The sequence below is a fragment of the Bacteroidota bacterium genome, assembly GCA_008933805.1.
Classification (GTDB): Bacteria; Bacteroidota; Bacteroidia; order UBA8524; family UBA8524; genus SB11.
This window is the reverse complement of the sequence record WBUH01000008.1, coordinates 1-190,919: the sequence shown is the minus strand read 5'-3', so window position 1 is coordinate 190,919 and position 190,919 is coordinate 1. Positions and strand designations below refer to the sequence as shown.

General features: G+C 41.2%; 135 protein-coding genes and 1 tRNA gene. 64 read left to right on the top strand and 72 right to left on the bottom strand.

From position 1 onward, the window contains the following. Window positions 1–321 precede the first annotated feature (321 nt). The 3 genes from F9K23_09840 to F9K23_09830 are packed head-to-tail and all read left to right on the top strand — an operon-like array spanning window position 322 to window position 3,211. Window positions 322–1,797 (top strand): TraM recognition domain-containing protein, encoded by a 1,476-nt coding sequence (locus F9K23_09840; protein ID KAB2916023.1) that lies wholly within the window; start codon window positions 322–324, stop codon window positions 1,795–1,797. A 15-nt stretch (window positions 1,798–1,812) separates the two neighbouring features. After that, a complete protein-coding gene (locus tag F9K23_09835) occupies window positions 1,813–2,373 on the top strand; it encodes a hypothetical protein (protein ID KAB2916022.1) in 561 nt (186 codons plus the stop codon). Then, entirely contained in the window at window positions 2,345–3,211 is an 867-nt protein-coding gene (locus F9K23_09830; protein KAB2916021.1) for a relaxase/mobilization nuclease domain-containing protein, read from the top strand. Before F9K23_09835 ends, F9K23_09830 begins: the two co-directional genes overlap by 29 nt. Window positions 3,212–3,396: 185 nt before the next feature. Here F9K23_09830 and F9K23_09825 read toward each other — a convergent pair whose 3' ends face one another. Next, the gene (locus F9K23_09825) at window positions 3,397–6,558 is read right to left on the bottom strand and encodes an NACHT domain-containing protein (protein KAB2916020.1); all 3,162 of its coding nucleotides are present in this window, start codon (window positions 6,556–6,558) and stop codon (window positions 3,397–3,399) included. Window positions 6,559–6,650: 92 nt separating this feature from the next. Here F9K23_09825 and F9K23_09820 point away from each other — a divergent pair, with 92 nt between their 5' ends. Further along, window positions 6,651–6,980, top strand: coding sequence for a hypothetical protein (locus F9K23_09820; protein KAB2916019.1), 330 nt, complete (start codon window positions 6,651–6,653; stop codon window positions 6,978–6,980). 122 nt (window positions 6,981–7,102) lie between these two features. On the opposite strand, the gene F9K23_09815 is transcribed toward F9K23_09820, so the two are convergent. The 9 genes from F9K23_09815 to F9K23_09775 form a co-directional block, all read right to left on the bottom strand. Beyond that, the gene (locus F9K23_09815) at window positions 7,103–7,411 is read right to left on the bottom strand and encodes a DUF2958 domain-containing protein (GenBank protein ID KAB2916018.1); all 309 of its coding nucleotides are present in this window, start codon (window positions 7,409–7,411) and stop codon (window positions 7,103–7,105) included. Window positions 7,412–7,617: 206 nt separating this feature from the next. Further along, on the bottom strand, window positions 7,618–8,343 hold the full coding sequence (locus F9K23_09810; GenBank protein ID KAB2916017.1) for a hypothetical protein: 726 nt from the start codon (window positions 8,341–8,343) through the stop codon (window positions 7,618–7,620). Window positions 8,344–8,473: 130 nt separating this feature from the next. Further along, window positions 8,474–9,034 carry a hypothetical protein gene (locus F9K23_09805; GenBank protein ID KAB2916016.1) on the bottom strand — a complete coding sequence of 187 codons (561 nt, stop codon included), beginning with the start codon at window positions 9,032–9,034 and terminating at the stop codon, window positions 8,474–8,476. A 6-nt stretch (window positions 9,035–9,040) separates the two neighbouring features. Continuing rightward, a complete protein-coding gene (locus F9K23_09800; protein ID KAB2916015.1) occupies window positions 9,041–9,394 on the bottom strand; it encodes a hypothetical protein in 354 nt (117 codons plus the stop codon). A 119-nt stretch (window positions 9,395–9,513) separates the two neighbouring features. After that, the gene (locus tag F9K23_09795; protein KAB2916014.1) at window positions 9,514–10,029 is read right to left on the bottom strand and encodes a LytTR family transcriptional regulator; all 516 of its coding nucleotides are present in this window, start codon (window positions 10,027–10,029) and stop codon (window positions 9,514–9,516) included. Window positions 10,030–11,282: 1,253 nt separating this feature from the next. Continuing rightward, complete coding sequence (locus F9K23_09790) at window positions 11,283–11,753, bottom strand: ArdC family protein (protein KAB2916013.1); 471 nt, start codon at window positions 11,751–11,753, stop codon at window positions 11,283–11,285. Next, the gene (locus F9K23_09785) at window positions 11,750–12,037 is read right to left on the bottom strand and encodes a hypothetical protein (GenBank protein ID KAB2916012.1); all 288 of its coding nucleotides are present in this window, start codon (window positions 12,035–12,037) and stop codon (window positions 11,750–11,752) included. The genes F9K23_09790 and F9K23_09785 overlap by 4 nt, the downstream gene beginning before the upstream one ends. A gap of 13 nt (window positions 12,038–12,050) precedes the next feature. Continuing rightward, window positions 12,051–12,344, bottom strand: a complete 294-nt coding sequence (locus F9K23_09780) for a hypothetical protein (GenBank protein KAB2916011.1) — start codon at window positions 12,342–12,344, stop codon at window positions 12,051–12,053. Window positions 12,345–12,406: 62 nt separating this feature from the next. Continuing rightward, entirely contained in the window at window positions 12,407–12,826 is a 420-nt protein-coding gene (locus F9K23_09775) for a hypothetical protein (GenBank protein ID KAB2916010.1), read from the bottom strand. A 352-nt stretch (window positions 12,827–13,178) separates the two neighbouring features. Between F9K23_09775 and F9K23_09770 the strand changes: the two genes are divergently transcribed. The 8 genes from F9K23_09770 to F9K23_09735 all read left to right on the top strand — a co-directional run bounded on the left by F9K23_09770 (window position 13,179) and on the right by F9K23_09735 (window position 18,577). Next, window positions 13,179–13,511, top strand: coding sequence for a hypothetical protein (locus tag F9K23_09770; GenBank protein ID KAB2916026.1), 333 nt, complete (start codon window positions 13,179–13,181; stop codon window positions 13,509–13,511). A 34-nt stretch (window positions 13,512–13,545) separates the two neighbouring features. Then, window positions 13,546–14,574: a CBS domain-containing protein gene (locus tag F9K23_09765; GenBank protein KAB2916009.1), complete on the top strand. Its 1,029-nt coding sequence runs from the start codon at window positions 13,546–13,548 to the stop codon at window positions 14,572–14,574. Between the two features lie 172 nt (window positions 14,575–14,746). Continuing rightward, the gene (locus F9K23_09760) at window positions 14,747–15,025 is read left to right on the top strand and encodes a hypothetical protein (protein ID KAB2916008.1); all 279 of its coding nucleotides are present in this window, start codon (window positions 14,747–14,749) and stop codon (window positions 15,023–15,025) included. Then, window positions 14,994–16,706: a hypothetical protein gene (locus F9K23_09755; protein KAB2916007.1), complete on the top strand. Its 1,713-nt coding sequence runs from the start codon at window positions 14,994–14,996 to the stop codon at window positions 16,704–16,706. Before F9K23_09760 ends, F9K23_09755 begins: the two co-directional genes overlap by 32 nt. A 54-nt stretch (window positions 16,707–16,760) precedes the next feature. Further along, complete coding sequence (locus F9K23_09750) at window positions 16,761–17,351, top strand: hypothetical protein (protein KAB2916006.1); 591 nt, start codon at window positions 16,761–16,763, stop codon at window positions 17,349–17,351. A 115-nt stretch (window positions 17,352–17,466) separates the two neighbouring features. Further along, window positions 17,467–17,775, top strand: coding sequence for a helix-turn-helix transcriptional regulator (locus tag F9K23_09745; protein KAB2916005.1), 309 nt, complete (start codon window positions 17,467–17,469; stop codon window positions 17,773–17,775). A gap of 6 nt (window positions 17,776–17,781) precedes the next feature. Then, a complete protein-coding gene (locus F9K23_09740; GenBank protein KAB2916004.1) occupies window positions 17,782–18,321 on the top strand; it encodes a pre-16S rRNA-processing nuclease YqgF in 540 nt (179 codons plus the stop codon). Between the two features lie 61 nt (window positions 18,322–18,382). Beyond that, entirely contained in the window at window positions 18,383–18,577 is a 195-nt protein-coding gene (locus F9K23_09735) for a hypothetical protein (protein ID KAB2916003.1), read from the top strand. Window positions 18,578–18,638: 61 nt separating this feature from the next. On the opposite strand, the gene F9K23_09730 is transcribed toward F9K23_09735, so the two are convergent. From F9K23_09730 to F9K23_09720, 3 genes are all read right to left on the bottom strand, one after another. Further along, window positions 18,639–23,786 (bottom strand): T9SS type A sorting domain-containing protein, encoded by a 5,148-nt coding sequence (locus tag F9K23_09730; GenBank protein KAB2916002.1) that lies wholly within the window; start codon window positions 23,784–23,786, stop codon window positions 18,639–18,641. Between the two features lie 4 nt (window positions 23,787–23,790). Beyond that, window positions 23,791–25,788: a T9SS type A sorting domain-containing protein gene (locus tag F9K23_09725; GenBank protein ID KAB2916001.1), complete on the bottom strand. Its 1,998-nt coding sequence runs from the start codon at window positions 25,786–25,788 to the stop codon at window positions 23,791–23,793. 278 nt (window positions 25,789–26,066) lie between these two features. After that, window positions 26,067–26,957, bottom strand: coding sequence for a DUF1738 domain-containing protein (locus F9K23_09720; protein KAB2916000.1), 891 nt, complete (start codon window positions 26,955–26,957; stop codon window positions 26,067–26,069). A 376-nt stretch (window positions 26,958–27,333) separates the two neighbouring features. Between F9K23_09720 and F9K23_09715 the strand changes: the two genes are divergently transcribed. The 6 genes from F9K23_09715 to F9K23_09690 all read left to right on the top strand — a co-directional run bounded on the left by F9K23_09715 (window position 27,334) and on the right by F9K23_09690 (window position 38,061). Further along, window positions 27,334–28,662, top strand: a complete 1,329-nt coding sequence (locus tag F9K23_09715; protein KAB2915999.1) for a hypothetical protein — start codon at window positions 27,334–27,336, stop codon at window positions 28,660–28,662. Next, a complete protein-coding gene (locus F9K23_09710; GenBank protein ID KAB2915998.1) occupies window positions 28,635–29,315 on the top strand; it encodes a hypothetical protein in 681 nt (226 codons plus the stop codon). The genes F9K23_09715 and F9K23_09710 overlap by 28 nt, the downstream gene beginning before the upstream one ends. Beyond that, window positions 29,305–32,664 (top strand): hypothetical protein, encoded by a 3,360-nt coding sequence (locus F9K23_09705; protein ID KAB2915997.1) that lies wholly within the window; start codon window positions 29,305–29,307, stop codon window positions 32,662–32,664. Before F9K23_09710 ends, F9K23_09705 begins: the two co-directional genes overlap by 11 nt. Continuing rightward, window positions 32,648–33,613, top strand: a complete 966-nt coding sequence (locus F9K23_09700) for a hypothetical protein (protein ID KAB2915996.1) — start codon at window positions 32,648–32,650, stop codon at window positions 33,611–33,613. Before F9K23_09705 ends, F9K23_09700 begins: the two co-directional genes overlap by 17 nt. 54 nt (window positions 33,614–33,667) lie before the next feature. Continuing rightward, window positions 33,668–36,940, top strand: coding sequence for a hypothetical protein (locus tag F9K23_09695; GenBank protein ID KAB2915995.1), 3,273 nt, complete (start codon window positions 33,668–33,670; stop codon window positions 36,938–36,940). 182 nt (window positions 36,941–37,122) lie between these two features. Then, window positions 37,123–38,061 carry a hypothetical protein gene (locus F9K23_09690; GenBank protein KAB2915994.1) on the top strand — a complete coding sequence of 313 codons (939 nt, stop codon included), beginning with the start codon at window positions 37,123–37,125 and terminating at the stop codon, window positions 38,059–38,061. 109 nt (window positions 38,062–38,170) lie between these two features. On the opposite strand, the gene F9K23_09685 is transcribed toward F9K23_09690, so the two are convergent. Further along, window positions 38,171–38,539, bottom strand: coding sequence for a hypothetical protein (locus F9K23_09685; GenBank protein ID KAB2915993.1), 369 nt, complete (start codon window positions 38,537–38,539; stop codon window positions 38,171–38,173). Further along, complete coding sequence (locus tag F9K23_09680; protein KAB2915992.1) at window positions 38,536–39,174, bottom strand: hypothetical protein; 639 nt, start codon at window positions 39,172–39,174, stop codon at window positions 38,536–38,538. The genes F9K23_09685 and F9K23_09680 overlap by 4 nt, the downstream gene beginning before the upstream one ends. A 444-nt stretch (window positions 39,175–39,618) precedes the next feature. Between F9K23_09680 and F9K23_09675 the strand changes: the two genes are divergently transcribed. Further along, window positions 39,619–40,185, top strand: a complete 567-nt coding sequence (locus F9K23_09675) for a cytochrome c (protein KAB2915991.1) — start codon at window positions 39,619–39,621, stop codon at window positions 40,183–40,185. Then, on the top strand, window positions 40,172–41,545 hold the full coding sequence (locus F9K23_09670; GenBank protein ID KAB2915990.1) for a cbb3-type cytochrome c oxidase subunit I: 1,374 nt from the start codon (window positions 40,172–40,174) through the stop codon (window positions 41,543–41,545). Before F9K23_09675 ends, F9K23_09670 begins: the two co-directional genes overlap by 14 nt. On the opposite strand, the gene F9K23_09665 is transcribed toward F9K23_09670, so the two are convergent. The 4 genes from F9K23_09665 to nadA form a co-directional block, all read right to left on the bottom strand. Then, entirely contained in the window at window positions 41,542–41,970 is a 429-nt protein-coding gene (locus F9K23_09665) for an Rrf2 family transcriptional regulator (GenBank protein ID KAB2915989.1), read from the bottom strand. The genes F9K23_09670 and F9K23_09665 overlap by 4 nt on opposite strands. Window positions 41,971–42,039: 69 nt before the next feature. Next, window positions 42,040–42,831, bottom strand: coding sequence for an iron-sulfur cluster repair di-iron protein (gene ric / locus F9K23_09660; protein KAB2915988.1), 792 nt, complete (start codon window positions 42,829–42,831; stop codon window positions 42,040–42,042). A gap of 171 nt (window positions 42,832–43,002) precedes the next feature. Then, complete coding sequence (gene nadB / locus F9K23_09655; protein KAB2915987.1) at window positions 43,003–44,565, bottom strand: L-aspartate oxidase; 1,563 nt, start codon at window positions 44,563–44,565, stop codon at window positions 43,003–43,005. A gap of 3 nt (window positions 44,566–44,568) precedes the next feature. Further along, the gene (gene nadA, locus F9K23_09650; GenBank protein ID KAB2915986.1) at window positions 44,569–45,537 is read right to left on the bottom strand and encodes a quinolinate synthase NadA; all 969 of its coding nucleotides are present in this window, start codon (window positions 45,535–45,537) and stop codon (window positions 44,569–44,571) included. Between the two features lie 66 nt (window positions 45,538–45,603). Here nadA and F9K23_09645 point away from each other — a divergent pair, with 66 nt between their 5' ends. The 3 genes from F9K23_09645 (at window position 45,604) to F9K23_09635 (ending at window position 50,147) form a co-directional block, all read left to right on the top strand. Next, on the top strand, window positions 45,604–46,428 hold the full coding sequence (locus tag F9K23_09645) for a hypothetical protein (protein ID KAB2915985.1): 825 nt from the start codon (window positions 45,604–45,606) through the stop codon (window positions 46,426–46,428). Continuing rightward, window positions 46,397–47,464: a cytochrome-c peroxidase gene (locus tag F9K23_09640; protein KAB2915984.1), complete on the top strand. Its 1,068-nt coding sequence runs from the start codon at window positions 46,397–46,399 to the stop codon at window positions 47,462–47,464. Before F9K23_09645 ends, F9K23_09640 begins: the two co-directional genes overlap by 32 nt. A gap of 127 nt (window positions 47,465–47,591) precedes the next feature. Next, window positions 47,592–50,147 carry an adenosylcobalamin-dependent ribonucleoside-diphosphate reductase gene (locus F9K23_09635; protein ID KAB2915983.1) on the top strand — a complete coding sequence of 852 codons (2,556 nt, stop codon included), beginning with the start codon at window positions 47,592–47,594 and terminating at the stop codon, window positions 50,145–50,147. Window positions 50,148–50,533: 386 nt separating this feature from the next. Here the strand turns inward: F9K23_09635 and F9K23_09630 are convergent, their stop codons facing one another. After that, a complete protein-coding gene (locus F9K23_09630; GenBank protein ID KAB2915982.1) occupies window positions 50,534–51,229 on the bottom strand; it encodes a Crp/Fnr family transcriptional regulator in 696 nt (231 codons plus the stop codon). A 140-nt stretch (window positions 51,230–51,369) separates the two neighbouring features. On the opposite strand from F9K23_09630, the gene F9K23_09625 reads away from it, so the two are divergent. The 6 genes from F9K23_09625 to F9K23_09600 all read left to right on the top strand — a co-directional run bounded on the left by F9K23_09625 (window position 51,370) and on the right by F9K23_09600 (window position 57,728). Continuing rightward, window positions 51,370–51,885 carry a cytochrome c gene (locus tag F9K23_09625; protein ID KAB2915981.1) on the top strand — a complete coding sequence of 172 codons (516 nt, stop codon included), beginning with the start codon at window positions 51,370–51,372 and terminating at the stop codon, window positions 51,883–51,885. A gap of 42 nt (window positions 51,886–51,927) precedes the next feature. Further along, window positions 51,928–53,901 (top strand): Sec-dependent nitrous-oxide reductase, encoded by a 1,974-nt coding sequence (gene nosZ / locus F9K23_09620; protein KAB2915980.1) that lies wholly within the window; start codon window positions 51,928–51,930, stop codon window positions 53,899–53,901. An 87-nt stretch (window positions 53,902–53,988) separates the two neighbouring features. After that, window positions 53,989–54,999: a hypothetical protein gene (locus tag F9K23_09615; GenBank protein ID KAB2915979.1), complete on the top strand. Its 1,011-nt coding sequence runs from the start codon at window positions 53,989–53,991 to the stop codon at window positions 54,997–54,999. 4 nt (window positions 55,000–55,003) lie between these two features. Next, window positions 55,004–56,257 carry a nitrous oxide reductase family maturation protein NosD gene (gene nosD, locus F9K23_09610; GenBank protein KAB2915978.1) on the top strand — a complete coding sequence of 418 codons (1,254 nt, stop codon included), beginning with the start codon at window positions 55,004–55,006 and terminating at the stop codon, window positions 56,255–56,257. Then, on the top strand, window positions 56,254–56,955 hold the full coding sequence (locus tag F9K23_09605) for an ABC transporter ATP-binding protein (GenBank protein KAB2915977.1): 702 nt from the start codon (window positions 56,254–56,256) through the stop codon (window positions 56,953–56,955). The genes nosD and F9K23_09605 overlap by 4 nt, the downstream gene beginning before the upstream one ends. Continuing rightward, complete coding sequence (locus tag F9K23_09600) at window positions 56,952–57,728, top strand: ABC transporter permease subunit (protein KAB2915976.1); 777 nt, start codon at window positions 56,952–56,954, stop codon at window positions 57,726–57,728. Before F9K23_09605 ends, F9K23_09600 begins: the two co-directional genes overlap by 4 nt. A gap of 482 nt (window positions 57,729–58,210) precedes the next feature. Here the strand turns inward: F9K23_09600 and F9K23_09595 are convergent, their stop codons facing one another. Next, the gene (locus F9K23_09595; protein KAB2915975.1) at window positions 58,211–60,001 is read right to left on the bottom strand and encodes a hypothetical protein; all 1,791 of its coding nucleotides are present in this window, start codon (window positions 59,999–60,001) and stop codon (window positions 58,211–58,213) included. Between the two features lie 350 nt (window positions 60,002–60,351). Here F9K23_09595 and F9K23_09590 point away from each other — a divergent pair, with 350 nt between their 5' ends. The 3 genes from F9K23_09590 to F9K23_09580 all read left to right on the top strand — a co-directional run bounded on the left by F9K23_09590 (window position 60,352) and on the right by F9K23_09580 (window position 62,944). Next, the gene (locus F9K23_09590) at window positions 60,352–60,618 is read left to right on the top strand and encodes a T9SS type A sorting domain-containing protein (GenBank protein ID KAB2915974.1); all 267 of its coding nucleotides are present in this window, start codon (window positions 60,352–60,354) and stop codon (window positions 60,616–60,618) included. Window positions 60,619–61,104: 486 nt separating this feature from the next. After that, on the top strand, window positions 61,105–61,935 hold the full coding sequence (locus tag F9K23_09585; GenBank protein KAB2916025.1) for an SDR family NAD(P)-dependent oxidoreductase: 831 nt from the start codon (window positions 61,105–61,107) through the stop codon (window positions 61,933–61,935). A gap of 88 nt (window positions 61,936–62,023) precedes the next feature. Next, window positions 62,024–62,944, top strand: a complete 921-nt coding sequence (locus F9K23_09580; protein ID KAB2915973.1) for an AraC family transcriptional regulator — start codon at window positions 62,024–62,026, stop codon at window positions 62,942–62,944. A 67-nt stretch (window positions 62,945–63,011) separates the two neighbouring features. Here the strand turns inward: F9K23_09580 and F9K23_09575 are convergent, their stop codons facing one another. The 5 genes from F9K23_09575 to F9K23_09555 all read right to left on the bottom strand — a co-directional run bounded on the left by F9K23_09575 (window position 63,012) and on the right by F9K23_09555 (window position 73,224). Then, the gene (locus F9K23_09575) at window positions 63,012–66,512 is read right to left on the bottom strand and encodes a T9SS type A sorting domain-containing protein (GenBank protein KAB2915972.1); all 3,501 of its coding nucleotides are present in this window, start codon (window positions 66,510–66,512) and stop codon (window positions 63,012–63,014) included. Window positions 66,513–66,531: 19 nt separating this feature from the next. Continuing rightward, window positions 66,532–68,034: a hypothetical protein gene (locus F9K23_09570; GenBank protein KAB2915971.1), complete on the bottom strand. Its 1,503-nt coding sequence runs from the start codon at window positions 68,032–68,034 to the stop codon at window positions 66,532–66,534. A 21-nt stretch (window positions 68,035–68,055) separates the two neighbouring features. After that, window positions 68,056–69,228, bottom strand: coding sequence for a hypothetical protein (locus F9K23_09565; GenBank protein ID KAB2915970.1), 1,173 nt, complete (start codon window positions 69,226–69,228; stop codon window positions 68,056–68,058). Between the two features lie 127 nt (window positions 69,229–69,355). Beyond that, complete coding sequence (locus F9K23_09560) at window positions 69,356–70,114, bottom strand: response regulator transcription factor (protein ID KAB2915969.1); 759 nt, start codon at window positions 70,112–70,114, stop codon at window positions 69,356–69,358. Further along, on the bottom strand, window positions 70,114–73,224 hold the full coding sequence (locus tag F9K23_09555) for a hypothetical protein (protein KAB2915968.1): 3,111 nt from the start codon (window positions 73,222–73,224) through the stop codon (window positions 70,114–70,116). The genes F9K23_09560 and F9K23_09555 overlap by 1 nt, the downstream gene beginning before the upstream one ends. Window positions 73,225–73,496: 272 nt before the next feature. On the opposite strand from F9K23_09555, the gene F9K23_09550 reads away from it, so the two are divergent. Together F9K23_09550 and F9K23_09545 are read left to right on the top strand one after the other, a co-directional pair. Next, on the top strand, window positions 73,497–73,691 hold the full coding sequence (locus tag F9K23_09550) for a hypothetical protein (protein KAB2915967.1): 195 nt from the start codon (window positions 73,497–73,499) through the stop codon (window positions 73,689–73,691). Between the two features lie 48 nt (window positions 73,692–73,739). Further along, window positions 73,740–74,165, top strand: a complete 426-nt coding sequence (locus tag F9K23_09545; protein ID KAB2915966.1) for an SMI1/KNR4 family protein — start codon at window positions 73,740–73,742, stop codon at window positions 74,163–74,165. 186 nt (window positions 74,166–74,351) lie between these two features. On the opposite strand, the gene F9K23_09540 is transcribed toward F9K23_09545, so the two are convergent. From F9K23_09540 to F9K23_09500, 9 genes are all read right to left on the bottom strand, one after another. Beyond that, a complete protein-coding gene (locus tag F9K23_09540) occupies window positions 74,352–74,984 on the bottom strand; it encodes a hypothetical protein (GenBank protein ID KAB2915965.1) in 633 nt (210 codons plus the stop codon). 146 nt (window positions 74,985–75,130) lie between these two features. Further along, a complete protein-coding gene (locus F9K23_09535) occupies window positions 75,131–75,559 on the bottom strand; it encodes a polyketide cyclase (GenBank protein ID KAB2915964.1) in 429 nt (142 codons plus the stop codon). Between the two features lie 117 nt (window positions 75,560–75,676). Then, window positions 75,677–76,072 (bottom strand): hypothetical protein, encoded by a 396-nt coding sequence (locus F9K23_09530; GenBank protein KAB2915963.1) that lies wholly within the window; start codon window positions 76,070–76,072, stop codon window positions 75,677–75,679. Between the two features lie 47 nt (window positions 76,073–76,119). After that, entirely contained in the window at window positions 76,120–76,653 is a 534-nt protein-coding gene (locus F9K23_09525; GenBank protein KAB2915962.1) for a hypothetical protein, read from the bottom strand. Window positions 76,654–76,751: 98 nt separating this feature from the next. Then, a complete protein-coding gene (locus F9K23_09520) occupies window positions 76,752–77,723 on the bottom strand; it encodes a hypothetical protein (GenBank protein ID KAB2915961.1) in 972 nt (323 codons plus the stop codon). A gap of 86 nt (window positions 77,724–77,809) precedes the next feature. Further along, window positions 77,810–80,257, bottom strand: coding sequence for a TonB-dependent receptor plug domain-containing protein (locus F9K23_09515; GenBank protein ID KAB2915960.1), 2,448 nt, complete (start codon window positions 80,255–80,257; stop codon window positions 77,810–77,812). Continuing rightward, window positions 80,254–81,642 (bottom strand): HTTM domain-containing protein, encoded by a 1,389-nt coding sequence (locus F9K23_09510; protein ID KAB2915959.1) that lies wholly within the window; start codon window positions 81,640–81,642, stop codon window positions 80,254–80,256. The genes F9K23_09515 and F9K23_09510 overlap by 4 nt, the downstream gene beginning before the upstream one ends. Continuing rightward, the gene (locus tag F9K23_09505; GenBank protein KAB2915958.1) at window positions 81,632–82,738 is read right to left on the bottom strand and encodes an imelysin family protein; all 1,107 of its coding nucleotides are present in this window, start codon (window positions 82,736–82,738) and stop codon (window positions 81,632–81,634) included. The genes F9K23_09510 and F9K23_09505 overlap by 11 nt, the downstream gene beginning before the upstream one ends. A gap of 70 nt (window positions 82,739–82,808) precedes the next feature. After that, window positions 82,809–83,948, bottom strand: coding sequence for a hypothetical protein (locus F9K23_09500; GenBank protein KAB2915957.1), 1,140 nt, complete (start codon window positions 83,946–83,948; stop codon window positions 82,809–82,811). 536 nt (window positions 83,949–84,484) lie between these two features. On the opposite strand from F9K23_09500, the gene F9K23_09495 reads away from it, so the two are divergent. After that, on the top strand, window positions 84,485–85,084 hold the full coding sequence (locus F9K23_09495; protein ID KAB2915956.1) for an isoprenylcysteine carboxylmethyltransferase family protein: 600 nt from the start codon (window positions 84,485–84,487) through the stop codon (window positions 85,082–85,084). A gap of 7 nt (window positions 85,085–85,091) precedes the next feature. On the opposite strand, the gene F9K23_09490 is transcribed toward F9K23_09495, so the two are convergent. Next, window positions 85,092–85,994 carry a hypothetical protein gene (locus F9K23_09490; protein KAB2915955.1) on the bottom strand — a complete coding sequence of 301 codons (903 nt, stop codon included), beginning with the start codon at window positions 85,992–85,994 and terminating at the stop codon, window positions 85,092–85,094. 90 nt (window positions 85,995–86,084) lie between these two features. Here F9K23_09490 and F9K23_09485 point away from each other — a divergent pair, with 90 nt between their 5' ends. From F9K23_09485 to F9K23_09475, 3 genes are all read left to right on the top strand, one after another. After that, window positions 86,085–86,954 (top strand): lysophospholipid acyltransferase family protein, encoded by an 870-nt coding sequence (locus tag F9K23_09485; protein KAB2915954.1) that lies wholly within the window; start codon window positions 86,085–86,087, stop codon window positions 86,952–86,954. A gap of 30 nt (window positions 86,955–86,984) precedes the next feature. After that, window positions 86,985–87,971, top strand: coding sequence for a fatty acid desaturase (locus tag F9K23_09480; GenBank protein ID KAB2915953.1), 987 nt, complete (start codon window positions 86,985–86,987; stop codon window positions 87,969–87,971). Window positions 87,972–88,046: 75 nt separating this feature from the next. Next, window positions 88,047–90,416, top strand: a complete 2,370-nt coding sequence (locus tag F9K23_09475; GenBank protein KAB2915952.1) for a response regulator — start codon at window positions 88,047–88,049, stop codon at window positions 90,414–90,416. Between the two features lie 276 nt (window positions 90,417–90,692). Here F9K23_09475 and F9K23_09470 read toward each other — a convergent pair whose 3' ends face one another. Beyond that, window positions 90,693–93,449 carry a T9SS type A sorting domain-containing protein gene (locus tag F9K23_09470; GenBank protein KAB2915951.1) on the bottom strand — a complete coding sequence of 919 codons (2,757 nt, stop codon included), beginning with the start codon at window positions 93,447–93,449 and terminating at the stop codon, window positions 90,693–90,695. Window positions 93,450–93,541: 92 nt separating this feature from the next. Between F9K23_09470 and F9K23_09465 the strand changes: the two genes are divergently transcribed. The 3 genes from F9K23_09465 (at window position 93,542) to F9K23_09455 (ending at window position 97,605) form a co-directional block, all read left to right on the top strand. Further along, window positions 93,542–93,613, top strand: a tRNA-Arg gene (locus F9K23_09465). Window positions 93,614–93,905: 292 nt separating this feature from the next. Then, on the top strand, window positions 93,906–96,890 hold the full coding sequence (locus tag F9K23_09460; protein KAB2915950.1) for a hypothetical protein: 2,985 nt from the start codon (window positions 93,906–93,908) through the stop codon (window positions 96,888–96,890). Continuing rightward, window positions 96,868–97,605: a response regulator transcription factor gene (locus F9K23_09455; protein ID KAB2915949.1), complete on the top strand. Its 738-nt coding sequence runs from the start codon at window positions 96,868–96,870 to the stop codon at window positions 97,603–97,605. Before F9K23_09460 ends, F9K23_09455 begins: the two co-directional genes overlap by 23 nt. 43 nt (window positions 97,606–97,648) lie before the next feature. On the opposite strand, the gene F9K23_09450 is transcribed toward F9K23_09455, so the two are convergent. Continuing rightward, window positions 97,649–99,514: a T9SS type A sorting domain-containing protein gene (locus tag F9K23_09450; protein ID KAB2915948.1), complete on the bottom strand. Its 1,866-nt coding sequence runs from the start codon at window positions 99,512–99,514 to the stop codon at window positions 97,649–97,651. 398 nt (window positions 99,515–99,912) lie between these two features. Here F9K23_09450 and F9K23_09445 point away from each other — a divergent pair, with 398 nt between their 5' ends. The 5 genes from F9K23_09445 to F9K23_09425 all read left to right on the top strand — a co-directional run bounded on the left by F9K23_09445 (window position 99,913) and on the right by F9K23_09425 (window position 114,235). Next, window positions 99,913–106,410 carry a DUF5011 domain-containing protein gene (locus F9K23_09445; GenBank protein ID KAB2915947.1) on the top strand — a complete coding sequence of 2,166 codons (6,498 nt, stop codon included), beginning with the start codon at window positions 99,913–99,915 and terminating at the stop codon, window positions 106,408–106,410. Between the two features lie 76 nt (window positions 106,411–106,486). Then, a complete protein-coding gene (locus F9K23_09440) occupies window positions 106,487–106,915 on the top strand; it encodes a DUF2721 domain-containing protein (protein ID KAB2915946.1) in 429 nt (142 codons plus the stop codon). A gap of 97 nt (window positions 106,916–107,012) precedes the next feature. Next, window positions 107,013–107,900 carry a phosphatase gene (locus F9K23_09435; protein KAB2915945.1) on the top strand — a complete coding sequence of 296 codons (888 nt, stop codon included), beginning with the start codon at window positions 107,013–107,015 and terminating at the stop codon, window positions 107,898–107,900. 75 nt (window positions 107,901–107,975) lie between these two features. Beyond that, window positions 107,976–111,116 (top strand): S8 family serine peptidase, encoded by a 3,141-nt coding sequence (locus tag F9K23_09430; GenBank protein ID KAB2915944.1) that lies wholly within the window; start codon window positions 107,976–107,978, stop codon window positions 111,114–111,116. After that, the gene (locus tag F9K23_09425) at window positions 111,113–114,235 is read left to right on the top strand and encodes a S8 family serine peptidase (GenBank protein KAB2915943.1); all 3,123 of its coding nucleotides are present in this window, start codon (window positions 111,113–111,115) and stop codon (window positions 114,233–114,235) included. Before F9K23_09430 ends, F9K23_09425 begins: the two co-directional genes overlap by 4 nt. Window positions 114,236–114,302: 67 nt before the next feature. Here F9K23_09425 and F9K23_09420 read toward each other — a convergent pair whose 3' ends face one another. Genes F9K23_09420 through F9K23_09400 form a run of 5 tightly spaced genes read right to left on the bottom strand, consistent with a single transcriptional unit; the run spans window position 114,303 to window position 119,424 of the window. Then, the gene (locus tag F9K23_09420) at window positions 114,303–116,072 is read right to left on the bottom strand and encodes an ABC transporter ATP-binding protein (protein ID KAB2915942.1); all 1,770 of its coding nucleotides are present in this window, start codon (window positions 116,070–116,072) and stop codon (window positions 114,303–114,305) included. After that, window positions 116,065–116,826: a tRNA pseudouridine(38-40) synthase TruA gene (gene truA, locus F9K23_09415; GenBank protein KAB2915941.1), complete on the bottom strand. Its 762-nt coding sequence runs from the start codon at window positions 116,824–116,826 to the stop codon at window positions 116,065–116,067. Before truA ends, F9K23_09420 begins: the two co-directional genes overlap by 8 nt. A gap of 7 nt (window positions 116,827–116,833) precedes the next feature. Beyond that, window positions 116,834–117,286 carry a nuclear transport factor 2 family protein gene (locus tag F9K23_09410; GenBank protein ID KAB2916024.1) on the bottom strand — a complete coding sequence of 151 codons (453 nt, stop codon included), beginning with the start codon at window positions 117,284–117,286 and terminating at the stop codon, window positions 116,834–116,836. A gap of 56 nt (window positions 117,287–117,342) precedes the next feature. After that, window positions 117,343–118,074, bottom strand: a complete 732-nt coding sequence (locus tag F9K23_09405; GenBank protein KAB2915940.1) for a DnaJ domain-containing protein — start codon at window positions 118,072–118,074, stop codon at window positions 117,343–117,345. 9 nt (window positions 118,075–118,083) lie between these two features. Continuing rightward, window positions 118,084–119,424, bottom strand: a complete 1,341-nt coding sequence (locus F9K23_09400) for an FAD-dependent monooxygenase (protein KAB2915939.1) — start codon at window positions 119,422–119,424, stop codon at window positions 118,084–118,086. Between the two features lie 123 nt (window positions 119,425–119,547). On the opposite strand from F9K23_09400, the gene F9K23_09395 reads away from it, so the two are divergent. Together F9K23_09395 and F9K23_09390 are read left to right on the top strand one after the other, a co-directional pair. Next, on the top strand, window positions 119,548–123,561 hold the full coding sequence (locus F9K23_09395; GenBank protein KAB2915938.1) for a PKD domain-containing protein: 4,014 nt from the start codon (window positions 119,548–119,550) through the stop codon (window positions 123,559–123,561). A 136-nt stretch (window positions 123,562–123,697) separates the two neighbouring features. Beyond that, window positions 123,698–127,717, top strand: a complete 4,020-nt coding sequence (locus F9K23_09390) for a PKD domain-containing protein (protein ID KAB2915937.1) — start codon at window positions 123,698–123,700, stop codon at window positions 127,715–127,717. Here F9K23_09390 and F9K23_09385 read toward each other — a convergent pair whose 3' ends face one another. From F9K23_09385 to F9K23_09370, 4 genes are all read right to left on the bottom strand, one after another. Continuing rightward, window positions 127,718–128,857, bottom strand: a complete 1,140-nt coding sequence (locus tag F9K23_09385; GenBank protein KAB2915936.1) for a tetratricopeptide repeat protein — start codon at window positions 128,855–128,857, stop codon at window positions 127,718–127,720. A gap of 95 nt (window positions 128,858–128,952) precedes the next feature. Next, window positions 128,953–129,789, bottom strand: coding sequence for a hypothetical protein (locus F9K23_09380; protein KAB2915935.1), 837 nt, complete (start codon window positions 129,787–129,789; stop codon window positions 128,953–128,955). 127 nt (window positions 129,790–129,916) lie between these two features. Further along, entirely contained in the window at window positions 129,917–130,714 is a 798-nt protein-coding gene (locus tag F9K23_09375) for a DUF4249 domain-containing protein (GenBank protein KAB2915934.1), read from the bottom strand. An 8-nt stretch (window positions 130,715–130,722) separates the two neighbouring features. Then, window positions 130,723–133,155: a TonB-dependent receptor gene (locus tag F9K23_09370; GenBank protein KAB2915933.1), complete on the bottom strand. Its 2,433-nt coding sequence runs from the start codon at window positions 133,153–133,155 to the stop codon at window positions 130,723–130,725. Between the two features lie 249 nt (window positions 133,156–133,404). Between F9K23_09370 and F9K23_09365 the strand changes: the two genes are divergently transcribed. Then, complete coding sequence (locus F9K23_09365; GenBank protein ID KAB2915932.1) at window positions 133,405–133,725, top strand: DUF4406 domain-containing protein; 321 nt, start codon at window positions 133,405–133,407, stop codon at window positions 133,723–133,725. Window positions 133,726–134,034: 309 nt separating this feature from the next. Here the strand turns inward: F9K23_09365 and F9K23_09360 are convergent, their stop codons facing one another. From F9K23_09360 to F9K23_09340, 5 genes are all read right to left on the bottom strand, one after another. Then, window positions 134,035–136,776: a 2-oxoglutarate dehydrogenase E1 component gene (locus F9K23_09360; protein ID KAB2915931.1), complete on the bottom strand. Its 2,742-nt coding sequence runs from the start codon at window positions 136,774–136,776 to the stop codon at window positions 134,035–134,037. A gap of 71 nt (window positions 136,777–136,847) precedes the next feature. Continuing rightward, window positions 136,848–137,333 (bottom strand): hypothetical protein, encoded by a 486-nt coding sequence (locus F9K23_09355; GenBank protein ID KAB2915930.1) that lies wholly within the window; start codon window positions 137,331–137,333, stop codon window positions 136,848–136,850. A gap of 59 nt (window positions 137,334–137,392) precedes the next feature. Beyond that, window positions 137,393–137,896 carry a hypothetical protein gene (locus tag F9K23_09350; protein ID KAB2915929.1) on the bottom strand — a complete coding sequence of 168 codons (504 nt, stop codon included), beginning with the start codon at window positions 137,894–137,896 and terminating at the stop codon, window positions 137,393–137,395. Next, a complete protein-coding gene (locus F9K23_09345; protein ID KAB2915928.1) occupies window positions 137,886–139,373 on the bottom strand; it encodes an AAA family ATPase in 1,488 nt (495 codons plus the stop codon). The genes F9K23_09350 and F9K23_09345 overlap by 11 nt, the downstream gene beginning before the upstream one ends. 19 nt (window positions 139,374–139,392) lie before the next feature. Then, complete coding sequence (locus F9K23_09340; protein ID KAB2915927.1) at window positions 139,393–140,907, bottom strand: asparagine--tRNA ligase; 1,515 nt, start codon at window positions 140,905–140,907, stop codon at window positions 139,393–139,395. Between the two features lie 83 nt (window positions 140,908–140,990). On the opposite strand from F9K23_09340, the gene rpoN reads away from it, so the two are divergent. The 7 genes from rpoN to F9K23_09305 all read left to right on the top strand — a co-directional run bounded on the left by rpoN (window position 140,991) and on the right by F9K23_09305 (window position 150,802). Then, window positions 140,991–142,481, top strand: coding sequence for an RNA polymerase factor sigma-54 (gene rpoN / locus F9K23_09335; GenBank protein KAB2915926.1), 1,491 nt, complete (start codon window positions 140,991–140,993; stop codon window positions 142,479–142,481). A gap of 59 nt (window positions 142,482–142,540) precedes the next feature. Continuing rightward, window positions 142,541–143,632 (top strand): acyltransferase, encoded by a 1,092-nt coding sequence (locus tag F9K23_09330; protein KAB2915925.1) that lies wholly within the window; start codon window positions 142,541–142,543, stop codon window positions 143,630–143,632. 299 nt (window positions 143,633–143,931) lie between these two features. Continuing rightward, on the top strand, window positions 143,932–145,536 hold the full coding sequence (locus F9K23_09325; GenBank protein KAB2915924.1) for an outer membrane beta-barrel protein: 1,605 nt from the start codon (window positions 143,932–143,934) through the stop codon (window positions 145,534–145,536). A 27-nt stretch (window positions 145,537–145,563) separates the two neighbouring features. Then, window positions 145,564–146,421 carry a hypothetical protein gene (locus tag F9K23_09320; protein KAB2915923.1) on the top strand — a complete coding sequence of 286 codons (858 nt, stop codon included), beginning with the start codon at window positions 145,564–145,566 and terminating at the stop codon, window positions 146,419–146,421. 129 nt (window positions 146,422–146,550) lie between these two features. Next, window positions 146,551–148,389 (top strand): ATP-binding cassette domain-containing protein, encoded by a 1,839-nt coding sequence (locus tag F9K23_09315; GenBank protein ID KAB2915922.1) that lies wholly within the window; start codon window positions 146,551–146,553, stop codon window positions 148,387–148,389. Window positions 148,390–148,758: 369 nt separating this feature from the next. Next, window positions 148,759–149,004, top strand: a complete 246-nt coding sequence (locus F9K23_09310) for a hypothetical protein (GenBank protein ID KAB2915921.1) — start codon at window positions 148,759–148,761, stop codon at window positions 149,002–149,004. Between the two features lie 103 nt (window positions 149,005–149,107). Further along, complete coding sequence (locus F9K23_09305; protein KAB2915920.1) at window positions 149,108–150,802, top strand: amidohydrolase; 1,695 nt, start codon at window positions 149,108–149,110, stop codon at window positions 150,800–150,802. An 82-nt stretch (window positions 150,803–150,884) separates the two neighbouring features. Here F9K23_09305 and F9K23_09300 read toward each other — a convergent pair whose 3' ends face one another. From F9K23_09300 to kdsA, 5 genes are all read right to left on the bottom strand, one after another. After that, a complete protein-coding gene (locus F9K23_09300; GenBank protein KAB2915919.1) occupies window positions 150,885–151,670 on the bottom strand; it encodes a 2-(1,2-epoxy-1,2-dihydrophenyl)acetyl-CoA isomerase in 786 nt (261 codons plus the stop codon). A 53-nt stretch (window positions 151,671–151,723) separates the two neighbouring features. After that, entirely contained in the window at window positions 151,724–152,335 is a 612-nt protein-coding gene (locus tag F9K23_09295; GenBank protein ID KAB2915918.1) for a hypothetical protein, read from the bottom strand. 65 nt (window positions 152,336–152,400) lie between these two features. Continuing rightward, window positions 152,401–153,108, bottom strand: coding sequence for a phosphatase (locus F9K23_09290; protein KAB2915917.1), 708 nt, complete (start codon window positions 153,106–153,108; stop codon window positions 152,401–152,403). A gap of 87 nt (window positions 153,109–153,195) precedes the next feature. After that, window positions 153,196–154,221, bottom strand: coding sequence for a CBS domain-containing protein (locus tag F9K23_09285; GenBank protein ID KAB2915916.1), 1,026 nt, complete (start codon window positions 154,219–154,221; stop codon window positions 153,196–153,198). A gap of 22 nt (window positions 154,222–154,243) precedes the next feature. Next, window positions 154,244–155,077, bottom strand: a complete 834-nt coding sequence (gene kdsA / locus F9K23_09280; GenBank protein ID KAB2915915.1) for a 3-deoxy-8-phosphooctulonate synthase — start codon at window positions 155,075–155,077, stop codon at window positions 154,244–154,246. A gap of 138 nt (window positions 155,078–155,215) precedes the next feature. Here kdsA and F9K23_09275 point away from each other — a divergent pair, with 138 nt between their 5' ends. Together F9K23_09275 and F9K23_09270 are read left to right on the top strand one after the other, a co-directional pair. Beyond that, window positions 155,216–156,016, top strand: a complete 801-nt coding sequence (locus tag F9K23_09275; protein KAB2915914.1) for a hypothetical protein — start codon at window positions 155,216–155,218, stop codon at window positions 156,014–156,016. Window positions 156,017–156,018: 2 nt separating this feature from the next. After that, entirely contained in the window at window positions 156,019–157,152 is a 1,134-nt protein-coding gene (locus F9K23_09270) for a cytochrome-c peroxidase (protein ID KAB2915913.1), read from the top strand. A 5-nt stretch (window positions 157,153–157,157) separates the two neighbouring features. Here the strand turns inward: F9K23_09270 and F9K23_09265 are convergent, their stop codons facing one another. From F9K23_09265 to F9K23_09240, 6 genes are all read right to left on the bottom strand, one after another. Then, on the bottom strand, window positions 157,158–157,859 hold the full coding sequence (locus F9K23_09265; protein ID KAB2915912.1) for a hypothetical protein: 702 nt from the start codon (window positions 157,857–157,859) through the stop codon (window positions 157,158–157,160). Window positions 157,860–157,875: 16 nt separating this feature from the next. After that, complete coding sequence (gene hscA / locus F9K23_09260; protein ID KAB2915911.1) at window positions 157,876–159,726, bottom strand: Fe-S protein assembly chaperone HscA; 1,851 nt, start codon at window positions 159,724–159,726, stop codon at window positions 157,876–157,878. Window positions 159,727–159,860: 134 nt separating this feature from the next. Next, entirely contained in the window at window positions 159,861–163,712 is a 3,852-nt protein-coding gene (locus tag F9K23_09255) for a T9SS type B sorting domain-containing protein (GenBank protein KAB2915910.1), read from the bottom strand. A 97-nt stretch (window positions 163,713–163,809) separates the two neighbouring features. After that, window positions 163,810–167,643 (bottom strand): PKD domain-containing protein, encoded by a 3,834-nt coding sequence (locus tag F9K23_09250; protein KAB2915909.1) that lies wholly within the window; start codon window positions 167,641–167,643, stop codon window positions 163,810–163,812. A gap of 95 nt (window positions 167,644–167,738) precedes the next feature. Then, window positions 167,739–171,419: a T9SS type B sorting domain-containing protein gene (locus F9K23_09245; protein KAB2915908.1), complete on the bottom strand. Its 3,681-nt coding sequence runs from the start codon at window positions 171,417–171,419 to the stop codon at window positions 167,739–167,741. Between the two features lie 131 nt (window positions 171,420–171,550). After that, window positions 171,551–174,388, bottom strand: coding sequence for a T9SS type B sorting domain-containing protein (locus F9K23_09240; protein ID KAB2915907.1), 2,838 nt, complete (start codon window positions 174,386–174,388; stop codon window positions 171,551–171,553). A 167-nt stretch (window positions 174,389–174,555) separates the two neighbouring features. Between F9K23_09240 and lpdA the strand changes: the two genes are divergently transcribed. The 4 genes from lpdA to F9K23_09220 all read left to right on the top strand — a co-directional run bounded on the left by lpdA (window position 174,556) and on the right by F9K23_09220 (window position 178,519). Continuing rightward, window positions 174,556–175,956, top strand: coding sequence for a dihydrolipoyl dehydrogenase (gene lpdA / locus F9K23_09235; GenBank protein KAB2915906.1), 1,401 nt, complete (start codon window positions 174,556–174,558; stop codon window positions 175,954–175,956). A 66-nt stretch (window positions 175,957–176,022) separates the two neighbouring features. Further along, the gene (locus F9K23_09230) at window positions 176,023–177,000 is read left to right on the top strand and encodes a bifunctional phosphoglucose/phosphomannose isomerase (protein KAB2915905.1); all 978 of its coding nucleotides are present in this window, start codon (window positions 176,023–176,025) and stop codon (window positions 176,998–177,000) included. 32 nt (window positions 177,001–177,032) lie between these two features. After that, a complete protein-coding gene (locus tag F9K23_09225) occupies window positions 177,033–178,061 on the top strand; it encodes a fumarylacetoacetate hydrolase family protein (protein KAB2915904.1) in 1,029 nt (342 codons plus the stop codon). 5 nt (window positions 178,062–178,066) lie between these two features. Continuing rightward, window positions 178,067–178,519, top strand: coding sequence for a GNAT family N-acetyltransferase (locus F9K23_09220; GenBank protein ID KAB2915903.1), 453 nt, complete (start codon window positions 178,067–178,069; stop codon window positions 178,517–178,519). A gap of 163 nt (window positions 178,520–178,682) precedes the next feature. On the opposite strand, the gene F9K23_09215 is transcribed toward F9K23_09220, so the two are convergent. From F9K23_09215 to F9K23_09200, 4 genes are all read right to left on the bottom strand, one after another. After that, window positions 178,683–179,069 carry an FKBP-type peptidyl-prolyl cis-trans isomerase gene (locus tag F9K23_09215; protein ID KAB2915902.1) on the bottom strand — a complete coding sequence of 129 codons (387 nt, stop codon included), beginning with the start codon at window positions 179,067–179,069 and terminating at the stop codon, window positions 178,683–178,685. Between the two features lie 22 nt (window positions 179,070–179,091). Continuing rightward, complete coding sequence (locus tag F9K23_09210) at window positions 179,092–179,796, bottom strand: FKBP-type peptidyl-prolyl cis-trans isomerase (protein ID KAB2915901.1); 705 nt, start codon at window positions 179,794–179,796, stop codon at window positions 179,092–179,094. Window positions 179,797–179,831: 35 nt separating this feature from the next. Further along, window positions 179,832–181,466 (bottom strand): ATP-binding cassette domain-containing protein, encoded by a 1,635-nt coding sequence (locus tag F9K23_09205; protein ID KAB2915900.1) that lies wholly within the window; start codon window positions 181,464–181,466, stop codon window positions 179,832–179,834. 235 nt (window positions 181,467–181,701) lie between these two features. After that, entirely contained in the window at window positions 181,702–181,959 is a 258-nt protein-coding gene (locus F9K23_09200; GenBank protein KAB2915899.1) for a 30S ribosomal protein S20, read from the bottom strand. A gap of 132 nt (window positions 181,960–182,091) precedes the next feature. On the opposite strand from F9K23_09200, the gene F9K23_09195 reads away from it, so the two are divergent. Then, a complete protein-coding gene (locus F9K23_09195; protein KAB2915898.1) occupies window positions 182,092–183,567 on the top strand; it encodes a glycine--tRNA ligase in 1,476 nt (491 codons plus the stop codon). A gap of 386 nt (window positions 183,568–183,953) precedes the next feature. On the opposite strand, the gene F9K23_09190 is transcribed toward F9K23_09195, so the two are convergent. Both F9K23_09190 and dxs read right to left on the bottom strand, forming a co-directional pair. Further along, window positions 183,954–184,571, bottom strand: a complete 618-nt coding sequence (locus F9K23_09190) for a SprT family zinc-dependent metalloprotease (GenBank protein ID KAB2915897.1) — start codon at window positions 184,569–184,571, stop codon at window positions 183,954–183,956. Then, window positions 184,568–186,316 (bottom strand): 1-deoxy-D-xylulose-5-phosphate synthase, encoded by a 1,749-nt coding sequence (gene dxs, locus F9K23_09185; protein KAB2915896.1) that lies wholly within the window; start codon window positions 186,314–186,316, stop codon window positions 184,568–184,570. Before dxs ends, F9K23_09190 begins: the two co-directional genes overlap by 4 nt. A 72-nt stretch (window positions 186,317–186,388) precedes the next feature. Between dxs and F9K23_09180 the strand changes: the two genes are divergently transcribed. Beyond that, window positions 186,389–186,646: a hypothetical protein gene (locus F9K23_09180; GenBank protein KAB2915895.1), complete on the top strand. Its 258-nt coding sequence runs from the start codon at window positions 186,389–186,391 to the stop codon at window positions 186,644–186,646. A 5-nt stretch (window positions 186,647–186,651) separates the two neighbouring features. Here F9K23_09180 and F9K23_09175 read toward each other — a convergent pair whose 3' ends face one another. The 3 genes from F9K23_09175 to F9K23_09165 are packed head-to-tail and all read right to left on the bottom strand — an operon-like array spanning window position 186,652 to window position 189,930. Continuing rightward, a complete protein-coding gene (locus F9K23_09175) occupies window positions 186,652–187,407 on the bottom strand; it encodes a response regulator (protein KAB2915894.1) in 756 nt (251 codons plus the stop codon). Further along, the gene (locus F9K23_09170) at window positions 187,391–188,533 is read right to left on the bottom strand and encodes a hypothetical protein (protein ID KAB2915893.1); all 1,143 of its coding nucleotides are present in this window, start codon (window positions 188,531–188,533) and stop codon (window positions 187,391–187,393) included. Before F9K23_09170 ends, F9K23_09175 begins: the two co-directional genes overlap by 17 nt. A 23-nt stretch (window positions 188,534–188,556) precedes the next feature. Next, window positions 188,557–189,930 carry a serine hydrolase gene (locus F9K23_09165; GenBank protein KAB2915892.1) on the bottom strand — a complete coding sequence of 458 codons (1,374 nt, stop codon included), beginning with the start codon at window positions 189,928–189,930 and terminating at the stop codon, window positions 188,557–188,559. Between the last annotated feature and the right edge of the window lie 989 nt (window positions 189,931–190,919).

Genomic DNA, 190,919 nt, shown 5'->3' with positions numbered 1-190,919 from the left:
AATACACATTTACCATGTCCAAACGCCCTCTATTTGTATGGGGTAGGAGATTCGGAAAAGTCACGCTTTTATTAGGTGCTGTAAAGAACACCGCATCGGAACCGAAGCAATCCCCCTATTACCAGCCTGAGCGGAAATCCAGTGCAGGAGCCCTCGCCTTTGCCTTCTTGGTTATCGCCCTTTACCTCCTTGCCAAATACTACGGCTGGGTGGAGTAGTGCTATGCACAAAGGCATTCATGCCTATACACCTCCAATCAAAAAGTCTTCAATTTTTTCTAACCAAATTTTCAATTACCCATTCATTAAAAAATAAAATATCATGCACAACACAAACCAAATTTTGGGTTATATTTTTCGTATCAGTATAACTCTTGCGCACAAAACCCTAACCTTCCTAGTTAGATTAATCGAGTTAATTTTAAAGACGTTCTTCGCAATCGTCGCAGGTACGGCAGCTACTCAAGCCACTACTACCCAACACAACGCTTCTTTCAAAGACAATCCCGGGGAACTCATCAGTTTTTGGAACAAAGGTTTTAGGGTATCCGATAAAGCCTTTAGTCTCGAAACCAGCAGCAAACATTTAGCTGTATTTGCGCCAAGCGGTGGGGGCAAGACATTATCCTTGTTTGCCAACACTTTGCTCAGTGCCAACGGCGAAAAATCCTTCATAACGAGAGATCCCGCCTCGCAACTTTATAACCTGTGCAGCGGACAACTGGCACAAAAGAATTATCGAAACATTGTAATTAATGTAAACCACGCCTTGTTAAGCTCCGGAGCCTTCAACCCCATCGGCGGAAAGCTTACCAACGGGGAACTCAACCGATTATCGGAAATTATTGTTTCTTCCGCATATCAGGGAAGCACGGGCGATCCCTACTGGCAAAATTCTGCAAAGGAATTGTGCTTCGTGCTTCTGAGACTCTTGAAAGCTCAACCCGAAGAGTACCATACATTGTACAACCTGAAACGAATGGTTGAAGCATTGGCTGCTGACGAGCAATCTCTCGACCGAATGGTGATAGCTCAGGCATATGATGACGATTTTACAAGGTCATACGCCGCCATATTGGCGACGCCGGACAAAACCCGCTTAAACACAATTTCGACATTAAAAACTGCTCTCAATGTATTCTCTGATGACGATCTTGCAAAAGTAAGTTCTGTTTCCACTTTTGATTGGTCGGAACTGCGGAAACAACCTACAGCGGTGTTTATCGTCTCATCGGTGTTGGACGACAAGTACCTGAGTTTATACCAAAATTTGCTTTTCTATTCCGTTCTTAACCAGTTAATGAAAGAAATACCTTCAAAGGCCTCGTTACCTGTGCAGGTATTGGTGGATGAAGCCTCTACGTTGACTTTAGGTAACAGCTTCTTATCGACTGCATTGTCGAATTGCCGCAAGTACGGTATACACTTGGCTCTTGCTTACCAAAGCCCTGCCCAGTTGGAAATTTACCCTCCTGCCGAACGAAAAGCCATTTTAGCGAACATATATTCTTCTTTATTTTACCCGGGTCAAACGATTGACGTAGCGAGGACTCTTGAAGAAACTTTAGGCAAAACGACCATTACCGATGAAAAGGGAACTCGGACAGAACCCTTGATGAGTGCTGCCAACATACGCACGATGCAGGGCAAAGCAATCCTACTTTGCGGTAACCATCCTGCGATACTGCTAGATATAAAACCCTATTACACCATCTGGCGATTTAAAGAGCGTTCTAAAATCCCGTCTGTACCCATCGTTCCCATACCACAGCAAACTCTTGCCAAATTACCACTCTAACCTACGTTTATACCAATGCCACGAACACCTAAAAAGGGAACAGGGTGGTATCAATATTTAGAAGACAATAACCTGTTGGGAGCTGACAGAGAAAAGTTACAAGAGGCACGCAAACGCTATCATAATCTTTGGAAGCGTAATTTTCGGGAAAAGCAGAATAAGGCCGGGGTGAAATACTACAAACCCCGGTTTACTTCCTCTGACAACCAGCGGCTCGTCAAAACAGCCAAAGCGTATGGCATCCACCCCACCCAATATATACAACAGGTAACAATATCCTACCTTGATAACACTCCGCTCTTGCCAAATAGCGAAATATTTAAGCGTATCATTCAAGTCCTGTACCTTATCAGTAACGAACTTACAGAACACTCCGGTACGGCTTCATTCTCACTGCATGAAGAATTACAAACAATGAAAGCCCGTCTTGCCATTATCGAGAATTGGCTGAAAAACCTTTATTACACACCGCCAACTGTTCCAGATATTCTTACAGAAGCACTGCAACAACACCCCGATTTATTACCCGTACTAAAAGCTATTATCGATGCCGGTTATCAAAAGCATGAGCCGTAAGACACTCTCATTCAAACAACTCCTGCACTATGTGTTTGAAGGGCAAAAAGAAGTTCCCGTACAAGGTTTTGAGCATTTTGTCTATACCAAAAACATACGTGCAGATAGCCACGATATAGAGGCCTTAACCAAAGCATTTGAATTAAATGAAAGTTACCGCATTAGGCGCACCAGCCGTTCCAATATGCTCTATCATGAAGTGATTTCATGGAATAATCGGGACACAAGCAACATAAATACAGGTATGCTAAAGGCATTTGCAAAGGAATACGCTAAAGTACGGGGCAACGGTTTATTTGTTATCGTACCTCATTACCATCAGGGTTCGGTTCATTTGCACGCGGTCGTTTCAGGGCTTGAGGTGCTCTCCGGTCGCGCACTTTCTAAATCTAAATCTGAGTTTGCCGCAATAAAAAAATCGCTTGAAGAATTTCAAAAGACCCGTTGGCCTGAAATCGTGCATTCTCAGGTTGAACATGAAAAGAAGGATAAAACCAGAAAAACCGACCGGGAGTATCAACTCACTAAACGTACAGGTAAAGAATCACAGAGAGAGGAGCTGAAACAGCACATAGAGGAATGTCTAGCGATAGCAGCTACTACCGATGAACTTCAACAGTTACTGAAAGAAAAAAATATTCCTGTATACTTCAGAGGTGACCGCATGCAAGGAGTCTTGTCACCGACGGGACGTAAGCATAGGTTCAGCTTGCTGGGCTTCAGTGAGCGAATAAAAGAACTGGAGCGCAATCACACCAAAGAAATAGAAATGCAAGAAACATTAGAGCGCATACGCAAACTACGAAACGAAAGAGACAACAGGGAAATCGACAGATAACCCTTCATAACAATATTGAAAGGCTGCCCTTATAGGCGGCCTTTTTAGTTTATGGCACATAAACCTAGAAGGGGGTCTGGGGGAAACGAAGCGCCAATAAAGAAATTAAAGGCGGTTTGTTTCCCCCAGCAAGATTGAATTGGGCAGGTGGATGCCGCCCAATTCAATCTTGCTTAGTTAAATAGTTATGCCTTATTATCTTTTAGTTTTTTTATAAGATTGAAGATGAGTTTTGTTGGTGTTCCATCTTTGATAAACTTTACTATATCAGTCCGGTAACTCTCTGCTACGCTAACTTTTGTTTCACCGTATATTTGGTCTTTTTCAAGTATTTTCTCTTTCCTCAAAAAATCAATAATTTCATTGAATTCGAACAATCCTGATCCTATTCTTCCGTAACTTCTTCTTAGTGAATTATAAGCTTCCCTTCCTTTGTGAGCTTTATCAAGAGTTTGAGGTTGCAATTTTCCATACGAGAAGAACAAGCGAAAAAAATCTCTTAAATAAATTTCAATGTTTTCTTTTTCTATTGAAATAGAGGATTTATGCTTCTTGAAAGCAGCTTTAAACTTATCGTCAACTGTACAATTGTGAAAATTTTGTTCGGGTATAGATAATACTTTAACTTGTTCACTGTTAATATTATATATTGAGCACTCAGAAAAAAAGGTGTTTTCGTTAAAAAGGCATTCCCAAAAAAAATAGAAATTGTCAATAGTTGATTTTGTTATTTTTAAATCTCTAAAATCAAACTTTATTTTTCCTTCGTTGTTATGAATGTTGAGCATTTGAAGGCCTTTGATCTCATTATTAGATATTGCAAATAAATCCTTTAGGAGACGTGTGTTTTGTTCAATGTCATTGTTTTTTTTATGTAAATTGATTGTAAGACAGGCGGAGAACAAGGAAGAGATTGCTTTGATTTTTTGTTGTCCACTCAGTTCATTATTATCTTGAAGTTTGGATATTAACTCTGAACATCTTAGAATACAGTTCTCGTCCCAAACTTCAATTCTATTATTGACATCTTCAAGAAACCCAGAGCCAAACCAACAATTTTCATTCAATATTGTTAGTAATTGGTTCGTTACTTTGTTGTTAGTAAAGCTGTTGTCAATAAATTTTGTCAAATAAATCCCTCTGAAATAATCAGTTAAGAAGTCATATTTAAACTGTATAGAGTTTTTATTATTTTTTAGTAATGGATGTGCCTTTAGAATTTCAAATACGTTATTGTCTACATGATTGCCAATTGCATCAGAAATTATAGAATTAAACATAGTAATAGGAACTACACCTCTATATTTTATTGCACATTCGGTAAACACATTAAGCTGTTGACTAACAGAAATATTCTCGTATCTTAAATGCTCTCTGTAAAATATACGATGAATGATGTAGTCATTCTTTATTCTCGGGTTAAAGGAGTGGGTTTCATCAAACAAACTTGCCTCAAAAAAATCTTGCTCAGAGTCTACAATGGTTCTAATAACATCCAGTACATATGGATGGTAGTGATGTTTTATTTCTTCACTAGAAAGTTCAAAATTCTTCGCAATTTCAAGACATTTACTTATCTTCTTTTTGTCATTAATAAAAGTCTTGAAGAAAAAGTTATTCATTTGTGTATCATTAAACGGCAAAAGCTCTATAGTTTTTAGTTGGGAAGATCTGTATAAGGCTTGGTTCCAGAAATGTGTCCTGCATGTCAATACAACTTTCCCATTACCTAATTCTGAGTTTGAAAAGAGTATAGATTCGATAAAATCATTTACATCAAAGTTTGGGACTTTAGAAATAACTTCGTCGAGACCATCAATTATAATAAGTAAATTTCCGGCGTCAAAGTTTAACTTAAATAATGATTCATTTAGCTTTTGGAAGTTTGAGCCAATTTCCAGACACATCGTTTCATAAAATGTATAAATACTTATAAAACTTTCTTTTTTCATCTTTATTAACTCCGAAGCAATGCTACCTGATTCAATAAACAGAACAGTTGATTCTGTGTTATTTTGCATGTACTTATCAGCAATGAATTGAGCAATTGTTGTTTTTCCAATTCCGCCAGCACCAACTAATGCCAAGATTGGCTCGTCTCCTTGAGTAATCCAGTCTGTATAAAAGTCAACGGTGTCATATATTTGATTATTTATGTCATATGAAGGGATAACAAAGTTACTAATGTCCAGAAATCCATTGTGATTTGTTGGATTATAGTTGATTGGAGTGCACTCTTTTTGTATAAAATCATCAAGGAAAAATAAATTTCTTGGCCTGAATGTTCTTTTGATTGAGTCTGTGTATTTAATATTTTCATTTTGGTTTTTTTTCTTTCTTCTCGGTACCAAAATTATGAGCGAATTTTCTTTTAAAACTCCATTTTTTGTTCGTTTGATTCTTTCATGTGTTTTTGTTATATCTGTGTTTTCATATAAACACAAAAAATAAGTGCCTTGATTTTTTACTCGGTCAAGTTCTGAAAATATTTCATAACCTATCTTTTGAGTTGCATCTTCAAATGAGTCTACTTTTTTGTAAGTTGCATTCGGTCTATGAAGTTGTAAAACTGCCTCGAAGTCTTTATAACCTTTAATTTCAATTGATTGTTCAAGTATTCTTTTTTGTATTTTAAAAATGAACTCGCCACCTCGGTGATATTCTAAATTCAGTGGATGTCCTTGCGGTTTTTGAAAACTATTTGCGGAATACTCATCTTTTACATATTCTATGAGCTTACTTACCCTGAAATTTACTTTTGAATTATTCAAGAATGAAATAATCTTCTCAGCAAAAAGTGTGTTTTCATGCTCTCCTCCATCATTTACCTCGTTTTCACCTGAGGTCAGCGCCCATCTTGATTGAGTATCATCATAATCAGAGGCGTCGGTAAAAAAGCCTTTCGTAGGAGTTGTGATTAGGATTGATCTTGAAAAACAACAATCGCTTATCAAAAAAATGTGCTTAGCATTTATTTTTGATAGATAAGTAATTAATGTTTCATTCGAAATCCAAGTCGTATGCTCATTTTTAGCATCGTAAGGAATCCAAAACCCCCGTTTAGTTTTATTATCGATCCCCCCATGCCCAGAGAAATATATAACAAGATTGTCTTCTGGTTTTATAAGATTCGATATGCTTCCTAATTCACTTTGTATTCTATAATTTGTTGCCTTTTCATTATATAATTCGGTTGTTTTTTCACTAAAGAATTCGTAGCGCTTGAACAAAGTTTCTTTTATGTCTAAACAATCTTTAACAGATGAGTTAAGACGACTAAATTCACTGTCATTATACTCGTCAATTCCTATCATAAGAAGGTAGTTGTTGGTGTTCTCTTTTGCCATGATAGTTAAATTAGCAGTTGTGTAAATTTATTAAAATTAATTGAGTCATCAAGTCTTTTTTTCAATTACTAAATATGGTATGGTTTATAAATATGGAGAATTATGATTCAAGAATCAATTTGATTAATGAAAAACCGAATAGTATCAAACTTGAAAGACAAGAAATGGAAGAACTCTTAAAAGATTTTATGCGTCAGCGAATTCTTGAATTTACGGGGACCGAATCATTATCAGAAGAAATTATTTCTTCAAGTTTTTTTGAGGCTGTAGATTCTTTTATTCGGCTTAGATTTAATTATAATGGCAACATTTGTCATGTGGTAAAAATATTTAGTAATAATAAAGCCCAATTGGGAGTTGAGCTTGAGCATCCAAATATGCGTCATGCAACTTTTGAGATACTAAGCGAGATAAATACTTAGTCAATAAAAACAGCTCTTTTAATATAGTGTCATTTGTGAAAATAATATTCATAGATACCCTACCCATCTGGAAATCACAATTACAAAAAGGGCTGTCTTTAAAAGACAGCCCGATAGAGTATTTACCTCACTTTCCCCGACTTCACATCAGAAAGACGACATTCATCAAAGTGAATATCCCGTTCAATGCGAAGCCCAAACGGTAGCCGTATGGCCTCCATTTCATCAATAGAGAAGCTACCCAGTTCATCCACAAACATTCCTGTCACATACCCGAAACAAATATTGTCTTCAGGATCATAACTGATGGCCCACCATGTTTGTGAGCCGCAGGGATTAAAGAATTTTGCAACAATGATTGGGTCGCTTTCCTCACATTGTTCGCCGATTTCCAAAAATCGGGCTTGTAATTCAGAAGTAATAAGTTTCATGGTGTAGGTGTTATTGGTTGGTATGGCAAAGCCATACCAACCATCACCAAAACAGAAGCATTACACTCATTAAGAAATCAGGCAATACATTATGAGAGATGAAGAGGGGAAAAGAACAGTACACCAATAAGTATAAGTTGTAGATTTATACCCACAACGGGGGACAATTTTACTCCCGTTAACAATCCGTCAAAACAAGAAAGCCGCTACCGCGGCTTTACTTGGATTTGAGACAAAGACACTACATTCATATTGCTCTCCGGAGAGGTCTTGGCTGCCCACAATTTAGAATCCTCCTTTCGGGTAATTATTGTAAGACTGTGTGGCGAATCCGTAATCTTGTAACTGACAGAAAACCCGTCAGGTGAATCCGCATACAAAATTTCCGCATCCGATACCCCGCGCAAAAACACATTGATGGCAGCCATCTTCGCGCATACCGGATTGTGTTCGAGGCCGTAATACATTCGTCCCTCGCCAAACGCAGAGAAAAGTGCGGATATAAGCCCGCCGCTTCTGCAATCTGTTACCATAAAGTCAGGAGCGATAAGCGGGGTGTCCCGCTTAGACAATGCGTGCGCCATCACCAAATATGCATTATAAGGCAGGATGAGCAGTTCCTCTTCCTTCATAAAGTACTGTTGGTAATACTCTCCCAATACATCAGGATCTTCCCTAAGATTCACCCGCTTTTGTATCTCTTCAATCAATACATGGAGCAAAAACGGAAACAGCTTCTGTTCCCGTCTTGTATAGGAGCGGGAGACTTCGGAATACCAGGCCTCAAAATTAAAAGGTGAAGGGGTCTGTTGCGGAGAATCGGCAGCTAATAAGCAAATGGCAACGGACAGGAAATCATCAAATACACGTTCGGGGGGATGCCCGGTAAAGTGCTGTAGTAATTGTTCAAAAAGGTTTATAGAGTTATTCATAAAGGACTTGGTTTAGCATCACCATACCAAAAGCCTTTCAATCACTTTTAAAGTTTGTATCAAGAAAAAATAAAAAAGGCCTGCCCCCGAGCGGGAACAGGCCGTGTGTATACAAATGCACTACCGTCCTTTAATTCTCTAAAAACTCCTCAACATCAGGAAAGTCAGCCTCTTTGTAATTCTTTCCATTTGGCGTGGTAATCCGCCAGCCGTCGTCATACTTTGCCATCTTGACCGAATACGTTACCTCATCGTGTTCCTTATAATTCTTATGGTATCCAAACGGCGTAATATTGTGACGCACGCATATGAACTCCACCGTTGCCCGGGTTTCGTTTCCATCATCAAACAATATTGAGGTTACTTCTTTCAGCTTCCTCATATTGGTTGCAAATAGGGTACCTTCAGTTCCTGAATATCGGTAGGGCATACCTTTGTCTGTTACCGTCATGTCCGGAAACATAAGACCGTAATAGTGCGGTACGGACAGATACCCATCTCTTATTAGTGTTGTATAGTGATTGGCAACGGTTACGTTTAGATTAAGACTCACCGTTTCCACATTGGGATATTCGTAGAAATGCTCAATCAGTTGTGCTGCTTTTTTGCGTGTGAGCTTACCATTAGAACAACCGGAAAAAGCAAAACACGATACCACAACCAATAGCGTGATATATCCTTTACACTTCATAGCAGGTTATTTAACAAACTCAACAATATCTGCCGTCACCGTACATTGTCGTTGCCACATCACCAAATACAGGGGAGTAGTAATTGTTCTAAAGTCCACACTGACATTGGCAAGCAACTGCTTGTCCGATACATTGTACTCACGCATTAGATTTTCTTTTGCTTCTGCTACAAGGGCCTCTTTACCAAGACCACCCATATACAGTACGACGGTGGTTGTGGCCTTGCCTTGTGCAGCTCGCTTTACAATTTTGTAGTTAGCAGAACTAAGCTGTGCCGACGATTGAAATGTTCCCGAATGCACCCCGAAGCAGGAAGTAAATAAGATAATAACCAATGAGAAGAAAGTTAGCTGTTTCATACCGATAGAATTTGATTGTTTCGGACAAAACTATCATGTCCAAACAACCCCACCTACCGAAACCCGTAAGCGGTAGAGAAAGATAGGTGAAGGGTAGAACAAACAAGGTAAACGGTAAATCAGATGTAAAAATGTTCCTTCAAATATGCTTCTACCACCTTAGCCCTGTCCCGTGAAGGGTATAAGGTCTCATCATTGGCCATTACAATTGCCCGGTTGTTTACCTGCTTTATGTTGTAAGTGTTGATGAGGTAGTTGCGACGGATGCGCAAAAAGCCGTTGTAGTGGAGGGCGGCTTCAATATCGCTCAAGCGTTTGAAGATAACCGCTGAGTGGGTTTTGTTGTCATACGGTTTGAGGTAATACACCAATGCCTCGTTGTTATCCGCCTTGAAGTATAAAATATCCGTCAGTGCGATAAACGAAAACCCCTGCGCAGTGGGCAATGCGATTTTGGGGACGGGTGATATATGCCGGTTATAGATAGACATGGTGTCGCTTTTCTTTCCCCATGCCCGTAAACAAGGAGCGTGGGACAATGACCCGCTGCCTTCAGGGGACTGCGACATCCCACGCGCACAGACAAGCCAAAGCCCACGCATAGCGTAGGCGTTTAACTCATCCCTTGGGCGCATATAGAAGGTCGCAGTTTCTGAAGGCAAGGGAATAGCTAATCGCTACAATATTTTTACTATCACAAATTTAACCATTAGTTTGATTTCCTTTATCTATAAAATAAAAATGCGGGAGTTACCCGCATTTTTAATAATCTATTGTAAATGGTAGATTATTACATAAACAGTTTCAACACTTTAAATAACACATCAAATAAGGTCTCTGTGTTAAGGTGTTCTTGAGAAACAACCAAAGGTTCGGTTGTTCTAGCTTGTCCGTTTTCGAAAAACTGAACAAACCGGAGGAGTACTTTGAATGTAACCACAGTGTAAAAGTTGACTCTGTACTCTGCAGTTACAACTTGTTCCAATACACAGCCGCATCGGGTAATAAGCCCAGCTTGCACAATACGGGCATGTATTGTGTCATTGAGTAAAAGTGATTTTTTGTAAAAGTCTGACATAGTGCCTCCTTTTTGTTTTAAAACATGGAGGACCCGCAGCCGCTTTCTTCGGATTTTCCACAGTTGCAAAAACCGTAGAAATTTCATACAGTTTACTTGGAAAAGTAGGATATTTTTCGTACCCTTGCCTTCCTTTTAAAAACATTAAAGGTTTTTTCCCGTGGACGACCAATTCTTTGGGAATGACCTTGTTACCGAAGATTGGAGCTGCTGCAAAGTCGCTCCAATTTTTTTTATACTAATATGTATTGTATAGCTTTTCATAAAGCATAAAAAAAGCCGTCCTACTGGGCGGCTCAGTTCTTGTATAAGACCCATTACCGCCTAAAGGTTTCTTTATTGTAAATTCTCCTATGTAAGCTGCTTTGGTCATGATTTTTTTTAAACACTAAGACAAAGATATATAGTAATTCACACCTTGCATAATTTTTTTTACTAATTTTTTGATTCATAAACCTATATTAGACAGTCTTTTATGAAAATTATAAAAATTTAAAACTATTTGTTGTTTAATTAAAATTATAAGAGAAAAATCGTGCAATAAATTATTCATTGAGACGGGTTATAACACCTTTTTTCTTGCGGACACTTGTAGTGTATATTATTCTATCCAATTTTTTGAGAAGAGATGGGGCAATACAAGCTGAGCAGCGAAGCAAGAAAAATCAAACCAAAGAAAAACCCTTACCCAAAAGAAAAATAAAGAGACAAGGGTTTGCCGCTTTTCCCCGCGCGGCAAAAACGGCCCCGTAGAGAGCCGTTCGCCTCACATACCCTATACAGGATATAGAAACAGTTTAAGAGCCGTTATTAATACGGCAGGGGTTCCAACTCCTTGCTCTGTGGTTCAGGTTCTGGGTTGTCATTTACAGGTTGCGGTATATCTTCCACCTGTGCATTAGAAAACAAGTACGCAATACCATAAAACCGATACTCCTCTTGGGTAGGGTTCGCGTGGTCGGTGTCGGCTTCTTCGTTTGCTTCCTCTGCAATGGGTTCTTTAGGCACATGCTTTGGCTTAGACCAAAGCAAAAAAGCCTTTTCACCTTTCTTTACCTGCTTGCCTTGCTGTTTCCATCCCATAAAGCTGTTAAAGGTTCTATGTTCATGGCTTTTGTATAGGGTTTCCATAATGGCGTCGTTTATAGTTTCAAACGTACCGTCATCAACTAAGTCTTTCACTTCAAGGCTTAATAACTTCAACCGTTCCCGTGCTTGGTCTATGGGGCGGGGTTCTTTGGTATCTTTCAATTCCTGTGTTTTTTCTGTCGTGGTTGTCATGGTGTTTGTTCATTTAATAGGTGAGTTACTTGTTTGATTTTTTCTTCTTTTCGCTTGAGCCGTTTTTCATATTCACTATGCAGGTGCTTTAGAACACTTCGGATAATAGGGTTGTGCCTTCCTTTGAATATTGCATTCTGTGCTTCAATCGTAATAGTGAGGGTGGTATCGTTATCTATCAAATACGCTTGGTTCATCATAAATAACTGGTCGGTGCGAGCCTGCAATACTTTGCGCTGTTCTACCAATTGTTCCAATCGGTCAAATGGGTTTTGTGTGTTCATGGGGAGTATAGAATTACAAGTCAGTTATCATGTATTGGATAGCGTCGGGTACAGCTTCTAAAGTAACGAGGTAGTACAATCGGTTTACAAATCGGAAGCCGCTTACAATACAAACTGTTCCGTTTTCTTCAATGGCTGTCCAAATAGTGTTTTGCGTTTGCGTAACAACAAAAGCCAATTCTCTGCCTGTAGTTTCAAACCCGCAACCGTCCCACAAATCGGTATGTGTTATGTGGTTTTTCGTGAGGGTATAGTGCGCCCTGAATTCATCAATGGTTAGCAGTTTTAGTTCTTGTTCTGCGGTCATAATCGTTAATAGTAAAAGGATTAGAGAAACCACCCGCCGCAGGGCGGGTGGTGTACCATGTATTACGCGGCAGGGGTTGCCTTCTTTTGTTCTGAATACAAAAAAATGCCGTTTTCCAAATCTGTGATTTTACCATCAAAGAGAGCAAGCAAGTAGTTGCGCAACTCCATCACCAACTTAGGGTTTTTGATTTCATACGAGTTTTGGTTGAAGTCTTTTAGCACAATCATACCCCCGTACTGGTTAGTATGCTCAAAAATGTCCTCGTGTGCTTTCTCAAAAGACAATTCAGATACCGCATCCTTATGCTCCTGAAAACGGGCACGCTTATAGACAAGGTCGGTTAAGCCTTCAAAGTACTGCGCCTGTTCTTTTTGTGCTTGGGCTTTCAGTTGTTCAGCAGTTGGCTGTGTGGTGGTTTTGTTCGCTGTGGCGGGTGTTACTTCCTTCGCACCGTTGCCGTTTGTTTTGGGTGTACTCATGGTTTTAAATGGTTTTTACTGTTGTGTGTCTTTTGCGGGAAGGTTCTCTCTCAACAAAAAACATTTCCCCCGAAAGGGATAAGCAAAACCCCATCGTGCGGTATGGCGGAATTGGCAAGGCTGTAGGTCATATTTTTATGAGGCACGAAAGAAAAAATGTGAATACACCGAAGGCTCCGGCCTTGACAAGAGGGCGGATTGAAATTTGCTTAGCCCCTTGAGGGTGAAAAAGAGAAAATGAAGAAAAGGCCGATGGAAAAGATAAAGAGTAGTATATCTCTAATCAGTAATGAATTGAGAATTTTACTCCTATATTCGCTCCAACTATCGGATTACAATGAGCGAAACAGGAATCAAGTACTCGATACAACTTAGTTTTGAAGAGATTAAGCTCCCACCGTTTCAAGATATACTTATCCTCGGAAGAAATTCCCCGCAAGGTAAAATAGGACTGTCAAAATCATTTGAGTTGCTCATCCCTCAGGGGTTTGAAGTAATTGAAGTGGAAGATGATAGAGTTGAGGCTGTATTTATAAACAAGCGTATCACAAAAAAAATACCTGTAACCAAAGTCATAGAACTCCTAAAGTCCAAAGTATTCCCGTACATATCTGACGGGGAATTGTTAAAAGTTGATTTCAAAGTCAACATCTCCTATTCCTCTTTTGAAGAAGAGGATATATGAGGTGATAATGTTCTAACACTCTAAACATTTGCACATGCTGATTAAGGAATTTATACGAAGAGATTACAAAACCGTCGGACCCTACCAATGGGTGCAGGGCATTAAACATGACTTAGCTAGTAACAACGCGCTGGTAGTTATGGAAGACGGAACATATCTGGGGGTGCTGACTTCTCGAGATGTTGTGGTTAAATCCCATAATCTTGTTATTGATTGTGTGCTGCCGAAATCCCCCATCACCTCCCGCCATTTTATTGACCACGTTCTTGAGTTAATGGACGAAGAAAATACGGATGTTTTGCCGGTGGTGGAAGACGGGCAGTTTGACGGGGTAGTGTTTAAGAATGATTTAATTGGGCGACTCTTTACAATCATTGAAAAGCAAAAGCACCATGTACGTTCCATTGTACATGATTTACGAAACCCAATTACCAATATCTCAAGTCTAACGTCACTCCTCAAAAGTGACGGATCACATAACCCACAAGAGCTTTTAGAATACACTGAGCAAGCGTGTTCGTTTGCCAATGAGATTATTAATGAGTTATTGATGGTGTCAGAGATAGAGGATGATCAAGCTCCTACGAAGAATGAACAAACAGAAATAATGGGTTTTCTTAGGGAGTCTATCTCAAGTTGTAGAGGAGCGATGGTAGCAAAAAATATTACTCTGTCAGAGTTTTTACCAAACACTCCATTCTATCTTTCCATTGACCGGATAAAACTTCATAGGGCATTGTTTAATCTGCTTTCAAATGCGGTTAAGTTTACTCCCGAAGGTGGAAATATTACTGTCAGTGCAGAGTCTATGGATGCAATGATTACTATCTCTATTGCCGACACAGGAATTGGCATTCCTGAATCAATGCAGCCTATTATCTTTGAAAAGTTCACCAAAGCCAAGCGATTTGGAACCAACGGGGAAAATTCAACAGGTTTGGGTATGTATATCACCAAACAGTTGGTGGAGCTTCAAGGCGGAAGGATTTGGCTGGAAAGTGAAGAAGGAAAGGGAACTACTTTTTATATTGAGTTTAAGGGAGGTAGTTCAATCCCATCCTAAAACCATCAGAGCGAGTATATTTTGTCAGTAGTCTAGCTAAAAAGCGATAGCCGTATAGTTTCATACTATGCGGCTTTTATTATGTAGAATTTAATTAGCCCTTCTTTTTTGTTTCTGAGGAAATGCCATACTAAGGCTATTAACAACATTTCTGTAATCTGTTATACTTCAAATGCTGGACAATCAAGAAAAAAACATCAATCAAAATATTGTACCCAAAGAGGGGCGACCTACTTGCTTGTCCAGCGACAATACAGGTGTTGGTCGCCCCTCTTTGGGGTATTCACTACGGTTTGACCAGACCCAGATTAATAGCCTAATAGAGTTTGCTCTGATACTGAAAAAAATCCATGTCCGATTAATGATGGAAGGATTTACAATTTCAGAAACGGGTAAATTACTTCCTCCTAAAGACTACAATGCCAAAATCGACCCAAAGGACTTTACTTGATAGAGATTATTCTAACGCATACCTCGTTTATACCCGCAAAAGCACGGACGATACTGACAATCAAAAAAATTCAATAGAATACCAAGTTCAGGAAGCTTTAAAATATGCTTTTAAAGAGAACCTCTTGGTTGCTCCAATTAGTATCGAAAGTTTTAGCGAGGAAGGTATCATAAAAGAACACCACTCGGGATTTAAACAAAAAGAAGATTTTATAATACTATCCGACGGTTCTATAAAGCAGAAAGTAGAACGCCCAAAATTCCTTTATCTCGCAGATATGTTGCAAAAAGGAAATGTAAAAGGAGTGATTTGTTTATGTTGGGACAGAATCAGTCGTAATGAAGCTGATGATGTAATTATTAAAAAACTGATAAAAGCGGGGGTGGACTTCAGATTTGTTCAAGCCAACTATGAAAATACGAGTGCCGGAGCTCTTCACATGGATATTGACGGAATGTTTTCTCGCCACTATTCCAGGGTAATTAGTGAAAAAGTTAAGAATACCGCTACAAAACTTCGCAAGGAGGGAAGATGTATTTACATTTCACCAATAGGATATTTAGATAAGGGTTCGGATTCCAAGCCGTTTGACAATGAACGAGCACCCATAGTTAAAAAGATATTTGAGTTATATGCGACTGGCGAATGGAGCTATACTACTCTTGCCGCTTGGGCTAATCAACAGGGATTGACTACTAAACCTGTCAGGAGAAAAAGAACACGAAAAGAAAAATTGCAAGGCATACCGATAGAATCGATGCCTAAACTGTCACGGCCTGTTTCAGCCAAAACCATCGAAAACATTTTAAACAATCCATTTTACATTGGAAAGAACATCAACGAAGGGCAATGGATAGACAGTATTGCACATGAACCTCTGATAGATGCAGGTTTGTTTCTTAAAGTGCGGTATATGCAATCACAAAGAACGACAACAGTTCGATACCCGCATTTAGAATTCGCCACATACAGAGGATTAATCAAATGTAAAAAATGTGGGAGGGGTTTCTCTCCTTATGTTCAGAGGGGTATTACTTATTACCGTACCAAATGCAAACCAAATTGTTCAAGCGCCGTCAAAAATGTAAGTGAAAAATATATTACCGATGAAATACAGAAGATATTACTAAAAATAAGTCTATCGGATGAAGAAATAGCACATGTGTCAGTTATGGCAGAAGCAGAATTGGCAAAAGTAACCCAACGAAGGAATTCTGAGTTAGAAGATCTGCATGGTCGCCTTAAAAAAGTCATGGCCGATTTAGATTATCTACTCAAGGAAAGAATTACTCTGCTTCGCACAGGTATAATGACCGTTGAAATATTAACTACCGAAGAAGTTAGGATACGAAAGGAGATAGATGATATCCAATCTAAAATTCAAGCCAATTCAGTGTCCTCAAAAGCAATGTTAGATTATGTTATAAGTTTCTCAAAATTGGTAGAGAATAAGGGCGCGTATTTTCAATACGCACTTGATGCCGAAAAACGCGATTTGTCAATAAAGGCCTTTACCGAACTATTTTTCATGGATGGACAATTAGAATTTACAGCAAAAGAAGGCTTTGAAGCACTTTTTGCGAGATACTATGACCCTGTTTGGTCATCTGGCTCCCCAGATTATCTCTTTTCCAACATAGAGGCCATTTATCAAAAAGCAATTAAATCTAAAATAGATTAATAAATGCCTTTGGAGGTAATTTATTTATATTGGACAAATTTAAATTGTTTATCAATGATTGAACTAGCAAAGTTAATTGAGAAGAAAAATGAGGTAATAAATAATCTGCAACGTAAGATAACTCAGTTGGAAAAGCTTGATCTAAGTGAAAAAAGAGAGGTTACTATTAACTTAAATTGTTTGCCTGAGTTTCTACCTTCAAACCCAGAAAAGCGCGGTATCAAAAGTATACTACATGATATTTTTGGTGATGTAATGAGTGAAGATAGAGGTGCTGTTTATGTATTTCATCTACCTGAAAACATCGAAAGAAACAAAATTTTAGATGCTCTTAAAGAATGTTCCTTACTTAGAAATACATCTTCAATATCAAATGTAAAAAATAGGAATTATGATGTGTTATACGTTGGGAGTTATAAATCTCATTTTTGCAATAGATTTTATCAGCACTTGGGCTATGCTTCGCGTGGGACGGGTTCATTACAGTTAATACACTGGGCAAAACCGTTATTCCCAGAAATTAAATTAACATATTTTCCAATAGAGTTTTCGCCTTTAGCACTCCATAATCTCATTGAAATAGCAATGTTTAAAGCAGTGACCCCAATGATTGGTAGGATTGAAAGAGATATACTTAATGAATAGACAACATAATATATTCTTTATAAAAACTTTATCGCTGACACATACAATACATCCGGCCTTGTGCCGTCCACAGTTTCCACAGCACATTTTAATACCATTATAATCAGCCCTCCTTATGTCGGAGGGTCTTCATTTGTACAGTAGAGTCATGGAACTTGCAGGTCGACAAATTCCAAATACCATTCGCAAACACCGTAGAGTAAACGGATACTCACAAAAGCGGTTAGCGAAACAACTTGGCGTAAGCACCGCCTTAATCTCCCATTGGGAACGAGGCGTTACCATGCCGGGATTTGTAAACATAATAAAGCTCTGTGTCTTATTTGAGGTAACACCGACAGAACTCTATCATACTCTCTTTGACAGAGTGCGAGAGTATTACTATCAGGAGCAGGAAACCGCTCTCGAATACGATACAGAGTAATCATAAATGAAGTCCTTTGAAAACAATACAGATTGGAAAGACCTTACACCCAACCCACATCCACCACAAAGTGTTCTTGGTTTAAGTATCGGTACTAAACATATCGGCATTGCCGTTGAAGGTAGAAAAGAACTTATTGAGTGGAGAGTACGGCGGTTTAGAGGAAAGTGGTCGGATGACAAACTCAGCACCATACTTAGGTATTTAGAAAAGATTATTACCAAGCATCACGTAGAAGCCATAACCGTAAAAATCCCCGAAACTCATTACCACACGCCAGCGTTTGCCGCGCTCAAAAACGGACTCACCACACTTGCCAAACAAAACAACATTCCAATATACGGCTATACTATCCGCGATCTAAAAAGCTGGTACAGGGTACAGGGAAATATATTTAAAGAAGCATTGATGGAAGCCATGCTCGACATCCGGCCGGAACTCAAGCACGAATACCTCAAAGAAAAGAAATACAAAACAGGCTACTACATCCGCATTTTTGAAGCAGTTGCCACCATACACTTGTGCTACCGAATGTGGGAACTATAAGCGTTTACATATAAACCCAAAGCATCAGCGTACTATCAACAGAACATTAACCTAACAACTCATGAAGTACCAAAACATACTTGCAAAGAAAGTATATACAGATTCCGAAGGAAACGGGAAAGTATCATGGTTTAAGGCGGGTCATATCAAAGAAACCGCAAGCGGCGCTAGATACCTGCTCATGTATGGCCAACCTGACACCACCTTCCAAATTTTTGACAGCGCAGAACCTGATAGGGAAGAAGAGGACGAATAAAAAACAAAAGCCGCCCGATTGGGCGGCTTTGCGTGTGTTCATTATTCATTAAAGAATTATGCTACTCCAATATTATCATGGTTTCCGTATAATTCTGCCCATTTGCAGTAATTACCGCCGAATACGAACCGGCGCTCAACTCTGCAATATAAACAGTACGTGTATTCTCTCCTACGGTAAGTGTTCCTAATCCCATTGGATCGATCATCGGGTTACCCCATTGGTCGTAAATATTTAAAACCGCTGTGGAAGATGCAAAGTTCATGTCAATTTCTATTGCCACAGTTTCGGTGTTTTCTGTTGGGTTGGGAACAATTATAAAATCAAGCGAGTCAACATGTGATTCAAGATAAGCCGTATCGGGTTGTAAATTCAGTTGGAAATTAAATCCGCCGTCAGGTTCATACACTTCTGAACCTGTCGGTGCAGAATACTGCACAAACCTAAACACCTGTTGCCCCCTATCCTCGTCCATAACTGTTTCTTCATGCAATCGGAACTCAAAATGCGCCCATCCCCATTGTCCTGCTTCAAGGGTAATGTTCTCCAAGTAGAACCCGTCATCTTCCACGATAAATGTATAGCCGTCCAAGATATATCCTTCGCCAGCAGAGCCGCCTTCTTCCCACGCATTGTAAAGCACTGGGTCAAGTTGCACCACATAATACCCCAAATCCCAATAATTGGTAACGGGGTTGTCAATCGTCAGTCTGATTTTACGCTGTTCTGACCACTGGTTACCCATACGCAATACCCATTCAGGCGATTTCTTGTTCGAGCCGATAGAGTCATACACTTCGGTGTTGCGGGTCACAATTTTGTTGTTATTAATCATGTTTTCACCTGTTGGTGCAACTTCAGGGTATGTCATGCCAAACGGAGTATCTGGACAAGTTACTATCCGTGACAATACGCATAACGGATGTGAAATCTTACTGTTGTTAAAATAAGATGAATTTCCATACCATCCGGGGTAGGGAGGCTTCCATTGGAAAGTATATATCCGCGAATTACCTGCGGTTAGATTGGAGTCCAAATACGTCCCTATCTCACCACCCATCGGATTACGTTGCATAGTGATGGAGTCATAAATCCCATTATTTACTGTGTCGTAGTGCCAGCTTAATGGCCATTGTTCGTAAAATCCGCCCACTGTCCAATAGGTCTTTACTTCAAAAGTACCGCTGGTTTCCGTTCCTTTATTACGTACCACTGCCCTTAAATTATTCCAGTTGTTACTGTTAAACTCCATAAACTCAGGTTTTTTGTGTGTTGTACAGGTAGAGTCAGGCCAGCAGTTCCATAAATCGGGGCTTCCCCAATAATCGCGGTTAGGGTCGATATTAGGCTCTGCACCTGTATCGGCAGCTCCATCCTTTGCCCACAAATCTGTTTTTAAGTTGATGGTATCGGTAGAGCAGGGATACACCCACGTACAGGCGGTATTCAGCATATTCGCAAAGCGCACCTTTGGGCGGTAAATGCTTCCTTCAATACAATAACCAATGGTGAGAAACAGAGTGTCGTTATTACTGTTAGGGACTTCTTCCCAACTTCCTGTTTGTTTGTTGTATTTCTCCCAACGGAAAAACGAGTCGGAATTAGGGGCTTGGTGCAGCCATGCTACAGTGCTGTCTAACTGTACATAATAAAACGTATCCACTCCAAAGGCAAGGTTGCTCAAGTCATTTTTAAGCGTAACAGTGCTGCAAGGCACTTCGGTATGTGAACCGTAAGCAGACGGTTTTGGGAGTTTTAAGAAAGCAGTATTGCTGAATGTAGAACCGCAGCCAACTAAGGTAATCAATATCTTCACTGAGTCACCGTCAGAAATGATGGTGGGTAAATCATTGGGGTAACTCACTACCGAGCCTGCCGTCCATTGCCATGTCCCGGGCGAAGTTTCGTTGTAGTGATAGCGTTGCAGGGTAACGGTTTGAGGAGTGTCAAACTGCAATTCGATTGGGAATGTCCGCGTTGTAGATGTACCTCCGGGGCAGAAGGCTGAGTTAACAAGATTTTTCTTAATTAAGACAGGGGCAATCCGTACCCAGTTACTCATAAACTGGCAATTGCCCTGTTTGGCAATCCTTCGGTAATACAAAGTAGTGTCTTGTATTATCCCTGTAAGGTTTTGTAAAGTGTCTCCATTACCTGTTTTGCCCCATGCCTGTGCATTCTTGCTGGACTCCCAAAGGTATTTCACGCCGCCCATAGAAGAAACGGTAGTGTTACCAAACAGTTTCAATGGTTTGCCTGAAAAACACAAAGCAGTGTCCGCCCAAATGCGGTTGCTGTCCAAGAAATTGGGAATAATGCTCAAGGTATCGGTAGAAACACATCCGTTGTTGGGGTTGCTCATGTTTAGGATAACCTTACCTGCACCTGCGCTCCAGTTCACCGCAAGGTTGTTGTAAGGGTCAATGGTGGGTGTGCCGTTTGCCACGCTCCATGTATAAGTGTTTTCATCATCACGGTGGGATATGGAATAACTCACGGGGTTGCCGTTCAAGATGCAGGCGGTATCAGTTCCCTGAATTTTTGAGTGTATGCCGATGAAAATTTCTTTTTGTACGGTTTGTGTGCCATTAACGGTAAGGGTAACTGTGTATAACCCTGTATCACCATAGGTATGTTTAGGTTCACGTAGTGATGAACTGTCGCCGTCGCCAAAGAACCACTTATAACTGCCTGCACAGGCGTTGGAAGGTATAAAACTAATATGCCCGCAAGCACTGTCTATCATGGTAAAGGTCAAAGGGATTTGTGCGGGTAGTTTTGCATCGCGCATGTTGGGAAGGCCGCTCATACACATACCCCCGATACCATTAGAAGCCAATACAGGCCCATTAAAAGAGTATTGCGGGGCGTTGGGTACAGATTTAGTAACGTTGCTGTCAGGAGAGTTTATTACAGCAAGGTTGGAGTAGCCGTATTTGGAAATGTATACCCTGTTATCAGGACCTAACTGTAAGTTCGTAAAACCTGAAATAATAGGGAAGTCAGTTATTTTGGTTTTGCTTAAACTATCGTTGCCGCTTTGAAGGTCGAATTGAAATAATTCGGAATTAGTATTCATCGCATACAACAACTTAGAGTTAGGGCTAAATGAAGCCGGTTCGGGATTGTTGCTTATCAAGGTTCTGTATGGGGTAATTATCCCCGTTGATTTATCGAATCGTAATAATTTCCCCCAAAAGTATAACCAGTTACCATCAGGAGAGGCTTTTAACTGACCTACCCCGATTTTTTTAAATATTGTATCGGTTTTTCCAACATAAGTTATTCCATTTGTATCTACAGAATAAATAAAAATATTCATCGGAAAAGGAGGATTATCAGGTAGATTAGTTACCAATACCCAATAGTCCTGTCCGTTACATTTTGGGATAACTGTAATTTGTTCGTTTACTAATATGGCACTGTCCAGTGGAGAAACTGTAAATCCCGCAGGGCCTGCAATAGGAATATCTTTATTGGTTGCATCAATATCTCCTAATCCCCCATTGAGGGACATATCTATTATTGAATACCTAAACCCCTTTTGATTGCTTGCATCAATTCCTGACACAGATAACAACATAAAACGGTTAGTGTCTCCCGTCATGGGAAGCACAGCCGCCGATTGGCAGGCACTGAAATCCCCCAAAATAGGACTGTTAGGCATTTGTACATAATTTCGGTTGTATATTTCCATATAACCGGGATTAAAAACAGTTCCACCTCCGTAAAACAATAATTGTCCGTTGTTTTTGCTATGACTAATGGTGCCTTCGGAGGTATTAATGTTAAAAGGGTTCCTTTTCCACGGTTCAATATTTCTAATTACTCCACCAGCAGTAAATTTAAGTCCTGCGTGGTCTCCAAAAAACCAATTTCCTTGGTCACTCGCGATGGTAGTGCCGCAATCGGCCACCTGCAAAAAGCTGGTGCGCGTCACTTCGGAACTGTCCAACGAGCCGTATTTAATTTCAAGGGTTACGCTATAAACACCGATACTGTCGGCAGTCCATACAAGGCTGTCGGAAGTAAGGGTAGTATCAAAAAAGATAACACCGTTTCTGCGGATTATCCACTGGTAGCTCAATACGCTGTCGTACTCAATGGCACGTAGGGTAAATACCCCGCTGTCGCAGGCAAAGTTCTCGTCGCTGTCAAACCACGCACTGGCAAAGCAGTCGTTAAGCCCCAAAGCATTCAGGTTTTTCGGGGTGACCTGTTTACTGCGGTAACGTTCTAATGTGGCTTGCATTAAACTTACTTGGTCTGCCGTAAAGTTAGTTTGGCAGGCTTCGCCCGTATAATCCATGTAGTTTTCGTGGTTATCGGCTATGCTCAGGTGGTAGCTGCAATCGTTACCGCCGGGTGCAGGACAGGAATAGTTGGCGTTGATGGGGCGGGTATCGCAACACAAATCACCTTTGTTAGCGCAGGTAGCAGCATTGTTACCTTCGGCACAGCCGCCCTGCCACAGTTCGCGTAACCCTAAATAGTGGCCTGCTTCGTGTACTAAGGTTAACCCTTTGCTGTTGCTTGTAAGTGTGCCGCAGCTTGCGCAATTGGTATAGTCTCCGAATTTTGTGTAGCGGACAACTACCATATCCGCCCCTGTTCCCATGTCGGCAAAGCGTTGGTTAAATCCGCCAATGGTAGAAGGGCTGCCGTCAGAGGCTAAAATGTTGGGAGCTACATAAATGTTAAAGTATTTTTCAGGGTCATAGTAACGGGTATTTGAGGCGGCATACGCGGCTGCTAAATTTTGAAAACGGTAATCAAATGTACCTCCAAAGCGGTTGATGCCTGAAAACGAAGTGCCGTTGGGCCGCCGCTGTGCTAATACGAAGCGGATACCGTAGTTCTCAAAACGGGCATTCAGGATTTCCAATTGCTGATATACCTGTGTATCGCTCACGTTCACCGTGCCCCCGCTGGTATCTATATGAACCACTATCGGGATGATGTACACAGCTTTTTTACAGCCGGGGATTATGGTGTTGGTGCTATTACCTGTATCCACATACGGCCAATAATTATGGGTGGTAGGTGGGTTGGTGCGGAACTCTGCAAGTTCTGCTGCAAAGGCGGACTGCTTTTGCTGATAGGAGGTGTCCATTTTCCAAAGGGAGTCCGACGCACACAAATGGCCGGATTGGGCAAAAGCCTCCCCCCACAGCAGCAAAGCTGCTGTTAACAGTAATACAATTCTCATAGGCTTAATTAATAATGATTTTTGTTATGTAATGGTGATTTTCGGTATCAGTTAGTTCTAAATAGTAAACACCCGATGCAAGCCCTATCAGGTTTACTTCGGCAGCGGGGGCAAAATCAAAGGATCTGCCTGCAATATCCCTTAGCTTTATAGTTTGTATTTGTATGTTTTGTGAACTTTCTATTATCAATTTGTCGCTTGCAGGTATGGGATAAATAGAAAAATATTCTTGGGCGTTGAATAACCCTATGCCCAAACCTGAAACAAGAAAATTGGCGGATGTATTGGTACAGCCGTTACTGTCGGTTATCTCCACGCTGTACAATCCGTTTTTGGATACTTTAAGTTGGTGGGAATTACCGCCTACAAGGTCGTTGTTGTACTTCCATTTGTAGGTAAAGTTACCGCTATCGGTAAACAGGCTGTCATTACTCTTGGTGATGACAGGCGGGACAAGGGTTGCGAAGGTTATTTTTACAGTATCGGATACTAAACAGCCTTTGATGTTGTAGGCACTGACATAGTATTTACCGTTTTGGGTTAGTGTGTAGCGAAGGCTGTCTTTCCCATCTTGCCATGATACACAACGGTGGTTGGGGGGAATTGATAACGCATAAGCTGTTTGGTTGCACAATACGGTGTCTTTGCCTAATTCAAGTTTAGGCTCTATGTAAATGGTTTTCGTGACTGTATCGGTTCCTGAAACTAATTGCACTATGTACCCACCTGTATCGGTGAAGTTGTACCCCGTTGCAGGTTGGATTGAAGTATGGAGTATGGCTTTGTTTCTAAAGATATGCCATGTGTGGGTTGTGCCCTCTTTTGCTTCAAAGTAAACTGAGTCTTTCTGACAACTGGTTGTATAGGTAAAATCTAAATTGGGTTGGTGAAAATAGGAACTGATGAAATTGGGAAGGCCAGCATATGACCGATCATTTCCCAATAGGATACTTTTAAGTTTAAATCCGCATTGAACACCTATGATGTTTGGCATATCAATAGATGCGATGAAAAAAGAGTCTTGTATCGCTATATAGATTTTATCACTACTCCTTTGAATTCCTGTGGAATATAGTGCAGGATTTGAAGCAACGGACACCTTACTTAGGTTTATGTCTGTTTCTGTAAGTAGGTTTAAATTATACTGATAGATATTTTTGCTCCTGTCTAAAACATAAAGTAGTGAAGAATCTGAAAACTCTATACCGAAAGGGAAAAAGAGGCCACCTAAAGTGCACGTAAGTTTAATTTGCGCGGTTTCAGTATTGAACGAAAACAGTTCAACTTTTGATTGGTCAAATAAGACATTACCTAGAATATTACCTTTTGAGTTTATTTTAAGCATTCCTTGGGCATCAGCACCAGATATGCCATTCATACTGCCAGCTTCTTGGACATATGGACATATATTCAGGCCGTCTTTTGTGATTTTAAAAATCAAGAACTCATTTGAGTTGTATTTATGGGTAATTATCCAGAAATCGATTCCGTTTGCGTGACGAGTTCCTGTTAATTTTTCGCATACAGGTGTTTGTAACAAAACATTTTTAACGGTGACTTTACCCAAGCCATTATTCTCATGGATATTTACAAGTGAGTATTGCAATCCATTGAATTGACCAACAGCATCAGTAGTAAAAATATAAAAAAGACTATCGTTGCCCGGCCATGGAACAATTAAGGAAGATTGAGTAGAAGAAATATGACCGTTTAACCCTGTTCCGTTATCCATTATTTGATGATTCTTATTCCATATCCTCACTCCGTTTGTATAAAACAAAAGATTACCATTAGTATCACTCATAGTCGCACAGCCTTCTATCGTATTCATCACCCCGTTAGCAAGAACAGTTGGTGGGTCTGTGGCAAAAGAAAGCCCTGCACTATCTCCAAAATACCAGTTTTGGGTACGTTTAATATCTTGGGAACTACCGAATACTATGGTTAGAACAAGCAGAATAGAGAAACAATACTTCATATATAAATTAGATATGGCTTTCATGTGTAATGTTGCATACAACAATGTGATATCAGACAAAACTATATAAAACTTTCATAGCTCATGTTAAAAAGAGGTAATTGGCACAGAATCTCTTATAAAAGGTCATAGTTTTAAGGTGAACCGTAATTTTCATAGTTTAATTTTAAGAATCAGAAACTGTTTCTTCCTAGACAAAAATAATTTGTAGTTTCCAGAGAGATATTGCGTAAAACGCAACCGCTATCAATATAATTACGGAAAAATGCAAAAACCCGATACATATCGGGTTTTGAAGTACTTCAGTTGGCGTTTTGATTTGGACTATCTTGTTGTGCCGTATCATTTGTATCGGGAACTTTGCTTGTATTCAGAATATAATCCATCGCCTTCTGCGCTTGATTAGCTGCAAACACAAACAACCGAGCATCATCCGTAAACCATTCCATCCATCCGAATAGATGCCCTGTATTAGGCAAAGCCAATAATCCCGTTACTCCCGCGTGAAAGCACAGGTAATGCGCACCGATGTCAGCTATCAATGCCTCACGGGAAAACACTGGTTCACGCTCTGCAAGCTCCTTGCGGTCAATTCGAAGGGCATGCCCCGTAGAATGAATAAGCATCCGAAACAAGTCATAGTAAAAAAGTTCCGGTGTGGTGTACTCAGTAGACGGCGGCATGATAATCAAATCATCCTCTTCGACATACTCAGCCGCACTGCCTGTATACTCAATCCGAGGAGCATCCGGCATACCTTTTACTATATTCTTGCATTCAAGTAATGGATTTTGCGGAATTACCACATCATCAATACCCGATACAGTAATACCTTCACACTGGGAAAGGTTGTACACCTTCTCATACCGTAATACGGATCGCTTCTCTCCACTACCGTCAGTCGCATCCTTCCATTCCCAATAGGTAGAAAGGACATACCGTGCGTCTTTTTTTACTGTTCCACCTAAATTGTTGAGCTGCTGCTCCGATACAAACAAGTTACGGTTAAAGCCATAGACTGATAGTAGGGGAATGTTAGCACCCCGATACGGTTTTCTGGTAACCACATTGCGGGGAATACCATTATTCACCCATGATACCCGCCAGGGAACAATACCTTGTTCCAAAAATGAGATGACGTGCTCGGTAACAATCTGATACACGTCCTTGCGTTGTTTTTGTTCTGTTGTCATACAATTATTGATTTATAAAGAATGTATGACTGAAGTTTAGCTGATGCAGAGAGGACGGGGAAGGGGGAGGAATTTAAGTGTTATGAAAATTCATCATTTCATCATTTCATCATTTCATCATTAGGGTTAATGGAAATTCCAAAAAGAAATGAAGCATCGCAAAGGTTCTACTATAGAAATTAGAAACCTTTATGGATATCTAAAATTAGGCCAATAGTTATATTTTGTATTATTACCAAGTTATATTTTTTATATCTTTGTTCATGCTGTTGCATTATGAATAGCCGCAGTAATTATATGGGATTAAATTCAAAAAAATTCAACCCATTCAGTGATCCTAATAATATTATAAGGACTATATAATGCATTCTATTTTATGGATACATTTGATTTATATCGTGAAGCAAAGAACCATTATGACCTTCTAATCCCTGAGAAAGTTGAAGGTCTTATTCTATTGCGCCTTTATGACAAATTTGTCAATGAAGAATTTACAGAAGAGCGAATAAATGAAGTAATAGAAAAGGTTCATAAAGATCTTGGAAGAAATAGCCAACGAAATGAGTATGAAAGAAATAATGCTATTGTACTCAAATTCCAAGAATTTTTTATTTGGCGTGATGAGGTAAAAAAAACCTATAAATTCAAGGCATATGGCATAGAATTCTGTGAGAATATAAAGGAGCGATTATTTAAAAGATACAGCCCGGCAGAAATCAAACGAATATTTGATTATTTATACCATGAACTTCTTAGGCACATTGAAGCACAAGGTTTAGATTTCAATTTATGGTATAAAGAACATTTTTGTATACGCAACACAGAAATAATTGCGCAGGTGGAGATTCTAGATCAGCAGGTTAGCGAATCGGTAAGAGAGTTTCGAAAAAGAATCAAAGAAGATAATCCCAATTTATTTCTTTTGCTCGAAGAAATAGAAATCAGTTTAAACGAAATAAAAGAACATGCTTCTCAATTAAAGGAGGCATTTAAGTCTACTTATGATATAGATTACAAGTTGGATGATTTAATTGGCGTTCCTAATTCACAAGAATTTATATCCAATATTAATGAAGTGATGGATTTCAATTCCGGAATTAGGGCACAACTTGAGCAGGTAAGCTCTAGAATTGATCGGATCAAACCTAGAATAAGAGAATTTATTTACGAATTCAACCAGCGCGATTTTGATCGTAAAACAGGCTTGTTTCTTAATCTCTTACTAAACGAGAGCAAACAAATCAAAAGTGAAACAGGTAGAAAAAAACTTTTATTACCAGATGATATACCACCATTTCAAATTTATGCTCCTTCAACTTTGCCTAAGTTTGTCTTCGTTCCTGAAAGAGATATAACCCCAAAAGCACCAGTTGAAATAATTCAAAGGGAAGTAAACGCACAAAGGCAAAATGATTTAACTAAAATTGCTAAGCAAGTGATTTTTGAGCGTCAAAGAGTTCAGTTTTGGATTAAACAGGCATTCGACATCTTAAATTCAGATAATGAATTAGATTATAGTCCCTTTTTTTTCAGAATACTTACAGAAGAAAATGTTAATTTGTCAATAGCTATAAAAGCAACTAGTAAATTTCTGAGGCAGGTATCAAAAAATAGAAATATACAAGTGAAAATTGATCATGCACTCGAAACCAATTCCTCCTATCGCAATATTCATATATGGAAAATGTACATTCGGAAAATATAGCGTATCAATTTCTTAACGACAAAAAGGCTAAGGATATCTTTGCTAAAATTGATTATTCTTTACGATCAGGCATTCATATCCAGCGAGAATACCCTAAGCCTGAAGAAATGTTTAAGTTTATCGAAAGGCATTATGGAGCTTTGCAAGACTACTATAGAAATTTCTTCCAATTATCCTTATCTCAAGGAGGTGAAGAGCTAACCACAAAATATTATTATCTTGATTTCGAAGACGAAAATAACCGAAGTAAAATTCCTTCGGACTATCGTTATAGAGAATATTTAGATACTGCCTATATCGTTATTGGAATGCTATTTCTTAAGATGTATAAACTTGACGCAAATATAGAGTTAGATTCTGTAAACGAATTTATACAGCTTTTGTATACGGAATATGAAGAAGAGAAAGCTGGTTTATTCAAACTTGTCGCAAACTCCAAAGGAGAAAAGAGTACCGAATATTTGGAAAAAGACGTTACTAAAGAAATCCTGGATGCATTTGGTGAATTTGGAAAACTTGGCTGGATTATGTGGACAGATGAAGACCAGAGAAGATTTAAATACATGCCATCCTTTGAGAGATTAAGAAAAAAATACCAGTCACAAATTCTAAATATTGATGAGTTAGTTAAAAAATTAACATATGATAAATAATTATCCTCGAATATGGGGGCTTTCGACACTTGGTATAATTTATCACTTTAATACTGATTATAAGTTTCACCCCTTTCGTACAGATTTTTCAGGAGAAGGAGGAAGCGGGAAAACTATGGTAGCTGATATGCTGCAACTCATGCTGGTTGGACCAAGTCCTGGTATATATAAATCTGCTACAGAGGGCACGGAAGAGCGCCCTATTGACGGGTTAGTATTGCAACCCAAAAACAAACAATATGGGGCTGGATACATAATACTAAATATTGAAATAGCTCCGAATGAATTTATTGCAATGGGCTGTTTTATAGAAAAATCTAGTAGACAGGTTAAAATGTTCATTGCACAAGCCGGATTTGATTGGGAAAACTCTTTAACACCATTACCGAAACCTGTGTTTTATCGGGATTTATTAGTTAACGACAAAATAATTCCGGTTGAGGAATTACAAGAAAAACTACAAGACATCCATATTAAGCCCCTTCCGTTAAAACAATATCATCGTCTTTTATTTGATAATTATATTCTTCCGGTAGATCTATCAGAGAGTAGAAAAACACTGGAGAGTTATGCGAGAATATTCAGATCTTTTTCTCGGGGCAGCGGCTTTAAAACAGATTCAAAAAGTCTAAAGAATTTCTTGTTTAGCGATGATGATAAGTTTCTTCTTGCCAAATACTATAATGAAGTAAAATCAATCAGTGAAGATTATCAGGAACATGATAGGTACAAGAAAGAAATAGAACTAATCAACAAAAAGCAGGGATTTATTAAAGACGTACTGATATTATATAATGAGAGTAACCGCCTTCATATGGACTATTTGACTGCAAAGGTATATTACTGGATAGGTCAACAAGAAAAATTACAAAAAGAATTTAATGATAATCAGGAGGTATACAATAGATTTCAGATTGAACGCCAATTAATACAAATAAAGGAGTTGGAACTCGAAAAGATTGAAGTCAATGCACAAATACTCAAATATAGAGCTAGCGAAAAGGCGTTAACTACAATACGTAATACTAAGCAGTCTTTAACTTTTGAGAAAGATTTTGCGTATCAAAATCTACAAAATGCTCAATTGAAGAAAAATAATGTACTAAAGGTGACCAATTGGCTCCTCATAGAAAAAAAGGATCTTGCACAGTTAAAAGCATTTTATAAAAATGAATTTACCTATTATGAAAACAAAAAACTGTTAGATTCATTTTTAGAATATATCGATTTACATAACACTAGTAAGGAACTTGACGCTTCGAGTTGGACGATCAACTTTAAGAATACAACGGAAAACTATGAAGGTGAACTACAAAAAAGTAAGCGAAAGCTCGATGAACTGGTTGCGTTGAATGTCTTTGCAGATTTACAAAACCCAGAATCTCTGGCCAGTTGGGCTATAAAATACTTCAACCGTCCATTGAATATTGAAGAGGAAAGTGTATTAGTTTACTTTCAAGTATTTTCGGTTAAGGCTCCAGAGAGGCCCAAAGCAACAGATCGATATCTTCGAATAGCAGAGGAATTATTTTCAAACCTAGACATAAAAGATAAAGATGAACAGGGCTTTTGGATAAATATAGATGGGGTTTTTGAATTTATAGAATACGTTAAAAATCAATACCTCAACATTAACGAGAATGAGAAACAACAAACTGTAAATGCATTTTTAAAACTTAGAAAGGGTCTTGCAGAAGAAATAAAAGAATTAACTCAAAATATTGCTGATACTGAAAGGCTGAAAAAAATACTATTTGAATTTTCTGATTTGGAGAAGGCGATTACTTTATACACCAAACGAATTGAATATACCAGAATACCAGACTCAGAATGGCTGATGGAGGAAAACCAGTTTGAAGAACTGTTGGCAGATTATGCAAACAAAGAAATGGTGGATACAGAATATGACATTGCTAAAGGCAATTATGAAGGATTAATAAAACAAGAGAGCGAAGTAGACCCAAATAACTTTGAACGACAAAATGAAGATGCAATATTCTATTTTAAGACTGAAAATATCGATACAGCCAAGCTCGATGAACATTTGAATATTCTTTCAGACAAAATAACATCTGGAAAGAATGAACTTAAAAGCTTACAGCAAAAGCTAAATATGGATGAATTAAAAGTTATTCAAATTGAAAGCACATTGTTGGGAGATAAAAATAGGCGTACGACAGTATTACAATTAAAAGCTTCTCATGCGATTTTGTATAGTAATTTAGAGCAAAACTATCAAAAGTCAGAAATTGCTCTTTATGATTCCAATAGACAATCGCAAGAAGCCAAAAATGCTTACCAGGAGGCATTCAAAAATGTGTTTCCAGAAGACAGCAAATATGTATCAATTGACGATAACCCTGATGAAGGTAATAACAGTTTAAAAGAAAAGTACAGCATAGCACGATTAAAATTCGAGGGAAAGTATAATATGGTTGCTGAAGAAATAGAAGAGGGAACCCAGCTAATTGATACTTTTCATGTTGGACAGTTAGCACATAAACTTTTACCCACAGTTTTTGCAAGTCCAAAACTTTTTGATGAATCCAAACTAGAGTCGCAGCTTACAGAGCGATTGACTAAGCTATATCAAGTTATTAAGGAAATCGGTTCAAGAAAAATTGAGATCCTTAAACGTGTTTTTACTGAAGTAAATAAAACATATAGAGATCACTTGGATAAAGTGGGCAAAATCGACCAATATTTCAAGAATCCAAATAAAAGCATTACTGGAGGAAACCGAGGGTCATTAAAATATGAGTTATCAAGCGACTATCCTGCCAAATGGATGAATATTTTTACAAAGGCGCTGGACGACAAATTAACCAATACGGGTTTGTTTGAGCAGTTAGCCAAAGAAATCGATATTAATGAAATGATGAAAAAGGCTTTCATTGACGAAGGTGGAACTAAGGATGCCGATATTGAAGATTTGCTAAACCCAAAATCTTATTTTGATTTAAAGTTTAATTTGCGCCTTGCCACTGGTGATGCGAATGCTGGTAGTAATAGTCAAACATATTCAGGAAATGCGTTACTAGGACTAGCAAGATTATCACTTATCGAAGATTCAAAACGCAAGGGCATCCGAATAATGCCAATTGATGAAGCTCAAGGCTTGGGAAGCAATTATGAAATGTTAAGAAATATAGCGATTGAAGAAGGATATCAAATTCTTTCAATGTCAATAGATACCGCTGGCGAAATTAGAGAGGGCGAACAATATATTTATATATTAAATGAGAATAGCCTTGCAGATGAAGATAATTACGTTCCGGCTATGGGAGTTTTTAGTGATAACCAGTTAACAGCTAATATTGAGACTTTCATTTATGCTAACAACAATTAAAGTAAAAAGAAATCTCACATGGAGAGAGCTGAAGGCACTTAATGATTTATATGCTAAAAGAAAAACACAGGCAAAAGTTCAAGACTCAGATTATTTCAAATACTTGATAGATGATGCAGAAATAATTGAAAGAAAACTAGGAAATAGCAGAGTCCTTTTGCCAACTGATAATTTTATCCAATTCTATGAAAATTCTCTAAGAGAAAATTTCAACCATTATGTAGAATTCCTCGAACATAAGAATCTTGAAACAGACGCTCGAAAAAACTATAATGAAGAAGATATAAAAGCCTTAATGTTTATTGATAAAAATAAAAACCAAATTGTTCCAAACCTTACAACAATAAACAAATTTTCAGGAGAGTTTTTCAGAGGTAAAGGTTCAAAATACTTAGCAAATAAACCAAGTGTATTATATGCGGTGCTTAGAATTTTAGAGATAAATGATTTTCCTGCTTCTGACCCTAAGGAGCATCAATGGCGGTTTGTGGTTGATTGTCCAAATCCGAAGGCTGTGGTTCTCTGTGAAAACCTTAACTTTTTAAAACTTCCATGGATAGCTGAAAGATACAGCATAAAGCTTTGGTACGTTGGAGGAAATAATATCGCCATTATTGACCAAATAGACCAGGAAGAATTTAAACGCCCATTATTTTACTCGGCTGACTGGGATCTGGCGGGTTTAAAAATCTACTCCCGAATAAAACACAAACTTGCAAATCGAAATAAAAATATCGCACTTCTTTTTCCAAGCAATCTAAACAACCGTTTACCTGTGAATTCACCATATCACAATAGCAAATGGGAGTTTACTAAAGAATTTTCGGGCTTATTCCATACAGATTTTAATATACAAGAAATTAGCTTGATTCAGGATTTGATTAATAATAATCAATGGATTGAAGAGGAATCTAACGACTTAATAAAGATGCTAAGTCAATGGATATAGCATAATTTTCAAAAGAAAGGTCTTCGGATAACATATTTTATAAATGTTTTAACTATGTCATTACATAAACTTTTTATATTCACTAAGGATACTAATGCATCAGCTACTGAGCAAGGTTTTCAGTATCAAAAGCTGAAGACACTCAAAACATGGATAGAAAATCGCATTAAAAAGATTGACGAAGTAATATACTGCGACTATGAAGATGATATATTTCAAAGAAATTTAAAGGAAGAAAAGGTAAAGTTTCGACAGATCAAATTATATTCATCTAATTTTTCTTTTTCAAAAGAAGAGATACAGAAAAGCCTAGCTCATTTCTTTATGTTATTTGTGAAAGGGGAGTACAAATTCGATGATGTCAATTTTTTGTTTGAAACGAATTCTGGAGTGGCAAGAAAAGTTAAAGGAAACGATGCGGATTTGCTGCAAGAATGGGCAGCTAACCAAGAGGCTTTGAGCCATCAGCTACGAGATAAATGCAGAATACGCGTTAAAGCCATTATAGACGAGTATATAGCTGAGACTTATGAGGCGAAGATTTCATCTGAGGATAAAACTGAATTACAGCAAGCAAAAAATATTTATGATCAGTTATCAGATGAAACTTGGAATTCATTTATTTCTTCAATTAAGTGGCAATTCGATGCAATACCACAAGAGCAAGCTATTCCTTTATTGTTAGATGATATTACAGCGTTAATCACAAATTTACCATTACCAATAGACCCCGCAAAAGTATCCACATATATTTCTGTGCTTCATTTTGAGATTGCCATTAGAACTTCTCAAGACAGCGAGGAAGATAAAATACTGAATAATCAGTTACTAGATATTCTACTCCTAAATGAAGGCTCGGAGAAACAAAAATGGTACGGTGAAATATTTGAAAAATGGTCTTTAGTAAAGGAAGTAAAGCAGTTTAATATCGGTGCGTTTTATGAAGTAATTAGTGCTGCTCGTCATTGTCGATGGGAGATGCACAACAGCGACCATGAAGGCCTTTGGTTAGGGTTATTGAAAAAGTATATTGATTTGGATGAAACGATTATTCTATGCCGAAGGAAAGCTATATATGAGTATCTATTTTTAATGCTTTGTCCAGACCCGAAAACTGGCCAACCAAAAGGAAAGATTTCAGAACAACATGACTTGATTCGGTATTACTTCAAAGAGTTAGAACACAGAAACTCATTTGCAGATATAGAAGAAGATATTATTCTTTTACAGATTACACAAACTCAACAGCTTTTTAATGGAAATTTCTTAGATGCAGCGGAAATTCCAGAATGGGCAACTGCGATTATAAGTCAAATCGATAAAAAAATAGCTAATCCTGTTAATGCTGATGAACTTTGCCAGGCGTATGAACTCAAAGGACATTTCATCTTTGACATAAATCCAGAAAAGCCTCTAATAGAAAAGATTGACGCGGCGATAGATGCCTATAAGAAAATTCTCGAACCGCTAAAAAACGCGAAGACTTATAGTGTGTCCAGATTGAATGACCAACTTACTAAAATTCTAAATATGTTTATTAGTCAGAGGGTTAAAGACCAAGTTATCGAAGCCATAGAGAACTTTATCATTGAGATTGAAGAACTTGCCGCCAAAACCGGAAGACAACATAATTCTGCGCATAGCCTTGTTGAACGTGGTGTAACATACCTAAACAATCCAACTCCAAAGAACTTCTTAAAAGCGTTAGATTGTTTTCATAAGGCTAAGGATTTATGGTACTTGCATGAAACGAAGGACGGTTACATACTTGCGTTATTAAATATTGCACAAGTATATTCGGCGCTAGGAATGCATATGGCGTCCAAATATTATGGTCTGTGTGGTGTTTGGGCATCAATTCATTTTGGAGATTACACCACATTAAAAAGAATAAGTGATAGCTACGCAATGGTATTTCACGCCGACTTTGAACAAGGCGCGTGGATGAGCGCATTAGATGATTTTGAGAAATTCATCCATGCAAGGCTTGAGTTTACCCCCGAAACGTTGAATCTGGAAGAAGATTCTTTATTGCGAAATAGCGTGTTTGACTTGTCTTGCATTTTAGCTGCAACTCCTTTATTACATCCCGATTTATCTGTGTTTATCGAATATCAAAAGACAAACTTAGGATGGCTTTATACTAATCATTTAAAGGAAATGATTGATGCTTTTAAAATAGAACTCCGGGATAAAGATGGTTTTAAACAAATGTTATCAAATAAACTATCGGACATCCCCTTGAATGATGTTGGTGCTAACAGAGAAGTTAAATTTTCTCTATTAAGCATAGAATGGAAAATTGCCTTTAAAAATAATGCTGCCTTGAATGCCGTAGCAGAAGAATTTTGTGCCTTATTGCAAATCACCTTATGTGAACTTGGTCTCCTTAGCGCAGATCTTTATTTACTAGAAGTACCGGTTAGCATAAACATATCGTTAGCGGATGATTATGCTGGTTTTATACATCAACACCCATCGCATGAAAATACCGTTTGGGACATTTCAATACCAGTTTTAGGTACGAAAGAACCAGCTAAAGTCCAATTTCATTATGGTTTCCTAGCTGCTAACATAAAATTATTATTAAATAACCTAAGCTTATTACCTAAAGATGAATTTGAAAAAGCTTTCAATGATCTATATACCAAACAAAAACTTGGAGAGAAAGGATTAGCCATTAACACATATCAAAAAGTATACTTCAGTCTTCTAAAAGAAGACGATTTTAATAAATCAATGCGTACCGCGTTTCAACCCCTATCGGAAAAAGATTACAATTTAACATCATCTGATATGCTTATGCCAGTTGAAGGAGAAAGCGTTAAATATAATCGCGATCAATCTATCGAAAATATAAAAAACAGATACGTTAATACTGTTAAAAGACTCAGTGTTAGTTTGTCCTTATGGAAAAAGGAAACAGAGTTTCAAGTAATCCTTCATGAGTTACGCCAACATGGATGGCTTGACTGGCAAATTCTTATTGCATTAATGAATTATGTATTAACTATTAAGATAAATAGTTACATGAATTCTATAACAGCTACCAACGAAAGTGAAAGAAGATCTGCCTTCCAAACCGAATTCAATCGGGTATATAGACTCGATGAAAATGAATGTTATATGGAAATTCCCGTGAATTGGCTCCGAACCGCAGAGTTTCAGTTTGATTTATGTAAAATGCCTGTAGATACTCTAGAATCTTTCGGATTACAAAACAATATGGCACACCCCAATTTCATGGCTGTAAGATCCTTTTTAAATAAGAGATTTCATTTCGATACGGACGACGTTAGTGATAGTAGTCCATTTAAAACTATTTAAAAAATCATAAAATGAATCGCATATTGCTTTTTGATGAGAAGATAAGGACACTTGAGGGTCCTGCCGATAATAATGCTGATATATATCAATATTACAATGATAGTTCGAGGTCAGATGTTGCTAATGTGAGGGTATTACTCGAAAATTGGTTTTTTTAATATCCAAGTGAAGAAAAACAGGAGTTGAAATCACGATTTAAAGTGGCGTTTGATCCAGCATTTTATGAGCTTTACATTTTTATATTATTCACACGGCTGGGCTACACCTTAACAGTACATCCTGAAGTTCTAGGCACTAAAAGACATCCTGATTATTTGGCAACGAAGGATGAGGAAATTTTTTATATCGAAGTTAAGCATATGACTATGCTGTCCCACGATGAACAAGCTTTAGAAAGACGAAGAAACACGCTGCTCGATTCCTTAAATAAAGTTACTGCTTCGAATTTTCTCCTGAAATTAGATACTATGCTTTTTAAGGACAGTAGTCAGCCAAGCGGTAAAGCAATTATTCAGTTTTTCAATGAAATAGTAGCAGGCCATAACCCAGATGAATATGCCACTCTTTTAATCAATAGTGGGTTCGACGCTATGCCAGAGATTGTATATGAGGATGACAAGGTTAAAATTGAAGCGCAACTTTTGCCAAAATCTCCTATGCACAGGGGAACAAAGTCTCGCTCAATTGGAACTTTTCCATCCGTAACTCAAATTAGAAATGATAGTGAAAATATAATTTCGTCATTAGAAACTAAAGCCATTCGATATGGACAGTTAAATGCGCCATACATTATCTGCCTGAACAAACAAAGTGTCTCACTTGATATTATTGAAGTGCAGGAGGCTTTATACGGATCGTTACAAGTTTCCTGGAGTGAGAATCCAGCAAATCGGGATGAAAAACTGGAGTTTGCAGGAAATGGATTTTTTGGTTCGAAACATAATCCTAAGTTCACCAGAGTGTCCGGAGTCTATATATCTAATTCGAATACAGCTAATTTATCTTCAACTGCTGATCATGCTTTTCGACACAACCCGTTTGCAAAACATGCTATTAACTTAACAATATCGCAATCTGTCAAGGAAATTCTGAACATTCCGGATAATTATCCTTATAGCTAGGGAATTTAGTTCCTCGGCGAATTAAGTAAGCGTAGTTAGTAATATCTAGTTTCGCTATAAATAATCATTATGGTCAAAAGTGGATTTGGCCTATTAATTGGCGAACATTTTATTTTTTATCAGGTTTGATAAATGTATAGTCACCGTGGTTTAAATAATCAAAGTTATCAATGCTTTTTACAGTAAACATTTGTGTGTCCATATAGTCTAACGAATTATAGTTATTGAATTTAAAATGTTCAACATTGAGTATTCGGCTTTCAGCGTCTTCGAAAATATTTGAAATAGTTCCTTCTGTCCAATTTGTCTTGTCTCCCTCAAGAATTAATGTAAACATAACTCGTTGTTTGGTCTCATCATATTGAGGTAAGTAATAAATTATGGCAATTGCTTTATTTTTATTTACCAATTCATAAACATCAATATAGCCGATTGCTAGCTGGCCTCTCTCGGCTATTTTTTTCCATTCAAAATTCATTTTTGTTCTATGAAGTTTAAAAACCCACTTGTTAATAGCGAGTTTTCTATTTGTTGTCTATTTAACGTTTTGTTCGGCGAATTCAATAAAGTAGACGCTAAGTGTTCAATTGCTGTCCAAAAGTTTGGTTGCTTTAAAAGAGTAATGACTTGTTCCATTGCGCCGTCAATGTAGTTTGGAGGATGATTTGCAATATTATTAGATAAATACAAATGAATACTTTCAATACTTCTTAAATCTGGTCCACTCACTTCAATAGGGAGTTCTCCTTCAAACGTAACTCCCGTCTTGTAAAGCGCTTCACTTACCGGCCCACCTAAAAGTGTTCCCAAAATCTTAAACGCTATTTGGGGCGTTGAGTTTTTTAGCGAATTATCTAATGCGTTATATATAGTTGGATCATCAACATAGCTTTTCAGCGCAGCAATAATCAATGTTATTCGAGGGTCAGAATAATCAAACCTTGTGAAGCCGCTGCCAGGTTCATTTTGAAGTAATGTTACCTGATCACTTTTAAACCTTGCCAAATAGGCCATTATAATATGACCACTTTCGTGATAAGCGCCCTGTTCAAAAAGTTTTTTTGTCATAAGTTTTGGAAATAGCTTGTTTTTAAACCAACCAAGTAGTCTCATTAGTACTTTCTATCTTAATGCAATATTGAATGGCACAATAATGGAAAAAGAGCCTTGCTTCAACCTTTAACCGTATTTTTAGATTTTCATCTTTGACCTACAATAAGTTTGGAATTGAGTGAACTTTTCTACAAAAGTAGTAATCTGGTTCGATAATCTGCTTGTTCGGGCTACAAAAGTTTCAAAACCCTTGCAAAGGCAAGGGTTTTGGTGTTTTATGAAAAATGGTAGATAATTTGGATAACTGCTGAAACTAATAATTTTATTGAGGTCCTAAGCAGATCTAATGGTTCGATTCCGCTTGGGTTTACTGATAAAGACTGGCTGTCAGAAATCACAGCCAGTCTTGTTTCTTCTTCTCTCAAATCCCCGTCATTACTCAAAAGTTTTTCTGTAATTAATTGTCCTGGGCGGTTCGATACTCATTATTCTCAAAAATCACTCTTGCCGGAAAGTATCGAACTAGGCAGGATGCGCTTGCTTTCGAGATTAAACCCAGTTCTCTGTCCTTTTTATTTGGCTATTCAATATGCACAAATGCTGACCTCCGTCAGTATTTTTCTTGCTCACAGAAGCTTATTTTGTAGTATGAAAGTGCAATACCACATACTTATTATAGTTATTCTTTCATGTCTATACACCGTTTATACAATTGCTGTATATGCCACAAAGGGTTATGAAGAAACGGATAAGGTGACGGCTGAAAAAATATTAGCCGGAAAAATGCTGTGGCAAAAACACAATTGCCAATCGTGCCATCAACTGTACGGATTGGGTGGGTATTTAGGCCCAGACCTCACTAATTGTTACTCTGCACCTCACAAGGGACCTGCCTATATGGACGCAATATTACAATCGGGTATTGGCATTATGCCTGATTTTGGGCTTGATTCAAGCGAACGCAAAAGTATTATTTGTTTTCTTAAACAAATGGATTCTACGGGATTTGCTGACCCCAAAAAATTTAAGATAACCATTGCCGGAAATATTTATCCTGATGAGGCAAAATAACATAGGAACCTTATTTATCATCACTGGGATGTTATTCCTTGTGGCAAGTCTTTTTTTTGGTCTAATGGGAGCTTCCGTTTATATATGGCCTGATGGCGCGGGTCGCATGTTTACTTTTGCACAAATACGGCCATTGCATGTATCTTTGGCTATTTTTTGGATTTTGTTTACCGCTACGGGGGCAGTATATAGTTCTATGAATCACATATCACATCTAAGAGCTATTAACAATGCAATGGCATTTGGTCAGCTTATGTTAATGACTGGTTCAGCAGCCGCTATAGTGCTTGCATATTTAGGGAAACACTTTGGCGGCAGGGAGTACCTTGAATTTCCGCCACATTATGCCATATTTATTGCTTCCGGGTTTATTATTTTTCTTATCAACTACATCCAGTGGGTGCGAAAAATCAAATCATGGCCTGTGTATATGTGGATGTGGTTAACAGGAATAGTATTCTTTATTATCACATTTGGTGAGAGTTATTTATGGCTTTTCCCCTCTTTTGCTGCTGATGTTATTAAAGACCTTACGGTGCAATGGAAAGCGGGCGGTTCAATTGTTGGCTCGTGGAATATGCTGGTATATGGTACCGGCCTGTTTTTAATGGAGAAAGTGAGCGGCAATCAATCCTACTCAAAATCAGGGATTGCCTTTTTATTATACTTTTTGGGGTTAACAAACCTTATGTTCAATTGGGGCCACCATATATACCTTTTGCCAACTGCTGCGTATATCAGGTATGTTTCTTATGCAATCAGCATGACCGAGTGGGTTCTGTTGGCGCGTATAATTTATTTATGGAAAAAAAGTATGGTCGAAAACCGCAATTACTTTTCACACCTTTCAGTACGGTTTTTATATATAGCCGATATTTGGGTGCTGCTTAATTTAGCGTTAGCCATTGTAATGAGCATACCAGGCTTAAACTTATACACCCACGGCACGCACATAACGGTAGCCCATGCCATGGGCGCCACCATAGGTATAAACTCAATGATTTTGCTGGCAGCGGCAAGTGAGTTTGGAAAGGGAGTTTGTATTTTGCCAGCCTACCGTGAACGTATTTGCGGACTATCACTCAAGGTGGCCCATCTGTCTTTGATCGTTTTTTGGCTTTCTCTAATTGGTGCCGGGCTGCAAAAAGCAATATGGTTACACAGCGAACTGCCAAAACCATTTAGCAGTATGATGAAAGGACTATCGCCATATTTTATAGTATTTGGCTGTAGTGGATTTGTTTTGGCGCTTGCGCTCACAACAATAGTTGCCACACTGGTAGTAAGCTATACCGGGTGTATAAAATATACTTATGTGCGAAAGGGAAATATTGCTTTTACATCCCGGGGGCAAAATTAATTGTGTAATCGCATTTTTTTTTCTAAAGCTTCTGTAGCTATCTGTTGGATACTAGTATTTTGCAATTTTGTTTTAAGGACATCCCTCATTTCTTTCATCTCAAAGTGAAGCGGGCAGGGTTTTTTATCGGAGCAATGTTTTAAGCCCAATCCACATTTCTTAAAAAAATCATCCCCCTCTATAGCATACACCACTTGCACTATTTGCACCGGTTTTTTGCTATCAATAAAAAAACCACCGTTTGGGCCTTTTACTGAGCCTATAATCCCTTTTTTAGCAAGCGTTTGTAATATTTTGGCAGTAAAATGTTTGGGCGTGCCAACCGCATCAGAAATTTCTGTTATGCCCAGTTTTTCGCCGTTGCTACTGTGCCCGGCTAAATAAATTATCGCCCTTAGTGCGTATTCGCAGGTTTTAGAAAACATGGGTCAAAAATAACATAACAAAAGGGGCGATATATAACCGACCCCTCATTTATTACTAAACCACCAAACCTAATTGGTGTGAAGATTAATTGGTATTGAACAACTGGCGTATTCAGGCACTCGTTCCAGATTTTTAAGCAAGGTTAGCGCTTGAGGAAATAGTATGTTGTTTTCCAAATGAATGTGCTGGTGCAAATCATCTTCAAACTCTTTCAGTTTTAAATAACATACCCTATAGGTGGTGCATGCATCTTCGGGTGGTGTATACCCATTTGAAAGGTTATTGATGTTTTGCATGAGCTTACCGGCATACTCGTGCTCCTGTTCCATGCATGCAATTGGCCCATTAAGTTCTACTCCTTTTGCAGCAAGTGAACCGTCAGCACTACTTGTCAATTGTTTTATAAATGGAAACAACACGTTCTCTTCCTTTTCCATATGTGATAAAAGTTCATTTGCCAATGCAATAAAATAGGCTTGTGTTGAGCCCAATTCGGGATGTCGTTCGCCATGCACACGTACAAGTTTTTGCAAGTATGAGTTTAAAATATCTACAGATGTACGAACGTAATTGTGATGAGTATTTACAATATAATCTGCTAAAAAGCCAGCTTCCCACGAAGCAAAGTTTTGAGATGGCAACGAAGCTGTAGAGAGTACCATAATTAATTCTTCTATTAATTGTGTAGCATCAACCTTTTTTTTGACACAAACATCCTCTATCGAAATTTTTCCCCCGCAACAAAAATCAATGTTGTGTTTTTTAAACACATCTGCGGCCCGATAGTTGTGGGTCACAATATGGCCTACATGCAAGGCTTTAAGAGAGCCTGTATCAGTAAATATGCTGTTATTATCCATGTGCTTGTTTTTTTATGGCACAAAGTTAATAAATCATTCTTAATAAAAGATATAATAGTCTTTTATTCTTTATTTTGTTTCTGTAATGTAGGATTATGTAGCAATACTGCACAAGCATAGTGTTCCATCACCCCAATAAGTGGTTTAAAAATCGAGCCGAAAAGCGAGCCGTTAAAATAATACAGGTTTTTTCTGTTTTGTAGAATGCTCAAAACCGGCTGAATGTTCCGGAAAATCGCTGCGGTAGTGCACGCCCCGGCTTTCTTCGCGTTTAAGTGATGCCACGGCAATCAACCGTGATGTTTGCATAAGGTTTAGTGTTTCCATAAGCTCACGGTTAATGCCCTGCATCATTCCTATCCTTACAATTTCAACTTCCCAATGGTTGAGTTGTTCAAGTGCAGCCTTTAATAAAACGGCGTTTCTTATTATCCCTGCTTTTTCCCACATCAGGTTGCCAAGTTGCTCTCTTATTTCTTTTAGTACCGGTATTTTGCTTGTATTCACAGTCCTATTGCAATGGGAGACTGTTTCAGCGGTTAAAGGAAGATTTTTAAAATTGTCTTTTACCACTTTGGCCGCCTCGCGGGCAAAAACCAACCCTTCAAGTAGTGAGTTACTCGCCAGCCGGTTGGCACCGTGTACCCCGGTACAGGCGGTTTCGCCACATGCATACAAACCCGTAATATTGGTTTTGCCATGCAGGTCGGTAACCACACCCCCGCACATATAGTGAGCGGCAGGAATCACTGGGATACGCTGTTTTGATATGTCAATTCCCAATTGGTGGCACCTGGTGTATATAGCCGGAAAACGGTGCTTAAACTTTTCGATATTAAGTTTTGGGGTATCCAGGTATACACAGGGGCTGTTATCTTTTTGCATTTGTTCTGTTATGGCACGTGTTACAACATCGCGTGGCGCTAAACTACCCATGGGGTGGTAGTGTTGCATAAAAGGTTTGCCCGCTGTATTTACCAATTGAGCGCCAAACCCTCTAACAGCTTCGCTGATAAGAAAATTTTCGCCGGTGCCCTTATATAGCATAGTGGGATGAAACTGCACAAACTCCATATTTTGCATCAACGCGCCTGCACGCCAAGCCATTGCAAACCCATCCCCAGTGGCACCTGCCGGGTTGGTATTTTGTTTGTACACACTGCCTGCACCACCAGTAGCCAAAAAAGTAACTTGCGATTGTACCGCGTGCATCTCCTGCTTTTTTTCATCGATAAACCATGCACCGCCACAAGTATGGTTATGGGTTATAATATCTATGGCAAAATAATCCTCAAGCACGGTAATATTGGAATGGGCTTTCACAAGGGCAATTAATGTATTAATTATACCCGCACCCGTTTGGTCGTTCACATGCGCCACCCTTGCAGCACTGTGGCCGCCTTCAAGGGCTAATAAAAACTTTCCTGTTTCGTTACAATTAAAAGGTACCCCCATTTGTTGCAACTCATAAATACAAGAGGGAGCGTCACTTACCATACAATTCACCGCAATTGGGTTACAAAGGCCGTCACCCACAGTTATAGTGTCATCAAAATGGGCTTGGAGGCTGTCGGCCATATCCAGTGCGGCGGCAATACCTCCTTGTGCTTTGCTGGTGTTGCTATCTTGCAAACTGTCTTTGGTGGCTAATACTACCCGTGCAAACCCTGCGCATTTAAGCGAAAAATACAGCCCGGCAATCCCGCTTCCTATTACAAGTACATCCGTTTTCATGGGTTACGAAAATTGAAACATCCGCTTAATGGGCAGGCGGGCTTTTTCCATTATCTCTACAGCAAGGATTACCTCATACTGTGTTTCATTAGCTGTGCCTATGGACTCCAGTGCGTTTAATGTGTTTTGGAGGGTGATTTTTTTCATATACGGGCATTTTATGCAAGGGGTTATAAACTCCCTATCGGCATACATGCTTTTAAGGGTTGCCCCTAAATCGCACTCCGATGCCAGTATAAACTGCCTGCTTTTGCTTTGCCGCACATAGCGCAAAATATCTGTAGTGCTGCCCAGCACGCCGCCCCTGTCATCAAGAGAGCTTACAACGGTTTCCTGCGGCACTTCCCAGTGTAGCAGCATTTCGGCATTGGGGTATAGTTTTTCTAATGCCCCTATTGAATCAGGCCTGAATTGTTCGTGCACTTCGCACACCCCGTCCCAAAGTATCAGTTTTTTCCCCGTTTCGGCGGCTATCCTGCGGTTCAGGTTTTCGCCCATGTATTTATCCGGCAAAAAAATCACCGTATCGCCCTCCAGCGATTTTATAATATCCACCGCATTGCGCGATGTGCAACATATATCACACTCGGCCTTGGTTTCGGCATAAGTGTTTATATAGGCCATAACGGGTACCCCGGGATATTGCTGCTTCAGCGCCCTCACATCTGCGGCGGTAATGCTGGCTGCTAGTGAACACCCGGCCTCTTTATCAGGTATATACACGTGGCGGTGGGGATTCAGGATTTTAGCCGTTTCGGCCATAAAAAGCACCCCGCAAAAAATAATATTGTCAGCAGTAGATTTTGAGGCCTCAATGCTCAATCCCAGTGAGTCGCCAATATAATCAGCCACACCACCATCGTTCTCCAACACCTGCAATTCAGGCGACATGTAATAATGTGCCAATATCACAGCATTCTTTTCTTTTTTCAGTTGCCTTATGCGGCTATAATAATCAACTATGGTGTGCATAGCATTCCCCTCTGTTTAGATTAGAAAATAGTATTACAAATATTGCGCACGAAAACGGCAAAAATAATGAGGCAAATCATCATCAATACTGACGTGGGTCAGGGTTTGGGCCACCCATTGCAACGAAATTTGAAGACGGATAATATCTCATATATGAAACGCTATTTTTTATTTGCTGCTTTCCTTTTCGCCGCTTCGCTTCTTTTTCTGCCTTCGTGCAAAAAAGACGAAACCTCCGCGCCTCCCTCAAACCCTGATATTACTTTACATCTTGCGTATGCGGTTGATAACAATATATTGAGCACCGATACCCTGAAATATACCAATGCGGCAGGTAACTTGTTCGGGGTCTGGCACTTGGAGTACTATCTTTCAGGATTTGCTTTTATGGACGATAAGGGTGTGTGGTGGAAAACCGGCAGCGAATATTATGTGAATGTCAAAACACCCAAAACAAATACCATTGGGCTAACGGATCTGCCTGTAGGAAAGTACAGTAAACTTAAGTTTTTTATAGGGTTGCCTGCGGAGCGGAACTTAACTGATGCTTTGCCTGCCACCGCTGAAAACCTGAATATGGCATGGCCTGATATAATGGGTGGCGGCTACCATTTTTTGAAATTAGAGGGGTATTTTAAGGATTCAATAGGCAAAACCCAAGGTTTTGCCATGCACGTGGGCAACAGTAAAAACCTTATAACTGTCGAAATTCCTATAATGCTAAACCATGGGGGCAATAGCGTTATGAATTTGCAGATGAACATAAACGAGTGGTTTGTCCACCCCTATACCTACAATTTTAATGTGCAGGGAAACTATACTATGGGAGTTGACAGCCTGATGAACCAACTAAAACAAAATGGCAGCGATGTTTTTAAAGTTATTCCTTAAAGGCACTGCGGTATTGGGCAGTGCCATAGCAATAGTCTTTTTTCTGCCGTCGTGCAAAAAAGATACCCCTGAACCAGCCAAAACATGGGCTACACCATACACCTTGAAAATTCCCCCGCGTTTTCCGGCACCTTCCATCCCGGCTGATAATCCTATGACGGTTGAGGGGGTGCAGTTGGGCAAAATGCTTTACTTCGACCCAATTTTGTCTTCCAACGGGCGCAGTTGTTCATCGTGCCACCATCCGGATAAGTCTTTTTCGTTACCCCTGTTTATGCAAAGTAACGGCGATGTGGTAAGTGTGCCACCTCATATAAACCTGGCTTTTAACCCCGACTATAACTGGGCCGGTACTGAAAGTGAACTTGAAAAAGTATGTATGGGTGATTTTGAACCCCACTTTTTCAATACAAATAAGGACTCGCTGTATGCAAGGCTCAACCGGCACCCCGTTTATCCCGGTTTGTTTAAAACCGCTTTTGGTGCTGATGATATTAATGCTCTGGATTATCATACCCTTAAAACAAAAATTACTTATTCAGTGGCACAATACATGCGCATCCTTATTTCTGCCCAATCGAAATTTGATTTATATATAAACCACAGGGCAGTACTTACCACCGATGAGCGCATTGGGCTGGGCATTTATATGTCGGAAAAAGGCGATTGTTTCCATTGTCACGGGTACCCTTTGCTTACCGATAACCTCTATCACAACAACGGGCTTGATTCAGTATTTGCCGGACAAAACGCAGGCAGGTTCCTTATTACAGGGAACAAAGGCGATATGGGGAAATTTAGCACCCCTACGTTACGTAATATTGAGTTTACCGCACCGTATATGCACGATGGGCGTTTTGCTACGCTGGAGCAGGTGGTTGAGTTTTATAATTCAGGAGTGAAGCACTCTGAAACACTTGACCCTATTATGACCAAGCCCGGCAAAGAGCGTACCCTGAACCTTAGCGCATACGAGAAGCAATGCCTTGTTACATTTTTGAAAACTTTTAGTGATACAGCATTTTTAACCCCCTAACCACAAGAGTGGCAACAAAACAAAACTATCAACTAACAGATGTTAGTATCTAAAAAACAAACCTGACCGCTGTCAGGTTTTTGCAAACGGCTTGCCGGTTACTTTGTCATAAACAATTCGTAATTTTATGGAAGGATTAGTAACCGTGAAAAAAAAGGCTGCAAATACATTTTATACGTATGAAGAAGTGCTGGCCTCTGCGCTGGAATATTTTAACGGCGACGAACTGGCGGCAGGAACCTGGGCAGGCAAGTATGCTTTAAAAAATAGTGAGGGTCGCTTTGCAGAGCTAACACCAGATGATATGCACCGCAGGCTGGTGCGCGAATTTGCCGCTGCTGAAAATCTATACAACCCTGTGAGTGAAAGCGACTTACCTCTTTTGTGTGACTACGGGCAAAAACGCCAACCACTTACCGAAGAGCGTATATACCGGTTATTTAAACAGTTTAAGTATGTAGTGCCGCAAGGTAGTGTAATGGCTGCGTTGGGCAACCCGTATTCAATAGCGTCGTTATCAAATTGTATTGTATTGCCAGAATTGCACGACTCATACGGGGGTGTATTTTATGCAGACCAGCAGCTTGCCCAACTGTTTAAACGCCGCTGTGGCGTGGGGCTTGATATATCACCGCTGCGCCCTGCCAATCATCCCGTATCTAACTCGGCGGGTACCTCTACGGGGGCGGTTTCGTTTATGGAGCGTTTTTCAAACACCACCCGCGAAGTAGCCCAAAACGGCCGTCGGGGCGCACTGATGATTACTATGGATATTGCCCACCCCGATATTGAAGAGTTTATCACGGTGAAGCAAGACCTTAGCAAAGTAACCGGGGCCAATATATCAGTAAAAGTATCGGATGAGTTTATGAAAGCCGTTGAAAACGGCCGCAATTTTACCCTGCGCTGGCCCGTGGATGCAGAACACCCCAAAGTGACCCGTGAAACAGATGCCGCAAAACTTTGGGAAAAAATAACTGATTGCGCTCACAACACTGCCGAACCGGGCATTATATACTGGGACAGGCAACACCTGTATTCTACCTCATCGGTATATCCGGGTTTTAAAAACGTATCTACCAACCCCTGTTCAGAAATTGCCATGCAGGGCGGCGATAGCTGTCGCCTGATGGCCATAAACCTGTTTGAGTTTGTGGAGCATCCATTTACCCCAGAGGCAACATTTAATTTTAAAAAATTTTACGAAATAACCTACGAAGCCCAGCGGCTGATGGATGATTTAGTGGACTTGGAATTAAAAGCTGTACAAAAAATATTGAACAAGGTAGATGCCGACCCCGAACCTGATTATATAAAAGACGTGGAACGCCGCACATGGCAATTGTTGTATGATGCTGGAAAAAAAGGTCGCCGTACAGGATTGGGCTTTACCGCACTGGCCGATGCAATGGCAGCACTGGGGTTGAAATTTGACGGTGATGCTGCACTTGCTACGGTGGAAGAAATAATGAAAACCAAGTGCCGTGCAGAGTTTGACAGTAGCATAGATATGGCGATTGAACGGGGTGGTTTTGAAGATTTTTCGCCCGAAATTGAGAACCAATCAGAGTTTGTGCAAATGCTGGCCGATGAAATGCCGTATGTATATAAACGCATGATGGCATACGGGCGGCGCAATATTTCGCTCAGTACGGTTGCGCCCACAGGCACGTTAAGCATACTCACCCAAACCTCATCGGGTATTGAGCCTGTATTTATGCTCAGTTATAAACGCCGCAAGCGGGTGAACCCTGATGATAAAAACGTGAAAGTAGATTTTACGGATGCTATGGGCGATAGCTGGCAGGAGTTTACGGTTTTTCACCCCAAACTAAAAGCCTGGATGGAAGCAAGCGGCAATACCACCATCAGTCAAAGCCCCTATTACGGTTGCACTGCCAATGATATTGACTGGGAGCAGCGGGTAAAATTACAGGGCATAGTGCAAAAATACACCACACACTCCATCAGTTCTACCATCAACCTGCCCGCGCAGGCAAGCAGGGACGAGGTGGCCGGCATATACTTTAACGCCTGGAAAGCAGGGCTAAAAGGCATTACCGTGTATCGCGAAGGTTCGCGCAACGGGGTGCTGGTGGCCGATACTGCCAAAACCAAACCCCAGATAATTGAGCAGGAAGCCCCTGAAAGGCCCAAAATACTGGAAGCTGAAATAGTACGGTTTAATAACAACAACGAGCCGTGGATAGGTTTTACCGGGCTGCTGGATAACAGGCCCTACGAAATATTTACGGGCAAGGCCGAAGACTCTTTTGTGATACCCGCATGGGTGCACAAGGGGTGGATAATAAAAGAAAGGGACGAAAACGGCCTGGCGCGGTATGATTTCCGCTATACGGATAAATACGGTTATAAAGTAACCATAGAAGGGCTTTCGCGCAGTTTTGATAAGGAATACTGGAACTATGCCAAACTTATTTCGGGCGTATTGCGGCAGGGTATGCCCCTGAAAGATGTGGTGCGGCTTATAGACCGGCTTGAGTTGTACGATGCCAGCATAAATACCTGGAAAAACGGAGTAGCGCGCTCACTTAAAAAGTTTATACCCGGCGGCACTCAGGCTGCCGATAAAACCTGCCCTGAGTGCGGCGACCCGGAAGGGCTGGTGTATGAAGAAGGTTGCCTTAAATGCAAAAGCTGCGGAAATACCAAATGCGGGTGAAAATTGAGAATTTAAATGTCGGTTAGTTAAAGATTTTTAACCTTTAATCTAAAGAATTCCTCGCAGCTCTGCTGCGACGGTGGATGGTGAAGTGGATGATTTTTTCTTCATGTATTTGAATTTCGATACTCCGTCAGCTCTGCTGCGGGGTAGTTCATTAGGAAATGAATTCCTTAAAAGCCTGTTGGCTTAAACCACCCCAACCTCCTTAGCCTACGCTCACAACCCCGCAAGGAGGGGCGCTCCAACCCGTATGCCATTGATAAACTGAAAAAACTATGATAAGGCTAAAATTTGTTGGGCACGGTAGCCTGTAGGGCTGTTTCCCCTCCTATGGCTGATTTGTGGGCGGTTTAGGAGGGGACAAAGGGGTGGTTTGATATTACTCAATTTTCAATATTGGCAATTTTCAGCAACTCCTCGTGGTTTTCTATCCGTATCATTTTTTTATACAACGAAATAATTTTCTGGCTTTCCCAGTCTTTAAGCGCGCGTATCACCGTTTCGGTGGCCATTCCCATCAGTTTGCCCAAATCTTCGCGGGTAAGCACTATATTTATATAACCGTCCTTTGTTGTCCCAAACGATTTCATCAACAATATCAACCCTTCGGCTAGCCGCTCGTGACTGGTTTTGGTAATAAAATCAAAGCCCCGTTTTTCGGCAAAACCAATATCGTGCGATAGTTTTTCCATTATTTTCAACGGAAGCATTACGTTGCGCTCCAGCATGGCATACAGGTGGCCTTTGGGTATAAAACAAATAGTACACTCCTGCAAGGTTTGTGCAGTAGCCTGATAATATTCATTACCCAGCAGCGACCGGTAGCCCAGTATATCCCCTTCTTTGGCCAGGCGCACAATCTGCTCCTGTCCGTCAATATCAGTCCGGTACACTTTTGCCCGGCCTTCGTGTACACAATATAACCCGCCGGCTTTTTCACCTTCATTAAATATTATCCGGCTCTTTTTAACTATCTTGCTTACTTTATATGCATTTAACTCTTCCAACTCGCGACAGGTAAGAGTGGCAAAAACTGAAACTGCCAGCGACTGGCAGTTGATACAACTTATTTGTGACATTGTTTTATTTAAGCTATCAACCAAACAAATATACAAGGGTGCTGTTTTTTAAAACATGATAAGCATTAGTTAAAATCCTGACGGACGTCAGTTTCTGCTATTTATACTCATTCTAATTTTGAACCAACAAATTTAATACTATGACAACCTTAAAAACCAAAGCAACCCTATCTGTAGCAGTAGCGTTGTTTTTCGCCGCTGCCATCGCCTCATGCGGCGATTCATCAAACAAAACATCGGGAAACCAAACCCCTAACGCAGAAGAGAAGAAACTGGAGGAAAAAGTGAATGAAATAAAACACTACAATACCGGTATTGGCCCCATTACCAAGGTAGAAATTGGCCCGTTTGACGCCGCTATGGCCGCCAAAGGAAAAAGCGTGTATGAAATGAAATGCCAATCGTGCCATAGGATTGAGGGCGACAGGCTGGTAGGCCCCAGCTTTACCGGGGTAACCGAAAGGCGCACTCCTGAGTGGGTAATGAATATGATAATGAATACCGAAGCCATGCTGAATGAAGACCAAACCGCCAAAGACATGCTTGAAATATGCCTGGTGCGTATGCCCAACCAAAATGTGGCTGAGCCCGACGCAAGAAATATTGTAGAATATTTCCGAGAAATAGACGGCCATAAAAAGAGCTGGACCGAATAAAAACTAACCTATTCCATTTATAAACCAAATTTTAGAAACCTTATGAAAGCGAAAGTAACTCGCAGGCCCTTGCTTATTGCAGCGGCAATTATCACGCTTGTTTCAGCACTCAATGGCTGCAAGCCCAAAAGTGCCTCCAACGTAGTAGAAGGGGATGCAGCACAAAGGGTATATGTGGCCCCCGGCAAATACGATGATTATTATTTGTTTGCATCCGGAGGGTTTAGCGGGCAGGTGGGCGTTTACGGCCTTCCATCAGGGCGCTTGCTAAAAGTAGTGCCTGTGTTTAGTGTGAACCCCGAAAATGGCTGGGGCTACAGCGAAGAAACCAAGCCCATGCTTGAAACCTCGCAAGGGTTTTCTCCCTGGGACGATACCCACCACCCTCAACTATCGGTAACCAATGGAGAACAGGATGGCCGCTGGCTTTTTATCAATGCCAACAACCACCCCCGTATTGCCCGTATCGACCTGAAAAGTTTTAAAACGGTTGAAATTCTTGAGTTGCCCAATGTAGGCGGTAATCACGCCTCGCCCTTTGTAACCCCCAATACCGAGTATGTTGTGGGCGCTACCCGTTTCAGCGTTCCGTTGGATGGCGAAGATGTACCTATAAGCAGCTTCAAAGAAAATTTTAGGGGAACAGTAAATTTTATAAAAATAGACAAAGAAAGCGGTCACATGAACCTTGCTTTCCAGATAATGACCCCCGGTGTAAACTTTGACCTTGCTCGTGCCGGCAAAGGCCCCAGCGAGGGCTGGATGTTCTTTTCGTGCTACAATACTGAACAAGCCTACGAACTGCTTGAGGTAAACGCTACCCAAAAAGACAAAGACTTTATAATGGCGGTGAACTGGAAAAAAGCCGAGGAATACATAAAAGCAGGCAAAGGGGTTAAAAAGCCGGCAGCCTACCTGCACAATAAATACGACGAAAAATCGCACATGGCAACTTCTGAGCTGGTGAAAGAGGTATTGCAACTGGATGCTAAAGAGTTGGAAGGTATTTGCTACTTTATTCCCTGCCCTAAATCTCCCCACGGTGCTGATGTTGACCCAACAGGTAAATACATTGCCGCAAGCGGTAAACTGGCAGCCGTTATCCCTGTATTTTCTTTCGAAAAAATACAGAAAGCAATTGCTGATAAAGCTTTTGAAGGTGATTTTGGCGGAATACCCGTAATAAAATACGATGCAGCACTGGCAGGCGAAGTGAAAAAACCCGGCCTTGGCCCCCTGCATACAGAGTTTGACGGAAAAGGGTTTGGCTACACCTCAATGTTTGTATCATCAGAAATTGTGAAGTGGAACGTGGAAACCCGCGAAGTAGTTGACCGTATCCCCACTTATTACTCAATAGGCCACTTGTGCATACCCGGCGGCGATACCAAAAAACCCTGGGGCCAATATGTTATAGCCCTTAACAAAATTACTAAAGACCGCTACCTGCCCACCGGCCCCGAGCTTACACAATCGGCTCAGTTGATAGATATTTCAGGCGATAAAATGAAACTGCTGCTCGATTTCCCAACCATTGGCGAGCCTCACTATGCACAAGCTATAAAAGCCGATCTGATAAAAGAAAAGCAAGTGCAGTGGTTTAAACTGGAAGAAAACACCAACCCCTTTGCAGCCAAAGGTGAGGGCCAGGCCCGCGTGGAGCGCAAAGGAAACGAAGTGCACGTATATATGACAGCCATACGCTCGCACCTTACCCCTGATAATATAGAGGGTGTGAAGGTGGGCGATGTAGTGTATTTTCACGTAACCAACCTTGAGCAGGATTTTGATGTGCCACACGGGTTTGCTATAAAAGCCAACAACAATGCCGAAATATTGGTGATGCCGGGTGAAACCCAAACCCTGAAATGGGTACCAAAAGCAGTGGGAGTTTATCCCTTTTACTGTACAGATTTTTGCAGTGCACTGCACCAGGAAATGTCAGGCTACATAAGGGTATCGCCTGCCGGTTCATCGGTTGCGCTTAGCTTTAACTCTACCAAAAAGAAAGAGTGATAATAACAGTATAAACAGAGCAAGTACTTTTTCACTCAAAAGAGGGGGAGGCAGCTTCCCCTCTTTTTTTAAATAACCCTTTTTATCATGAAAATCAGCACAAGAATAATCGTCGCCCTATCCGGGTTGGCGCTGATAGCCACATTTTTTGCCCCCATTTGGATGATACTGCTTGAAGCCCCCCAGTTTCCTGAAGGTTTGAGCATGCATATATGGATAAATAAACTTACCGGAAACGTAGATACCATCAACGGCCTTAATCATTACATAGGCATGCAGAAAATATCTGCCGAATCGTTTCCCGAATTTAAAATACTACCGGGTTTAATGGGTTTTTTCCTTGTTTTTGGTGTAGTAACCGCACTTTTAAATAAAAAAAGCATACTGTATATATACACCGCCCTTTTGGTGTTGTTTGCCCTGGTAGCTATGGTTGATTTTTATATGTGGGAATACAGCTACGGGCACGACCTTGACCCCCACGCGCCGATAAAACTTGACGATACCAGCTTTCAGCCACCGTTGTTGGGTTATAAACAAATTGCCAATTTTTTAGCAGGTTCGTTTCCTGCACTGGGAGGAGTATTTTTTATACTTTCAGTACTATTGGCAGTTGTGGCTGCTGTAATTGAGTTAAATATTTTTAAACGTAAAAAACCGGTACCTGTTATGAGTATAATAACCATTTTCACCATTTTTATGATGAGCGCCTGCACCGCAGGCGGCACCAACCCTGTTGCTATAAATTTTGGCAGCGATGAATGCAGCCATTGTAAAATGACTATTTCTGACAAGAAATACGGTGCAGAAATACTTACTGCCAAAGGTAAGGCCTATAAGTTTGATGATATGGGCTGCATGGCTGATTTTGAGAAAGAATTTGTAAAAAATAACGCTGCTGAAAAATTTCAGCGTTTTGTAATAAATTTTTATAGCCCCACAAATTTTGTGAACCTTGATAATGCCCATTTGCTAAAAAGCAGCAGCTTGCGCACCCCTATGGCGTCGGGCTGGGTAGCCTTTGGCACTGCGACGGAGGCCCAAAAGGCCCAAAAGGAGTATGGCGGCGAAATAGTGGCCGGGAACCTATTTAAATAATAGTATGAGTATGATATACAACCCTAAAAAAAGCATACTAACTGTTATTTTTGTTTTTATTTTCGGCATGGCGTGCGCAAAAACAGTATATGTGTGCCCCGCAGGGTGCACATATAATGCTATTAGTGCAGCTATTGATGCCGCAATGCCGCACGACACCGTAGTAATAAAAAAAGGCGTATATTATGTACGCAATGTAAAAATAACCAAACCCATTTTTATAACCGGTGAAAATGGCGCCGAAATTGATGGCGGCAGCAAGCACCACATTTTTGTGGTTGAAACCGGCAACACAACCATACAGGGCCTTAAGTTTTGTAATACAGGCAGCTCAGGCATGGAAGATATGGCCGGGATACGTGTTGAAAAATCGGCCAGTATTACCATATCGCACAATATATTTGATAATTGCTATTTCGGTATTTTTTTGGCATACGGTGATAAAGCAATCATAAAAAATAATACATTTTTTGGGGGTAGCAAGGGGCTTACTGAAACCGGCAACGGGATACATTGCTGGAAAGCCGATAGTGTTTTAATCAGGGATAATTATACCAGCGGACACCGCGACGGTATTTATTTTGAATTTGTTACCAACTCAGAAATAATAAACAACCGCAGCTATAAAAACTCGCGATACGGGTTGCACTTTATGTTTTCTGACGGAAACAGCTACCGTGGTAATACGTTTGCCAACAACGGTGCAGGCGTGGCAGTTATGTACTCAAAAAAAATAAACATGCAGTATAACCGTTTTGCCGATAACTGGGGTGGCTCTGCATACGGCCTGTTGCTTAAAGATATAAACGATTGCAGTATTTATAACAATAGTTTTACCAACAATACTGCCGGGGCATATATTGAAGGCAGCAACCGCGTGAGTTTTAAAAACAACGTGTTTTCTAAAAACGGGTGGGCGGTGCGCCTGCTTGCCAATTGTGTTGCCGATACTTTTGAGGGCAATATTTTTACAGGCAATACTTTTGATTTTTCTTCAAACGGTACACTTAGCAACAATATTTTGGCAGCCAATTACTGGGATAAGTATGAGGGTTACGATCTTGACCGTAACGGTGTGGGCGATGTACCCTACCGCCCTATAAGTGCATACTCTGTTGTGATTGAGAATGTCCCATTAGCAATGGTGTTTATGCGAAGTCTGATGGTGGATATGATGGACAAAACCGAGCGGGTATTGCCATCATTAATACCTGAAAATATTATTGATAAACAACCTTTAATGAAACAACCCTTATGATAGCTTTTGAAAACCTTACAAAAAAATTTGGGCGTATATATGCCCTTGAGGGGGTAAGTTGTGCCATGCAAAAAGGCCAGGTTGTTTCTTTGCTTGGCCCCAATGGTTCAGGCAAAACAACCCTTATAAAAATAATATTAGGGTTGGTATTGCCTGATAAGGGAAAGTTATTTTATGATGGAAATGAGGTACACAAGCATCATCTGCTGCGCAAGCATTTGGGGTACATGCCGCAATTTGGAAAATTTCCCGAAAACCTGAAAGTGGCTGAAGTAATACAGTTGATTGAAAAAATGCGCCCACATAACGAAAGCGAAAAGGATACAGACCTGTATAACAACTTTGGGATAGAACAAATGAAGGACAAAAGGATAAAAGCATTATCGGGCGGCATGAAGCAAAAACTAAGTGCCCATTTGGCTTTTTTGTTTAGCCCGCCGGTGCTTGTACTTGATGAGCCTACTGCGGGCCTCGACCCTCTTTCGGCGGAGATATTGAAAGAAAAAATTATTAATGAAAAGTTAAAAGGTAAAACCATATTAATAAGCAATCATATAATGCCAGAAGTTGAAGAAACGGCTACGCATATAATGTATCTTAATGAGGGAAGGATGAAGTTTTTTGAAGAAAAAAACATATTAAAAGAAACCACAGGCGAAGAACGGCTTGCCAAAGCAATAGCAAAAAAAATAGCATGACAACAACCTTTAAACTTACCCTGTTTTTACTTTGGGATTTGCTTAAAAACCGGATGGTGGCAGGCTATGCGGTGCTACTGTTTTTATTATCGTACAGTCTGTTTTCATTAAGCGCCGATACTGCAAAATCAGTAATAAGCCTGCTAAACGTGATACTTATTTTTGTACCACTTGTGGCGCTTATGTTTAGCACCATACATTTTTTTAACTCGGTTGAATTTATTGAGCTGCTATTATCGCAGCCGCTGGGCCGTGGCAAAGTGCTAATGGCCTTTTATCTTGCCATAGCACTAAGCTTGGTGCTTGCATTTTCTTTGGGTGTGGGAGTACCTTTGCTGCTATACGGCCCCGGTAGCAATGCTTTACTTCTGTGGTTTTTTGGGTTACTGCTCAATCTTGTGTTTTCAGCATTGGGGTTGTGGGCATTTGTGGTGGCAAAAGATAAAGCCAAAGGTATAGGTATAGCGATATTATTATGGATATACTTTTCACTGTTATATGATGGATTGGTGCTTTTAGGGCTTTATACCTTTGCCGATTATCCTGTTGAAAATTATGTAACTCTTGTAGTATTGCTAAACCCAGTCGATTTGGCTCGCATAGGGTTTCTTATCCAGCTTGATGTGGCAGCTTTAATGGGCTACACAGGGGCAGTGTTCAAAAACTTTTTTCAGGGCACTACAGGTATAGCACTTTCAGCCCTTTCACTACTGCTTTGGGTGGTCGTACCGTTGGCTCTGTCTACAGTTATTTTTAAGCGTAAAGATTTATAATGCAGCCGCTGTTATTATTCCTACATATTTTGGGTGCCTGTATTTGGGTAGGCGGTCATTTAATTTTACTATTCGTTATTTTACCTGAGGCTAGACGAAGTCAATCGCCCGAATACCTGTTGCGCTTTGAAAAAGTGTATGAACGCATAGGCGTCCCAGCCTTGTTTACCCAACTTATAACGGGTGTTTTGCTTTTTGTCGCTTTACTACCAGCAGATAATTTCAGCCCCTGTCATCCATTGGCATACAAACTTTATATTAAGTTGGGTTTGCTGTTACTGACTTTTGCAATCGCCATCCATGCACGGTTTTTTGTACTAAAAAACCTTACTGTGGCCAAACTACCCCTTATGCACAAGCATGTGGCGGTTGTAACAGTTATAAGTGTATTGTTTATACTTGCGGGAATAAATTTTAAATTTAATTTATTCTAAAAGGGTGTGATAATCATTCCTTGCCATTATTCACTTTATTTTGAAAAACTACTCAAACCCTCTCAAAATTTGATTTAAATCTTGTTTTCTATTGTCCATTTCTTTCAAAAAACGGTGTTTCTTTTCTGTATCAGATCCAAAAATTGTTTCCGCTAATTCTTTATAATAATCTATTCCGTCCAAAAGGTTGGCTCTATATTTAATAAGGTCTTTCAACCCTTTGGTATTTTCTTTTTCATGCCCTGCAATATTTTCTTTTAAATAACTGATATTTAAATCCAGTTCTTTAATAAACATGTGCGGCCTTTCTTTTTCGGCAAGAATATTAGCACGGCCATAAATATGGTCGGTCATTTGCCTTAGTGTTACTGTTTTATCAAAGTAGGCAATATTAGGCCCAGGGCAAATGGTAACCGCCCTAAGATTTTTAATAGGGGGCAACCCATAGTGGGCAATTGCGGAATTGCTAAGGCCGATACAGAGACATTCTTTACTTACTACTTCATTGTATTTTTCTTTAAATTCAGCTTCGGGTAGGTTTAGCGATTTAAGCTGGTTTATTTTGTGTTTTTGGTAAGTGAGTGAGGCGGTACAAATGGGTTCTTTTGTAAATTCGGTGTTTGATACAAGAAATTTTTCGGTACATGGGCTACCCGGCGCGCCCTTTTCTATCCGTCTTTCTTTTTCTTTTTCTGAACTGGTGCCCTTCAGGTAATTGAACCGTACACCCAAAGGAGAGTTTTTGCTAAGTATCACATCTTTTTCATCAGCGCTGCACAAGAGGCTTAGCGTAGGATTATCTACTGTAGTTGCTTCCGGGCAAAGCAAAAATGGGGTGCCCCATCCGGTACTGCCTATCTTATATTGGCGGATAAGAAAATCAGCTTCTTCGGCGGTGCCTATCCCCCCCTGAACGGTAATATCTATCGGGTGTGGCCGGTTAAATGCGAGTCCCTCTTTTTGTTCAACGGCCGGTTTGTAAAGTCCGTGTAACTCAGCCAGAAGTTCTTCACGTTTTACTTTAAACTCCTCCAAAATAGGCCCCAATAAAAGCCCATCGCTGGCAAAAGCGTGTCCACCGCAGTTTAACCCTGATTCTATCCTAAATTCACTTACCCACAATCCTTTTTTTGCGAGGTATTTTCCCTGTATAAGTGCTGAGCGGTAATCACTTACTTTTATAACAATCCGTTTATTAAATTTCCCCCAGTCGGTAGCATTAAATTCACTTAAATTTTCGAGGTAGTTAAACAATCGCACATTCATACCCGCCGAAAATATTATCGAAGAATCGGTTAAATCGCTTTTTGCGTAGCCACGCAAGGCTGCCAGCGCATCCGATGTATCTGCAATCACATTGCCCTGCTTATCGCACACATCCCTGTCAATTTTGGTCATTATGTTTACATCTATGCTTCCCGCCACTACCTGCTTGCGAAGGAAATTTTGCAGCGCTTTTGTCTGGCTGCCCTCACGCAAAATATACTGACACAAGTGGCGCAGCTTATTGCCATTGGGCAACATTTCAAAATATTTTACAATTTCGGACCCTTTTTCAAAAGTAGAGCTACGCAGTTTTTCAACCCGTTCCTGCACAATTCTGTTTACTATATTTAGGTAGTCAGTTATTCTTTTTGCGCGGTAATCGGGTTCTTCAGGGGTTATAGGGGCATAAGGCTCCTTCAACTGCTGGTAGTAATAGTTACGCATAAGTTCTACCAGTTTATCTTCGATGATGGAGATGGCAGAGTTAATACCATATTGGGCAACTTTAACGGGTGAATCAATGGTGAAGGAAAGCCCCATAACGGGGATATGGAAAGAATGATATGTAGCCATTGTTTAAATTATTTGTTATTTGCGCAATATCGCATTAACAAAACCCCTCAAACATGACCTGCGTCAGAATATTGCTATTATGGGGTTACGGAGTTTTCAAATACTGGATATTTAGGAAATTTTATTTGGAATCTGTCAACAACCGTTTTGGGCTGCTTATCTAGCGGTAAACGAACAGTCGAAGCCGTTCGGGCTTATATAGAAATCGGTGTGGAGGCAATGGGCTACACAAAAGCGTTTTTAGAAGATTGTCTTCCAAATCGAAACCCCGAGTCGGAACAAGAATTGAAAATTGAAGGACGGGGGTCAATGGATCCAAACGATAAGGTCGGTCAACTTCTGTAGTTAGGTTGAGTAATTCTGTTTCGGCTAAAGTGTACCCCAATCCAGCAAACAATTCATTTTTTGTAAAAATTTATTATGATGGTGAGGGGGATTATGCGCTTAGTGTTAGAGATTTGTTTGGTAAAGAAGTTATAAACGATAAATATAAAGGCTCTGATTTGCCTGAATTTGAAGTCAATACAAACGACCTTAAAAATGGCATTTATTTTTTGGTAGTCTCAATAATGGACAATAAACTGAAAGGAACTTATAGAGTAGTAATTTTAAAATAGAAAGCTTTTATGCCTCTTAAGAGAAATCAACCATTAAAATTCCTCTGAATTCAAATTCACCGATTGGCAAGTGAGTCCTTTTCGAAAGTTGTCCAACTGCGACCACTAAATTTCACCCACTTAAACCTAATATATCGAATTGAAATAAGTAGAAAACCGAGTAAATTTTTCTATGAATACTGTCAACTGGTTCGATAATCTGCTCGTTCGGGCTACAAACACTAAAACCCTTTTCTTAACCGAGAAGGGTTTTTTGTTTTTATTCTACTCACTTTTGCGTTTATACACTCTTAAATCCAAACAAGATTTATAGAGGTTATTCTTTTTGGCACTGTGTACTATTCTCATTTTAGCTACATAAATCCTCAATTGGGTTACAAGTTGCAAATGGCATCAGCTGACCTTTGTTGCAGTATTAATCTAAAATATAAAATTGTGTCACATCAAAATCAAACTTTAAAAGTTGGCTCTGCTCCAACTTCTGCTATGTCATATAAAGTATGGTTTATAACAGGAACTTCACGTGGTTTTGGGAGCGTTTGGACTGAGGCCGCTCTTAAGCGTGGCGACAAGGTTGCCGCTACAGCACGCAACTTGGCAAGTATTGCCCATCTTACTGAAAAATATGGATCAAACGTGCTAACCTTGGAGCTGGACGTTACCCAGCCCGATCAGGTGAAAAGAGCTATGGAAAAAGCTTACGCTCACTTTGGCAGGCTTGATATTATTTTTAATAATGCCGGTTATTCTCTTGTTGGTACCATTGAAGAAGCCAGCGCAGATGATATACGTGCACTTTATGAAACAAATGTTATTGGCCCGGTTTCGGTTATTCAGGCGGCTTTGCCATTATTGCGAAAACAGGGAGGCGGTCATATACTGGGCACATCAAGCAACCTTGGTCATGTAACAATGCCTATAATCGGCTACTATTGTTCGTCAAAATGGGCATTTGAGGCTATACATGAAAGCCTTGCCGCAGAGGTTAAACCTTTTGGTGTTAAAGTAACAATAATTGAACCGGGTGCCTACGCCACAGAGTTTGGGAGCCAAGAGTCTTTAAAATTTGCAAATGGTCTTGATACTTATGCAGGTTTTAAAGCGGAGTTTGCGGAAAGCTTAAAAACTATAGAGAGAGGCGATCCGAATGCAACGTCCGAAGCTCTTTTCAAAATTGTAGATGCTGAAAATCCTCCGTTACGGTTCTTCCTTGGTAGCCATTGTTTACCATGGGTGCGCACAGCATATAATGAGAGATTAGCCACTTGGGAAGCGTGGGAGGATATCTCTAACGCGGCTCAAGGAATTTCCAAGTAAAAACCGGAAATGAAAATTACTTGATAAAACATTGGCGATAACCGATATTTAACCTTTATCGGTTATCACTTTGACTAGGTATTGAAATATGAAAAAGGAAGAAAACGGCCCGCAAAAAATTGTATCACTATCAGAGGCGCACCAAGCTTTTGGTTTACCAAAGCCTCAGCACCCTTTATTAAGTTTGATTAACGGATCGAATACCTCGGTTGAATTGGTCAGGCTTCCGCAATACCACGTACTGAGTTTTTATAAAATATCCTACAAACCTAAACTTAATGGCAAGCTAAAGTACGGCCAGAGTTATTATGATTTTGACGAAGGCGGTTTATTATTTGCTTCCCCCGGTCAAATTATTGGCAGCAACGATAATGGTGCAAGTGTGTGTTCAGAATATACTTTGCTTATTCATCCTGATTTCTTTTTAGGGTATCCTCTATCCAAAAAAATTAAGCAGTATGGCTTTTTTTCCTATTCAACCAATGAAACCCTTCATCTTTCGGAAGACGAAAAAGTAACTATCATTGAGATTTTTAAAATGATTGAAAATGAACTGAATAACCGAATTGATGATTTTAGCCAAGATGTAATTATTTCCCAAATTGAGTTATTTTTAAATTACGCTAATAGGTTCTACAAGCGTCAATTCATTACCCGAAAGGCTATAAACAACGATTTATTACAGCAGTTAGAGGAAATTTTGGACGAGTATTTTAACAATGAAAAAACGTTGACCCAAGGAATACCAACTGTTCAATACCTTTCTGAGTGTTTAAATATTTCATCAAGTTATTTGAGTGATATGCTACGTACGCTTACAGGACAAAATGCACAGCAGCACATACACTATAAGGTTATAGAAAAAGCGAAAGAAAAATTGTCTACCACCAGTTTATCAGTTAGTGAGGTTGCATACGAGTTGGGGTTTGAACATCCACAATCTTTTAATAAGTTGTTCAAAACAAAAACCAACCTTACCCCACTACAATTTAGACGCTCATTTAACTAAACACAGTAATTGCGTGACATTTATATATAGTTGGTAATAATTTAGTCCCCCAAACAAAAGCACTAATTTATTTCACCACAGCTAGTTTGCCTGTTATAATATTGCCAGCGCGGGTATATACAAAGTTGTAAATACCGGCCGAAAGGTTTTGCAGGTCAATTTCTATTTTGTCTGTTCCTTCTTCAAGGTGTTTTTTTAGCATCACTTTGCCTTCGGTATTTATTAATTCAAAATCGCTTTCCTGCTCATCAGTCGCAGTAATTTGTAGCCAAGCAACATTTGCAGCAGGGTTGGGGTAAATACTAATGTCAAGCGATGTATTTTGTCCTTCAGCAATGCTGGTGGTTTTATCCAGAATGTAACAAAGTTGGTTGTTGGCTGTGTCTTTTTCGCGGGCAATGTTGGTTATCAGCACGCAAATGTCAAGCGGTAAATCTTTTTCGCCGGGCAAAATGCGTTGTTGGGCTTTAACTGCTAAAGAATCACCGGCAGGTATACTGTCATTAAACTCGCCAAAAGTGTACAGCTTGCCTGCTACAAACCAATTTACTTTGAATGCCAATATGGGGTAATCACCAACGTTTGCTACCCATGCTGAAAGGTCAGAACTATCCTTGCCATTAAACTTCACGGGTGATATTATTTTCTTTACCGTGCCGTCAGGCAATGGGGTGTATGTCGCCATCGAAAAACCGTCGGCTGCACCGCCTTTATATATAGTTTTATTTTGGGTGACTTTTTGATTTGCACTGCCGTCGCCACTACCGCCTTTCAACTTTCCGTTTTGGGTGAATAGTTTAGAGCCGGAGCCATCTCCGTATCCTCCTTTCAGGGTGCCGTTTTGCAACGCTGCGCCGAAAGCTATACCGTCTCCATTACCACCCGTTATAGTGCCATATTGGTTATATTGGCTTGCTGAAGCACCGTTACCTCCACCACCTTTTAAGGTTCCAAACTGGGCGTAAAAATCATTGTCGTTACCATCCCCACTGCCGCCTATATATATGTTATTACCTTTTATGGTAATGTGTACTGTATCGTTTGCCGCACAGCCTTTGTTATACAATATGGCTGAATAATAACCCGTACTGAATACGTTTGAATAAAGGGTGTTTTTATCGCCCGTACTCCAAATTAGTGAGTCGTATTCAGGGCTTGTGGTTGCTTTTATTGAATAACCGTAATAGGCACTATCGTTGTTACCCAGCGAAATTGTAGCCGCTGATAGTAGTGGATTATCCAAAGCGTATGCCGCCAAATGGAACGACTGTACAGAATCACCAGCAATATCAAACCTGCCGCCAATGTATAAGCGGTTTTTGTGGCTACGCAGGGCATAAAAATCCGGCGTGTAGGGAGATGCAAACCTGCGTATGCCGCTGCCTGCACCAGCCCATCCATAAGCGGGATGGTAGCGCAAAATGTTGGTAGCATCCACGTTGTTAATTTTGCTTATACCGCTTGCGGTGAAGTAGGTGGTACTATCGGGTGCATGATAAATGCTGTTTACATTGCCAATAAATCCGGTTATTTTACCATAATCTTTCCATTTTGAGCCGTCCCAAACGGCATAGCCGTTGCTGCTATAAGATGGGCCAGAAGGGTTGGGAATGCTGCCGTTGGTTATTATCCAAAGTTCGCCCGTGTAAGGGTGCACGGCAATGTCTTGCGGCGAAGAATAAAGACCAACACCTATTGTTCTCCATGTACTGCTATCGTAGCGGGCGATGTAGTTATGGGTGCTGCCGTTTATGTTGCTAAAATATCCTTCTATGTATAAAATGCTATCGTTAAAAACAGTAAGGTGTTCTACCTCGCCGTTAGGGTCGCCCATGGCGTTCCATTGTGTACCGTCCCAATAAGCAAGGTTGTTGGCCGATACTCCGTCAATACTGCTAAAACTACCTCCCACAACAATTTTGTTGCCTACTTTGGCCATACAGTTTATGTACTGGTAGATGTTACCTACTCCATAAGTACCCAGCTTAAACCAGCTATCGCTGTTGGTATTATAACCCGCTATGGCCGATGAATTTCCCGATGAAAATGTTTTTGAGAATTTCCCACCCAAAAGATAAGTACTGTCGCTAAGGGGTAGGATGGCATTTATTTGGGTGGCGCTGTTTAGGGTTTGTATATCGTTGTTTAGGGCGTGTACTTTGTGGTTGCTGTCTATTAGCGCCCAGGCATTGGTGTACAATCCTCCCAAACTTTTAAAGTTACCGCCTACCAGCAAGTTGCCTTTAGTATCAGTAGCAAAAGTTTTTACCCATGCGTTGTTGTTTATAGCTTCTATACCGTGCCCTACGGGCGACCATTTGCTACCGTCCCAAACGGCCAGATTATAAGTTTTTATAGATGAATCGGCTTCGCTAAAGTTACCCGCTACATATAGTTGGTTGTTCCAACGTACTATTGCTGAAACATCAGTACCCGCTGTGATGCCGTAGTTTAGCTCGAACAGAGAGTCGAGCGTATTATCAAAACGGGCGATACGGTTAGCATCAGAAAGGTTGCCGCTGCCTATGCCCCGTGCAAATCCGCCGCCATAAAATACCGAGCGGGTAGTGCTATCGTAATAGCTTTGGTAGGTGAGCGCACTAAAACTACCGAAATTGTACGCCCACTTCCCGTTTTTAAATCGTGCAATACCGTTTTGTCTGCGGTTGGTTACAGGCGCATTTTGCAAGTAACCCACATAACCACCCACGTATATGCAGCTATCATCAGGGTTATAGGCAAGAGTATAGGGTATACCACGCGAAGGGGTGAAGCCGTTGTATGCTCGCAAACCACTGCCTACGGTGTCCCACCCGCGCCCGGTTTTCCATGATGCAATACCGTTGTAGTATGTTTTGGTGCCTATGGTGGTAAAGTTTCCCGCTACAAACACTTCACCCGAAGGAGAAACATCTAAGCCGCCAAGGGGTATCCAAGTGCTTTGGTAGCCTTGTATAAAATCGGAAATACCGCTACCCATACTATCCCATCGGTGGGTTTTAAGGTAGAATCGGGCTATGTTTTTTACTGTTAGTGTTTTGTTTGAGTCTTTCACCTCTGTAAACCTTCCCAATACATACAAGGTGTCTTTGTATACGGCAATTTTTTGTATATAGTTTGCGCCGCTGCTTATGCCCATGCCAATGGGTTCGTAGCTCTGGGTGGTAAGGTTAAGTTTAATCAAACACGGGCTGCCGAGTGATGTAGTAAACCTACCGCCTATAATAAGATTTCCATCGCTATCGGCAGTCATGGCGGTAAACGTTGCCGAGCTGCCGGTATACGGAAACGAAGGGCCAACGGGTTGCCAGTAGCTGCCGTTCCATTTGTTTACCGCCGCTACGGATGGTGCACCGCCTGTAAGTTTTAGCCCAATGGGGCTTTCAAACAGGCAGTAAAGTCCGTCAGGTTTGGCCACCATAGCCACAATACGGCTGGTGGAGGTGGTGCCGTTACCTACAAAATCAGTTCGCCAGCAGGTATCGTTGCCTGTAAAAAAGCATTGCTGGCCATGTGCGTTGTAAAAGGCAACGGCAATACAGCTTATTAATAAAAGCAGTTTTTTCATGGTAGCTGCTTTTAAGGTATTAATTAGGTTTGCGCACTCCGCGTCCGCCTATGGGGTAGGGGAAATACGTTCTTGTTGTTCCGTCTTCGTCTGTTGGTTCAAAAAAGTTATAAGGGTCGTAGTATTCTTTCTCTCCGTTTTCAGAACCACGATAATAAAGCACATTACTACCATAGCCTGATTCTGAGAAGTATGCGGGCACGATGTAAGATTTCATGCCATAATCATCAGGCTCTACAGCATTATTGGGGTGATCCAGAATGCCTGTATAAAATTCGTTAGTATCATTAATGCTTATGGTTATTTCGGCCACGTTGTCCGTCATATTCAAAATACCGTAAAAGGTTGCGTTGGCCGTAATACGGTTGGTGGTTGAATCGGCTGCATAACCGCACCTTCTTAGTCTGCGGGTAGTAGGGCCGCTATAATGGCGTTTCAATCTTTCGGCAGGTGTTTTCAGGTCAACAAAAAAAGTGTCTTCAGAGCCTATAGTGTTTCCCCCAAGTGCTGTTGTAACACTAACACCGCAGGCAGCTTCATTCCGTACAGGTTGTAATGGGCCACGGCAGGCTTTTACATATTGCAGTTCAGTCATTGGTACAAGCCCTGCCCAAGCTAAATAACTGATTAGTGTGTACGGGGTCATAACGGCCGGGTGGTTTTCATAGCCTGCCTCACAGGTAAACTCCCAGCCGTTGGTTGTTTTTGTGCCTACAATATCTACAGTATCTTGGTTTCTTGTAATGTTCTTGTATTTGAAGCCCGAACTACTGCCTGACATTCCCAACCCATAAAACCTAATAAAATCAGTGCCAATGGCGTTAAAAAAGGCCACCAACTGTTCGTTGCTCACCTCGTGCTTCATGCAGTAAAAGGCATTATAACCTTTTGGGAAGGAGGCCGAAATACCCTTGCTGCTTATATAAGGGCTAGCGAAAGTATTGCCGGTTGATATTTTATCTTCTGATGAAATATAAAGCGGAGAAAAGGTGGGGTTTGTGTGCGTAGGGTTATAACGATATATAACCATATCTTCAAAAAGGTTGGCATCATACTTTGTTGGGGGGGCACCCACATAAAAACTGCCTTGGGGCACATATACCATTTCTATGGCATATACCTGAAAATCGGGGTATAAACCTATTAAACCTGTAAGTCCGTCAGTAGCTTCAAAGCTAACCTGCGTGGGTTGTATATTACCAACGCTGTCGGTTTTCAGCCGTACAAAAAAACCGTATTTGTCATTTGTTTCAATAGTTTCAAGCGCTCCACCGGCGACGTTGGTAGAATTAAATACAATATTGGCGTGCTGCCAACGGGGTTGGTTTACGGTGCGGTATTTGGCAAATACCCACACAGCATCGTGGTAATCGATGGTTTGCCTCCAAGCGTTCTCCCACGATAAATCGAAGGTTATTTTCTTGGTATTTTTATCATAGGTAACGTTTTCTACTTTTACGTTATTGGCTTTTAGGCTTGCAACGATAGTCAACAAGGTTACAAGGGCAAGTATCTTTTTCATACTACTCGGTTGTTTTTAGGGTTAGTATTTGCAAACGTTGGTTATTAGCGGGCTGTTATTGGTAAAAGCACCATCGGTATCGCTGTATGCTACGGCGCAAGTACCGGGGTATCGTTCAGAGGTACAGTTGTTAAGGGTAAGTTTGGCAGGGGCTGCTGAGCCTACTGCTATATTGGTTTTTTCGGCCACGTAGTAGGCGGTATTGCCTCCGTCGCTTACGTCTAAGTAATTAAACTCATTATCAGTGGGTGAGTTCACCAAAATACCTTTCCAATACCCTGCGGTGGCGTTGCCGCCTTTTATGGTTACATGGTTGGCTGCAGTACCGTTTATCAGCATTTTTCCGTTATCGGTAACGCCCATGCCCAATTCTTTATTTATAACAATGGTAGCACCTGCGTTTATGGTAACATTGCCTGCAAAAAACATATCGCTGATGGCAAAGTAGGGGATGGAGGTAGCGGGGATTACTATGTTTTCTTCAATTACAGCGTTTGATGTTTTTGCAAACAGGGCTATGTATTGGTTTTTGTTGCCCGTGTAGGTGCCTGAGTCAAGCATCATGTTGGGCAAAGCTCCGCCGTAGGTAAGTACGGGATATCTGCTGTTGTTTATAAAGTTGTTGTGTGAAAACTGGCCTGTGGAGGCCTCGCTGGTAAATGAAACACCGTTGCCACCTGATTGGGTGATGGTACAGTGGTGCATTTTTAGTTTACCGTACACCGATACAGCCGAGGCAGCATCGTAAATAAAACCTGCCACTTGGGTGTTAAACTGTTCGCCTTTTCCCGCGTTAGTTATTTGGCACCAAGCCATTTCATTGCCCGTTTGGGTGCTTTCTATGCTTATACCCAACCAACTTGGGGTGGTGGTAGTACCGTTAAATTTTATGGGGAGTGTATCAAGTCCCACAGCTTTTATGGAGGCTGTATTGGTTACGCGCAAGCCGCTACCCGGCCTAAAAGCAATTTCTACACCCGGTAATATGGTGAGCGTACCTGCCGAAACTTCAGAAATACAGTTTACGAAGTAATCCACACCGTCAGGGTTGTGATTGGTAAGCACCATATCTGCCGTTATAAAACAGGGCAGCACATTTTTATCGGTGTTGGTTTCAGGGGTTTCTTCTTCTTTGCACGATGCAAGTAGTACAAATGCTGCAAACAGCAGTAAGTAAGCCTTTAATTTCATCATAACTATACGAAATAAGGCTGACCATTAAAGTTTTTTACGGGCGATTAGCCGTTGGCTGCTTTGGGTGAGTAATTGGAAAGGAGAGGAGGGTAGGTGGTTTTTGAAAGTGTAAGGAGGTACGTCAGACTTACATACTTATTTGGCTTATTACCTCAAGCACTTGGTCTTTGCGGGCGCGAGATATGCTTACTTTTCGCCCGTTGCTCATTACCACATAGCCGCCATCGGCTTTTAGGTATTTGCGCATCTTTTTTATGTTTACAATGTGTGAGTGGTGCACCCGCAAAAACCCTTTGGTTTCAAGCATATCTTCAAACTCTTTTAGGGTGCGAGATACCAGTAGCGAAGTACCGTCGGCAAAAAACAAACGGCTGTAATTGCTATCGCTATCTATGCACACAATATCATCAACTTCTATCAACTCCATGCCTTCGGCAGTGGGCAACACCAGCTTCTTTTGTATGTTGGTACTTAGTTGCTCCATTAGCACGTCGTAGCGCATAGGATTATGTTTTTGTTTATCAGCGCGCTCAGTTTCCCATTTGGCTATGGCGTTTTGCAGGTCTTCGTCTTCAATGGGCTTTAACAGGTAATCAAAAGCACTGTATTTAAAGGCTTTTATAGCAAATTGGTCATAGGCAGTAGTGAAAATTACATCAAAAGCGGGTGTGCCTATTTTTTTAAGAAAATCAAAGCCGTTTAACTGGGGCATTTCCACGTCTAAAAACAGAATATCGAAATTGTTTTTGGTTACAAACTCTACTGCCTGTATGGGTGAATTAAAAGTAGCAATAACCTCTACCTGTGGGCACACCTCTTCAAGCTGCATTTGCAAGCCTTTTGTACAATGTTTTTCGTCGTCAAGTAATACTGCTTTTATTGTCATTATGGTTGCTGTTTGTAGGTTATTACTACGCGGGTACCTGCAGGACTTCGGTCTTCGTTATACAAATCTATAATTTCGGTACTGATGCTTTGGGTGTGGGTAACATTAAAAAGGCGCACTCTTTCGTTAGTAATGTCCATCCCGTGCGACTTATGCTTCAACGCCGATTTGCTTTTCAGTTCACTCGCCTTTTCCCTGCCTATTCCGTTATCTTCAATAACAAAGGTTACTGCTTCTTCGCTTCCTGCAATACGTATCGTTACTGCTCCTCCTTTTTCGCTTTGCATTACTCCGTGCCAAATTGCATTTTCTACATAAGGTTGCAGCAATAATGGCGGAATAATAATGTCAGTGGTATGAATATCAGGTGCAATATGTATTTGATAGCTGAAATGGTTATCAAAGCGTACTTCTTCAAACTCAAGGTACAACTTAAGGGCTTCTAACTCATCTTCAAGAGTTACGGTGTTGTTGCGGGAGTTGTTTAATACAATGCGCACCAGCTTTGAGAATTTTTTAAGGTGCTGTGAGGCTTTTGCCGTCTCGTTGTTTTGTATGTAATAGTTTACCGAGTTAAGACTATTGAACAGAAAATGGGGATTCATTTGTGCCCTTAAGGCTATGTTTTCCATTTCGGCCAGTTTTCGCTTCAGGTTGCTTGTTTCGCGGGCTTGTTTCAGTCGGTAGCCGTATATGACGTAAATAATCAACAAAAACGTGACAATTACAATTGCTATAAACCACCAGGTTTGCCACCAAGGCGGCGATACGACTACTTTAATTGTTGTTGCAGATGATGATACCCCACTTTCAGGGTAATTGATCCAAACCGCCAGCTCGTAAGTTCCTGCAGCTAAACCGGTAAGCGAAATATCATTTACACCTTTTTCAGTATGAAGTGTATCAGGGCTAAGCCCTTTTATTATATAGCTTAAGCGTGTTTTTTTGGTGTTGGCATAATCAAAGTTGGTAAAGTATATCCTGATAAAGTTTTGCTTATAAGTAAAGTTTATGTTTTGTTGTGTGTAAGCCGTTTGAGGGTATTCTTTTTCAAACACTGTAATGTGAGAAATCGTTGGTTGTTTAGGTGGTGTAGGAAGTTTTAGATGATTTATTCCCAGTTTGTAAAAGCCGTTGAATGTACTTATAAACACTTGCCCGTTGACGTATTGCAGTGCGCCCCATTCGGAAGGTTTAAAGGGAAAATCGGTTCGGGTACTAAAAAAATGACTTTTGCGGGTAATGGGGTTAAAAAACTGTAAGCCTTGCGAGGTATATATTAGTAACAACGAGTCGGGGCCTTTGCAAACATGGTATACGGTGTTTGTTAATAGTCCGTCGCCCACATCAAAGCCGTTTAGCACTTTATAGTTTTGCAATGCGTTTACTGCCAGCAAACCCGATGATACACTTTGCATCCATACGGTTCCGTCGGGAGCTGTGGTTATGGAAGAAATATCTTTAAAGGCTTTATGGTCTGTTCCTATGGTGTACGATAGGTGAGTATATTTTTCACCATTGTTGTGTATTACGGTGATGCCGTTTTTCATGCCTACCCACAGGTTGCCAAGTGTGTCTATACAAAGGGCGTATATAGGGCCGTTTTGAAGCAGGCTGTTGGGATTATTTTTTTGGTGATAATAATGGTAAACCTGATTGGTCCCTTCGTTCCACTCATACACGCCAAAACGGGAAGTGCCTATGTATATTTTGCTGTTTTTGCCCCGCAACAATTGGTAGCCGCCATGTTTTTCTATCTGAATTGTATCGGGTGCCGGGGCTTTTGTAAATGTTTTTTTATCGGGGTCAAATTTCCAAAAGGCGTTGGCTGTTAGCAGAAGTATTTGCCTGTTTTTACTCCACACCATACCGCGCGGCAATAGCTCTTCTTTTGTGGGTGGGTATAGGGTGTATTTTTGAGTGATGTTGTCGTAAAAATAAAGCCCATCGCCGTGGAAGGGTGCTACCCAAATGCCATTTCTATCTATATCTTCTAAAAAATAGAAGGGATAATTAAGGTTTTTTAAGTTGGTTTTTGTGGGAATGGGTATACCGTATTTTTCAAAAGTAGCGGCATTACTATGAGTTACTAAGCCTGTTTGAAAGCCTGCCCATAGGTTGTTTTGTGCATCGGTATACAGGTATTGGGCATAGGTTTTCAGAGCCCGTATACCTGTTGTTTTTTGATTGTTCTCTACATCAAAAAAGATGTATTGGCGGGTTTGGGTGTTAAATACCCCCAAGCCGCTATCAACCGTTGCTACCCAAAGTTCTGTTGCATTTTTTGGTGCTGTGCAAAGCACTATATTTTTGCCGCCTGTTAGGGGGGGAGTACTATCTATTAAAAAGTTTTCCCACATGTTTTTACTAATAATATAGTGAGAAACACCGCCTCCCCACGAGCCCATCCACACATTATCATCATCAAGATGGATAGGGTAGCGGGCGCGGTTAAAAATGGGGTTAACTTTTGGCACATAATCGGCATAGCGGTATAGGTGGTAGGTAAAATCGGTCTTGTTCAACAACACCAAGCCATTAAGCGTTGCTATCCATAGCTGATTTGGTTTTGTGCGGTGTTCGGCAAAACCGTGGCAATAACTAAATGCCCCGTTACCGTTTAGCGGTTTTGTGGCAACGGGGATTATTTTTTTCTGCTCAACATCAAAAATATTAAGGCTACCATCGTTTAATCCCATCCATATACGGTTTTGTTTATCTTTAAAAAGGCTAAGGGTGCGGTTATCAAAGCTTGTGTATATGCGTGTAGCTCGATTGGTTTGGGTGTTAAAAATATTCAACCCGCAATCGTAAGTGCCTATAAGAAGTTGGTATGAGCTTATGGGCAACACGGCTGTAATGTTGTTACAGCTAAGGGTATTGGTATCATCAGCGTTGTAGCGAAATACACGAAAGCGATACCCATCGTACTTTACCAATCCTTCTGATGTGCCCAGCCAAATAAAGCCGGCACTGTCTTGTGCTATGCTTTGCACATTGTTGTATGGGAGACCGTTGTTGCTATTGTAATGCAAAAAGTAAGGCTCCTTTTGCTGCGCTACTGCGGCAAAAGCTAGTATAAGTAAATACAGAAGTATTGTTATCCTCACGTTAGTAAGCCTACTTTTTGTAAATGTTGCAAGAAATAAAAAAGATAGTATAAATAAACTACTGTTTAGTAGTTGGTAGGTTTTAAAGGGTAATTGAAATTACTGAAAGGGGTCATTATAAGAATGTAAAACTAAATGCCTGATAACTTACATGAAAGTGAAAAAATTGTTTAAAATCTGTGCAATCTGGTTCGATAATCTGCTCGTTCGGGCTACAAAAACTAAAACCTTATCTTTACCGAGCAGTTGACAGTCAGAGAAGCGTATTTAAAATGAAATTAACTGGTGATTCTGTCTTGGATGATAAATTGGCCTATGAATTGTCGAAAATTCAACCGTCTAAGAAATACACTTGGCACTATTTAGATGATTTCGACCCTATTACAGGCAAAGGAACCTTGCAACTAGAAGATAGAGAAATACATAAGAAAACATCTCCGCATTTAGATTCCGTAAAACAATTTTAAGATTTTTTTAGTTTAAAATACAAAGGAAGATCAAAAAAAGTTAAAAAAATGAAAAAAATTGAATTTACCGAAGTTGAAAAATCAATTGAGAGTATAGATATAATTGAATTTGAAAATAAATTCAATATTAAACTGCCTGAAAATTACAAAAGATTAATGTTGAAATTTAACGGCGGTGTCCCATTAGATAGAGTAGTTTATTCTGATGGGGATGAACTAACCATTGGAGGCTTTTGCAGCATAAAATATGGTGACATACTGTTGGAGAATTCAATTTATGACTATCAAATAAGAGAGAAAATAATTCCGGCGGGGTATATTCCTATCGCTTATGATGCCTTTGATAATCCGTATTCCATATCGACTAATAAAATAGATTATGGCAAAATTTATTGTAGATATTTTGATACAGGTGACGATGAAGAAACATTGGTAGCAGATTCGTTAGAAGAATTTTTGGGCGGAGAATTTTGATTGCTGACAGATTTTTAATTAAAAGTAATGCAAACAGCAACAAACAAACTAATAGGCGGTAATGGTGCTGAGTTTATTATTACCATGCAGAAGGTAAATAATACTCATGTCTTGTTGTAAACGGATACATAGTATTTGCCACAATAATTGGTTTTCAAAACTTCAGTTTTTTAAGAGGGTTTTAATTTAATCACTAGACATTTCCTCAAGCCGTTTAATGGCTTTTAGAATTTTACCCCTGTTTTTGGCTGTTTTAACAAAAGTAGGAAGTTTCCACACCAATGAATATTTACCCCCTTCGGGTGCTTCACGCAGCTTTGCTCCAACATATTGTTTCAGGTAGGCAAGGTGTTCAAAATTGTAGGCCCAAAAAACGTGATTATCAACAGGGGTTTGCAGCCATAGCGGTAAACCAAGGTTGGGGTCTGTAGCTTGGTGACTATTTGAATATGCAAGCCTGTAGTTGGTTTCATACAAACGCTCTTGCTGACAGGTGCGGCACTTTATTTTCATTTTGTCCTGGTAAGTATCTACCAAGCGCTCTTCATCCTGTAATTGACTGCCGCAGTTGCCACATACCGTAGATACGGGGAAGATAATAGCCGAACCTTGCCAGTTTTTATCGCGCAATGGTTTGTAACAGTTATTGCACTGAAACCTGAACCGTGATTCATCTCTACAAGGATGAGGAACGTAATATTTTGAAAGGGTTGATACTACCGCTGCTTGCTTATTACAGTGCGGGCAACGGACTAATACTTCTTTTGAAAGTGAAGCCAGGTTTACAAATGATTTATCTGCCCTGCTGTTTTTATTCATGTATGATTTAAAAGCGTTTTCAAAATCCAAATTTAAGTAAAGGCTACAAGGTATAGAAACACATTGTTTGCAATCAGTGCAAAACAAAAAAGGCGCAAACATTTAATGTTTGCGCCTTTTTGATAAAAGCACTTCTTATAATCTTATCAGTTATTTTCTGTGTATTTTTTAAAATTATTTAAGATGGCTTGCCATCCGGCTTGTTGCATTTCGGCAGGGTTCATGTTCTCAGGGTCAAATGTCTCCGAAACATCAGTGCCGTTTGCAGTGGCAGTAAACGTAACAGATACCTTACGACCATCGCCAAGGGTGTAAGCAATGTGTTTGTTTTCATCCACAATGTCATAAACACCTGCAAAATCAAAACTCATGCTACCGTCTTTTGCTGCCATTTCGTATGAAAAGGAGCCGCCAGCCCTTAAATCGTTTTCTGCTCTTGGGCAATGCCATTCTTCAATGGCGGTGTTCCATTGAGTAATATGCTCGGGCGAGTTCCAATATTTCCATACTTTTTCAAGAGGGGTATTAACAGTGGCTTGTACAGTAATTGCCTGGAGTTGCTGATTATTTTCCATAGTTCAGAAGTAATTAAATTTTTTATTCGTTTTGTTGGTACAAAGCTAAATCATAATATGAAATCGAATGGTGGCGTATTGCGTCAATAGTGGGGTGTAATTGCGAAATGAAACGATTTACTTCTTTTTTTTAGCCTTTTTAAGCTCTGCTCTGGCCAAGTTATCCAGTAAACGCAGGTGTACCACTTCGGTAATAAAATCAAACGGTAGCGGCTGGTTATGAGGGAATTTTAGTGTCCCCTTGCCATCTCTGTATTGCACCACTTTCTTATTAAATACCTCATCTCCTTCAGGGACGGGATACATCCCTATATGTTCTTTCCATGCACTATAAAAGATGAGCATGCCTTCTTGTTTCAAGGCGGGCATACTGTAGCTAATCAATTCCTTTGCATCGGGGGCTGCTTTGATAACAGTTGCCCTTATTTGCGACAAACGTTCAGCAACCTCAGGGGGAAATGCGGCAATGTATTCATCAACCGTTTCAAACTTAAGTTTGGGTGTTGGTTCCATACCTGTATAGGGTTCTCTTACTGCAATATAAGCAATCTGCCTGTACTTTAAGCGGTTTGCTTGGCTTTGTCATTGGCTATAGTACTGTTGTAAAAGCCATGCAGTTCTTCGGGTACTTGACTAATCATAAGCCTTTCAACATCGCTTTGTTGGGGTAGGGTAGCGGTAAGGTATTCAAATTCACCTACAAAGTTTTGTACAAAAGAAATATCGGTAAACCGCATCACGTTTTCGCGGTTGTTGCCGTTGGCAAAGCAGGTTAAATTGTAGGAGGTGCAAAGCACTGCGGTATCGTCTGTCAAAATGAACTTATAGTGCAGTTGTTCACCGTTTCTTGAAAAATAAAGACGGCCACCCGCAGCAATAAAACCATTCCAATCCAATGCTTCGGGGTGGTTGTTCAAGTAATCGTTGCGGGTAACAAGACTTACAGCAACCCCTTGGGCTAATTTTGTTAACAGCAGGTTGTAAATTTCACGGTCGGTAAGCCATGATACTGCCAACTTTATTGAGGTTTTAGCACCTTCAAGATGTTTAATGATGTGTGATTTTATATCAGAAAAGAATACGGTAGGCTCCATGTGCCAAATATACCAAGTTGGTTTTGCAATGCACACGTGTGTCGCAAATTCGATGGGATGGGGTTTAAAACCTCATCCTGTTGAGTTTATCGGTTGATTTATTTCACTTTCACCAGTTTATGTCCGTTCCAGCGGAAAAACTCAATACTGTGGTGAGTTATTTTCAGTTTCCGGGGTAGGTTTGTGTCCTCGCTTGCAGTCTCTGTTTTTTCAGTGTACTCTCCTTCTTCGCTACTTGCCTTGCTGTTCTCTTCCCCGTTTTCTTCGGTCATTTCCTCTTCTGCGCTTTCGCTTTCTATAACCACCAAGTCTTCAATAGGGATGCCACAGTCGGCAGGGTAGGGAAAAATATTTAATCCTCCTGTTTGGTAGTTAAAGATGTTTTTTACATCACCGTTCGCTACCAATAAAACGTTGCCGTTTTCAAACCTAAACGGTAGATACACCACTTTACTATCGTACCAAGTTCCTTCGCCTGATGAAAATGAAGATTCAATAACAGAAAGTGAGTCACCGCAATTACCAACAAACATATGAATGTAAGTGCCGGGGCATTGAGCGTTGTAAAACTCAAGCGAAATCATATCCTTAAGGTTTGTAAGCGAGCTTTTAGTGTAGTTTTCACTTACATTGACGTAATAGGGGGTGTTAGTGAGTATTAATGTGTCGGTTTTTGATGAATCGCGACCACCGTCTTTAACTATATACGTAGGCTCCGACCATTGACCGTTCTCAATGTTTTTCCATATGTAATAATTGGTGCCGGTTGTATAGTCGGTGATATGAAATGGGATTACGTCTTCAAACCTGATATAGCCTTTAGAATTCGAGTAATTCTTATCAATGTATGAGTATGCTTCTATGTGGTACCACTTTTGTCCTTGCGATTGCCCCACTTCCTTTATATAAATTGTTGATGCGGGTGGTAAAATGCTATAACTACTGTTGGTATCTGCCTTTGAATACAGCTTGCTGTTTCTGAAAACACTTATCGGGTTTAGGGTAGCATTTTCATAGCTGCCGTTACCGTGGTAATGTTCAAAATAGGTTTCGTGTTGGGCAGTAAGCACAATAGGGAAGAATCCCCAAATAAAAGGCTTAGTAGTTGTTTCATTTTGTGGTGTTTAAGCACAAAATCTATTCCGCATTTTGAGTGTTATTTTCCAACGGTGATTGCCAATGTTGCATAAAACGACCTACCGTCAGACGGGATGATACCGGGGCCGGGGTAGCTCTCAGCCCTGCGGGTATAGTACCTTGCATCTAACAGGTTGTTGCAGCTGATTTCGAGACTGAAAATTTTATGGCTGAACGATGCCGAAACATCCACCACCTGATAGCTTTTTATCACTCCTTCAACCGCTGTAGAAGTAAGGGTGGCGTTGGTAGCATCAGAATAATGCTTGCCTGTGTAGGAATATTGCAGCGAAAGCCCCGCTTTTTTGCGGTGGCGGTAGTTTAATCCGGTACGCACCATTACGGGAGGCACCATCTCTACCTTGTTATTGGCAATGGTATTGTCTTCGGTTTTTATATAGCGGGCATCAATAAAAGCACCGTTTACAAATACGTTTAGCTGGTTGGTTTTATCATAAGGGATTCTGAATACCCGCCACACATTCAGTTCGGCCATTAATTCCACTCCAAGGTTACGGGCATCGGCAATGTTGGTTCGGTAGCGATAATCAATAAACAATGGCGGACGGTCGGCACGTAGCACTTGCCCTATGCGACCTTTATAGTAAATGTAAAAGGCAGTTACTTCATAGGTAAATAACCCGGCGCGGTTACCACGTATGCCCATATCAGCAGTGAAACCCTTTTCATCTTGTATGGCGGTATCTACAATAAAGTTGGGGTTGGTAACACGCAAGTCAGAAAAGTTTATAGCCCGATAGTTTTGCGAAGCATTGGCATACCACTCAGTGTTTTTTGATAATTTATACTTAGTTCCAATGCCTGCAATCACAAAGCTACGGGGTCGCTGCATTTTATCGTATATGCGGTTATCAACTATCAGGTTTCCCGCAGCATCAAACACTCGTTGCTTGTAATACCCATCTGAGCGGGTTTGGATATACTCATACCGAACCCCGGGGGTAATGGAGAAACGAGGGTTGATGTTAAAGATATTCTCTAAAAACACTGAGGCATTGTAATTGGGAAAGGTATAGTCGCTGTTTTCGAGGTTTTGCGGGTTGAGGAAGTAAAAATCAGGACCGCTACCATTATTCCCGTCGCCCTGCTTGTTGGTGGTTTGACCGTAGTATAACCGATAGCCCAACACTCCTGTATGCTTTGTTTTGCCTGTTCGGTAATGTTGCAGCCAACGTCCTTCGTGGCCTATGTTGGTAAACTTACCGTCAATAAGGGTGCGGTTTTTGCCGAAATCGGCCACGTTAATCCGTTCTAAATTGCCCAACGATTGCCTGCTTGCCAGCAGTCCAAAGGTTCGCCAATTAAGTTGTGTGTTTTCTGATACTTTATAATCCACCTGCCACGCGGCCAGTTTCCAGCCAATGCTGAACCAGTTGCGGTTGCGCACCGATTGGCGAGCATCTTCGGCAAACATAGCATCTGTTAATCCACCCGGTTGTTGGGCAAGATAATCCATAAAGGTAAACTCAAACGTTTGGGTGAGTTTGCTGGTGGTTTTCCATTCCAACCTGGCATAGGCCGTGTTTGAATAAAATCCGCTGTTGGGCCGCCAGCCATTGCCTTGCTTGCGTTGGTAAAAAGTATAGTAATTAAGTTTACCGTTGGCTACTGTACCGCCCACGCTGTTAAAACTCCCGAAATAACCGAAAGAGCCCAGCGTTTGCCTTGAGGTTACTTCTACTTTTTTATCAGTAGCCCCCTTTTTCATCACAAAATTGAGCAGGCCGCCAAACTGGGTGCCGTATTGCAGTGATGCTGCCCCGCGCACAATTTCTATCCGTTCTAATGCTTCTGTAGGGGGAGTGTAGTAACTTTCAGGGTAGCCAAGGGCATCGGCACTTATGTCGTACCCGTTTTGCCTTGTATTAAAGTTTGAGGTTCGGTTAGGGCTTAATCCCCTGCCGCCAATGCCTAATTGCAGGCCCACAGCATCGCTTTCCCAAATGTTTAGCCCCGTAATCTTGCTATACACTTGGCGGGGATTGTTGGTGCTAAGGTTGGCAGTGATGTCTTTAAGCACTACTACCTCTGTTTTTTTGCCTTCGTATATGGCAGTTCCTTCAATGCCCTTTAGTCGTTCAATGCCGAAAGTCCGTTCGGCTTCGTGTACAATTTCAACGGTGCTTACATCAGTGCTCAAGTCTTTCATTACTACTGTTAGCGAAAGTTGCTCAGTGGTTAAACTAATAGTAGTTCGTTGTATGTTTTTGCCGAATGTGTAAGTAAGCAGGGTATAATTGCCGTAAGGAATTTTATTTAACGTGAACGTTCCATTAGCTGATGTTGAGGTTGTGAAGCCCGTATTTTCCAACGCCACCACGCCTGTCTCTATCGTGGTACTATCTTCATTAAGCAAGCGTACTTGTATAGTTCCCGTTTGGCCAATAACAGAAATAACGCTTAGTAGCGCAACAACAAATACTGCTATTTTAATCCTAATCTTCACTTTGTCTCGGCAAGCCTTTCATCAAAAGGTAAAATCCATTCTTTATGTCCCCAACTGTCTTTCACTTTGCTCAAATCAACGGTTGGGTCTATCAACAGTTGGCTTTTTCTGCTATTAAGGGTTACGTAAACTTCTGCCCGTACTTGGGGTTGGTAAACACCTTCTTTTTCGTAATACCCAGCTAAAAACTTGGCGTATTGCAGTATCATGTCGGGCTGCATAGCCATTTGTTTTTCTTGGTGGTCGCATAAAAAAAAGCTGTTAAACACTTCGCCTTCTTTGCCTGTTTTTGTGTCTTTTACAAAAAAGGTAGCCGTGCCTGCTTTTTCCATCAGCATCACCCGCCAGCCAAAGCGGTAACCTTCTTCCGTCCAAAACATATTGCCGGGGTACAATACATACCGCCACGGAAACAATAGCTGAAAGGCAAAGTACACGCACAGTGCCGGCAATAGTAGTTTTTTGTGCAGGAACGAAGGGGCAAAGGTAACGTTACGTTCTGTTTTTTCAGGTGTTTTGAAAAGACGTGTTATTGCTCCCATCCAACGCAAATGCCATTGAGCACTAAAGAAGATTAAGGTGCCGCCAATCATTACCAATGGGAACACACCGATTTGGAATAAAATACCCGTTACAGCATGGAAGAATACCACCGCAGCATATGCCCAAACGCGGGTAGGTTTATACAGCAGAAAAATAACGATGGTGCAATCGTACAGCATCCCTACCCAACTAAAAATGTAGGGGGTGTATTTCCAAGCGAACAAAGGGCCTAATACGGGTATGTCATACGATGCGGGTAGCCATATTTTCAGTGGCAAAGCATGCAATAACCAATCGCTATTTATTTTGGCTAATCCGGCATAGGTGTAAACAATAGCTGTTTGCAGCATTATCACATAAATACACCATGCTGGAACATAGGTGGTTTTTAGTGAGGGTTTGCGAAGTATATCCAGCGAAAAATAACGGTGGGCGGGCAGTACTGCCAGTAGCAGGCACGCAAGGCTGACGTAGTAATAGTGGTTGAGGTAGTAGGTGAGGTCAATAAGTTCTGTATAGGTGAACAACAGAAATTGTACCCATGCCGCAACTCTGTAGAACAACCCGAGCGTTACTAATATTGATGCAAGAAGCAATGCTATGTGGATTGCATACAATGCTGCGGGAGAGGCAACCTCTATAAACTCAAAGCCAAAGTATTTGAAATGTAGTTTAGGGGTGATGTAGTGGTCTTCAATCCATCCCAGCACCATGAAGCGTGTGGTGCTAAATACCATACACAGCCCGAAAATAACTCTGAAAGCAGCCAATGGAGCAATATGCGTAGTTGCTTGCCACGCAGTAACACTGTTTTTTATGTATCGGGCGATACTAATCGCCATCTCCGCTGCTGTATGTAATGGCTATGCCCAACAATGATGAAAGGTCGCTCTTAAAAAAGCGGGTCATCTTTTGGTATTCAGTATGCAGGGTATCAATTCGTCCGGTCTCAGTTAATACTAAATGGGCAAGAAGTTCACTATCCGCAAATCCTTTGTTTACATTGTTAACTGCGGTAAGCTGCTTAAGTGTTTCTGTTTTTAGCGCAGCACCCCCTGTTACTTTATCAAGGTAATCATCAAAACCTATTCCATCGGTACCGTTGGCACCAATACCTCGCCACATCTGCTCCACGGCCTTAAAATGTTCTTTGATAAATTTAATTGATTGGCCGCTGTAATAGGCTTCGCAAAGGTGGGGTTCAGGTTGTGCTTGGCCGGCACGTTTGCCGCCCGGTACAGCAATCTTAAAGTTCTTTATTGCCTCAAAGCTTTTTACAAACTCATTGTAAAGCATTGATGTAGGGCTTCCTGCTGATTTATCAGTGTTTGAAACAAAAGCATTGCGGTAGGTAGTCCAACCGGTGTTGTTTTCATCTACCCATGTTTTAATATCCGCGATTACTTTTTGTAGGTATTGTCTGCGGTTTGATGAGGCTGTAAGCGAGTCTAAGGCGGTTGGGGTAAACAACAAATACTCAACGGTGAGCAACCCCCTGCTGTCACGCCTAAAATCGTCAAATTTAAAATCGGCAGCAGCAATGCGGTTTTCTACAACCCCTGCACTCACAGGCCATGTGCCAATATTTTCGTTTACCATCCCGAAAATCGGTTTTTCACCCGGGCCGTAGTTAAATGAATTACAGTACAACCAAGCAGTGTAAGCATTTGTCCAAGCTGTTTGGGTAGCTTGCAAGGTGCTTGTGTTTGGGGTTGCAATTAGTGCATCGGCTGCGGTGCTAAGTGCATCTGTAGCCGTTTTCATCTTTCCCCAATATGGGATGATAATATTGTCGGCAAAGTTTTCAAGCAATAACTTCCTGTCAAAGTTGCCGGCAGTATTGCCATCGTTATTATCCTCCTTACAGCCCATTGTAAACAGCATTGGCAGTGCTATTACAGGCAACAACATCCTTAGCGCAATTCTTTTGTAATTCATCTGTGTTTAAACAATCCATCCCATCAGGGATTACCTAACGGGATGGGACTAATAAAGTGCAAAAATACTATTAACGACCTTGAACTGAAATCCAGTTTTGTTTAAAGTCGTTCATCTCTGCATCGGTAAAGCCATATACCGCTTTAATTTTGGCCAGGGCTTGTGTAATCCTTTGCAGTTCAGAAGCACCTTCGGTAATAAATTTATATACGGTAGCATCTGCATTAACAGGAGCGTTTAGCAGTGCAAGTATCTCGTCAATCTGTGCGTCGGTAATTTTGCGGTGTTGTTGGGCAACTGCCTTAAACCCGTGTATAAAGCCGATAGCTTCACCCAAATCGTGCAAACCGCCTGAAAGGGTTGTTACAGGAGGGTTGGTAGTTGAGAACTTTGTAATTGCAGCATATCCGTAGTTAACGGCGGTAGCCATCAAGCCTTTTTCAATGTTTAGTTTAATAGCGGCAATCGCTTCGTTTTTCTCAGTATTATAATCTGCTCCCGCTTTTACGGCAGCTTGCAACTTCAAAAAGTTAGCTTTCATTTGACCATAAAAGCCTGCTCCGTCGTTTTTATCACGACGAGCCATGTACAATGCCAATAATGCATCGGGGCTGTTTGTGTTTGCAGCAGTATTAGTGTTTGGGAAAGCAGGGCTTGCACCTACTACGCTAATCATTTTATCAACGGCAGCTTGGTTTAGTGTGCCTTCGCTCACAGTTACAAGGTGATTATACAAGGCTGCAGCATACAAACCTTTTTCAATTTCTTGTAAGTTCTCTTTTGCTCCTTTATCAACCAAACGGTTTCCAAATGAACCTCCATTAGTAGCAGTTGCTCCGTTTGCAGGGTCATAAGTGTTGGCGCTTGCAGCAACCATCACTGGGAACCAATCGTTTTCGATACGGGTGATGTAATAAGCTCCGGTTACATTTTTTAACCCTGTAGCGCCTGTACTGAATTTATCTTTAAGAGTCGCAAGGTCTAATGCAGTTGTTCCGCTTTCAGCAGTTTTCATGTAAGTGCTTAAACCACTAAGTTGGGTTTTAAGAGCTGTTTCAGTGGTTACGTTTGCAGCGTAATCAGCGGATACATAGCTTGAAGGAATGGATAGTGATGCTTTTGTATCGTTTGAATCATCGTCTTTTTTACAAGAAGTTGCCAAAAGTAGGCAAGCAGCTAATACGCTTAGTAACCCTGTTTTTTTATTCATTGCGTTGATATTTAAAGAATTGTGGTTTTAAGTAATTTTTTTGTGGTCGCAAACTTATGTTTATTTAGATTAATTCCAAATTAATTTTTGGTTACTTATCGGGTCAGCAGTGACTATAGCGAAGTTTGGTTGTGTGTAAGCTGTTGAAAATAAAAAAGGTGCAAGTATGAGTTGCACCTTTGGATTGTTTACAATTAGTAAGAATAAATCTTATAATTGTAGGCAAGTTCTGTAAAATTAGTGTCATATTTTGTCATTTTTTCTTCAATCGCCTTTATCAAACGCTGTAAGTGCCGTCATTTCTAATTGTCAGTCAAATGTCATTTTTTTTCGTAGACCAATTGTAAACAGCTAAAATGCGTACTTGCCTGCGGATTGTTTAATTTTTAGTATGTATGAATAAAATTCCTGTTTATACCCCTGTGTTCAGGGGTAGTCTGCCGCCATATTTTATAAGCCGTCATTTTATCATCCATTCTTTCGGTAGTCCGAAAGTGTAGTCGTTCCCTTTCAGTTTTTACGTAAAAATTTACTTTATGGAATGGTTTTACAAGGGCCTGTCGGGGGTGCTATTGCTTTTGTATTTAGTGATTATTAGCAAGTACCTTAGAAAATACAAAAGACAGGAAGACGGTATTGAATTGAATACACCTTTACGGCGGTCAGCTTTTGTGCTGCTGATACTCACACTTTTGGGTTTTACCGTTCCGCAAGCACTGTATGTTTCTTCCGACCTGTTAGATTGGGCAAATGTGAGTATATCAACGGTGGTGCGCTTTGTGGGGCTGTTTATTTACCAGTTGGGTTTGGCGTTGTTTTTTATCTCTAAAGACAATTTTGATGATAATTGGTGGAGCGGGCCTGAAATCGGTCATAATCCTCATTTAGCTAAAGAAACGGTGTATGGTTATATGCGGCATCCCATATACACATCAGTGTACACGGTTATGCTTGGGTGCACGCTTGTGGCCGGTAACTGGCTGATAGGTGTTTGCGCTTTGGTTCCGTTTACGGCATTATGTGTAGTAAGGATTCCAGTAGAGGAAGAGGTGCTAAAACGTAAAATGGGGAGCGGTTACGCAGAGTATAAAAAGGCCACCGGTTTCTTGTTTCCTAAGCTGTTTGGCAGGAAGTAAGCTTCCCTTATTTTGATTTAAGGTCGGCTTTGCTAAGCCTTAGTTGCAGCGATAGGGAAGGAACAATGGTGAACCCTTTGAATGAAAAGGCCTCGTCATTTAATAATTTGTAGGTACCGTAGTTTTGGTAAAAGATAGACATTGCCGGAACTACGTACACATACTTGTATCCTATTTTAGCATTTGCAAATCCGCCAAATGATAAAAAACTTTCGGTATTTCTGGTGCCAAATACGGGTTTGTTGTTATCGTCAAAAATCTTGTCGGGCAAAGTGGTGTACACAATGCGGCTATAGGCCATAGCTGCCCCAAAGGAAAGACTGCCGTACTCCTCTTCGTTACCAAACGATACGCTAAAGATTACAGGAAGCAGTATGTCGCTGCGTTTAAACTTATAGCCCAAACGGCTTTGCAATTCACTAAAAAAACTGGGTAGTTCATAGTTTTGCCACGAGTACTGCAAAGCAATGCTCCCATATACCCTGTCTTCTTGTTTTTCGCCAATCTGTCCGGTAGGTCCTAAAAACTGATACTGTCCTGTAAATGCGTTTGCTTTTCCTGCCCTTTTGTAACCCAACTCAAAGCGGTTAGCTATACCGGCGCGCAAGTAAAAATCGTAACCACTGCCAAAAGGGTCAACAGCAAAGGCCGTAGCGGCTTTATTTATGCGGTAAAAGTTCTCATCAAGCGTTATACTGTCTTTGTTGGCAAGGTCTTTTACATTTTGCTCAAGTACGTCGGCCATTAATCCAATTGTACGTGTGGGTATATTGGCCGTGTACGACATACCGGCAACTACGTTTCCTTTTGGAGTAACTTTACCTGATTGGTTAATGGTTCTGGGAGCTGCACAGGCGGCCAACAAAAGAGCTGAAAGGCTTATAAACAGTGATTTATGACGTATATTCATGGGCTTACGTAAGTTGTTAAATATAAGAGTAGTTTTGTGCCAGGGGCAATAGTATTTTGCAAAGTTGTTGAATAATATTTTTTTTGTGCAATGGGTGCCGTAGTATATTACATTTTTCTTCCGGTGTTATACCTGCTTTCGCTATTGCCTTTTTGGGCATTATACGGTATTTCAGATTTCTTATTTTTTGTGGTGTACAGGGTTACGGGCTACCGAAAGAAGGTAGTGTACCAGAATCTCAAAAACTCATTTCCTGAGAAAAGTGAGGCGGAGTTAAAGGCCATTATGTATAAGTTTTATGCGTTTTTCTGCGATTTGATAGTTGAAACACTTAAAACACTTACCATTGGCGAGAAGGCGTTGCGCAAACACATATCTTTTGACGACCCTTCGTTGTTTGAAAAGTACAGCAACCAAAAGCAGAGTGTAATTATTGTAATGGGGCACTTAGGAAACTGGGAGCTTGGCGGAGCAAGGTTTTCATTGCTTCCCTACCATCGTTTGTATGTTATTTACCATCCGTTGAGTAATAAGAATTTTAACAATCTTATCGTTCATATGCGTACTAGGTTGGGCAACCGTCTGTATGCCATGAGCGAAGTGCTGAGGGGAATGGTAAGAGACAGGGGAGAGTTGACGGCTACGGCTTTTATTGCCGATCAAACTCCACAACCCAGCGGTGCTTATTGGACCACTTTTTTGAACCAAGATACACCTGTGTTTCCCGGTACTGAAAAGATTGCCCAAAAGTTTAAGTACCCGGTAATTTATCTTTCGATTAAGCGGCCTAAACGCGGAAAATATACCATGGAGTGTGAACTGCTGGTTGAGAAACCGGAGCTTACCAGTGAAAATGAAATTTCGGAATTGCACACAAAACGCTTAGAAAAGGATATTATTGAAAATCCTGAGATATGGCTGTGGACGCACCGTCGCTGGAAACACAAAAGAACTAACTGATTTACAATATATTTGCAACAAATTTATAGAATGAAGATTGGTAACGACCTAATACTGGCCACCAAAAAATACGCTAAAGAAGACCGAAAACAAAGCTGGGTCCACACAGTATCAACTTTTTCATTGTTAACTGCTTCGTATGTAGCAGGCATTTATCCCTCACATTGGGCCATACAGTTGTTTTTTGGCACATTATCGGGACTAATACTTGCCAGAGCTTTTATTATCTATCACGATTACCTGCACAATACCATTCTGCACGATTCATTTATCGCCAAAGTAATGTTTACATTTTTTGGCTTCCATATGTTGGCACCCGTTAGCGTTTGGCGCAGGTCGCACGATTATCATCACCAACACAATTCAAAACTTTACTCATCCAGCATTGGTTCATTTCCTATTGTAACCAAACAAAAGTTCTTAGAAGCATCTAAGAAAGACCAATTGATATACTTGTTTATCCGCCACCCGTTAACCTTGCTTACGGGGTATATTTTCACCTTTGCATACGGTATGTGCGTGCGTACGCTTATGCGTAGCCCTGATAAACACTGGGATGCCATTCCTGCCTTGTTATACCACTATGGTATTTTCTTCGGTGTGTACTTTTTATTTGGTTGGGAAAGTGCTGTCTTAGGCTTTTTATTGCCCAGTTTGATTGCCGGAGCAATGGGCTCTTACCTGTTTTATGCTCAGCATAATTTTCCTACTGCTACTTTTCAAGATGCCCGCAATTGGTCGTATATCGATGCTGCACTCAATTCGTCAAGTTTCATGAAACTTAGCCCAATAATGAATTGGTTTACTGGGAATATCGGATACCATCATATCCACCATACTAATCCCCGCATACCGTTTTATAAACTACCACAGGTGTATAATGAAATGCCGGAATTTCAGGAGTATGCCAAGGTAACCTCGCTGTGGCCTAAAGATATTATTCAGTGTCTTAAGCTAAAAGTTTGGGACCCCGAAGTTGGCCGTATGGTGGGCTTGCGCGAGATTTACGCAAAATAGTTGTCGGCTTTTACGCCTCAAAACCAATCTTTTGTCCTATTCGTATGTTAATGGTTATTAAACTAACTTATACGGATGAGACTTACTTTACTTTCTTTAGTACTACTTTGTGTAGTGTTGGGCGTAGCTCAACCTGTAGAGGTAGGCACAGCACCCGGTAACGGAATTATTTCATTGGAGACTTCGGCATCGGTAGCTGATGCGTACGATAAAGAACTCAATTTTTTTGATGTTGTTAGCGGCAAAAAATCCCTCGATTTCGTTCCGCTTAGCGGATGGTCGAAGGAGGCAAGTTTCACAAATCATCATTTTTGGATTAAAACCGCAATAAAAAATTCGACCACGGACGAGGCAATCTACTATCTTGAAACCGCCCGGCCTATTACTGATATTGTTGATTTGTATGTGGTATCATCCACCGGAGATACTGTTGTACAGCATTCAGGTGATGCAATCCCTTTTGATAATCGTACATTTCCTCACCGCAAAACCATATTTAAATTAACTCTTAAACCCGGGCAAACGCAAAATCTGTTTATCCATTGTAAAAGTGACGGCGAAGTGCTTGACCTGCCTTTGCGTTTATATACCCCCGATGCTTTTATTGCTGATAATGACAGCTACCAATTGTTTTTTGGTTTGTTTTACGGGGTGCTATTGTTAGCGGCCATTACGTACCTGTTTTTTTATATCGGTTTGCGCGACAACAGCTTTTTGTATTATGGTTTGTATGTGTTGTTTATCGGGCTTTTGCAGTTTTCTATAGATGGGTTGTTCTTTCAATACGTTATGCCCCAAAGCGGTTGGTTTTATTCGCGCTCTATTATTATCACCGCCGGGTTATCGTCATACTTTTTAGGCAGATACGCATTTAGTTTCTTAGTCATTAAGCAGCAGTATGTAAAGCTTACAAAAGCCTATAACATTTTGTATTTACTAAGTGGGGCGTTGATAATAATGCCTTTCTTGGGCAATACCGCGTTGCAATACAGCTACCCGTGTGCCAATTTAGTAGGTTTTTCTATTCTTGTGCTTGTTTTAATAAGCGTAACTACACTTTGGCTGGCTAAGCAAAAAGTTGATATTTTCTTTGCCATTGGTATATTTTGTTTGGTAATGGGGTTCATCATTTTCATACTCAAAAATTTTGGAGCATTACCCGGCACCTTTATTACTGAAAACAGCACTAAAATTGGCACGGGCTTAGAAATTGTTTTTTTATCCCTCTCTATGGCAAACCGCATCAGGTTGTTGCGTACAGAAAAAGAAACAATACAAGCGTTGGCATTGAAACGCTCAGAGGAGATGAACGATTTGAAAACCTATTTCATGTCGAACATGAGCCACGAGTTGCGTACACCATTGAATGCAATCATGGGTGTTACGGATGTGATGCTCAAAGAGGTGCAGGATGCAAAGATTAAAGGCAATTTTGAAGTCATTAAAAACGCATCGGTGAGTTTGTTGAATTCGGTGAGTGATATTCTTGATTTCTCAAGGATTGAAAAAGGGGAATTGAGTTTGACCGACGAGGTGTTTGAGCCCGCGCAAGTGTTGTTGCAAACCCAGAATAGTGTAGCAATGCAAGCCATGCACAAGGGTTTGGTATTTACTTACAAACCCGCTACGGATTTACCGAAACACTTTAGAGGTGATGCGGCTAGGCTGGGTCAGATTATAAACAGCTTGCTGAGTAATGCCATTAAGTTTACCAATTTAGGTGAGATACGATTTGAGGTGTTTCAAAAAAGTACAGGGAATAACACTGCCGAGTTGGTAATAAAGGTAAGCGATACGGGTGTTGGGATTCCCAAAGATAAGATGGACACAGTGTTTAATAGTTTTATCCAAGAGAGTATAGATAACAAACGCAAATTTGGCGGTTTGGGACTCGGTTTGTCTATCGTCAAAAAATTGGTCGACCTTCATGGCGGTACTGTGATTATTGAAAGCGAGGTGAATAAAGGGACTTGTTGCACTGTTACTTTGCCTTACGAGGTTGTTTTTGTTGAACCTAAAGCAGAGAAGGCAAAGTATCCTAAAGATACTTTTGATTTGATGGGAGCGAGGATTTTAATAGTGGAAGATAACGATGTGAATCGCTTTATCATGAAGACTATTCTTTCGAGGTGGGAGAATACGGAGATTGAGTTTGCGTTTGATGGCAGCATTGCTTTAGAAGAGTTGGTGGCAAAACGTTATGATATTGTATTGATGGACTTGCAAATGCCTGTGATGGATGGTTACGAAGCCTCTGAAAGGATACGGAACGGAGAGGTGGGGGAAGAGAACAGCAGGATACCTATTATAGCAGTTACTGCCGATACAACAGACGAAGCAAAACATAAAGTTAGGAGCTTGGGGGTTAATGATTTTATGACTAAACCCATCGACCAGCATTTGTTGTATGAAAAAATCACGGCGTTGCTTAGTGAAGTGGCCTGATGGGGAAAGTTTCTTTACCCGATTATCATAAATATGTTTTAAAAAACTGGGATTTTTTTTTAGAAAAATGTTGCATTTTTAGAAAAGTGTCGTACATTTGTTTCATCCAAACGGGTTATCAACAAGCTTTTGTTTAAAGCGCAGATAGCCCTAAAAGATTGAAAAAATTAGCTTTGTTGACGGAAGAGTAAATTCTTCAGTAATATTCCTAAATAGCACAAACAGCCTGTCGGGAGACAGGCTGTTTATTTTTTGTACTATCGGGTAAAAAATCCTCTATTTCTTGATGAAAAATGTTGAGCCGCTTTTGCTGCCGTTTTCAATTCTCAACAAATAAGTACCGGCAGTAAGATAGCCAACACCAAGTTGGGTGGTTGCTCCGCTAGCGGGGCTTTGTATTAGTTGTTTTCCGCTTAAGTCGTATATCTTGTATATGGCGTTATTGCCAGCAATGTCGTCTACAGAAACGGTAATGTAATCAGTAGCGGGATTGGGGTATAACGATACCTGCAAGGGTACAGTGCCATTGTTAATGCCCGTTAGGTGATAGTTTTGGGTTATGTTGGCCGCAAAAACCCCGGCACCGTGGGTTGCAACAACCACTCTATTATCGCTGCGGCGTATTTTAATCATCTCGCAAATGGCATTACCAATCAAGTCGGGGCTTTGTTGTACCCACACCGGAGTGCTTGCCGTAATTTCAGGAATACTGTAAAGGCCAACACTGGTAGCCATTAAAACGCCGAACCCTGTATTGGTTTTAACAAATTCAGCCCAACGGCACGAAGGTCCGTTGCCCGTCCCGTTCACGTTTTGCTCAAGGTTGCCTGAAATATCACGCCAGTTTAAGCCGCCGTTTTCGGTGTAAAACACACTGGGGATACCATAGTTGGTAAACACCACAATAATTTTATCGGCATCTTCGGGGTGTATGCAAATGTTGTTGATGTTACCCGAAGGAAAGTTCGAGCCCTTAATGTCAACAGGCATAGGGTCACCTGTGGTGGCATTATCTACCCTAAACAATAGCCCGTTTTCGGTGCCGTAAAAGAGTTTTCCAGCGGGCTGGACTGACATACTGATGGCTGTTATCTCAAAGCGGGTGCGGCAGTTAATCATTTCCTGCCAGTTGCCCATGCTTCTTGATGAATCTAAATAACTGGTAAGTGGGAACTGAGTTACATCGTTGCTGCGCCAAATGGCAGTATCGTTCAATAAAAACAAACGCTTATCATCATTAGGGTCAACACACCAAGGGTTAATAAATCGGTAATCGGTAAGATTAGGAGGGTCTAAACGTGCACTTTGCACACGGTTGTTGTTAGCATCCAAGCGAATGCGGAACAAACCGGCTTCTTGTTTTGATACATAATAATCCTGTCCGTTACCAGCAACATGGCAAAAAGCACCATCGTAGCTAAAGATTTCATTCCACGGATTGCGTTGGTCGTTTTTGTTGGTAAACAACGTGCCGTTATCTTGCAGGCCGCCAATAATGGTGTGGTCTCCTGCTACAGCTTCATTAATAGCAATGGTATAAAACTGTGTGGTTACATAACCATTGTTAAGCGATTGCCATTTAACGGTACCCGCTTTTATGTTGTCGGTAATAGATATACCCCCGTCGTGGGTAGAAATTGCTTTATCGGGGTTTGAGTTGAGGAAGATAAAATTGTGTTGGTCGGGGTGATGATTTTCATAAATCTTAAAATCAGGACGTTTTGTGCCCTGTGCATACCCGCCTATTTTAGTGATTTGCGAGGTGCTTTTAAAAGCATCCGTAGAGCGGAAAAGCCCCGAGCCGCCTATAATCACAATATTGGTGTCTTTAGGGTGAACGCTCACCAGCAAATCATATCCGCCTTGCGCATTAAACTTCTCAAAATCGCCTGGGAAATCAGGTATTGCAGCCGAACGGTCTTCCCAAATTCCGCCTGTACCGCTTCCATCGCCTGAAACGTAGGTGTATTTAAGCAAACTGTTCCACTCTTCATCCCCTCTGAAATTGGTAGTCTTTTTACCCAAGTTCACAGTGTTATGAGCTAGAATATAAAATTGGTTTTCGTGTCCCGGAACCAAGCCAATCACCATACGTCCGTATGTTGAACCGATTGCGGCCGGAGTGATGCTGGTCCACGTAGTGCCATTGTCAACACTGCGCCAAATACCTCTTTGCGGGCCTTCGCTACTAAGGGTAGCATATAGTACCCCGCTTTTAGTTATGGCTACGTCTGTATAATATGACGGGTTGCCGCCTGATGTGCCACCGCGGCGGCGTTGCCATGTGTTACCGCCGTTTACACTGCGGTGTATGCCGCCATACAAGGCCACAAACACAACATCACTGTCTTTGCTGGTGTGGTTGGTGATTATGTTCCATGAGCCGTCGAAATCGCTATCAAACTGGGGTGTATTAACTACAGTGCTGGTTAATGGTTGCCAGCTTTTACCACCATCGGTTGATTTTAGTATTCCCCTGCCTGAATAGTAAGCACCACCTTTTGATGCACTACTGCCGCTTAGTTCACCCGTTGAAGCATACCAAATATTCGTTTTACCTGCGCGGGTATCTTGCGTTACCGCGGTAATGGCATTTATTTGGGTGTTGGTGGTTGTTTTTGTCCAGCTTTTGCCTCCGTCTTCGCTGCGCCACAAACCGCCTGTTGCCCCACCGGCAATCAATATGTTTTCGTTGGTGGCATCCACGGCTATAGCGCGTGTTCTGCCGCCTACGTTCCACACACCCATGTTGCTCCAAATATCACCGCTCTTTTTAAATACGTCGGCTTTGGGCAAGGAGGCAGCAAAGGCCAGTTCCTTTACGCGGATACCATCCGGAATTTTGCCTGTATTCGGGTCTTTAAGTCGGTTAAATTCCCAACGCTTGCGGGAACTTAGGTTGTAACTCATTTCATCGCCGCCTGTTGATAGGGCATCAGCGTCGGGTTGGGTATTAAACATATATCCAATGCCGATAATTGTGAAGCAAGCAGCAATTATGGGTAAGGTGTACAGTAAAGGTTTACGTTGCATATCTATTCAAATATAAAAATAAGCAGCGGGTTTGCAGGTATTAGATTGATAGGGCATGCTATTTAAATTATCTTTGCACCTCTATTACACATGGCCTCATAGTACAATGGATAGTACGTGAGTCTCCGGAACTCAAGATCCAGGTTCGATTCCCGGTGAGGCCACTTTCTTTACTAACACCCTCATAACAAAGTCATTTAAATTTTACAGATAGTCAACATTATAAAAAGGATGTTGCCCATGAGATTTTACAACGGCTATACTACAGTTAGATTCAGTGATGATTGTTATGATTCTCTTATGGTAGCTATATCAATAACTGAGCTCGTTTAAACTGGCAATAGCGGTTTATATGGATAAACTCCGCAACCCTTGCCTTGTGTGTAAAGTTTATAAGCGCGCATTTCACATTTTTGGTAACTTACCACCGAGTACTTAACAACCTATTGCAAAACTGTGTTTTTAAACGGAAAAAAAGAGCTTCCGCTATTGTTACTTATGCTGGTGTTTCGCCTTTCCTTGTTAGGGCAATCGGTATTAGCACCTGAGCATATCGAGGTTTCGCCTACGCGGGTAGGCAATAACCTGCGGGTATTGTTTGAGGATAGCCGTGGTTTTATTTGGGCAGGCACTATGAGCGGCTTGGTGCGTTACGATGGTTTTTCGGTTAAGTATTATGAGTACACACCGGATGATAGAGAAGGGGAGCTGGATATGGGGGTGGTTACCGGTGATAATAAGGGTAATATTTGGGGCATTGCAAGTACGCACGGACTTTTAGTGCTGCCGTTCGGAGAGAGGGGGTTTGGCGAGCTGAGAAAACCCGGATTTGACAACGATTTTCCTAAACCAAAAAATATCACTTTTGACAAAGGCGGTAATATTTGGGGGGTAACACTTCAAAACGAGCTGTTTTTTGTCGATATGTCTGATACCTCGGTTACTGTATGGCCTACAAAAAAAACAGGTGCGGTTGAAAACGTGTTTATTGATGAGCGGCAAAGGCTATGGTTGTACAACCACAATACTGTCTTTTGTGTAGATAAACCTTCCCTCACAATGAATTTTGAGAACAAACAAGGTATTACATCAGGTATAATTAGTGCGGTACATGATGGCAAAAACCTGTTTGTATTTACACAACAAACGTTGTACAAAGCACACTTTAGTAATAATTACCTGCACATAAATCAATTGTACGAGCTTGATAAATTAGATAATCAAGGCAAAAAAGAATTTTTCAGATTTTCGGCAGTTCGCAGCGATATGCCATTAGTAGTAATGGCTACCACCGGTCGTATGCTGCTTTTTGTAGATAAAGAAAGCGGTAAACTTGAAGAACCGATAATTGAAGGGGTAAATACTTCAAAATACGATGCAAATAATTACCTCATAACAAAAGGTAATGTAGTGTATATAGCTACCAATAAAGGTTTTTTACGAACCAGTATAAGCAGCAAGGCATTTACAGCCTATACTGATGATTTACGGCCTAAATTGCGTTGTGTAGCTCCCTTGGGGCCTGATACATTGCTGGTGGGAACGTTTGCGCAGGGAATATTTGTGTACACCAAAAAAAACGATGGACGTTGGCAAAAAAATAAGCAATGGGTATTGGGCAATCCTACATTCATGTCGGTAAATACATTAAACCGTTTTTATTATGATAAAAACAATCGGTTATGGGCCGCCACAAACGGAGGATTATTTTTATATAACGGGAAAACTTGGTCGTCAAAATATCCGTCAACCAGTGTTTGGGGTATTGTGCAAGGCAATGGTAATGATTTTTGGATGGGTACCAATAGGGCGGGGCTAATAAAATTTAATTCCGAAACAGGAGCAACAAAAAGTTATTTTCCTAACGGAAGCTCAATACCTACCGATAATCACAATCGTATATGGCAAACGCAGACGTATAAAAACAAAATATATGTAGGTACCTCAGCAGGGATGTTTGAGTTTGATACTGCAACGGAGCGGTTTACCCCCGTGTTTAGTGAGCAATTAAAATCAATACCCGTATGGGATTTTTTTATAAGCGATAGTTTATGGCTGCTACCTACACAGGGCAGGGGATTATGGAAGTTTTTGCCTAAAACAGGTGAATTGACTAATGTGGATAGTATTAATAATTTCTTATACAGCCTTTTAAAAGATGCTGCGGGCGACTTTTGGTTTGTGAATGATAAGGGACTTATTAAATACGATGTGAAACAAGGGAAGAGTGCCAATTATTCAGCTTTTGACGGACTTAATACTAATTTTCTTTCCTATACAGGTATTACCCGTTTGAACGATGCCCAAATTGCTGTTTGCGGTGAAGATGGTTTTACGGTGGTTGATGCCGCACCTGCCAAACAAAATGTGCCCAAACATTCGTTGTTTGTTCCATCGTTTAAGTATGCGGGTGTGCAGGTGGCTGATTATTTGGAGAGCGGTAGTGAAATAACGGTTGATTACAACAAAGGGCAATTGCTTTTGGAGTGGGCGGCAACCCATCTGTTTGGACATAACAGGCAACTGGTGTACAAACTTGAAGGTGAAGATGCCGATTGGAACATCAGCAGTACGGGCAATAGTATCACCTATACTAATTTAGAGCCCGGCAGCTATGTGTTTAAAGCCTATCTTGTTGGGCAAGCTAACGAAAGTAATAGCGAGTTGTACCGCTTGCGGATAGTTATCAGTCCCCCGTTTTGGCTTACGTGGTGGTTTAAATCGGTTGTTGCGCTTGTTGTAGTGGGCTTAAGCGTGTATTTGATATACGGCTGGGTGGTGAGGCAACGACTGAAACAGGCTAAACTGAAGTCAGAAATCGATGCGCTCCGGGCTCAAATGAATCCGCATTTTATTTTTAATGCACTTAACTCAATACAGGCCTTTATTTATACTGAAAACAAGCTGCAAGCCAATGAGTACCTCGTGAAGTTTGCAAAATTGATGCGGTTGATTTTACAAAACTCACGGCAAGAATTGATTAGTGTTTTGCAAGAACAACAGTTTTTAAATTTATATATCGAAATGGAGGCATTACGTTTTGAGGGACGTTTTACCTACAATGTAATAGTTGATAAAGGTAGTGAGGGGTACAAAATACCTTCTATGCTGCTACAGCCGTTGGTTGAGAACGCTCTTAAGCATGGGACACAAGCGGGGGGAGACCCTTTACATGTTGAAGTTCATTTTTTTGAAAGAAACAAAGAGCTGGTGTGTGAAGTAACAGACAACGGCAGAGGATTTGCGGCCGATTACCAAAATGATAGTCCTAAAGCCTCATTAGGATTAACATTGGTACAGGAAAGACTAGATACCTTATCAAAATTGTATGGCAAAAAATATGATATTGTTGCCGGAAACAAAGAGGATTACGGATTGACAGGTAAAGGTGCTTTTGTAAGCGTTTTAATACCACAACATGATAAAAACACTATTAGTTGAAGATGAACTCCAAAGCAGGGAGTTTATAAAATCGTTGATTAGCGATACTGCGCCATTTATTGATTTGGTTGGCGAAACAGGACACGTGGATGAAGCTGTGGAACTAATAAACCAAACCAAACCGGGGTTGGTAATAATGGATATTCAGCTTTACGGACGTAGCGCATTTGATATTTTTAAATCAATTGGCGAAGTTGATTTTCAGGTAGTATTTATTACTGCGTTTGAACATTTTGCCATACCGGCCATCAAGCTTTCAGCGGTTGACTACATTTTAAAGCCAATAAGTCCGCTTGAGTTTAAAGAGGCTATGCAAAAGGTGCAACGCAATGCTGGTATTGAAGTTGTCGCCCCCACTGCGGCGGTTCAAAAACCGTCAACAAGCGTGCGGAGTAACAAGCTGGTTATTAGTGATTATAAGGAGATGCACATTTTAAAATATGAAGATGTGATTTATTTGGAGGGGGATGGAAATTATACTCACGCGGTATTAACAAGCGGCAAACGCATAACCTCTTCAAAACCTATTTCAGAGTATGAAGAGCAACTTGGTGCCGAAGGTTTTTTTAGAGTGCATAAATCCTATATTATTAATATGGCTAGGGTGGTTAAATATGTGAAGGGTCGTGGGGGTGAAGTAGTGATGGATAATGGGGATACCGTTTATGTATCAAGCCGCAAAAAAGACGATTTTTTAGCACTGCTGAATAATTAAAAAGGTGTGCCGCATGGCACACCTTAGTTATATAAAACAGAGATTATTTAGTAGCAGTTACTTTTTGGAAACGGGTTTGTAATTGAGTTCCGTTTTCAGCAGTTACCCTGCAAAAGTAAACGCCATCAGCAAGGTTGCTAATGTCAACATTAATCAGGTTGCCATTGGCTTCAGTGGTAAGCATAGTAGCAACAACCTGTCCGTTAACACCAATTACTTCAAGTGTTGATGTTGTTGCCAATGCATCGGTAAACTCAAGGGTTACTTTATTTCCGGCAGGGTTGGGGTACACTTTTACATCGGCTAATTGGTTTTTGTTTCCTTGTTCGTTCGGAACATTACCTTCTTCATTCGGCTGTGTTTTCAATTGCATGCAAGGGTTGAAAACATTGATATCAATGTTGTAAGCGGTCATTGCTATTTCACAAGTATTGTAAGTTGGGTTCAAAAACGTTTTAGATGAACCTTTATTAAGTGAGTAATCGTAGGCGTAAACAGGATGATAATTTCCTTGGCAATGAGGCATACCGGGTAATGAATCGTAATACAAAGGGTTTATTTTTTCAACGTATGGAGATGTGCTGCCGTGTGCCAAAATTTTACGACCGGTAGCATCGGTTTCAAGGTCGCGAGGAACAAGGTAAATGCCACCGGCAGCAGGAGTGTAATCGTCGCCTTGGTTTGTAGTTGCTCTTCCTGTACCGCTTTGGAAAACTTGACTTTCAATAGGGCGTGAAACACCATCATAGCTACAAAGCATAAACAAATCACTGTCGTTTTCAATGGTTAAATCTACACCACGCTCCCAATTAGTGTATTGATAATCAAACCTTGATTCAATTGGAGTTGAAAGCCAATTTGAATAGTTGTTGGTGTGAACATTGAACATTCCTTCAATTACAACATTAGAGGTACGTGATGTGAATTGTGAGCCGTTAAATTGGTCGTCAATCCTGTCAATCAATAACACATAGTCAGTGTTGGTAAAAATGGCTCCGCTGTCTTTTTTCAACGCAACACCCAGTTCAACCACGTCAGTATAGTTGCTAAACAAATTAACAGCAGTTACTTGAAAGTAAGATGCGCTGATAACTGTGGTACAACGGGCAAATAATATGTCGCCGGTATAATAAGCAACTCCATCGGGTACTGCAGTGGTTGGGGTTGTTACCACACCGCAAGCACCAATCAAAAACAACTCACCGTTAAGGTCAGCTTCAATTTTGTTGTAGTAACTGTTGGGGTACCTTGTTGTTCCTAATTGGGGAACAGTGATTGTACCTTCATTAATTTCACGGGCATTTACAATCGTAAGAGACGCATTGGCAGTCATTATAATTGCCTTTTTACGACTATTGGTATTGTCCCATTTATATCCGCACGCAACAAACCCGTCGGTAATTACAGCAACAGAGTTAAGTACCGTATAATCACCGTTTACGGTGTTTACATATTCTTTGTATTGGGTTGGCGTACCGCTGTTGTCCAGCTTCATTAGAAAAGAACCTTTTGAAGGGCAACCTTCAAAATAGCCGCAAACAATATACCCCCCGCTTATTTTCTTGATTTCTTTGGGAAAGTATTTTTTGTTGTCATCTAAAAAGTAAGGGTTTTCAGTTGATGGCATTATCAACTTGTTGATAATGGTGTTGGGCACATAATCAGACAAATGAGTAAAGTGCATCCTGGTGGCAGTGTTGCTGTTTGTTGGAGTGTTGCTAAGTGAACCTGCCGCTGGTCTGATATACCCTATTTGGGCAAGCCCGCTTTGCAGATCCATGTCAACTGTGTTAATAAGGTTATCGTCAGTAGAGAATTGTTCAATGCGTTTTTCGGCCACTCTGAAATTTTGTGCCTTTAGAACCACGCATGCAATAAGTAATAATACAACAAATGATAATTTTTTCATGCTATTAATTGTTAGTGCCTACTCTGTTTAGGCTTTTCGGCTACCGCCGCAAAGGCAATGCATTGCTTTGCGCTACTAAGTTGCCTAACAGTAGCTTGATATTTTTATTAGATTCAAATGTGTGTTATTATTTAGTACATACGTGTCAGTTTTTTGTACTAACGTTTATTTGGATTAATCATAATTATGTTATATTTTTTGATATTTAATTTCAATTAGTTGCTTGATATTATTGAGGGTTAAAATAAATGACTTGTTTTTTACAATTTTAAATTATTGATTTGTAATGCATTGTGAAATTTTATACAAAATATTTTAAACATGTAGTATAAACGGGCATCAGTTTTATAAATTTGATTGTCTTTGACAGACACATATTAAACTCACAATTCTTTGAAATGAAAAAAACATTACTTAGCTCTCGCCAAAGGGCCGGCTTAACCTTTGGCAGCAGGGGACTATTGTCTCCAAACACGTGGCGGAAATCTCTTTTCGCAGTAGCATTTATTATGGTTGCTTTATCAGGTTTTTCCCAGCTTAGCGGGGTAAAAACTGTAAACCCCTCGGGAAGTGGGGCAAACAACTACGTATCAGTTTCAGCGGCTGTTGCCGACCTTGTGGCTAAAGGCGTTAACGGTCCAGTACTTTTTCAGGTTGCAGCAGGTACATACAGCGGGCAGATAACAATACCCGCAATTACCGGTGCAAGCGCAACAAACACCATTACTTTTGATGGTGGTTTCGGCAATGCTAATACAAGAATTATCACTTTTGCAGCAACATCAACCACCGACGCTCACACGGTAAGGTTGAGTAGTACATCTTATGTTTCCCTAAAAAATCTTAGTATAAGAAATACCGGTACTACTGCCGGTTTAGGTGTGCATATATATGGTACTACAAACAACTGTTCAATAGTAAGTTGCCACATTGCTGTTGATAGTTCATCTACCAGTACAAACTTTAAGGCTATCCAGATGATTAACAATACACTTGTTACTGATGGTAGTTTGTGCGGTGGTACATCGGCTTCTACTTACAATATTGTAATTGACAGTAACGATATTGTGGGTGGTAACTTCTCGTACTATGGTACATCAAGTTACAGTACTACAACAGTTCCATTTATTTTGTTTATGCGCGCCAACAAGTTAAGGAAGGCGTACCAATCAGCCATTGGTATAAACAACTTGAACGGTTATCAAATCAACTACAACTTTATCGATATGCGTACTACCAATAATAGTAATTATGGTTTTTCGCATTGTAATGGTAGCACCAGCGGTAGCCAGTTGTATGAAATGATTGGTAACACTTTTGCCAATTGCGGACAATACGGGATATATACGCTTACCCGTAACAGCAATGGTGCAAGGGGTAGGATTTGGAACAACTTCTTTAGGGGCGATTGGCGTAGTACCAGTGCTAGGGCTATTTACATGGGTTACGACCGTAACTTTGATGTTTGGGCTAACACTGTTGTAATGCAAAACGACCTTACAAATACCGGTGCAGGTATTTATATTTACCCATCTAGTTACCCCAATGATGTAAGAAATAACAACATCATTATTTCGGGTGCTAATAGTAGTGGTTTAGCTTTGTATTCTGAAGGCGGATGTCTTAGCGGAGCTGACTACAACAACTATTACAAAGTAAACAATACCCCCGGCCAGTTTTTGAACGTAATTAACGGTTCAAACGTAACTAAGGCAAATTATAAGGGTTTTGGCGGTTTTGACGCTAACTCTTACAGTGAAGACCCTATGCTTACTTCAGCTACCGACCCTCGCCCAGGTTCAATATGCTTAAAAGGTGTTTACCAATCGGTATTGCCCAAAGACATAAACAACGTAACCCGTTTGAATCCTCCAACAGTTGGATGTGCTGAAAACGCAGGTGGCTTGAACGTAGATGCTGAGGTTAATGCCTTCTTGAGGCCTTCATTCCCTGTTAGTGCAGGCAGCAATGATGTTGAGGTTAAAATTAAGAACAAAGGTTTATTAACGCTAACATCGTTAAATGTATCGGTAACGATAGGTTCTACAACCAAAACAATTAACTGGACGGGTAGTTTAACTTCTTGTAATGAAGCTACTGTACTGTTTACAGGTTCTAACCAGTTTACAATTAACCCCGGTAAGAACACCGTTACGGCCTATATTGATAATCCTAACGCTTCTGTTGATCAAAATAAGAGCAACGATACAATAAGAACTAACTTCTGTACTCCGTTTAGCGCAGGTACTTATACAATTGACCCTGCCGGTTCAGGCCCCACCAACTACACAACTTTTGCTGAAGTTGCTGAAATATTGAATTGTGGTGGTATTACAGGTGCAGTTCAGTTTAATGTGGCAGCAGCTACATTTAATGAAAAACTGGATTTATTGTATGTAAAAGGTGCTTCAAAAGCCAACACTATTATATTTAATGGTGCAGGTATCGGTTCATCAATTCTACAACTTCCAGCAACAACCAATGCTGCAATTGTGAGCATAGCAGGTACTCCGCACGTTACAGTGCAAAACATGAGCCTACGCGCTACATCAAACACAAACGTTGCGGGTATTAAAATTGCTTCTCAATCAGATAGCGTTAAAATTCTTAAAAATAGTATTGAGTTTAGCGCGTTTAGCAACTTTACCACTTTTGGTGTTACGTTTGGTGATTACAACACAAATACCGCAGGTGCTGAGTCTGTTGGTTCATTGGTAGAAGGTAACAATTTTGTTAACTGCTACTATGGTGTTCAACTACGTAGTGCATCAACTACATCACGCAGCTCAAAAATCACTATCCGTAAAAACAACTTTACCGGCTTGTACGGTTATGGTGTGTATGTGAACTATGCAGCTGAAATTGATGTTGATATGAACAACTTCACTTTTGGTAACTTCGCTTCAAGCTACGGATACTACTCAAACTCTGGTGTTACCAACACAATTCGTAACAACAACTACAAAAACCTGGGTATTTATGGTATGTACATCATTAATGAAAACAACAACACTGTTATTTATAATAACATGTTCGCTGATTTCTTAACTACCAGCACAGGTACTTATGGCGGTATATACACCAGCAGCACTACAGGACTAAAAATTTACCACAACACTATATATTTTAACCCTCAAACTGTTGCAACAACAGGTAGCAGAGCTGCTTTAAACCTTAACTACTCAAACAATGCTGATATCAAAAACAACATTTTTGTGTATGCAGGTGCTAGTACAAGGGGTGTTGCGGTTTCTCGCACACAAAGTAATAACTGTACGTTTGAGAGCAACTTGTATTACTCTTCAGCTGATATTTACACTGAAGATTATACAACGTTCTACAAAAACCTAACTGACTGGCAAGCGTTTTACCCAACGCTGAACTTGAAATCGTTACAAGAACAGCCTGTATTTATTAATACAACTTACGGCTCAGTAAATGCACACTTGCAATCATCGTATGATGCTCCTTCAGGTGATTTGACCTTGGGTATCAATATTGATGTGGACGGTGATATTCGTTGCCCCGGTTCTATGACCATGGGTGCTGACCAATCATCATATCCTCAATTGGTTCCTGTTTCAACATTTGTAGTTGCCGACAGCGTTTATGCTGCCAGCGGTACTCGTATTGTAAACACAACCAAAGGCGAGCCTACAAAATACACCTACAGGTGGTATGTTGATGGTGTTTTAACTTCAACCACTCGTGATTTGGATTACCAATTTGCCGTTACAGGTAACTATGATGTGAAATTGGCGGTTGACGGTTGTTCAGGTTCAGACAGCTTAAACAAAACTGTATCTGTTATTCTTCCAACTTCTACTCCAAAATCTGATTTCGTTGCTACTCCTCAAATCGTTGATTTGTATGCAATGGTGAACCTTCGCGATAACTCTACTTTTGGTCCTACCATTTGGCAATGGACTGCTAGTCCTTCTAGCGATGCGTTCTTCTCTGATGATGCAGCTCAACATCCAACCATTTTCTTCGGAAAATCAGGTTTCTATGATGTGTGCTTGAACACTGAGAACGATTTGGGTGTAGGTAAAGACACTTGCAAAAGCTCATACATCTTTGTTAAAGAAGAATACTCAATGTGCGGAAGCAGCTCTAATCCTAAAACAACTGCCCGCTACGGTAAATTGTATGATGACGGTGGCCCATCAGGTAACTACGGAACTAACCGTAACTGTAACTATTTGATTAATCCTTGCGCTTCTTCAATCACATTGAAATTCTCTCAGTTTGCATTGGTAGCAGGCGAAACATTAAGGATTTATGACGGTGCCGATGCAACTGCGCCACTTATTGGTGCATACACAAGCACTTCGGGAATGCCCGGTGGATCTACCGGTTTGGTAGCTACTTCAGGCCAAATGTTTATCAACTGGGTAACTGATGCAACCACTCAAGCTGCCGGTTTTGCTGCTGAATGGACATCTGTAGCCGATAATACTCCTGCTCCTGTTGCTGATTTCAGCTTCCCTGATACTTTGTTTATTGATGAGGATATTAGGTTTACCAGCACATCAACCGGAACTAACCTTAGCTACTTATGGGATTTTGATCCTCCATTTGAAATTCCCGGTAATGAAGGTGGTGAGAAAAACTTTGATGTTTACTCATACGGAATTTCAGGTAACTACAACGTGAAACTGAAAGTAGTTAACTGTGCAGGTTCAAACTCAATTTCTAAATCTATTACTGTTCTTGATCCTATCACTGCGCCTGCAGTTGATTTTGTTGCCGATAAAACAATGGTAGCCGTAAATGCTTTGGTAACCTTTACCAACAACACTAAACACGGTCCTTTGAATTACAGGTGGGAATTTTCACCATCAACAGGTGTTAATGTTAAACCAAACAAAACCAGCAAAAACATTACCGCTAACTTCCTAGTACCGGGTGTATACACCGTTAAGTTGGTAGCAGGTAACAGCATAGGCAATGATAGCTTAATCAAAACTTCATACATTACTGTGTATGATTATTGCGACCCGGGTGTTGCTAGCGTTGATGGCAAAATTGGTATCAGCAACGTAACATTTGGTGCTATTAACAATACAACTACTTCAGGTGTTGCTAAATACACTAACTACATTAACCTTCCTCAGTTTGCTACTGTAACTAAAGGTGGTAAATATCCATTGAGCGTTTCACGCACAAACACAGTTGACGAAATGAACCGTAAGGTTTGGATTGACTGGAACATTGACGGTGATTTTGATGATTCACTTGAATTGGTTGCTTTTGAGGGTGCTAGCCGCAATGCAACTTTCAACACTATTGTTAAAGTTCCTGCAACTGCTTCAGAAGGATTTACTCGTATGCGTGTAGGTGTTAGCTACGGAAACGATGCTAACCATGCTTGCGGTTTGAACCGTGTTGGTGAGTTTGAAGATTACACTGTAAGCATTATCGGTGACGGTATTGCTCCGGTGATTACTTTGAACGGTGCTAACAAAGTTACTTTTGAACAATGGTACCAATACGTTGAGGCCGGCTTTACTGCAATGGATGACATTGACAGCAGCTTGACCAATGTGGTATCTGTAACCAGCAATGTTGACTCTACAACTGTAGGTATGTATCAAGTGAAGTATGAAGTTAGCGACGTAGCAGGTAACAAAACTATCGTAACACGCGATGTTGAAGTTACACCTGACGTAACTAATCCAGTACTTACTCTTACCGGTGCTTCAACCATCGACCACGATGTGAAAACTACTTATACTGATGCAGGTGCAACTGCAATGGATTACCTAAACCGTAACTTTACTTCATCAATTGTGGTAACTAACAATGTAAACGACCAAAAAGTGGGCGCTTATGTAGTTGCTTATGAAGTAACAGATTTGGCAGGTAACAAAGCGTTGATTAACCGTACAGTAAATGTTGTTGATCGTGTTGCTCCGATTATTGCTAAAGTAGGTGATACCGTATTTGTTGAAGTTAAATCGCCATATACCGAACCCGGTATCAGCGCAACTGATAACTATGATGCTTCTGTACCAGTAGTTTCAGGTACTGTAAACATTAACAAAACCGGTACTTATGTACTTAACTACACTGCAACTGATACTGCCGGAAATAGCAGCAACGAAAGCCGTATTGTGGTTGTACGTGATACACAAAAACCAGTTATTACCATCAATGGTTTAGATACTGTTATTGTGAATGTGTTTAGTAACTACAATGAGCTAGGTGCAACTGTTGCTGATAACTATTGTACTGGTTTAACAACAACTCCTTCTATAGTTGTAAACATTAACAAACTAGGTGATTACGTAGTGAACTATGATGTTACTGATTGTGAAGGTAATGTTGCTGTAACTAAAACCCGCGTAGTAAGGGTTGTTGACCGTGTAGCCCCAATATTGCAGCTGAAAGGTTTTGTTTCAACCAACAAAATCATGCGTTGGAAAACATATACTGACTCAGGTGTATCATACAGCGATAACTACTACAGCAATGCTGAATTGGCACCAAACCTTGTAGTTACATCAAACGTAAATACTTTGGCTGAAGGTATTTATGAATACTGCTATGATTTGACCGATCCATCGGGTAATATTGCACAACGCGTGTGCCGCACCGTTGAGGTAATTGCGAACACAACCGGCATTACTGAAGAGTATCTTGAGAATGCAGTTAATGTGTATCCTAACCCAACCCGTGGTGAGCTAAACGTAGCTGTTAAATTTGACCAAAACCGAGAAGTTAAAGTAACTGTTGTAAATTTGTTAGGCGAGGTTATTACTTCGATAACACCACAAACAGTGCTTGAGAATAACTTCAATATAGACATGAGTGCCTATGCATCCGGATTATATCTGGTACGAATTGAAGCAGATGGGATGGTACTTGTGAAAAAAGTGAACCTTGTTAAATAGGTTAATTAAGCCTCTTTCCTTTTTCAAAGCCCCGACGGGAGTCGGGGCTTTGTTATTTCTTAGCTAACTTGCAGGCATGGAACTGCAACTCTCTACCCCCGCACTTTTGTTCAGCACCATATCGCTGCTAATGCTGGCCTATACTAATCGTTTTTTGGCTGTAGCAAAGCTTATCCGTGAGCTGCACGATAAGTACACTGATAAGCCCAGTGAACACATCATACAGCAAATAACCAACCTAAGGCTGCGGCTTAATCTTATCCGCAATATGCAATTGTTAGGCGTTAGCAGTTTGCTGCTAAGCGTAGTATGTATGCTATTGTTGTTTGTAGACCAAGAGGGGTGGGCTAAAGTTGTATTTAGCATCAGCATGATAACCATGGTGGTTTCATTATCAATCAGCGTTTGGGAGATAACAATATCAGTTAAAGCACTAAAAATTGAGTTACATGATATTGAAGAGCGGAGTCGGACATTTTTAGAAAAATTATTTACCAAAGAATAAAGGCAATGCCTTGTAAGGGCAAGGGCCGGCTTCTATTTTCCACACCTGTTGAAACAAAAAGCCCTTGAAAACATATGGTTGGTTATAATTTAGTAGCGTGAAGATAGGCGCCGTTGATATAGGCTCAAATGCCATACGCTTACTTATCAGCAGGGTGATGCCTACCGAGAATGACGAGGTGCAGTTTAAAAAGGTAGAGTTCATCCGCATACCATTGAGGCTTGGAGACGATGTTTTTAAAACCGGTAAAATCGGTAAAGAAAAACAGGAACTTTTTGCAATGACCATGAACGCCTTTAAGTTGATACTTGATATACACCGCGTTCGTCATTATATGGTGTGTGCCACCAGTGCCATGAGAGAGGCAAAAAACGGCGAGATGCTGGTGCGCAAGGTGCAAAAGAAATACGATTTTAAGGTAGAAATAATTAGCGGCGATAGAGAGTCGGAGCTAATCTTAAAATCGGTGATGTCGTATTTTCCTGCCACGGGCAACTATGTAAACATTGATGTTGGCGGCGGAAGCACAGAAATAACCCTCATCAAAGAACATAAAGTAATCAATTCACGTTCGTTCCCAATAGGCTCAGTACGTCTTAAAGAAGGAAAAACCAATCCCGCGGTGTGGGATGAAATGAAGAGCTGGGTATTGCAAAACGCATCTATAAAAGATAATATTACTGCCATAGGTACAGGAGGAAACATTAATAAGCTTTACCAAATGGCGGTAGGCGAAACTAATGACCCGATGTCTGTTGACGTGCTTAGGAAACTGTATGCCGATATAAGCGCAATGAGCATTACTGACCGTATTTATAAATTACAACTGAATCCCGACCGTGCTGATGTGATTGACCATGCCGCTAAAATATATTTGGCGGTAATGGAGTGGGCCGGTATTAACAATATCTATTCTCCCAATGCAGGGCTTAAAGACGGTATAATCTTAGAACTTTGGGATAAGTACAAAACAATTGTACGTTAAATTTCAAACATTTCTGTATTTTTACTAGTCTACCATAAAAGCTACGTTATTTAGTTTTTATTTATCTTGCCAATTATGATGAAGTACCAAAGAGCCCTGTGGCTGCTGTGTTTTGCCCTGTTTACAGTTATTTCAACAGCCCAAACCAATCATCCTCAACAAATAGATGGAGAGGTGTATCTTAAATACAAAAGCGAATATCCTATAGCAGGTTTATTGGTACAAACAGACGCTCCCTATGCGTTGTTACCCGGTTTTGATAAGGAGTTTTCAGAAAAATTTCAGATTTATAAAGCTCAAGCCTCATTTGGCAATGCAGATAGTAAGTTAAAGCAAACCATTAGGGTTTCTTTTAGAAATGCTAAAGATATCGGGACTTTAATTAAGGCATTAACCGCTAACCCTATGGTTGAGTATGCAGAACCAGTTCCGTTGAATGTTACAGGATATACACCTAATGATTTGGGAACCAATACTACCACCGGACAATGGGGGTTGTACAAGATAAAAGGCCGCGAGGCGTGGGATATTTCTAAAGGAGATTCTGCCATTACGGTTGCCGTTGTTGACGACGGGATGAATATTTTTCATAACGACCTGAACAATAACGTATGGCGTAATCCTAAAGAAATTGCAGGTAATAAGATTGACGATGATAATAACGGCTACGTAGATGATATTTTTGGATTTGATGTAGGCGATAAAGACCCTGATCCGTTTCACCCGAATACAAATTTTACGCACGGAACCCATGTTGGTGGTATTGCCGGTGCGGTAAGTAATAACCAGCTGGGTGTAGCATCAATTGGGTATAATATTTCGCTGATGGCTGTAAAATGTACCTTCAATGCACAATCAAATACTGCATCAATACCCATGGGGTATGAAGGCGTAACCTACGCAGCCAGTGCGGGTGCAGATATTATTAACTGCTCATGGAGTAGCGGTCAGCAAAGCCAAACAGCCCAAAACGTAATTGATTTTGCGGTATCAAAAGGGTCTATAGTAGTTGCTGCTGCCAGTAATGATGGTGTGGAGCAAATACGCTACCCCGCAGCATACGATGGGGTAATAGCCGTTGCCAGTACAGATATTAACGATAATAAATCAAGCTTTTCAAACTACGGTACTTGGGTAGATGTTTCAGCTCCAGGTAGCCGTATCCGCAGTACAATTGCAACAGGGTCTTATTCAACGTTTGACGGAACCTCAATGGCAACTCCCATGGTGGCCGGTTTGTTGGGTTTAATGAAATCACACAATCCCAACATGACTAATGCACAACTTGAGCAGTGCCTGATAAGCAGAGCAGAGCCAATAGATGCACTTAATCAAACCTTTGCCGGTAAAATTGGTAGTGGCCGTATTGATGCTGAAAAGTCGTTGCAATGTGCCGGTGCATTCCTAAATGCTGTTCCTAAGGCACAAATACAATCAGCAAGCACTACAGCTTGCCCTAATACGGTAGTTTCTTTCTTTGGTAGCTCTACCAAAGGCAGCGCTGAAAAATATACCTGGTATTTTCCCGGTGGAACGCCAGCTACCGATACTACTAAAAATCCTGTGGTTACTTACACAAATGTTGGCGACTATGATGTTGCTTTGGTGATAACCAATACAAACGGAAGTGATTCAATCAACCTAACTAATTACGTTTCTGTTTCTGCCTACGGTAATGAGGTTGTTTTTCAAGAAAATTTTGAATCGGGTAATTTAACAGGAATGGGTTTCACAACACTGAACCCCGATAATGGCGCTACGTGGGATGTAGTGAATGCAAATGCCTTAAAGGGCAGCAAACGTTCGCTACGTATGAACTTTTTTAACTATGCTACAATTGGTCAACGCGATGCATTAATAAGCCCTGTAATGAGCCTAAACGGCATAGCAAACAGCAGGCTTACCATGCAGCATGCATACCGTGCCCGTAATACTACTAAACGCGACTCGTTGTTGGTGTATGTATCAACCGATAGTGGACAAACATTCCCTTATTTAGTTGCTGCTTTTGCCGAGAACAACAGCTTTAGCTTTGCTACTCAAACTGCATCAACAGCTACATTTACTACTACTTTCTCATCTGATTGGTGCGTAGAAACTATTAAAGGAACATCATGTATTGATATCGACTTAAGCAATTTTGACGGTAAAGACGGGATTGTGTTTAAGCTAGAGGCTTATAACGATAATGGTAATAACTTATATATCGATAATATTAAAGTGGCGGGTAATTGCGCAAGGTTTAACACTAAAAAACCTGAAGCCGACTTTGCAAATAACGATACTACTTTTTGCCTTCCGGCAGATGTGAAGTTTACAGATATGAGCGTAAACTTCGGTACCTCTTATGAGTGGATTTTTGAAGGAGGAACTCCTGCTACATCTACACTTAAGAACCCACAAGTTAATTATTCAGTGTCAGGTACCTATGATGTAACCCTAATTGTTGGTAACAGTTTTGGTTACGATACCATTGAAATGAGGGATTACATTGTGGCTGCGGCAAACCCGGTTGTAACTGTATGGGCTGATACAACTAAACTGTGCAGGGGACAAAGTACCCGCATGTACGCAGCAGGCGCGAAAGATTATTTTTGGTATCCTGTATTCGCTCAAAATACAACGGTTGGTGATACAATTATTATTAACCCTCCTTCGAGCTTTACCTACAACGTAAGGGGTACATCTGTTGATGGGTGTACAGACGTGAAAACTATCTCAATCACTGTATATCCCGGTCCCGGTACGGTTAATATATTTAATAACAACATGGGGTCGTTATACACTAATAACAACACTCTTGGGGTAAAATACCAGTGGTTGCTTGAAGGTGTGGTACTCCCCGGCGATACAAGCAAAACCATTACACCTTCACCGTCAGCACCCGGTACATACTCATTGCGTGCAAGCGATAGTATTGGTTGCAAAGTGGTATCTAATGAGTATTATTTCAACCCATTATCAGTTATTAATGCAAGTGATAAGGGCATAAAAGTGTATCCTAACCCTGCTTCAGATGTGCTGTATGTTGAAACTGAGAATGGTGATGCTGAGATTAAGGTTTACAATATTTTGGGTGAGTGTGTGTTTGAGGATAAACTAATCGGAAAACGAGCTGAAATAACCACAAAAACGTTGAACGATGGTATATACTTTGTGAATGTACAATCCGGCAACCAGAATATTGTTTGGAAAGTAATTATAAATAATGAATGAAACGCCTTTTAAAGAATAGTATAATACTTCTATTTGTTTTAATAAGGCTTAATGGATTTGCTCAAATAGCAGATAGTAATTATCTTGATGGTGAAATATATTTAAAATATAAAGATGATTTCCCCGTAGATTTTTCACGGGAATTTGTTGAACCTCATACTCTTCCGGGGCTTAATATTGAAGTTACTACACAATTTGGTATTGTTGAGGCTCGGTTTTCATTTAATAAAGTGCAGTATCCTAAACTGCAAAAAACAGTGAGGCTAAAGTTTACAGCAATCAAAACTGCTGATAAACTGGTTGAATACTTTACATCTCAACCTTTTATTGAGTATGCTGAAAAAATACCAGCTTACCGCCCCACATATACCCCCAATGATTTAGGCTCTAATGCAGTAGGGGGGCAGTGGCATTTGTACACTATAAAGGCAAGGGAGGCATGGAATTATTCAAAAGGGGATAGCAATATTGTTGTTGCAGTTGTTGACCAAGAGTGTAATATCAACCATGCCGACCTAAGAAATAATATCTGGAAAAACCCCGGTGAAATTGCAAATAACAGTGTTGACGATGATAATAATGGTTACGTCGATGATGTAAGTGGGTGGGATGTATCGGATAACGACAATAATGTTATTACCACTAATACAACTTATTTAGACCATGGGACGCCTTGTGCCGGACTTGTTTCTGCTACAACTGATAATAGTAAGGGTGTTGCCTCTATTGGGTTTTTCGTCAAAGTTCTTCCTGTAAAGACTAGTCAAGACGGTCAAAAGGATGAATTTCTTCGTAACACAACCGAAGGAATTGTATATGCTGCGCTTATGGATGCTGATGTAATAAGCTGTTCTTTTGGGTCTTATGCATATTCACAAACAACTGTAAATGCTTTAAATTATGCCTTCTCTAAAAACTGTATAGTTGTTGCTAGTGCAGGAAATGACAATAATACTTTAACCCACTACCCTTCATCATATACAGGAGTGATTTCTGTTGCCGCATCAGATATTAGTGACAAAAAAGCGTCCTTTTCAAATTATGGTAGCCGTATTAATGTAACTGCCCCAGGTGTAGGGATGTACACTACTAAAACCGATGGAGGTTATTACAGTTTTGGTGGAACATCAGCAGCATGCCCGCTTACAGCAGGTTTGTTGGGTCTTATGAAAAGTTATAGACCTTTAATATCAAATACAGGTATGACAAGGTGCCTTATAAAATCGGCAGATAACATCGATCCTGTAAATTCAGGTTTTAAAGGCTTATTAGGAGGAGGTAGAATAAATGCAGAAAAGGCAATGCGTTGCATGGATTCAACAAGCAAGGCACCTCCTGAAATGTTTATTCAAGTTAGTGAATCTTCTTCATGTCCGAATAAAAAAATTAAGATAACAGCAGGTGCAGTAAATAAAAATGTAGATAGTGTGGTATGGCACCTTCCCAGTGCAATTATTTTATCACAAAGTGGATTTGATATTGAGGTGAAGTATCCTACTAGCGGTGTTTATAGTATTACGGTAACAGGATTTAATAGCTATGGATATGATTCTATATATCTTGAAGATTATTTATCAATAAATGCGGGGTATGTGAGTACACTCTATTATGAGGATTTTGAAGACTCTACAGCGTTCAATAACCTTACAATTGTCAATCCTGATAATAAAATAACTTGGATACAGGCAACAGCACCTACTACTGTGAATATGGGTAATAAAGCCATGAAAATGGATTTTTTTAACTACACAACATCCGGTGTAGGTGTAAGAGATGCTTTTATCTTACCACCTATTGATCTTTCCCGGTCATTGAAACCACAATTAACATTTAGCCACTCATATTCGGATTATTATTCATTATCAGAAGACAGTGTTATTGTTTATGGCTCACTTGATAGTGGCAAAACGTTTCCTTACAGGCTGCTAGCTGTTCATTGCCAATCTATGATTACTAGATCTACAGGTATTAGCTTCATACCTCAAAACAGCTCTGAATGGTGCTTTGGTTCCGGCCTTTCCTGTAATTCAGTAATTATGGATTCAGTTTTTGCAGGTAAAAACTATGCGCTTTTAAAATTTGAAGCTTATCACAAAGTAGGTAATAATTTATACATTGATAATATTAAGGTCTTTTCTAAATGTGGTGATGTGTTATTCGAGCCCCCTACATCAGATTTTAGTGTCTCCAAAACAGAAGTATGTGAAGGTAATAAAATTCAATTCAACAATAAAAGTCTCCTTGCAACCAATGGGTATCAATGGATATTTGAAGGAGGTGTGCCTAATATCGCAACATTAGAAAATCCGGAGGTCGAGTATCCCGTTTCAGGGGTTTATGATGTTACGCTTGTGGCAGCTAATCCATTAGGTTACGATACTTTAATTTTAAGAGATTACATCAATTGTATTGCTCCGCCTAAAATAATAGTTGACGATACCCAAAAATATGTTTGCCCTGGTGATAGTATACATTTTACTGCAACTGGAGCTGACTCTATTATTTGGTATAAGCATAATACAAAAACTAATGTATATGGTTCAGTGTTAGGTGATAGACCTGTACAAACTACCATCTATAGTGTAAAAGGGTATAATTCATTTGGTTGTTGGGATTCAATCGGGGTTAGAGGTGTTTATGTTCAGTTACCTCCTCCTGTTTTTATTTCTGTTTCCGGTAAAAAAATGACTGCTACCCATAACCCTGGTTTATTCTATTATTCTTGGTTTGTAAATGATTCCGATATGAACCTACATACTTCTACTATTGAGCCAAAGAAGACTGGGAATTATAAAGTGATTATTACAGATTCAGCAGGGTGTTCATCTGTTTCACAGCAGGTGTATTTTGATTACGTACAGTCTACAAAAGGGATAATTGGTGTTAATTCAGGTAAAATAAATATTTACCCAAACCCAACATCGGGTGAGGTTTACTTTGAAGGGCTTGAGAAAGGCATTGAAGCAAAAATTACCTTAACCGATATGATTGGCCGTAAGGTGCTTGAAACAATCATTACCACCAATACAATAAACGTTGATACCCTGCCTGCCGGATTGTACTTTATCTCGGTTGAGCAGAACAATACGCTTGTTTCGCAAAAACTTAGGGTTGAATAGAACTCATTGATATAATAAAAAAGCCCCGAGCATTGCTCGGGGCTTTTTTATTTATAGTTGTAGAGGCTTACACCCCTGCAAACTGGAAGTTGTATAGTTTTTCGTAGTACCCTTTGCCGTTCAGCAGTTCCTCGTGTGTACCGCTTTCTACAATCTGGCCTTTCTCAAGCACCAGTATTTCGTCGGCGTTTTGTATAGTACTTAAACGGTGGGCAATGGCTATGCTGGTGCGGCCTTTCATCAGTACCTCAATGGCGTGTTGTATCAACTCCTCGGTTTCAGAGTCAACAGAGCTGGTAGCCTCATCCAAAATAAGGATTTTGGGGTCGGCAGCCAGTGCACGGATAAACGAAATCATTTGACGTTGACCTACCGATAGCGAACTGCCACGTTCCATCACATTAAAATCATATCCTCCGGGCAGGCGTTGTATAAACTCTTCTGCACCAATTAGCTTGGCAGCTTCAATAATCTTTTCTTTGCTGATGTAATCGTCGTACAAACGAACATTATCGCTGATACTGCCCGAAAATAGGAACACATCCTGCAAAACTACCGCAACATTTGAGCGTAGCGAAGCCAACTGGTAATCGTTAACGTTTCGGTGGTCTACTAATATCTCGCCTTGATTAACCGTATAAAACTTATTGATAAGGTTTACAATCGATGATTTACCTGCGCCCGTTGCTCCTACTAAAGCAAGGGTTTTGCCTTCTTTTACTTTGAAAGACACATCGCGCAATACCCAATCTTCTTCATTATAGGCAAACCAAACGTTTTTAAACTCCACTTCACCTTTTAAGGTATCAGGCTTATAAGTTCCTTCGGGTTCCAATTGTGCTTTATCGTCAATCAGTTTAAATACCCTTTCGGCAGCCACCATACCCATTTGCAACGTATTAATACGGTCGGCCAATTGGCGTATGGGTCTGAAGAACTGGTTGATAAACACAATAAACGATACAATGATACCGTAGGTAATGTCACCACCAATTACTCCTTTTACACCGTACCACACTACCAAACCAGTAGCCAGCGCAGTGATAATCTCTACTACAGGAAAGAATACAGAGTAGTACATTACCGAGCGGATGTTGGCATCGCGGTGCATGGAGTTAATGCTTTTAAACCGTTTATATTCTTCACGTTCACGGTTAAAAATCTGCACAATTTGCATTCCCGTAATGTGTTCTTGAACAAACGCATTAAGGTTGGCAACGGCATTACGTACTTCTGTAAACGATGATTTTACTTTTTCTTTAAAGATATAAGCTGCTATAAGTAACAGGGGAAGTACCGAAAGACAAACCAGCGTAAGTTGCCAGTTGAGTGAGAACATAAAGTACAGTATCACCCCGATTTGTAATATATCACCGGCGATAACAATCAACCCTTCAGAAAACACATTTGAAAGTGATTCGATATCGCTTACGGTGCGGGTAACCATGGTACCCACAGGGGTGCGGTCGAAAAATTTAAGTTTCAGGCGGGTAACAAAGGCATATACTTTCAGGCGGAGGTCTTTGATAACTGCTTGGCCTAACCATGCTGTTACGTACGACTGCCAAAAGTTAATGGCAGTGTTTATAATCAGCAGGGCTATCATAAACAGTGTCATGTTTATCAAGCCTTCATAATCACCTTTTGCCACATCGTTATCCAGCACATCTTTAATAAGCTTGGTGCGGTATGGGCCTAGCCAAGCGCTTATAAGAGTAACAAAAATGGCAAGGTAAACCTGCTTTTTATAGGGGGCAGCTAACCCGAATATTCTGCGTATCAACGGCCAATCAAACATGCCGCTTTTTTGCTTTTTTGGGGGATTATTATCACTCATCTATCTTCTCAAAAGGGGTTAGGGTATAGTCGTAGCCTATACTTTTAAGGTATAAACCGTGTGCCGGTGCCGAAAATCCTGCTTCGGTACGTTTCTTACTTTGTATCACGGCCTCAAAACCTTGTATAGTCAGTTTGCCACTCCCAACATCAATAAGTGAGCCAACAATTGCCCGCACCATATTACGTAAAAAACGGTCGGCCTGTATAGTAAATACATGGCGGCTTTCGTGGATTTTCTGCCATTTTGCCTGCATTATTTTGCAGTTAAATGTATATACCTGTGTATGGGTTTTGCTAAAGCATTCAAAATCTATGTAGTCAAACAGCTTTTGCGCCGCAAGGTTCATGGCGTCGTAATCCAAAGGCCCGTAGCGGTAGTAACTGCGGTTTACTAAAAAAGGGTCGGGCTTGCTATGCATGTGGTATTCATACAAGCGGTAAGTGGCATCAAAACGGGTATTAAACTCATCGCTTACCTTGTAAGCAGCGTGTATGGCAATATCGTATGGTAAGATTTTGTTGAGCCTGAAAACAAATTTGGGAGGTAGGGGAGAGTGGTAGTCAAAATGGGCAAAGAACTGAAGGGCGTGCACACCGGTATCGGTTCTGCCGCAGCCAATAGTTTCAACGGGGTGGCTTAATAGTTTGGAAATAGCACTGTTTAATTCGGCTTGCACGCTATTTGCGTTTTGCTGAACTTGCCAACCGTGGTATCGGGTGCCGTCATAACTTAGTTCTACAACAAAACGCATGATAGGCTTAGCTCGTGTGGTCGGACACGATAACCCATTGCCCGTTTATTTTTTTGAATAATAAGGTGTAGTAGCCTTGAGCCGCTTTTACGCTGCCGCTTATCATCCACTTACCAACCACCATATAGGATTTGTTTTTGCCCGCAGGAGCCCCAACAGAATGAAAATTATCATCGGCCAGCGATTCTATTGATATAACCTCAAAAGCAAGAGTGCCCATGGTGGCTTTATCAGGGTATGATTTTTTGTAGTTATCATACACCTTTTGCCAGCCGTAGGTAATACCATTTTTGCTTACAAACTTCAACTTGTCCGATTTCCAGTAACCTGCCATAAAGCCGTCAATATCGCCGTTGTTCCAAGCAATCAGTTGCTTGTCCATCACCGCTTTTATATCAGTGCTGTCGCTTCCGCCATTAGCTTGCACGGCCAATGCAGCAAAAACAAGTAGTACCGGCAACAATGCCAGTTTTATTATTTTACTTAATGAAGCTCTGTTTATCATATTGCCGTAAGTTACTTAATATTACGTTGTTTCTTAATGGTTTCGTATGCTTCTGTAAGTTGCTGGAACTTTTCTTTAGCACCTGTTACCACTTCCTCGCCTAAATGAGCCACTTTATCGGGGTGGTATTTCAGTGCCATTTTTCGGTAGGCCTTTTTCACCTCTTCGTCAGTAGCTTCCTCGTCTATTTCAAGCACTTTGTAGGCACTTCCGGTATCCTGCAAAAACATTGCCGTTACTGATTGAAAATCTTGAAGGCTGATGCCCAAATACCCTGCAATTTGTTGCAAAAGGTTAAGCTCTGATAACTCTATTTTACCGTCGGCATAGGCAATACCTACTAAAAAATGCAGCAGTTGCAAACGGGCTGCATGAATCATGTTGGCTTTTATTTGCACACAAACGTCGCGTAACGAGTAGGGTTGGTCGATGGTTTCACGCAGCACTATCATCAACTCTCCGGTCTTTTCAGGGCCGTAGGTTCGTTTAAAAAAGTCCTTAATGTAATTAAGTTCCGATTTTAACTTTTGGCCGTCGGCTTTCATCACTGCACCGGCCAGTACAACCAAGGTCAACGCAAAGTCGCCCGGTTGCGAGCGACCTTCTTGCCTGTTTATTTCGTCAATATCAATTTCAGAAACATCAAACATCGATCCTACAACAAACCCCACAATACCCCCAATAGGGCCTCCAAGTACCCATCCTAATCCGCCGCCTACCCATTTGCCGAATCTTGTAGCCATACAGTGTGTTTAGTTTGCCGTTAATGTAGTTTTATTAATGATGTCAAGTACCGCATCGCGGTTGTTCACGTCAACATTATTATTAATAATGGTAGCCAATATTTTATCGTTAACTGCACCTTGCTCCAATGCTTTGCGGTAAGGGGTGGTTGTAAAGGTTACCAACTCATACTGCGATTTGAAAACATCGGGGTACAATTCAGTTAAATCATGTTCCACTTGTTTCTTGCGCAAAAAGTCGGGATGTCCCACTAAGTCGCGCATTTCAACAAAGTTTTGCAAAGCAAGGTCTGCAATTGCATCCGCATTGGTTTTACGTAGTTCCTGATAATTCCCGAACACCTTCGCCCAATCAGTGCCAAAGTTCTCTATACACTCATCCATTACCACACAATCTTCAAAACTGCAATTCATGCCTTGGCCGTAGAATGGAACCACAGCGTGGGCTGCATCGCCCATCAATGCAATTTTGTCTTCGCGAACCCAAGGGAAACACCTTACGGTTACCAGTGACGATGTGGGGTTGGTGGCAAAATCTTCCAACAAACCGGGCATCATTGAAACCGCATCAGGGAATTGGTTGTTAAAGAATGCCGCTACAGCATCGGGGTTGTTAAGTGTTTTAAAGTTGTATTCGCCACCCTCAAATGGTAAGAAGAGAGTGCAAGTAAAATCGCCCGCAGGGTTAGGTAGTGCAATCATCATAAAGCTGCTGCGAGGCCAGATGTGCAAGGCGTTTTTCTCAATCAAAAATTTGCCGCCCTCACCTGCAGGTATGGAAAGCTCTTTATATCCATGCTTTAAGTAGTCTTGCGAGTAGTTAAAGCGGTCGGTAATTTGCAGTCGGCCCCTTGTAGCTGCAAAAGCACCATCGGTGCCTAGTATGCGGTCGGCTTTATATTGAACGGTGCTTCCGTTTTCATCAACAAAGGTCGAGGTGCCGTTTTCAATATCAACGTCCACGCAACGGTGGTTAAAATACAAGGTGATATTAGGGTATTCATCGGCCAGTTCAAGCAATTTTATGTTCAACCTGCCGCGTGATACTGAATAAATGGCTTGCCCTTCTTTTCCGTAAGGTTGGTAGCTTAGTTTACCCTCAATGCTGTGCATCATACGTCCATACATTGGGATACCGTCAGAAAGTATTTCATCAGCCAATCCTACTTTTTCAAGGGCTTTTATGCCTCTGTTGGATAGCGCAAGGTTAATTGACTTTCCTGCCGAGATGCGGTTGCTGCGTAAATCAGGACGACGTTCGAACACATGAACATCAAAGCCCCGTTTAGCTAGATATACTGCCATTAATGAGCCTGAAAGCCCCCCGCCAATTATATGTATTCTTTCCATAACCAAAATGTATGGGGCAAATTTACATTTGCCGGTGGGTTAAAAAAATTATGCTGCGTTATTAAATAATCATTAACTTAGTACTTTAAATCAGTAGGCATTTTTTTAAAATAGGTAGGATAAATGTATCGTAAGTACGGTAAAAGTATTGTTTTACTGCTTGTATTAGTATGGGCAGCGCAAGCTGGCTTTTGCCAAAACCAAACCAGCAGGTTTGGAAATATATGGTACTTTGGAGAAGTCGGTCTTGATTTTAACTGCAATCCGCCCCGTGTTTTACGCGGCGAAAGTAAAATTACCCCTTGGGTAGTTGGCTCATCTGCCCTAAGTGATGAATGCGGTGATTTACGTTTTTATTGTAACGGTGACACTATCTGGGATTTTGCCCACAACTTTATAGTAGGTCCTGCTATTCCTTTGCATGGTTCGCGACAGTCTACCCAATCTTCAGTAATTCTTCCTCACCCTCAAGACCCGAAAAAATTCTTTTTCTTTACTGTTGATGGGGATGAAGTAAACAATTTTAACGGGCTTAGTTATACTGAGCTTGAAATTGGCGGAAACCCTATATTTCCTGTAGCTAACCAAGTATTGGTGCGCGGTACTAATGAAATGGTAACTGCTTGCAGTGATGGTAATGGGGGATATTGGGTGGTTACTAAACTGAAGGGCAAAGACGAATTCCGTTCTTACCATGTTACTAATACAGGCGTTGATACAAGTGCCGTTAGAAGCACTGCCGGTGGTACAGCTTCTGAAAGCGGGCAGCTCAAGTTTTCACCTGACGGTCGGTTTTTAGCTATAACCCGTCCATTGCAACTGTTTAAGTTTGATATTGCTACCGGTGTTGTTAAAAACTTTTCACTCAGTTTGGGGGTTTCTTCAACAGGTTTTCCTTGGTTAGATGACGGTACCGGTGTTGAATTTTCACCAAGCGGCAATTTCTTATATACCAACAATTTTAATAATGGGGCTACACCCGGTGAGGAAGGTGTATATCAATTTGATTTGCGCAGCGATGATGAGATGATAATCCGCGCTACACCATTGCGCGTCTCTGCACCATCAACCGTTCTTAAAGGTGGTTTACAATTAGGACCCGATGGTAAAATTTACATTATTGAAGGAGCATCAGTTGATAAACTGTCTATCATTCACCGTCCGGAATATTTGGGTACTGATGCTGATTTTGAATATCAATTCATCAACCTTCGATTAACAAGTCCGGGTACATACTTTCCTAACTTTAACCAAAGTTGGTTTTATGAGCCCGCGTTGTTTTTTGTAAATGGCGGATGTAATAGAGATACCACGTATTTAGAATTAAATGATAAGTTGTGGTATTCGTTGGCGGACAGTAACGATATCGATTCTGTGCGGTGGACGATTGAAGACCCCGTTTCAGGAACACATACTGCAATGGGTTTCACCATACCGCATTACTACGATCAATTCGGGTGTTTTAATGTAACCATTGAAGCGTTTTCGCATAAGTTGGGCGGTTCGGTTATCCGTAAGCGATTGGCACGTATCAGCCAGATGCCAACCACTGAACTGGGCCCGCGCGATACTACGTTGTGTGTTAGTCCAAGACAACTTTTTAGAACGGTTGCCACTTTTGATAACCCGTTTTCAGAATACGTTTGGTATTATAAAACCTTTGCCGATGTGGCGGCGGGTATCCCAGACTTGGGACTTAATCCTATTAGCATGGGGCCTGATATTACCCCGAAAGTTGAAGGACGTTTTTGGGTAGTTAAAACCTTTAAGTGTTGCACAAACTCTGATACGATTGATATTCACCACGACTCAATAATACCCTTCTTTAAAGTGAATGACGGGTTGCAATGTGAGCGGAATAACTCTTACGAATTTACCAACCTATCTACCCCTACGTTTAAAAAGACTTCGTGGAAGTTTGGCGATGCAACTGCTGATACAGGTAAAATTGTTACTAAAAAATACAATGCTATCGGGTCTTATACCGTAGAAATGTCCACTGAAAGCCAGTTTGGTTGCAAAACTAAAATTTCGCGTATCATGTTGGTGGTAAAACACCCTGTGGCCAAGTTTAGTGTTGATACTAATCAGCTTTGCTTTAAGGGGAACGTGTTTAAATTTAAAGACTCCTCAACGATAGAGTTTGGTAACGGTAGCATACAAAAATGGACTTTTGATTTGGGCGATAGTACTTCAACCAATCAGAAACAGTTTACCAAAAGCTATGCTAAACCGGGAACCTATACGGTGATGTTGGCTATAAATTCTTCGCAGGATTGTAAAGATACGGCCTATAAACAGCTGAAAGTATTCTCTCAACCCGTAGCAGGTTTCTCCATTGATGATACCAGCCAGTGTAAACTGGGTAATGTGTTTACGTTCGCAGATACTTCCTCCTCGTCGATAGATTCGATAAACTATCGTTGGTGGACGTATGGTGATGCCACTCCGCCTGCAAACCGAACGGGAATGCCTTTGCAACATAACCGATCGTATAATACGGTCGACTCGTTTAGGGTGAAGTTAAAAATAGGAGCGGGGCTAAATTGCTACGATAGCATGACGCGTTATGTGCATGTGCACGGCGACCCGTTTGTTGATTTTGCCATTCCAACACCTACACAGTGTTTAGAGGGCAACTTGTATAATTTTGACGATACCACTTTTGTTGAAAAGGGCAGTGTGCAAACTTACCTGTGGGATTTTGGCGATAGTTCGCCCATTAGCAATACAGGAATAGGTAAAAGCTACGCCAAGTATGGAAGTTATAATGTGAAGCTAAGGGTAATTAGTAATAATGGTTGTACCGATTCGGTTTCAAAGGGAATATTATTGCATCCCATGCCCGAGGCGGCATTTACAGTAAATCCAACCGTTTCTTGTTTCAAAAACCACTCGTTTTCGTTTTCAGGCGCAGCTTCATTTGTGCCCGTAGGAACAATTACAGGTTACTTGTGGGATTTTGACGATGCAACAACATCAACGGTTCAAAATCCGCCGGCCAAGGTTTATACAAAAGATACGGCTCATGAGGTGAAACTGATTATCACTTCTGATAAAAACTGCGTTGATACCGCCAAGCAAACAGTTAATTTTTACCCTACTCCCGTAGCAGTGATAAAGGTTGATAACCTTATCCAATGCCTTGAAGAGAACGTGTTTTATTACAAAGGCGATAGTTCAACAGCAGGCACAGGAACGATAACAGAATACTTGTGGAATTTGGGCGACGGTACTATTGAGGATGTTCCCAACCCTGCGGGTAAATTCTACATCAAATCGGACACGTTTGATGTGAATCTGAAGGTAACTACGGCTGACGGTTGCACGGATACAGCCTCGGTGCAAGTACAAGTGAGGCCTTCACCCACTGCTAACTTCTCGGTAGCGCCAACTTGTTTGTTCCATCAATCAATGTTTAAAGATTTAAGCTCAAGCAATCCGGGTAATATCATTTCATGGAACTGGAACTTAGGTGATGGAACGCTTACTAATGATACCAATCCGATACATACCTACGATAATACCGGAGCATATACGGTGACATTGAGTGTTGAATCTAACTACGGATGCCGCTCATCAGTAACCAAAATAAATGAGGCTGTGGTAAAAGGCTTGCCACAAGCTAAATTTGGAATGGCTAAAATTGATTACGACGATAAAAACACTACTGTACAGTTTATTGATTCATCCATTGATGTGAATTTCTGGGATTGGGATTTTGGAAACGGACTTATCAGTAATCAACAAAATCCATTAATTGTTTTTGATGATACAGCCTCATTACCTGTGCGGTTTATTGTGAGCAATGCCGAAGGCTGCTTTGATACGCTTTACCGAAGTGTATTTGTGGCACCTGATTTTTATTTCCACGTACCTAGCGCATTTACGCCTAATAAAGACGAACATAACCGCACATTTGGCGGAGAAGGAACCCGTTATTATAAAGAGTATTATTTAAGAATTTATAATCGTTGGGGGCAACAGGTGTTTGAATCTAATAATTCTCAAGAACGTTGGGACGGTACAACAAACGGAGAAGCTTGCCCCGTTGGATTGTACACATACGTATATCGTTTGCTGGATGTATTTGGCCAGTATCATAACTACAACGGCTCTTTAATGCTTATCCGTTAGTAGAAAAAGTAATTTCTTCCCCGTATTTTATACGAAACGGGTGCGTAAAGTCGCGCTTATTATTATCTTTGATGTTATGGCATTACACACAGGCAACCTTTCTTTTACCAGATAAATCTAAGTACAGAAAGGGGCCATGAACATACAGCAAGGAATCAGGGGTTTACTGCTGGCACTCTTCCTATTGGGTGCTTGTTCCCTTTTTGCCCAGCATGGCGGCGGTACACTTACCAATAATTTTGCAAATACATGGTTGTTTGGCGGTGTAGGCTTAGACTTTAACTGTTCTCCCCCCAACGTTATAAAAGAAGGTAAAATAACCACATGGGTTGAAGGACCTTCTACCATTAGTGATGAGTGTGGTAACCTACAGTTTTATTGCAACGGCGATAGTATTTGGAACTCACTGCATAACTCTGTAAACGGGGGCGGCGTGTTTCCGATGGTAGGTTCAAGGCAGGCAACCCAATCGTCACTTATCCTTCCTAACCTGCAAAATCCCGGTACTTTTTATTTTTTCACTGTAGATGGGGATGAGGTAAACAACTACAATGGTTTAAGCTATACTGAATTTTCGTTCAATGCTCCCGGTGGCCCCGGTTATGTTGTGAGCAACAAAGTACTGGTGCGTTATGCCAACGAAATGGTAACTGCTTGCAACGATGGAAATGGCGGGTATTGGGTTGTTACTAAGGTTAAAGGAAACGCTGAGTTCAGAGCATATCACGTTACCAGTTTAGGTGTAGATACCAACGCAGTAATTAGCCCAGTAGGTTCTACAAAAAGCGAAACCGGGCAAATGAAATTTTCTCCCGATGGCCGCTATTTGGCTATTTCGCGCCCACTGCAATTATTTAAGTTTAACCCAACAACAGGAGTAATTAACAGCTACTTGGGAGATATGGAAAATGGCTGGCTGGATGACGGTAATACCGTTGAGTTTTCACCCAGTGGCCGCTTTTTATATACCAACAACTACAATGGCGGAACTGCCCCTGCCGAAGAAGGTGTTTATCAGTACGATTTATCACTTGACCCCGCAGTTATTGCCAAATTGCCTCTTAAAGTAACCGGTCCTACTATGAAACCTAAGGGCGGTATGCAATTAGGGCCTGATGGTAAAATATATGTTATTGACGGGGAAACTGTAGACAAGTTATCTGTAATCCAACGTCCTGAAAAATCAGGTACTGACTGTGATTACCAACATCAAATAATTAATCTTAATCTATCATCACCGGGTAAGAATTTCCCCAACTTTAACCAAAGCTGGTTTCTTGACCCTGATATGTACATTGCTGATAAGCGTTGTCATGCCGATACCACGGTGTTGAACATGAACCCAGAGCGGTGGAGCATTTTGGCCGAAGGAAAGAAAATAGATTCTTTTAAATGGAAAATCACAGATCCCAACGGCGGAAATCAGGTAGGCACCGGCAACACTATCAAGCATTATTATCCTCAACACGGATGTTTTAGGGTTGAAATGATTGCTTATTCTTCTGAATTAGGGAAGGCTGTTGTGCGTGAAGATTTAGTAAAAATAAATGTTACGCCTACTACCAACATGGGGCCTAAAGACACTGCTCTTTGCAAGCAACCCCGCAGAATATTTTTGAACGTAGCCACTGCCGATAACCCCGGCTCTACCTTTATATGGTATTATAAATCGTTTCCGGATGTAAACAGCGGCAAGCCCGATTTAGGCATAAACCCCTTGGATCTTGCTCCCAACATTATGGCAGAAACAGAGGGTAGGTATTGGGTGATAAAAACCTTTAAGTGTTGTTCTATGACTGACACTATTGATGTTTATCACGACTCGATTATACCCATGTTCAGGCTGAACGACGGTTTGCAATGCGAGCGCGATAACCAATACGTGTTTACCAACCTTTCTACCCCTGCATACAAGAGCACTACTTGGGATTTTGGTGATGGGACAAAGGGTTTTACCAATATTGGGGTTAAACATTATAACAATGCAGCATCGTATACGCCCGTGATGACGGTTGTGAGTGAGAAAGGTTGTAAAGCAACAATGTCAAGGGTTATTCTGGTGGTTAAACATCCGGTGGCCAAATTTATTGTTGATACGTTGCAGCAGTGCTTTGAGGGCAACATATTTAATGTTAAAGACACTTCATACATCGACTACGGACAAGGAGGTATAGTAAGTAAGTTGTTTAATAAAGGGTTGGGTCCCAATGACACTACACGGAAAACACAATTTGCTATCAGTTATCCCAAAGCGGGCACCTATACTATTTCGCTGGCGTTAAACTCCAGTCAGGATTGTAAAGATACCATGTACCAGCAAGTACGGGTGTTTGCCAAGCCAAAAGCGGGCTTTACCATTAATGATGATAATCAATGTCTTTCGGCTAATAAGTTTGAGTACACGGATACGTCTTTCACCCCGCTGGATTCAATAAACTACCGGGGGTGGATGTTTACAGATACCTTGCCGCCCGAAGACCGAACGGCTTTACCACTAAATAATTTCAGAACCTATGCCACGGTTGATTCTTTTAAAGTTCAATTGAAGGTGGGCACAGGACCGGGTTGTTTCGATAGCACTATTAAATACGTGCATGTTCACGGCGACCCCTATGTAGATTTTAAAGCCAACGATAGCGACCAATGCTTGTTTGGCAATACCTATAATTTTAAAGATACTACTTACACTGAAAAGGGTTTTGTACAAACCTATTTGTGGAATTTTGGCGATAATACTGCCATTGGAAATACCGGCATGGGTAAAAAATATGCCAACTACGGTTCATATAAAGTACAGTTGAGGGTAATAACCAATAAAGGTTGTACAGACTCAACAAGTAGGGATGTGATTGTATATCCGATGCCAAAGGCTGATTTTGCTATTGCCCAGCCTGAGATGTGCTTTAAAAACCACGGGTTTACGTTCTCGGCAGCACCTTCGTTTGTGCCTACGGGTTCAGTATATAGTTATGATTGGGATTTTGGCGATGGAGCAACATCAACACTTAAAGAACCCCCGATTAAAAACTATTCTAAAGACAGTGCCTATAAAATAAAACTGATTGTTGTTTCTGATAAGTCTTGTGGTGATACAGTAACCAAACAGGTTCGCTTTTATCCTACGCCTACTGCCAAGGCAAAAATTAACAGACCAATGCAGTGTCTTGACGGAAACTCATTTAATTTCAGAGGGGATAGTTCAGTTGCGGGTGCAGGCGTAATTAGCCAATATTTGTGGGAATATGGTGATGGAACCATCGGCATGAATAATTTTCCTGAAGCGAAAATTTATGCATATCCGGATACATTTAATGTAAAACTGAAAATTACTACCGATAAGGGATGTACAGATACAGCCTCGGTAAATGTAATTGTGTTGCCTTCTCCAACCGTTAACTTCTCGGTAGAACCTACCTGTCTTTTTGAGCCCTCGAAGTTTAAAAACAAAAGCACTGCCCACCCCGGTAAAATTGTAAACTATAACTGGACATTGGGAGACGGTACCTCATCAGGTGATTCAACCCCAAGCCATACGTATGCCAATACAGGCGCCTATACCATTTCGTTAAGTGTAGAATCGAGCTACGGTTGCCGTGCTACAGTAACCAAGGTAAACGAGGCTATTGTAAAGGCGCTGCCTCAAGCGTTGTTCGGGCACGAGAAGGTAGATTTTGATGAAAAAAATACGACCATTCAGTTTATAGATTCATCGTACGATGTTGACCAATGGTTTTGGGATTTTGGTAACGGTATGGTGAGCAATCAATCCGATCCTTTGATAGTGTTTAGTGATACGGCAACTCTGCCTATCAGGCTTGTTGTTACCAATACAGAGGGTTGTTTTGATACCATTCGTAAAACTTTGTTTGTAGCCCCCGACTTTTTCTTCCATATTCCTAATGCCTTTACACCGAATGATGATGGCAATAACCCCGAGTTTGGCGGTGAGGGTACAAGGTATTACAAAGAGTACAGCCTAAGGATTTTTAACCGTTGGGGACAACTGGTGTTTGAATCAGATTCACCACTAAAACGTTGGGATGGCAAGTACAAGGGTGAACCTTGTGAAGATGAAGCCTATACCTATGTTTATGCCTTGCGTGATGTGTTTGGTTTTTACCACAATTACTCAGGTGTAGTTCATTTGCTGCGTTAATTAGCGGCAATTCTGTTTTTTAAGCTTTTCAAGCTCGTCTCCGTATTGTTTCGTGAAACCCATTGTTAGCCCCAAATTAATGCTTTGGCAGGCTTCTGCTTTCTGTTTTTGGGCTATTTGCACTAGGGCAAGGTTGCGGTATGCAAAACTGTTGTTTGCATCCAATTGTAGTGAGTGGTAAATATCACTCATAGCAGTTGGGTATTCTTTTAGCAAATAATGGCAATACCCTTTATTGCTCCATGCATACGCATAGGTTGAGTCAATTTTTAAGGCACTGTTAAAATCAGCCAATGCCTCTTGTGTTTTATTCTGCTGTATTTTACAATAACCGCGCACGTTGTAATAGGGCGCTTTGTTGGGCATTAAACGTATTAATACACTTGCATCAATCACAGCATCATTAAATCGTTGCTTCTTAAACAACATATCGCAACGAAGTTTATACAAGTCGGCAGAATCTTGATGGTAATTAATAGCCGTATAAAGGGTAGCGATGCAAGAATCAATTTCGCCGATGTCTTTCAGCAACCTGCATTTAGCGTGCAAGGCTTGATAGTAATCGGGCTTCAACCCTAACGATTGTTCATAGTATCGAAGGGCGGCTCCAAAATCCTTTTTTAACGTATAAGTACTTCCGATGGAAAGAAACGCTCTAGGGTCTAACGGATTAAGGTTTTTGGCCTTCATAAAGTCTTGCAAAGCACTATCTAAGGAGTTTATATGCAAAAGGGCAATGCCTCTTTCGTGTACATAATCGTAATTATCGGGAGCCTTTTTAACAGCAATGGTATAATCGGCAATAGCCTCGGCATAGTTGCCGATAAAACGGTGGGCATTGGCACGGTAATAATAGGCGGTTGAAGTATCGGCCAATTGCAGGGCAGCACCGGCACTTTGTATCGCACTGGTGTATTGGCTGTTTTGTATAAGGGCTAATGTTTTTTGTAAGGAGGCGTGTATATTCTGGTTGTCGGCCAATAATACAGAGTCGTACACCCCAACGGCGGCAGATAGTTCACCTACTGCCAGTAAACTATCCCCTCTTTTTAAAAGGTCGGTAACTTTAACGGTTGAATTTTTTGATGTGCAACCTATTCCTAAAATAAGGATAACAATACTATATGCTATCTTTTTCATCTACTGCAAAAGTAGGATGTATTAGCAGGCATTAAAAGCAGATTGTATAAAACAAAAAAAGCAGCCCTCACAGGCTGCTTTTAGAAGTAAATTTATTACCAAGAGAGAGTAACTTCTTTGGTACAATAGTATTTTGCATTTGAACCAAACTCTTGGATGGTTGCAACGTAGCGTTTCGTGTCTTTTCCATGGAATTTTGTTCTAAACTGAATAGTGCAGGCAGTATCGTTAGAATTTATATCCACTGGAGAATTCCAACCTATACTGTACACGGGGTTCTCTTCAAAAATAGCGCACGAAGCATAATTTTTGAAGTTCGTATTATCACACCTTTTAATTCTAAATGTAATCCTACCTTCTAACGAATCAATGTCGACTACTTGTAGTTTAAAATGATTTGTAATATAGTCGGTGTATAGGTTTTCATTAAACTCAGTTAAGTCTCTAATCGCTTTGGGGTAATCACACCCTGTAAAAATGCCGATATCAGGGACTGATTTTATCGATCCTTTGGGGGCTTGTCCTGTAAATTTTAGTGTATAAGTTTTGGTGTCTGAAGGATCAGTGCCCGTCACGGCAAGAATAGCAGTATATGTTTTGTTTTTTGTGGGCGTAAAACGTAGTTTAATACTGAACTTTTTATTTTGTTGTATTTTAACAGGGAAGGTGGGTTTCCCATTTTCAAATGAAAAAGCGTTTTCATCATTTTGAGAAAAATCTACATCATTGATCGTTATCTCCGATGTCCCATCATTAACAAGGTCTATAGTAAAAGTATCTGATTGCCCAACACTCACCGAGCCATTGCTCTTTCCCGAAATTGCAACTAAGTTTTTATTCGTTGTTGGTACTTGAAAGTCTTCAAGATTGCAAGAGTTTAAAAAAGCCAATGTGCCAATAGCAGACAGCAAGGTGAATTTGATAGTTCTCATAATACAAAACAATTTAACCAAAATTAATATTTTTTTAAGTAATACCCTATTAATTGATTAAAAGTGTTTTACAAATAAAAAAAGGCAGCCTTCACAGGCTGCCTTAAAGAGTATTTGGTAGTTAATGTTAATTCACAATTTTCCAGCGTCGCACTACATCGGCAGCATAAAAGAAGCCTAATGCCCCACCTTTAATGTTTGTAGGCGGGTTAGCAGGAGGAGCCTGAAACGGACCCGGTGCACCGCTGTTTAGCATGGATAGTGCATACAAATAATTGTAGGCATAAACATCTATAGAGCGGAAATAAAGCATTACCGAATCACCTTTTTGAGGGCGGAAGAAGGGTAACTCAAATGCACTACGTTTGTTTAGTTCAATGTCAGCATTATCAAACAATACATCGCCTTCTTCAAGAGTGTCGTTTTTGCCGTATTTAAACCAGTAATTTTTTACAGGGGCTTGGTCATAAGTTCCCCAGAAAGTAATGGCGTATCCTTCGTCTAAAAAGCCTTCTTTGGGTTTAAACACATGCTCTAAGGTGTCATCAACACTAAACATAGGTTCAAGCTTAGAAGTTGAAGTATATTCTTTACCGTCAATTACCACCTTAAGATGGTATGTAGAGTTTTTTACGCCCACATAACCCGCAGCAGGTTTGTAAACGCCGTTTGCAGTGTGGTTAAAAATAACAGGAGTACCGTTATCTTTTGTAACCTCAACCACAGCAGTTGTTATGGCAGGAGGTTTTCCGTTTGAGTTATAAGGGGCTGTGTAGCTCAGCTGAATGTATGAACTGTCGGTTTCAGTAGTAACCCTGCCTTCAACCACAGGTTTTTGGCCTGCAAATGATAAGTCAAGGTCTATTTTTTCTTCGCAAGCACTAAAAACAATAGCAAGTGCAAGGGTATATATAATCTTTTTCATCGCTAAGTTTAGAATTTAAAGTTGTAGGTAACTGATGGGATAATGCCGAACAAATAGGTGCGGTAAACGCCTCTTTGGCCGTTATCATCGTTTTTAAACGAAAGCGAGAACCAGTTTTTGCGGTTATAAACGTTGTATATTGAGAATACCCAGTTGCTTTCGTTTTTATATTTTTTATCGGGGTTCTTTTTACGGTTCAGCGTTACCGATAAATCTAAACGGTGGTAAGGGGCAAGGCGGAAACTATTGCGGTCGCTGTAGTGCTCTACTTCTTGTCCGTTCACTATATAGTAACCAACAGGCACAGTGGCAGCTTCGCCGCTGGCATACACAAAGTTGGCACCAAAGCTAAGACGGTCGTTAAGGTCATAAGTAGCTACCACGGTTGCATAGTGCCTTCTGTCAAACCTAAAGGCATACCAGTCGCCGTTATTTATACCTTCGGCTTTACGTTGGCTGCGGCTAAGGGTATAACTAACCCAACCGTTAAGGCGGCCTTGTTGTTTACGTACCAATACCTCTAAACCATACGAACGTCCGCGGCCTTGTACCAATTGACTTTCGATTGGTTCAGTAAAATCAAGTTCGGCGTTATCAATTACCTCTACAGTATTCCTCATGTCTTTATAATACACCTCAGCTGATGCTTCCAGCTTGTTGTTCATAAAGTTGCGGAAATATCCCACGGCTACTTGGCCGGCACGTTGTGGTTTTATGTAAGGATTGCTGGGCACCCAAAATTCTTGTCCGGTACTTGCAGTAGTATTTTGTACCAAGTGCAGGTATTGGAACATACGGTTGTACGATAGTTTTACCGAGCTGGTAGCATCTAAACGGTAGGCAGCATTAAGGCGTGGCTCAAAACCGGCATACGTGTTATAAAATTCACCGGCAGCATAGTTAGTGGTATCGCTAATCAGCAGCATTGAAGAAATGCGCACACCGGGGTTAGCAGGGTCAACATAAGTAGGAGTACCGTTTGAGTAGGTAAACTCCCTGCCACCGCCTACGTTTGAGAATACTGAGATACGGCCACCGTATTCAACATTTAAACGGGTGTTTACATCGGTCTTGTGGCTAATGTAGTAGGCTTGCTCAAATGCACGTTTACGGGGCAATGCCGCAGCCGAGATAATTGAAGTTGAAGTAATAGGTTCTGTTTCGCCCGGTCTAAACTCGTGGAAGGTATTGAACAAACCGAAACGTACAGTACTTTTTGGGGTGATGTAGTAGGTAAAATCCGACTTTAACCCCAAATCGTTAATGTAGTTATTACGCTCAAGGTTTAGGTTGGGCGAGATATTGAATTGAAGGTTGTAGTTGTAACGACTGGCAATAAAGCTGGTGTTCATAAACATTTTACTGTTGATGATGCGGTTCCAGCGCACAGTACCCGTGCTATTACCCCAGCCGAACCCAAAAAACGAGCCGATACCCAACACATCTTTACCGGTATAGAAAGAAAGGAACAAACGGTCTTTTTTGCTAAGCGTAAAGTTCATTTTAGCATTCAAATCGCCAAAGTAGGCTTTGGCGTTTTTTGTTTGTTCTGAAAGGGGGAAAAACAAATCGAAATAGCTGCGGCGTGCCGAAACTATAAACGAGTGCTGGTCTTTTTTTATAGGGCCTTCAATAGTTAAACGAGAAGATAAAACACCAATACCGCCATAAGCGCTATAGGTTTTGTTGTTGCCTTCTTTCATCCTTACATCCATCACACTGGCAAGACGGCCACCAAACTGAGCAGGTGTGCCTCCTTTATATATTTCAAAATCTTTTATGGCATCACCATTAAATACCGAAAAGAATCCGATAACGTGCGAAGGGTTATAAACCACAGCTTCGTCAAGTTGTACAAGGTTGTGGTCGATGTTACCACCGCGAACAATGGTTAAAGTGCTTCCGTCTCCGGCAGCCTGAACGCCGGGCAATAGCTGAGCTACTTTGATAATGTCGGTTTCACCCAACAATAACGGAACTTTTTTAGCGGTTTTAACATCCAGTGTAACGGCGCTCATTTTGTTTTCGCTGATGTTTTTGTCAGCCTTTTCGCCGGTTACAACAACCTCTTCTACTTGAAGAGTGTTTTCGGCCAACTCAATGTTAATTGTTTTGTTGGCATCAAGGTCAATCTCAACAGATTTTGAGGTGTAGCCCGTGTAGCTGAAAATCAGTTTGTACTTTCCTTTAACAAGGCTTAGGGAGTAGAATCCGTATTCGTTTGAGGCGGCACCGTTTGTGGTGCCATCGGCCAATACGGTAGCGCCGATTAGTTCTTCGCCGTTGGCGGCGTCTTTAATTGTTCCGCTAATGGTAAAGCGTGATTGGGCTTTGAGTCCCGCCGCTGTACAAAAGAGTAAGAACAATAGGAATAGTTTTTTCATAGTTTTGTTAGAATGCGCCGCGAAACTATGAATTGGTTCATTGGGTTGGGTTAACATATTATTTCAACTGTTCATTTTTCTCGATGAAGGCACTTTTGTAAACCATCAAGTGTTTGCTTTGTTTGGGATTATTTTTAAAAAATCAGCAATCACCCTCATAGTACAACTAAGTGCCTCTATACCCCTATGTGCTTTTGTATTATTTTTTGCATTTTTATAAGGCTTTCTATTAACGTTTGAAAAGGAAAAGCTGTATTCGCAGAAACTTTTTAGTTTGCCTTATTGTCTTTTATGTAAATTTTGGAAATGATAATAGGAGTAGCAGGGCCGTACAGCGCACCTACAGCAGAAGAACGACAAGCAAATCTTGACCGTATGAACGAGGCGGCAGCCCGTTTGCTCGAAATGGGGCATATTCCTTTAATAGGAGTAAATGCTGCTTTACCCGTTATTGCCAAAACTACCCTCGAGGATACTTACAAGGGGATAATGGATATATCGCTGGCGGTAATTGATAAATGCGAGGCGTTGTTATTACTGGCCGAAAGCCCCGGGGCTAACCGCGAACGCGATTTGGTATTGGCAAAGGGTTTGCCTGTGTATTATTCGCTAAGTGAAATACGATAGTCATCCCGAGCTAGTTTCGGGATCTCATTAGTACATATCGTGAATAGTAAGTAAGATGCTGAAACAAGTTCAGCATGACTGTTTTCGTCATACTTTCCACCCCCTGCCCCCGCCTGCGGGGGACATTGAACTGTGACGAGTATTAATATTCGTAAAGATTGTGAAGAAAGTCTGCATCCTAATGTCCTACTTGAGAGGAGGATTCAGGAGGAGGAATATCGCCGACATCCCGAACTAGTTTCGGGATCTCATTAGTACATATCATGAATAGTGAGTACGATGCTGAAACAAGTTCAGCATGACTTAGGATTAGGCAAATGCTTTGGTAAGCAGTTCTTCTTGCTCCTTAGCGTGTATTTTAGCCATACCGGTAGCTGGTGATGCGCTTGATTTGCGGGCAATTACCTTCCAGTCAAAGTTTTCGTCGTAGCGTAGTGTAAACAAATACGCGCCTTGGTTTTTTGGTTCTTCTTGTACCCAAACCACTTCGGCGTTTTTGTATTTGGCACGTACTTCGGCAATCTCTTTTTCGGGGAAAGGATACAATTGCTCCACACGAACAATAGCTACATCTTCGCGTTTCAACTCCTCGCGACGGTTCAATAGTTCGTAATAGATTTTACCGCTGCATAGCAACACACGTTTCACGTTTGCTGCATTGGTTTTCGCGTCATCTATCACCGGCATAAAACTACCTTTGGTAAAGTCTTCCAACGTGCTTACGCATTGTGGGTGACGCAGCAAGCTCTTCGGAGTCATTATCACCAGCGGAGTGCGGAAATTACGCAACATCTGGCGGCGGAACAGGTGGAACAAGTTGGCAGGGGTGGTGCAATACGCTACTTGCATATTGTTGTTTGCACACAATTGCAGGTAACGCTCCAAACGGGCCGAAGAGTGCTCAGGGCCTTGGCCTTCGTAACCGTGAGGAAGCAATAATACTAGACCGCTGTAGGTTTTCCACTTGGCCTCGGCACTGCTTAGGTATTGGTCGATGATAATTTGGGCACCGTTGCTAAAATCACCAAACTGAGCTTCCCAAAGGGTTAACGTGTTGGGTGTAGCCATTGAGTAGCCGTATTCAAAACCCATTACAGCATACTCACTCAATAACGAGTTGTATATCTGTAGTTTGGGTTTGCCTTCGCCAATATTATTAAGCGGGGTATATTCTTTTTCAGCGTGTTCTTGGTCGGTACCGCTAAATTCAGGGTCTTCTTTAATTACCGCATGACGGTGGCTAAACGTACCGCGTTCGCAGTCTTGGCCGCTCATACGCACGGGGTAGCCTTCGTTCAATAGAGTAGCATAAGCCATTAACTCACCCATTGCCCAATCGTAGTTGTTGTTTTTAATCATGTTTTTACGATCGGTAAACAACTTGGCTACTTTTTGGAATGCTTTAAAATCAGCAGGTATGTCTGTGATTTTTTCGGCCAATTCCAAAAACAGTTTTTCATCTACTTTGGTTTCGGGGTTGCGTTTGGCGTCTTCAGCATTCACACTGGTATAGCCATCCCATACATTTTTAATAAAGTTAAATGCACGGGTGGGCTCTTCAGCTTTAGCCATTTCCAGTTTCTCCTGCAATTCCTTGCGGAAATTCTGTTCCATTTCTTTGGCAAGTTCGGCCTCAATGCTGCCGGCTGCCAATAGTTTTTCTACGTATATCTCACGTGGATTGGCGTGTTTGCCAATGGCTTTGTATAGTAAAGGTTGGGTAAAACGGGGTTCGTCGCCCTCGTTGTGGCCGTATTTACGATAGCCCAACAAATCAATGTAAACGTCGGTATTAAATTTCTGCCTGAACTCTAGTGCCAATTGCACGGTGTAAACTACTGCTTCTACATCATCAGCGTTTACGTGGAATACTGGGCAAAGGGTAACTTTAGCCACATCGGTACAATAAGTACTTGTACGTCCGTCGGTGTAGTTAGTAGTAAAACCAATTTGGTTGTTGGCTGCAATGTGTACGGTTCCACCTACGCTGTAGGCTTCTAATCCGGCCATCTGACCTACTTCATACACTATACCCTGTCCTGATAGCGATGCATCGCCGTGTATCAAAATAGGGATGATTTTATCAACGTCGCTGTTGTGCTTATAATCAAGTTTAGCGCGGGTAATACCTTCAACAACGGGGTTAACTGTTTCTAAGTGCGATGGATTGGGCGAAAGACTGATGTGAGCATTTTTACCGCCACGGGTAGTAATGTTGCTCGAAAAACCTAAGTGGTATTTCACGTCGCCTTCAAACAGCGCTTCTTCGTAAGCTTTACCTTCAAATTCTTTGAATATATCGCTATACGATTTGCCTAAAATGTTGGCAAGTACATTCAAACGGCCACGGTGAGCCATGCCTATCACAAATTCTTCGGCTTCTTTTTCAGAACCGTATTGGATAATGGTATCCAACGCAGGGATAAGGGTCTCAAGTCCCTCAAGCGAGAAACGTTTTTGGCCTACAAATTTGGTGTGCAAAAAGTTCTCAAAAATCACGGCTTTGTTCAGCTTGTCTAGCACATGGCGTTTCTCGTCAATGTGTAGTTTAGGCTGGTTTTTGCCGCTTTCCATTTTCTTTTGCAACCATTCTACCTTTTCAGGGTGACGAATGTACACAAACTCCGCACCTATGCTTTGGCAATAGGTAGCCTCAAGGTGGCTTATAATATCACGTAGCTTGGCAGGTCCCAAGCCAATTTCAACACCCGCATTAAAGGTCTTATCAAGGTCTTTTTCGTCGAGGTTGAAGTTTTTAATATCAAGGGTAGGCGCGTGCTTACGGCGGTCGCGCACAGGGTTGGTTTTGGTGAACAAGTGCCCGCGGGTACGGTATCCTTTAATAAGGTTCAGTACGTTTATCTCTTTCAGCACATCTTCTGATACGGGTTGTGATGATGAACTGCCGTTGCTGCGGCCTTGCCCTACATCAAACCCCTCAAAAAATTTCTTCCAACCAAAGTCCACCGATTCGGGGTTGGCGGCATATTGTTTATACAAATCGTCGATAACGCTCACATCGGCGTTGCTGAGGTACGAATGTTCAACCATGATTTTTGTTGCAGTAAAAAACGCTGCAAAGGTAGCAAACTAAAGTTGTTTTTAGAAGGCTATTACGCCTTTTAGATATATTTAGCAGCAATTACCAACGCTGCAAACACAGCCGACAATATGTAATGGGTAATAGTAATGTTGAAACGCTTACGTACCGCAGGAGAGAAAATTGCCATAAACCCTACAAGACAAAGCAATAGCATAATGGCAGCTAAGGCATAGATGCCGGCACCGCCTTCTTTGCCATTATCACCCGCTGCAAATGATAGTGAGGCAATAATTACCACTAAAAACAATACTTGCATGGCTGCTTGCATCGCCCAACCAATTTTTGAGTTGAAAAGGAACAATATGGCTCCTAAAAGTGAAAGCAGGATAAAAGTAATTTCAAACGATTTGGCGGCTAATACTCCTTGCAAACCATTATTGTATGCCTCGGGGTGGGCGTTGTACATGGAAATGTCTCTTGCTATCGTGGTGATTAGCAAAACGCCGTACAGGCCTGTAATCACTGCCATTACTTTAGCGATAATAATCCATGCTTTGTGGTTCATAGGGAGGGTAGTTTGGTCAAGATTATTTGAGTAGTATTTTCTACTCTTAACGAAAAGTATTAGTAGCAATTTTTTATCATTGGATTTGGCATATATGGGGTTATCATGTATTGCTTTTCTCTGTATTTGAATCTTGTGTTTATTAGCATATCAACCTTGGGGCCTATATCCCGTTTATATATTTCTATATTTGAGACAAAATAAAGTTTTATATCCTTGTATTCAATATTAAGTATTTTGAAGCGATTTTGGATAAAATCATTCAAACAGGTCTTGAATTTCTCAGTTAAATTCTCGAGTTCGAAGTTGCTAGAAGTTTGAATGTTTTTTAATTCTGCTATTGTTAATCCCCAACCATTATCCTTACATTTTCTGATTATTATACAATCTGCAGATGGGGGTGGTACTGCAAAGTTTTTTGTGTTATAATAATTGTCAGGTTTCAATATGATATAATCATTCCTGTCAATTTTTTTATCAATTGTAACACAAACCCCATTCTCGCAGCATTCACAGACGATTATTTTTGATAATTCAGGATCCGTTTCAATCTTATTCAGCATTGTCTTGATTTTGTAATATAGTCATTCTTTCTTTATATAATTCAACTGAAATGTCTTGAAAATTATCGTCTTGAATCCCTTCGTCAGTGACCGTCATCTCTTTATTTTGATAGGTGCCATTTATGCCTTGTACTAAGTGATAAGTACATATTTTTTCGACATTTATTTCTTTTTTCAAAATTATATTGTTTAACTTATTAAACATATAATTGCTATGAGATGTTATAAATATTTTAAGCTTATGACCAATCAATCGTGAGAATAAATCCATAAGTTTGACTTGGACTTCAGGATGGAGGTGTGCCTCAGGCTCTTCTATGAATATGACATCATAACCTCTTTTATGTCTATTGCTTCTTCTGATCAAACCTCCAGTGGTCGAGTAAAATTCGTCATAAAAGAAAGGGTCTTTAGATTGGGTTGACTCAAATTTATGATTTAAGATGTGTTTAAAATATAAAACCAGAGGTGAAAGCTCAGCGACCATAGAGGACGACTCGGATAAATTTAATTCAAGTTTAAGATTATTTGGAGCATAAGTTATTTTTTTAGTTTTTTCATTGTAGTTTACTTTGCCTTTCAAAATGTCATTTTGTAAATAATCAATAATTGGATTAAATTCTTCGTTGATGAATGTTTTATCCAAAGTTGAGAGATCAATAAAGTAATCCGCTAATGGTTCTGTAAGTGATGGGAGTTCAATGGTTTTGTTTTGTATGAAGAATCTGTTTTGAGTGAGTTCAGCAATAATTGGTGTAAATGCATTTAATGCTTGATAAAGACCAGATCTTGAGGCTGGTAAATAGTATATGTCTCTAATATCAGAATCTAATTCTGATAAAGACTGATTCACATAATTGATTGAGTATTGAGCAAATGAAGCCGAGAATTCTGTTTCATTTGGTTCGCCAAATACTTTTTTATCAATAGTTTTGAGAGAAAATTTTGTAGAAATAGTTTTTTTCTCAAGAACTTTTAATTCAAAATTTTTATGAAAATATTTTAGTGTGATTTTATCAGCAGAATTATCTTGTGAAATAATTATTTTCTGAAAATCATTAATCTCAATTGTTATTGTAAAAGGGTTATTAGAGTATCTGTTTTGTAAGTTTGATAATGATGTAAATGTGTTAAAAAGAGAGTTTTGCATCCCATCCAAAAAGATGTCTTCTAAATATTTATTAACCCCACTTATAAATCCATCTGTAATATTTACTTCTTTGTTTTTTTTCTCTTTCTTGATAGTTTTAATAGCCTCAGTAGCCAATATGTGAAATGGGCTTTTTTCTAGTTCGCCTCTATAAAAAATTTGTCTTAGCGAAATGGATTTATTTTTTAAATTTTTTAATAGGCAGTATATCGTGTAAGTTGCGTAAGATTTTCCAATAGAATTCTTCCCATATATTAAATGCAAGTCATTGTTTAAATCAAATTCTAGAAATTCTATCGGCCCAAAGTTTTTAAGGATAATTTTCATAATCAAGTTATAAATAATTTTAAGGCTTCAAGTTGCCATACATTCTTGGGAAGGGAATGCTTTCGCGTACGTGGGGCAGTTTACATACCCAGGTTACAATACGCTCCAAGCCTAAGCCAAAGCCTGCGTGGGGTACGCTCCCATAGCGTCGCAAGTCCAAGTACCACTCAAATGCTTCCATAGGTAGTTGGTGTTCTTCAATTTTTGCGGTTAACATTTCAAGGTTGGTTTCACGTTCGCCACCACCCACAATCTCACCGTATCCTTCGGGGGCAAGTACATCCACACCGCGGGCAAAACGTTCGTTCTCAGGGTCGCGTTTCAAATAAAACGCTTTCACCTCGTGCGGCCAGTTATATACCATAATGGGCACATCAAACAGGCGGGTGATTACCGTTTCGTCGCTACCACCAAAATCGTTGCCGTATTCAAAGTTTTTAGCGCTGGCAATCCATTGGGGTATGTTGCGTTGGTCTTCTTCCAAATCTTTCAACTCACCTTTCAGTTGGTCAATTTTACTTTGGTTAAAGCCAATTTCACCCTTCTTCATACCGGGTGTTTTTATTTTCTCTTCGCGTTCTTCAATTTCTTTTTCAACCTCTGCAATGCGGGTTTGTACTTTTAGTAATTCGTCTTCCAACGATTTAATGCTGTTCACCCCGTTCACATCCTGCTCGCCTTTAATAATCCTCACCGCCTCATCGTAGGTAAGTCGGGGGAAAGGTTTCGCAATGTTTTCAAGCATGGCAGTTTCCCTGCCCACCATTTCCAACTCGGTTTTGCAGTTGTTCAGCACATCGGTAACTATCGACCTTAAGAAATCTTCGATAAGGTCCATGTTATCAAAAATGTCGTAAAAAGCCATTTCAGGCTCAATCATCCAAAACTCGGCAAGGTGTCGGCGTGTTTTCGATTTTTCAGCCCTAAAGGTGGGGCCAAACGTATAAATCTTACCCAAAGCCATTGCCATAGCCTCACCATACAACTGTCCGCTTTGCGAAAGGTAAGCCGGATCGCCGAAGAAATCGGTTTCAAACAAGTTGGTGGTGCCTTCGCTGGCGTTGGCCGTAAACAAAGGCGCATCCATTTGCACAAAATCGTTGCGTTGGAAAAAATTATGGATGGAGTAAATAAGTTGGTTCCTTATTTTCATAATGGCCCACTGGCGGTTACTGCGCAACCACAAGTGGCGTTTGTCCATTAAAAACTCCACCCCGTGTTCTTTTTTGGCTATAGGATAGTCTTGGGTAATTTGGATAATGTTTAAATTATTTACCTGAAGCTCGTAACCGCCCACTTGGCGGTCGTCTTTCAATACTTTTCCTGTAATTGTAAGAGAACTTTCTAAGGTAAGCGAGCGTGCATTTTCAAACACTTCTTCGCTCACGGTTTCTGCGCTTACTACGCACTGGCACAGGCCTGTACCGTCGCGCAGAATCACAAAAACCAATCCTTTACCTTCGCGTTTGTTACTTACCCATCCTTTTAGGGTCACTTCCTGCCCTTCGTGGGCACTCAAATCCTTGATATACATTCGTTTTATACTTCGTCGTTTCTTCTTTGGCAAAAATAGCACTAATTTTGGGCAAAATTTTTGTCATTGTTCGGATTATAAAGATGCTGAAACAACAACTTTCGCAAAAATTACTTCAGAAATTATCTCCGCAGCAGATACAATTTATCAAGCTGCTGCAACTTAGCACGCAAGATTTTGAGCAGCGTGTAGAGCAGGAGATGATTGAAAACCCCGCGCTAGAGAACGGGAAGGACGCCGACGATGCCGATTTTAATCAAACCGAAACTGAAAATACCAAGGAGGATGACTTTGAGGATATTGACAGCGAGGTAGAAAAAGAGGATGTGTTTGACGACGGCGATTTGTTTGACCTTGACGATTACATGGGGGGCGATAGTGACGGCGACGGGTTCCATTTGTATGAGGAAAGCGGCAGTGACGATGAACGTAAGGAATTGCCAATAGCCAGCACCAGTTCTTTCCACGAGCAATTGCTTGAACAAATACAGGCCAGTATGCACGATGAGCACGAGGCTGTGCTTGCCGAGCAAATTATTGGCAGCATTGAAGAAGACGGATATTTGCGCCGACCTCTAGGGGCGATTGTGAACGATTTGGCCTTCTCGATGAATGTGGAAACTACTGTTGAGGAGCTTGAGAAGGTACTTCACAAAATACAATCATTAGAACCTGCAGGTATTGCTGCACGCACTTTACAGGAGTGTTTGTTGTTGCAATTAAAACGCAAAGACAAAGTGCTTCATCCTGAGGTTACTTTGGCTATCCGCATTATCAACGACTTTTTTGAAGATTTTACCAAGAAGCATTACGAAAAGATGCTTCGCCAATTAAAGGTGAAGGATGAGGATTTTAGGGAGGCGGTAACACTTATTACCAAGCTTAATCCTAAGCCCGGTGATAGCGGCACCAACATAAAAACCCAATACATAGTACCCGACTTTATTATTGTTGACACCGATAGCAAACTTGAGATTGTACTGAACAGTCGGAACGCTCCTGACTTGAGGGTGAGCCGCACGTATTTGGATACGCTGAAAAGCTACGACCGTAACCAAAGCAATAATAAGCAGATTAAAGAAACCGTGCAGTTTATTAAGCAAAAACTGGATGGGGCTAAGTGGTTTATCGACTCGATAAAGCAACGCCAGAATACTTTATTGCTTACTATGAATGCCATACTGAAATATCAGTATGATTATTTTTTAACGGGAGACGAAACCAAACTAAAGCCGATGATATTAAAAGATATTGCGGACGAAGTGGGTTTAGACGTTTCAACCGTTTCGAGGGTGGCAAACAGCAAATATGTGCAAACCGATTTCGGGATTATATCGCTTAAATTTTTCTTCTCAGAAGGGATTACTACTGACGACGGAGAAGAGGTGAGTAACCGCGAAGTGAAGAAAATATTACAGGATGCGATTGAAGGCGAGGATAAAAACAAACCCCTGCCCGATGAGCGTTTGATGGAAATATTGAAAGAAAAGGGCTACAACATAGCCCGCCGCACAGTAGCCAAATACCGTGAACAACTGAATATACCTGTTGCCCGTTTGCGCAAACAGATATAACTGCTATTTTTCTTTGTCAAAGTGTTTTATCATTGCGAAAGCATAGGTTGCTTTTGTAAATGACACAACCCTCATACATTAAGGAGCTCGACGGGCTTAGAGCAATTGCCATATTATTAGTTTTGGTGTGGCATTACTTCTTAGGCCAAACCACCCCTGATACCATTACCCCTGAAGTGTGGCTGGGGCTATCATGGACATGGAGCGGCGTTGATTTGTTTTTTGTGTTATCGGGGTTTTTAATTACCCGCATCCTTCTCAATTTTAAGGGCAGCCCCAATTATTTCAAAACCTTTTATGCACGGCGGTTGCTGCGTATTTTCCCTCCTTATTATTTGTTGTTGATAGTGTATGTGTTGCTGGTTGCCGCAGGCATCACCCGCTATATCCCTGCGTTGCTCAGTAGCCCCATTCCCATATACTCGTACTTTTTATACATCCAAAACATATACATGGTTTGGGATGGTTTTGGTGCAGGTTGGATGAGTGTTACATGGTCGCTGGCGGTAGAAGAGCAATTTTATTTGTTATTCCCGCTGGTAATTTATTACGTCAACAGTCGCCATTTACCCAAAATATTTATAGTAGGCATACTGCTTGCCCCCATATTCAGGGCGTGCATTGGTAGTTACGGGGCCTATGTGCTATTACCCAGCCGTATGGATGCGCTACTGGCAGGGGCATTGATAGCGTACTATTATGCAAGCGGGCACATTACCCGTTTACTCACTCAACACCGCCGATTTTTGTGGTTGTTTACCCTGCTTATGTTTTTGGTAATGATAGTCTCGTTGTTTAAAGACAACGGAAACCGTACAGGGGGTATTCTCAGCCATACAACTTACTTGTTGCTGTATTCATCGCTGTTGGTTACAATATTGGTGAACGAAGGCACAAGCACTACCCGGTTTTTTACCAATAAGGTATTGGGCTACATTGGTAAAATATCCTACTCGGTGTATTTATTTCACCAAATCTTCATCATGGCGTTTTACCCGTTGTTTTTAAATGAACATATTCCGTGGTTGCGCAATGTACAATCCGTATGGGTAACACTGGCCGCGCTGGCTGCTACGTTTGTTTCGGCTTCCTTGTCGTACTACCTGATTGAAAGACCCCTACAGAAATACGGCAGAAAGTTTAATTATTAAGGCTAACGTTATCTATACTGTAAGGAAATAAATACCCCTGCTTAACGTTTGTAAATGATTGCTTTTGGGGCTTACCAAGCAGCAAAAAAAACAGCATACAACTGTCTTAATTGTAACCTGTAAGAGAAAGAATACTCTAGCCCACTTTACAGCCATATCAAGGAAAATATTTTCCAGGCATGAGTGTTTGTCCACAATACTATCCACCACATTTTCGACGAAAAACAATGCACATACGATTGTGGAAATACACTGCGTTTAATCAACGTACTTTGATACTACATTTTGCTTAAGGCTACATGACAAAATACCTATACAGTTTTATTTTTCTACTGGTTTCGTTATCGGTAACTGCCTCTAAAACAGCGGAAGAAGAGCGTAGTTACGATGAGCGTACCCATGTGGTGCAGCCTAAACAAACCCTGTATAAAATATCCCGACAGTATGGTATTTCGGTAGCAGCAATCAAAAAAACTAACAAGCTGCAAAACGATGTAATCAGTGCCGGAGCCCGTTTAACCATAAAAATCCCTAAAGACAATGATATTTTTCAGGTACACATTGTAAGGGTGTCCGAAGATTTAGACGGTATTTCTGAAAAATACCTGCTTCCGTCAAGCATTTTGTTGAAATACAATGATTTGGATGATAATGTGGTGTTTCCCGGCCAACGCATTTTCATTAAAATTGATAAAATAAACACTAAATACACGTACACGGGCGATGAAGATGCTCCTTTGACGGATGCCGAAGTGGACGGCAGCGATTTAACTGTAAATGGTGGTCAGTCTGCTCCTGCACAGCAACCAGCAAGTGAAACGGCTGCAACAGGAGATAATACCCCGGTGTATGTGTTTAACAGTGCACCAGCAACCTCTGCAAAATTAAAAGACAGCAGCACCGCGCCCAACAAAGCCTTTATGATTGAAGGGTATCTGGATGCTTACTATGCGCAATTTAGTGATAGAAACACCAACGGTGCGCTTAGCAGCTACGCCATGAGTGCTCCCAAGCACAACCAAACCGGTGTTAATACTGCCCAGCTTGCGGCTATATACAACGATACGAACCTGCGCGGAAACATTACCCTGCAAATAGGTGATTTGCCTAATGCAGTGTACCCAGCCGAGTTGAAGTATTTGCAACAAGCCAATGCGGGTTTCAAAATTGCAGGCCCGTTGTGGATGGATGCAGGCTTTTTCCGCTCACCTGTGAGTGTTGAAGATTTTCCCAACCGCAATAATTACAGCAGTATTTACAGCTATACCCGCTTTTACGAACCTGTATTGATGAGCGGGGCTAAACTTGGGGTAGAGTTGGATAACTTTAAACTTAGCTTTTTTGTAGCCGACCGCACTTTTACGGCGGGCAATATTACCAATGCGAATGTATCGTACGGTGCAAGCATGAAGATATACAGCGGCAAACATTGGTTGTTTGGAGCAAACGGACTTTATACCCAGATAAACAGCGGTACTGGTAAAGAAAGCCGCACCTATGGGAACGTATTTGTAGCCTCAAATCGTAAGCACTTAGATGTATTGGCCTATGCCAATGCAGGTGTGCAAAGCAATAAAACGTTTATGAGCGGTGTACTTAATATCCGTTATAAAATAACGCCCAAATTTGCACTGTTTACCCGCGGAGAATACTTTGTAGACAGCAGTGCGGTTGTATCACCTTTAATGACGGGTACTGACGGCAAGCAACAGGGGTTAAGTGCTACGGCCGTATCAGGCGGTTTAGAGTTTAAGGCACATGCTAACCATTATCTTAGGGTAGAGGCCCGCAATACACAGGTAGGTAAGGATTTTAAAGTGTTTAACGATTATTACAACAACGGTACACTTACCAACCAACGCTGGGAATTTGTTATTACTACCGGAATCTGGTTTGGGAAGTAATTCCCCAAAAACTGCTAATTTGCAGTAGTGTCCCACACCTTTAAATTTCACCTGAAAACATCGCGACCCGGGCTTTGGTTCCCGACGCTTTGGTTGTACGTGGTGCCGACTGCTGGCATGGATATTTGGGGCAGCATTGAGTTTTGGGTAGGACTTTTCTATTTCACGTTTCCGTTTAACTACCTTATTTATAGTTGGAACGATTTTGCTGATATTGAGATTGATGCCCAAAATCCCCGCAAAAACAGCTACCTGTTTGGGGCGGTAGCTATTCAGGGCTTACAAAAGCAAGTCGTATGGGTAAATGTTTTTACCCAACTGCCATTTTGGGTATTTTTTGTCTGCCACACAGGTTATTATATGATTTGGTGGATTAGCGCGTTGTTGTTCCTCAACTACATATACAATAATAAAAAGCTGCGTGTAAGCGGCAGGCCGCCGTTTGAGCTATTGGTTTCGTTAGGATATTTACTGGCACTTACCCTTAGCATACAACTAAACCATTTACCCAAACTGCCACTTTATACCTACCTCTACTTAATCTTGTTTGCCATACAATCGCATTTAATTGGTGAAGTAATGGACATTGCCCCCGATAAAGCGGGAGGAAGACGAACCACCGCCACCGTGTTGGGTTATCGTTATTCAAAACTGCTGTTGGCTTTTATCATCAGTATTGAAGCGTATTTGCTGTTAAGCGAGTTTAGCGAGCTGTTTCTGGGTGGTTTTTTAGCGGTGTATGCTTTGTATATGACGGTTGACGGTCTTTTTATCTTTAAAAACAAACCTTACCCGCTACATTTGGTAAAACTTTTTGGCATTTGTGCCAATATTGCAGCATTGGCAACAATGGTATGGTTATGGATTACCGGTAGCCTTGTGTAATTGATTTACTGACGGGTTGAGTGAAAGATTCACGGGATTAAATTCCTCAGAAAGTGCGTCTTTTCTGAAGCAAAAGGCTCATTCATCCGCCACTGCAAAACTGTAAACAGAAAACTTAAAACTAAATTCATGGCCCGTTCACGCGAACAACAAGATATTCCCAAAGCAAAAATTAATAAAGAAAGCCTGCAAAAAGCCGCCCGCCTATTTTCATACGCGGGCAACCAAAAATGGAAGTTTGTGTTAGGTTTTATATTTCTAGTACTAAGCGGAAGCACTTCATTGATATTTCCTTACCTGACGGGGGATTTGGTAAAAGCAGTTACACAATCACAAGAGCAAATAAATAAGGTAGGTATGTACCTACTAGTGCTATTTGTGGCTCAAGGTATATTTTCATATTTCAGGGTGCGTTTGTTTGTAGATGTTGCCGAAATTACCCTTGCTTCCATCCGCACCGACGTTTATAAAAACCTTATCCGCCAACCCATGTTGTTTTTTACTCAGCGAAGAGTGGGTGAACTAACCAGTCGACTTTCTGCGGATACTGCTCAAATACACGATGCGTTTACAGGAGCTCTAGCTCAATTAGTGCGTCAGCTAATTACCATAGTAGGTGGTATTATAATGCTGTTTTTCTTAAATGTTGAATTGGCACTAGTAATGGTAGGCGTTGTACCGATAGTGTCTGTAATTGCTTTTGTATTTGGAAAATACATTCGGAAATTCTCGCGCAATGTTCAGGATAAAGTAGCCGATAGTAATGTGATAGTGGAGGAAACCTTACAAGGGGTGCAAAACGTAAAATCGTTCGCAAATGAGTCTTACGAGATAAGCCGGTATATTAAAAGTATAGATATTGTTAAAGGGCTTGCGATGAAGCTAGGTAGAGTGCGCGGTGTTTTCTTCTCATTCATAGTAACTGTTATGATGGGTTCGTTGGTGTTTTTGTTGTGGTACGCTTTGGGTATGGTTGCCAATAAAGAAATGCTCCCCGAAGATCTTACTTCATTTGCCTTTTTAACCTTGTTTGTAGGCGGTTCTTTCGGGGGGATTATTGAGCAGTACAGCCAATTGCAAAAAGCATTGGGTGCTACCGACCGAGTGTTGGAGATATTGAATGAGCAACCTGAAGACATTGGTATTGAAGAAACTGAATTACCCGCGCAATACGTTATTAAGGGCAATGTAACTTTTGATAATGTGAAGTTTAATTACCCCAGCCGACCTGAGTTTGATGTATTAAAAGACATTTCTCTTACCGCCGAGGCGGGCCAAAAAATAGCGTTGGTAGGACCCAGCGGAGCTGGCAAATCAACCATTGCCAGCCTGTTACTACGCTTTTATGAACCTCAAAGCGGCAGTTTATTATTCGATGGGACTAAGTCTACAGATATACCGCTTAGCTACCTCCGTCGCCAAATGGCTATTGTACCCCAAGATGTATTTTTGTTTGGCGGTACCATCAAAGAAAACATCTTATACGGCAAGCACAACGCAAACGATGCAGAAGTGATAGAAGCCACCAAACGAGCTAATGCCCACGACTTTATCATGGGATTCCCTGAAGGGTATGATACCCTTGTGGGCGAACGTGGCGTGAAACTATCGGGCGGCCAACGCCAACGCATAGCAATTGCACGTGCATTGTTAAAAAACCCGACCATATTGTTGTTAGACGAGGCCACCAGCTCACTTGACAGTGAAAGCGAACATTTGGTGCAAGAAGCACTGGAAGAATTGATGAAAGGCCGTACTTCATTTATTATCGCACATAGGTTGTCTACCATTCGCAGCGCCGATAAAATTGTGGTGATTGAAAAAGGTCGCGTAGTGGAGCAGGGCACACATAATGAACTTGTGAGTAGCGAAAACGGCCTATACAAACGCCTCAGCGCAATGCAGTTTGAAGGAGAATTATTCAGTAGCTCTCCCGATAAAGAGTCGATGCTGTCCACACAAGGGTAAAAAAACTTTTTTCTCTTCACGTCCCTTTATTGGTAATAGATACAGGGGTTTTTAAACGGTAATGCCCCCGTTCGGGTGTTTATAAGCCTTTTAGCCGTTGGGTCTTTTTTTTAAGGCGGTTTTTCTACCGCTAAATAACCCCGTTGGTATCGCTCTGTTTATTGTCATTTCTAGGCAATAATTTTGTGTGCACTTCCAACGTTTTCGGGGCTTATGTAGTCTATGTTAATATAAAAACTATGGAGGCAAAAAGTAAATTATAGGCTGCGATTAAAACCAAAACCGTTAGTATTTCGTTATATTATTACAAGCCCGTTTACTTTTTGGCAACAAATTTGAATTAAGTACTGTACTTTAAAATATACGGCCATGAAAAATCTACTTACCCTTCTGCTGTTTTTGTCTGCTTCGGCGGGTGCTTTTGCCCAAAATGTAACCCAGCAATCCGTAGCACCGAAAGGTTCGCCTTTCATTACCCATCTAATGGATTTTAGTTGGGTATATATCACGGCTTTTGTGGTATTGGTAGGCTTTTTTGTAATGGCGTATCTGCTTGGCTGGGATAAAAAATTGTTTAAAAGCAAAGCCGGCGACGACAACCATATGTTTATCTAAAATCAGAGCAATTTTTATAGATAACTTTTTGTGTTAGCCCTTGTGCATGTTGCACAGGGGCTTTTTTGTTGCTCCGTAGTTTTGTTTTAGTAGTTTTGAAACTATGTACACCTCTGCAAAACGATTCAGCTTTATACTGTTTGCCTTGCTATTGTTGGCAAATTGCACCCCAAAGACTACAACGCAAAAGATTGATAAGCTACTGTACAATGCTACGTTTTATACGTTGATTGATAGTTTACCTATTGCCGAAGCTGTTGCAATTCATGAGGGAAGAATAGTCGGTGTGGGCAAGAAAGAGGAATTACTTAAACAGTTTGCTCCCGACACTTCTGAAGACTTGAAAGGGGCGTTTGTATACCCCGGCTTTATTGATGGCCACGCCCATTTTTACGGGCTGGGAATGTTTACCCACCGTGCAGACCTAACTGGTAGTAAAAGTTTTGAAGAGGCATTGATGCGCTTACAAGAGTTTGCTAAAACTAATAGCGAGCCTTGGTTGCTCGGTAGAGGTTGGGATCAGAACCTGTGGGAGGGTAAGAAATTTCCTGATAAAACAAAGCTGGATGCGTTGTTTCCTGACAGACCTGTGTTGCTTAAACGTGTGGACGGCCACGGGGCTCTTGCCAACCAAAAAGCACTGGATTTAGCGGGTATTACTTCAAAATCGGTGATTGCGGGAGGGATGGTAGAAGTTAAGGTCGGAAAACTTACGGGTATTTTGCTGGATAACGCGGTAGATTCTGTTGAAAAAGCTATTCCGCAGCCTACGGATGAACAAGTAAAAACATACTTGCTGAAGGCACAGGAGATTTGTTTTGCAAACGGCCTTACCAGTGTAGTGGATGCAGGGCTTGAAAAACGTTTTATTGATATTATTAAGAAGTTGCAGGACGAAGGTTTGCTGAAAATGCGCCTGAATGTGATGGTGAGTGCCGATGATGCTGGATTGGATTATTACCTGAAAAACGGCCCCATAAAAACACCGCTGTTAAATGTAAGTTCATTTAAGTTGTACGGTGATGGGGCTTTAGGTTCACGCGGGGCGTGTTTGTTGCAGCCCTACAGCGATGCTCCTGAAACTAAAGGGTTTTTATTGAGCAGTCCTGAAAGGCTAACGGAGGTAATTAATAGGGTGGCAAAATCTAAGTTTCAGTTGTGTACCCACTGTATCGGCGATTCGGCCAATCGTTTTGTGTTAAACGCTTATGGTGCTGCTTTGGGCGAAAATAATAACCGCCGCTGGCGTATTGAACACGCACAAGTAGTGAATCGTGATGATATTGCCAAATACAAACAGTTTGGGGTATTGCCCAGTATGCAACCTACACACGCAACTTCTGACGGGGTTTGGGCTGTTGATCGTTTGGGCAATGAACGCATCACCAATGCCTATGCTTTAAAAACGTTGATGCAGCAAAACGGTTTAATTGTATTGGGTACAGATTTTCCCGTAGAAGGAGTTAGTCCGCTAGAGACATTTCATGCAGCTGTGAAACGAGCTACATATGCTCAGCTTTCTGCTAAATCAATCCTTATACCTGCTGATAGTATTACCAACGAGGCGCAATGGGGTTTCCAGCCGCAGGATGCGCTGAGCAGAATAGAAGCACTAAAAGGCATTACCATTTGGTCGGCGTACGGCAGTTTTGAAGAAAACGAAAAGGGTAGCATGGCGGTAGGCAAATATGCCGACTTTACCGTCCTGAATAAGGATATTTTAACCACTCCGGCCTTGCACGAAGCATACGTTCTATCCACTTGGATAAACGGAATGAAGGTATTTGAAAAGAAGTAGGAAGAGATTATTGCTGTTTCCCTCAGCCCACTTTTGCAGGCGAAGAAATTAGTATTTAATGTAACTGTGTTAAACGAACAACTTATTCGCCTGTGAATACAGGTTTGCGTTTTTCGTTAAAAGCTTTTACGCCTTCTTTGTTATCAGCACTGCGGCCTGCAATTTCCTGGCAATATGCTTCGTATTGCAACATAGTTTCCAAATCACTGTTAAACGATTTGTTCAACATCTTTTTCATTAAACCGATAGCTTTGGTAGGAGCAGATGCGTAGTAAGCAGCAATTTCGGCAACAGTAGCATCCAATTGGTCGGCAGCTACTACGCGGTTCACCATACCCCATTCAAGGGCTTGTTGTGCCGATACTTTGTTGCCCATCGTACTTAATTCAAAAGCACGGTTACTGCCCACTAAACGAGGTAAAAAGTAGCTTGAGCCTGAATCTAACACCAAGCCCACATTAATAAATACTTCAATCAAGCTGGCATTTTCAGCCGCTACTACAAAATCGCAGGCAAGAGCCAGTGAACAACCTGCACCCGCAGCCACACCGTTCAGGCGGCCTATGATGGGTTTAGGCATATTGCGCATAGCGCGGATAATAGGATTGTAACGTTTGTATAATGAGTCGGCCAATGAGCGGTCTTTGCTATCGGCAATGGCCTTTAAATCCTGTCCTGAGCAAAATGCTTTGCCTGCACCGGTAATTACCAACACGCGCACTGCCTTATCGCGTTCAGCTTGTTTAAGCGCATCTTGCAGCTCGTAGCTTTGCGCATCGTTAAACGCATTAAACACATCAGGGCGGTTTAGGGTGATGGTGGCAACACCGTTCTCAACAGTATATAAAAGGGCTTCGTAGGTACTCATTGTAGGATAATTTTTGGCAATATTACTAAAGTTTGGGGGATAGTGAAAAGGGGTTATACAATCAACCCTATTAAAAATACAACGGTGAAACCGAATAAAAATCCGCTGTACACCTGAGCAGGCGTGTGTGCTTTTAATTGCAAACGGGCAACGCCTACCAGTCCTGAAAGTAATAGTGAGGCTACCAACAAGCCGCTTACATTAAACAGCGAATATGTGGCCATATAGGCTAACCAGCCTACTACGCCGCCGCAACCCGTCATGTGGAAGCTGATTTTGTAATAGTTGGTAATAAACCCCGATAGGATAATGGAAACGGTGGTGCCCAGCATAAACATTTTTATCTTATCGTAGCCCGTTACCCTGCCCAGCATGATATATACCGTTACATAAATGGCCGAGGTAACAAGGATGGGTAGTTTGCGTTCTTCGCGGGTTTCCATCATCAGTGATTTGATAGTACCCGTGCTTTTCATCAATATAGCGGCCAATGCGGGCAGCATAAAGGTGAGCAGGAATACAAACGCTAGTATGTAAAATTTTTGGGATGAAGTGGTTTGCAGGTAGTAATACTCATCAAAGTATAAAATGAATAGTACCCCTAAAAAGGGCATTATCAAAGGCTGCAAAATGTAGGTAATCAGTTTAGCCGCTTTATCAGTCAAAACAGTAATGGTTTATGGCAAAGGTATTGATTTGCAGGTTTCGGGCTAAAAAAAGTGCCAAACAACTAGGGCTTAATTTCTTGCACTCCCTCTTCGGTTCTTGTATAGCGTAAAGGCTTCACCTCGTTGCGTTTTGCAAAATACTCGGCATAATTGGGAGCAAAACTCAGGCGGTTGTTTACCAGTTGGTCAAAAGTGCCGTTCAAAGCCATTATCAACTCAGCACATTCCCGCAAAGCGTGTTGGCCGCCTTCGTGGGCGGTAATGTAATCGGTTAGGCCGTTTTCAAGCACAAAACGGGTGGTAAGGGGTTGGCTTTTGCGGCCTAAATAAAAACGTGCGCCGCAAATTTTGGCCATTCCCAAATCCAATACATCGTCATAAAACCAAGCTACGTTTTCAGGTTGCAGCGAGTGTGCTTTGCAAAAATGTTCAAACGCTTCGTTTTTGTTTTTTATCCTGAAATAGAAGGCGTAAAAACTTTCACGGTTGGCAAAATCAAACGCCGTAGGGTTTTCCTCACCACTTATAATGGCTGCAACAGGCAGTTGGCCGTTTCGGTAATAATAGTCGTACCGCATCAGGTTAATACCCATGCTGTCAGCCTCGCTAAAACCGTTCGGGTGTCCTGTGCTTTTAATAGCATCGTTAAACACACCGTCCCAATCAAACACAAACGCTTTTATGTTTTTCAGCTTTTCAGCAAGTTGGGCAGCAGGAGTTATAAACTGCCCGCCGATGGCTGTAAAAGTTTCTTCTACCTTTTGTAACATACCAATGTGATTAAGCTACAAAGGCACGAAGACGCAAAGTTTTCTTAGTGTCTTCGTGCCTTTGCGGCAAATATTATAAAGTGAGAATTAACCGATCAAATCCAACTTTACGAAATCTTGGATGTCAAGCATACCAAAAAGTTCGTTGTTTTCTAATACTACGATGTTGTCTATTTCATGTTTTTTAAACAAGTCAACAGCTTCGTACAACAACGCTTTAGAGTTGATGGTAATCGGGTATTTAAATTCGAAATCGCTTAATTTTTTATCTAAAACAGCTTTACCGTCAGCGTTTATCTTACGGCGAAGGTCGCCATCAGTAAACACGCCAACCAACTGGCCGCTTGCATCAACTACCGATACTGAACCCAAACCGCTCTTGTTCATTTCAACCACAGCATCTAATACGCTTTGGTCTACACTAACGCGAGGATTGTATTGGGCAATAATTTCGTTTACGCGCATAGTCATCAATTTAGTATGCTCGATAAACTGATCAGTGCCTACGGTAGTAAGGTTGTTTTCAGTAAGTTTCTTCATTACACTCCAAGGAGCAGTAATGGTGTGCACACCGGTAAGCAAAGCCGTACGAACGTGCTCAGCATGACGAACCGATGAGAACATGATTTTAGTATCGTAGCCGTAGTAGTTAACAGCTTCAACACATTGCTCGATAAGAGTTAGGGCATCGTGTCCTTGGTCTTGCAAACGGCCTACCAGCGGACATACGTAGGTAGCACCTGCGTGCATAGCCATGTAAGCTTGCGATAGGGTATACACCAAGTGGATGTTTACCATGTACCCTTTGCTGCGCAAACGCTTGCAAGCAGCAATACCTATGTTTGATACCGGGATTTTAAACACAGTTTTCTCAGGGTCAAGGCCAAGGGCAATAAGGCGGTCAGCCTCTTTTTCCACTTCCTCAACGGTGTCGCCCAAAGCTTCCACTTGTAGTACGTTCACCATTTTGGCAAGTTTCAAAATTGCTCCGTCAACGTCAGTAATACCGTGGCGGTGCATAAAAGTTGGGGTAGTAGTCAACCCGTCAATAGTGCCCAGCTTCAGGGCCTCTTCTATTTCTTTAAAATCTACTGAGTCTAGATATAGTTCCATTATAGGGATAAAGGGTGTTTAGTTAAAGTTTATACTTCTTATTTACTTCATGAATTTCAAGCAAGGGCTTGATAAATTCTTCCAAATCATACACGCACAACTGGCTGGCGGCATCGCACAAAGCCCTTGCAGGTTCGGGGTGGGTTTCAATAAACACACCGTCAACACCCGCAGCAACTCCGGCACGGCTGATAGCCGGCAAAAACTCCCTTGCTCCGCCTTTAGGGTCGGCGCTGGGTATACCGTATTTGCGTATGCTGTGTGTAATATCAAACACCACAGGGTAGCCAATTTGGCGCAAGTGGTGCATACTGCGTGGGTCAACAATCAAATCATTGTACCCAAACGTATAGCCGCGTTCAGTTAGTATAATTTTATCATTCCCTGCTTCCTCTACTTTGCGGGTAGGGTGAATCATGTTTTCAGGAGAAAGGAACTGTCCGTGCTTAATGTTTACAACTCTTCCGGTTTTAGCCGCAGCCGTAACCAAAGTGGTTTGCATACACAAGTAAGCAGGTATTTGCAATATATCTACCACTTCGCCGGCAATAGCTGCTTGCTCAGGGTAGTGTATATCTGTTAATACAGGAACATCAAACTCTTTTTTGATACGCTCTAACAGGCGCACACCTTTTTCAATGCCCGGTCCATCATAGTATTTGGCCGAACTACGGTTATCTTTTTGAAACGAAGATTTGAATATCCAAGGGATATCCAAACGGGTGGTAACTTCTTTCAGATATTCGGCGGTAGTAAGCATTGTATCATCGTCTTCAATGACACATGGGCCCGAGATAAGGAACAACTTATCATTACCGCATTCAATATTACCAACTGGTACTTTTTTTGCAGACATTTTTTAGAATTGCCGCAAAGTTAATCTTTAATTTTCATTTTGGAATAAAGGGCTTATTAAGTTGAGCGAAGCATCAAATAAAGCCGATGGGATGTACTATTTTAGGCAACAAATACTGTACTTAGTAAGTCTTTATATATGGAAACCTTGTTGAATATGCTTAAACACATTAAGTGGGCAAAACTGGGCATTGTGGCGCTGTTACTGGCTGCCATTGCCGCAACTCTTTTTTTAGGCGGGTGCAAAGAAAACGACCCCGAAATACCTGCGGGCTTAGATGATAATACTGTGAAGGTGGTGTTTACGGCAAAAGCAAACAACAAGAGTTTTGCCATGGATACAAAGTATAACGTAGATGCAGAGGGGTTTAACTATAAGTTTGAGTTGCTGAAGTTTTACTTATCAAAAATGTATTTGGTGAAAACTGATGGAAGCAAAGTGTTGGTAAAAGATATTGAGATGATTGACTTTCGCAAAGACAAACCTAATTTATCAGTAGGTGCGAAAGTTGAAGCCGGCGAATACAAGGAAATAACTTTTGGGATTGGAGTTGACTCGGTAAGTAATGTAACCGACCCTTCAACCTATCCTAATAACCACCCTCTTTCTTTAATTAACGGTACCTATTGGGATATGGGTTCGCAATACCGCTTTTTGTTGATTGAAGGCCGCTTGGATACCATGCAAAACGACACATTTAGTGTGCCGTTTGTTGTGCACACAGGTACTAATGAGTTGTATCGCACAAAAACATTGGCTCACTACGTTAAATTCACCAAGGGGGATAATAAGGTGATTACGATTGAGATTGATGCAGATAAGTTTTTAACCGGTATCGACTTTGAACATAAGCACGTGAGCCATACCATTGGTGGTGGGTTTGAGATTGCTAAAAATATTGCCGATAATTTTGTAAATAGCCTCAGTATAAAGGAATAACTATGGGTAAATTATTGAATAAGGGATTACTGCTTATTATGGCGTTAGGTGTGATGGTATTTGTATCACAATGCAAGCCCGATGATAAAACCGACCCTGTGTGGCCCGGTGACGACGCTTATACCCTTACGTTACCCTTAGGCTTTTTTACACCGCCTTCAAACCCTAATAACCCGCTTACTGTAAACGGAGTGTTGTTGGGGCGTATGCTGTTTTATGATTCAGCATTATCAGGAAATAATACCCAAGCCTGTGCCAGTTGTCACAAACAAGAACACTCGTTTACCGATGCTCCTAATAAATTCAGCAAGGGGATTGACGGAATGGAGGGTGATAAAAACAGCATGGCCATTATTAATATGGCTTGGAACAAGGACTTTTTTTGGGACGCTCGCAGAAACTCTTTAGAGGCTCAAGCTCTTGACCCTGTTCGCAATCCTATTGAGATGCACGAAAGTTGGGTGAACGCTGTTGCCAAAATACAAGCAAAGACTCAGTATCCGCCAATGTTTAAAAAGGCTTTTGGAACGGATAAAGTTGATTCATTATTGGTTGCAAGGGCACTTTCGCAGTTTATGCGCAGCATTGTTGCCACGGGCAGCAAGTTTCAGAAAGGTTTTCCTGGGTTGGCGGGCTTAACAAATGATGAAAAGGCAGGCCATAAGATTTTTATGTCTCCCGATAAAGGCGATTGTTTCCATTGCCACCCTACATCAGGGTTGTTGATGACTGATAATTTTGTAGATAACCCTGTACAACGTTTGCACAATAACGGCTTGGATTGGGAGCCTCCTATGGGAGTGCTCACGGGCCATGCAAGAGTTAGCGGTAATGTAAACGATAATGGCAAGTTTAAAGCGCCTACATTGTTAAATGTAGAGTTAACAGCACCCTATATGCACGACGGACGTTTTGCAACGCTTGAAGAAGTGGTGGAGTTTTATAATTCAGGGGTTAAAATGTCGCCCACGCTGGATGTGAATATGAATATTAAAGCAGATAGCGGCCCTCGTAGATTTGAAAATGGTATTCGTAAACTGGATTTAACTGAGTTGGAAAAAAAGCAATTGGTAGCCTTCTTAAAAACCCTTACCGATTTATCGGTAACAACCAATCCTGCATATGCTAAGCCTTGATTTCTTTAAAAATACACTGATAGTTCAACGCTAAGGTTTTTGATGTTTTTCACATCGCGCAGACCGGGTTTCAAATCAATAAACTGTACTGCGTTATTGTTTAGCGATTGCTTGTTATACGACGCAAAATCACCTGCAATATTCAATAAACCGTATTTAAGTGCTAGTTGAAAGCCTGCATAGCGGGTATTAAAATGGTAGCCAACAACGGCATCCAAATCATACTTTTTAAAGGGCAATTGCAAAAACGCAGGAAAGGGTTCAGGGCCTATAAACAAAGATGAACGCATTAGCCGAGAGCCTTGCACACCAGCAATAATGCTGTGCTTAAACCCGGGGTCTAATTGTATCATGCCCAATATGTTTAAGTCAAAATAAAACAAAGAGATTTGCGAATAACTTAAATCACCATTGTCGTGGCGTGCCCCGCGAATGGATGCCCCAAATTCACTATTCAGGTGAAAACCTTTAAATAAGTTTACACGGTAATAAAATGCTCCTTGATAACCGCGAGTAACTTTAGTGTTCTTCAAATCGCCCGAACGCAGCGTATTTAAACCAAAACCTAAGCGAACGCCCAGTTTATCCCGTTTGGTAGCTTCGGGGCTAAATTCGTCCAACTCCTGATTATAGAGCTGAGCATCGGTTGTACCCCAGCACAATGCGGCAATTGCTAACAGGATACTATGTTTTATTTTTTGTATCAATACCTTTTAGGCAGTATTAAATTTTTTTACCTTTCATAGCTTGTGAAATGGCAATGTCCATCAACCTTTCGGCAAATGGGCGGGTGTATTCGTTCAGCTCGTCAATAGCACGTAAAATAACATCCTTATCACCGGTTTCCAAAGCATTCCTCAAATCATTTATATAGAGCGAAGTATTCTGCAACTCGTTGTCTGAGAGTAACGATTGATTCTTATCTATAAAACGCTCAGTGGTATAAATTAATTGTTCACCTTCTGTACGGGCTTCAACTACCATGCGTTCCTGCACATCGTTTTGTGCATTTTCAATCGAGTCTTTCAGCATGCGTTCCACCTCAGCATCCGTCAAACCGTATTGGGGTTTAACTTCCACCTCTTGTTTTGTGCCGCTGCGCAATTCCTCAGCTTCTACTTTCAAAATACCGTCGGCATTCAAAACAAAATTCACCTGTATTTTGGGTAAGCCTGCCGGCATGGCGGGTATTCCTTTCAAATCAAACTCGGCCAGTTTTCGGTTTTCTTTCACCAATTCGCGCTCACCTTGGTAAACGTTCACCTTCAAATTCACTTGCCCGTCCACCGATGTAGTGTATTGTTTGCCCACCTTAGCAGGTAGTTTGCTGTTGCGGGGGATAATCACATCCATCAATCCGCCCAGTGTTTCAATACCCAACGATAGGGGAGTAACATCCAACAACAACATATCCTTGCGGTTACCCGCCAAAATATCAGCCTCTATGGCTGCACCCAAAGCCACTACTTCATCGGGGTTTAGTTTATCGTGCAATTCAGAATGACTGAAAAATGCTGCTACTTGTTGTTTTACAAAGGGTGTACGTGTGCTGCCGCCCACCATCACCACTTCTTCAATTTCGTTTAAGTTTAGCTCGCTGTCTTTTAGCGCATTTTGGCAACAAACGATGGTGCGTTTTACAATAGGGGCTATGCAGGCTTCAAATTCAGCAGCACTAAGGGTTATGGTTACGTTGTTTATCGTTCCGCTAAACTCGGCGTGGCTGCTCAGGTGTTTTTTTGCCTCTTCGGCAGTTAAACGCAGTTGTTGCTGCAAGCCTTTATCGGCAGTGGCATCAAAGCCGTATTTAGCTACCCAAAAATCAACAACGGCACGGTCAAAATCATCACCTCCCAAATAGGTATCTCCGTTGGTGGCCAATACTTCAAACAAACCGTTATGTATCCGCAATATTGAAATATCAAATGTACCGCCGCCCAAATCGTACACGGCTACGGTTTTTTCTTCGTTTTTGTTCAATCCCATCCCGTAGGCAAGGCTGGCCGCTGTGGGCTCGTTCACAATGCGCAATACGTCCAATCCCGCAAGTTTTCCGGCATCGCGGGTGGCTTGGCGTTGTGAATCGTTAAAATAGGCAGGTACTGTAATTACCGCTTTTGATACCGAGGCTCCCAAATGGGCTTCGGCACGGTTTTTCAGTTCTTTTAGGATGAATGAGGATAGCTCAACGGGAGTATAATATTTCCCGTCTAACTGAACGCGTACAAGGTTTTCGCTATCATCGTCAATAATTTTATAGCTAAAAAAATCGCTGTGGTTGCTAACGTCTTTGTACGATTTACCCATCAGCCTTTTGGCAGAGTAAACAGTGTTTTGCGGTTGTGTGATAAGAAAGGGTTTGGCTGCATTACCCACACTTACAGTGCTGTTTGCAGCAAAGTGCAATAATGATGGGACAATGGTTTGCTTATCAGTACCCGAAAGGGCTACCGGTTGTAACGTTCTTTCGTCAATAATGGCAACAAGGCTGTTGGTGGTTCCTAAATCAATCCCCACAATCACATCCTTCTTTTTTATACTTCCGCTGGTTAAATCTATCGAAACTAAGGGCATCGGCTCACAAATTGCTGTTCAAAAAAATAAGCAACAAAGATACTGCGATTTTTGTTGGAACGCCCACGCGTACTTTTTGTTTCAAGTGATAAGTTTCAGATTTATGGAGCGGTGAACTGCAACACTGGCTGCGCTTAGTATAGCAAATGCAGGTTGCCTTTGTAGTTGCGCACGCGGGTATCGGTGCCCATAATACGGATGCTGTACACATACACACCTTCGGGCATTAGCTTGCCGTCAAAAGTGCCGTCCCAGCCCTCTTCAGGGTTGGTGCTTCTGTACACTTGCTGTCCCCAACGGTCAAAAATCTGCATTTCAAACTCGCGGTAAAAATAAGAGCCTTCTATGCGGTAAATGGGGTTGTGTATGTCTCGGTTCGGTGAGAACGCATTAGGTACAAATACTTCAATATCCGGTATTACCGTTATAGTAGTGTCGTGGCTTGAGAAACAACCCTCTTTGTTTGATACAGTTAGGATTATTTTGTATGTGCCTGTATCGGCAAACATAAACTTAGGATTTTTTTCGCGGCTGGTTTCGCCCCTGTCAAAATTCCAGTAGTAATTATCTGCACCTGTAGAAAGGTCGAAGAAATCATAAGTTGTTCTATTGCCCCTTTGCTCAATCAATGATGTATTGAAGAACGCCTTTGGAGCCGGTTTTACGGTAAGAGCAGTATCAATGGTTAGGGTGTCTTTACAACCCAAGTCGGTAGTGCCAATTAGTGTTACATTGTAAGGGCCAAAAGCATTGTAATAATGTACAGGGTATTTCACCTCTGCTGAGTCGCCATCGCCCAAGTACCATTTCCAATCTACAATCCTGCCTGTAACTACTTTTGAGAAGTTATTGAAGCGAGCGGAATCAGAACCGCAAACGTCACTAACTTCAAAATCAATTTCGGGTGAGGGGTATAGTGTAAAGGTTTTGGTTAAACTATCGCGGCAACCTTTATTGGTAACGGCTAACAAAGAAAGCTGGAACCTGCCCGATGCTCCGAAGGTTTTGGGAGCGGGATGGTCAACAGTGTCCATATCACCGTTTGAATAAGTCCAGCGGTATTTAACGGTTCCTGTAGGAACGGATGAACCATTGATAATTGGGAAACTGTGATGATTAAAACATAGCGTATCAGGCCCTGTGGTAATGAGCAACGTAGTTTGCGGTGCTATCTCAAACGGTTTCACTATCGAGTCGGCACAAAGACTATCGGTAGAGGCCACCAGTTTCATAGTATTCACCGCGTGGGTGGTAAAAACCCTGTTTACTGATGTACTGTTGGATAAGAAGGTGTCGTTCAGCTTCCAAACAAACTCTTTTATCTTACCCTCAGTCAGCACTGTGCTGTTAAAGAAGTTAAAATTATTGCCCCGCAAACACTGCAAACTATCATTAATAGTAAAGTTTACATTGGGTATCGGGTTGATGTAGATGTTGCGTTTGGTGCTGTCTTTACAACCGTTGGGCAATTGCGCATATAAACGTACAGTATAAGCCCCTTCGGTTGGGTAGCTGTAGGTGGCGTTATAAGTATTAAACGTTTTAAGGTCGCCCATATCCCAATTGTATTGGGCACCTGGTTGGCCGTAAACAAAGCTTTGGTTGGTAAAGGCCGATGGGTTTTTAGTACATTTTTTATCGTACGTAAACGCAGGCTTTGGAGCCGGTTTAATTGTAGCACGTTTAATAACACTATCGGGACAACCGTCAGCAGTGGTGGCGGTTAATACAATATTGTAAGTGCCAGTGTCACCATAGGCTTTTACAATGTTGGTAGATGTATCATTAAATCCGTCGCCCATTTTCCACAAATAGGTAAGTGAGCCTTGTGCAAATATTGAACTGTTTAAGGTTTTTAAAGTGTCGTTTACGCACACATCAGCCGTGCTGAAGTTGGCTTTTGGTGAGGGGAAAATAGTAAACGTTCGGCGTATAGTATCGTTACAGCCGGTTGCGGCTTTGGCAATTAATGAAATGTTATAGGTTGAGTCTTTGGTGTAAGTTTTTGTTGGCGAAGCCTGTGTACTTAATGAGCCATCGCCAAAATCCCATTCATAGCCAACAATTGTACTGCCTATTACTGTGCTTTTTTGTACAGGGCTAAATGAATGACTGTTAAAACACTGCGGGTTTGTAATTTGGTAATCGGGTTTGGCATTTGCATTCACCATTACCGTCATTTCATTAGAGTCAACGCACAAATCAGCGGTTTCAACAAACAGCTTTACTTTAACTTGACCGGGCTTACTAAACTCTCGTGTAAACGATAAGAAGTTGCCAAATTTTGGCAGGGTATCGCTAAACTCCCAAAAACTTGTTTTTCGCTTACTGTTGTTTATAAATCGGGTGGTATCACTAAAAAAGAAACTATTGCCTATAAAACACTGTGTTTGGTTATTTACAGTGAAACCTACCACGGGCTTAGGAAGTGTACGGACGGTTGTGGTGAGTGTGTCTATATACGGGCAGGCATCTTGGTAGGTAACAATGTTACGTACATTGTAAATACCTTGTGCCGCAAATGTTTTATTTACCTGCTTGCCTGTAATTGTTGTATTGTCATCAAAAAACCACTGGCTAAGCGATATACGGTTTTGGTTACCAGTGTTTAGAAGGGTAACATTTGTTGAACCGCAAGTGAGCGGCAAGGTGCCTATATCGTACGATGTAATCCTTGAATTAGCGGCCGCTGTAACTAAATACGCAGTATTAAAATCAGCATTGTATGTATATGCAAGAAAACCGCTGTCGCAAACAACGTTGTGAGGCCCTCTGCTGCCGTTAATAGATACATAGCTCCACTCTTGGCAGCTTCCAAACGAAGAGAAGTTGCTGATAGGTACCGATGAATTGTTTACTCTTAATCTTGTGCGCGCTGAAGTACGGATTACAAGCAGCAAATCATTAGGGTTACCAAAACTTACGTTTGAGTTACCTACTATCAAACCACTCTTCACCATTTGCTCGGCAGGAGATATAATCATCAATCGCGGAGTTGAGCCGCCTTGGCAGCCAAACCCTTCGGTATATTGGCCTACTAAAACACGGCTTGATGCTTCAACACAAAATGACTCATTGTTTTTATTCCCGCTTACAGTAATCATCTGCCCTTGGTTAAGGGTGGTGTTACTGCCGTTTACCGTAACTATAGTTCCGTTGGTGATAGATAATATACGATAGGTGTGTTGTGGTGCCTGAAAGCCACCCGATACAATAGGAGCAATGGCAAAACGTTTTCCCCAAGTATCTACGTGAGGCATTATTTCATATAATTCACCGCAGTTTGTACAACTTGAAGGAACTTGGGAACAAGTTGACCCTGAATATACTGCAATAGGTTTGCAACCGTTAACTACGCGCACATACGTGCCCGTTAAATCGTTTACGTTAAAGCCTTCTACACGGTAGGTTTGTCCCTTGTTCAGTGTTTTTTGATACGTTTGTCCGGCTTGTTTTCCGCCTCCGGTTTGTTGCGAGGGGGTGATTTCAATCAAGGTGTTGTCTTGTGTAGCAACCACAATAAGAATGGAGCGACCGGTGCCGTTTGCCTCAAAACTCATCGCATAGTACTCTGTCCCAAGATGCTCAATGGGGTATACCATCGTACCGTCGCCTGAGGTGCCGGCCAATAATTGCACTTGTATTTTGGCAGTTGCAATTACTTCCACACCGTAATACCCTACTAATTCGCCTGTATCGCTATTACTTGCTAAAATGGGAATATTAACGTCCTGCGGTACATTGGCAACCAATGAAACAGTGGTAGTAAAACCTTTAACAGTGTTTTGTATGGTTACAGTAGTGTTGGTTCTAGACCAAATGGTGATTGTATTGGTGGGACCGAAGGAGAAGCTTCCCTTGGTAAAGGTGAGCCAAAAGTGCTGACCTTCAAAAGCGTTTACCTGCGCACTTGCGTAGTTTGTTTGCGCCACCAATGCAGTAGCAAACAATACAAGCAACAGTAGGTAACGTTTTATAAGGTTCATTCGGTTCTTTGGTTTTAGCCTTAATACAATTTTACAAAAATCCACTCAAATAATCTTTAAAAGGTTTAAAAATAAGACGTTTAGGAGGCTTTTGGGTTTACCTTAACAGGTGAACATTTCCACTATACGCTCTTATTTTTCCCTTATAGTCAATCATTCTTATTCTATATACATAAACCCCGGTGGGTAAAGGTGTTTCTTCATACTCTCCGTTCCATCCTTGGTAAGGATTCATCGTATAAAACAACAGTTTACCCCAGCGGTCAAATATCCAAAATTCAAATTCTTTGCAGTAGTAAGTACCCTCAACTTTAAACACCGGATTCATAGGGTCTTTATTCGGTGTAAAGGCATTGGGAATATCAATATTAAAATCGGGTGATATATATATCACCGTGTCAAATTCATCAAAACAGTTGAAGTTGTTGATTGCTGAAAGTATAACCCTGATATATCCTGTGTCTTTGAATGACTCAGTGGGGTTTTTTGCGCGGCTGAAACCACCGTTGCTAAACGCCCACGAAAAATTATCGCCAAACAGGGTTTTGTTTATAAAGTTTACAGAAGTACTTCCTGCTACATTGTCGCCAATTTCGGTAGTGAAGTAAACTTTGGGAGCGGGGTTTACAATCACACCTGAATCTTTACTGATTGTATCGCTACAGCCGTTGGCCGAACGCCCCATAAGGGATACTTTGTATATGCCCGGGCCGCTGTAGTTGTGTATAGGTTCTTTTTGGGTTGAAGTTCCTCCGTCACCAAAGTTCCATAGCCAGCCCGATGCATCTCCGGTAGTGGTGTTTACAAAGTATGCTGAGTCGTTTTCGCAAATAGATTGGGTAGCAAAATCAACTTTGGGGTTAAACTCAACATATAGTTTGGTAAGAATGGAGTCTTTACAGCCTTTATCGGATGTTGAAACCAGCCAAGCCAGATACGTACCGGGGACCGCAAAACTCATCGGGGGCGGGTTGGTTGTGGCGAATGTTTGGCCTGAGCTGAACTTCCACATATAGCTAAGTGTTCCCTGCGAAATGCTTGAGTTATTGGTAAGGGTAAATACATTACCGCCCAAACACTGGCTTGAGTCGTTAGTTGTGGTTGCTAAGGTTGCTTGCGGCCAAATGATAACTTGTTTTGAAAACGAGTCAACACAACCGCTGTCGGTAACCGCAATCATTTTTACATTGTACGTGCCTTGTGATGTGAGGTTGCCACCCCAAAACGACCCTGTGCCTGCAAAAGTGTCGTTGAACTTCCATTGGAAAGAAGCTACTGAGCCGCGTTTCATTACCACTGACTCTGAAAAAGTATAATAGTTTTGGCTAAGGCATTGTACAGTGTCATTACTGTAAAAGCTAACCAATGGATGTGCGTTGACGTAGAGCCTTTTTTCAACGGTATCGTAGCATCCGTTTGCTGATTTTGTGTACAGCTTTACTTTGTACCAGCCTGTATCGGTATATAAATGTTGGGTATTGCCTGCATTTTGTTGCTCCACGCCATCCCCAAAATACCATCTGTTTATTTGAGCTGGCTCTCCGTATCTATTTGTTGTATCTGTAAATGCTACCGCTCTGTCTTCACAAGAAGTATTTACCGTAAAATCAGCGATAGGGACAGGAATAACTCTTATTGGCTGCACAACGCTGTCTTTACAAAACATTTCAGAGGTGGCTACAAGTTTCAAAACCTTCACGCCTGTATCGGCATAAAGACGGTTCTTTTCAAACAAGGTATCCGTGTGGCCGTCGCCATACCACCATTCGTATGCCAGTGTGCCTTTGGCAATGGTAGTAATGTTTTTTATTTTCACAGTATCGCCTTCGCAAACACTGGCCGTAACTATTCCCACGTTTGGCGAAGGGTTAACGGTAAAGCTGTTAGTTGCCGTATCGTGGCAGCCGTTATTGGCAACAGTAACTAAAGATACAGTATATGTTCCGGTATCTGCATACACTTTGTATGGGTTTGTAGCGGTGTCAGAGGTGCCGTCACCAAACGTCCATGAATATCCGCTGATACTGGCCGGCGTGTCAATAGTGCTTTGCGGAAATGGTTGCAAACGGTTGGTTTTAAAGCATTGGTCGCCGCCAAGTGTAAAAGCCGATTTAGCATCGGGTTTAATGGTGTACGTTGAAATAACTGAGTCCGAGCATCCTTGGTCAGAGGTTATTTTCAGCATCACTCCTTTAAGACCTGAACTTGTATGCCGCCTATAAATGTATAATAAGTTCTTCTTGGGCAATGATGCCATATCAGTGTAAGTCCATACACTTTCATCCACACTGCTGCCTCCTAAATATTTTGAGGTATCTGTAAACTGGTACAGGTTGTTTTTTAAACACTCAGTGGTTGTGTTGATACTGAAACCTGCTTTAGGCGATTGCTTAGTTTTAAATGTTTTGGAAAGTGTATCAACCCTTGGGAAAATTCCGCCTATGTGCAGCGTGTTTTTAATGGTATAGGAGCCGTGTGCATTGTAGGTTTTGGTTACAAATTTGCCGCTATCCTTAGTGCCGTCGCCAAAATCCCAGTAGCTTTTTAAAATCTCGGCAGTATCGCCTGTGTTTTGCATTGTAAACGCCAAATTATCACAGGTATGGTTGTTAATTTTTGCATCAAAACTAAGGTTGGCAAAATTTGTCCCGCCAATGTAGGCATAACTGATTGCCTGCCCGTATCCATAGGCAATCATTGTGAAACCGCTGTCACACTCAACAAGGTAGTTTCCGCCTGACAATTCAAGGTTTGCATAACTGTATAAGTTACACGATGGAAACGCGGTAAATTTGTTTGTAGGCACAGAATTACCGTTAATCATCAAGTTGTTTTTTGCAGCTGTTTTTAGCAATACATACACATAGTGCTTTGTGAAGCCTGTATATCCCGGGGTGGCGTAGTTTACCCTATCAATAATTTGTTCCACCGGTGGGATAACCACCATAGCAGGGTCGCCAACTTGCACACATATAATGCCCTGAGTGTATTGTGTTACCATTATGGGTTCAGTGGCATCTACACAAATAGCATTACCTTCATTTGTTTTATGCATTACCTCGCCCTTGTTTAAAGTATCTACACGAGTGCCATTAATATTGATGTAAGTATTGTCTTTGGTTCCAATAATACGGTAAGTATATGCCGGGGTTATGGTGGGAGTGGATAAAGGAGCCAAAAGGTATTTCTTTCCTAATGCTGTTAGAGGTATCATTTGCTCCATTAACACATCACACGCGGGGCAAGCTGTGGTAGGAATATTTACACATTTGGTGCCGCTATATAATACAAAGGGTTTGCCGCTTAAATCTTCAATTAAAGAGCCTGTAATATCCAGCGTATTTTTTCCGTACTCCAAGTAGGTTTGGCCGCGGTTTAATGTAACTGTGAAAGGCACACCGGCGGGTTTCCCCGATGCTAAATCAACTTTCGGGGTGATTCTTATTTGCTGGCTGTTATATAGGCCAACTATTAAAAAATTTGAGGGGGCATTATTATTTAACCCTTCATAAGCAGAGGTGTAATACCTGTTTCCGCAAACAACTTCGGGGTATATCAGCGCGCCATCGGCAACGGCTGATCCGTAATTCATAGCGTATACCGATATGTTATGAGAAGATGTGATATGTACTGCATAATTATCTACCGAAGCCCCGGTTGAAGGTAGGCAAGCAGATGTAGGAATTGTTACAGTTACGGGTGTATTGGCCGTTAAGTTGTGGGTGGAAGAATATCCCTTAACTGAGTTTTCGATAGTAACTGTTGCGCCTGTGCGTGATGAAAGAGTTACATCGCACGTGGGAGTTATTAAACTAGGTACAAACGTGACAAAGAAACTCTTACCCTCCGATGAATTGTATTGTGCGCCAATACGACTAGCGGTGAGAAGAATACAGAAAATTAATAGCAGTATCCTGCCTTTGGTAAACATTTATTCTATAGCTAACGGAGATTGATTAATACTAAGTGCCCTCAAATATAAAAATTGTTGCCTGCGCAAACGTTTAATTTCATTAAATCAGTAATTTATCTCAACAAGTGCAGGGTGCCTCTGTGTACCCGTACCTTGCCCAAATAATCTACCAACCTTATTGTGTAAGTATATACGCCATCGGGTAAAGGGGTGCTTTCATATTCGCCGCTCCAGCCCTCAACCGGATTGTTTGATAAAAATATCAACGTACCCCAACGGTCAAATATCCTCATTTCGTACTCACTATAATAATATGTGCCTTCTATCTTAAAGGTTGGGTTTAGCGGATCTTTGTTTGGGGTAAATGCATTGGGTATAACAATGTTATAGTCAGGTGCCAGATACAGTATCGTATCAAACTCATCAAAGCAGTTGAAGTTATTAATGGCCGAAAGGATTACTTTAAAGTATCCGGTATCTTTATAAGACTCAGAGGGGTTTTTTGCCCTGCTGAATCCACCATTGCCAAATGCCCACGAAAAATTATCGCCGAAAAGGGTTTTATTGATAAAGTTTACGTTGGTGTTTCCTGATACGTTATCGCCAATCTCAGCCGTAAAATACACTTTAGGAGCCGGACTCACTACCACACCACTGTCTTTAACCATTGTGTCGCCGCAGCCATTGGCCGAACGACCTATTAAGGTTACTTTGTACACACCTGCTGCCGAATATCTGTATATCGGCTCTTTAATTATTGATGTCCCTCCGTCTCCAAAATACCAAAGCCAGCCCGATGCATCTCCGGTTGTGGTGTTTACAAAGTATGCTGAGTCGTTTTCGCAGATGGTTTGTGTAACAAAGTCGGCTTGGGGATTGTATTCGATATAGAGGTTTTTAAACATTGAGTCCTTGCAGCCATTGTCGGTAGTTGTTACCAGCCATGTTTGGTACACACCCGGTACTGCAAAGCTCATAGCGGGTGGGTTAGCTGATGTGTAGGTTTGCCCTGAAGAAAACTTCCAAACATAGCTCAAAGTACCCTGACTGATTGTAGAATTATTGGTAAGTATGAACGAGTTACTGCCTACGCACTGGCTTGTGTCATTTACCGCGACAGCCAAAGACGCTTGCGGCCACACCACAACTTGCTTTTCAGTAGAGTCAATACAACCACTATCGGTAACGGCAATCAATTTTACATCGTATTTCCCGTGAGTGGGCAAAGCTCCGCCCCAAAACGGGCCGCTACCTGCTGAGGTATCGTTAAATTTCCATTGGAACGAGTAAACCGAACCGTTTTTTAACACAACCGATTCAGAAAAGGTAAAGTAGTTGCTGCTTAGGCATTGCAAACTGTCGTTAATGTAAAAGTTTACATAAGGGCGGGGGCTTATGTACACCCGTTTTTCAATACTATCGTCGCAGCCTTTTACAGTTTTTGTGTATAGTTTTACGTACCTCCAACCTGAATCGTTGTATATATGCGTAGCACTGCCTGTGTTTTGTTGTTGTGCCCCATCACCAAAATACCATTTGTTTTCAAGCACGGTGTCCCCAAATCGTTGTGTATTATCAGTGAAGGGGGTATTAATATCGTCGCACAAAGTGCCGATGCTGAATTCAGCTTTGGGACTGGGCATTACTTTTACAGGCACAATCATACTGTCGCTGCAAAGCATTTCAGATGTAGCTACCAGCTTTAATAATTTTACTCCGGTATCTTTATACAACCTGTTTTTCACAAACACAGTGTCGGTGTGCCCATCGCCATACCACCATTTATAGGTAAGAGTCCCTTTTTTAATTGTAGAAGTATTCTTTATTATCAATGAATCGTACTGGCAAACATTAGCTACAATAATGGTTGCTTTGGGCGAAGGATTTACTGCAAAGCTATTGAAAGCAGTATCGTGGCAGCCATTATCAGCAAATGTAATCAGTGATATATTGTAGTCGCCCGTGTCAGCATACACCTTTACAGGGTTGGCTGCTGTATCCTTAGTTCCGTCTCCAAAATCCCAAGCGAAGCCGTTAATATAGGCAGGAGTGTCGATAGTGCTTAGCGGGTAGGGTTGCAAACGGTTGGTATTAAAACATTGGTCGCCTCCTATTGTGAAAGCTGAAACGGCATCAGGTTCAATTGTGTATGTGGTAGTAACCGAATCTGCGCATCCTTCATTAGATGTTACTTTCAGCTTAACACCCTTTAGTCCGGTAGATGTATGCCGTCTTGATATTGTTAATAGGTTTTTCTTAGGTAGTGAGGCGGCATCGGTGTATGTCCACACGGTTTCATTCACACTACTTCCGTGATAATACTTTGAAGTATCTGTAAACTGATAATAGTTGTTTTTTAAGCAAGCTGTTGTTGCAGTGATATTGTAACCTGCTGTGGGATTTTGCTTGGTTTTAATAACCTTAACTACCGTGTCAACTCTGGGAAAATCACCACCGAGATGAATGATGTTTTTGATGCTGTATGTGCCGTGTTTAGTATAGGTTTTGTTGACAAAAAGACCATTGTTTAAAGTAGTTCCGTCTCCAAAATCCCAAAAGCTGTTTAAAACCTTTGCCGTATCACCAGTATTCCACATATTTATTGAAAGGCTCCCGCACATTGGCTCTTCGTGCCCAATATCAACAGTTAAGCGTTTAAAAAAGCTTTGTATAAATGTAGGCAAACCATAATGGCATGTACGTCCGTTAAGGCTTACTGCACTATCTATAAAGCCGCAATTACTTCCACTTTTTTCAGGGAATTCAATAGCACTCAAAAAAGTAGTAGGCATTAATGACATGTATATTTTTCCGTCGGGTCCCAACTGCAAAGCTCCTGGTGTTTGTACGGTAAAGTTTTTGATGACAGTTCTTGATGCCAGAATATTGGCGTAGCTTCCGGCTCTTAGGTTGTATTGAACTAATTCTTGGGGTGCGGTTGTGGTTGAGGTTATATACAAGTAGTCACCGGATGGAGAAAATTCAGCCCCGTAAAACATTTTGCCTGTATCTAACATTTGGGCGTTAGATATTATCCCTGTAGTGGGATTAAAATCAAACATCTCAGCAAACTTGCTAAGGTATTCAACACCCACTAATTTTTGCCCATTGGGCGAGGCTTTTAAATACCCAATGGCCAGATACGATTGATGGAAACCTACTTCGCTTATTACAGGGGTTGGGTTTACTCCTGCACCTGTAACTAAGTACACGTGAAAAGAATCGGTTAAGCTTTGGTGGGTTATTACCCAATAGTCTTTCCCGTTGCTGTGTTTTACTGCGGTAAGCTTTTCGCCGCCTTGGTTTAGCAGTGCAACGTTTTTCACTTTCACATCGCCGTTTCCGCTATTTAGGGTAGTGTCTACAATAGAGTAAGCTGTTTGTGCACCTATTCCTCCCCCTGAGGTTGAGAATACATAATAAATGTGGGCACTATCAGGGTTTGGAACTATGATGCCTGATTGGGTGGAAGACGGATTACCCGTAAGCCCGTTACCATTGGGCATTTGGTTATGAGTTTTATCAAAAATTCTGATACCGTCGGTATAAAAAAGCAGATTTCCGTGCGCATTGCAAATTGTGGCACATCCCTCGCTTGTTGTAAGTTGTCCGTTGGTAAGTGCTTGTGGTGGTAAGGTATTAAAATGAATTCCCGCCTTTTGTCCAAAGTACCAAATACTGGCTTCTTTTTGAATTACCTGAGATATTAGTGAGGTACTGACTAGTGATAGAAGAATTGCGCAAATCCCTGTTAAAAAGGTTTTTAAAACTAAAACAGGTTGGGATGTGTGCATTACGTATCGGCGTGGCTAGTGAAACTTACATCCAAAGTTATGTAATCGTGAAGTTTTAACGCGGGATTTTCGGCTTTTTTAGACGAAATGTTTGTCTATCCCGTGTCATATTTGTGCCTAATCCTCCACAATTATCTTAGCAGATGGAATGTACCTCTGAAGTTTTGCACTTTATTTTCGGCAATAATATTCACCACATACAAATACACCCCTTCAGGCACGGCAATGCTTTTATAGGTGCCGTCCCAGCCGGTTTCAATGGCGTTTGTTTCAAACAACAAACTTCCCCAGCGGTTAAAAATTTGCATCCCAAATTGTTTTACCCCTATTAAGCCAACCACTTTAAACACACTGTTCAACGTGTCTCTGTCATTGGGTGTAAAGGCATTTGGTATGTAAAGCTCAAAAGGTAAAACCAGTTTAAATGCCGTATCAAATTTATGCTCGCAGCCATCAGCATTATAAGCTGTTAAACTCACCGCGTAAGAGTCGGTTTTGGTGAATGTACGTGTGGGACTTTCTTCGGTACTGGTTTCTGCGTTGGCAAAATCCCAGAAATAGGTTTGTGCCCATTTAGATGTGTTGTCAAAAAGCAACGTATAAAAGAACCCCGAACTGTCTTTTGGCACAATAACAAAACTTGCTTTGGGCGTTGGTTTTACCCTAATAGCATTCTCTTTAATGGTGGTGTCAACACAGCCCAATTTTGTATAAACAGCCAGCGATACTGTTTTATAGCCGGTATCTGTAAAAGTGTAATCGAAGTTTTGTGTGGAGGCAGTATCTCCGTTGGTAAGTTGCCACAGCCAACGCTCAACATTACCCGCGGTGTCGGTGGTGGTATTTATAAAATGTGCTGTATCACCCGCACAAATATCAGTTGCAGTAAAGTTGGGAGAAGGGTTGGGCAGCAAATACAACTTTCTGCTATGTGAACTAACACACCCTTTGTCGGAGGTCATTGTTACGGTGACGGTGTACGTTCCGGCAGTGTCAAAATGTTTTGCAGGAGGATTGGCTAATAAAGAGGAGTCGCCATCGCTAAAAACCCACTTTGTTTTGGTTATTGCCCCGCCGTTAACGTTTGAGGTGTTTGTGATAGCGAACCGGTTGTTTTTCAGGCACAGCAACGTATCAGTGTACTGAACATTTATATTAACACCGGGATACACATACAGTTTTTGGGTTTTGCTTTCAGCACAATTATCAGAAGAGGTAGCGGTTAATTTCACCGTATAAATGCCGGTGTCGGTAAATCCTCTGAATACTTTAATACTGTCAAGCACTGCATTAGCAGTATTAGAAAAGTTCCATTGCAGTTTCTTTTTAGTTGAACCGTTATGAAATACAGAGGTATCGTCAAAAATAAAAAAGTTAGTAGTTAAGCACTGTGCCGTATCGTTGATTACAAGTCCCAACGAAGGGTAGGGAAGGGTGCGTACTATTTGTTGAACCGTGTCAGGGTCTAGCTTGATGGGTGAAGTTATAATGTTACTGATAGTATAGGTGCCGTGCTGGGTGTAGGTTTTTTGCACCCGTTTTCCTGTGTCAGTAGTTCCATCGCCAAAGTCCCAAAAGCTGGAAGTTATCAAGCTGGTGTCGCCCTCATTGTTCATTGTAAAATTTAGCGAGCCGCAAAGCGGCGGCGAAACCGCAATGTGGTGGCTAAGGTTCTTAAAACTACTCCCGCCAATGTATGCGTAGCTAATGTCCTTGCCATACCCGTAGGCAATCATCAAAAAGCCTTTGCTGCATTCTACCAAGTGGTTTCCGCTGGGTAAGCTTATATTGGTATAGCTATACTGGGGCATAGATGCAAACTGTGTGAAATTTGAAGCCGGTACTGCGTTTCCGTTTATTTTTAACAATCCGATGGAGGTAGTGTTAACCAGAATGTATGAATAATGGTTTGTAAACTGTGAGTAGGTGGCTGTGGCATAACTCACGCGGTCAATAAACTGCTCTAATGAAGGTATTACCACCATTGCAGGGTCTCCCACCTTCACACACGATGAACCTTGCAGGTATTGTACCACCATAACGGGTTCGCTAGACTCAATGCTTATAGCCCCTATTTGGTCAAAAACCGTAATAATTTCGCCCTTTTGTATAGTATTGGTTAGTGCCCCGTTGGTTCTGATTTTTGTGTTATTTACCGTGCCAATGATACGGTAGGTGTATTTTGGTGTAATTAAATCAGACGAAAGCGGAGCCAAGAGATAGCGTTTGCCCAATGCCGTAACGGGTAACATTTGCTCCATTAAAACATCGCAATACGGGCACAAAGTGTTGGGTATATTCACACATTCAGTACCGCTGAACAGTGCAAACTTTTTTCCGTTTGTCTCAACAATGTGGGTGCCTGTTAAATCCAATAGCCCCTGAGCCATTTCCATATAGGTTTGGCCTTTGTTCAGGTTAATGGTATATGGAGTTCCTGCTGTGTGGTTGCCTCTGGTGTTTACTTTTGGGGTAATTCTTAATGTGGTATTGTCTTCAAACGCAATGGCTACAAATTTAGACGGCACTCCCGTTGTAATTGCCTCGAACGACGAGGTGTAATATTCGCTTCCACAAGCATCTTTTGGGTACACCAACGCTCCATCAGCAATGGCCGAAATATAACTCATTGCATACACCGTAATGGGTGTGGGCGAGGTAATGCGTAATGCCTCGCTACCAACAGTATTATTAGCATCGGGGGTGCAATACGCCTTTTGGACATTAACTGTATACGGAACTCCGCCGATAATGGGTATGTTTTGTGAAAACCCCTTGGCAGTATTACTGATGTTTACAATCGTATTGATTGATGATGAAAGTGTTACATCGCACTGGGGGTTGGTGTTAGGCCGTAATAAAAAGCTGACGTAAAAATCGGTGCCTTCTGATGAATATTGCTGTCCCTTGCCATACAGGAAAGAGAATACCAAAATGAAAGCAAATAACGCACGCAATCTTATGGGCATTTAAACAGCAAGGTTAGTACTCTGATGTAGAGTGACTTTTGTGTAATATAGTTGCTTACAGGTAATGTCATATTTGTCGCTTTGTATAATTATAATACTGATAACGCCACCATAGGGTAATAGTACCTATAAATACCTATTTTTGCGGCAAAATTTTAAGTAAATCTATGTCGCAATACGATGTAACCGTAATCGGTTCAGGCCCCGGTGGATATATTGCAGCAATCCGTGCTGCACAATTAGGCTTCAAAACAGCTATTATCGAAAAATACCCTACGCTTGGCGGTACCTGCCTAAACGTAGGCTGTATTCCTTCAAAAGCGTTGCTTGATTCATCAGAGCATTACCACAATGCTGAGAAATCATTTGCAACACACGGTATTGAGCTAAGTAACCTTAAGGTGAATATGGAGCAGATGATTGCCCGTAAACGCGACGTGGTGAAAGGTAACACCGATGGTATTGCCTACTTGATGAAAAAGAACAAGATTGATGTGTATGAAGGGTTGGGTTCTTTTGTTGACAAAAACACCGTAAAAATCAGCGGTAAGGATGGCGAAAAAACCATCACTACCAAAAATACAATCATTGCAACCGGCTCAAAACCTTCATCATTGCCAACGGTAGTGATTGATAAAAAACGCATCATCACATCTACCGAAGCTTTAGAATTGCAAGAAGTTCCTAAAAGCCTTGTGGTAATTGGCGGTGGTGTTATCGGTCTTGAATTGGGTAGTGTGTATGCCCGTTTGGGAACTAAAGTTTCAGTGGTTGAATATGCCGATGGTATTATCCCAACTATGGATAAAGCCTTGGGTAAAGAACTACAGCGTGTACTTAAAAAACTGGGCTTTGATTTTTACCTGAGCCACAAAGTAACTGGTGCTACTGTAAATGGTGATGAAGTAACCGTAACCGCCGAAGATAAAAACGGTAAAGCAGTTGAATTTAAAGGCGATTATTGCTTAGTATCAGTAGGTCGCCGCCCTTATACCGACGGGTTAGGCTTGGAGAACATTGGTTTGAAAACTGATGAGCGCGGTCGTATTGCTGTTGACGACCATTGCAAAACCACCGTTGACGGTGTTTGGGCAATAGGTGATGTAATACGCGGTGCCATGCTTGCTCACAAAGCCGAAGAAGAAGGTGTTTATGTGGCTGAACAGATTGCCGGACAAAAACCACACATCAATTACCTGTTGATACCCGGTGTGGTATACACATGGCCAGAAGTAGCCGCTGTGGGTTATACCGAAGAAGAATTGAAACGCGACGGACGTAAATACAAATCAGGTTCATTCCAGTTCCGTGCATTGGGTCGTGCCCGTGCCAGCGCTGATTTAGATGGTTTTGTAAAAGTATTGGCCGACGAACAAACCGACGAAATACTTGGTGTGCACATGATTGGTGCCCGCGCAGCCGATATGATTGCCGAAGCAGTAGTAGCGATGGAGTTTAGGGCAAGTGCTGAAGACATAGGAATTATTAGCCACGCACACCCTACTTATTCAGAAGCGTTTAAAGAGGCAGCCCTTGCTGCAACAGCAAACAGGTCGCTAAACTCGTAAGTAAGTTTTTAGGTATTTGGCCCGAAAAATTAGTATATCTGCAAAAACAATAAGTTATAATCTGCTATGATCACACATCCCGAGTCGCTGAAAACATTTTATACCCAACTTGAGTATGTATTGCAAAACTACAAACCTCACGGTTTGCAAGCTGCCAGTTACAGCAATATTGTAATTGCAGGCTTGGGTGGCTCAGGTATAGGTGGCAAGTTAACCAAATCATACTTTGCCGCTCAAATGCCTGTTCCTGTTGATACAGTGTCGGATTATGACCTTCCAGGGTATGTAAACAACAAAACCTTATTGGTGCTTTGTTCATACTCAGGCAATACCGAGGAAACCTTATCTGTTTTTGAGCAAGGCAAAGCCAAAGGTTGCACCATGCTGGCAGTTACTGCCGGCGGTCAGTTAATGAACCTTGCCGAAGAACACGGATTAACCTATTACACCGTTGCAGGCGGTTTTCAGCCCCGCATGGCCTTAGGATATTCGTTCGGGTTTTTGCTGAAAATATTTGCTGAGTTGATTAACCAAGATATTGATGCCGATTTTGCTGAGTGTATCGAAAACTTGCAAAATCAGGATGAGCACCAAGAAGCTGCTATGGGCATCATGAAAAAATTTGGCCGCTACCTAAACAGCAAATACATAATAATTGCCGATGGACCATTGGAGGCTACAGCCATCCGCGCCTGCCAGCAATTGCAAGAGAACAGCAAAAAAGAAGCGTTTTGCAACATTCTGCCCGAAGCTAACCACAACGTTATTGAATCATACTACGGACAACTGGATGCCAATTTTATATTGTTGAACAGTAATAGCCATGAACGCGTAGTTGAACGTTTTGAGTTTGTGAACGGCTTGCTTGAAAAAGAAAATAACCGCGTGGTGCACATTATGGTTGAAACCCTAAGCCTGCGCATGATATTCTCTATCATCCATAAAATGGATTGGTTGTCTATTTTCATCGCTGATGAAACCGGCCAAAACCCAATGGAGATAGAAAACATTATTTCACTAAAAGATTTTTTGGCAAATAATTAACTGTCGGTCATAAACCGCAGATACAGGATACAATGAAATTAGTTACCTACCAGCAACAAAACGATGCTGCCCATTTGGGCATCTTCCACGACGGAAATATATATCCTTTGCAACGTATCGACCATACGATGCCCGATGCCATGCTTGAGTTTCTGCGCAAAGGCGACGGTGCTATGGAGCGTGCAAAAGAGATTAACAGTTTGATAGTAAACGAAGGCAAATACAGTGAGTTTGCTATAAAAGCTGATAAAGCCACGTTGCTGGCTCCCGTTCCAAACCCCACCAGTTGCCGCGATGGTTATGCCTTCCGTCAGCACGTGGAGGCAGCACGCCGAAACAGGGGAGTGGAGATGATTAAAGAGTTTGACGAGTATCCCATCATGTATTTCACCAATCACAACGCCATACAAGGCCCTGGTGATATTTGGTGTATGCCCGATCATTTTCAGAAGCTGGATTTTGAGTTGGAAGCGGCCATCGTAATTGGTAAGCGCGGACGTAATGTGAAAGCCGAAGAGGCCGACCAATACATCGCGGGTTACATGATTATGAACGATATGAGTGCCCGTACCCTGCAAATGGAAGAAATGTTGCTAAATCTTGGCCCTGCAAAGGGTAAAGATTTCAGCACTGTAATAGGTCCTTGGTTGGTTACGCCTGATGAATTAGAGCCGTATAAAATACCTGCCAAAGCAGGTCATGTGGGTAATAATTACGACCTGAACATGAAGTGCTGGGTAAATGGTAAACTGGTTTCTGAAGGTAGTGTAGGCAGCATGGATTGGACGTTTGCTGAAATTGTGGAACGTTGCGCCTATGGCGTTGATATATGGCCCGGCGATGTGATTGGTTCAGGTACTGTAGGAACGGGTTGTTTCTTAGAATTGAACGGCACAGGACTGCGTTTAGACCCTCAGAATTTTAAACCGCAATGGTTGCAAGCCAATGATGTGGTAGAGATGGAAATAACGGGCTTAGGACATCTTAGTAACACCATCCGCAAAGAGGATTCTGATTTCTCAATACTTGCTTTGAAAAAGAAGGCAATTACAAACGAGTAACTTTTTTGAAACTTACTTTTAAAACAATAGAACACAATTCAGCCGAGTATAGGCAAGTTGTGGATTTACGCGACCGTGTATTGCGGCAGCCGTTGGGTTTAGCTTTTACCGAAGCCGAACTTGCTGCTGAGGCTAACCAGATACATATGGCTGCATACGGCGAAGGACAACTTGTGGCTTGTCTTGCATACGTAATAATTGACGATAATACCTTAAAGATGCGTCAAGTGGCTGTAGAGCCTGAAATGCAGCGCCAAGGTATAGGGCAGCAGTTGGTTTCAAACGCTGAGATTTATGCTGTTGATAACGGGTATTGCCGCATCGAGTTGCACGCCCGTGATACTGCCGCTCAGTTTTACCTTGATTTGGGCTACGAAATCATCGGACACCCCTTTATTGAAGTAACCATTCCCCATTTTAAAATGGTAAAGGATTGGTGCACCGTAATCGGGCATTAATCCGTCCTGCTGAACTTGTTTCAGCATCGTACTCTCTATTCACAAAAAATACTGATGAGTTCCCGAAACCAGTTAGGGAGAGCATTACTAATTAACGCATAATAACAAAAAAGCCCCGACAAAGTCGGGGCTGTATAGCTGTTCAATGCTAAATGTAAAAGGATTATCCTACGCGGATAAGCTCAACGTCGAAAATCAACGTAGCGTTAGGACCGATAATGCTGCCGGGAGCACCATAAGCACCATATCCCAAGTTTGAAGGGATAAACAGGGTGTATTTAGCACCTTCGCTCATCAACTGCAAACCTTCAGTCCAACCTGCAATTACACGGTTTAGAGGGAAAGAAATAGGTTGTCCGCGTTCTACAGAGCTGTCAAAAATACGACCGTCAGTCAACATACCTGTATAGTGTACAGTTACGTTGCTGGTAGGGCCGGGTTTTGCGCCCGTACCTTCGGTAATTACTTTGTATTGCAAACCGCTGGGAAGGGTAACAACACCTTCTTTGGTTTTGTTATTTTCTAAGAAATTTGTGCTTTCAGTTGTCATAATCGAAATATATAAAGGGTAATTAATTTACTTTAATCAACTCAACTTCAAAAATAAGGGTAGCATTAGGCCCGATAATAGAACCTTGTGCACCGCGCTCGCCATAGGCAAGTTTTGCCGGGATGTAAAGGATGTATTTAGAACCTTCGCTCATGTATTGCAAACCTTCAGTCCAACCTGCAATTACACCGTTCAAGGGGAAATCAATCGGCTCACCGCGATCAACAGAGCTGTCAAACTTACGGCCGTCAATCAAAGTACCGGTATAGTGCACCGTTACTTTATCAGTAGCTAATGGTTTTTTGCCTGTACCCTCAGTAACTACCTTGTATTGCAAACCGCTGGGTAAAGTAACAACGCCTGCATTGGTTTTGTTTTTAGCCAAAAAAGCTTCTCCTTCAGCAAGGTTGTTTAAGGCAACTTTTTCCTGCTTTTGGGTGAAGTAGTTATTAATTAGCGGGGTAGCGTTATCACGGCTTATCCTGCAAGCGCTATCTGCAAGTTTTTTGTTCAAAATATCACTTAAAACAGCCGTTAGGATTTCGGTGTTAAGGCTGTCGAAACCTTGATCCCTTAAGCCGTTACCGTACAATACACCTATTGCATACGAAACAGAGTCGTTGTATGTTTTAAGTTTCACCTTTTTTGATTCTTTTTGGGCAACACTAGTTAATGCCAAAATTGATAGTAGTGCAGTAAAACCTGCTGACAAAAAAAACTTTTTCATGAGAGTTTTATGGTTGTGTTTAGTATTAATAAGGATTATACCGCGTAGGCCGTTCCGGCATACATGGCTTCGCGCTGTTCTTTAATTTCAGCACTGCTAATATAATCATCAAATGTCATCAGTTTATCAATTGTGCCGCGTGGGGTAATTTCTATAATGCGGGTAGCAACTGTTTGCATAAACTGGTGGTCATGGCTGGTAAACAACACACCGCCTTTAAAATCAATCAATGCGTTGTTAAAGGCAGTAATCGATTCCAAATCCAAGTGGTTAGTAGGTTCATCCAATACAAGGAAGTTGGCATTTTGCAGCATCATACGGCTGGTCATACAACGTACCTTTTCACCTCCCGATAGAACTTTGGCCATTTTTTGGGTTTCCTCACCGCTAAACAACATACGACCTAAAAATCCGCGTATGTATGTCTCGTCTTTCTCTTTGCTAAACTGGCGCAACCAATCCACAAGGTTTAGGTCAACATTGCTAAAAAAGCTGCTGTTATCGTTAGGCAGGTAAGCCGTTGTGATGGTAACTCCCCAGCGGTGCTCGCCCGTATCAGGTTTCACTTCGTCCATCAATGTTCTGAAGAACGTAGTTAGTGCCATACTGTTTTTAGAAACCAGCGCTACTTTATCGCCTTTGTTCAGTGTAAAGTTGATTTTATCAAACAATACCTCACCGTCTAATGATTTTGAAAGGTTTTCAACCGCTAAAATCTGGTCGCCGGCCTCACGTTCCTGTTGGAAGATAATACCGGGATAACGGCGGGTACTGGCTTGTATCTCGTCGATGTTAAGTTTTTCAAGCAACTTTTTACGACTGGTTGCCTGCCTTGATTTTGAAGCGTTAGCGCTAAACCTTGAGATGAAATCCTGCAATTCTTTGCGTTTGTCTTCCATCTTCTTGTTTTGGTCGCTGCGTTGCTTCAAAGCAAGTTGGCTGGCTTCGTACCAAAACGTATAGTTACCTGTGTATATCTGTAGTTTGTTAAAATCAATATCTACAATGTGGGTACACACAGTATCTAAAAAGTGCCTGTCGTGCGATACAACAATCACTATGTTTTTAAAATCCGCTAAAAAGTCCTCTAACCAATTGATGGTTTCAATATCCAAATCGTTGGTAGGCTCATCCAGTAGCAAAATATCAGGGTTACCAAACAGTGCTTGCGCCAATAGTACGCGCACCTTTTGGTTACCGCTCAATTCGTTCATTTGGCGGTAGTGCATATCCTCGCCAATGCCCAAGTTGCTAAGCAATTCAGCCGCATCGCTTTCGGCCATCCAGCCGTTCATTTCTGCAAACTCGCTTTCAAGTTCGCTCGCACGGTGTCCGTCGGCATCGCTAAAGTCAGGCTTTGCATACAGGGTGTCTTTTTCCTGCATAATATCCCACAGCTTGCGGTTACCCACAATTACAGCATTCAAAACCGTGTATTCGTCAAACTCAAAGTGGTTTTGCTTCAATACGCTCATGCGCATACCGGGCAGCATAGAAATGCTACCTGTATTAGGGTCAACCTCGCCCGAAAGAATTTTTATGAAAGTTGATTTTCCTGCGCCGTTGGCACCAATAACACCGTAGCAATTGCCGGGGGTAAATTTCACATTTACCTCATCAAACAACACCCGTTTGCCATAGCGTAGGGAAACATTAGAAACTGTAAGCATATCTGATTATAAAAAGTTTGCAAAGATAGCCAAAAGGCAAGGTAATATCTAAAACAATTGTGTGAAAGAGGGGGTTGGATAATTGTCTTTTATCGATAGACTAAAGTCCATCTCTATTTAAAAATTGCAACCGCTTGTAATTTCACCAACAAAGGATTTCAATCCGTTTCAATAGGCTCAAAACAAAAAAAGCCCGCATTGCGGGCTTAAAATATCCTATTCTCTGCTTAAAAAATTAAGCAGGAAGTTGTGCTGTAAAGCGGGTAAGTTTCGATTTTTGGTTAGCAGCTTTGTTTTTATGGATAATGTTTTTCTTAGCCAATTTATCAAGCATGCTATACACCTTGTCTAAAAGACTTGCCGCTTCATTGCGGGTTTTGCTTTTACGTATGTTTTTTATAACCGTACGGGTGCTTTTTGCTTGGTAACGGTTCCTTAACCTCTTGGCTGCGTTGGCCCTTATACGTTTTTGTGCCGATTTATGGTTTGCCATTGTATTGTAACTATCTCTTTTTTATGGGGTCGCAAATATACAATTTAACTTTACAAAAGAAAAACTTTTTGCGCTTTTTGATTATAAGTAGCTTTGCGCGGAGCAAAAATAGGACAATACCGCATAATTAGTATGAGTAACCAAGAAGATATTTTTAAGAAAGTAGTATCGCATTGTAAAGAATACGGGTTTGTTTTCCCATCAAGCGAGATATACGACGGCTTGGGAGCCGTGTATGATTACGGACAAAACGGGGTAGCCTTGAAGCGCAACTTACGTGAATATTGGTGGAAAGCCATGGTGCAAATGCACGAAAATATTGTGGGTATTGATGCCGCTATTTTTATGCATCCCAAAGTTTGGAAGGCCAGCGGACACGTTGATGGTTTTAGCGACCCTATGATTGATAATAAGGACAGCAAAAAACGCTACCGTGCTGACCAGTTGCTTGAAGACCGCATTGAAAAGTATATGAAGGAAGGCAAAACCGAAAAGGCAGGACGTTTGCAAATTGCAATGGACGAGGCTTTGGAGCGTGAAGACCTTTCAGCCTTGCGTGATTTGATTATTGAGCATGAAATTGCTTGCCCTGTTAGCGGAACGCGCAACTGGACGGATGTGCGCCAGTTTAACCTTATGTACAGCACCCAAATGGGTAGTGTAGCCGATGAGGCCGATACGGTGTACTTGCGCCCCGAAACTGCACAGGGTATTTTTGTAAACTTTTTGAACGTGCAGAAAACCGGCCGTATGAAGATACCCTTTGGTATTGCACAGGTGGGTAAGGCGTTCCGTAACGAGATTATTGCACGCCAGTTTATTATGCGTATGCGCGAGTTTGAACAAATGGAAATGCAATTCTTTGTTCGACCCGGCACTGAAATGCAATGGTTTGAATACTGGAAAGAAGCTCGTATGAAATGGCATAAAAACTTGGGAGTTCCCGAAAACAAATACCGTTTTCATGACCATACTAAATTGGCATTTTATGCTAATGCAGCGGTAGATATTGAGTTTGAATTTCCTTTTGGATTTAAAGAGGTTGAAGGTATTCATAGCAGAACCAATTATGACTTAACCCAGCACCAAAATATGAGCGGTAAAAAGATACAGTATTTTGATGCTGAGTTGGACGAGAACGGCAAGGCTTACGGTAATTATATCCCTTATGTGGTAGAAACCAGTATAGGACTTGATCGCTTGTTTTTACTAACCATGTGCAATGCCTACCACGAGGAAGAAGTACCTACGGCTGACGGCAAGACAGATGTACGCACGGTATTAAGGCTGCCTGCAATATTGGCTCCTATTAAATTGGCGATTTTCCCCTTGCTTAAAAGAGACGGGTTGCCTGAAAAGGCTCGCCAGATAATGGACGACTTGAAGTTTGATTTTGATTGTTTTTACGAGGAGAAGGATGCCATTGGTAAACGCTACCGCCGCCACGATGCGATTGGTACTCCTTTCTGTATCACTGTTGACCACGACAGTTTGCAGGATGAGCAGGTAACCATCCGCTACCGTGATACCATGCAACAAGAGCGCGTGCCTATTGCGAAGTTGAAAGAGATACTTTCAAAAGAAATAAACTGGCGCAACGTATTGTAGTGCCGGTTTAATAGAAACTAAAAAGGGGAGTTGTTTAGTAAACAACTCCCCTTTTTTATTTCGTTCAGCTCCCAGTCCTCCCGGGCTTGTCTCGGGATCTCATTGGTATTGAGGATAGTTATGCGATGCTGAAACAAGTTCAGAATGACCGTTTTGGGCGTACTTTCCACCCCTACCCCCGCAAGCGGGGGACATTGAACTGCGAACGAGTATTGATATTTGTAAAGATTGTGAAGTAAGTCTGCATCCTAATGTCCTCCTGGAGAGGAGGATTCAGGAGGAGGAATATCGCAGTCATCCCGAACTAGCTTCGGGATCTCATTAGTATATATCGTGAATAGTGAGTAAGATGCCGAAACGAGTTCGGCATGACGGAGTGGGATGTATCACTCCTCCAAACGTTTCACCTCCGCTAAGGGACTAACCATGTAATAACGACGCAAGTTCACTTCGTAGCATTTATACCGCTTGCGCGATTTGGGGCCTTTACGCATCACCATGCCGTTATCTAAGGCAAACAAAGAGTTATCGGGTAATTCTTCCAAATGCTCAAACTCTTTGTTCACATCGTACTTACGCAGGGTACGCAACAAATCCTCATCGCTGCAACTGGATGCCGCGGGGTTTTGCATATAGGCTACCAATGCGTTATAAATATCCAACGGAAACACCTTTAGTTTTACTACTTCGCGCATCAGTATTTTATATTCGTTTTTCCACTCAGGTCCGTGCGGACTTACTTTATTGCGGTATTTATTCCAAGTGGTAAGATGTGCCATTTCATGCACCAAGGTTATCAAAAACGAGTACGGGTTTAGGTTGTGGTTAACCGTAATACGATGCCCTTCGCCGGCATAGGGATGTCGGTAATCCCCCAATTTTGAGTTACGGGCTTTGGTGATGCGCAAGTGCGCGCCAAACTCTATCACCCATTGTGCCAGTAGCGGCACGGCAGGTAAGGGTATATACTTTGCAAGTCCTTTTTCAAGTTGATCGCGGGTCATTTCACAATTTCAAGTATTGCCTTTTCAATACTGTCTTCATCGTACCCGCAAATTTTGTACAATTCTTCTTGTTCGCCTTGTTCAATAAAGTTATCGGGTATCCCTAAACGCTTCACTTTTGGGGTATAGCCATTGTCTGCAAAAAACTCAAGCACTACGCTGCCAAAGCCTCCGGCAAGGCAGCCGTCTTCAGCGGTTACTATTTTATTGAATTTTTTAGCCACCTGGTGCAATAATGCTTCATCAATAGGCTTCACAAAGCGCATATCGTAGTGTGCTACTGATAATTTGCCTGCTAACCGCGCAATGGCAGCTTGCGCCAAATTGCCCGCAGTACCCACTGTCAATACGGCAACATCGCTGCCTTCTTGCAGCATCCTGCCTTTTCCTATTTCAACTGCGGTAAACGGGGTTTGCCAATCGGCCATTACGCCATTCCCTCTTGGGTAACGTATGGTAAAGGGACGTTGCGGATTAAGTTGAGCAGTGTACATCAGATTACGCAGTTCCTCTTCGTTCATAGGGGCGGCAACTATCATATTAGGCAAGCAACGCATAAAAGCCAAATCAAACGCCCCGTGATGGGTAGGCCCGTCGGCACCTGCAAGCCCTGCTCTATCCAAACAAAATACCATCGGCAGGTTTTGCACACACACATCGTGTATCACTTGGTCGTATGCCCGTTGCATAAACGTTGAGTAGATATTGCAAAACGGCACCAAGCCCTGTGTAGCCAACCCTGCGCTAAAAGTTACTGCGTGTTGCTCTGCAATGCCTACATCAAAAGCCCTGTCGGGCAAGGCATCCATTAAAATATTCATGCTTGAGCCGCTGGGCATTGCGGGAGTAATCCCTACAATTTTAGGGTTCAGTTTGGCCAGTTCAAGCAAAGTATGCCCAAATACATCCTGATACTTAGGTGGTTTGGGTTGGTTGTGTATCTTTTTCTCAATCTGCCCCGAAATTTTATCAAACACACCGGGTGCATGCCACTTGGTTTGTTCTTTTTCGGCAGGCTCAAAGCCTTTGCCTTTGGTGGTAAGGCAATGCAGCAACTTAGGGCCTTTTACTGTTTTTAGTTCAGTTAATACGCTTACTAATTGTTGAACGTCATGTCCGTCAACAGAGCCGTAATAGTTGATTTTTAACGACTCGAAATAATTTTTATACTCGCGTATGGCAACGGTATTGGCATCAATGCTGATGGAGTTATCATTCAACACAATCAACACATCCGATTGCAGCGCACCAGCGTGATTCAGTCCTTCAAAGGCCAAGCCGCCTGTGAGTGCACCATCGCCGATTACTGCCACATAGCTGCGGTTTTCCGCCAACAATTTGCCGGCAGCAGCCATACCCACTATTGCCGATATGGAAGTACTGCTGTGTCCTGTGCCAAAGGTATCGTATTCACTTTCGGCCATCTTTGGAAAACCACTCACGCCGCCTAACAAACGGTTGGTATGAAAATTATCCCTTCGTCCCGTAAGTATTTTGTGTGCGTAGGCTTGGTGGCCCACATCCCACACTAATTTATCGTAAGGGGTGTTAAGCACATAATGCAACGCTACAGTCAGTTCTACCACTCCCAAATTAGCCGCAAAATGCCCTCCGTATACCGAAATGGTATCAATAAGGTATTGGCGTAATTCGGATGAAAGTGCAGGCAACATAGCCACCGAAAGCTTTTTAAGGTCTTGAGGTGATTGTATGGGCTGCAATAAAGGACCGGGGGTAATGGGCATAGCGTTTGGTGGTGCAAAAATAGGAAAAAGAGAGAGGCATGTTGTAATATTGGATTATATATCAATACCTCTATGCCCTACGAAATCGAAACGGATGATTTAAAAACCAAAGAAGATTTTATTGCCTTCTTAGATTTTTTTTATAAAGATTACCTTAAGAACAAAGACAAATGGGAAAACAATACTCTTGAGCTTTTTCTTGAGGCCATGATTGCGTACACAGAAGATATACAGGGCATGTACGATAACCAGAAATCGGGTGTTGATTCTAATGAAGCATCGTGGAGGGTTTTTGCTGATATTATGTGTGGTGCGGCAATTTATGAATAGCTTTCCTACAAACTAAACATCTTTTTGATTGCAGTAGTGTAACTGGTGCCTGTTTGTATGGTTTCATCCGTTGCACCTTGCATGATGAATGAATAACGACTGCTGAAGGTTTTACGAATCTCTACGATTTTATCTTTGTTTATTATGTAGGTGCGATGCACACGGATAAAGTTAGGCGGCAGTTGTCCCTCAAGATAATTAAGGGTTTGAGTGATGATGTGTTTATTCCCGTCGGTATCAAAAACGGTTACGTATTTATCCTCGGCTTTAAATAAAATGATGTTCTCTATTTTAACCAATACTATTTTATTTCCTATTGATACTGATATGGTATTTAATGCACTTTGCCGGGTATTGCTGCTTAGTTGCTGCGCCAACTGCTGCAATGCCGAAAAACTATCCAACTGATTTAGTTTATTGATGGCTTTTTCAAGCCTTTCGGGGTGAATAGGTTTTATTAAATAGTCAACCGAGTTTTCCTCAAATGCTTTCAGTGCGTATTCATCATACGCAGTGGTAAATATTATTTTGGGTTGTGAGTTTACCTTTTGCAACATCTCAAACCCGGTAAGTCCCGGCATTTCTATATCCAAAAACACAAGTTGCGGGCGAAGTGTATTTATTTTTTCAAGTCCCACAATGCCATTTTCAGCCTCCCCAATAATATCAATATGTTCGCTGTGCTTTTCAAGCAGCTTTATCATTCGGTTGCGCGCAATCCTTTCATCATCCACAACTAATGTGCTATACTTCATGGCCATGTGTTTTTAACTGATGAATTTCAATTAAAATATATTTTTTAGGGTCGTTATAAAAACTGACACTGTTATTTTTAGGGAATAATAAATCCAGTTTTTCGCTCACATTACGCATCCCGTAACCAGTGGTAAGCTGCACAGGAAATTTGGGGCCATTATCCGCTACCATTATGTGTAGTGATTCCTGATGTTTTGTTACTGCTATTTCTAATACGCCCCTTGCCACCTTTGATGTACCGTGCTTTATGGCATTTTCTACCAAGGGTTGCACCAAAAAACGGGGAATCAAATAATTCCCGCAGCCCTCTTCAACGATAATCGAAAACTGTAATTGGTCTTCAAACCTTGTTTTCTCAATATCCAAATAGGTTTGCACCATGGTAATTTCTTCATCAATGGTGGTGTATACTTTCCCTTGTGAGTTAAGGCTATACCTGAATAAATCGGACAACGAAAGCACCATTTTTTCAGCCTTGTCGGGCTCATCGTGTATCAACCCTGCAATAGAATTTAGTGCATTGTAAAGAAAATGCGGGTTAATTTTTGCCTGTAACGTTTCCAGCTCGGCTTGGGCAAGAAGTTGTTCTGTTTGTTGTATATGCAGTTCTTTCTCTTTCAACTCCAATAGTAATTCATAGCGTTTTGCCTGTTTTATAAAGAGTGGAATAGAAATGAACAATGAGAACAGCGAGTAAGAAATAAAATTAGTGGTTATCGGGTCGATAGTATATTTACCAAAGGAGATTATATCGTCATCTACAATGCCAAATCCGGCATAAATACTTTCTGTTATTGCAGTCCCGATAAGCACCCCAACCACTGTGGCCAGCAGTTTTAACAGGATTGTTTTTGTAGGCTTTATTCTTTTTTGAACTGCTTTTAACTGAATAAAATAAATAGTATTTATGGCACAAACGGGGATTATTAAAAGCTCAGCCTGAAACAGAAACGAATGCAACATAAGCTCATTAAATGCTATGGTTGTCCCTTCATCCAACAATGCTGTTACCACCCACAAAGCGGTAAATAACAACTGAAACAAAAGCAGCAAGGGTAAATGCCGCAGGTTTTCGTACAACCATTGGTTATTTACCCTTTTGCTTAAATATTTTTCGTAAGCAGTAAGCATCTGTGTTTAAATGCACAAGTTAATTAATACAGCACTATTCGTTGGCGTGTAGCCGTGGCGTTATCAGCAGCCACTTCAACAATAAATACGCCCGTGCCTATATTGTCTTTATGCAACTGCAAATTATTACTTTCAATTTTATACTGCTGCACTAGTTGTCCGGTAATAGTATAAATGTTTACCGTATTGTTTGCAGCAGCATTATCAATGCTTATGTTCACCACGTCGTTTGCTGGATTGGGATAAACATTAAACTGAGGTTTCTCAGCTTCAACAACTGATAACGGGGGTAATGACGACTCAAGCACCTCTTCAATTGCACGTTTAATAGTCAGCGCTTCTGTGTAAGTATTTTGTTCGTTGCATACCACTACTACACTGTACTTTGATGACACACTGTATTCCATTTCGCTGTTTTGCAAGGTTGCTCCGCCATGTCCCCAAAACTGTTTCCCCAAAAAAGAGGTAAAAAACATACTTAGCCCCATAGGATACGTGGTGTTTCCAATTTTAAGTTTCGTAGTCATTTTTGTCATCGATGCCTCCGAAAGCACCTCGCCGCTATACAGTTTATGCGCCCAAAGAGCCAAATCTTCGGCAGTAGCAACTATACCCCCTGCCGCCCATGCAGCCGTTAAAAACGATACGAAGGTTTCATCAAAATAAACTCCGTTACTAAGCCAAGTCTCTGCCCTTTGTTCTGTAAAAGTATCATAGCCCTGTAAGAAAATATGCTTTAGGTTATGCTTATCCAGTATCTTTTCACGCAACACCACGTGATAAGGCTTACCCTCTACTTTTTCAATTATCTTACCCAGTAAAATAAAGCCGGTGTTGCAATACTCGTGTGTTACCCCGGGGTCTGCCAATTTAGTACCAACATAGGTAGCCAATACCGTATCAATATCCCACTTCACGCCGGGCTCTGAATTGTTTATTTTATCATAAAAATCAGGGTGATTTGTGTAGTTATACAAGCCACTGGTGTGATTTAGCAATTGCCTGATGGTGATACCGTAGGTTACATTTTTCAATGGAGATAGGTACTTGTAAATAGTATCCTCTATTGATAGTTTGCCTTCTTCTTCCAGCAGCAGTATAAGAGCGGCAGTGAAGGTTTTGGTATTGCTGCCCATTTCAAATAGCATAGACGGATCTAATACTTGAGTCCCTGCATTGCCTTCGGTTTTTTTCCAAGTGCTGCCATCAGAAAAAACCACTGAGGCCGAAACCCCTTTCAAACTATACTGAGAGACCCTTTTTGCCAATACTTTGTTCAAAGTATCAGTAAACATGTTATTAAGCTGTGCATTTACTGTACCGCACAACAAAAAAGCAGCAACAAATGTGGCTATGTACAGCGGCTTGAAAGGTGTAGTAAAATTTTTAGAGTCCATAGTTTCTTTTGATTTTTTAACAAAACTATGGCTGCCTTAAGACGTACTAAAGCTATTTCTGACGAATGAATAAACGAGCCGATGAACCAAAATTTTGAAGGATGAATTTACCTCACCCGAAGTGCAGAAAAGCACCGACTTACTCAACTCTGCCCTCTCCTAAAGGCGAGGGAATTACAAAACGTCATATCTTTTAATCATATTGGGTTTGTCATTGGGCAAAAGTCCCCTTTTAGGGGATTTAGGGTTCGACCTCTCCCGAATCGCAGAAAAGCACGACTTCCCCATCCCCGCCCTCTCCTAAAGGCGAGGGAATTGCAAAACGTCATACCTTTTAATCATATTGGTTTGTCGTTGGGCAAAAGTCCCCTTTTTGGGGATTTAGGGGTTCGACCTCTCCCAAATTGCAGATAAGCAAAGACTTTCCTAACCCCGTCCTCATCTAAAGGCGAGGGAATTGCAAAACGTCATACCTTTTATCATATTGGGTTTGTCATTGGGCAAAAGTCCCCTTTTAGGGGATTTAGGGGTTCGACCTCACCCGAATTGCAGAAAAGCATCGACTTCCCCAACCCCGCCCTCTCCTAAAGGCGAGGGAATTGCAAAACGTCATACCTTTTATCGTATTGGGTTTGTCGTTGGGCAAAAGTCCCCTTTTAGGGGATTTAGGGGTTCGACCTCACCCGAATTGCAGAAAAGCACCGACTTCCCCATCCCCGCCCTCTCCTAAAGGCGAGGGAATTGCAAAACGTCATACCTTTTAATCATATTGGTTTGTCGTTGGGCAAAAGTCCCCTTTTAGGGGATTTAGGGGCTCGACCTCACCCAAATTGCAGAAAGCAAAGACTTTCCTAACCCCGCTCTCATCTAAAGGCGAAGGGATTGCAAAACGTCATACCTTTTATCATATTGGGTTTGTCATTGGGCAAAAGTCCCCTTTTAGGGGATTTAGGGGTTCGACCTCACCCGAATTGCAGAAAAGCATCGAC

Coding starts and splice junctions, on each gene's coding strand:
- F9K23_09840 (KAB2916023.1), top strand. CDS start 322: ATGCACAACACAAACCAAATTTTGGGTTATATTTTTCGTATCAGTATA.
- F9K23_09835 (KAB2916022.1), top strand. CDS start 1,813: ATGCCACGAACACCTAAAAAGGGAACAGGGTGGTATCAATATTTAGAA.
- F9K23_09830 (KAB2916021.1), top strand. CDS start 2,345: ATGCCGGTTATCAAAAGCATGAGCCGTAAGACACTCTCATTCAAACAA.
- F9K23_09825 (KAB2916020.1), bottom strand. CDS start 6,558: ATGGCAAAAGAGAACACCAACAACTACCTTCTTATGATAGGAATTGAC.
- F9K23_09820 (KAB2916019.1), top strand. CDS start 6,651: ATGGAGAATTATGATTCAAGAATCAATTTGATTAATGAAAAACCGAAT.
- F9K23_09815 (KAB2916018.1), bottom strand. CDS start 7,411: ATGAAACTTATTACTTCTGAATTACAAGCCCGATTTTTGGAAATCGGC.
- F9K23_09810 (KAB2916017.1), bottom strand. CDS start 8,343: ATGAATAACTCTATAAACCTTTTTGAACAATTACTACAGCACTTTACC.
- F9K23_09805 (KAB2916016.1), bottom strand. CDS start 9,034: ATGAAGTGTAAAGGATATATCACGCTATTGGTTGTGGTATCGTGTTTT.
- F9K23_09800 (KAB2916015.1), bottom strand. CDS start 9,394: ATGAAACAGCTAACTTTCTTCTCATTGGTTATTATCTTATTTACTTCC.
- F9K23_09795 (KAB2916014.1), bottom strand. CDS start 10,029: ATGCGCCCAAGGGATGAGTTAAACGCCTACGCTATGCGTGGGCTTTGG.
- F9K23_09790 (KAB2916013.1), bottom strand. CDS start 11,753: ATGACAACCACGACAGAAAAAACACAGGAATTGAAAGATACCAAAGAA.
- F9K23_09785 (KAB2916012.1), bottom strand. CDS start 12,037: ATGAACACACAAAACCCATTTGACCGATTGGAACAATTGGTAGAACAG.
- F9K23_09780 (KAB2916011.1), bottom strand. CDS start 12,344: ATGACCGCAGAACAAGAACTAAAACTGCTAACCATTGATGAATTCAGG.
- F9K23_09775 (KAB2916010.1), bottom strand. CDS start 12,826: ATGAGTACACCCAAAACAAACGGCAACGGTGCGAAGGAAGTAACACCC.
- F9K23_09765 (KAB2916009.1), top strand. CDS start 13,546: ATGCTGATTAAGGAATTTATACGAAGAGATTACAAAACCGTCGGACCC.
- F9K23_09760 (KAB2916008.1), top strand. CDS start 14,747: ATGCTGGACAATCAAGAAAAAAACATCAATCAAAATATTGTACCCAAA.
- F9K23_09755 (KAB2916007.1), top strand. CDS start 14,994: ATGCCAAAATCGACCCAAAGGACTTTACTTGATAGAGATTATTCTAAC.
- F9K23_09750 (KAB2916006.1), top strand. CDS start 16,761: ATGATTGAACTAGCAAAGTTAATTGAGAAGAAAAATGAGGTAATAAAT.
- F9K23_09745 (KAB2916005.1), top strand. CDS start 17,467: ATGTCGGAGGGTCTTCATTTGTACAGTAGAGTCATGGAACTTGCAGGT.
- F9K23_09740 (KAB2916004.1), top strand. CDS start 17,782: ATGAAGTCCTTTGAAAACAATACAGATTGGAAAGACCTTACACCCAAC.
- F9K23_09735 (KAB2916003.1), top strand. CDS start 18,383: ATGAAGTACCAAAACATACTTGCAAAGAAAGTATATACAGATTCCGAA.
- F9K23_09730 (KAB2916002.1), bottom strand. CDS start 23,786: ATGAGAATTGTATTACTGTTAACAGCAGCTTTGCTGCTGTGGGGGGAG.
- F9K23_09725 (KAB2916001.1), bottom strand. CDS start 25,788: ATGAAAGCCATATCTAATTTATATATGAAGTATTGTTTCTCTATTCTG.
- F9K23_09720 (KAB2916000.1), bottom strand. CDS start 26,957: ATGACAACAGAACAAAAACAACGCAAGGACGTGTATCAGATTGTTACC.
- F9K23_09715 (KAB2915999.1), top strand. CDS start 27,334: ATGGATACATTTGATTTATATCGTGAAGCAAAGAACCATTATGACCTT.
- F9K23_09710 (KAB2915998.1), top strand. CDS start 28,635: ATGGAAAATGTACATTCGGAAAATATAGCGTATCAATTTCTTAACGAC.
- F9K23_09705 (KAB2915997.1), top strand. CDS start 29,305: ATGATAAATAATTATCCTCGAATATGGGGGCTTTCGACACTTGGTATA.
- F9K23_09700 (KAB2915996.1), top strand. CDS start 32,648: ATGCTAACAACAATTAAAGTAAAAAGAAATCTCACATGGAGAGAGCTG.
- F9K23_09695 (KAB2915995.1), top strand. CDS start 33,668: ATGTCATTACATAAACTTTTTATATTCACTAAGGATACTAATGCATCA.
- F9K23_09685 (KAB2915993.1), bottom strand. CDS start 38,539: ATGAATTTTGAATGGAAAAAAATAGCCGAGAGAGGCCAGCTAGCAATC.
- F9K23_09680 (KAB2915992.1), bottom strand. CDS start 39,174: ATGAGACTACTTGGTTGGTTTAAAAACAAGCTATTTCCAAAACTTATG.
- F9K23_09670 (KAB2915990.1), top strand. CDS start 40,172: ATGAGGCAAAATAACATAGGAACCTTATTTATCATCACTGGGATGTTA.
- F9K23_09665 (KAB2915989.1), bottom strand. CDS start 41,970: ATGTTTTCTAAAACCTGCGAATACGCACTAAGGGCGATAATTTATTTA.
- ric (KAB2915988.1), bottom strand. CDS start 42,831: ATGGATAATAACAGCATATTTACTGATACAGGCTCTCTTAAAGCCTTG.
- nadB (KAB2915987.1), bottom strand. CDS start 44,565: ATGAAAACGGATGTACTTGTAATAGGAAGCGGGATTGCCGGGCTGTAT.
- nadA (KAB2915986.1), bottom strand. CDS start 45,537: ATGCACACCATAGTTGATTATTATAGCCGCATAAGGCAACTGAAAAAA.
- F9K23_09645 (KAB2915985.1), top strand. CDS start 45,604: ATGAGGCAAATCATCATCAATACTGACGTGGGTCAGGGTTTGGGCCAC.
- F9K23_09640 (KAB2915984.1), top strand. CDS start 46,397: ATGGCAGCGATGTTTTTAAAGTTATTCCTTAAAGGCACTGCGGTATTG.
- F9K23_09635 (KAB2915983.1), top strand. CDS start 47,592: ATGGAAGGATTAGTAACCGTGAAAAAAAAGGCTGCAAATACATTTTAT.
- F9K23_09630 (KAB2915982.1), bottom strand. CDS start 51,229: ATGTCACAAATAAGTTGTATCAACTGCCAGTCGCTGGCAGTTTCAGTT.
- F9K23_09625 (KAB2915981.1), top strand. CDS start 51,370: ATGACAACCTTAAAAACCAAAGCAACCCTATCTGTAGCAGTAGCGTTG.
- nosZ (KAB2915980.1), top strand. CDS start 51,928: ATGAAAGCGAAAGTAACTCGCAGGCCCTTGCTTATTGCAGCGGCAATT.
- F9K23_09615 (KAB2915979.1), top strand. CDS start 53,989: ATGAAAATCAGCACAAGAATAATCGTCGCCCTATCCGGGTTGGCGCTG.
- nosD (KAB2915978.1), top strand. CDS start 55,004: ATGAGTATGATATACAACCCTAAAAAAAGCATACTAACTGTTATTTTT.
- F9K23_09605 (KAB2915977.1), top strand. CDS start 56,254: ATGATAGCTTTTGAAAACCTTACAAAAAAATTTGGGCGTATATATGCC.
- F9K23_09600 (KAB2915976.1), top strand. CDS start 56,952: ATGACAACAACCTTTAAACTTACCCTGTTTTTACTTTGGGATTTGCTT.
- F9K23_09595 (KAB2915975.1), bottom strand. CDS start 60,001: ATGGCTACATATCATTCTTTCCATATCCCCGTTATGGGGCTTTCCTTC.
- F9K23_09585 (KAB2916025.1), top strand. CDS start 61,105: ATGTCATATAAAGTATGGTTTATAACAGGAACTTCACGTGGTTTTGGG.
- F9K23_09580 (KAB2915973.1), top strand. CDS start 62,024: ATGAAAAAGGAAGAAAACGGCCCGCAAAAAATTGTATCACTATCAGAG.
- F9K23_09575 (KAB2915972.1), bottom strand. CDS start 66,512: ATGAAAAAACTGCTTTTATTAATAAGCTGTATTGCCGTTGCCTTTTAC.
- F9K23_09570 (KAB2915971.1), bottom strand. CDS start 68,034: ATGAAAAAGATACTTGCCCTTGTAACCTTGTTGACTATCGTTGCAAGC.
- F9K23_09565 (KAB2915970.1), bottom strand. CDS start 69,228: ATGATGAAATTAAAGGCTTACTTACTGCTGTTTGCAGCATTTGTACTA.
- F9K23_09560 (KAB2915969.1), bottom strand. CDS start 70,114: ATGACAATAAAAGCAGTATTACTTGACGACGAAAAACATTGTACAAAA.
- F9K23_09550 (KAB2915967.1), top strand. CDS start 73,497: ATGAAATTAACTGGTGATTCTGTCTTGGATGATAAATTGGCCTATGAA.
- F9K23_09545 (KAB2915966.1), top strand. CDS start 73,740: ATGAAAAAAATTGAATTTACCGAAGTTGAAAAATCAATTGAGAGTATA.
- F9K23_09540 (KAB2915965.1), bottom strand. CDS start 74,984: ATGAATAAAAACAGCAGGGCAGATAAATCATTTGTAAACCTGGCTTCA.
- F9K23_09535 (KAB2915964.1), bottom strand. CDS start 75,559: ATGGAAAATAATCAGCAACTCCAGGCAATTACTGTACAAGCCACTGTT.
- F9K23_09530 (KAB2915963.1), bottom strand. CDS start 76,072: ATGGAACCAACACCCAAACTTAAGTTTGAAACGGTTGATGAATACATT.
- F9K23_09525 (KAB2915962.1), bottom strand. CDS start 76,653: ATGGAGCCTACCGTATTCTTTTCTGATATAAAATCACACATCATTAAA.
- F9K23_09510 (KAB2915959.1), bottom strand. CDS start 81,642: ATGGCGATTAGTATCGCCCGATACATAAAAAACAGTGTTACTGCGTGG.
- F9K23_09505 (KAB2915958.1), bottom strand. CDS start 82,738: ATGAATTACAAAAGAATTGCGCTAAGGATGTTGTTGCCTGTAATAGCA.
- F9K23_09500 (KAB2915957.1), bottom strand. CDS start 83,948: ATGAATAAAAAAACAGGGTTACTAAGCGTATTAGCTGCTTGCCTACTT.
- F9K23_09495 (KAB2915956.1), top strand. CDS start 84,485: ATGGAATGGTTTTACAAGGGCCTGTCGGGGGTGCTATTGCTTTTGTAT.
- F9K23_09490 (KAB2915955.1), bottom strand. CDS start 85,994: ATGAATATACGTCATAAATCACTGTTTATAAGCCTTTCAGCTCTTTTG.
- F9K23_09485 (KAB2915954.1), top strand. CDS start 86,085: ATGGGTGCCGTAGTATATTACATTTTTCTTCCGGTGTTATACCTGCTT.
- F9K23_09480 (KAB2915953.1), top strand. CDS start 86,985: ATGAAGATTGGTAACGACCTAATACTGGCCACCAAAAAATACGCTAAA.
- F9K23_09475 (KAB2915952.1), top strand. CDS start 88,047: ATGAGACTTACTTTACTTTCTTTAGTACTACTTTGTGTAGTGTTGGGC.
- F9K23_09470 (KAB2915951.1), bottom strand. CDS start 93,449: ATGCAACGTAAACCTTTACTGTACACCTTACCCATAATTGCTGCTTGC.
- F9K23_09455 (KAB2915949.1), top strand. CDS start 96,868: ATGATAAAAACACTATTAGTTGAAGATGAACTCCAAAGCAGGGAGTTT.
- F9K23_09450 (KAB2915948.1), bottom strand. CDS start 99,514: ATGAAAAAATTATCATTTGTTGTATTATTACTTATTGCATGCGTGGTT.
- F9K23_09445 (KAB2915947.1), top strand. CDS start 99,913: ATGAAAAAAACATTACTTAGCTCTCGCCAAAGGGCCGGCTTAACCTTT.
- F9K23_09440 (KAB2915946.1), top strand. CDS start 106,487: ATGGAACTGCAACTCTCTACCCCCGCACTTTTGTTCAGCACCATATCG.
- F9K23_09430 (KAB2915944.1), top strand. CDS start 107,976: ATGATGAAGTACCAAAGAGCCCTGTGGCTGCTGTGTTTTGCCCTGTTT.
- F9K23_09425 (KAB2915943.1), top strand. CDS start 111,113: ATGAAACGCCTTTTAAAGAATAGTATAATACTTCTATTTGTTTTAATA.
- F9K23_09420 (KAB2915942.1), bottom strand. CDS start 116,072: ATGAGTGATAATAATCCCCCAAAAAAGCAAAAAAGCGGCATGTTTGAT.
- truA (KAB2915941.1), bottom strand. CDS start 116,826: ATGCGTTTTGTTGTAGAACTAAGTTATGACGGCACCCGATACCACGGT.
- F9K23_09405 (KAB2915940.1), bottom strand. CDS start 118,074: ATGGCTACAAGATTCGGCAAATGGGTAGGCGGCGGATTAGGATGGGTA.
- F9K23_09400 (KAB2915939.1), bottom strand. CDS start 119,424: ATGGAAAGAATACATATAATTGGCGGGGGGCTTTCAGGCTCATTAATG.
- F9K23_09395 (KAB2915938.1), top strand. CDS start 119,548: ATGTATCGTAAGTACGGTAAAAGTATTGTTTTACTGCTTGTATTAGTA.
- F9K23_09390 (KAB2915937.1), top strand. CDS start 123,698: ATGAACATACAGCAAGGAATCAGGGGTTTACTGCTGGCACTCTTCCTA.
- F9K23_09385 (KAB2915936.1), bottom strand. CDS start 128,857: ATGAAAAAGATAGCATATAGTATTGTTATCCTTATTTTAGGAATAGGT.
- F9K23_09380 (KAB2915935.1), bottom strand. CDS start 129,789: ATGAGAACTATCAAATTCACCTTGCTGTCTGCTATTGGCACATTGGCT.
- F9K23_09375 (KAB2915934.1), bottom strand. CDS start 130,714: ATGAAAAAGATTATATATACCCTTGCACTTGCTATTGTTTTTAGTGCT.
- F9K23_09370 (KAB2915933.1), bottom strand. CDS start 133,155: ATGTTAACCCAACCCAATGAACCAATTCATAGTTTCGCGGCGCATTCT.
- F9K23_09365 (KAB2915932.1), top strand. CDS start 133,405: ATGATAATAGGAGTAGCAGGGCCGTACAGCGCACCTACAGCAGAAGAA.
- F9K23_09360 (KAB2915931.1), bottom strand. CDS start 136,776: ATGGTTGAACATTCGTACCTCAGCAACGCCGATGTGAGCGTTATCGAC.
- F9K23_09355 (KAB2915930.1), bottom strand. CDS start 137,333: ATGAACCACAAAGCATGGATTATTATCGCTAAAGTAATGGCAGTGATT.
- F9K23_09350 (KAB2915929.1), bottom strand. CDS start 137,896: ATGCTGAATAAGATTGAAACGGATCCTGAATTATCAAAAATAATCGTC.
- F9K23_09345 (KAB2915928.1), bottom strand. CDS start 139,373: ATGAAAATTATCCTTAAAAACTTTGGGCCGATAGAATTTCTAGAATTT.
- F9K23_09340 (KAB2915927.1), bottom strand. CDS start 140,907: ATGTATATCAAGGATTTGAGTGCCCACGAAGGGCAGGAAGTGACCCTA.
- rpoN (KAB2915926.1), top strand. CDS start 140,991: ATGCTGAAACAACAACTTTCGCAAAAATTACTTCAGAAATTATCTCCG.
- F9K23_09330 (KAB2915925.1), top strand. CDS start 142,541: ATGACACAACCCTCATACATTAAGGAGCTCGACGGGCTTAGAGCAATT.
- F9K23_09325 (KAB2915924.1), top strand. CDS start 143,932: ATGACAAAATACCTATACAGTTTTATTTTTCTACTGGTTTCGTTATCG.
- F9K23_09315 (KAB2915922.1), top strand. CDS start 146,551: ATGGCCCGTTCACGCGAACAACAAGATATTCCCAAAGCAAAAATTAAT.
- F9K23_09310 (KAB2915921.1), top strand. CDS start 148,759: ATGAAAAATCTACTTACCCTTCTGCTGTTTTTGTCTGCTTCGGCGGGT.
- F9K23_09305 (KAB2915920.1), top strand. CDS start 149,108: ATGTACACCTCTGCAAAACGATTCAGCTTTATACTGTTTGCCTTGCTA.
- F9K23_09300 (KAB2915919.1), bottom strand. CDS start 151,670: ATGAGTACCTACGAAGCCCTTTTATATACTGTTGAGAACGGTGTTGCC.
- F9K23_09290 (KAB2915917.1), bottom strand. CDS start 153,108: ATGTTACAAAAGGTAGAAGAAACTTTTACAGCCATCGGCGGGCAGTTT.
- F9K23_09285 (KAB2915916.1), bottom strand. CDS start 154,221: ATGGAACTATATCTAGACTCAGTAGATTTTAAAGAAATAGAAGAGGCC.
- kdsA (KAB2915915.1), bottom strand. CDS start 155,077: ATGTCTGCAAAAAAAGTACCAGTTGGTAATATTGAATGCGGTAATGAT.
- F9K23_09275 (KAB2915914.1), top strand. CDS start 155,216: ATGGAAACCTTGTTGAATATGCTTAAACACATTAAGTGGGCAAAACTG.
- F9K23_09270 (KAB2915913.1), top strand. CDS start 156,019: ATGGGTAAATTATTGAATAAGGGATTACTGCTTATTATGGCGTTAGGT.
- hscA (KAB2915911.1), bottom strand. CDS start 159,726: ATGCCCTTAGTTTCGATAGATTTAACCAGCGGAAGTATAAAAAAGAAG.
- F9K23_09255 (KAB2915910.1), bottom strand. CDS start 163,712: ATGAACCTTATAAAACGTTACCTACTGTTGCTTGTATTGTTTGCTACT.
- F9K23_09250 (KAB2915909.1), bottom strand. CDS start 167,643: ATGTTTACCAAAGGCAGGATACTGCTATTAATTTTCTGTATTCTTCTC.
- F9K23_09245 (KAB2915908.1), bottom strand. CDS start 171,419: ATGCACACATCCCAACCTGTTTTAGTTTTAAAAACCTTTTTAACAGGG.
- F9K23_09240 (KAB2915907.1), bottom strand. CDS start 174,388: ATGCCCATAAGATTGCGTGCGTTATTTGCTTTCATTTTGGTATTCTCT.
- lpdA (KAB2915906.1), top strand. CDS start 174,556: ATGTCGCAATACGATGTAACCGTAATCGGTTCAGGCCCCGGTGGATAT.
- F9K23_09230 (KAB2915905.1), top strand. CDS start 176,023: ATGATCACACATCCCGAGTCGCTGAAAACATTTTATACCCAACTTGAG.
- F9K23_09225 (KAB2915904.1), top strand. CDS start 177,033: ATGAAATTAGTTACCTACCAGCAACAAAACGATGCTGCCCATTTGGGC.
- F9K23_09215 (KAB2915902.1), bottom strand. CDS start 179,069: ATGACAACTGAAAGCACAAATTTCTTAGAAAATAACAAAACCAAAGAA.
- F9K23_09210 (KAB2915901.1), bottom strand. CDS start 179,796: ATGAAAAAGTTTTTTTTGTCAGCAGGTTTTACTGCACTACTATCAATT.
- F9K23_09205 (KAB2915900.1), bottom strand. CDS start 181,466: ATGCTTACAGTTTCTAATGTTTCCCTACGCTATGGCAAACGGGTGTTG.
- F9K23_09200 (KAB2915899.1), bottom strand. CDS start 181,959: ATGGCAAACCATAAATCGGCACAAAAACGTATAAGGGCCAACGCAGCC.
- F9K23_09195 (KAB2915898.1), top strand. CDS start 182,092: ATGAGTAACCAAGAAGATATTTTTAAGAAAGTAGTATCGCATTGTAAA.
- F9K23_09190 (KAB2915897.1), bottom strand. CDS start 184,571: ATGACCCGCGATCAACTTGAAAAAGGACTTGCAAAGTATATACCCTTA.
- dxs (KAB2915896.1), bottom strand. CDS start 186,316: ATGCCCATTACCCCCGGTCCTTTATTGCAGCCCATACAATCACCTCAA.
- F9K23_09180 (KAB2915895.1), top strand. CDS start 186,389: ATGCCCTACGAAATCGAAACGGATGATTTAAAAACCAAAGAAGATTTT.
- F9K23_09175 (KAB2915894.1), bottom strand. CDS start 187,407: ATGGCCATGAAGTATAGCACATTAGTTGTGGATGATGAAAGGATTGCG.
- F9K23_09170 (KAB2915893.1), bottom strand. CDS start 188,533: ATGCTTACTGCTTACGAAAAATATTTAAGCAAAAGGGTAAATAACCAA.
- F9K23_09165 (KAB2915892.1), bottom strand. CDS start 189,930: ATGGACTCTAAAAATTTTACTACACCTTTCAAGCCGCTGTACATAGCC.